We start from the raw sequence: 228372 nt of genomic DNA, 5'->3' as shown, positions 1-228372 counted from the left end.
ACGCAACCTGCTGCTGATCAAGGGTGCCGTTCCTGGCGCTACTGGCGGCGACGTGGTTGTACGTCCGGCTGTCAAGGCTCGCGGTTAAGGGGAAACTGACATGCAACTTAATGTAAATGACGCTCAGGCGATCGAAGTTTCCGAACTGACTTTCGGTGGCGAATTCAACGAGACGCTGGTTCACCAAGCAGTCGTGGCCTACATGGCCGGCGGCCGTCAGGGCACCAAGCAGCAAAAGACCCGTTCCGACGTGGCTGGTGGCGGTAAGCGCCCATGGCGTCAGAAGGGTACTGGCCGTGCTCGTGCTGGTACCACTCGTGGTCCGATCTGGCGTGGCGGTGGTGTTACCTTCGCAGCTCGCCCTCAAGATCACTCGCAGAAGCTCAACAAGAAGATGTATCGCGCAGCTCTGCGCTCCATCCTCGCTGAGCTGGTGCGTAGCGACCGTCTGGTCGTGGTTCAGGACTTCGCTGTTGAAGCACCGAAAACCAAAGATCTGCTGAACAAGCTGAACGGCATGGGTCTGAGCGACGTTCTGATCGTTTCGGACGCTGTTGATCAGAACCTGTACCTGGCTGCTCGCAACCTGCCGCACGTCGATGTACGTGACGTTCAAGGTTCCGACCCGGTCAGTCTGATCGCATACGAGAAAGTGTTGATCACTGTCTCGGCCGTGAAGAAATTCGAGGAGCTGCTGGGATGAACCAGGAACGCGTATTCAAAGTCCTCCTTGGCCCGCACGTTTCCGAGAAGGCTACCGTTCTGGCTGAGAAAAAAGGCCAGTTCGTATTCAAGGTTGCTACCGACGCAACCAAGCTGGAAATCAAGAAAGCTGTCGAAGGCCTGTTCAACGTAAAAGTTGAAAACGTGTCGACTGTTAACGTTCTGGGTAAAACCAAGCGTACCGCACGTGGTCTGGGCAAGCGTAATGACTGGAAGAAGGCGATTGTCTCCCTTCAGCCAGGCCAAGATCTCGATTTCAGCAGCAGTGCTGAGTAAGGAAGGGGTGCATCATGGCAATCGTTAAATGCAAACCGACTTCCCCTGGCCGCCGTTTCGTGGTCAAGGTGGTCAACAAGGAGCTCCACAAGGGCGCTCCTCACGCACCGCTGCTCGAGAAGAAATCGAAGTCTGGTGGTCGTAACAACAATGGCCGCATTACCACTCGTCACGTTGGTGGTGGTCACAAGCAGCATTACCGTCTGGTCGACTTCCGTCGCAACGACAAAGATGGCATCCCAGCCACTGTCGAGCGTATCGAATACGATCCAAACCGTACTGCTCACATCGCCCTGCTGTGCTACGCAGACGGTGAGCGTCGCTACATCATCGCCCCTAAAGGCGTGAGCGCTGGCGACCAGCTGATCGCAGGCGCACTGGCCCCAATCAAGGCCGGTAACTCCCTGCAGCTGCGCAACATTCCAGTAGGTAGCACCATTCACGGCGTCGAACTGAAGCCGGGTAAAGGTGCTCAGATCGCTCGTTCCGCTGGTGCTTCGGCTCAGCTGATCGCTCGTGACGGCGTCTACGTGACTCTGCGTCTGCGCTCCGGTGAGATGCGTAAAGTACTGGCTGAGTGCCGTGCGACCCTGGGCGAAGTCTCGAACTCCGAGCACAGCCTGCGCTCGCTGGGTAAAGCTGGTGCCAAACGCTGGCGCGGCGTTCGCCCAACCGTTCGTGGTGTTGCCATGAACCCGGTTGACCACCCACATGGTGGTGGTGAAGGTCGTACCTCCGGTGGTCGTCATCCGGTATCGCCATGGGGCTTCCCAACCAAGGGTGCTAAAACCCGTGGTAATAAGCGTACCGACAACATGATCGTCCGTCGTCGCAAGTAACTAGAGGGATACGACAGTGCCACGTTCTCTGAAAAAAGGTCCTTTTATCGATCTTCACCTGTTGAAGAAGGTCGAAGTGGCGGTGGAGAAGAACGATCGCAAGCCAGTTAAAACCTGGTCGCGTCGCTCGATGATCCTGCCACAAATGGTCGGTCTGACCATCGCGGTTCACAACGGTCGCCAACATGTTCCAGTTCTCGTGAACGAAGACATGGTCGGCCACAAACTGGGCGAGTTCGCCGGTACCCGCACCTATCGCGGGCACGTGGCTGACAAGAAAGCCAAGCGTTAAGGGGTAAGGAAATGGAAGTAGCCGCTAAGTTGTCGGGCGCTCGCATCTCCGCCCAGAAAGCCCGCTTGGTCGCCGACCAGATCCGCGGGAAGAAGGTGGGCGAAGCGCTCAACCTGTTGGCCTTCAGCAGCAAAAAAGCCGCTGAAATCATGAAGAAAGTCCTCGAGTCGGCCGTTGCCAACGCCGAACACAACGAAGGCGCAGACGTTGATGACCTGAAGGTCTCCACCGTCTTCGTCAACGAAGGGCGTTCGCTGAAGCGCATCATGCCACGTGCCAAAGGCCGTGCTGATCGCATCGTCAAGCGGTCTTGCCATATCACTGTCAAGGTTGCGGACAAGTAACGGAGTCGATCAGATGGGTCAGAAAGTACATCCCACTGGCATTCGCCTGGGAATCGTCAAGGAGCACACCTCCGTCTGGTACGCAGACGGTGCTACTTACGCAGATTACCTGTTGAAGGATCTGAAAACGCGTGAGTACCTCCAAGACAAACTAAAAAGCGCGTCCGTAAGCCGTATCGATATTCATCGTCCGGCTCAAACAGCACGCATCACCATCCACACTGCTCGTCCCGGTATCGTTATCGGTAAGAAAGGTGAGGATGTCGAGAAGCTGCGTCAGGACCTGACCAAGCAGATGGGTGTGCCTGTGCACATCAACATCGAAGAGATCCGCAAGCCGGAACTCGACGCTATGCTGGTTGCGCAGAGCGTAGCTCAGCAGCTGGAACGCCGCGTAATGTTCCGTCGCGCCATGAAGCGCGCCGTACAGAACGCCATGCGTATTGGTGCCAAGGGCATCAAGATCCAGGTGAGCGGTCGTCTCGGCGGCGCCGAGATTGCTCGTACCGAGTGGTATCGCGAAGGTCGTGTGCCTCTGCACACCCTGCGTGCCGATATCGACTACAACACCTACGAAGCTCACACCACTTACGGTGTGATCGGTGTGAAGGTTTGGATCTTCAAAGGCGAAGTTATTGGTGGTCGCCAAGAAGAACTGAAACCACAAGCACCAGCGCCTCGTAAAAAAGCTGCTAAGTAAGGGGTACGCCAAATGTTGCAACCAAAGCGTACAAAATTCCGCAAGCAGATGACTGGCCACAACCGTGGTCTGGCACTGCGCGGTAGCAAAGTCAGCTTCGGCGAGTTCGCCCTGAAAGCTGTTGCTCGCGGTCGCCTCACCGCCCGCCAGATCGAGTCGGCACGTCGTGCTCTGACCCGTCACGTTAAACGTGGCGGCAAGATCTGGATCCGTGTCTTCCCGGACAAGCCGATCTCCAAAAAACCTCTCGAGGTTCGTATGGGTAAAGGTAAGGGCTCCGTGGAATACTGGGTTGCCCAGATCCAGCCAGGCAAAGTCCTGTACGAGATCGAGGGTGTTTCTGAAGAGCTGGCGCGCGAAGCTTTCGCCCTGGCTGCTGCAAAGCTGCCTCTCGCCACCTCCTTTGTTAAGCGGACGGTGATGTGATGAAAGCGAATGAACTTCGTGAAAAATCGGCACAGCAGCTGAACGAGCAACTGCTCGGCTTGCTGCGCGACCAGTTCAATCTGCGTATGCAGAAAGCAACTGGCCAGTTGGGGCAGTCGCACCTGCTCTCGCAAGTTAAGCGTGACATCGCTCGCGTGAAAACTGTGCTCAACCAGCAGGCAGGTAAGTGATCATGGCTGAAGCTGAAAAAACCGTCCGTACGCTGACTGGCCGTGTCGTCAGCGACAAAATGGACAAGACCATCACCGTTCTGATCGAGCGTCGCGTAAAGCACCCGATCTACGGTAAATACGTTAAGCGTTCGACTAAGCTGCACGCGCACGACGAAACCAACCAGTGCAAGATCGGCGACAAGGTTTCGATTACCGAAACCCGTCCGCTGGCCAAGACCAAGTCCTGGGCACTGGTTGAAGTCCTCGAACGCGCTGTTGAAGTCTAAGGGCTAGGGGTCGGAGAAATTTTATGATTCAGACTCAATCCATGCTCGATGTGGCCGATAACAGCGGCGCTCGTCGCGTCATGTGCATCAAGGTACTCGGCGGTTCGCACCGCCGTTACGCCGGCATCGGTGACATCATCAAAGTAACCGTCAAGGAAGCAATTCCGCGCGGTAAGGTCAAAAAAGGCCAGGTGATGACTGCTGTTGTCGTCCGTACCCGTCACGGTGTACGTCGCGCTGACGGTTCCATCATTCGTTTCGACGGCAACGCTGCTGTTCTGCTGAACAACAAGCAAGAGCCGATCGGCACTCGCATCTTCGGGCCAGTGACCCGTGAACTTCGTACTGAGAAGTTCATGAAGATCGTCTCGCTCGCCCCTGAAGTGCTGTAAGGAGATCCGACATGCAAAAGATTCGTCGTGACGACGAGATCATCGTGATCGCCGGCAAAGACAAAGGTAAGCGCGGTAAGGTGCTGAAGGTTCTCGCTGATGACCGTCTGGTTATCGGTGGCGTGAACCTGGTCAAGCGTCATACCAAGCCTAACCCGATGGCGGGCGTTCAGGGCGGTATCGTCGAGAAAGAAGCGCCTCTGCACGCTTCCAACGTTGCCATCTTCAACGGCGAAACCAACAAGGCTGACCGCGTTGGTTTCAAAGTAGAAGACGGTAAGAAAATTCGTGTCTTCAAGTCGACCCAAAAAGCGGTTGATGCTTGAACACTGCTAGGTAGAAGACCATGGCACGACTGAAAGAGATTTACCGGAACGAAATCGCTCCCAAGCTTAAGGAAGAACTTAAGCTGTCGAACGTGATGGAAGTTCCGCGCGTTACCAAAATCACCCTGAACATGGGTCTGGGCGAAGCGATCGGCGACAAAAAAGTCATCGAGCACGCTGTTGCCGACCTGGAAAAGATCACCGGTCAAAAGCCGGTCGTGACTTTCGCTCGTAAATCCATCGCGGGCTTCAAAGTCCGTGAAGGATGGCCGATCGGCGTCAAGGTGACCCTGCGTAGCGACAAGATGTACGAATTCCTGGACCGCCTGCTGGCGATCTCCCTGCCTCGGGTTCGCGACTTCCGCGGCCTGAATGCCAAGTCCTTCGATGGCCGTGGCAACTACAGCATGGGCGTGAAAGAGCAGATCATCTTCCCGGAAATCGATTACGACAAGATCGATGCTCTGCGCGGTTTGGACATCACCCTGACCACCACTGCTCGTTCGGATGACGAAGGCCGCGCTCTGCTGCGTGCTTTCAAATTCCCGTTCCGCAACTGATTGGAGTAGGAAAATGGCCAAGAAGAGCATGAAAAACCGCGAGCTGAAGCGTCAGCTCACGGTAGCCAAGTTCGCCAAAAAGCGTGCTGAGCTGAAAGCGACCATCGTCAACCTGAACGCCTCTCCAGAAGAGCGTTTCGCTGCCGTTGTCGCTCTGCAGAAGCAGCCACGTGATGCCAGCGCTGCGCGTCTGCGCAACCGTTGCCGCCTGACCGGTCGTCCTCACGGTGTATACCGTAAGTTCGGCCTGGGCCGTAACATGCTGCGTCAAGCGGCAATGCGTGGTGACGTACCAGGTCTGGTCAAGGCCTCCTGGTAATCGCTGCAGGTGTGATCCCGGCGCAAGGGGAGCAATCTTCCGACCGCCGGTGACCTCACCAACAAACAAGCCCCTATATGGGGCTTGTTTCGTTTCTGCCTTGTGTCTAGAATGACCGGCTCACCTGAGCCTGGGTTTTTTACCCAATCCGCTCGGGTGGTTGTGATAGCCGCAAGGCTAATAATTCTTGTATCAGGAGCATCTAGCCCATGAGTATGCAGGACCCGTTAGCGGACATGCTAACTCGCATCCGTAATGCCCAGATGGCTGAAAAGTCCGTCGTAAGCATGCCTTCCTCTACCCTGAAGGTCGCGGTTGCCAAAGTTCTGAAGGATGAAGGTTACATCGCTGGCTACCAAGTCAGTGGCGAAGCCAAGCCCTCCCTGTCGATCGAACTGAAGTACTTCGAAGGCCGTCCGGTCATCGAGGAACTGAAGCGCTCCAGCCGTCCAGGCCTGCGCCAGTACAAGGCCGTCACCGATCTGCCGAAAGTTCGTGGCGGTCTGGGCGTGTCTATTGTCTCCACCAACAAAGGTGTGATGACTGATCGCGCTGCGCGCGCTGCCGGTGTCGGCGGCGAAGTTCTCTGCACAGTGTTCTAAGGGGGGATAGACATGTCTCGCGTCGCTAAGAACCCCGTTAAGCTGCCATCCGGTGTCGAAGTCAAATTCGCCGGCCAGCAGCTTTCGGTGAAGGGTGCCAAAGGCACTCTCGAACTGAACGTTCACTCGTCTGTTGAAGTTACCGAAGAGTCTGGTGAGCTGCGTTTCGTCGCTCGCAATGGTGACCAGCAAGCTCGCGCCATGGCCGGTACTACCCGCGCTCTGGTCAACAACATGGTCCAGGGCGTAAGCCAAGGCTTCGAGCGCAAGCTCCAGCTGGTCGGTGTTGGTTACAAGGCACAGGCCAAGGGCACCATCCTGAACCTGGCCCTGGGCTTCTCGCACCCAGTGGACTACGAACTGCCAGCCGGTATCACCGCTGAAACGCCTAGCCAGACCGACATCCTGATTAAGGGTATCGACAAGCAGCTGGTAGGTCAGGTGGCCGCTGAAATCCGCGACTTCCGTCCGCCAGAGCCTTACAAAGGTAAAGGTGTGCGTTACGCGGACGAAGTAGTCCGTCGTAAAGAAGCCAAGAAGAAGTAGGGCCTAGCAAATGACCGACAAAAAAGTTACTCGACTGCGTCGCGCTCGCAAAGCACGCCTCAAGATGCACGAACTCGAAGTCGTGCGCCTGTGCGTGTTCCGCTCCTCGCAGCACATCTATGCCCAGGTCATTTCGGCCGACGGCAGCAAGGTTCTGGCAAGCGCCTCGACCTTGGACAAAGACCTGCGTGATGGCGCCACTGGCAACATCGACGCGGCCACTAAGGTTGGCAAGCTGGTAGCTGAGCGTGCGAAAGCCGCCGGTGTATCTCAAGTTGCCTTTGACCGTTCCGGCTTCAAGTACCATGGCCGCGTCAAAGCGCTGGCTGATGCTGCTCGTGAAGGCGGGCTGGAGTTCTAAGTTATGGCAAATAACGATCAAAAGCGCGACGAAGGCTACATCGAGAAGCTGGTTCAAGTTAACCGCGTTGCCAAGACCGTAAAAGGCGGCCGTATCTTCACCTTCACCGCGTTGACCGTGGTTGGTGATGGTAAAGGTCGTGTCGGCTTCGGCCGTGGCAAGTCGCGCGAAGTACCTGCCGCGATCCAGAAAGCCATGGAAGCTGCTCGTCGCAACATGATCCAGGTTGACCTGAAGGGCACCACCCTGCAGTACGCCACCAAGGCTGCCCACGGCGCCTCGAAGGTTTACATGCAGCCTGCTTCGGAAGGTACCGGTATCATCGCCGGCGGCGCCATGCGTGCTGTCCTGGAAGTTGCTGGTGTTCAGAACGTCCTGGCCAAGTGCTACGGTTCGACCAACCCAGTGAACGTGGTTTACGCCACCTTCAAGGGTCTGAAAGCCATGCAATCTCCTGAGTCCATTGCTGCCAAGCGCGGCAAGAGCGTTGAGGAGATCTTCTGATCATGGCAACCGTTAAAGTAACGCTGATCAAGTCCGTCTCGGGCCGCATTCCTAACCACAAACTGTGCGTTAAAGGTCTGGGTCTGCGTCGCATCGGTCACACTGTAGAAGTCCAGGATACTCCCGAGAATCGCGGGATGATCAACAAGGCTTACTACATGCTGCGCGTCGAGGGTTAATCGATGAAACTCAATGATCTGAGTCCAGCGCCGGGTTCCCGTCGCGAAAAGCATCGTCCGGGTCGTGGTATCGGTAGCGGTCTGGGTAAGACCGGCGGCCGTGGCCACAAAGGTCAGACCTCCCGTTCGGGTGGTTCGATCGCTCCGGGCTTCGAAGGCGGTCAACAGCCGCTGCACCGTCGTCTGCCGAAGTTCGGCTTCGTTTCCCTGAAAGCCATGGACCGCGCAGAAGTGCGTCTGTCCGAGCTGGCCAAAGTGGAAGGCGACGTGATCTCCGTGCAGTCCCTGAAGGATGCCAACGTGATCAACCAGCACATTCAGCGTGTGAAAATCATGCTGTCTGGCGAAGTTACTCGCGCAGTCACCATCAAGGGCATCGCAGCCACCAAGGGTGCGCGTGCGGCTATCGAAGCAGCTGGCGGCAAATTCGAGGAATAAATGGCTAAGCAAGGTGCTCTCTCTTCGCTCGGTAAGGGCGGGATGTCGGAACTCTGGGCTCGTCTGCGCTTTCTGTTCATGGCGATCATCGTCTATCGGATAGGTGCGCATATCCCGGTTCCAGGCATCAATCCGGACCGTCTGGCGGATCTGTTTCGGCAGAATGAGGGGACCATTCTTAGCTTGTTCAACATGTTTTCCGGTGGCGCGCTTGAGCGCATGAGCATCTTTGCACTGGGGATCATGCCGTACATTTCGGCATCGATCATCATGCAGCTGATGACGGCGGTCAGCCCGCAACTGGAGCAGTTGAAGAAGGAAGGTGAAGCTGGCCGTCGCAAGATCAGCCAGTACACCCGCTACGGCACCGTTATTCTGGCGCTGGTCCAAGCCATTGGCATGTCCATTGGCCTGGCCAACCAGGGCGTGGCGTTTTCTGTCGGCCTGGGCTTCCATGTCGTCGCGGTTTCCACGTTCGTGGCCGGCGCGATGTTCATGATGTGGCTGGGCGAGCAGATCACCGAGCGCGGTGTGGGCAACGGTATCTCGATGTTGATCTTCGCAGGTATCGTTGCCGGTCTTCCGAGAGCAATCGGGCAGTCTTTCGAGTCTGCGCGCACAGGCGATATCAACATTTTCGCCCTGGTCGCTATCGGTTTGCTGGCAGTAGCGATTATCGGTTTCGTGGTGTTCATTGAGCGTGGTCAGCGTCGTATCGCCGTTCACTACGCCAAGCGTCAGCAGGGCCGCAAGGTCTTCGCTGCGCAGACCAGCCACTTGCCGTTGAAGGTGAACATGGCAGGGGTAATCCCGGCCATTTTCGCCAGCAGCATTTTGCTGTTCCCGGCTTCGCTGGGTGCCTGGTTCGGTCAGTCCGAAGGTATGGGCTGGCTGCAGGACATCTCGCAGTCGATCGCTCCTGGTCAGCCGTTGAACATCTTGCTGTTTAGTGCAGGGATCATTTTCTTCTGCTTCTTCTACACAGCGCTGATGTTCAATCCGAAAGACGTAGCGGAAAACCTGAAGAAGTCCGGTGCCTTTATTCCGGGTATCCGTCCTGGCGAACAGTCGGCGCGCTACATTGATGGCGTTCTGACCCGTTTGACCATGTTCGGTGCTCTTTACATGATGGCCGTCTGCCTTCTGCCCCAGTTCTTGGTGGTGGCAGCAAATGTGCCGTTCTACCTTGGCGGGACCTCGTTGCTGATTGTGGTAGTGGTTGTGATGGACTTCATGTCCCAAGTACAATCGCACCTCGTTTCGCACCAGTACGAATCCCTGATGAAGAAAGCCAACCTGAAAGGCTACGGTGGCAGCGGTTTGCTGCGCTGATACGCCCCTAAGGTTCGAGGAGTCGGTAATGAAAGTTCGTGCATCGGTGAAAAAGCTGTGCCGTAACTGCAAGATCATCCGTCGCGAAGGCGTCGTTCGAGTGATCTGCAGCGCAGAACCGCGTCACAAACAGCGCCAAGGCTGAGTGTGATCGTTGCTTCAAACCCAGCAGCTAGTGTGCTGCTGGGTTGATTATTCGTTTCTACAGCGATATTATCTCGCGCCCTATTTCTTGGCTTCCGGGGCGTAGGTAGCTGTCAATTGGAGTCCCACTGAATGGCCCGTATTGCAGGCGTCAACATTCCAGATAACAAGCATACTGTTATCTCGCTGACCTACATCTATGGTGTCGGTCGCACAACTGCACAGAAGATCTGTGCAGACGCTGGTGTAAACCCAGCCGCTAAGATCAAGGATCTGAGCGACGAGCAAATCGAAACCCTGCGTGGGGAAGTCGCGAAGTTCACCACCGAAGGTGACCTGCGTCGTGACATCAACATGAAGATCAAACGCTTGATGGACCTGGGTTGCTACCGCGGCCTGCGTCATCGTAAAGGTCTGCCGGTTCGCGGTCAGCGCACCAAGACCAACGCACGCACCCGTAAGGGCCCGCGTAAGCCGATCCGCAAGTAACCGCCCAGGAATATAGACATGGCAAAACCTGCTGCTCGTCCTCGTAAGAAAGTCAAAAAGACAGTGGTTGATGGCATCGCCCACATCCATGCGTCTTTCAACAACACCATCGTGACCATCACCGACCGTCAGGGCAATGCTTTGTCCTGGGCGACCTCCGGTGGTTCGGGTTTCCGTGGTTCGCGCAAATCCACCCCGTTCGCAGCCCAGATCGCTGCTGAGCGTGCTGGTCAAGCTGCGCTGGAATACGGTCTGAAAAACCTCGACGTTAACGTCAAGGGTCCAGGTCCAGGTCGTGAGTCCGCCGTTCGTGCATTGAACAGCTGCGGCTACAAGATCGCCAGCATCACCGACGTGACGCCAATCCCGCATAACGGGTGCCGTCCGCCGAAGAAGCGCCGCGTGTAATCAGGAGACAGAAGAATGGCACGTTACATTGGTCCAAAATGCAAACTGTCTCGTCGTGAAGGCACCGATCTGTTCCTGAAGAGCGGCGTTCGCGCTCTGGAATCGAAGTGCAACATCGAAGCAGCCCCAGGTATCCACGGCCAGCGCCGTGGCCGTCAGTCCGACTACGGTACCCAGCTGCGCGAGAAACAAAAAGTCCGTCGTATCTACGGTGTTCTGGAGCGTCAGTTCCGCGGTTACTACCAAGCTGCTGCCTCGAAAAAAGGCGCAACCGGTGAGAACCTGCTGCAACTGCTCGAGTGCCGTCTGGATAACGTCGTTTACCGTATGGGCTTCGGCTCGACTCGTTCCGAGTCCCGTCAGCTGGTTTCGCACAAAGCGATCAGCGTCAACGGTAAGACTGTAAACATTCCATCCTACCAAGTTCGTCCGGGTGACGTGGTCGCGGTTCGCGAGAAGTCGCTGAGCCAGCTGCGCATTGTTCAAGCCCTTGAACTGTGCGCCCAGCGTGGCCGCGTTGAGTGGGTAGACGTTGATACTGCTAAGAAGTCGGGCGTTTTCAAGAACGTTCCTGCTCGTGGCGATCTGTCTGCCGACATCAACGAAAACCTGATTGTCGAGCTCTACTCCAAGTAAGGGCTAGAAAATAGGTGCATCCATGCAGATTTCGGTAAATGAGTTCCTGACTCCCCGCCACATTGATGTGCAGGTAGTCAGTCCGACCCGCGCCAAGATCACGCTCGAGCCTCTCGAGCGTGGCTTCGGCCACACCCTGGGCAACGCGCTGCGCCGCATCCTGTTGTCCTCCATGCCTGGCTGTGCAGTAGTCGAGGCCGAGATCGATGGCGTACTCCATGAGTACTCCGCGATCGAAGGTGTTCAGGAAGACGTAATTGAAATCCTGTTGAACCTGAAAGGCCTGGCTATCAAACTGCACGGTCGTGACGAAGTTACGCTGACCTTGTCGAAAAAGGGTTCGGGGGTGGTTACCGCTGCCGATATTCAGCTGGATCACGATGTCGAGATCGTCAACCCCGATCACGTAATCGCGAACCTGGCGTCGAATGGCGCCCTGAACATGAAGCTCACTGTAGCTCGTGGTCGCGGTTACGAGCCGGCCGACTCCCGTCAGACCGACGAAGACGAAAGCCGTAGCATTGGCCGTCTGCAGTTGGACGCTTCGTTCAGCCCGGTGCGTCGTATCGCCTATGTGGTCGAAAACGCCCGTGTTGAACAGCGTACCAACTTGGACAAGCTGGTCATTGATCTGGAAACCAACGGCACCCTGGATCCTGAAGAGGCTATCCGCCGCGCTGCGACCATCCTGCAACAGCAGCTGGCCGCGTTCGTCGACCTCAAAGGTGACAGTGAGCCTGTCGTAGTCGAGCAGGAAGACGAGATCGATCCGATCCTGCTGCGTCCGGTTGACGACCTGGAACTGACTGTACGTTCGGCCAACTGCCTCAAGGCGGAGAACATCTACTACATCGGCGACCTGATTCAGCGTACCGAAGTAGAGTTGTTGAAGACTCCTAACCTGGGCAAGAAGTCCCTGACCGAAATCAAGGACGTCCTGGCCTCTCGTGGTCTGTCTCTCGGCATGCGCCTCGACAACTGGCCGCCTGCAAGTCTTAAGAAAGACGACAAGGCGACCGCCTGATCGTCGTAATCACCGAACGTAGTGTTTGGTAAGGAATGAATCATGCGTCATCGTAAAAGTGGACGTCACCTGAGCCGTACCAGCTCTCACCGCAAAGCTATGTTCCAGAACATGGCTGTGTCGCTGATCGAGCACGAGCTGATCAAAACCACCCTGCCGAAAGCCAAGGAACTGCGCCGCGTTGCCGAGCCGCTGATCACCCTGGCCAAGGAAGACAGCGTTGCTAACCGTCGTCTGGCCTTCGACCGTACCCGTTCGAAGTCCGCTGTTGGCAAACTGTTCAACGATCTGGGCAAGCGCTACGCCACCCGTCAGGGCGGCTACCTGCGCATCCTGAAGTGCGGTTTCCGCGCTGGCGACAACGCGCCTATGGCGTACGTCGAGCTGGTTGATCGTCCAGTCGGTGGTGCTGTAGAAGCTGCCGAGTAAGACGTTCTGTCTGCTACAAAGAACCGGGCCTTGTGCCCGGTTTTTTGTGTCTGCAGGTATTGTTAATTTCTATTGATACAAGTCATGTAATGAATTTGTTCTGAAACAACCGCTGGTCAATACTCCTATCCAAGCCGATTAGCCGGCAGTTCAAGACCGATAAGGAGAGCCCATGAGCAAGATTCTCACCACCGCCAGCGGTGCACCTGTAGCTGACAATCAGAACTCCCGTTCTGCCGGCCCGCGCGGCCCGCTGCTGCTCGACGATTTCCACCTGATCGAGAAGCTCGCCCACTTCAACCGCGAAAACATTCCAGAGCGCCGTGTTCACGCCAAGGGTTCGGGCGCGTATGGCACCTTCACCGTCACCCGGGACATTACCGCTTACACCAGCGCCAAGCTGTTCGAGCAGATCGGCAAGCAGACCGAAACGTTCCTGCGCTTCTCCACGGTCGGCGGCGAGCGTGGCTCGGCCGACACCGAGCGTGACCCTCGTGGTTTTGCAGTCAAGTTCTACACAGAGGAAGGCAACTGGGACATCGTTGGCAACAACACCCCGGTGTTCTTCATCCGTGACCCGCTCAAGTTCCCGGACTTTATCCACACCCAGAAGCGCCACCCGCAGTCCAACCTGAAGAACGCGCAAATGATGTGGGACTTCTGGTCGCACTCGCCTGAGGCGCTGCACCAGGTCACCATCCTGTTCTCCGACCGCGGCATTCCGGACGGCTACCGTCACATGCACGGCTTTGGCAGCCACACCTACAGCCTGCTCAGCGCTGCGGGTGAGCGCACCTGGGTCAAATGGCACTTCAAGACCCAGCAAGGCATCAAGAACCTCGCCCCTGCCGACGCTGCGCGTCTGGCCGGCACGGACCCGGATTACGCCCAGCGCGACCTCTTCGAAGCCATCGGGCGTGGCGACTACCCACGTTGGACCGTATGCATCCAAGTGATGAGTGAGGCCGAGGCGGCCAGCCGTGACGAGAACCCGTTCGATGTGACCAAGACCTGGTCGCAGAAGGATTATCCACTGATCGAGGTGGGCGTACTGGAGCTCAACCGCAACCCGCTCAACTACTTCGCTGAGGTCGAGCAAGCGGCGTTCGGCCCGAGCAACATGGTCCCTGGTGTCGGGCTGTCGCCTGACCGCATGCTGCAGGGCCGGGTGTTCGCCTACGCCGATGCGCACCGCTACCGCGTGGGCACCAATCACCAGCAGTTGCCGGTCAACGCACCGCGCTGCCCGGTCAACAGCTACCAGCGTGATGGTTCGATGGCCATTGGCAGCTACGGCAGCGCGCCTAACTACGAGCCAAACAGCTACGTTGACGCACCCAAGCAGTCTCCACGCCATGCCGAGCCTGGGCTGGCCCTGAATGGTTCGGCGGATCGCTACGATCACCGCGAGGACAACGACTACTTCAGCCACGCCGGTGCACTGTTCCGCCTGATGGACGAACAACAGAAGGCGTTGCTGATCAGTAACATCGCCGGCGCCATGGCCGGTGTGAGCGAAGATGTGATCCAGCGCCAGTTGCAGTACTTCTTCAAGGCCGACCCGGCCTACGGTGAGGGCATTGCCAGGGCGTTGGGCGTCAATCTCGCCTAAGTCGAAGTGATAAGAAGAACCGCCCTCATTTGGGCGGTTTTTCAATGAATATCACTACTGTTTAACCGATTTTTTGCATCTAATTGCGCGTTTTTCAGTGACCGCGAGCAAATCGTGGTTCACACTATGTCCATTGATGTTTTCACATGGAGAAGCAGGGCGATGCAAGGTCACCCGGACGTAATCAACTACCTCGTCACGTTGCTGAAGGGCGAACTGGCAGCGCGCGACCAGTACTTCATTCACTCGCGTATGTATGAAGACTGGGGCCTGTCCAAGCTCTATGAGCGCATTAACCACGAGATGGAAGAGGAAACGCAGCACGCCGATGCGCTGATGCGGCGTATCCTCATGCTCGAAGGCACCCCCGACATGCGTGCGGATGACCTCGAAGTGGGTAGCACCGTGCCGGAAATGATCGAAGCTGACCTCAAGCTCGAATACAAGGTGCGTGCCGCGCTGTGCAAAGGCATCGAGTTGTGCGAGCTGCACAAGGACTACATCAGCCGCGACATCCTGCGCGTGCAATTGGCCGACACTGAAGAAGATCACACCTACTGGCTGGAGAAGCAGCAGGGTCTGATCAAGGCCATCGGCCTGGAAAACTACCTGCAGTCGCAGATGTAAGTTATCCACAGTCCACGAAAAAGCCCCTGGCACCTTACGGTACCAGGGGCTTTTTCATGCACAGGCAGATCAGGCCCGGTCACGCTCCAACAACGGCTTTAGGTAGTGCCCGGTGTAAGACTGCTTCATCTTGGCCAGTTCTTCCGGCGTACCACTGGCAATGATCTGGCCACCCTTGGAGCCACCCTCCGGCCCCAGGTCCACCAGCCAGTCGGCCGTCTTGATCACGTCCAGGTTGTGCTCGATCACCACCACGGTATTGCCGTGGTCGCGCAGACGGTGCAGCACGTCGAGCAACTGCTGGATATCGGCGAAGTGCAGGCCGGTGGTCGGCTCGTCGAGGATATACAGGGTCTTGCCGGTATCGCGCTTGGACAACTCGCGAGACAGCTTCACCCGCTGTGCCTCACCCCCAGACAAGGTAGTCGCCGACTGCCCCAGCTTGATGTACGACAGGCCCACGTCCATCAGGGTTTGCAGCTTGCGCGCCAGCGCCGGGACCGCGTCGAAGAACTCGCGGGCATCCTCAATGGTCATTTCCAGGACCTCGTGGATGTTCTTGCCCTTGTACTTGATCTCCAGGGTTTCGCGGTTGTAGCGCTTGCTCTTGCACACATCGCACGGCACGTAGATGTCCGGCAGGAAGTGCATCTCGACCTTGATCAGGCCGTCACCCTGGCAGGCCTCGCAACGGCCACCCTTGACGTTGAACGAGAAACGACCGGGGCCATAGCCGCGTGAGCGCGATTCTGGAACCCCCGAGAACAGTTCGCGGATCGGCGTGAAAATGCCGGTATAGGTCGCCGGGTTGGAGCGGGGGGTACGACCGATCGGGCTCTGGTCGATATCCACCACTTTGTCCAGGTGCTGCATGCCATCCATGCTGCTGTGTGGCGCGGCTTCCAGGCTGCTCGCACCGTTGAGCGCGGTAGCGGCGAGGGGGTACAGGGTGTTGTTGATCAGGGTCGATTTGCCCGAGCCGGATACGCCCGTGACGCAGGTCAGCAGGCCGATCGGGATTTCCAGGTCGACGTTTTGCAGGTTGTTGCCGCGGGCGCCCTTGAGCTTCAGCGAGAGTTTCTTGTCACGCGGTGTGCGTTTGGCCGGCACGACGATCTTCTTGCGCCCGGACAGGTACTTGCCGGTCAGCGAGTCGGGATGCGCCATGACCTCCTCGGGCGTGCCCTCTGCGACGATCTGGCCGCCATGCACGCCTGCACCCGGGCCGATGTCCACCACATAGTCGGCCAGGCGGATAGCGTCCTCGTCATGCTCGACCACGATCACCGTGTTGCCCAGATCGCGCAGGTGGTTGAGGGTGGCCAGCAGGCGATCGTTGTCGCGTTGATGAAGACCGATGGACGGTTCATCGAGGATATACATCACCCCGACCAGGCCCGCACCGATCTGGCTGGCGAGGCGGATGCGCTGGGCTTCACCCCCCGACAGGGTGTCGGCGCTGCGGTCCAGCGTGAGGTAATCCAGGCCAACGTTCACTAGAAATTGCAGGCGCTCGCAGATTTCCTTGAGAATTTTCGACGCAATTTCGCCACGGCGCCCGGTCAGGGTCAGCTCGCCAAAGTAGCTGCTGGCCTCACCGATGGGCAGGTTGGTGACCGCCGGCAGCGTTTTCTCGCCCACCCACACGTGACGCGCTTCGCGCCGCAGGCGGGTGCCGCGGCAGTCGGGGCAGGGCTGGGTGCCGAGCAGCTTGGCCAGTTCTTCACGCACGGTGGCCGACTCGGTCTCGCGGTAGCGCCGCTCCAGGTTCGGCACGATGCCCTCGAACGGGTGCGAGCGTTTGACGATGTCGCCGCGGTCGTTGAGGTACTTGAAGTCGACGCTCTGCTTGCCGCTGCCTTGCAGGATCACTTTCTGGTGTTCGGCCGACAGCTCGCCGAACGGCTCCTCCAGGCTGAACCCATAATGCGCAGCCAGCGAACCGAGCATCTGGAAGTAATAGACGTTGCGCCGGTCCCAGCCGCGTATCGCTCCCTCGGCCAGGGTCAGCTCAGTGTTGACCAGGCGTTTGGTGTCGAAGAACTGCTTGACCCCCAGGCCATCACAGGTCGGGCAGGCACCTGCCGGGTTGTTGAAGGAGAACAGCTTGGGTTCCAGCTCACTGATCGCATGGCCACAGACCGGGCAGGCGAAGCGGGCGGAGAAGATCATTTCTTCGCCTTCTTCATCGTCCATCGGCGCCACCAGGGCGATGCCGTCGGCCAGCTTGAGTGCGGTCTCGAACGACTCGGCCAGACGCTGTTGCAGGTCGGCGCGGACCTTGAAACGGTCTACCACCACATCGATGCTGTGCTTCTTCTGTTTATCCAGCTTGGGCAGCTCATCGAGCTCGTAGAGCTTGCCGTTGACCCGCGCGCGGACGAAGCCCTGGGCGCGCAGTTCGTCGAACACCGCCAGGTGCTCGCCCTTGCGCTCGCGGATAACCGGGGCCAGCAACATCAGCTTGCTGCCTTCGGGGCGTTCCAGTACCAGGTCGACCATCTGGCTGATGGTCTGCGCCTCCAGCGGGATGTCGTGGTCCGGGCAGCGCGGGGTGCCGACGCGGGCATAAAGCAGACGCAGGTAGTCGTAGATCTCGGTGATGGTACCGACGGTGGAGCGCGGGTTGTGCGATGTCGACTTCTGCTCGATGGAAATGGCCGGGGAGAGGCCTTCGATAGTATCGACGTCGGGCTTTTCCATCATCGACAGGAACTGCCGGGCATAGGCCGACAGGGATTCCACATAGCGGCGCTGGCCTTCGGCGTACAGCGTGTCGAACGCCAGGGAGGACTTGCCGGATCCGGACAGGCCGGTGATCACGATCAGCTTGTCCCGCGGCAGGGTCAGGTCGATGTTCTTCAGGTTGTGGGTACGTGCCCCACGAATCAGGATCTTGTCCACTGCGGCCTCGCTCGGCGGGCATAAACAAGGAAGTATACGGCGCGCTGCCATTACGCGGCAAAGCGTCGCGTATATGCCGTCAAGCTGTCGGACTGATAGAATCGCCGCCGGTTCACACGAGGTTAATCCATGCACGACACCCACAACGAGCGCATGAGTGGCAGCGAAACCCGCGCCGCAGGCGGCCTGGCCCTGGTCTTTGCCTTTCGTATGCTGGGCATGTTCATGGTCTTGCCGGTGCTGGCCACCTACGGCATGGACCTGGCCGGCGCCACGCCCGCGCTGATCGGCCTGGCCATTGGCGCCTATGGCCTGACCCAGGCGTTCTTGCAGATCCCGTTCGGGATGGTGTCCGACCGCATTGGCCGCCGTCCGGTGATCTACCTGGGGCTGGTGATCTTCGCGCTGGGCAGCGTGCTGGCGGCACAGGCCGACTCTATCTGGGGGGTAATCGCCGGGCGAATTCTGCAGGGCGCGGGGGCGATTTCCGCCGCCGTCATGGCGCTGCTGTCCGACCTTACCCGCGAACAGCACCGCACCAAGGCCATGGCCATGATCGGCATGAGCATCGGCCTGTCGTTCGCCGTAGCCATGGTCGTCGGCCCGCTGTTGACCAGTGCCTTCGGCTTGTCAGGATTGTTCCTGGCCACGGCAGGCCTTGCCCTGGTCGGTATTCTGCTGATCGCCTTCGTCGTACCCAACACCCATAGCACCTTGCAGCATCGCGAATCGGGTGTCGCACGCCAGGCGCTCGGCCCAACGCTGCGTCATCCCGACCTTCTGCGCCTGGACATCGGTATCTTCATCCTTCATGCCATCCTCATGGCCAGCTTCGTCGCGTTACCCCTGGCCTTCGTCGAGCGGGGCGGCCTGCCCAAGGAAGAGCATTGGTGGGTGTACCTGACCGCGCTATTCATCTCATTTTTTGCAATGGTCCCGTTCATCATCTACGGCGAAAAAAAGCGCAAGATGAAACGCGTGCTGGCTGGAGCGGTCAGTGTGTTGCTGCTGGTCGAGGTGTTCTTCTGGCAGTGGGCTGACAACTTGCGCGGACTGGTGATTGGCACCGTGGTATTCTTTACTGCATTCAACCTGCTGGAAGCCTCGCTGCCTTCGCTGGTTAGCAAGGTGTCGCCTGCGGGCGGCAAGGGAACGGCAATGGGGGTGTACTCCACTAGCCAGTTCCTGGGTGCTGCCCTTGGAGGAATCCTCGGCGGCTGGTTGTTCCAGCACGGTGGGCTGAACACGGTGTTCCTGGGTTGCGCGGTGCTGTGTGCCGTTTGGCTGGTCGTCGCATTGCGCATGAACGAGCCGCCCTATGTGACCAGCCTGCGCATGCCGCTGACGCCCGAGGCAGTCCGGGAAGCCGGGTTGACCGAACGCCTGATGGCCGTGCCGGGTGTAACCGACGCCGTTGTGGTGGCAGAAGAAGCCGCCATCTATATCAAACTGGATACGAAAATTTTGGACCGTACGACCCTCGAGCGTCTGGTAAACCCAGCCTCATCGGCGTGCGAAGCCTAGGAGAACGTTATGGCCCGTGGGGTTAACAAAGTCATTCTGGTCGGCACCTGTGGCCAGGATCCCGAAGTCCGCTACCTGCCCAACGGTAACGCCGTGACCAACCTGAGCCTGGCTACCAGCGAGCAGTGGACCGACAAGCAGTCGGGCCAGAAGGTCGAGCGTACCGAGTGGCACCGTGTGTCGCTGTTCGGCAAGGTTGCCGAAATCGCCGGTGAATACCTGCGCAAGGGTTCGCAGGTGTACATCGAAGGCAAGCTGCAGACCCGCGAGTGGGAAAAAGACGGCATCAAGCGTTACACCACCGAAATCATCGTCGACATCAACGGCACCATGCAACTGCTGGGCGGCCGTCCGCAGAACCAGCAAGGTGGCGGCGACCAGTACAACCAGGGTGGTGGCAACAACTACAACCAGGGTGGCCAGCAGCAACAGTACAACCAGGCCCCGCCACGTCAGCAGGCCCAGCGCCCGCAGCAGGCGCCACAGCGTCCTGCGCCGCAGCAGCCAGCGCCGCAGCCGGCTGCTGACTTTGACAGCTTTGATGACGATATTCCGTTCTGACCAGAGCGGTAAACGTTGTTGCTACACCGAAACCCAGGGCATTTGCTCTGGGTTTTTTTATGTGCAAGACATGATCATGGTCGGGAGACGGAGGCGTTGATGTTGCAGGTTCATGCATCGCCATCCAACGCTGCCTGGGCAAATTGCGCGTCGAGTTCCGGCGTTGCGCCGCTGATACCAATGCCGCCGATATGCTGGCCGTTAGCATCCATGATGGGCAGGCCACCCCCCAGTAATGTGAAGCCTGGCAGTGACGCATAGGGGTTTGCTGGAAGGGCGGCGCTTCGTTCTGCAAGCGTGCTGGATGAAAGCGGGAAGCGGGCGGAAGTCGAGGATTTTTCGGCAACCTAGCAGGCGATTGTTGTTTGTGGATGTAGTCCGCTTCTGAAATTGATGCCGACCCGAGACAGACGGCTGATGCCGCTACGCCAGTAAGCGGGCATGGCGTCATCAGCTATCAAGAGTCCGGGGTTGGATATCACCGTCGCTAGTAAAAAAGCCGAGGCTCCGGCGAGTCCAGCAGGCTGACCAGCTTGGTCAGGGCAAAGCCTAGTTCCGCGCGGCTTGGCGTCATCAGGGCGATGCGCACGCCGCAGGTGGCATGGCTGCGCTCCGGCAAGAACTGGCTACCACTGACCACCGTGACGCCATTGTTGCGGGCCAGGTTGGCAAATTCGTCGCTGGTCCAGGCCTCGGGCAGCTCCAGCCAGATATGGAAACTGTTGGGCTGGCTGCGGATCTTGTACTTGCCGAGGATTTCGCGGGCCATTTGCTGGCGCGCGGCTGCTTCGTCCTGCTGCACCTGCACCAGTTGGTCGGCCATGCCGCTGTTGATCAGGTTGCTGGCCAGTTGCGCCATCAACGGCGATGGCATCCAGACGCTGCTGCGCACCATCGATGAGAGCCGCGAGAGGGTCTGCGGCGGGGCATACAGGTAACCGATCCGCAACGCTGGGAGCACGCTCTTGGACAGGCTGGTCAGGTACACCGAGCGCTCAGGTGCATAGGCCGCCAAAGGCTTGTAGCCAGGTGCCGGCTCAAGAAAACCATAGATATCGTCATCGACGATGAACAGGTCGAACTCGCGGGCAATGGCAGCGATGGCTTCACGGCGCGCGTGGGGCATGATCGAGTTGGTCGGATTCTGGTGGGTGGTCACGCACACCAGCAGGGAAGGGCGGTGCTCCAGGCACGCCGCGCGCAGGGCCTCTGGAATCAGGCCATGTTCGTCCATGGCCACGCCGCGCAGTCGGCGCCCCATGCTATGGGCCAGCGAAATGATGCCTGGGTAGCAGAATGACTCGCACAGTATGACGTCGTCGCTTTTGGACAGGCTGCTGATGGCCACCAACAGGCCGTGCTGGGCACCTGAGGTCAGTACCACCTGCTGCCAGTTGGCTTCGGGTAACCAGCGTTGAATCCACGCCGCTCCGGCCTGCTTGTGCGTCGCATGGCCACCCTCGGTGACGTAGTCGAGCACCTGGCCCAGATCGGGTGAATCGGCCAGCTCGTTTATCGCCCCGCGCAACCAGTCAGTCATGTGAGCGTCATTGGGTTTGATGATCGAAAGGTCGATCTGCCCACTCTCGCGCTCAGCTGGCGCAGGCGCGGGGCGGGCTGCCGAGGCTGGGGCATGTGCCTGGCGTTGCTGCAGCACGAAGGTTCCGCGTCCGACCTCGCCCACCACCAGGCCACGTTTGGCTGCTTCGTCATAGGCTCGCCCGATGGTGCCAGGCGTCACGTTCAATGACTCGGCCAGGTCCTTGAGGGTCGGCAGGCGTTCGCCAGCGACCAGCCGGCCACTGCCGATGTCCTGTTCAAGGGCGTCGGCGATCATCAGATAGACCGGCTGCGCCAGGTCGCTGTAGTGAGGAACCCACATAGAAATGGCACCAAAAGCTGCAAGAACGCGGAAGCCTAGCACGAAAGGTCGGATAGGAGTAATTGTGTTTTCTTGTAGGCAAATTGCATCGATTTAGATGATTTTCGCTCGCAAGCTCAGGGGGCTAAAGGTGTTGTTTTCTGCAGATTTTGGCCTGTTCCTCCAGTATCCAGATTCTGCTTGTTAGAAATCTTTTGAAATCAATGAGTTGATTGAATCGATTCAATCGATGATCTTCCTTCTTGATGAAATGGATTGAGTCGATTCTATTTTTGTAATTACAATGATTGAGTCGATGCAATTCGCGGGTGCCTGAGATGCCCCCGCCATTCCCATCGCACAGCTGTGAACGGCTTCAAAAAAAGACAACGTCTGCCGCCTCTGCCCGGCTTAGCACGACACCGAATGGCCTCAAGCTAGCTCAATGGAATATCACTCGAAATGGAAAGCGCACACCTGCAACAAGGAGCCGAGCCTCAGACCTCACTGGAGATCCGCCTGCCTTGGGTTACCTCAAGTGCCTGGCAAACCTTACTGAACAATACCCCCCTCGATTTCGAAACCAGCAAAGAGCTCTACCCTCAGCTCAAGGATCAGGCACAGGAGGTGCTGGGCAAGGCACTCTGTCAGCAGATCCGTGGTTTCGTCGAAGACCCGCAGTTGACCTGCATGATCGTGCGCAACTGCCCACGCGACCGTGACGTTCCCCCCACGCCGTACTCCGGGGTACTCAGCCCGCGCAGCACGCCAATAGCTTGCCTGGTCAGCCTGACCATGCAGAGCCTGATGGGGATAAACCCGATCGTTTATGAAGGGGAGAACGACGGGCGCCTGTTCCGCCATGTCATCCCGGCGCGCACCTCGTCCAGCCACAAGAGCTCCCACGGCTCGCGGCTGCGTTTTTCCTACCACGTCGACAACCCGGACTTGCCGTTGTCATCCGAACCCCTGGGCACGGCATCCTGCTGCCCGGAGTACCTGTCGTTTTTCGGCATGCGCTGCGACCCACGTATCAGCACAACGCTGGTCAACCTCGATGCGGTAGTGGCGTCGCTGCCCTCGGCCACCGTGCGCGAACTCTGCCTGCCACAGTTCGAAATCCGTCGCCCCGACTCGTTCACCGCCAATCGGCGATGCACCGCCGAACTGCCCGTGCTGGCACGTGGCAATGCGGGCGAGTGGTTGTGCCGTTTCGACAGCGAGAACACCCACGGCCTGAACCTGCGTGCCGAGCAAGCCCTGGCTAGCCTGCGCGGCGTGCTTGAGACCCGCCGCTTCGATGAGCCGCACCTGCTGCTGCCGGGCGATTTCATGATTTTCAAGAATCAGCGCGTGTTGCATGCCCGGGATGGCTTCGAGCCGCAGAACGACGGTGCCGACCGCTGGTTGTTGCGCCTGTTCGCGGTCAACGACCTGAACCGTGTGCATTTCGCTCGCGCCGATCACCTCTACGAAGTGCGCTCCTGATCTCACTCAATGACTCGATGGAAGTAACGATATGGAACTGTTAGGCGCTTTCTGGGCGGAACACTGGCTGCTGGCGATCCTGATGCTGGGGGCGATCGCGTTCATTGCAGGTTTTGTCGACAGTATTGCCGGCGGCGGCGGGCTGTTTCTGGTACCTGGTTTTCTGCTGGTAGGCATGCCGCCCCAGGTGGCCCTTGGTCAGGAAAAACTGGTCAGCACCCTCGGCACGCTGGCGGCCATTCGCAACTTCCTGGCCAACAGCAAGATGGTCTGGAAAGTGGCGCTGGTCGGGGTGCCGTTCTCGTTGCTCGGCGCCTACCTGGGGGCGCACCTGATCGTGTCGATCTCCCAGGAGACCGTGGGCAAGATCATCCTGGCGCTGATCCCGTTCGGCATCCTGATCTTCCTCACCCCCAAGGACCGTCCGGTCGAGGAGCGCGAGCTGTCACCGCGCATGCTGTACACCGTGGTGCCGCTGACCTGCCTGACCATCGGCTTCTATGACGGCTTCTTCGGCCCCGGCACCGGCAGCATGTTCATCATCGCCTTCCATTACCTGCTGCGCATGGACCTGGTCTCCAGCTCGGCCAACTCCAAGACCTTCAACTTCGCCTCCAACATCGGCGCGCTGGTGGCTTTCATCATGGCTGGCAAGGTTGTGTACCTGCTCGCCCTGCCACTGGTGGCCTGCAACATTCTCGGCAACCACATGGGCAGTGCCCTGGCCTTGCGCAAAGGCAACGACGTGGTGCGCAAAGTGTTGGTGTTCTCGATGCTGTGCCTGTTCACCAGCCTGGGCGTGAAGTACCTGGTCTGACTTACCCAACCGGAGATAACTGATGAAAACCGCATTCGTAACCGGCGCCTCCTCGGGGTTCGGCCGTGCCATTTGTCGTACCCTGGTTGCCAAGGGCTACCGCGTGATCGGCGGCGCCCGGCGCATGGACAAACTGCTAGCACTGGAAGGTGAACTTGGGGTCAATTTCATCCCCCTGGCCCTCGATGTCACCGACCCTGTGTCGCTTGAGGCGGCGGTCGAGCAGATCCGTGATGCTTCGCTGCAGATCGACTTGCTGGTCAACAACGCCGGGCTGGCGCTGGGCGTCGATCGCGCCCAGGCCAGCAGCGCCGAAAACTGGCAGCGGATGATCGACACCAACGTCACCGGCCTGGCCATGGTCACCCACAAGATCCTGCCGCAGATGGTGGCGGCGGACAGCGGGATGATCATCAACATAGGCTCCATCGCCGGCACTTACCCCTACCCAGGCGGCAACGTGTATGGCGCCAGCAAGGCTTTCGTTCGCCAGTTCAGCCTGAACCTGCGTGCCGACCTGGCCGGTACTCGCGTTCGGGTGAGCAATATCGAACCGGGCCTGTGTTCGGGCACTGACTTCTCGGTGGTGCGCCTCAAAGGCGATCTGGAGGCAGTGCAGGCGCTGTACCGTGACGTAGAGGCCATCCTGCCGGAGGATATCGCTGCCACGGTGGCGTGGATTGCAGACCAGCCCGCGCATGTGAACATCAACACCATCGAGATCATGCCGGTGGCGCAAAGCAGTGGGGCGCTGAATGTGGTGCGCAATCTGCCGCGAGAAGGGGCGTCCGCCGGATAGGCAGGTGTGGGCGTCACTCCTGATCGGGATTCTTTGACTACAGTTATTCATTGGTGGCCAGCTTCTGTGCCACCGCCGTGATGACTTAGAGGCGCCGGCCACGTGCCAGGTGCTCAAAACCTGATCAGGAGTGCACGATGGACCTTAACCGTCGGCAATTCTTCAAGGTCGCCGCCGTCGGCCTTGGAGGCTCGAGCCTGGCGGCGTTGGGCATGGCCCCGACGCCGGCATTCGCCGAGCAGGTGCGTCACTTCAAGCTGGCGCACACCCTCGAAACCCGCAACACCTGCCCCTACTGCTCGGTCGGCTGCGGCCTGATCATGTACAGCCAGGGCGATGCGGGCAAGAACGTCAAGCAGAGCATCATCCATATCGAAGGCGACGCTGACCACCCCGTCAACCGCGGCACCCTGTGCCCGAAAGGCGCGGGCCTGCTGGACTTTATCCACAGCCCGAGCCGCCTGCAGTACCCACAAGTGCGCAAGCCAGGCAGCAACGAGTGGGTGCGGGTGGAGTGGGACGAAGCGCTCGACCGCATCGCTGATCTGATGAAGCAGGACCGCGACGCCAACTTCATCGAGAAAAACGCCCAGGGGCACACCGTCAACCGTTGGCTCACCACCGGTTTTCTCGCTGCCTCCGCCGCCTCCAGCGAGGCTGGCTACCTGACCCACAAGGTCGTCCGCGCAACCGGCATGCTGGGGTTCGATAACCAAGCACGTGTCTGACATGGCCCGACGGTGGCAAGTCTTGCCCCGACGTACGGCCGTGGTGCCATGACCAACCATTGGTCCGATATCGCCAACGCGAATCTGGTCCTGGTGATGGGGGGCAACGCAGCAGAAGCGCATCCGTGCGGCTTCAAGTGGGTGACTGAGGCCAAGGCGCACAACAAGGCGCGGCTGATCGTGGTCGACCCGCGGTTTACCCGTACCGCCTCGGTGGCGGACTACTACGCGCCCATCCGCACCGGCAGCGACATCGCCTTCATGGGCGGGCTGATCAACTACCTGCTCAGCACTGACAAGATCCAGCACGAGTACGTGCGCAACTACACCGACGTGTCGTTCATCGTCAAAGAAAGCTACGGCTTCGAGGACGGGCTGTTCAGCGGCTACGACGCGGCCAAGCGCGTGTACGCCGACAAGTCCGGCTGGGGCTACGAGTTGGGTGAGGACGGCTTCGCCAAGGTCGACCCGACTCTGCAGCACCCGCGTTGCGTGTTCCAGTTGATGAAACAGCACTACAGCCGCTACACCCCGGAACTCGCCAGCATGACCTGTGGCATGCCGCAGGACGCCATGATGAAGATCTGGGAAGAGATCGCCACGTGCTCGGTACCGGGCAAGACCATGACGATCCTCTACGCGCTGGGCTGGACCCAGCATTCGATCGGTGCGCAGATTATCCGCAGTGCGGCGATGGTCCAGCTGCTGCTGGGTAACGTTGGCATGCCGGGCGGCGGGGTCAACGCCTTGCGTGGGCACTCCAACATCCAGGGCCTGACCGACCTCGGCCTGCTCTCCAACTCGCTGCCGGGCTACCTGACCCTGGCCGGTGATGCCGAGCAGGACTACGCCGCCTTCATCGACAAACGCGCCTCCAAGCCCCTGCGGCCTGGGCAACTTTCCTACTGGCAGAACTACGGCAAGTTCCACGTCAGCCTGATGAAGGCCTGGTATGGCGCCAATGCCACGGCGGAAAACAACTGGGGCTACGACTGGCTGCCCAAGCTCGATGTGCCGGCCTATGACGTGCTGCGCATGTTCGAGATGATGAGCCAGGGCAAGGTCAACGGTTACGTCTGCCAGGGCTTCAACCCGATTGCCGCGCTGCCGGACAAGAACCGCGTCACCGCGGCGCTGGGCAAGCTCAAGTGGCTGGTGATCATGGACCCGCTGGCCACCGAAACCTCGGAGTTCTGGCGCAACGCCGGGCCGTTCAACGATGTCGACACGGCCAACATCCAGACCGAAGTGATCCGCCTGCCCACCACCTGCTTCGCCGAGGAGGATGGTTCGCTGGTCAACAGCAGCCGCTGGCTGCAGTGGCACTGGAAGGGCGCTGACGGCCCGGGCCAGACCCGCACCGACGTGCACATCATGAGCGAGCTGTTCCTGCGCCTGCGCCAACGCTACCAGGCCGAGGGTGGCGCCTACCCCGATGCCCTGATGAACATCAGCTGGCCGTACAAGATCCCTGAAGAGCCGTCTCCGGAGGAGCTGGCCAAAGAAATGAACGGCTGGGCCGTGACCGACGTCACCGACCCAACGGGGGCGGTGCTCAAGGCTGGGCAACAGCTGTCGGGCTTCGGCCAGCTCAAGGATGACGGCAGCACCGCGTCGGGCTGCTGGATTTTCGCCGGCAGCTGGACCGAGCAGGGCAACCAGATGGCCCGCCGTGACAACAGCGACCCGTACGGCATGCACCAGGTGCAGAACTGGGCCTGGGCCTGGCCGGCCAACCGCCGCATTCTCTACAACCGTGCCTCCTGCGACCCACAAGGCAAGCCCTGGGACCCAGAGAAAAAGCGCCTGGTGTGGTGGAACGGCAAGGCCTGGACCGGCACCGACGTGCCCGACTTCAAGGTCGATTCGCCACCGGAAGCCGGGATGAACCCGTTCATCATGAACCCCGAGGGCGTGGCGCGGTTCTTCGCCATCGACAAGATGGCCGAAGGCCCGTTCCCCGAGCATTACGAGCCGTTCGAAACACCGATCGGCATCAACCCGCTGCACCCGCAGAACAAGAAGGCCACCAGCAACCCGGCCGGGCGGATCTTCGATTCGGTGTGGGACACCCTCGGCACCCATGATGAATTCCCCTACGCGGCGACCACCTACCGGCTGACCGAGCACTTCCACTTCTGGAGCAAGCATTGCCGGCTCAACGCCATCGCCCAGCCCGAGCAGTTTGTCGAGATCGGCGAGGTGCTGGCGAACGAGAAGGGCATCAAGGCGGGTGACCGGGTGCGGGTGTCGAGCAAGCGTGGGCATATCGATGCAGTGGCGGTGGTGACCAAGCGGATTCGCCCGCTGCAGGTCAACAACCAGACCGTTCACCAGATCGGCATCCCGCTGCACTGGGGCTTCACCGGGGCGACCCGGCACGGCTACCTGACCAACACCCTGGTGCCGTTCCTGGGTGATGGCAATACCCAGACGCCGGAGTCCAAGTCGTTCCTCGTCAAAGTGGAGAAACTCTGATGGCCAGCCAAGACATCATTGCCCGCTCGGCCACCACCACCGTGCCGCCCTCGGTACGCCAGCAGCAGGAAGTCGCCAAGCTGATCGACACCACCAAGTGCATCGGCTGCAAGGCCTGCCAGGTGGCGTGTTCGGAGTGGAACGAACTGCGTGACGAGGTCGGCCACAACCACGGTACTTACGACAACCCCCAGGACCTCACGGCCGAGACCTGGACCCTGATGCGCTTCACCGAGCACGAGCGCGACGACGGCAACCTGGAGTGGCTGATCCGCAAGGATGGCTGCATGCACTGCGCCGACCCCGGTTGCCTGAAGGCCTGCCCAAGCCCGGGGGCGATCATCAAGCACGCCAACGGCATCGTCGATTTCAACCAGGACCACTGCATCGGCTGCGGCTACTGCATCACCGGTTGCCCGTTCAACATCCCGCGCATCTCGCAGAAGGATCACAAGGCGTACAAATGCACGCTGTGCTCCGACCGGGTGACCGTGGGCCTGGAGCCGGCCTGCGTGAAGACCTGCCCGACCGGGGCGATTGTGTTCGGCAGCAAGGATGAGATGAAGGTGCATGCCGCCGAACGTATCGTCGACCTCAAGTCGCGCGGCTACGACAACGCCGGGCTGTACGACCCCGATGGCGTCGGCGGCACCCACGTGATGTACGTGCTGCATCATGCTGACACGCCCAGGTTGTACGCCGGCCTGCCGGACCAGCCGGTGATCAGCCCGCTGGTGGGCTTGTGGAAGGGCTTTACCAAGCCGCTGGCGCTGCTGGCCATGGGCGCGGCGGTGCTGGCCGGGTTCTTCCACTATGTGCGAGTTGGCCCGCAGCGGGTCGAAGAGGATGAGCACCCCACACCGCCTGATGACAGCGTGCACCAGGTGGACCCGGCGGTGCATGTCTACGATCCGAAGCAGCCCGGTGGGCAAGGGGAGCAGCGGCCATGAACGACAACAAACCCATCTTGCGGTACAACGCCAACGAGCGGACCAACCACTGGATCGTTGCCATTCTGTTCGTCATGGCCGGGCTTTCCGGGCTGGCGCTGTTTCACCCGGCGCTGTTCTGGTTCAGCCACCTGTTCGGCGGCGGGCCGTGGACGCGCATCCTGCACCCGTTCATGGGCGTGGCGATGTTCGTGTTCTTCCTCGGCCTGGTGGTGCGCTTCTGGCGCGCCAACTTCATTACCGCCAATGACCGGCTGTGGCTGCGCCGCATCGATCGGGTGATGGTCAACCGGGAAGACGGTGTGCCGCCCATTGGCAAGTACAACGCGGGGCAGAAGCTGCTGTTCTGGACGCTGCTGTTGTGCATGCTGGTGTTGTTGCTCAGTGGTGTGGTGATCTGGCGCGCGTATTTCAGCCATTTCTTCGATATCGGTTCCATTCGCCTGGCCACCTTGCTCCATGCGCTGGCGGGATTTGTGCTCATCCTCAGCATCATTGTGCACATCTACGCCGGTATCTGGATCAAGGGTTCGATCGGCGCCATGCTGCATGGTTGGGTCAGCCGCGCCTGGGCGCGCAAGCACCATGAGTTGTGGTACCGCGAAGTGACCGGTGACAAGACGCCGGGCGATCACGGACGTAAAAAAGGATGAGCGCGTGAGCACGATACTCCAACCCGGGCAGATCGAAGCGTCGGCGGTGGCGCCGCCGTTTCTGCACCTACCGCCCAAAGACCTGTTCACCCTGCGTGCCGAGCGGCTGGAGCGGTTGGCCGAGGGCAATGCCCTTGGCGATTACTTGCGGCTTATCGCGTGGCTGTGTCGCTGCCAGCAGCAACTTGTGGATAACCCGCCGAGTGGTTTGCCGGTGGCCGAAGCGCGTCAGCGCCTGTGCATAAGCCATGGTTTGCCTCCCCTTGCGGCCGACAGCCTGGTGCGCGAAGGGCCATGGCTGGTCTGGATGCAGGCGTTGATCGAGCAGTTCGATGAAGAGGCCAGCGGCCCACTAGGTACGGCGTTACAGGCACTGCGCGACAGCGACGACAGTCAGCGCAAGGTATGGGGTATCGCGCTGCTCGCCGGGCAGTTCGACGCCGTGCCGGCGGCGTTGGTGCCGTTTCTTGGCGCCGCACTACAGGCCGCGTGGTTCAGCTGGCTGCTGGCGCTGCCGGCAACCGAGCTCAAGCCCTCCGGCAGCCTTGCCCAGTGCCCGGCCTGCGGCTCGCAGGCCATGGCCGGGGTGGTACGTAACCGCGGCAAGCACAACGGCCTACGGTATCTGGCCTGCTCGCTGTGTGCCTGCGAATGGCACGTGGTGCGGGTCAAGTGCGTGTACTGCGCGTCGAGCAAGGGGCTGCGCTATACCAGCCTGGAGGATGACCGCCATGCGCCGGGCAAGGCGCCGCTGCGGGCGGAGTGCTGCCCGGAGTGCGACAGCTACCTGAAGCAGAGTTACCTGGAGAACGATGCGGCAGCCGAGCCGTTGGCTGATGACCTGGCCAGCCTGGCGCTGGATATCCGGCTGGATGAGGAGGGGTTTCACCGGCTGGCGCCGAACCTGATGCTGGCGCCGGGTGGCGGGTGAGTGTCTACACTGCAAGTCGAGTCGCGCCCTTCGCGGGGCAAGCCCGCTCCCACAGGTACACCAGCTTCAAGGCCTGTGCAAAGCCTGTGGCAGCGGGCTTGCCCGCGAAAGGGCCAGAACAGACAACGGATCAGCTGAAGGGTAGTACCTGATGTCTTCAAGCCTCGCCAACGACACCCCACGCCTGCCTTCCATCGACACCCTCCTGCGCCACCCAGCCTGCCTCCCGCTGATCGACCGCCATGGCCGCGACGCCGTGCTCGCCACCCTGCGCCAACTGCTCGACGACCTGCGCGAACCCACCCGCCAGGGCCAACTCAGCCCCGCCGAACTGGCCGCCGAAGTGCTGCTCGGCCGCACCGGCGAGCGCCTGGCCAGCCAGCAACGCAGCCAGGTCCGCCGCGTGTTCAACCTCACCGGCACTGTATTGCACACCAACCTCGGCCGCGCGCTGTTGCCGGAAGAGGCCATCGAAGCCATGCAGACCGCCGCCCGTTACCCGCTCAACCTGGAGTTCGACCTGGCCACCGGCAAGCGCGGCGACCGTGACGACCTGATCGAAGGCCTGATCCGCGACCTGACCGGCGCCGAAGCCGTCACCGTGGTCAACAACAACGCAGCGGCCGTGCTGCTGGCGCTGAACAGCCTGGGCGCGCGCAAGGAGGGCATCATCTCCCGTGGCGAGCTGATCGAGATCGGCGGTGCTTTTCGCATCCCCGACATCATGGCCCGCGCTGGGGTGCGCCTGCACGAAATCGGCACGACCAACCGCACTCACGCCCGTGACTACGAAGCCGCCATCGGCCCGCGCACTGGCCTGTTGATGCGCGTGCATTGCAGCAACTACAGCATCCAGGGCTTCACCACCCAGGTGCCTACCGCCGAGTTGGCGTGCATCGCCCATCAACATGAACTGCCGCTGCTCGAAGACCTGGGCAGCGGCAGCTTGCTCGACCTGACCCGCTGGGGCCTGCCGGCCGAGCCGACCGTGCGCCAGGCGCTGGCCGACGGCGCCGATATCGTGACCTTCAGCGCCGACAAGCTGCTTGGCGGGCCGCAGGCTGGGATCATCGTTGGGCGCAAAGACCTGATCGCCAAGATCAAGAAGAACCCGCTCAAACGCGCACTGCGCGTCGACAAGCTCACCCTTGCCGCCCTCGAAGCGGTGCTGGCGTTGTACCGCAACCCGGACCGGCTGGCCGAGCGCCTGCCCAGCCTGCGCCTGCTGACCCGCAGCCAGGCCGATATCCAGGCCCAGGCCGAGCGCCTGGCACCCGAACTCAGGGCCCATCTCGACACTCAATGGGCCGTCAGCGTGGAGCCGGCGCTGGGCATGATCGGCAGCGGCAGCCAGCCGGTAGCTCGCCTGCCGAGCGCCGCGCTGTGCCTGCGCCCGCAGGTATCGAAGAAACTGCGCGGGCGTAGCCTGCATGTGCTGGAGCGCGCCTTGCGCGAGTTGCCGGTGCCGGTGCTGGGGCGTATCGACGGCGATGCGCTGTGGCTCGACCTGCGCCAGTTGGATGACGAAGCCCAGTGGCTGGCGCAACTGCCGGCCCTGCAACTGGGGCCTGTGCAGTGATTGTCGGCACTGCGGGCCATATCGACCACGGCAAGACCGCTCTGCTCCGGGCCTTGACCGGGCAGGCTGGCGACCATCGCCAGGAAGAGCGCGAGCGCGGCATGACCATCGATCTGGGCTACCGCTATGCAGCGCTGGCCGCAGGCGCGCCACTGACTGGCTTCATCGATGTGCCTGGCCACGAGCGTTTTATCCACAACATGCTGGCGGGGGCCCACGGCATCGACCTGGTGTTGCTGGTGGTGGCGGCGGACGACGGCGTCATGCCGCAGACCCGTGAGCACCTGGCGATCATCGAGTTGCTCGGCATCCCTCAGGCGCTGGTGGCAGTCAGTAAGTGCGACCGGGTAGAGCCGTCGCGCTTGGCCGAGGTGCAGGCGCAGATTGCCGCGCTGCTGGCGCCGGGGCCTTATGCAGGGGCCTCGCAATTTGCACTGTCCAGCGTCACGGGCGAGGGGGTGGATGCGTTACGCCAGGCGCTGCTGCAGGCTCAAGGGCGCGTGCGGCAGCGCAGCGTGCGCGGCGGTTTTCGTTTGGCCATCGACCGCGCCTTTGCCGTATCCGGTGCCGGCGTGGTGGTCACCGGCACGGCATTGGCCGGCCAGGTCCGTGCGGGCGATACCTTGTTGTTGGGCAAGGCAGGCAAACCTGTGCGGGTGCGCGGCCTGCATGCGCAGAACCAAGCAGCGCTGATGGCCGAAGCGGGCCAGCGGGTGGCGTTGAACATCGCCGCCGAGCGGTTGGCGGTCGAGCAGGTGCACCGGAGTGACTGGCTGGTGCCCGAGTGGCTGCACGCGCCCAGCGTTCGGGTCGATATCGAACTGACGCTGCTTGCCGGTGAACCCCGCCCGTTCGAGCACTTCAGCGCCGTGCACGTCCATCTTGGCACCCAGGATGTGACCGCCCGCGTGGCGTTGCTCGAAGGTGAGGTGCTGCTGGCAGGCCAGCGCATGTTTGCCCAGTTGTTACTCAACGCGCCGCTGCAAGCCGTGCATGGCGACCGGCTGGTGCTGCGCGATCAGCGCGCCCAGCGCACGCTGGGGGGCGGGCGGGTGCTTGACCCGTTTGCGCCGAGTCGGCAGCGCCGTAGTGAGGCGCGGTTGTGTCAGCTCCAGGTGCTGCGTGATGCCGAGGACCTGGAGCAGGCGTTACCCGCCTTGCTGGACACCGCGCCCGCCGGGCTCGACCCGCAGCGGCTGGAGCGGCAGTTCAATCGCTTGCGTGCGGGCTGGCAGTTGCCGGCGAATGTCGTGGTGATTGCCACGCGTCAGGGGCCGTTGTTGTTTGCTCGCGCGACGTGGGACGCGCTGAAGCAACAGTTGCTGGAGCAACTGGCGCTGTTTCACCAGCAGGAACCCGACCAGCTCGGCCCGGATCGCGACCGCTTGCGACGCTTTGCGGCCTTGGCGCTGGAGCGTCCGGCGTTCGTCAGCCTGTTGGATGAGTTGCTCGATGAGGGGCAGGTTTCCAGCAGCGGCCCTTGGTTGCATCTACCCGATCACAAGGTGCAGTTGAGTGAGGCCGATAACGCCTTGTGGGCGCGATTGGAGCCACGTTTGCTGGAGGGGCAGTACGATCCACCCTGGGTCAGGACCTTGGCGAACGAAGCGGGCTGCGCCGAGGCGGATATCCGCCTGCTGTTGCGCAAGTTGGCCAGGCTGGGGGGGGTGCACCAGGTGGTGCGTGACCTGTTCTACCCGGCAGCGACGGTGCAGCGCATGGCCGCGTTGTTGCTTGGCCAGGCAAGTGAAGCGTCGGTAGTGCAGGTGGCAGCGTTTCGCGATATGTTGGGCATCGGTCGCAAGCGCAGTGTGCAGATTCTCGAGTACTTCGACCGCATCGGCCTGACCCGCAGGGTTGCCGATCAGCGTTACATCCGCGCCGACAGCGCCCTGGCCCAGCAGCAGGCCAGGCACTGAGTTCAAGGAAGGCAATCGCGCCCGGTGGCGCGGCCGGGCTTCAAACCCGGTTGGGGACGGCAGCCGTTCCCGGGCAGGTTCGACTCCCGCTGCCTTCCGCCACTTTCTGCCGCAGTCCAGGCCTCTCTTTTCAAGGATGAACTGCGACACCCACATTGTGGGAGCGGGCTTGCCCGCGAAGAGGCCCGAAAGCGCGACGCTTAAGCCCGCTCACCACACAGATCCAGTGCAAACCACTGCTCTGCAGCTTCTGCCCCCAACCCAGCCCCCAGCAGCGCAAACAATTTGCCCAGCGCCGCCTCACGGGTCATGCCGCCGCCACTGACAAGGCCAGCGCCACGCAGGCGGTTACCTGCTGCATAGGTATCGAACACCACCGACCCTTCCGGGCACTGGCTGATCGCAACCAGCACCACACCCCGCTGGCGAGCGGCCTGCAGCACGTCCAGCAATGCCTGGTCATCCGATGGGCCGGTGCCGCTGCCGTAGCACTCCAGCAGCAACCCTTGCACGCCGCTGTCGAGCAGTGCCCGCAGATGCCCGGCCTGCAAGCCAGGAAACACCGGCATCACCGCCAGGTTGACCGGCTGGCGCGGGTGCGTGTAGCCAAGCTCGGCGGGAAGGGCGCTGGCACGCTCACTGTCGCGATGACGCGGCAGGGCAGCAAAGGCATCGAAGGCCTCGCTGCGCAGTTTCGAAGCCCGGCAGCCGTGCAGCAACTGCCCGTGAAAGTACAGCTGCACGCCGTCTTCCAGGCCCTGCTCGAACTGGCGCAGGGCGCCGCACAGGTTGTCCCAGGCATCACTGCCCGGTGCACCGGCCGGCAACATTGAGCCGGTCAGCAGCACCGGTGCCGGCAAGCCAAGCAGCAGGAACGACAACGCTGCGGCACTGTGCGCCAGGGTGTCGGTGCCATGCAGAACCAGCACGCCATCATGGCCGGCAACGTCCACTGCCTGGACGATGGCATCGCGCATGGCCAGCCAGTTGTGCTGCTGCATGTTGGCGCTGTCGAGCAGCGGGTTCATTTCCTGCAGTGTCCAGTGCGTTTGTGGTGCATCGGTCAGTTGGGCGAAGTGCTCGCGCATCCGCGCATCAAAACCGCCCGCTGGCGCCAGGCCTTCAGGGGTTTCGAGCATGCCGATGGTGCCGCCGGTGTACAGGACGAGAAGATTCTTTACTGCGCGCATGGAGAACATCCGTAGCGGTGAGCGGAGAAAGAAGAGCCGCCCACGGGTGGGGCGGCTGGGCAGGGGAGGATATCAGCGCTGCGGCTGGGCTTGGCCAACGGCTTTGTCAGTGGCTGTTTCCGCCTGCGGATTGGCAGGCCAGGCATCGCGGTCCAGGTCCAGGTCGGCGAACTTCGCAGAATCGAACACAGGCTGCTTGATGCCTGCTTTGCGCTGCTCGTCGTAGTCGCGCATTACGCGCAGGCCGACCTTGAACAGCAAGGCCAGGGCGACCAGGTTGACGAAGGCCAGGCAAGTCATGGTGATGTCGGCGAAGGCGAACACGGTCGACAGGTCCTGTACCGAACCCCATACCACCAGTGCCAGTACTGCAGCGCGGAAGGCCAGCAGGACCACGCGGTTGCGGCTGAGGAACTGCAGGCTGTTTTCGCCCAGGTAGTAGTTGTAGAGGATGCAGGTGAACACGAACAACGACAGGGCGACGCTGACGAACAGGCGGCCCCAGTCACCGACCACGGCGGCCAGCGAGTTCTGGGTCAGGACGATGCCGTCCCCTTCAAAGCCTGGGGTGTAGAAGCCCGACAGCAAGATCAGCAGTGCGGTGCAGGTGCAGATCACGAAGGTGTCGAGGAACACACTGAAGGCCTGTACCACGCCTTGGGCGCCAGGGTGTTTCACCGCAGCCACAGCCGCAACGTTCGGTGCGCTGCCAAGGCCTGCTTCGTTGGCGAACACGCCACGCTTCACGCCCATGACGATGGCGCTGCCAAGCAGGCCGGCGAAGGCTGGGTCAAGGCCGAAGGCGCTCTTGAAGATGGTTTCCAGCATGGCCGGCACGTGCTCGATCTGGGTGCCGATCACGTACAGGGTCACGCCGATGTAGGCCAGGGTCTTGATCGGAACCAGCAGGTCGGACACTGCGGCGATACGCTTGATGCCGCCGATGAACACGACTGCCAGCAGCACCGCCAGGGCGATACCGGTATGGCTCGGGGCAAAGCCGAAAGCGTTTTGCAGCGAGTGGGTCACGGTGTACGACTGCAGGCCCATGAAGGCGAAGCCGTAGGTGACCAGCAGCAGAATGGAGAACACCACTGCCATGCTTTTCAGCTTCAGGCCGTGCAGAATGTAGTAGGCCGGGCCACCACGGTACAGGCCATCGCCATCGGCGCGCTTGTAGACCTGGGCCAGGGTACATTCGAAGAAGCTGCTGGACATGCCCACCAGTGCGGTGACCCACATCCAGAACACCGCGCCTGGGCCGCCGAGGGTCACGGCGATGCCGACACCGGCGATGTTACCCGCGCCCACGCGGCCGGCAAGGCTCAGCATCAGGGCCTGGAACGAGCTCAACTGGCCTGCCTGGCCGTGCAGCGATTCCTTGAACACGCTGAACATGTGGGCGAAATGACGGAATTGCACGAACCGCGAGCGAATGGTGAAGTAGCTGCCGAGTCCGACGATCAGCACGATGAGTAGTTTCCCCGAGAGGAAATCGTTGAGTGCTTCGAGCATTGGGAAATGACCTCGATTCTTATTCTTCGTGTGGAAAGACAGCGGGCGGCAGGCGCACCGCTATTCGTTGGGGCGCATGGTTGGCCATGACAAGAGTGGTTACAATTTCGCGTTTTGTTCTGAGTTGATGCGACTTGATGCTAAACTTGCGTCATTCGCGTCACCTGGAAGTCCCGCATGAGCGATCATTTCGCTACCAACCTCAAACTGGCCTGCAGCCACTACCGCTCTATCTCGGAAGTTTGCCGACAGCTGTCGATCAACCGCGCGCAGTTCAACAAGTACCTCAGCGGCCAGAGCCGTCCGACGGCTTTCAACCTCAAGCGCATCGGCGATTTCTTCGGTGTCGAGGATTACGAACTGAATGTGCCCCCCGAGCAGTTCGCCCGGCTAATCGGTGCCCGCGTGTCGGCAGTGGCCGATCAGCCAACCGACCCGATCAGTGAGCTGTTCCGGCCCTTGCATGAGCACGCCGGCAACCTGTCGCGCTACTGTGGTTACTACTTCGAGTACTCCAACTGCATGTCAGTACCGGGGTCGATCCTGCTGTCGCTGGTGCACCTGCGCGAAGAGCGCGGCCGCTTCCTGTTCGAGCGCCAGGAGCGTCAGGAGCGCAGCAGCGCCACCGATCTGCACGCCGAGGTTCGATGCCGCTATCTGGGTGCGGCGTTCCAGTTGCAGGACCGGATGTTCCTGATCGACTACGAGTCGCTGACCCTCAATGAAATGAGCCAGACCATCCTCATCCCCAGTTTCAAAAGCCGCATCACCCGCCTGAACGGCCTGAAGACGGGGGTTTCCAGCGGCGACCGACGCAACCCGGCCTGCACCCGCGTGGTGTGGGAGTACCTGGGTGAGGAGATCAACCGCATCAATGCCTATCGCCAGGTCAAGCTGTACCGGCCGGATGACCCCCGCATCGATGACGACGTGCGCGAGCGGTTGAGCGTGGGGCCATTGAGTAATGGGCTATTCGAAATCGAGTGAGGGTCAGCCCGTCACGTGTCACGCATCGTCGAGGATGAACGCTTCCACCGCGTCCGCGACCTGGGCCGCGATTGCCGGGGTACTGCGCAGATGGGCGGCGATGCCATGGTCGCAATCTGTAAGAAACAGGCATTGCAAACGCGCCGGTGATACTGCCCGGATCAGGGCTTGGGTGACTTCTTCAGGAATCGGGCTGTAGCGCTCGGTGCCGGCAAGCCACAGGTTACCGGCGCTAGTGCCCGGCCCTTTGCCGAATCGCTGTGAGTTGAGCCCGTCGTATTCGCCAATCACCATCAGTACGCTGCCCTGAAACTGCTTGAGGAAGGCGTAGCTGTCGCAGTCCAGAAAGCCATAGGGCGTGCTGATGGCCGCTGTGAAGGCCGGGCCGAATGGCACCCGTTGCGCGAGGTCTGGATAAACAGCGGGGCAGATCAACACCAGCCTGTCCACTTGCGGCAATTGAGCTGCCAGTTTCAGTGTGATTGCAGCGCCTAGACTATGGCCAATGAGCGTTCGGCATTGAGCCGAAATATGCCGGTGAAAACGCTGCGCCTCTTCGAGGTTGGTCGCGAGTGAGGGCGAAACCGCACCCGGTTCACTGGCGAAACTATGCCCTGACAGATTGCCAGTCAGCGATCCGATACCTGCGGATTGCAAGCGATAGAGCAGAGGGTTGAGCCGAGTAAAGTCCGAGCGCGCGCCCCCGACGACAAACACAGGAGGTGCGCGTTCGCGATCAGGGACCAGTAATCGGGCTTGCTGCTGGTAGTTGCCGAAGGCTTCTTCGATGAATACTTCTTGGCCAGGGGCGGGTTCGTTGAACTGCCATTTCAGACGAAAATCTGTGCCCCTCTGTGCTTGCATGTTGGCCTCTATGAATAACAGGTCGTGGAACCATTGGCGGATAAGAACCAGTGATCGGAGTTGAACCACGCAGAGCAGGCTAGTTGAGGTTTAAGCCCTGTGGCTTGCTCATCGAGGTTGAGACTGAAGGTAAGGGAATTATGCTGGTTGTGGTGTTGAAATTTGAAATCATCACCGCCCATGGTATTCACTAGGCCCTGGGTTGGACTTCCCCGCCCGGAAACCGCAAAATGACCCCTTTCCCTCAATCAACCTCTCCGGATCTGCTGACTCTATGCGTATGCGCCTAATGCTGTTGGGTGGTGGCAATGCCCTCGGGCAAGCGCTGATTCGTCTCGGGGCTGAAGAGGACATTGCATTCCTGGCACCGCGCCCGCCCGAGAGCGGCTGGGACCCGGCCAGCCTCACTCAGCTGCTTGACGATCATCGCCCCAATGCCTTGGTCAACCTGGCCTATTACTTCGACTGGTTCCAGGCCGAGTCGGTCAGCGAGCAGCGTCTGGCTCAGCAAGAGCGGGCAGTGGAGCGGCTGGCAGAATTGTGCCAGCACCACCAGATCACCCTGGTGCAGCCTTCGAGCTACCGGGTGTTCGACGGGTCACGGGCCACGGCCTACAGCGAGAAAGACGAGCCGGTGCCGCTGGGCCTGCGTGGTCAGGCCCTGTGGCGTATCGAGCAGAGCGTGCGGGCGACGTGCCCACAACACGTGCTGCTGCGCTTTGGCTGGCTGCTCGATGAAAGCGTCGATGGTGCGCTGGGCCGTTTCCTCACCCGTGCCGAACAACCCCAGGAACTGCTGCTGGCGGACGACCGGCGCGGCAACCCCACGCCAGTCGACGATGCTGCCCGGGTGATCCTGTCGGTGCTCAAGCAGCTCGATTGCAGCGCGCCGCTGTGGGGCACTTACCATTACGCCGGCAACGAGGCGACCACACCGCTGGCGCTGGGGCAGGCGATTCTCACCGAGGCCGGCCAGTACCGTCAGCTGGCGGTGCAGGCGCCCACGCCGCAGGCCCATGCCGCTCGGCCGGATGCCAGCGAAGAGCCACAGCACGCGGTGCTGGCCTGCAAGAAAATTCTTCACACCTTCGGTATCAAGCCGCGCGCCTGGCGCGCCGGCCTGCCGCCCCTACTGGACCGTTTCTACCGCCATGGCTGATGCCCCCATCCTGATCACCGGCGGTGCCGGCTTCATCGGCTCTCACCTGTGCGATGCGCTGTTGGACAAAGGTTACGCCGTACGCATTCTCGACGACCTGTCCACCGGCAGGCGGGACAACCTGCAGATCGCGCATCCACGCCTGGAGCTGATCGAAGGCGATGTCGCCGATGCCGGTCTGGTCACCCGTGCGGCTGCTGGCTGTAGCGCGGTGGTGCATCTGGCGGCCGTGGCGTCGGTGCAGGCTTCGGTCGAGGACCCGGTGAGGACTCACCAGAGCAATTTCATCGGCACCCTCAATGTCTGCGAAGCCATGCGCGTGCACGGCGTGCGTCGGGTGCTGTTCGCCTCCAGCGCCGCAGTGTATGGCAACAACGGCGAAGGCGAGTCGATTGCCGAAGATACGCCCAAGGCGCCGCTGACCCCCTACGCGGTGGATAAGCTGGCCAGTGAGCAGTACCTGGACTTCTACCGCCGCCAGCATGGTCTGGAACCGGTGGTTTTCCGCTTCTTCAATATTTTCGGCCCGCGCCAGGACCCTTCATCACCGTACTCTGGCGTGATCAGTATCTTCAGCGAGCGTGCCACCCAAGGGCTGCCGATCACGGTGTTCGGTGATGGCGAGCAGACCCGCGATTTCCTTTATGTAGGGGACCTGGTGCAAGTGATGATCCAGGCGCTGGAGCAGCCGCAGGTCGAGGAAGGGGCGGTGAATATCGGCCTGAACCAGGCCACTTCACTCAATCAATTGTTGGCCGCCCTGGAAAAGGTAATCGGCAGCCTGCCTGCGATCAGCTATGGCCCGGCACGCTCGGGTGATATTCGCCATTCGCGGGCGGATAACCAGCGTTTGCTGGCGCGGTTCGATTTCCCCGAGGCAACGCCATTGGTCGAAGGTTTGTCCCGTTTGCTGGGCAAGGCCTGAAAACCCCAGGGGCCGCAAAGCGGCCCCTGTTTTACCCGTGTTGCACCACCCTGCGCTGGCAATCGTCAGGCCCTAACACCCGGCCATCCTGCGCGCGCACCTGCAGGGGGGCGATGATTTGCCCCGTCGCCTGCTCCAGCAACGCCGATCGCGTCTCTCCCGCCTCGAACAAAAAGCGCTCCCCCCACTGGCGCAAGGCAATCACTAGCGGAAACACCGAACGCCCTTTTTCGGTCAGCACGTACTCTTTGTAGGCACTGCCATCCGATGCTGGCTGCAGCGCCAACAGCCCACTCTCCACCAATAACTTGAGCCGTGAGGCCAGGATGTTTTTGGCCAGCCCGAGGTTCTTCTGAAACTCGCTGAAGCGGCGCAAGCCATCGAAGGCATCGCGCAAGATCATCAGCGCCCAGCGGTCACCGAGTACTTCAAGGGCTCGGGCTACCGGGCATTGGGCGTTCGTTTCGTCGAGCATTGCACGGCTCTCTCAAGGGTTCTGGTTGCAGATTAAAACCACATTTGCTAAAAATCCATATGTGGTTTTAATTTGAAACCAGATTGATGGGGTACGCCATGCACAGCGCGAACACAAAACAACCCGACCTGACCCACGCGATAACCCTTTTACTCGCCCTCACCTGTGCCATGGCGGTTGCCACGGTGTATATCGCCCAGCCCTTGCTTGAGTCGATAGCACGGGACCTGGGGGTAGGCCAGCAGCGCATCGGCTGGGTGGTTGGCGCTACCCAGGCCGGTTATGCGCTGGGCTTGCTGCTGATCGTGCCTTTAGGTGACCTGATCGACCGCAAGCGCCTGATCGTCGGCCAATTGCTCGCCTCGGCCGTGGCGTTGGTGGCGGTTGGCATGGCGTGGGACTGGGCGGTGCTGCTGGTGGCGCTGGCGATGGTCGGGTTGATGGCCGTCATGGTGCAGGTGATGGTGGCGCATGCCGCTACCCTGGCCACCCCCGCACAACAAGGGCAAGCGGTGGGCACGGTCACCAGCGGGGTGGTGCTGGGCATTCTGTTGGCGCGCCTGGTATCCGGCTTTGTTGCCGACGTGGCAGGCTGGCGGGTTGTCTATTTCGCTGCGGCCGGGGTACTGGTGATGATGGCCGGCCTGCTCTGCAAGGGCATGCCTGGCGCCCGGCCTGCGACACATCGGCCCGGTTACCTGGCACTGATTGGTTCGCTGTTCGCCTTGTTCAGGCAGGACCCTCTATTGCGCCAGCGAGGGTTGTACGGCGTGTTGATCTTCGCCGCCTTCAGTGTGCTGTGGAGCGCCATGGTATTGCCTTTGAGTGCGCCATCACTGGCACTCAGCCATACCGAGATCGGTCTGTTTGGCCTGGCGGGTGTGGCGGGGGCGTTGGCGGCTTCCCGCGCGGGTCGTTTGGCCGACCAAGGTCGGGGCGAACGTACCACCGGCCTGGCCCTGGGCGTGCTGACGGTGTCTTGGCTGCCGACGGCGTTCGTCGAGCATTCTCTGCTGGCGTTTCTACTGGGCGTGTTGTTGCTCGATTTTGCCGTGCAGGCGGTGCATGTCACCAACCAAAGCCTGTTGCTGGCGGGGCGCAGCGCGCTGGCGAGCCGGCTGATTGGCGCTTACATGTGCTGTTATTCACTGGGTAGCGGCCTGGGCGCGGTGCTGGCGACCTGGGTCTATGCCCGGTGGGGATGGGCGGCGGTGTGCGGGTTGGGGGCGGGGATCAGCGCGACAGCCCTGGGTTGCTGGCTGTGGTCGAACACAGGGAGCGCGGCCGTGGCCGCACTCCCTGCCAGGGATCAGAACTTGTAGCCAAGGCCGACCATGTAGACCCACGGGTCGACTTCGACGTCGACTTTGGTCTTGCTGTAGCCCAGCGCGGTCGGGCCGTTGACGCTGGCCTTGGTGTCGATGTCGACGTACCAGACCGAGGCGTTGACCAGCAGGTTGTCGGTGAGCATGTAGTCCATGCCCAGCTGGCCGGCGATACCGATCGAATCCTGCAGCTTGAGGTTGCTGAAGCCCTGTTGCTTGCGCGTGCTGCTCAGGTCTTCATCGAAGAACAGGGTGTAGTTGATGCCCACACCGGCATACGGCTGGAACCGGGAGTTTGGCGCCATCGGGTAGTACTGCAGCGACAGGGTCGGTGGCAGTTGCTTGATGTCGGCCAGTTTGCCGTCCAGGCCGCCGCCCAGGCCCTTGACGCCAACGGTGTGCTTGAACGGGGTGGCCGCCAGCAGCTCCAGGCCGATATGGTCGGTGAGCATGTAAGCGAAGGTCAGGCCCAGCTGGGTGTCGCTGTCCAGGGTCGCCTTGGTACCCGACACCTTGTTGCCATCGAACTTGAGGTCGCCGCTGCTTTCGTTCGGCGCGGTAGTGATGGCACCGGCGCGCAGGATCATATCGCCCGCCTGGTAGGCGTGCGCGACAGGGGCGACGAGCGCAAGGGCCACAAGCGAGGCGCCGAGCAAGGACTTGTTCATGGAAGCTCCCAGAGGACATTAGTAATTGAGTAGTCCAATGGTACGGATGCGTCTAAACGGAAAGTTTGACCCAGCTCAAAGAAGCGTCGTAACGAATCCGAAACAGTTCTCACTTGAGCTCATAAGCGTATATTTTCTCGGCTTCCATCTGGTATCCGGCGTCGGCCAGTTCGCTGCTGGAGGCGCTAACCTGCATCTTTCCCTCAATCCAGTAGGGCTGGTAGAGGTCTTCGACGCGCACGCCCATCTCGCTGACAATATGCACAATTTGGTTCGAGGGCGGTGGCGGCACGTGGATACAGGCGCCGTAGTAGGGCACCAGCAGAAACTCGGTGGTGCGGCCTTCTTCGCTGACCTCCAGCGGCACAATGTAGCCGGGCAGCTTGATCTGCTGGCCATCGAGGCTTTTCACCACCGGGGCGTCCGGCGCCTGCTGGCGGGCGGCGGGCGCCGATTCGGCGGCCAGGGCATTGCTGAGCTGCGACAGGTCGTGCAGCGGCGCGAGCTGCGGCGGGATGACCGGCGCGCCTTCCGGGATGAGGGCGGGCCAGTCCAGTTCGCGGGGCTCGGCGGCCCACAATGGCAGCGCCACTGTCAGAAGCAGGATCAGCAGCGTCTGCAGGGCTGGCCTCTTCGCGGGCAAGCCCGCTCCCACAGGTACTCCACAAGGTCTGACGCCTGTGGCGAGCCTTGTGGGAGCGGGGTTGCCCGCGAAGAAGGCGGTGAGGTTCTTGATCATTGCAGGTTCTCAGAGGTGGATCGACAAGCCATCGGCCAGCGACTGCCGATAGGCACGCCAGGCCGGTACGCTGCCCATCAGCAACGCGGCGCCCAGGATGATAGCCAGCAAGGTCCATTCGTGAGCGCTCGGCAGGGCCAGCGGCAGGTACAAACCGTAGTTGGCCTGTACGTACCCCTGGGCCAAGGCAATACCCGCATATAGCAACCCAAGCCCGGCCGCGATCCCGACTGTAGCCAGCGCCAGCGCTTCCAGTACCAGCAGCCCCGCGATGTGCCACGGCCTGGCGCCGACCGACCGCAGTATCGCCATTTCCCGCCGGCGCTCGTTGAGGCTGGTGAGAATCGCCGTGAGCATGCCGATCAACCCGGTCAGCACCACGAACAGCGAGACCACGAACAGCGCCTGCTCTGCGGTACCCATCAGGCTCCAAAGCTCCTGCAGGGCGACCCCCGGCAAGATCGCCAGCAAGGGTTCGTTGCGGTACTCGTTGATTTCCCGTTGCAGGCTGAAAGTGGCGATTTTGCTGTTCAGGCCAAGCATGAACGCGGTGATGGCGGCAGGTTGCAGGTCCATGCTGCGGGCCTGTTCGGCGCTGATGCGTCCCGCGCCACGGGCGGGCACGCCGTTGTGCCAGTCGATATGGATGGCCTCCATACCCCCCAGGCTGATATGCAGGGTGCGGTCGACCGGTGTACCCGTACGCTTGAGCACACCGACCACGGTGAACGGCTTGTCGTCGTGCTTGACCAGGCTGATCGCCGCCACACCATGGGCCAGCACCAGTTTGTCGCCCAATTTGTAGTGCAATGCCTCGGCCACTTCGGCGCCGAGTACCACCTCGAACGGGTCATCGGCGAAGGCACGGCCCTGGCTCAGTTCCAGGTGCTGCCTACGGCCATATTGGTAGTGGTTGAAGTAGTCGCCCGTGGTGCCCATCACGCGATAGCCGCGGTGCGAGTCGCCCAGCGAGATGGGGATGGCCCACTTTACCCGTGGGTCCTGGGCGTAGTGCTGGTAACTGTCCCAGCGAATGTTATTGGTGGCGTTGCCGATGCGGAACACCGAATACAACAACAGGTTCACCGAGCCAGAGCGGGCGCCAACGATCAGGTCGGTACCGCTGATGGTGCTGGCGAAGCTGGCGCGGGCCTCGGTGCGAACCCGCTCCACGGCCAGCAGCAGGCACACCGACAGGGCGATGGCAAAGGCGGTGAGAAACGCGGTGAAACGGCGGTTGGCCAGGCTGGCCAGGGCAAGACGAAGCAGGTACATCAGGCCTCCCGGGGCTTGGCGGCGCGGTTGAGTTCGGCCAGGGAAAGGTGACGGTCGAACAGCGGTGCCAAGCTCTGGTCGTGGCTGACGAACAACAGGCTGGCGCCGGCTGCCCGGCACTCGTCGAACAACAGGCGGATGAACGCTTCACGGGTGTCGGCATCGAGTGCCGAGGTCGGCTCGTCGGCAATCACCAGTTCCGGCTGGCCGATCAATGCCCGCGCAGCGGCAACCCGTTGCTGCTGGCCGATCGACAGGCTGTCGGCGCGGCGGGCAAGCAGGGCGGGGTCGCCCAGGCCCAGGTGGGCGAGCAGTGTGGCGGCCGCCTGGTCGACACTGCCATGGCGTTCGGCCGCACGTGTGGCTCGGCTGCGCGAAAAGCGGCACGGCAGTTCGACGTTCTCGCGCACCGATAGAAACGGCAGCAGATTGAACTGCTGGAAGATGTAACCGGTGTGGTCGACCCGGAAGCGATCGCGCGCGCCTTGGCCGAGGCCACTGAGGTCGTGGCCGAGCAGGCGGATGCTGCCCTGCCCAGGCAGGTTCACGCCGCCCAGCAGGCCCAGCAGCGTGGTCTTGCCGCTGCCGCTTGGGCCTTTGAGAAACACTGCCTCGCCGGCCTCCAGTTGGAAGGTGGGAATATCCAGCAGGGCCGGCTGGCCTGGCCAGGCGAAAACCACGTCATGCAGTTCGATCAGCGGCTGGCTCATTCAGAACGCGACCGCAGCCTTGGCGGGCGTCGCTTCAACACCTTTCTGACCTTTCGGGCCGATCAGCTGCACGTTGATCTTCTGGGTTGCTGGGAAGGCCTTGAACAGGGGGGCAAGGTCGATCTGGGCGAGCTTGTCCGGGTTCGCGCAGGTCAATTGATAATGCGCACCGATGTCGCTGTGTTCATGGCCGTGCTCATGTTCGTCGCCATCGTCGTCGGCTTTCGGGGCAGCGCCGAACAAGGGGCTTTCCAGCGCCTGCGCATCGTCCTTGCAGCCTGCGGCCGCTGCCAGGCCGAACAGTTGCAACGGTTGTTCGAGCTGCTGGCGCACGGCGGCAACCTTGGCTTTGTCGGCATCGCTGCTGGCGGCATGTTCGAAGCCGACCAGGTTCATCGCCGGGCTGTCCAGCTCCAGCTCCAGGGTATTGCCATCGAGCACGGCATTGAGTTTGGCCACGCCGTGCTCGTGGGCGCCGAGGGTGCCGTGGGCGTGATCATGGTCGTGCTCATCGTGGGCATGGGCCATGGAAAGGGGCAGCAGGGCGAAGGGCAGGGCGAGCAGCAGGCGACGCATGGATGACTCCAGGAGCGGGCTGGGAATGATTTGGTAATGTTATAACAACTGTTCTCTGCGCCGCCAGCCTGTGTGGCGCAGGTTTCATGTTGCTGTAGCATGGCCACATTGACCTGTGCTCAAGGAAAACATCGTGAGAATTCGTGGACAGATTGGTGACTGGCCAGTGGACCTGACTGTCGAGCTGGAGCCGGCCGAGTGGGCGCAGTTGGGGCGCCAGATCGAGGTGCCGGCTGTGGCTGAAGCTGCGGCGACCACATCAGCTGCGCCGAGGCAGGATGACGGGCAATGGTCGGCAGCGCGTGAGGTGTTGCGCCAGGCCGGGCAGATGAATGGGCCGGAGTTGCTGGACCGCCTGGAAGGGCTGGCGGGGAGTACCGCAGCGGGCAAGCGACTGCTGGTGCGGTTGCGCCACAGCAGTGAGGTGAAGGTGGAGAGCGGCACGGATGCGCCGGTGTATCACTGGGTCGGGTGATGTTCCCACAGGATTTTGAGGTGTCTCTGAGAGTAGCGAGGTACCTGTGGGCGCGGGCTTGCCCGCGAACGAGGGCGACGCCCTCGCAGCAACAATCAGCTCAGAACAGGGCGGCAGAGAGCTTGCGGCGGTACACACCCACCAACGGATGATCACCGCCCAGCAACTCGAACACCTGCAACAGCGTCTTCTGCGGCAGCCCGTTCTCGTAGCCACGGTTACGCTTGAACAGCTTCAACAGCCCCTCCAGCGCCGCCTCATACTGCTGGCGGGCCAGCTGCTGAATACTCAACTGGTAGGCCGCTTCATCATCCTCCGGGTTCTGTGCCAGGCGGCTTTTCAGGTCGGCGACTTCCGGCAGGCTGGCAGCCTGGCGCAGGAAGGTCAGCTGCGCCTTGGCACCGGCCAGGGCCGCCTTGTGCTCGTCTGTCTTGACTGCATCCAGCACCACCTGGGCTTCACCCAGTTCACCGCGCTCGGCCAGGCAGCGGGCGTAAAGGATCAGCGCCTCGGCATTGCTGTTGTCTTCACTCAACAACTGCTGCAGCGCGGCTTCGGCCTCGGCGAAGCGGCTTTCGGCGAACAGCGCCTTGGCCTGTTCCAGCGGCGAAGCTTCAGGGGCGGCAGGCATCTGCACGTGCGGTTCGAGCATGGCGCGGATCGCCGACTCCGGCTGCGCACCGGCAAAGCCGTCGACCGGCTGGCCGTCCTTGAACAGCACCACGGTCGGCAGGCTGCGAATGCCGAACTGGGCGACAACCTGCTGCTCCACGTCGCAGTTGATCTTGGCCAGCAGCAGTTCGCCCTGATAACCCTCGGCGATCTTCGCCAGCAATGGCATCAGCGCTTTGCACGGCGCGCACCACTCGGCCCAGAAGTCCACCAGAACGGGCTTGTGGAAGGAGTTTTCGATGACCAGTTGCTGGAAGCTGGCATCAGTGGCATCGAAGATGTATGGCGTTTCCTGACTCATCTTGACTCTCGCAAAACCGTGAATGGCACCACTATAAAGGCTCGCGGCTCGCGTGGTACAGGCTGACCCGGCGGAATTCGTGAGGCTCGGCCAAGTCTGGCAGGGTCAGGGCGTCGAGCACGCCCAGTTGCCGGTACAGCGGGTGGCTGAAGTCGCGAACCCGAGAGTCGGCTACCAGGGCCTGACGGCCACGGCCGAGGAAGGCATCGAGCAGTGGCAGGTTGGCGCGGTCATACAGCACATCGGCGACCAGAATCAGGTCGAAGCGGTCGTCCTCGGCGAAAAAATCGCTGCTGTAGCCAAGCTCCACGCCGTTCAGCGCAGCGTTGGCGCGGCAGGCGTCGAGGGCCAGCGGGTCGAGGTCGCAGGCCACCACTTCAAGGGCGCCAGCGCGTGCTGCGGCAATCCCGGCGATACCGGAGCCGGCGCCAAAATCGAGCACGCGCTTGCCGGCCACCCATTCCGGGTGCGCGGCCAGGTAGCGGGCCATGGCCAGGCCGCTGGCCCAGCAAAAGCTCCAGTACGGCGGTTCTTCAAGAATGCGCCGGGTTTCTTCACTGCTGAACGCGCGGTCCATGTTCTGGTCGTCGATCAACCAGAGTTTCAGTGCGCATTCAGGCAGCTCGCTGACCACCAGGCGCGCTTCGCCGATCAGGCCGCTGAGGGCCTGTTGCAGTGCCAGTGGTGCCACTTAAGGTGCCTTCTCGAAACGCAGCGGGCCGGTGGCCTGAGTTTGCGCCTGGGTGATGCGCACGGGGGGCAGGTGCATGATCAACTGGCCGGAATTGCTGGCGCGGCCGCGCAGCTCGACGCGGGCGCCGGGCGGGAAGGCCTCGGGGTTGAAGCGCAACTGATAAGGCAGCGCCTGCCCGGTGCCGGTCAGGTTGCTGCTGGCCAGCAGGCGTTGCGGGCGGTCGCGCTCGTCGATGACCAGCAAGGCCAGCTCCACATCGGCTCCGGCCGGGATTTGTAGCAAGGTACCGCTCAGTTCGCGCTGGTAAGCGGGCAAGGGGCCAAGGGGTTGTGCCTTTTTGGCCGATTTTGCTGGCGCGGGCGCCTGGGCTTGATCGGGCTTGGGCCGGTCGCTACCGCAAGCGGCGAGCAAGGCGGCGCAGCACAGCACGACGAGCGCTCGATAGTGCATTGGGTCATCCTTCACGGGCAGATTTCCCTGGATGTTAACCCCTTTGGCTTGTCTTGCCAGTGGGATGCGCTACCATGGCCCTCCCTTTTTTTGTTGCCTGCCACCATGCACTGTCCCTTTTGCGGTGCCAACGACACCAAGGTCATCGACTCTCGTCTTGTCGCCGAGGGCGAGCAAGTGCGCCGCCGTCGCGAGTGTGTCGCCTGCGGCGAGCGTTTCACCACCTTCGAAACCGCCGAACTGGTGCTGCCGCGGCTGATCAAGCAAGACGGCACGCGCCAGCCCTTCGACGAAGACAAGTTGCGTGCAGGCATGCAGCGGGCACTGGAAAAACGCCCAGTCAGCGTCGAGCGCCTGGAAGCTGCGCTGGCGCACATCAAGAGCCGGCTGCGCGCCACCGGCGAGCGCGAGGTCAAGTCACTGGTGGTGGGTGAAATGGTCATGGCCGAGCTGCGCAAGCTCGACGAAGTGGCTTACATCCGCTTCGCCTCGGTCTACCGACGCTTCCAGGACCTCGACGAATTCCGCGAAGAAATCGACCGCCTGGCCCGTGAGCCAGCTAAAGAGTGAGCATGCCCAGCCAGACCGCGATCCTCGATGCCCACTACATGGCCCGCGCCTTGGAGCTGGCCCGCAAGGGTGTCTACAGCACCCACCCCAACCCGCGCGTGGGCTGTGTGATCGTGCGTGATGGCGAAGTGGTCGGCGAGGGCTGGCACGTGCGCGCCGGCGAGCCGCACGCCGAGGTGCACGCCCTGCGCCAGGCCGGTGAACGTGCCCGCGGCGCCTGCGCCTATGTGACCCTTGAACCCTGCAGCCACCATGGCCGCACGCCGCCGTGCGCCGAAGCGCTGGTCAAGGCCGGCGTGGCCCGCGTGGTGGCTGCCATGCAGGACCCCAACCCGCAGGTGGCGGGGCAGGGGCTGCGGCGCCTGGCAGAGGTGGGTATCGAGGTCAGCAGCGGCGTGCTCGAAGCCGAGGCCCGCGCCCTCAACCCAGGTTTTCTCAAGCGCATGGAACACGGCCTGCCGTTTGTCAGGGCCAAGCTGGCCATGAGCCTGGACGGCCGCACCGCCATGGCCAGCGGCGAAAGCCAGTGGATCACCGGCCCTGCCGCCCGTGCTGCCGTTCAGCGTCTGCGCGCCCGCTCCAGTGTGGTGCTCACCAGCGCCGCCAGCGTGCTGGCCGACAATGCGCGCATGACCGTGCGTGGCGCAGAGCTTGGCCTGGATGACGAAACCCGGGCCCTGGCCCTGAGCCGCACGCCTTTGCGCGTGCTGGTCGATGGCCGCCTGCGGCTGCCACTGGACGCGCCATTCTTCCAGGCCGGCCCGGCCCTGGTGGTGACTGCCGCTGCTACAGATGCGCGTTACGCCGAGGCGGGCCATGAGCTGCTGAGCCTGCCAGGCACCGATGGCCAGGTCGATCTGCCTGTGCTGATGCGTGTGCTGGCCGAGCGTGGGGTCAACGAGATTTTGCTGGAAGCCGGCGCAGGCCTTGTCGGCGCGTTCGCCCAGCAAGGGCTGATCGACGAGTACCAGTTGTTCGTCGCCGGCACCTTCCTTGGCTCCCAGGCCCGCCCGCTGCTGGACTGGCCTCTGGCGAAGATGAGCGAAGCGCCGCGACTGAAAATTACCGAAATGCGCGCAGTAGGCGATGACTGGCGGGTCACGGCCATCCCCCTGCCGGCGCCCGGCGTATAATGCCAGGCTTGCCCTGCGCAACCCGTTCTTGAGGAAGACCCCATGTTCACCGGCATCATCGAATCCATCGGCACCATCCGCAGCATGACCCCCAAGGGTGGCGACGTGCGCGTCTACGTCGAGACCGGCAAGCTCGACCTGGGTGACGTCAAGCTCGGCGACAGCATCGCCGTCAACGGCGTCTGCCTGACCGCTGTCGAGTTGCCGGGGAACGGGTTCTGGGCCGACGTCAGCGTCGAGACCCTCAAGCGCACCGCCTTCATCGACCTCAAGAGCGGCAGCAAGGTCAACCTGGAAAAGGCCCTGACCCCCACCACCCGCCTGGGCGGTCACCTGGTTAGCGGCCACGTCGACGGTGTCGGCGAAATCATCTCGCGCAGCGATAACGCCCGCGCCATCCAGTTCCGCGTGCGTGCACCCAAGGAGCTGGCCAAGTACATCGCCCACAAGGGTTCGATCACCGTCGACGGCACCAGCCTGACGGTCAATGAGGTCAATGGCGCCGAATTCGAGCTGACCATTGTCCCGCATACCCTGTCCGAAACCATCATGGCCGACTACCGCGCAGGTCGTCGGGTAAACCTTGAGGTCGACCTGCTGGCCCGTTACCTGGAGCGTCTGCTGCTGGGCGACAAGGCTGCCGAACCGAGCAAGGGCAGTGGCATTACCGAAAGCTTCCTGGCCGCCAACGGCTTCTTGAAATCCTGATTGAGAAGGGGGTGCCGAGTGGCGCTCAACAGCATCGAAGAACTGGTCGAAGACATCCGCCAGGGAAAAATGGTCATCCTGATGGATGACGAAGACCGCGAAAACGAAGGCGATATCATCATGGCCGCCGAGTGCTGCCTGCCTGAGCACATCAACTTCATGGCCAAGCACGCCCGTGGCCTGATCTGCATGCCGATGACCCGTGAGCGCTGCGAAACGCTCAAGCTGCCGCTGATGGCGCCGCGCAACGGTTCCGGCTTTGGCACCAAGTTCACGGTGTCGATCGAAGCCGCCGAAGGCGTCACCACCGGTATCTCCGCTGCCGACCGCGCGCGTACCGTGCAAGCTGCCGCCGCCAAGGAAGCCAAGGCCGAGGACATCGTCAGCCCAGGCCACATCTTCCCGTTGATGGCCCAACCGGGCGGTACCCTGGCCCGCGCCGGCCACACCGAAGCCGCGTGCGACCTGGCGCGTATGGCCGGCTTCGAGCCGAGCGGCGTGATCTGCGAAGTGATGAACGATGACGGCACCATGTCGCGCCGCGCCGAGCTGGAAGTGTTCGCCGCCGAGCACGGCCTGAAGATCGGCACCATCGCCGACCTGATCCACTACCGCATGATCCACGAACGTACCGTGCAGCGCGTCTCCGAGCAGCCAGTGGAGAGCGAGCTGGGCGAGTTCAACCTGGTCACCTACCGCGACGCGGTGGAAGGCGACGTGCACATGGCACTGACCCTGGGCAAGATCTGCGCCGAAGAGCCGACCCTGGTACGCGTGCACAACATGGACCCACTGCGCGACCTGCTGCTGGTCAAGCAGCCGGGCCGCTGGAGCCTGCGTGCGGCCATGGCTGCCGTGGCCGAGGCCGGCAGTGGCGTGGTGCTGCTGCTGGGCCACCCGCTGGACGGTGACGTGCTGCTGGCGCACATCCGCGAAAGCGCGGGCGATGCACCGACCAAGGCACCGACCACCTACAGCACCGTCGGCGCCGGTTCGCAGATCCTGCGTGACCTCGGTGTGCGCAAGATGCGCCTGATGAGTTCGCCGATGAAGTTCAATGCGATATCCGGATTCGATCTGGAAGTTGTAGAATACGTGCCCTCCGAGTGACTTGAGACGGCGCCCGCGCCCTCACGCTCGAGTCCAAACCCTCCCGAGGCCGCCAGCGAGCGGCCTCGCTCTTGAAGATGAGAACATCGGAATGACCCTGAAGACCATCGAAGGTACCTTCATCGCCCCCAAAGGTCGCTATGCTTTGGTGGTTGGCCGCTTCAACAGCTTCGTCGTCGAAAGCCTGGTAAGCGGTGCCGTTGATGCCCTGGTACGCCACGGTGTCAGCGAAAGCGACATCACCATCATCCGTGCCCCGGGCGCGTTCGAAATCCCGCTGGTGGCACAGAAGGTCGCCCAGCAAGGCGCGTACGACGCGATCATCGCCCTGGGCGCCGTGATCCGCGGTGGTACCCCGCACTTCGAATACGTGGCGGGCGAATGCACCAAGGGCCTGGCCCAGGTGTCCATGGAGTTCGGTGTTCCGGTGGCCTTCGGCGTTCTGACCGTCGACTCCATCGAGCAGGCCATCGAGCGTTCCGGCACCAAGGCTGGCAACAAAGGTGCTGAAGCTGCCCTGTCCGCTCTGGAAATGGTCAGCCTGCTGGCGCAGTTGGAGGCCAAGTGATTAGCGACGAAAGCGATCGTTTCAACCCGCGCGATCCAAAACCTGCGGATGCCGGCAAGCCCTCGAAGAGCGCCAAGCGCCGCGAAGCCCGCAAGCTCGCGACCCAGGCACTGTACCAGTGGCACATGGCCCGTCAGTCGGTGAACGAGATCGAAGCGCAGTTCCGGGTCGATAACGATTTCACCGATGTCGATGGCGCCTACTTCCGCGAGATCCTGCATGGGGTTCCGGCGAAGAAGGACGAGATCGACGCGGCCCTGAAGCCTTGCCTGGCGCTCGCGCTGGAAGAACTCGACCCGGTCGAACTGGCTGTGCTGCGGCTGTCCACCTGGGAACTGATGATGCGCGTCGATGTGCCTTACCGCGTCGTGATCAACGAAGGTGTCGAGCTGGCCAAGGTCTTCGGTGCCACCGATGGCCACAAGTTCGTCAACGGCGTGCTGGACAAGCTCGCCCCTTCGCTGCGCGAAGCGGAAGTCAAGGCGAACAAGCGCTGATCCCGGCGCTGGCGGACCATGGGTGAGTTCGAGCTGATCAGCCATTACTTTGCCGCCGCGCCCTGCGCGCAAGGCGGTGAAGGCGTGGCTCTGGGTATCGGTGACGACTGCGCGTTGCTGGACTTGCCCGCTGGCGAGCAGCTGGCGGTGTCCACCGACACCCTGGTGACCGGCGTGCATTTCCCCGCTGCCTGCGACCCCCTGCTGCTCGGCCAGCGCTCGCTGGCCGTGGCGGCCAGTGACCTGGCGGCGATGGGTGCCACGCCCATCGGTTTCACCCTTGCCCTGACCTTGCCCGAGGTCAGCGCCGAGTGGCTGCAAGCCTACGCTGACGGCCTCAACCGCATGGCCCGGCGTTGCCAGCTGAGCCTTATAGGCGGCGACACCACCCGCGGCCCCTTGAGTATCACCATGACCGTGTTCGGCCGCGTGCCGGCCGGCCAGGCGTTGTGCCGTGGCGGTGCCCGCCCGGGTGATCTGTTGTGCGTGGGCGGTGAGCTGGGCAACGCGGCGGGTGCCTTGCCGTTGGTCCTTGGCCAGCGCCAGGCCGATGCCGCCCTTGCCCAGCCGTTGCTGGATCACTACTGGTCACCCTCGCCGCAGTTTGCCCTGGGCCAGCTGTTGCGCGGGCGTGCTACGGCTGCACTGGATATTTCCGACGGCCTGCTCGCCGACTGCGGGCATATCGCCAAGGCCTCCCGCGTGGCGCTTGAGGTGAACCTGGACCAGGTGCCGGTGTCATCCGCTCTGCAGGGCTTCCTCGGTCATGAGGCTGCCGTGCAGGCTGCCTTGACCGGGGGGGACGACTATGTGCTGGCGTTCACCTTGCCGCCGGCTCAGCTTTCATCCCTGCAGGCCCAAGGCCTGGCGGCGTTCCATGTCATCGGGCGGGTGCTCGATGGCCAGGGCGTCTGCCTGCGTGACCGGCAGGGTCAGGACATCACCCCGCGGCAACGCGGCTATCAACATTTTAGGGAGACACCGTGACCGATCACCCCAATCAGGTGCCTGCGGAGTTCGTTCCGCCCTCGGTCTGGCGCAACCCGTGGCACTTCATCGCCTTCGGCTTCGGCTCCGGCACCTTGCCCAAGGCGCCGGGCACCTGGGGCTCGCTGGTAGCCATACCCTTCATTCCGCTGTGGCAGATGCTGCCGGACTGGGGTTATTGGCTGTTGCTGGGCGTTACCATGCTGTTTGGCTTCTGGCTGTGCGGCAAAGTCGCCAATGACTTGCGCGTGCACGATCATGAAGGCATTGTCTGGGACGAGATGGTCGGCATGTGGATCACCCTCTGGCTGGTGCCGGAGGGCTGGCAATGGTTGCTGGCAGGGTTCCTGATGTTCCGCTTCTTCGACATCCTCAAGCCGTGGCCGATCCGCTGGATCGACCGCCATGTGCATGGCGGGGTCGGGATCATGCTCGACGATATCCTGGCCGGCGTGTTTGCCTGGCTGGGCATGCAGGTTCTGGTGTGGGCGGTTGCCTGAGACAGGGAGCGCGTGAATGGCCATAAGGACTGTGCTGTTGGCAATACTGCTGGGTTTTGCTCCCTGGGTGGGGGCGGCCGAAGGTGTGCCGAAGCAGGTCCATCTGGTCAGCGAAGAATGGCTCGACTACACCAACGCCGACGGTACCGGGGTTGCCTGGGATGTACTGCGCAAGGTGTTCGAGCCTGCCGGGGTCAAGGTCGTCACCCAGAGCGCGCCCTACAGCCGTGCGGTGGGGCTGGTCAAACGTGGCGAGGCCGATGCCTGGGTAGGCTCCTACAAGGACGAGAGTGACGACAACCTCTACCCGCGTTGGCACTTCGACATGGACCATATCTATGCCTTGGGGCTTGCCGGCAAGCCTGTGCCTACCCCGAGCACGGTCGGCCAGTATCGCCTGGCCTGGGTGCGTGGCTACGATTACGCCAGCTACTTGCCCAATGTGCACAACTTCCGCGAGATCCAGCGCCGCGAAGGCATTCTGCCGATGCTTGAGCATGACCGCGTGGACTTCTACATCGATGCGCTGACCGAGGTCGAGTACGTGCTTGGCCAGGCTTCTGACCCCGCGCGCTTTCGTATAACCCACGTAGCCGAATTACCGCTGTACCTGGCGTTCGCCCACAATGATCAGTCCAAGGCGCTGCGAGATCTGTTCGACAAGCGCATGGCCGAGCTGGTGCGCAGTGGTGAATTGAAGCCGATTTTCGAGCACTGGAAGCAGCCGTATCCATTCGCTGCCGACAGCCAGTCGCGGTGATGTCGCGCTGCTAAGCATCGAACTTTTCGATCTTAACCGTCGGTATTCAACGAGCGCGCAGGCGCCGACCTGCTGATACAATCGCCTCACGAGAAATTTCCAACTTATTCAGGAGCACAACGTGCCCGTCGTCTTTGTTGCCGCCTCTAAACTTCCGACTCCCTTTGCGACCTTCACCATGCATGGTTTCCTCGAAGAAGCCACCGGCCGTGAGCACGTGGTGCTCAGCCTGGGTGATATTGCCGATGGCGAGCCGGTGCTGGGGCGTCTGCACTCCGAGTGCCTGACCGGCGATGCCCTGTTCAGCCAGCGTTGCGACTGTGGTTCGCAACTGGAAGCCGCCCTGCAGGCCATCGCCCGCGAAGGCCGTGGCGTGCTGCTGTACCTGCGCCAGGAAGGCCGTGGCATCGGCCTGTTGAACAAGATCCGCGCTTATGAGCTGCAAGATGGTGGCGCCGATACCGTCGAAGCTAACGAACGCCTGGGCTTCGCTGCCGACCAGCGAGACTACGCGATCTGCCTGCCGATGCTTGAGCACCTGGGCGTGAAATCGCTGCGCCTGATGACCAACAACCCGCGCAAGGTCAAGGCACTGACCGACATGAATATCGTCGTTGCCGAACGCGTGCCGCTGCATACCGGCCACAACCCGCACAACCGCTACTACCTGGCGACCAAAGCCGGCAAGCTCGGGCACATGCTGGGCAACGAACACCAAGGCGAGGTGCCCCAGGCGTGACTCGCGCCGAGGTCAAGCGACGCCTGGCGCTGGCCTGGTGGCAATACCTGGCGGTGGGCCTGGTGCCGCTGCCGGTGATGGCCTGGGCATTTGGTGGCGGTGATGGGTTGATCCCGGTGCTGGCCATGCCACTGTTCATCGCCGGTGCGGCGACCATGTTCCTCAGCCTGCCGCGTTTTGGTGCCTACAAGCGTGCGCTGATCGCCACCTCCAAGGTGCTCGGCAGCGCCGAAGAGCCGGCAGCCTGGATCGAATTGGCGCGGGTGCGGCGCATGGCCATGCTGTATGCCTGCTTCCCTGCCTGGGTCGCCGCGCTGTCCGTGTTGGTGGGGCTTGAGGCTGTGCCGCAGATCCTCCTGGCAGTATCGACTGTGGTGGTGCTCTACCTGTACCGCATCCCGCGTCAGCTGGGCTGATGCGCGTCTTCCTCTGGCTGCTGGCGCTGTGCGCCTGTACCGCCAGTGCCGGTGAGCGGCTGCGGGTCGTGAGCCTGGCGCCTTCGATGAGCGAAATCATGCTTGAGCTGCACGCCGATGACCTGCTGGTCGGCGTGCTCGACGGCGGTGATCGCCCGCCAGCGTTGCGTGATGTGCCTTCGGTCGGCCGCCAAGGGCAACTGAACATGGAGCGCCTGCTCAGCTTGCAGCCTGATCTGTTGCTGCTTTGGCCCGGCAGTGTGGCGCCTGCACAGCGGGATCAGCTCAAGCGCCTGGGCATTGCCACCTTCAGTGCCGAACCTCACGACATCAACCAGTTGATCGATCAGATCGAGGCCATCGCCCGGCGCGTTGGCCGTGACGAGCAGGGGCGGCACTATGCGCAAGCCCTGCGCGAGAGGCTGCGGCAACTGCGCGAGCAGTATCGGCGTGAGCAGCCGCTGCGGGTGTTTTACCAGGTTTGGGACCGGCCGTTGTACACCCTCGGGGGCCGGCAGGTGGTCAGTGATGCCCTGGCCGTGTGCGGCGCGCGCAATGTCTTCGCCGACCTGAGCCAGCCGGCACCACAGGTGAGCGTGGAATCGGTGCTGCTGCAAAACCCCCAGGTGATTCTGGCGGGTGATCAGGCCCAGCTGGACAGCTGGAGGGCCTGGCCACGCCTCGCTGCGGTGGCCGATGATCGTTTGCTGGTCGTGCCGGACAAGGGGTTGGAGCGGCCCAGTGGGCAGATGATCGAGGCCACCGCCCGCCTGTGCGCGTTGCTCGACGCTAGAGCGCCGGCGTCCAGGTGACGCTGAACAACAGCGTGCGGCCTTCTTCGCGGTAGCGGTGGCTGGCGCCTTCATAGCTGTACAGGGCGCGGCTGTGGCTGTGATCCAACAGGTTGTCCAGCTTCGCTTCCAGTTTCAGTTCATCCGTTGCCGCCCAGCTACCGCGCAGGCCAAGCAGGCCGAAGCCGGCGAGCCGGTTGCGGTTGGCTTCGTCATCGTAGCTGGCGCTGACGGCCTGCCAGTTCCCGCCCACGCTGAACGGTCCAAATGCTCGGTCCAGGTCCAGGCTCAAGGTACGGCGAGCTCGGCGGGCGAGGGTATGGCCACTGTCGCGGTCACGTGGGTCGATCAGCGCCAGGCCAAGTTGGCTGCGCCAAGCGCCCCATTGCTGGTCCAGCGACAGTTCAAGGCCGTTGATGCGCGCCGAGGCGACATTGCGTGGGATCGAGTCCTGGCCAAAGATGATCGCGTCGCGCAGGTCGGTGCGGTACAGCGAAGTCTCCAGGCGGCTGTCTGCGGTGAGCTGGCTGCGCCATTGCAATTCGTAGCTTTTGGAGTGCTCCGGGCTCAGGTCTGGGTTGCTGAACTGTGGGTAATACAGGTCGTTGAACGTCGGTGCCCGGAAGCCTTCGCTGTAGGACAGCAGCACATCGTTGTGCGCGTTCAGTGGCAGGGTAAGGCTACCGCTCCAGGTGGTCTGGCCGCCGAACTGCTGGTTCTGGTCGCGGCGTACGCCCAGTTCGGTGGAGAACCGCTCACCTTTGTAACGATGTTGAACGAAGGCGGCGCGGTTCCAGCGGCTGTCCTCGGTGAAGTCGGTGCTGCCGTGCACCCGGTCTTGGTACCAGTCGCCGCCGATCAGCAGCGTGTGCCGGTCGTTCAAGGCCAGGTCGTTTTGCCAGGTAACTTGATCGCGATACGTGTTGAACACGGAGCGCTCATCGCTGAGCTTGTCGCGTTTGTCGTCACGGTTTTCGCTGTGGGCAAGTTCCAGGCGTGAATGCCAGGTGTCGCTGAGCTGGGCATCGAAGTAGGTGCCCAGGCTGCTGACGCTGAAGTCGGTGTAGGGCTTTTGCCCGAAACTCTCGAAGGTAACCGGGTCGAAGCGCCCGTACGGGTTGTCGTATTCACTGCGCCCATGGCTGTCGAGCAGGTTGAGGCCGGCCTCGAAGCGTTCGCCGAAGGTGTGACTGAGGCTGAGGTTGAATGACCTGTTGCGGTACGCGTCATGGTCGCCATCGCTGGCGAAGGACGGGCCGGTGGCGTCGATGCCGGCAGTCTCGTCCAGGCTGGCGCCCAGGTTGAAGCGAGTGGCGTCGTCGCCACCGGCCAGGCCCAGGCTACGTTGCCAGGTCTGGTTGCTGCCGGCGGCCAGGCGCAGGCGCGGTTGCAGGCCAGGGCCGCTACTGCGCCGGGTGAAGATCTGGATCACGCCGCCGATGGCGTCGCTGCCGTAGATGGCCGAGCGGGAGCCGCGCAGCACTTCGACACGCTCGATCTGATCGACGGTAAGAAATTGCAGGCCACTGTCGCCAGAGGTGGCATTGGCGATGCGTACGCCATCGACCAGTACCAGGCTCTGCGCCGCCTTGGTGCCGCGGATGAAAATGCCGGGCAGGCTGCCGCGCCCCCCGGTGGGCGCGACTTGCACGCCTGGGACGCGGGCCAGCAGGTCGGTGACGTTGGTGGGTTGCAGGCGGTCGATGTCGGCGCGGGTGAAGACGGTGTTGGCCGCGCTGGTGGCGGTGCGTGACTCGACTTGGCGGTTGGCGCTGATCAATACGTCGGGGAGTTTTAGGGCGTTGTCGCGTTCAGTGGCCAGAAGCGGCAGCGGCAGGCACAGGAGGGTGGCGGTGAAGCTCGGGATTTTCATGGGCAGTTCCATTTTGCGAGGGCTGTGCCCTCGATCGCGACGCAAGGCCGCTCCTACAAAGATCAGCGCGGTCCCTGTAGGAGCGGCCTTGCGTCGCGATGGGCCGCAAAGCGGCCCCAAGGATCTAAAGGCCCAGCTTTGCCATCCGGCCTTTCACCGAAGCTTCGATGCCAGCAGCATCCAGCCCACACTCAGCCAGCATCTGCGCAGGCTTGGCATGCTCGACATAGATGTCCGGCAAGCCCAGGTGCAGCAGCGGCTTGACCACGGCCTGGCTGGCCAGGAACTCACCCACTGCAGCCCCCGCACCTCCCATGATGGCGTTCTCTTCGAGGGTCACCAGCAGCTCATGGCTGGCAGCCAGTTCGAGTACCAGTGCTTCGTCCAGCGGCTTGACGAAGCGCATGTCGACCACGGTGGCATTGATCTGCTCGGCAACTTGCAAGGCCTCGCTCAACTGCACGCCAAACACCAGCAGGGCGACTTTTTCACCCTGGCGGCGGATGACGCCCTTGCCGATTTCCAGGGGTTCGAGGCCGCCACTGATCGGGGCGTTGGGGCCGGTACCACGCGGGTAGCGCACTGCCGCCGGGCCGTTGTACAGGTGGCCGGTAGTGAGCATCTGGCGCAGCTCGTTTTCGTCGCTCGGGGTCATCACCAGCATGCCGGGGATGCAGCGCAGGTACGACAGGTCGTAGCTGCCGGCGTGGGTCGGGCCGTCTTCGCCGACCAGGCCGGCGCGGTCGATGGCGAACAGCACATCAAGGTTCTGCACCGCCACGTCGTGGATCAGTTGGTCATAGGCGCGCTGCAGGAATGTCGAATAGATCGCCACCACCGGCTTGCTGCCTTCGCAGGCCATGCCCGCCGCCAGCGTGACGGCGTGCTGTTCGGCAATCGCCACGTCGAAGTAGCGCTCCGGGTAGCGTTCGCTGAAGTCGACCAGGTCAGAGCCTTCCTTCATCGCCGGGGTGATACCGACCAGGCGCTTGTCGCTGGCCGCCATGTCGCACAGCCACTGGCCGAACACGGCGGAATACTTTGGCCCGCTGGCCTTCTTCGGCGCGGCGGGCTTGTCGGCAGGTTCGAGCTTGGTGATGGCGTGGTAGCCAATCGGGTCGACCTCGGCGGGGGCGAAGCCCTTGCCCTTTTTGGTCACCACGTGCAAGAACTGCGGGCCTTTGAGGTCACGCATGTTGCGCAGGGTGGCGATCATGGTCGGCAGGTCGTGGCCGTCGATTGGGCCAATGTAGTTCCAGCCCAGCTCTTCGAACAGGGTGCCGGGGACCAACATGCCTTTGGCGTATTCCTCGGTGCGACGGGCAATTTCCCAGGCGCCCGGCAGGCGCGAGAGCACCTTCTTGCTGCCCTCGCGCATGCTTGCGTAGGTGCGGCTGGAGAGGATCTTGGCCAGGTAGTTGGACAGGCCGCCGACATTGCGCGAAATCGACATGTCGTTGTCGTTGAGGATCACCAGCATGTCGGCGTTGACTTCCTGGGCGTGGTTCAACGCCTCGAAGGCCATGCCGGCGGTCAGGGCGCCGTCGCCGATCACCGCGATCGATTTGCGCGCGCTGTTCTGCAGGCGGGCGGCGATGGCCATGCCCAGCGCTGCACTGATCGAGGTGCTGGAGTGGCCGACGCCGAAGGTGTCGTACTCGCTCTCGCTGCGCCGCGGGAAGGCGGCGATGCCGTCCTTCTGGCGCAGGCTGAGCATGCGCTGGCGACGGCCAGTGAGGATCTTGTGCGGGTAGGCCTGGTGGCCGACGTCCCATACCAGCCGGTCGTCCGGGGTATCGAAGACGTAGTGCAGGGCGATCGTCAGCTCGATCACGCCCAGACCGGCGCCAAAATGCCCACCGGTCTGACCCACGGTGTAGAGCAGTTCCTGGCGCAACTCGTCGGCCAGGGTCTCCAGGTCGGCTTCGGCCAGCCGGCGCAGGCCGGCAGGCGTGTCAGCGCGGTCGAGCAACGGCGTGACCGGGCGTTCGCGGGGGATCTCTTGAAACGTCGTGGGCATCAGGCGAGTCGTTATAGGTGTGAAGACGCGGCAGTTTACCCCATTGTGGGAAAAGTGCCCATTCAGAGGGGGGAGCATGGGGCCGCTCGGCGGCCCTGATGAATCAGTTGCGGCGTTCGACGATATAGCGCGCCAGCGCCCGCAACGGCTCGGCATTTTCACCAAAGCCTTGCAATGCGAACAGCGCCTGGTCGCGCAGTTCGATGGCATAGGCCTTGGCGGCTTCCAGGCCCAGCAGGGCCGGGTAGGTCGGTTTGTCACGGGCGATGTCGGCGCCCTGGCGCTTGCCCAGGGTGGCGGTGTCGCTTTCTACGTCGAGGATGTCGTCCTGCACCTGGAACGCCAGGCCGATGGCCTGTGCGTAGGTCTGCAAGGCATCCAGTTGCACCTGCTCGGCGCGGGCGCTGGCCAGGGCGCCCAGGCGCACGCTGGCTTCGATCAGCGCGCCGGTCTTGTGCCGGTGCATGAATTCCAGTGCTTGCTGGTCCAGCTTGATGCCAACCGAACCCAGGTCGATGGCCTGGCCGCCCACCATGCCCGCCGGGCCGGCAGCCTTGGCCAGGGCCTGGACCATGGCCAAGCGAAGGGTGTCGGACTGCGGGCTCAGGCGTGGGTCGAGCAGGGCGCTGAAGGCCAGGCTCTGCAGGCCGTCGCCGGCGAGGATGGCGCAGGCTTCGTCGAAAGCTTTGTGGGTGGTCGGCTGGCCGCGACGCAGGTCGTCGTCGTCCATGGCCGGCAGGTCGTCATGCACCAGCGAATAGGCGTGGATCAGCTCGACCGCGCAGGCCGCGCCATTGGCCTGTTCGGCAGGCGCACCCAGCGCTTCGCAGGCGGCGTAGGCGAGCAGCGGACGAACACGTTTGCCGCCGTTCATCACGCTGTAGCGCATGGCGGCGTAGAGCCGTTCGAGTTCTTTGGTGGGTGCCTCGAACAGCGGTTCGAGGGCGGCGTCGACGCGGGCCTGGCAGCTGGCCTGATAGGTGCTGATCATGCTTGCGGCTCGGCGTCGAAGGGCTGGGCTGCCAGCTCACCGTCGCGTTCCAGAAGGATCTGCACTTTCTGCTCAGCCTGGGCCAGTGCGCCCTGGCAGTCGCGAGTCAGGGCGATGCCTTGCTCGAAGGCGGCCAGCGAATCTTCCAGCGACAACTCGCCGTTCTCCAGGCGCTCGACCAGGGCTTGCAGGTCTGCGAGGGATTGCTCGAAATCGAGGGAGGCTTTTTTGCGGGCCATGGCGACTGTCTCGGTGGCGTTCTGAACGGCGCGACACTAGCAGAGCAGGGCAGGGGGAGCAAACTTTCGGGATGCCGAGGCTGGGTGTGCCGGCCTATTCGCGGGGCAAGCCCGCACACAGAAATAATGTTGGCTGCAAGGCTGAGGTGATCCTGTGGGAGCGGGCTTGCCCCGCGAATGGGCCGCAAAGCGGCCCCGGGGATTCATCAAGCTGTCACAGCTTCCAGCTCCACCATCGACTCGCGATACCGCGCCAGCTCTTCAATGGTCAGCACCGGCAAATTGTACTGCCGCGCATAAACCATCACCTGCTCCCCGCGCGCCATGCTGCCATCGGGGTTCATCAGCTCGCACAGCACTGCTGCCGGCCGCAGCCCGGCCAGGCGCGCCAGGTCTACCGAACCTTCGGTATGGCCACGGCGGGTCAGCACCCCGCCATTGCGCGCGCGCAACGGGAACACGTGCCCGGGGCTGACGATATGGCGCTGCTCGGCCGTCGAGCTGAGCGCCGCCGCGATGGTGGTAATACGGTCTTGTGCCGACACGCCAGTGGTGATGCCGTCCGCCGCTTCGATGGTGACGGTGAACCCGGTGCCATGGCGCGCCTGGTTGTTCTGCACCATCGGCGCCAGTTGCAGGGCGTCCACGGTGGTCTCGTCCAGGCACAGGCAAACGATGCCGCTGCAGTCGCGAATCATCATGGCCATGGTCTGCAACGAGATGTTTTCAGCGGCGGCGATGATGTCCGCTTCGTCCTCGCGGTCGTCGTCGTCCAGCAGCAGGACAGGGCGCCCGGCCTGGAAGGCGGCAATGGCGGCAGAAATGTTGGGGAATTGCTTTTGCAGCATAGGGGACATGAAACGCTCCTCGTGAATGATCGATGAACGTCTCGGGGCGAACAAAACGCGCGCGCAGAGGCGCCCGAATGGCCCCTGCCTGACGCCTTCTTTCATCCGGACTATGACCGTCGGCTCTGGAGTCTCACCAGATCTGCTGACCCCCGGCATGGCCGGGGCGCTCGCGGGCTCATCTTTCGATTTACCGCCGGTGGGGACTTACACCCCGCCCTGAAGACCCGGCAAGCATACAGCACAGTGCCTCCCTGCTGGCAAGCCTGTGATCTACGACGTTCGCTGATATGAACTGCCAGGCAGCAGTGTCCAGGGGCGAATGTATTAGATATTTACGCGCTGTGCGGCTTATCGCCGCTTTATGTTAATGGCCTTCATACCCCGCTGATCAAAGGAAACTTCTGCCATGACCGAAACCTATTCGTTTACAGACAGAGATGTGCATGCTGCGTTCAGTTCATTGACTCAAGAGCTATTCGATAATAAGGAGCGTAATTACGTGGGGGATGGGGTATTTAAACCCCAGATGCTTATTGTTGCCGGCGCTCAAGGGGCGGGCAAGACGTTCTTGCTGGAAAACGTACTGCTCAAAGACGGTAAATATGCCAATTATGTACGTCTGTACAAGCCGCACTACCGCGAACTGCACCCCCACTATGAAAGGATGAAGGACAAGGGCGTGTTGCACGTTTATGACAATACGGAGCGCTTCATCTGGCGTTTGGGGGAAATGATCTGTACGTACGCAATGGACAACCACTACAGCCTCATTATGGAAACCGCGCTCGATAACCTTGGGTTTGCAGCATTTCCTCCAGAAGCAGCCAAAAAAGGCTATCAGGCCGAAGTTCACCTGATCGCGTGCCAGAAAGAGTTCAGTCACTGGTCTACCCTCGATCGCGCAGTCACCAGCGTCGCCGATGAACAGCTTGAGCGGGTGGTAAGCCTCACACAAATAGAAGAGGCGCAAATCAATGCCAGATCAATCATTGATGCGTTCGAGAATGCCTGTACGCAAGTGCTGAACTCCGAGATTGTTATTTATCAGCGGGGACTGGAGACTGACAAATCAAGCCGGCCTGTATGCTACAGCGTTTGTACCGAGAAGGGCGTGCTCACCCCTCAGGGTGATTACAAGGGGACGCCGTTCTTCAAGGCCCCGCATTTGAAGGTCGACTTCAAGGTCTTGCGAAGCCCTGCGTCTGACTTTCCCTGCTCGTATATTCAATATGCGCAGGTCGTCCATGCCGGTTTACTTGGGACGGTTCATCGCCGAGCGATGGCCGAACTCAACTGCAAGACCCTCGGTCTGGCGCACAGTTTGATGACAAAGCTCCCCGTCGATGTGTATCGGGAGTTGTGTCTGTACGTGCTCAAGTACGCGCAGTTGTGATTGAGTCGTATGTTTGCGGTCGCAGTCCTGATCAACGGCTGATGAACACCTGCCTGTCGGTCTCATGAACCTGCAGCGTGTAGGTCTGCGCGAGCATGGCCAAGGCCAGCGGCAGGTCATCGAGGGGGAACGTGCCAGACACCCGCAGTTCGGCCAAGGCGGGGGCGTATTCAAGGCGCTGGTGGGTGTAGCGCATCAACGCTTGCGCCCACTCACCCAGGGGCATGTCGTCTGCCACCAGCAAACCGCTGCGCCAAGCCAGCGTGGTTTCACGCACCGCTTCGATGCTGCCCAGGCGCTCGCGGCTGAAGCGCACTTGCTGGCCAGCACGGATAATGTTCTCGCCCGGTGCCACGCTGGCGCACTCCGGGTTTACCTGCACGGCGCCTTCGTACACGGCGAGCAAGGTTTCATCGCCCAGTTGGCGCACGCTGAACCGTGTGCCCAGGGCCAGCAGTTGGCCCTGTCGGGTCTGTGCCATGAGCGGGCGTGGGTCGGCGGCGGTAACGATGTATACCTCGCCACGGCGCACGTGCAGCAAGCGTTGCGCGCTGTTGAAAAGCACGTCCACGGCGCTGCCGCTATTGAGGGTGATTTGTGTGCCGTCGGCGAGCCGTGCGTGTTGGCGCTCGCCCACCGACGTCTGGTAATCGCTGCCAGCGCCTGAGCGCCATGCCAACCAACTGAGCGGTGCGGCACCGATCAACACGAGCAGGCTGCGCAATACAGCGCGCCTGCCCGTCGGGCGATCCAGGGTCTGCTTTGCCAGCGTTGGCGGCAGGCTACCGAGGCGAATAAGCAGGCGCTGCGCCCGCTTCCAGGCCCGCTCGTGCTCGGCACTGGCATGCCGCCAGCGCTCCAGTTCGAGCTGTTGGGCCGGCAGCAGTGGCCCTTCCTGCATCAGCATCAGCCATGAGGCCGCCTGGGCTAACACCTGCTGAGAAATGGCATCGTCAAACGTCGCCGTGCTGTTATTCATCGGGCATCTGCGTCAGGCAGGTCAGGTAGGCCTCGTGGATGTATTTTTTGACTGTCGGCAATGCGATGTTCAGGGCGGCGGCAATGTCCTTTTGTTTCATGCCGTCCAGCGTTGCCATCAGAAACGCCTGCCTTACGCGTGGGCGCAGGGTGTCGAGCACCCTGTCGATCTCGTGCAGGGTTTCAAGGATCACGCTTTGCAGCTCAGGCGAAGGGTGCTCGGGTTCTGGCAGCAGCAGCAAGGCTTCGAGCCAGGCGCGTTCCAGCGACTGCCGACGCCGCCAACTGACCAGCACACAGTTGGCGATGCGGGTCAGGTAGGCGCGTGGTTGCCGGATCGGTTCGACCCGCGCGCCCTCTCGGCTGGTCAGTACCCGCAGGAAAATATCATGCGCCAGATCGTCGGCCACCCCGCGTCCCCACGACCTCAGCCGGTAGGCGAGCCAGTTGCGTAACCAGGCGTGATTCTCGATGTACAACGTCTCGACGCTGCACGGCTCGGTACTGTTCGGCGGGGAGAAGGGCGCATTCATCGTAGGTCGAATAGGTGCAAGACTGTCGCAAATGAAAACCATTATCACTAGAATTGCTCAGATCACAAGGCCGAATCGGTAAATTCAGCCGGTGCCCGTGCACACATATCCTTTTTTCGATCTCGTGCGACAGAGGAGGTAACAGCCCGCAGCCAGTGGTGGGCGCAAACCCTACGAGCGAGAAAAGCATGCTCCCAGTCCGTTGTCCTACACCTGCTCTGCGCCCTCGGCCTTGCCTGTCGCCAATCACCTTCGCCCTGCGTTGCACGATGATCAGCTGCTGCGGTGCCGGCCTGCTGAACAGCAGCCTGGCCCTGGCCCAGGACACCCGCGCGGCTGCAACCGTCGCGACCCGCCTGGACGATGCCACGCCGCGTGACTACAACATTGCTCAAGGGCCGTTGGGCGCAGCCCTGGGCAGTTTCACCAGCCAGTCCGGGTTACTGGTGTCCTATGACCCTGAATTGACCCGAGGCCGCACGGCACCCGCCTTGAAGGGCCGGTATACGGTCAGCCAGGGCATCCAGCGATTGCTGGCCAATACCGGTCTGCAACTGGTGGCGAACTCGACAGGGAGCTACGTGCTGATAGCGCAGGGCGTTGCATCGAATGCTGCGGCAGAGCTATCGCCGACGCTGGTCGATGCCGCTGCACAGGGGCCTCAGGCGGACACTTACAGAGCACCACGCTCATCGGTGCATTTGAACAGCGAGCAGATCGACCGCTTCGGCCGGGTTTCGGTAGGCGATCTGCTCAACGGCGTGCCCGGTGTGCAGGTCGGCGATACCCGCAACGGCGGCGCCCTGGACGTCAACATCCGTGGTATCCAGGGGCAGAGCCGGGTGGCGGTGAAGGTCGATGGGTCGGAGCAGGCTCTGGATGTTTATCGCGGCTATGGCGGTACCCAGCAACGCAGCTACATCGACCCCGACCTGATCAGCAGCGTAACCGTGAACAAAGGGCCGTCAACCAAGTCTGGGGCCATTGGCGGCACGGTGGAAATGCAGACGATCGGCGTGCAAGACATCCTGGTTGACGGTAACCAGGTCGGCGTGCGCCTGAAAGGCGACTTCTGGGACAACGGCGTAGACCCCGCTCATCGTAGTGCCAGCGCCAAGGATGAACGCCTGTCGGCGCCACCGCGCGACAATCGCGGCAGCCTGTTCGGCTCCGAAGCCGACTCTGGCAGCGCCGCATTTGCCTTCACCACCGAGCGCCTGGATGTGGTGGCAGCGTATGCGCACCGCAACCAAGGCAACTACTTCTCCGGCAAGAAAGGCCAGGACCGCTACCGCCTCTATAACGACTACGGCAGCGAACAACCCAGCGTGGCGATGACCTACAACGCCGGCGAGGAAGTGCTCAACTCCTCATCGAAAACTGACTCGTATCTGCTCAAGGCAACCTGGCGGATAGCCGACGATCACACCCTGGACCTGGGCTACCGCCGCTACGACGGGCGTAGCGCCGAGATCATGCCTTCTGATATCTACCGCTTCGGTACAGCCGGTATCTACCAGTACCCCCTGGGCGAGGTGAAGATCGATACCTACACCGCCCGCTACCACTACCTGCCCGTCGGCAACCCGTGGGTGGACCTGACCAGCAACCTGTGGATGACCGATGCCAAGACCAGCTCGTTGAGTTCGGCATGGACTGCGCCTGTTTCCCAGCTGTTCCGTTCTGATCGCAGTTGGACACGCCAGGACAACCGCCGCATCGGCGGCGACCTGAACAACGTCTCCAGGTTCGAGACGGCCCATGGCGACTTCAAGCTGGACCTGGGCGGCTCGTTCCAGCTGGAAGACCTGCAACCGCAGAAAAGCGTGCTCATCACCCAGCACGACATCGATGCCAACCGCACCCTGCGCGACGCTTCCCGGCAGGAATTCAGCTTCAACGGCAAGCTTGAGTATCAGCCGATCGAGCAACTGACCCTGTGGGGCGGTGGCCGTTACAGCCACTTCCGCACCAAGGACAATACCGTGCTGGCCACCGCCCGGCGTGAAAATCGCGAGGTGCGCTATGTGTCGGCGAGTGGCCCCAAGGGCTGGGGCAGCATGACCTGGTTCCCCGACCAGAACGGCCAGTACACCGACGCCACCGACCCCCGGCTGAACAACGGCATCGTCTTCGGCAACAGCAACGAGCCCTTCAACGGCGTGCGCTTCAACGACTTCGGTGCAACCAGCGTTCGGGTCGACCCCGAAGGCATCAGCAGTGTGGTCACAGGCTACGACCATACCCCGCAGGGCAGCAGCAGCGGCGGCGGCTTTTCGCCGGCATTCGGCATCAATGTCGAGCTGATGCCGGACACGTTCTTCTACGTAACCTACACCCAAGGCCTGCGCCTGCCTTCTCTGTTCGAGACCAGCCAGGGCACCCAGCAAGTCGCCCCCGGCAAAAGCCTCAAGCCTGAGCGCTCGCAGAGCTGGGAAATCGGCGTCAGCGCCTTGCGCGACAACCTCTTTACCGACCACGACTCGGCGGCGATCAAACTTGCCTACTTCGATAACAAGATCAACAACTACATCACCCGCTACTACGACCCAAGCCCTGGCCTGTGGGGCCTGATGACCTTCAGCAACACTGACAGCTTCAGCACCCGCGGCCTTGAGCTGCAGTCAAACTACGACGCTGGCCGCGTGTTCGCCGACCTGTCGGCCACCTACTACCTCAAGACCGAAACCTGCGACTCGGACTTTGCCGGTAAGCTGCGCGCCACGGCCAACCCGTACCAGAAGACCCAAGACACGCCGAACTGCACACCGGGCAGCTTCATGGGCTCCTACACCAACACCCAGAACCCACCACGCTTTTCAGCCAACCTGACCACCGGCCTGCGCTTCTTCGACGAAGCACTGACGGTGGGCGGCCGCGTGACCTACACCTCGGGGCCTACCAGCACCCTCGACAAACCCTGGCAGTCCGGCGCTACCACACCGCAAATCGAATACCGTTCGGTGGCGCTGTTCGATCTGTTCCTCAAGTACAAGTTGCTTGAGAACACCGAGGTGAATGTTTCGCTGCAGAACCTGACCGATCGCTATTACCTGGACCCGCTGGCGCAGAGCTTCATGCCGGCACCGGGGCGGACGGTGCGGATGGGGGTGGTGACGCGGTTCTGAAGGTGGGTGAGGGCGGTGGCATAGTGAGTTTTTGCCGCCGCCGTTTTGGGTGCCTAGAATTTGCTGCGCACGGTCAGGGCCAAGCTGCGAGGCTCGCCATAGAAGTTACCCGAGGCACTGCTGCCGAAGGTCTCGTAGTAGCGCTTGTCAAAGAGATTGTTGGCGATGATGGTTGCTGACCAGTTTTCGTCAATCTTGTAGTCCACACTGGTGCTCCAAATGGCACGACCGGGTTCAATGAACTTGAAGTCTTGTTCGGCCCCATCGAATTCGCCACTGACGGGATTGTATTCACGCACCGTGCCACTGACATAGGTCGCGCTTTGAGCCACCACCCCGCCGCCAACCTTCCAGTTGTGCAGCATCCCGGGCAGTTGATAGGTCGTCCAGAGCTTGACCATATGCTTGGGCGTAATGGCACGGTACTCTGCGTTCTGTGTGTCGGCATCGCGACTGTGGTTGTAGGTGTAGCCCGCACTCATTTGCCAGCCTGGTTGCAGTTCGCCGCTGATCTCGGCATCTAGCCCCTGGCTGATGGTTTCGCCCTGATTGATGAAGCAGCACTGCTTGCCCTGGTTCCACCCCTGGGATGGGCCGTCCGCCGCGGCATCGCCTGTCTGTTCTACGCGGTAGAGCGCAAAAGAGGTGTTGAGCCGGCCCGAAAACAGCTCGCCCTTGAGTCCTACTTCATAGCTTTTGGCTTCGGATGGATCCAGTGGGCTGCCCGGGTACGGACCTTTCAGCTGCATGTACTGCGGCCGGTAGGTTTCGGCGTAGCTGGTGTAGGCTGTCCATTGATCGGTGAGGTCGTACGTGACGCCGACATACGGCGTCACGACACCGTTGTCCTCCAGGGCGCGTTTGCCCTGACTGCCTGCCGAAGTGCCATCAGCGTTCTTGTAGAAGCTGTCATCGGCGTGTTTGTAGTTGGCCACGCGTGCCCCGAGAATCACGTTCATCGGATCGGTGATGCTCATGCGCAGCATGCCTGACAGGCCCGTTTTAGTAGAGGTGTAGTAATCGTCCTTTACTGGGAAGTCGCCGTTATCCGCTGGCATGACCGGGTTGAAAATGTTGATTGGCGCTTCCATGAAGTTGCTCATGCGTTGCCGGCTGTAAGCTTTGCCTTTTTGATAGTCACCCACGATCACCAGTTCGTGGTGGCGTGCAAACAAGTCGAAGCCACCCTTCAGGGTCGCACTGTAGGCGTCCCGGTCCATCCCTGTCTTGGCAGGATACCCAGTGATGAAATGACCGTTGCCGGTGATCGGGTTGACGGCGCCATAGCCGAAGATGCCCTTGGCGTCCCGGTCCATTTCCATGCGCATGGCATCAAGCGTCATTGCCCAGTCTTCGCTGAAACTGTGTTGCAGGCGAATGTAACCCTGCGCGGTCTTCTCGTGGCTGGTGTTCCAGTCTGTGGTCAATGCGTGCTTACGCGACAGTTTCAGGTCGTCGCCGTTGATGGCGCGCGGCAACCCCGCGAAGTTGATGACACCTTGTGCTTCCTGATAACTGCCGCCGACGGTCAACAATGTGTCGGGACTAAGGTCGAACTCCAAAGATCCATACGCCACTTTGGTGGTCATGTTACCGGGGTCGTAGAAATACTTGCGATCTTGATAGGCAATGCCCAGCCGCCCGCGCACATTGCCTTGTTCTGTCAGCGGGCCGGTGATATCCGCCTCGGAGCGATAGTTGTCCCAGCTGCCGGCAGACGTGGAAAAGGCCAACTGGTTGTGTGCCAGTGCACGTTTGCGCACCATGTTGATAGTGCCGCCGGGATCACCGGCCCCTGAGTACAGGCCATCGACGCCACGCAGGAACTCGACATGGTCGAACTGTGCCATGTCGAGTTGGCTGACCGAACCGAATCCGCTCATCGACGGGTCCATCGGGGCGCCCCCATCGAGTTGTACGTTAGATACCTCGAAACCGCGCGAATAGAAGTTGCTGTCGTTACCGAAGGATGAACCCGCCCGCTGCGTGGCCTTGCGCGAGGTGACCCCTGGGGTCTTGTCCATCACGTCGGTGAGGTTATGAAGGTTCTGGTCTTCTATCTGCTGACGGGTAATGACTGAAACTGAATGCGGCACTTCACGCAGCGACTTGGCGACCTTGCTGCCCACCGCGACCGAGCCTGTAGTGTACGACCCAGTGTTCTCGGTACTGTCATCCAGTGTCTGGGCAATGACCGACGTTGCGCTCAGCTCCAGTGCACTGCTGTCGGCAGGGCGTTTGTACAGCGTCACACTGGCGGCACCGACGCTGCGCCAGGCCAGGCCGCTGCCGCTGAGTAGGTGTTCAAGCGCTGCTTGCGGCTCTTGGAGGCCGTTCACGCCGGGACTTTGCAAGCCTTGGACCAGTTCGCCGTTGTAGATCACCTGCAAGCCGCTCTGTTCGGCAAGGTGATCAAGGGCGCTGGCCAGCGGTTGGGCGCCGATTTTGAACGACATGGGTTCGGCAAAGGCTGCAGCTGGCAGCAGTGCAATTATCAGCGCAGCGGGTAGCGGTCGAAGGCGAAAGGCAGCAACAGCATTGAACATCATGTCCCCCAAAATAAAACGCAAATGGTTATCGTTAATTTTTAGAGGAAGACGATGGGCGCCGCTGAACCCGTAAATTTAATGCACGCAACCTTCGTGACAGCTTCACTGCTGCCGGGTGAGTACCAGCAGGTAATGGGTATAGCGCTGGCTTTTCAGGCCAAACGCCTGCGCCAACGTGTCGATCCCTTCGTCCAAGCGGTCAAGGCGCAAGGTACCGCTGACGGTGAGGGTGTGAAGCGCGGCGTCGCCCAGCAGCACGTAGCCTGGGCGATAGTGCTGCAATTGTGCGAGTACATCGCCCAGCGGCATGTTGTCGAACACCAATCGACCCTTCTGCCAGGCCAATTCCCGCTGGGGGTCGATGCTGTGCACGGCCGACAGTTGCCTGTGTGTCCAGGCCACCTGTTCACCTGCTTGCAGAGTCGCCGTGGCACCGGGGCCGGCGACGGCGACGCGGCCTTGCGCCACGGTGACTTCGCTGGTGTCCGAGCGTCGGCTTACGCTGTACACCGTGCCCAATGCCGTGGCACTCAGGTCACCGGCCTCGACGCGAAATGGGCGCGATGGGTCATGGGCCACGTCGAACAGCGCCGTGCCCTTGCGCAAGGTGATCTGCCTGCCTGTGGCCAGCCACTGCACATCCAGCGCCGAGTCGGCGTCCAGGGTAATGCGCGAACCATCTGCCAATTCCACCCACTTTTGTTCGCCGATAGCGGTGCGATAATCGGCGTCCCAGTCATTGTAACGGGCAGTGGACAGCCCAAGACCGAGCAGCAGCATGGCCGCAACGCCCCAGCGCACGCCCTTGTTGCGCCGACGGATGCGGGCAGGCTTTGGCAGGTGACCGCTGAGATGCCACAGGCGCCGTGCGGCGACAAATGCAGCGTGATGTGCCGGATGTTGCGCACACCATTCGCGGGCAGCGGCAATGTCGTCGGGGCTTGCGTCACCCGAGGTCAGCCGCACCACCCATTCATGGGCAGCCTTGTCGATAAGCGCTTGCGGGTTTTGGTCGGGCGACATTGGGTTCAACGTTGCAGGCATTGGCGTAGAAAGTCGAGTGCGCTCGCCAGGTGTTTCTCCACGGTACTGACCGACACGGCGAGTTCGCGGGCGATGTCCTTGTGGTTCATGCCCTGCAGGCGCCCCATCAGAAAAATCTGCCGGGTGAGTGGAGGTAGTTGCTGCAGCGCACGCTCAAGCAATTCCAGCTCCTGGCGAGCGGCCACCTTGTCGATCAGTTCGGGGCTTTCGCCGGTGACTTCGTAAAGGTATTCCAGCCCCTGGTCATTACGCTCGCGCATGCCGCGATTGCGTATGTGGTCGATGGCCAAATTGCGCCCGATGCGGAATATGAAGGCGCGCAGGTTGCCGACGGGCTTGTGTGGACGCTGGCGCAACAGGCGCAAGTAGGTTTCCTGCGCCAGGTCGGAGGCCGCCTCGGGGTTGTTCAACTGCCGATAGAGGAACAGGCGAAGCTCACGCGCATGGGCCTTGTAGGCCTGTTCGAGCTCTTCGGTGGTCATGCTTGACATGAGGATAGCCGCAGCGGAAGGGGGCAAGTGGAAAGCGGCAGACTCTAGCGAGAACACTTCCTATTTGCAATGCGGCGATGGCGGGATTCGGCTTGCGTAGCAGGCGATGCGCCGCGAAATATGTTTTGGAGGGGGACGATCAAGCTACGTCCAAGCAAGGTAATGCGTGAGCTTATGGAAATTAAAAAGCCGGCTTGTGGCCGGCTTCTCGGGGACGCTTCCGACTAATTTATGGTAAGCCGCAACCGCCTTAACTGTGTGGCCACAAGGGCCTGATAGAGATGGTCAACGCCCGTATAGGGTGTTGCCGAGCCCTCTGGAACGCGGCTTGCGCCGGTCGGGGCTAAATGTGCCGCGTAGCATACAAGGGCTCGCGCAGGTTGCCCAGCAAAAAATGGCACAGCGTGTTTCAACTGGGGCGATGCCGGCGGAAATGCGACCAATGAAAGACCCAGCCGAGAATCTCCAGGCCCTGGGCCTGGCGTTGGGCGCGGGTGTAGCGCTCGACGGCGTAGTTGCGCCGGTCATGGCTGTGCAGGTACAGGGTGCCGTGCTGGCCGAGGCTGAGGTTGTTCACCCTGAGGGTGCCATTGTGCAGCAGGGCGTAGGTTTCGCCCTCGATCACTTCGGTCATGCCCAGGTCCACGGCCAAGGTGGCCTCCAGTGGGATCAGCGGGGCCATGTTGGCGGCAGGCATGGCCAGGCAGATGGCACAGTCCGGCGCAACGCCCAGCGCTTTCAATGCTTTGGAGGGCAGGCGCAGGTGTTTGCTGGCGACGGGGGTAAGCAGGCCGTGCTGCAGTGCGTGGAAGGGCACCTGCAACATGCGGCCGCCGTGTGCTGACAGCGGGGTGGGCGGGTTGTCCTGGGTTGGCCGTAGCGGGCCGCTGCGCAAGATCGGGTTGGGGTGTTTGGGGCCTTCACCACTGCGTAGCCAGCGGCGATGCACGCAGAACAGGTCGGCCATTTCGTCGAGACGAGCCAGCGGAACACCGCGTCTAAACCAATTGTTGACGTGCTGGGGTGTGACGCTGCGCTGGGCGGCGAAATCGGAAGGGGTCAAGCCACATTCGTGGAGCAGGGCTTTGAGGCGGTCACCGGATGTGTTCATGGCCGGGAGTGTAGCGGCCGGGTGCCAGCAGGCATATGAACCGGGTGTTGATGCGGCTTGTGCGAAAAGTACTTCGATGTAGGGCGATGGCGTAGGGTGGTGTAGGAATTTTTACCTGCAGGACGTTCGCTCGGGCATAAAAAACCCCGCCAGGGCGGGGTTTTTCAGCAACCGGTATCAGCCCTTGTAGGCAGCGACCGATTTGGTGATCGCGGCACGGGCGGCGTCGGCGCCGTCCCAGCCTTCGATCTTGACCCACTTGCCCTTCTCGAGATCTTTGTAGTTCGCGAAGAAGTGCTCGATCTGCTGGATCAGCAGGGCTGGCAGGTCGGTGTATTCTTTGACGTCGACATACAGCTGCGACAGCTTGTCGTGCGGCACAGCGATGACCTTGGCGTCGCCGCCGCCGTCGTCGGTCATGTTCAGGATGCCGACCGGGCGGGCACGGATGACCGAACCTGGCGCTACCGGGTACGGGGTCACGACCAGCACGTCCAGCGGATCACCGTCGTCGGCCAGGGTGTTCGGGATGAAGCCGTAGTTGGCTGGGTAGAACATCGGGGTGGCCATGAAACGGTCGACGAACAGGGTGTCGCTGTCCTTGTCGATCTCGTATTTGATCGGCGCGTGGTTGGCCGGGATCTCGATGGCGACGTAGATGTCGTTCGGCAGGTCTTTGCCCGCCGGAATCTTGCTGTAGCTCATTGGGCAGTGCCCCCGTAGTTGACCAAAAAGTGGCGGCGATTATAGGCACATTCCGCATGGGCTTGCCACGCCCGGCCTGATGTGCGGCCGCGTCAGGCGTGGCCTTCGCGGTAATCGGGGTGTTCGGCCTGCAACTGGCTCAGGCGCGCCAGTGGGTCTTGGCGGTAAAACAGCGACAGTTGCTGGTACACCTGTGGATACGCCTGCTGCAACAGGTCGGGGGCGCTGAAGAAGTATTCGCTGGTGACAGCGAAGAATTCCGCAGGGTTTTCCGCGGCGTAGGGGTCGATGGCGGTTTCGGCGTCAGGGTTCAGGTCCAACTGACGGTTGAGGTCGTCATAGGCCTGCTGCATGGCCGTCGCCCACTCATCCACTGGCATGCCACTGTGCAGCGGCGGCAGGCCATTGGCATCGCCATTGAGCATGTCGAGCTTGTGCGCCAACTCATGGATGACCAGGTTATAGGCCTCCCACCCACCACTGGCCAGCACGCCGTTCCAGGCCAGGATCACCGGGCCCTGTTGCCAGGCTTCACCGCTGTGTTCGCCGTCCCACACATGCTCCACGCCACTGGCATCGCGGTGGCGCTGAGGGCTTTTGAAGTCGTCGGGGTAAAGGATGATCTCGTGGAAACCCTGGTACCAGTTGAGGTCACCGAGGTGCAGCAGTGGCAGCTGCGCCTGGGCGGCCAGGAACAGGCGCTGCTCATCGCTCAGCTCGACACCGGGCAGAGTGGTCAGGTGCTTTTCAAGCAAAAACAGGATGCAGGCTTCGCGCAACCAGCGATCTTCGTCATCACTGATGCCATCGAGCAAAGGCAGGTGTTGGCGAACTGCCTGCCATTGCTTGGGGGTGATCGGGTAGCGCTTCAGGGTGCGCCGACGCCGCCAGGCGCTGAAAGACCACATGGCGGTGATCAGTGAGCCTTGGCCGCGCGGCCCAGGCGACCGCGCAGCAGGCCGAGGACCATCGGCACCAGCGACAGGAAGATGATACCCACCACCATCAGCGACAGGTGCTGCTTGATGAACGGCACGTTGCCGAAGAAGTAGCCCAAGGTCACCAGGCCACCGACCCACAGCAGCGAACCGGCGACGCTGAAGCCGAGGAAGCGCGGGTAGTGCATGTGGGCGATACCCGCGACGAACGGCGCGAAGGTGCGCAAGATCGGCAGGAAGCGCGCCAGGGTCACGGTCTTGCCGCCATGGCGCTCGTAGAATTCGTGGGTGCGCTGCAGGTAGTCGCGGCGGAAGATTTTCGAGTTGGGATTGTTGAACAAGCGTTCGCCGGCCGTTCGGCCAATCACGTAATTGGTGCTGTCGCCCAGGATTGCCGCCGCCATCAGCAGGCCCGCCAGCAGTACCGGGTCCATGCCGCCACCGGCCGCCACGGCGCCAGCGATGAACAGCAGCGAATCACCAGGCAGAAATGGCATTACCACCAGGCCGGTTTCGCAGAAGATCACGGTGAACAGGATGGCGTAGATCCAGGGACCGTAATTGGTGACCAGCAGATCGAGGTAGGCATCGAGATGCAGGATAAGGTCCAGCGGGTTGAAATCCATGTACAGCACCTGTGTTCTGGGGCGTAGGCTCGGTTACCAGGGGAGGGGTAAATTTTCACACATGACAAGTGGGGCATTATACGGCGAAGTGAGCATCATGCCCGGGGAGTTTGTAGCGGGGGGTTACGGCAGATTTTTTTCCTGTGCAGGCCTCTTCGCGGGCAAGCCCGCGAAGAGGCCGGCCCAGTCAATCCTGATGGATCGGCAGGATATAGCTTTCGAACTCGGTGTCCTTGCGAAACCCGATGGACTCGTACGTCTTTTGCGCTGCCTCATTGTTGGCGCTGGTCGACACCCGCATCCGCACGGCATTGGTCTCTTTGGCCATCTTCTTGGCCTCGCGCATCAAGTGGTCGGCCACCAGCATGCGTCGCGAATCTTCGGCCACATAGATATCGTTGAGAATCCACACGCGCTTGAGCGACAGCGACGAAAAGCTTGGATACAGCTGGCAGAAGCCCAGCAATTTGCTGTCGTCTTCATCTGCCAGAGCCAGGTAGATCACCGACTCGTCCCGCTTCAGGCGCTTCTCCAGAAAACTGCGTGAGCTGTCCGGGTAGGGCAATTGCCCATAGAACTCGCGGTATTTGACGAACAGTGGGGTCAGCAGGTCGAGGTGTTCCAGGGTTGCCTTGATGATACGCATGTGCGGCCCTCAGGATCCATTTGGGGAAACAGCGGATTGCCAACCGCTCTCAACAGCATGCTGCCCAATGCGGGCGAGAAGCGCAATCCGCCTTCCGTGACATGATTTTTACCCTTTTCCGAGCAGAAAGTTTCCTTTTTGGCTGGCGGGGGTATCGCTGTCGAGGGTATGGACCTCGGCTTCATCCTTCAGATTCACCCCAGAAAGCTGCCGCCGACAGGCTTCACGCATCAGGTACAGCAAGCGGTGGGCTGCCATGCCATAGCTCAGGCCCTCAAGGCGTACGTTGGAGATGCAGTTGCGGTAGGCGTCGGTCAGGCCGACCCGTGGCGCGTAGGTGAAGTACAGGCCGAGGCTGTCGGGTGAACTCAACCCCGGGCGTTCGCCGATCAGCATCACGGTCATCCGGGCGCCGAGCAGCTCGCCCACCTCGTCGGCTACGGCCACGCGGCCCTGCTCTACCAACACCACCGGGGCGCTGGTCCAGCCGTCGGCCGCGGCCTGCTCTTCGAAACGGGTCAGAAAAGGCAGGGTATGGCGGTGTACGGCGAGGGCCGAGAGGCCATCGGCGACCACGATGGCCAGGTCGACACCGCCCGGATTGGCCTGGGCATGCTGGCGCAGGGTCGCGATCGAGTCGTCGTTCAGCCGTCGCCCCAGGTCGGGGCGCTGCAGGTATTGGTCGCGGTCGTGGGCGGCGCTGTGCAACACCAGGCTGTCACGCCCACGGTCATTGAGCTGGGCGGTAAGCCCGGCATGGTCGAACGGCAGGTGCACGGCATCGCGGGCCTGGGCATGGGCGAACTGGAAGTCCAGTTGCGCACCAGTCGGCAGGCTGGTGCCCGTGCGCCCCAGGGCGATACGCGCAGGTGTCAGGGTGCGCAGGGCCAGCCAGGGGTTGTCGGGGGTTACTGTGCGAGGGTCCATGGTCATCCCTATGCAAGCTGTGCCAATGCCTGGCGGAAGGCCGGCGGCAGGTTTTCACCGAAGCGCACCCGGCCATCGGCCTGGGTGAAGATGCCGGTACGCGCCAGCCACGCCTCGAATTCCGGGCCGGGCTTGAGGCCCAGGGTCTGGCGCGCATACAGCGCGTCATGGAACGACGTGGTCTGGTAATTGAGCATGATGTCGTCGGAGCCGGGGATGCCCATGATGAAGTTGATCCCGGCCACACCCAGCAGGGTCAGCAGGGTATCCATGTCGTCCTGGTCGGCTTCGGCGTGGTTGGTGTAGCAGATGTCACAGCCCATCGGCACGCCAAGCAGCTTGCCGCAAAAGTGGTCCTCAAGGCCGGCGCGGATGATCTGCTTGCCGTTGTACAGGTACTCCGGGCCGATGAAACCGACCACGGTGTTGACCAGAAACGGCTTGAAATGCCTGGCCACGGCGTAGGCGCGGGTCTCGCAGGTTTGCTGGTCGACGCCGTGGTGGGCGTTGGCCGATAGGGCGCTGCCCTGGCCGGTCTCGAAGTACATCAGGTTTTGCCCGAGGGTGCCGCGCTTGAGCGACAGGCCCGCCTCGTAGCCTTCCTGCAATACGTTGAGGTTGATGCCAAAGCTTGCGTTGGCGGCCTCGGTACCGGCGATCGACTGGAACACCAGGTCCAGCGGTACGCCACGGTTGATCGCTTCGATCGAGGTGGTGACGTGGGTCAGCACGCAGGCCTGAGTGGGGATGTCGTAGCGCTGGATGATGGCGTCCAGCATTTCCAGCATGGCGCAGATCGAGGCGATGCTGTCGGTGGCCGGGTTGATGCCGATCATGGCGTCGCCGTTGCCGTACAGCAAACCGTCGAGAATGCTGGCGGCGATACCCGCCGGCTCGTCGGTTGGGTGGTTGGGCTGAAGACGGGTCGACAGGCGACCGCGCAGGCCCATGGTGCCGCGAAAACGGGTGACCACACGGATCTTCTGCGCCACCAGGATCAAGTCTTGAACCCGCATGATCTTCGATACCGCCGCCGCCATTTCCGGTATCAGGCCCGGTGCCAGCGCGCGCAGGCTGTCTTCGTCGGCCGCTTCGCTGAGCAGCCAGTCACGCAGGCCGCCCACGGTGAGGTGGCTGACCGGCGCAAAGGCCTGGGTGTCATGGGTGTCGATGATCAGGCGGGTGACCTCGTCCTCTTCGTAGGGGATCAACGCTTCGCTCAGAAAGTGCGTGAGCGGGATGTTGGCCAGGGCCATTTGCGCGGCGACCCGCTCACCGTCGTTGCTGGCGGCGACACCCGCCAGGAAGTCCCCCGAGCGTGCGGGGCTGGCCTTGGCCATCACGTCCTTGAGGCTGTCGAAGCGGTAGACCAGGTGGCCTACCGTGTGTACGAAACTTGCCATACAGATTCTCCAGAGCGCCGCGGGGCTGGCCCGCGGCGGGTGTCGGCGATCAGTGCAGGGCCTCTTCGGCCTTTTGGATCGCGGCGAATTCCTCTTCCGGTGTGCCCGCTACCAGGTGGTGGCGGCTGTAGAACGCAAAGTAGGCAATTAATACTCCATAGATCACCGCCGCGCCAATCACAACCCGCGGGTCGACCAGGAAGCCCGCCACCACGGCAATGCACGCCAGCACCAGCGCTACGCCCGAGGTGAAGATGCCGCCAGGGGTGCGATACGGCCGTTCCATCTTCGGCCTGCGGATGCGCAGGGTGATGTGCGCCGCCATCATCAGCACGTAGGACAGCGTTGCGCCGAACACTGCGACCAGAATCAGCAAGTCACCCTGGCCGGTCAGCGACAGCCCGAAACCGATGATGCCGGGGATGATCAGGGCCAGTACCGGCGCCTTGCTCTTGTTGGTCTGGGAGAGTTTGCGCGGCAGGTAGCCTGCGCGGGACAGCGCGAAGATCTGCCGCGAGTAGGCATAGATGATCGAGAAGAAGCTGGCGATCAGGCCGGCCAGGCCCACCAGGTTGACGAAGCTGCCCATCCAGGTGGAGCCGCCATAGGCCTTGGACAGCGCCTCGACCAGCGGGTTACCGGAGGCCTTGAGTGCCTCAGAGCCTGCAGCGCCAGGGCCGATCACCAGAATCAGCAGGGCGAAGGCCAGCAATACCAGCATCGCGCCGATCAGGCCGCGTGGCAGGTCGCGTTTCGGGTTCTTGGTTTCTTCGGCGGCCAGGGGCACGCCTTCGACGGCGAGGAAGAACCAGATCGCATAGGGGATCGCGGCCCACACACCGACATAACCGAACGGCAGGAAGCTGCTGGCGCCGACGGCGTCCGTCTTGGCGATGTCGAACAGGTTGGCTGCATCAAAATGGGGCACCATGCTCACCAGGAACACGCCCAGGGCAATGGCCGCGATAGCGGTGATGATGAACATCAGCTTCAGCGCTTCACCGACACCGAATATGTGGATGCCGATGAACACGATGTAGAAGGCCAGGTAGATGACCCACCCACCGATGCCGAACAGTGATTCACAGTAGGCGCCGATGAACACGGCGATGGCTGCTGGGGCGATGGCGTATTCGATGAGAATCGCCGTGCCGGTGAGAAAACCGCCCCAGGGGCCGAAGGCGCTGCGGGCGAAGCCGTAGCCGCCGCCTGCGGTGGGGATCATCGACGACAGCTCGGCCAGCGAGAAGCACATGCACAGGTACATGGTGGCCATCAGCAAGGTGGCGAGGAACATGCCGCCCCAGCCGCCCTGGGCCAGGCCGAAGTTCCACCCGGCGTAGTCGCCGGAGATCACATAGGCGACCCCGAGGCCGACCAGCAGCACCCAGCCGGCTGCGCCTTTTTTCAGTTCACGTTGCTGGAAATAGTCCGAGCCGACTTTTTCGAAGTCTACGGAAGAGCCTGCCGGCGCATTGCCGGAATGATCGCTTGGCATAGTTTCACCTGTTGTTTTTCTTGGTGGCCGGAGGGACTTCCAGCCCATGGTGATAGGTACTGCAGGAAGCGAGCCAGAGCGGTTCGTGCACGGGAACCGCTGTGGATTTGTGTCTGTCAGTGCCGCCTTCTTCGCGGGTAAATCCGCGAAGAAGGCGATGTGGTTTAGAAGAAGCCCAACGGATTGATGTCGTAGCTCACCAGCAGGTTTTTAGTTTGCTGGTAGTGATCGAGCATCATCTTGTGCGTCTCACGCCCAACGCCGGACTTCTTGTACCCGCCGAACGCGGCATGCGCCGGGTACAGGTGGTAGCAGTTGGTCCATACGCGGCCCGCCTTGATGCCACGGCCCATGCGGTAGGCGCGGTTGATGTCGCGGGTCCACACGCCGGCACCGAGGCCGAACTCGGTGTCGTTGGCAATCGCCAGGGCTTCGGCTTCGTCCTTGAAGGTGGTGACACTGACCACCGGGCCGAAGATTTCTTCCTGGAACACGCGCATCTTGTTGTTGCCCTTGAGCAGGGTCGGCTGGATGTAGTAACCGGTGGCCAACGCGCCTTCGAGTTTTTCCACCTTGCCGCCGGTCAGCAGCTCGGCGCCTTCTTCCTTGGCGATTTCCAGGTACGACAGGATCTTCTCGAACTGCTGTTGCGACGCCTGGGCGCCGACCATGGTGTCGGTGTCCAGCGGATCGCCACGCTTGATCTGCAGGACCTTCTTCATCACCACTTCCATGAACTGGTCGTAAATCGACTCCTGCACCAGAGCACGCGACGGGCAAGTGCACACTTCGCCCTGGTTGAAGAACGCCAGCACCATGCCTTCGGCGGCCTTCTCGATGAAGCTCGGCTCGGCCTGCATGATGTCTTCGAAGTACACGTTAGGCGACTTGCCGCCCAGCTCGACGGTGGACGGGATGATGTTCTCGGCGGCGCATTTCATGATGTGCGAGCCGACCGGGGTCGAGCCGGTAAAGGCGATCTTGGCGATACGTTTGCTGGTAGCCAGGGCTTCGCCTGCTTCGCGGCCATAACCCTGGACGACGTTGAGCACGCCTTTGGGCAGCAGGTCGCCGATCAGCTCCATCAGTACGGTGATACCCAGCGGTGTCTGCTCGGCGGGTTTGAGCACCACGCAGTTGCCGGCGGCCAGGGCCGGGGCCAGCTTCCAGGCGGCCATCAGCAGTGGGAAGTTCCACGGGATGATCTGGCCGACCACGCCCAGTGGCTCGTGGATGTGATAAGCGACGGTGCCTTCGTTGATTTCGGCGGCGCCGCCCTCTTGGGCGCGGATGCAACCGGCGAAGTAACGGAAGTGATCGACCGCCAGCGGGATGTCGGCGTTAAGGGTTTCGCGGATCGGCTTGCCGTTGTCCCAGGTTTCGGCAATGGCCAGGACTTCAAGGTTCTGCTCGATGCGGTCGGCGATCTTCAGCAGCACGTTGGAGCGGTCCTGGACAGACGTGCGGCCCCAGGCGTCGGCGGCGGCGTGGGCGGCATCCAGGGCTTTCTCGATGTCTTCGGCAGTGGAGCGGGGAAACTCTGCGATCAGCTTGCCATTCACCGGGGAGGTGTTTTCGAAGTACTGCCCCTTGACCGGAGCTACGAATTCACCGCCGATGTAGTTGCCGTAGCGGTTCTTGAAGGAAACCTTCGCGCCTTCGGTACCGGGATGTGCGTAACGCATGGTGTGTCTCCTGGCTATTGTGTTTGTTAGGGAGTTGAAAAGCGTAGAGCAAAGGTTGGGCCAGTGTTTTGAGGTTGAGGTAAATCAAGCGCTTGGCGCGGTTTTCAGGGGCTTTTGAAATCGCGCTGTGCCAGCGGTGGCACGGCCTGGGTGACACTTTGTACCGTTTGCGACACGCTGCGGTACGGTGCATTGCAAAGCCCCCTCGGGTGGAGGATGCTGGCTGCACGCGTCATCTGCGGAGAACGACAACAAATGCAGAGCAATCACTTGAGTCGCCATGCCCAGCAAGTTCACACCGTTGCCCACGGTGAAGCCGGGGAGAGCGGCAGTGACCCGGCGATCGCCCGTTCCTGGCTGCGCTGCCTTGAGGATTACCACCTCGACCCGACGCTGATCGAAGCCCCCGTGGTGCTTGAACACGGGCGGCTGCTGGAAACCCGCGAGCGCCTGCATCAGGTGCTGAAAATTGCCGACTCCGAGATGAACAGCCTGCATCAGCAGCTCTCTGGCGCTGGCCATGCGGTGCTGCTGACCGATGCCCGCGGGGTGATCCTCAACTGTGTCAGCGCCCCCAGCGAGCGGCGCATCTTCGAGCGGGCAGGGCTGTGGCTGGGCGCCGACTGGAGCGAGGCGCGCGAGGGCACCAACGGGATCGGTACCTGCCTGGTCGAGCGCCAGGCCCTGACCATCCATCAACACGAACATTTCCGTGGCCGCCACACCGGCCTGACCTGCTCGGCAAGCCCCGTGTTCGACCCGCATGGCGAGCTGCTGGCGGTGCTTGACGTGTCGTCGGCGCGGCCCGATGTCTCTCGGCAGAGCCAGTTCCACACCATGGCCCTGGTCAATCTGTCGGCGAAGATGATCGAGAGCTGTTATTTCCTGCGGCATTTCCAGCAGCAGTGGCTGCTGCGCTTTCATCTGCAGGCCGAATCGGTCGGCTTGTTCAGCGAGGGCTTGTTGGCCTTCGAGGGTGATGGGCGGATTTGCGCTGCCAACCAGAGCGCGCTCAACCTGCTGGGCACCGTTCGCGGTGGCGTGCTGGGCAAACCGGTGGACCGTTTTTTTGCCTGCAGCCCTGACGAGTTGTTCAGCCGCGCCGTACCCGGCGGCAGCACCGTCTGGCCTTTGCTCACGCGCGACGGCCGCCAGGTATTTGCCAGCCTGCGCGGCCAGGCGCGTGCACCCGTCTGGTCGGTACCGCTTGGCCAACCTCGGCCCCAGCGCGAACCAGAACCGGGTATCTGCCTGCTCGACCCGGCCTTGCAAAACGACTTCCGCCGCTGCGTGCGGGTGTTCGAACGTGATGTGCCGCTGCTGCTGCGCGGCGAGACTGGGTGCGGCAAGGAGGCATTTGCCCAGGCCGTGCACCAGGCCAGCCAGCGTCGCGGCAAGCCGTTCGTGGCAATCAACTGCGCCTCGATCCCGGAGAGCCTGATCGAAAGCGAGCTGTTCGGTTATCGCGGTGGCAGCTTTACCGGCGCGCGCAAGGAAGGCATGCGCGGCAAGTTGTTACAGGCCGATGGCGGCACGCTGTTGCTGGACGAGATCGGTGACATGCCACTGGCCTTGCAGACGCGCTTGTTGCGCGTACTGGAAGAGCGCCAGGTGGTGCCGATTGGCGGCGAGCCCCAAGCCGTGGACGTGCGCATTGTCAGCGCGACCCACCGCGACCTGCTGGAGCGGGTGGCGCAGGGGAGTTTCCGCGAAGACCTGTATTACCGGTTGAACGGGCTGGAAGTGGCCTTGCCAGCAGTGCGTGAGCGCAGTGACAAGGGCCCGTTGCTGGACTTTCTGCTGCGTCAGGAAGCGCAGGGGCAACGGGTCGAACTGGAGCCCAGTGCACGTCAGGCACTGCTGGACTTTGCCTGGCCGGGGAACGTGCGGCAGATGCGCAATGTATTGCGCACGCTCGTGGCGCTTTGCGATAACACTTTCATCGGGTTCTCCGACCTGCCCGCGACTTTCCGGAGTAATGCGGCCCCTGTGGGAGCGGGCTTGCCCCGCGAAGCAGGCAACGCGGTGGATGGCACCGGCTATGCCGGTGTTCGCGGGGCAAGCCCGCTCCCACACGGGTTTAGCACTAGCCTTCGAGATGATGAGCAAAACAGTCTCTCCCACAAGAGCGCGCCAGTGCGCCTTGAGGACGCTGAGTGCGAAGCTCTGCTGTCAGTGCTGGAGGCAAAACACTGGCACTTGACCCGTGTTGCCGAGCATCTGGGCATCAGCCGCAATACCTTGTATCGAAAACTGCGCAAACACGGCATCGCACGGGCCGGCTGAGCGAAACAGCGGGTGCGATTTCCCGCGCCCTGGGCTACCCTGCCTCGATGTTTTGCGAGGTCGACCATGCATATTCACATTCTCGGTATTTGCGGCACGTTCATGGGTTCCCTGGCGGTATTGGCCAAAGAGCTTGGCCACCGCGTCACCGGCTCCGACGCCAATGTCTATCCCCCGATGAGCACCCAGCTCGAAGCCCAGGGCATCGAACTGACCCAGGGCTACGACCCGGCTCAGCTAGACCCGGCACCCGACCTGGTGGTGGTCGGCAACGCCATGTCGCGGGGCAACCCGGCGGTGGAGTACGTGCTGAACAAGGGCCTGCCCTATGTCTCTGGCCCGCAATGGCTGGCCGACCATGTGCTGCAGGGCCGCTGGGTGCTGGCCGTCGCCGGTACCCATGGCAAGACCACCACCAGCAGCATGCTGGCCTGGGTGCTGGAGCACGCGGGCATGAGCCCGGGGTTCCTGATCGGCGGTGTGCCGCAGAACTTCTCGGTGTCGGCGCGTCTGGGCGACACCCCGTTCTTCGTGGTTGAGGCCGATGAATACGACAGTGCGTTCTTCGATAAACGCTCGAAGTTTGTTCACTACCACCCACGCACTGCGATCCTCAACAACCTTGAGTTCGATCACGCAGATATTTTCCCCGATCTGGCGTCCATCGAGCGGCAGTTCCACCATTTGGTGCGTACTATTCCGAGCGAAGGCCTGGTGATTCATCCGACCACCGAGCAGGCGCTGGAGCGGGTCATCGGCATGGGCTGCTGGACCCCGGTGCAAACCACCGGTGAAGGCGGGCAGTGGCAGGCGCGCCTGCTCAGCCCCGACGGTTCGCGCTTCGAAGTGCTGTTCGAGGGCGAAGCCCAGGGCGTGGTCGATTGGGCGCTAACCGGTCAGCACAACGTTGCCAACGCCTTGGCCACCCTGGCCGCCGCTCGCCATGTTGGTGTGGTGCCGGCCATGGGCATCGCCGGGCTGAGCGCCTTCAAGAGCGTTAAACGGCGTATGGAGACGGTCGCCGAGGTTCAGGGCGTGACCATTTATGATGACTTCGCCCACCACCCGACGGCTATTGCCACCACCCTCGACGGCCTGCGCAAGCGCGTCGGTGAAGCGCCAGTGATCGCGGTGATCGAGCCACGCTCCAATTCGATGAAGCTCGGCGCCCACCGTGACGGCCTGCCAGAGAGCGTCAACGATGCCGACCAGGTCATCTGGTACGCCCCGGCCAACCTGGGCTGGGACCTGGCCGCCACGGCAGCGCAGTGCAAGGTGCCGAGCGTGGTCGCCGACAGCCTGGAGGCGATCATCGAGCGCATCAAGGGTCAGGCGCGCCCAGGCACCCACGTGGTGATCATGAGCAACGGCGGCTTCGGCGGCCTGCACGGCAAGTTGGCCGAGGCGCTGAAGTGAGCGGGCCGGCGCGCATCACCCTGGCCATGACGGGCGCTTCGGGCGCCCAATATGGCCTGCGCCTGCTCGACTGCCTGGTACGTGAGGACCGCGAGGTGCACTTCCTCATCTCCAAGGCCGCGCAGTTGGTGATGTCCACCGAAACCGACGTGCTGTTGCCCCCAAAGCCCCAGGCGATGCAGGCGTTTCTGACCGAATACACCGGCGCTGCCGATGGGCAGATCCGCGTGTATGGCAAGGAAGACTGGATGTCGCCGGTGGCCTCGGGCTCTGGCGCGCCGGCGGCGATGGTGGTGGTGCCGTGTTCCACGGGTACCTTGTCGGCGATTGCCACCGGCGCTTGCAACAACCTGATCGAGCGTGCCGCTGACGTCACGCTCAAAGAGCGTCGCCAGCTGATCCTGGTACCGCGCGAGGCGCCGTTTTCGACGATCCACCTGGAGAACATGCTCAAGCTGTCGCAGATGGGTGCGGTCATTCTGCCGGCGGCCCCAGGCTTCTACCATCAGCCGCAGACCATCGACGACCTGATCGATTTCGTCGTTGCGCGCATTCTCAACCTGCTGGACATTCCCCAGGACATGCTGCCGCGTTGGGGTGAGCATCACTTCGGGGTGGATGATTGAAGCGAGCGCTGTCGGGGTTGATGGTGCTGACGCTTCTCAGTGGCTGCGCCACGGTGCGCACCCTGGATGCCAACAAGCCGGGCGCGCCGGTGGTGTATGCCGGGACCCGGCTGGACCTGTATGTGATGAACGGCGGGTGCTGCCCCAAGGATCACTTCGGGGCGCTGGCACCGGCTTATCCTGGGCTGGATCTGCCCGGCAGCCTGTTGCTTGATACCCTGCTGTTGCCGTTGTCGTTGCTGACGGCGGCGGGGGTCGGCTTCCAAGCTACCGGCGGCCTGTGATGACGGTATCGACGCCCCTGTGGGAGCGGGCTTGCCCCGCGAGCACGGGCGAAGCCCGTGCCACCCACCGCGATGCTAGTTTTTGCCCAGCCGGCGCAGCTCATCCGACTCGATAACCCGCACCCCGTCTTCCTCCTCCAGCGCCAAGCGCCACAGCGCCCGCGCCAGGGTGCACGCCTCGATACCCCGATACTTCCCAGGTATCAGCTTGGAAAGCGGCGAAATCAGTTGCTCGCCAAAGCGCGGCTTAATGCGATCACCCAGCAACAGCGAGGGCCGGACAATGGTCAACTGCGGCCAGTCCTGGGCTTTGAGCGCCTCTTCCATTTCGCCTTTGACCCGGTTGTAGAAGATCGACGACTTAGGGTCGGCGCCGAGTGCGCTGACCACCAGCAGGTGCCGTGCTCCCAGTTCCCTGGCACGTTTGCTGAAGGCCACGACCATGTCCAGGTCCACGGCGCGGAACGCCGATTCGGAGCCTGCCTGCTTGAGCGTGGTGCCCAGGCAGCAATAGGCGATATCGACACGCCCCGCCAGCTGCGGGAGGAACACCGCCGGGTCGCCCACTGGGTTTTCCAGGTGCGGGTGTTCGGCCAGTGGCCGGCGAGTAGGCGCCAGCACCCGGCTGATGGTCGGTTCGTTGAGTAGGCGGTCGAGCAGGTGTTCACCCGTCAGACCCGTGGCACCGGCAAGCAAGACATGCTGAGGCGTCAAATACATGATGTCTCTCCCTTGTTACACACAAGCTTAGTGGTTGCGGGGCTTTTTTGCCTGCTCCTCCACGGTGGCCTGTGCAGCATTGCGTAGCGCTTCTTCGGCCTGTTGCCGCCTTAGGTGCTGCCAGTGTGCCAGTACTGCTGGCGGCGCCCAAAGCTGCGGTTCAGAGGCTTCGAAACCTTCCTTTAGTTCTCTTTCGGCAACGCTGGCGCGCGCCAGTTCAAACGCTTGTTTCAGGTCGTCGGTCTGGTTGAGCGCTTCGGCGAACAGGGCATCGCCAAAGTAGGTGAAGTCAGCTTCTTCGGAGCATCCGAAAGACACCCGATCGGCGCGCGCGGCCGTCATGATCAGCGTGCGATCGTCCTTGAGCGGTGCAATATAGCCCCCGGAATAGCAGGCAGAGATGACGATTACCTTGTCGCGATCTTTCAGCGGTGCCAGGGCACTGGCCAGTTCGTCGGCGGGCAGGTCGGCCAGTTGCAGGCGTGGTTGGTCGAGTACCAATTGGTGGTCGTGGCTGCCGTGGCTGGTGAGGTAGATGAACACCAGGTCCTCGGGGCCGCTGCGCTCGGCCAGGGTGCGGGCGGCGCGGGTGAGGTTTTCGCGGGTGGCCATGGGGCGGCTGGCCATGTGGTCACGGTGATTGACCAGGGTGACCTGGCCACGGGCGCCAAAACGTACCTTGAGCATGTTGCTGACATAGTCGGCTTCACGCAGGAACACGCTTTGCTGGCCATCGCCGGCCACTACCAGGCTGTAAAGCTGGATCGCCGGTGCGCTGTGCGGTACGCGCGCCAGCGCGTCTTCCAGCAGGCGGCCCTGATTGAGCAGGGCCAGGTCCAGCGGGTCGGGCAACAGCGTACCTTTTGCGTCACGCACGCGTACGCCGTTGACCCAGGTGCCGCCCTCGACCTTGCCGTTGGCCAGGGTCAGTCGGCCCTGGCCATGGTAGGCATCGTTTTCGAAGCCGCCGATGTACTGGCTGCCGTCGGCCAGTTTCAGGTTGCCTTGGCCAGCAAGGTGCCAGTCAACGAAACCGCCTTTGTAGTGGCTGCCATCGCTGCCGAGCAGTTCGCCTTCGCCAATGAGTGAGCCGTCCTTGAACTCGCCGATCCATACGTCGCCGTCGGCGCTTTCATAGCGGCCGCGGCCCTCCAGGCGGTTGTCCTTGAATTCGCCGATGTACTGCTCGCCGTCGACGCTGTTGTAGGTACCGCTGCCTTGCAGCTGGCCATCGACGAAACGGCCGCTGAACTGGTTGCCGCTGGCATCGCTGCGCACCCCGGCGCCGTTCGGCTTGCCCTTGGCGAACAGGCCCTGGTAGCGGCTGCCGTCGGCAAGCGCCAACTCGCCCGCGCCCTCGTACTGGTCGTCTTTGAACTGGCCACGGTAAGTCTGGTCGGCTTGCTTGAGGGTGCCTTCACCGTCGCGGCGGCCGTGCTTGAAGGTACCGGCATAGTGGCTGCCCGGTGTGGTCAGGTCGCCCAGCCCCTGGAACAGGCCTTCGGCGAACTGGCCACGGTAGACTTCACCATTTCGACCGTGCCACTCGCCCTGACCATGCCACTGGCCATCCTTGAAACCACCGGCGTACCAACTGCCGTTGGGGTAGTCGATGCGGCCCTCGCCCTGCAGCAGGCCGTCGACCACCTCACCCCGGTAACGCCCGCCGTCAGGCAGGCGCGCGTCCGGAGGTAATAGCGATTCGCCATCTCCGCACGCGGCGAGCAACAGGATCAAGGTGATAGGGAGCAGTGGACGCATGGTGGAGACCGGGCAATAGGTCTGCCGAGTATGACGCAGAATGGGATCCTGAGACAGCGAGCGCATTGGGGGAATCTGTGGGTGATTGCCCAGCCTCTTGGGGCAGTCCACATTGTGGGAGCGGGCTTGCCCCGCGAATGAGGCCACGCGGAGCATGGCACCGGCTTCGCCGGTGTTCGCGGGACTGGCCCGCTCTCACAGAGTTGCTGCTAACTCAGTGAGTTGAGTTTTGCTCTATGAGAGATTGCCCAGCCTCTTGGGGGTGCGCTGTCACGCAGAGAACAGTGGTCATTGTGGGAGCGGGCTTGCCCCGCGAATGAGGCCGCGCGGAGCATGGCACCGGCTTCGCCGGTGTTCGCGGGACAAGCCCGCTCCCACAGAGTCGCTGCTAACTCAGTGAGTTAAGTTTTGCTCTATGAGAGATTGCCCAGCCTCTTGGGGGTGCGCTGTCACGCAGAGAACAGTGGTCATTGTGGGAGCGGGCTTGCCCCGCGAATGAGGCCACGCGGAGCATGGCACCGGCTTCGCCGGTGTTCGCGGGACAAGCCCGCTCCCACAGGGGGCGACAGGCTTTGAGCTTTTGTTACATCAACGCACGCCCGGCGAAACGATAATCTTCACGTTCTCCTCCTTGTTGTTCACCAGTTCTTCGAAGCCCAGTTCGACGATCTGCTCAAGCCCGATCCGGCCCGTCACCAGCGGGCGGATATCCAGCCTTCCGTCAGCGATGAAGGCGATTACATCGGCAAACTCCCCGTTGTACGCCAGGGCCCCGAGCACCTGTTTCTCGGTGGACACCAGTTCGAAGAAGTTGAACTCGCTGGGTTCTTCGAAGATCCCCACCAGCACGCATTTGCCCGCCTTGCGAATCGTGTCGATGGCAAGCTTCGCGGTGTGCTTGTTGCCAATGCACTCGAAGCTCACGTCCGCACCAAGCCCGGCAGTCAGTGCGCGGATTTCGGCCAGGGCATCGCATTGGCTAGGGTCCAACACCACGTTGGCACCCACTTCGCGCGCCTTGGCCTTGCGCGCCGAGGACATTTCCAGGGCAATGACCTGCGCCGCGCCAGCGGCCTTGGCGCACATGATGGTGCACAGCCCAATGGTGCCAGCGCCCACCACCACGACGGTTTGCCCAAGCAGGCTGCCGGCCTTTTTCACCGCGTGCATGCCTACCGCCAGCGGCTCGATCAGCGCGCCGGCTTCTGCCGGAAACCCCTGGGGCAGCCGGTACAGCAGGTTGGCGGGGACGTTGACCAACTCTGCGAAGGCGCCATTGTTCATCAGGCCGGTGAAGGCCAGTCGCTCGCAGATGTTGTACAGCCCATGGGTGCAGTAGTAGCAGGTGCCGCAATGCTGGCAGGCGTCCGCCGCCACCGGGTCGCCGACCGCAAAGCCCTCGACGCCTTCGCCGAGTTTGGCGATTTCGCCGCAGAATTCGTGGCCAAGGATGCACTGGCCCTGAATGCCGGTCAGCGGGTGGGGCGCCTCTACCGGGATGAACACCGGCCCTGCGACGTATTCATGCAGGTCGGAGCCGCAGATCCCGCACCAGTCCACTTTGATTTGCACCCAGCCAGGCGCAGGGTCGGCAGGCAAGGGCACCTGTTCGACGCGGATATCATGGCGGCCATGCCAGACGGCAGCGCGCATGTGAGTGTGGCTCAGGTCATTCATTTTTATTGTCTCCAGGCTCACGCGTAGGGGTCAGTGCTTGCGCAGGAAGGCGAGCAATTGTTGGTTGACCTGTTCGGCCGCCTCCATCTGCACCATGTGGCCGGCGTCTGGCAGCACCAGCACTTCGGCTTCCAGCCCTTCGGCATGGCTGGCCGGGATGATCGCGTCCTTGGCGCCCCAGATCACCAGCGCCGGATGCTGCCCCAGCACACCGCGCAGGTCGTGGCGCTGCTGGTCGCCTTCGGCGATGGCCGACGCCAGCTGGCGCAACGCTGCGTCGACGCCCTCCAGCCGCTTGAACTTGAGCATGTCCTCAAGCAACTGCCGGGTGACCAGCGCCGGGTCGGCAAACAGCTGCACCATCTGCGGCTTGAGTGCGTTGCGGTTTGCCGCGGCCACGAAACCTTGCAAGTACTGCCCGTTGATCGCCGCCCCCAGGCCTGCACTGGCCACCAGGCTCAGGCTGGCCACCCGCTGCGGCGCCAGGCGCGCCACGTTCAGGCTGACCGCGCCGCCCATCGAATGCCCCGCCAGGTGGGCCCGGGGAATCTCCAGGTGGTCGAGCAGCGCCAGCACGCTTTCGCTCAGTTCATCCAGGTCGCCGCGTTGCAGGGCCTTGGCCGATTCACCATGCCCCGGCAGGTCGAGCGCGATGACGCGGCGTTCGGCCGCCAATGCCGGGTGGTTGAACAACCAGTTGTTCAAGTCACCGCCAAAGCCATGCACCAGCACCAGCGGCGTTCCGCCTTCGCCCAGTTCGAACCAGCGCAACAGGCGGCCGCCCACTTCGGCTTTTTGCGGGGCAGGCCCTTGCACTTGGTCCGCGCCACCTTCGGCGACGAATTCGGCCTGGAAGCGCTGCACCACGGCATCTATCTCGGCCTCGTCGGCTTCGCCTTCGACTACCACGGCCAGCAATGCGCCGACCGGCAATGTTTCATCCGGCTGGGCCACCAGGCGGCGCAGCACACCGCTGAAGGGGGCTTCGACGCTGCTACTGATCTTGTCGGTCTCGACGTCCAGCACTTCGTCGCCTTTGCTGATGGGGTCACCTTCCTGCTTGAGCCAGGTGTCCACCCGGCCCTCGGTCATCGACAAGCCCCACTTGGGCATGGTCAGCGTATGGATCTGGCTCATGCGGCGCTCCTTGCAGCTTCGATCACCTTGCGCACAGCGGCCTCGATCTTCGCCGCGTCGGGGATGTACAGGTCTTCCAGGGCATCGGAGAACGGCACCGGCGTGTGTGGCGCAGTGACCATCTCGATCGGGCCCTTGAGGGCGCCGAAGGCCTTCTGCGCCACCAGTGCGCTGATGTCGGTGGCCATGGAGCAGCGCGGGTTGGCCTCGTCGATCACCACCAGGCGGCCGGTTTTCTCCACGCTTTCCAGAATGCTGCCTTCATCCAGCGGGCTGGTGGTGCGCAGGTCCAGCACTTCGCAGTCGATGCCTTGGCGGGCCAGGTTGTTGGCGGCTTCCAAGGCGATGTGGACCATGCGGCCGTAGGTCACCAAGGTTACGTCGTCGCCATCACGCAGGAAGTTGGCTTCGCCGAACGGCACGGTGTAAACCTCTTCCGGCACCTCGCCCTGCATGCTGTAGAGCAGCTTGTGCTCGCAGAAGATTACCGGGTCGTTGTCGCGAATCGCCTGAATCAACAGGCCCTTGGCATCGTACGGCGAGGACGGGCAGACCACCTTCAGGCCGGGGATGTGCGTCCATAGCGAAGTGAGCATCTGCGAGTGCTGGGCGGCCGCGCGCAGCCCGGCGCCGTACATGGTGCGCATCACCAGCGGGGTGACCGCCTTGCCGCCGAACATGTAGCGGAATTTGGCGGCCTGGTTGAGGATCTGGTCCAGGCAGCAGCCGGCGAAGTCGACGAACATCAGTTCGCACACAGGGCGCAGGCCCTGGGTTGCGGCACCGACGGCGGCGCCGACATAGCCGATTTCGGACAGCGGCGCATCGAGCACCCGCCCTGGGAACTGGTGATAGAGGCCTTTGGTCACGCCCAGCACGCCGCCCCAGGCATCTTCCTCGCCGGGCGCACCCGCACCACCGGCCACGTCTTCACCGATGATGAACACCGTGCTGTCGCGGCGCATTTCCTGGGCCAGGGCTTCGTTGATGGCCTGCTGGTAGCTGATCTTTCTTGCCATGGTGATTCTCCTCTTGTTCTTGTAATCCGCGGCTCAGGGGTAGCTGACGTAGACGTCGCTGAGCAGGTCGGCGGGCTGTGGCTTGGGATCGGACTTGGCGCGGCGCACGGCGTCTTCGATCAGGTCTTCGACACGCGCGTCGATGGCGTCCAGCTGTTCGGCGCTGAGCAGGCCGGCCCGGGTGGTCTTGTTGCGGAACTGCATCAGGCAATCGCGGGACTCGCGCAGGTTCTTCACTTCGTCCGGGGCGCGGTAGGTTTGCGCATCCCCTTCGAAGTGGCCGTAGTAGCGGCTGAGCTTGACCTCGATCAGCGACGGGCCTTGCCCGGAGCGCGCCCGCTCGATGGCCGCGCCAGCGGCTTCGTACACCGCGAAGAAGTCGAAGCCATCGATGGTCACGCCAGGCATGCCGAAGCCGGCGGCGCGGTCGGCAATATGGTCGCAGGCCACCGACCAGTTCGAGGCGGTGGCTTCGGCATAGCCATTGTTCTCGGCGACGAAGATGCACGGCAGGTTCATGATCGAGGCCATGTTCATGGCTTCGAACACTGCACCTTCGTTGGAGGCGCCGTCGCCGAAGAAGGCCACCGACACGTCATCGCGGCCCTTGAGCTTGGCGGCCAGGGCGGCGCCGGCAACCAGTGGCGCACCGGCGCCGACGATGCCGTTGGCGCCGAGCATGCCTTTTTCCAGGTCGGCAATGTGCATCGAACCCCCTTTGCCACCGCACACACCGGTCTTCTTGCCGTAGATCTCGGCCATCATGCCGTATACATCCACGCCCTTGGCTATGCAGTGGCCATGCCCGCGGTGGGTCGAGGCAATGCAGTCGCTGTCGCGCAGGTGGGCCATGACGCCTGCGGCGGACGCTTCTTCACCGGCATAGAGGTGGACGAAGCCGGGAATCTCGCCGGTGGCGAACTCCACGTGCAGACGCTCTTCGAATGCGCGGATGGTGCGCATCACTTCATAGGCATGCAGCAATTGTTCTGTACTGAGTTGATTGGACATCTTGTTGTTCTCCAGGGTTGTCTCAACACGCGGTTGCAGGGTGTAGCCGGTGGCCGCGCGCAACGGCCAGCAGGTGATGGCGGGCGGCGTGGGCCAGCACGGCCTCGACGTCCACGGTGAGCGGGCCCTGGTGGTCCAGGGTGATGGTGGGCGTGTCGTGTTCGGCGAATTCGATCTCGCGTTCGCCGTCCAGCGCCAGGGTGCCGCTGGCCAGGCTCAGGCGATGGGCGACGCCTGGCGTCAACGGGCCGCTGGCGGTGATGCCGCAGCCTTGCAGCAGGCCAGGTGCCAGGGGGGCGAGCAGGGCCTGTTCGGCGCCGGGGTTCAGGCGTACCCAGGCGCCGTTGGCGTCCTGGCGAGACACCGGGCACCACAGGCCGCACAAGGCGGACAGGCCAATGGCGTGGGGTTCGGCGAAGCAGGCGAACACTTCGCTGAGGTCTTCGCTGCGGCTCAGGGCGCGGGCGCCGATGAAGCGCTGGGGCGACACGGCGACCTCCACCAGGGCCCACTCGGCCAGCTGCTGCTCGGGCACCTTCACCAGCAAGCGCTTGTTACGGCGTAGGCCGATGCTGGCGGGCACCCGGCCGCTGGCGAGCAAGCCACCTGCCAGGCCGGCGCTGGTGGCTTCGCGCAGTTCAGGGAAGGCATTGTTGGTGCCGGTGGACAAGGTCAGCAGTGGAATGTCACCGGCCTCGGCAGCGACTGCCTTGTGGGTGCCGTCGCCGCCGAGCACCGCGATCATCGCCACGCCGTGCTCGACCATGCGCCGGGTGGCCAAGCGGGTATCGGCAACGGTCTGGGTCAGCGGCAGGTCGATAATCTCGATGCTCGGCCAGTGCTGGTCGCGGGCGCCGGGGCCTTGGCTGGCCTTGAGCACGGCGGCAGCGATGCCGGTCATGTCGGTCGGCAGCAGCACCCGGCCAATGCCGGTGGCACCGAAGGCGGCGAGCAGGCGCTGGATCGCCGAGGCCTTGTCGGTGCTCGAATAGAGCCCGGCACTGGCGGTCAGGCGGCGCAGGTCGCGGCCGGAGGCAGGGTTGGCAATGATCCCGACAGTCGGGGTGGGTTGCGGCATGGCGCACCTCATGTTCTTGTTTGTCAGGGACAGAGCAAGGGCGGTGCCAGCTTTCTTCGAGCTGCCTGAAGTGGCCGTGCCAGAGCGGTTTCTCGATAGGGTTTGGTGTGTCCCGGGCAGGGCCGGCGAGACGCGGGGTGCCACCGCGCGGCTGCGTTTGCCGAGACGCTGAGACGCTGCGTCTCAAGCGAGCCGGTAATCACACAGTGCTTGTCGGGGCTTGTGCGCAAGTGCTTAATGGCCGCACAACGATAAAAACAGCAATGAGAACCGGAGGGCCTGAATGCTTGCCGCGAACTCCCGAGCCCATGTCGACTGCGTCAGCCGGGTGCTGAAAAACGCCGATCGCCTGCCACAGGCGCCGGTGCCGCCACTGATCCTCGACTCCTGGCGCCGCTCCATGGACCTGTATCGCCTCGATCCAGGCTCCCAGCAGGGGCCACGTATCCTTTCCCAAAGCCTGCTTAACGAGTGCCGCGAGCGCGCGGAGCTGTTTTTGCGCATTGCCAGCGATGCCGTGGCGCGGCTGCATGAGCAGGTGCGCGGCGCCGACTATTGCGTGCTGCTTACCGATGCCCAGGGGCAGACCATCGATTACCGGGTCGAGTCAGCCATCCGCAATGACTGCCGCAAGGCGGGGTTGTACCTGGGCACCTGTTGGTCGGAAGGCGAGGAGGGCACCTGTGGGGTGGCGGCGGTGCTGACCAGCAAGGCGCCCGTCACGGTGCACAAGCGCGATCATTTTCGCGCCGCCTTCATTGGCCTGACCTGCACGGCGGCGCCGGTGTTCGACCCGCTTGGCGAGCTGCTTGGCGTGGTGGATGTGTCGGCCTTGCAGTCCCCGGACGATCGCCGCAGCCAGCACTTGATTCGGCAGTTGGTCGAGCAGACCGCACGCGAGATAGAAAACGCGTTCTTTATGCACAGTGCCCAGGGCCACTGGGTCATGCGCGCGCACGGCACGCCGGGCTACGTCGAGAGCCAGCCGGACTACCTGCTGGCCTGGGATGCCGACGGCCGCCTGCAGGCGATCAACAGCCTGGCCCGCCAGCGGCTGGTTGAGCGCCTGGGCCGCTTGCCTGAGCACATCGGCGAGCTGTTCGACCTGGGCCAACTGCGCTGCATCAACGCGGCCTCGGCGCAACGCCTGCCAGGCTGGGGCGAGCTGTATGGCCGGGTCAGCGCGCCGCAACGGCGCCAGCGGCCGCAGCCGCTGCGCCAAACGCAGGACGCGCGCATCGAGCAGCATTTACGCCTGGCCACGCGGGTCAAGGACTGCAACCTGGCGGTGCTGGTGCAAGGCGAGACGGGTTCGGGCAAAGAAGTCTTCGCCCGTCAGTTGCATTTGCAGAGCCAGCGGCGTGAGGGGCCCTTCGTCACCTTGAATTGCGCAGCCATCCCCGAAAGCCTGATCGAGAGCGAGCTGTTCGGCTATGTGGCCGGGGCATTTACCGGTGCCTCCAGCAAAGGCATGCAAGGGCTTTTGCAGCAGGCCGATGGCGGCACCCTGTTTCTCGACGAAATCGGCGACATGCCGCTGAACCTGCAAACCCGCCTGCTGCGCGTGCTGGCCGAGGGCGAGGTGGCACCCTTGGGGGCGGCCCGGCGTGAGCGGGTGGACATCCAGGTGATCTGCGCGACGCACCGGGACCTGGCGGCGATGGTGGCGGACGGGCGCTTTCGCGAGGACCTGTACTTCCGCTTGGCCAACGCCAGGTTCGAATTGCCGCCGTTGCGTGAGCGGGAGGATCGGCTGGGCTTGATTCATCGGTTGCTGGTCGAAGAAGCCGAGGCCTGCGGGGTCGAGGTGGTGCTGGCCGACGATGCGCTGCAGGCGCTGTTGCTGTACCGCTGGCCGGGCAATTTGCGGCAACTGCGCCAGGTGTTGCGCTATGCCTGCGCGGTGAGTGAGGGCGGGTGGGTGCGGCTTGAAGATTTACCGCAGGAGGTGCGTGGCGATGCCGTGGCTTCTGCCGAAGTGGATGCCTGCAGCCCGGCTCGGCAACTGTTGCTCGATGCGTTGATCCGGCACCGCTGGAAGCCGGCTGATGCGGCGCGGGCGTTGGGGATATCGCGGGCGACGCTGTACAGGCGGGTGCATGAGCACCGGATCGAGATGCCTAGAATGAAAGGGTGATGGGCTTGCCTCAGGATTTTCAGCGCCTGTGAGATCGAGCGCCGCCCGCGCGGCGCTTCGCGGGGCAAGCCCGCTCCCACATTTGTTTCGGGCCCGAAGCAGATGTGGGAGCAACTGTCTTCTTGTGGAAGCTGGCCTTGCCGGCGATGGGGCGCGTAGCGCCCCAGGCCCGGCTGTGCCGGGCATCGCCAGCAAGGCTTGCTCCTACGAATGAGCTATTTGCTCCTTCCAGGGCGTTCCGGTCTTGAGCATCGCATTTAGCCTCACTATCAATACTCGCATACACGCCACCACCGATACTTTCGCGCACTTCCCCTGGGCTCGCAGTGCTTTGTAGCGCTCGCAGAAGTCCTTGTTGTGCCGTATCACCACCCAGCAGGCCATATAGAGCGCCCGCCTGACTTGTGAGCGTCCCCCCCAGATTGAACGCTTGCCCGACTGCTTGCCGCTGTCCTGGTTGAACGGCGCAACACCGACCAAGGCGGCAATTTCCTTCTTATCCACCTGGCCCAGCTCTGGCAGCAAGGCCATCAGCTTTCCGGCAGTAATCAGACCAATTCCTTTGACTTGAGTGAGCTGTTTAACCCGATCATCAGGCAAAGCTGCTGCCTGCTGTGCGATCTCTTGTTCCAGCGCTCGAATTTCACCCTTCAGATAGGCGATGTGTTGTTCCAACCGCAAACAAACACTGGGAGCCCGCGCCTGCTTCAGGCGCCGCTTGTCATCGTCGCGCTGTTGGACGAAGCGATCCCGCTGCATAAGCAGTTCGCGCAGCAAAGCCCGCTCGGGTGTCATCACCTGGCAAGGCCGTGGGGGCATAACTTCAGCCAGGTGAGCCAAAACAGCTGCGTCAATGGGATCGGTCTTGGCGCGTTTACCCATCGACTTGGCAAAGTCCCGGGCACGACTGGGATTGATCCGGCAAACCGGAAAATCGGCATCCTGCAGCGCTTTGAGGACATTGCACTCGTAGCCACCGGTAGCTTCGAGCAAGACCATTGAAATTGCATACTCGCCAAGCTTTTCGACGAGCAGTTGGAATCCCTTCAAGTCATTGGAAACACTGAAGTTCACCCCCTCAGGACGGATGTGAACAGCAAGTGTGGCACTGGAAACATCGATGCCGACAGAGGAAGACATGGCCAAACCCTCTTAAACTCAAGGAGTGAGAGCGCTTTGGCTTGGCCCACGCTTGTGATTCGAGATTACGCCCCTCATCCAACTGTTCGGGCTCTCGCCAAAGTGGAACGGTGAATGGCAGCTTTTGCTCCCACACGTGCTCTGGGCACCTCGGGCTATCAGCTTGCCATTCACCGCTCTCACTTCAGATTCTATTCCCTCTCCAAGACACAAGCGGGCTCGCCCCGCGAACACCGGCGAAGCCGGTGCCATGCACGGTATCCCAGCCAATAAAAAACCCCGGAACTCGTCCGGGGTTTTTGGTACATCACACTACGCGATCACTCCTGGCTGGCCAGTTTGTGCTCGAGGTAGTGAATGTTGACGCCGCCTTTGCAGAAACCTTCATCACGCACCAGGTCGCGGTGCAGCGGGATGTTGGTCTTGATGCCGTCGACGACGATCTCGTCCAGGGCATTGCGCATGCGCGCCATGGCTTCTTCGCGGTCCTTGCCGTAGGTGATCAGCTTGCCGATCAGCGAGTCGTAGTTCGGCGGAACCGAATAACCGCTGTACAGGTGCGAATCGACGCGAACGCCGTTGCCACCTGGGGCGTGGAAGTGCTTGACCTTGCCTGGGCTCGGGATGAACTTCTTCGGGTCTTCGGCGTTGATCCGGCACTCCAGGGAGTGACCACGAATCACCACGTCTTCCTGGCGGAACGACAGCTTGTTGCCAGCGGCGATGCTGAGCATCTCCTTGACGATGTCGATGCCAGTGACCATTTCCGACACCGGATGCTCAACCTGTACGCGGGTGTTCATCTCGATGAAGTAGAAGTTACCGTTCTCGTACAGGAACTCGAAAGTACCCGCACCGCGGTAGCCGATTTCGATGCACGCATCGACGCAACGCTTGAAGACTTCCTGACGGGCCTTCTCGTCGATGCCCGGTGCCGGCGCTTCTTCCAGCACCTTCTGGTGGCGGCGCTGCAGCGAGCAGTCACGGTCGCCCAGGTGGATGGCGTTGCCTTGGCCGTCGGACAGTACCTGAACTTCCACGTGACGTGGGTTGGTCAGGAACTTCTCCAGGTAGACCATCGGGTTGCCGAACGCAGCACCGGCTTCGGTACGGGTCAGCTTGGCCGAAGAGATCAGGTCCTCTTCCTTGTGCACCACACGCATGCCGCGACCACCACCGCCACCGGCGGCCTTGATGATCACCGGGTAGCCGACGTCGCGGGCAATCGCCAGGGCGACTTCTTCGTCTTCCGGCAGCGGGCCGTCAGAGCCTGGTACGGTCGGTACGCCCGACTTGATCATCGCGTCCTTGGCCGAAACCTTGTCGCCCATCAGGCGAATGGTGTCGGCTTTGGGGCCGATGAAGGCGAAACCGGATTTCTCTACCTGCTCGGCAAAGTCGGCGTTTTCGGCCAGGAAGCCGTAGCCCGGGTGGATCGCGGTGGCGCCAGTCACTTCGGCGGCAGCGATGATCGCCGGGATGTGCAGGTAGGAACCTTTGGATGGCGCAGGACCGATGCAGACCGATTCGTCTGCCAGGCCCAGGTGCATCAGTTCGCGGTCAGCCGTGGAGTGCACGGCGACGGTCTTGATGCCCAGCTCTTTGCAGGCACGCAGGATCCGCAGGGCAATTTCCCCGCGGTTGGCGATCAGGACTTTTTCGAGCTTCGCAGACATCGTTGGCTCTCCGCGGTTCAAACGATGGTGAACAGCGGCTGGTCGAACTCAACCGGCTGGCCGTCTTCTACCAGGATGGCGTCGATGACACCGCCGAACTCGGCTTCGATGTGGTTCATCATCTTCATGGCTTCGACGATGCACAGGGTGTCGCCTTTTTTCACCGACTGGCCAACTTCAGCGAAGTTAGGCGAGGTCGGCGATGGCTTGCGGTAGAAGGTACCGACCATTGGCGAGCGAACCACGGTGCCTTTCAGGGCAGGTGCAGCGGCAGCGGCTTCGGCGGCAGGTGCAGCGGCGGCAGCGGCTGGAGCCGCTACAGGTGCGGCAGCCATCGGGGCCGGTGCGTAGAACTGTTGAGCAGCTGGGGTCTTGCTGTGACGGCTGATACGGACCGACTCTTCGCCTTCCTTGATCTCCAGTTCGTCGATGCCAGACTCTTCCAGCAGTTCGATCAGTTTCTTGACTTTACGGATATCCATTAATCATCAACTCCCAAAGGTTCGGTCAGGGGGCGTAATTGAAAACGTGTCTAAAACGTTTCTCTCTAACCCCGGCCCACTTAGGCCAGGGTCTCTGTCATCAGGGCTGTGCGTTGGCAGCCAGTTGTTCCAGCGCGGACTCCAGGGCCAGGCGATAACCGCTGGCGCCCAAGCCGCAAATCACCCCTACGGCTACATCGGAAAAGTAGGAGTGGTGACGGAACGGTTCGCGTTTGTGCACGTTGGACAGGTGCACTTCGATGAATGGGATGCTCACCGCAAGCAATGCGTCACGTAATGCGACACTTGTGTGGGTGAAAGCAGCCGGATTGATCAGGATGAAGTCCACACCCTCGTTGCGTGCGGCGTGAATGCGGTCGATCAGTTCGTATTCGGCATTGCTCTGCAGGTATTGCAGATGGTGGCCTGCGGCGCGGGCACGTTGCTCCAGGTCCTGGTTGATCTGGGCCAGGGTCACGGCGCCGTAGTGGCCCGGCTCGCGGGTCCCGAGCAGGTTGAGGTTGGGGCCGTGGAGCACCAGTAGCGTAGCCATCTGCGGATTCCTTGGATTTGTAGGGCAATTCGACACAGCGCGGCGAGTGTGCCGCAAAGCGACTGCAAGTGTCCAGTTCCCTGCAATAGCCAGCACGATGTCCGAGATTCGCGCGAAGTATGTGACCGGATGATTAAATCCGGTCACTCTATTGAGGATTTTTCGTGGCCCGCGGGAAGTTATAGACCGAGTTTGCCGCGCACGCGCGTCACAACCCCGGCAAAATCGCCGGCGTTTATCTCGCCAATCACCCGATCAGTGGTCATTTCGCTGCCGTTCGGTGCAAAGAACAACAGCGCAGGCGGGCCGAACAGTTGATAGCGGTCCAGCAGGGGGCGTTGCTCGGCATTGCTTTCGGTGATGTCGAAGCGCAGCAAGGTGAAGGCGCTCAGTTGCGATTGCACCTGGGGTGCATTGAGCACTTCGTGCTCGATCACCTTGCAACTGATGCACCAGTCGGCGTACCAGTCGAGCAGCACCGGCTGGCCGGCGGTCTTGGCCTGGGCCAGGGCGGCGTCGAGCGCGGCGGGGGTGGTGATGGTTTGCCAGGCATCGGCCGTGGCGGCGGGGCTGGTGCCGCCTGCGGCCAGGGTGGGTGCAGGCAATGGACGCAGGGGGTCGCCCTGGCCGTTCAGGGCGCCGTACCAGCAGGCGAGGGCGTAGACCAGCAAGGCCAGGCCGAGCAGTTGCGCCAGGCGCTGGCGCGGGGTCTTGATGACGAATTCCAGGGCGCCAAGGAATAACGCCACGCCGGCCGCCAGGAAGCCGACCAGCAGCAAGGTCAGCGGCCCCGGCAGTACGCGGCTGAGCAGGCCGATGGCCAGGCCCAGCAGCAACACACCGATGGCGTTTTTCACCGTGTTCAGCCAAGGCCCGCTCTTTGGCAGCCAGGCCGCCCCGCCGGTGGCCACCAGCAGCAACGGCGCACCCATGCCCAGGCCCAGGGCGAACAGCTTCAGCGCGCCCCCCAAGGCATCGCCGCTGGCGCTGATATAAAGCAGCGCACCGGCCAGTGGCGCCGACACGCAAGGCGACACCAGCAGGCTGGAGAGCACACCCAGTACCGCCGCACCTACTAGCGAGCCACCTTTGGTGCGGTGGGCGAGCGTGTCCAGGCGACTGTTCAAGGCGTGCGGCAGCTTCAGTTCGAACAGGCCGAACATGGCCAGGGCGAACACCACGAAGAACAGCGCGAAAGGCACCAGAATCCACGCCGACTGCAGCCGCGCCTGCAGGTTCAGGCCCGCGCCGAACAGGCCCATCAGCGCGCCCAGCACGGCGAAGCTGGCAGCCATCGAAATGACGTAAGCAAGCGACAGCGCAAGGCCGCGCAGGCCGCCGGCCTGGCCGCGCAGGACCACGCCAGAGAGGATCGGCAGCATCGGCAGTACACAGGGGGTGAAGGTCAGGCCGACGCCGGCGAGGAAGAACAGCAGCAGGGATTTCCAGCTCCAGGCCTGTTCACCTGTGGCAGGTGCCGCGCTGCGGGTGCCACCTTCGCCATCGATGCTCAGGCGCTCGGTTTCCGGCGGGTAGCACAGGCCCTTGTCGGCGCAACCTTGGTACCCCACCAACAGGGTGAATGCGCGTGGGTCGGTGCGTGGCAGTTCGATGTCGAGCACACCGTGATACACCTCGACGTCACCGAAGAACTCGTCGTGCTTGGCTTCGCCCTTGGGGATGACGGGCGCGCCCAAGGCAACGTCGGCCGGTTCCGTGCGGAACTGGAAACGGTGGCGGTAAAGGTAATAGCCGTCGGTGGCGACGAAGCGCAGCTTGATGGTTTGGGCGTCGGCCTGGATCAGGCTGAGCTTGAACGCTTCGTGCACGGGCAGGAAATCGGCGGTGTTGGACAGCGAAGCGGCGCCGAGGGTGGCGCTGGGGCGATTGTCGAGCAGGCCCGTGGCGAAGGCAGGGCTGGCCAGCAGCAGGAACAGCAGGAGAAACAGGCGGCGCATGGCGGACTCGCGAGGTGGAACGTGCTGGGCATGATAGCGGAGTTGGTCTTGGTTTGGCGTGTGGCGTCTGGGAGTGCGACACATGGCCGATGGCTGATTCGCCTGTACTGGCCCTTTCGCGGGGCAAGCCCGCTCCCACAGGTTTACCGCCAACCTCGAACGCAGAGAAGATCCTGTGGGAGCGGGCTTGCCCCGCGAAAGGGCCGGCACAGGCAAACAATCAAACCCTGAACGCCCGCACAGCCGTACTCAGCTCGCTGCCCAGGTTCAGCAATTGCTCCCCTTGCTCACGCCCCTCGCCAATGCGCTGCAAGTTGTCCTCGCCCAACGCATGAATCCGTTCGCTGTGGTCGCGAATCTCGCTCACCGCGCCGCTCTGTTGCGCCGTGACATCGGCAATTCGCACGGCGGTATCGGCAATGGTCCGAATGGCGCGGACGATTTCATCCAGCGCGCCATCTGCAGCCTGGGCCTGGTTGGCGGTGGCTTCGGCATGTTCGAGCTGGGCCCGCATGCCCGCCACCGAGCCTCTAGCCGCTTGTTGCAAACGGTCGATCAGCGCCTGGATCTCGCCGGTCGCGCCCGTAGTGCGCTGTGCCAGCGAGCGCACTTCATCAGCCACCACGGCGAAGCCGCGGCCCATTTCGCCGGCGCGGGCGGCTTCGATCGCGGCGTTGAGGGCCAGCAGGTTGGTCTGCTCGGCAATCGAGCGGATCACCGTCAACACACCGCCAATGGTGGCGGACTCTTCAGCCAACTGTTCGATCATGCGGGCATTGCCCTGCACCTCGTCGACCAGCTCACGCAAACCCGACAAGCTCTGGCCGATCACCGCCTGGCCGTGTTCCACCGCCCGCCCTGCATCGCGGCTGGCGTCGGCGGCCGCGCTGGCATCGCCGGCCACTTGCTGAATGGTCGCTTCCAACTCACCCAGCGCGTCGCGGATCTGCCCGGTGTCGCCGGCCTGGCGCTCGGCACCGTCGTGCAGAGCGGCGCTCATGCCGGCCAGGGCGTGGCTGCTGCCAGCCACTTGCTCGGCATTGTGGCGCAGGGTGCCGACCAGCTCCACCAGGTACTGGCGCAGGCGGTTGAGCGATGCCTGGATGTCGTGCAGCTCGCGGTTGGTCTTGCCCAGGCTGATGGGGGCGGCGAAGTCGCCCTCGGCCCAGTGCGACAGGGCCGGGGCCAGGCTGGTCAAGGTGCGCGCCAAGCGCCTTTGCAGGGTGTCGATGAGCAGGGCGATCAGCAGGATCAGGCCAATCATCAGGCCTTGGCTGATACGCACTTCGGCGGCAATTTTGGCGTGCTCGCCACGGACTTCCGGCTCCAGCCCGGCGATGGCGTGTTGCACCGCGTCGAGGCGCTGGCCAGTGCTGGCGGCCAGGGCGGCGCGGCGCTCGATCTGCTCGCGGGTGCGTTGCAGTTCGGCCGGGTAGCGATTGAGCAGGCTCTGCAGTTCGCGCTTCAGGCCCACGGCGATGTCTTCCTGCTGCTCGCTGGCCTGGGTTTGAAGGCCCATCATGGCGGCGAAATCGTCGGCATTGGACTCGGCCGCACGGGTAATGCCCAACAACGGCAAGCTGTCGAGGGCCTGAGCCTGGGTGCGGATCAGTTGCAGCTCGCGCTCCACTTCGTCGGCCAGTTCCGGGCGGCCGCTGCTGACCAGCTTGTCGCGGGCCAGCGACAGGCGCCCCAGGTGCACGCTGGCATCAAGCAAGGGCACCAGGTAACGGTTGGCCTCGGCACTGCCGCTGTCGCGGGCGTAACCGGCCAGTTGTTCGAAGTTGGCCCCCAGTTCGCGCTCGGCCTGCAACAGCAGTGCTTGCGGGTCGCCGGCCAACTTGCCGGCCGCCAGCAGTTCTTCGGCGGTAAAGGCCTGCAGGCTGTCGAGGCTGGGGCGCAGTTTGTTGGCCAGCGCGTCGGGCCATTCGGCCAATGCCGCCTGCAACTGTTGGTTGGCCTCCATGGCGGCGGCATGGCGCAAGGCATCACCGCTGGCCAAATAGGCCTGAATGTTGCGCGCCGCCTGGTTCTGGAACTGCTGGGACAGGCCCAGGTAGCGCTCCATCATCTGATAGGGGCGCTCCAGGGCACGCTGTGACCACCACAAGGTCACGCCGAGGGCGATACAGACAGTCACCAGCAACAGGGTGTTGAAATTGGTCAGCCACTTCAGGCGCATAGCCGCGAACTTCCTGCGGGGAGGGGGCGAGGTAAGCGCCTGAAGTTATTGCGGTTTTGTTACGCAGTGATGACGTCTGTGTCCTGGCGTCAAAAAAAAGATGGCACTTTGCCTGCCTAGGGCTCCACGCGCACCACGCAGTTACGCCCCGCGTGCTTGGCCCGGTACAACGCCTCGTCCGCTGCGCTGGCCATGGTCAGTGCATCCAGCTCGTCGTCCAGCTGTACCACGCCGGCGCTGAACGTGCAGTTCAGGTCACGCGGCTGCGCCGGATAAAGGATCTCGGCAAAACGCCGGCGGATTTCGTCCAGCACCTTGTGCGCAGCGTCCAGTGCGGTATTGGGCATGACGATGGCAAACTCTTCGCCGCCATAACGGCCGATGAAGTCGGTCTTGCGCAGCCGTTGCTTGAGGAACAATGCCAGGCTCTTGATCACCCGGTCGCCCATGGGGTGGCCATGGCGGTCGTTGATTTGCTTGAAGCGGTCGATATCGAGCATGGCGAAGCTCAACGGCTGCTGCTCGCGCCGGGCGCGGAAGCTGCAGTCTTCGAGCAGTTGCAGGATATGAGTGTGGTTGTACAGCCCGGTGAGGCTGTCACGCACCATGCGTGCCTTGAGGTGGCGGGCGCGGGCGGCGCGGTTGCGCACGGTGGTGATCAGGTGGCGCGAACGAAACGGCTTGGTCAGGAAATCATCACCGCCTTCGCTCATGGCATCGAGTTGCTTGTCCAGGTCGTCCTCGGCCGACAGGTAGATGATCGGCACACTGACGTAGCGGTCGTTGTGGCGGATCACCTTGGCCAGCTCCGGGCCGGTGCAGGCGGGCATGTACAGGTCGAGGATGATCAGGTCGGGCTGGAAGTCGGCCAGTTCCGCCATGGTGCCGATCGGGTCGGTGAGGCTGCGGGTGATCATGCCTGCGCTGCTGAGCACCCGCTCAGTGTGCAGCGCCTGGGTGCGCGAGTCGTCGATGATCAGCACCCGCAGCGGGTCGTGCGGGGTCGCGTTGGTCAGCAGTTCGACCTTCTCCAGCAGGCTGGAGGCCTCTAGAGTGCCGGTCAGGAACTCCTTGCCGCCAGCACGCACGGCGGCAAGCCGGGTGGGGGTGTCGGTTTCGTGATGGCTAAAGAACAGCAGCGGAATTGGCTGCTGCGCACGTTGCTGAGCCTGGGCGGCCAAAAGCAGGCCCTGGCCGGCGCCGGTGAAGTCGACGTCCATGACGATGGCCGATGGCGGGCATTCAGCGAGCGATGCGCGAAACGCATCGGCACTGAACAGGGCCTGTACGCCGAGGCCGAAAAACTCCAGCTGCTGGGCCAGACGCTGGGCGCGCTCATGGTCCTGCAGCAGGATGTACACCGGCTTGCGCAGGGGCGGCAACGGCACCTGGTTGAGCTGGTCATCCTTGCGCAGGCCGGTACGCGACAGGTGCTGGGCGGGGCTCTGCTGGCTCGGATCGACTGCTTCGCTCATGTCCTGGCTACTTATGGGTGGGGGGGTATGCAGGTTCGATGATGGCTCTATGCTAGCAGCTCTTTTCCTTTGGGTGAGTGCCCTCAGTCAACAAAGGGTTTAGAACGAATATTCAGTTACTGACTGCTTGGTCGCTTATGCGTACGGCCATGTCTGCTTTATAGTGCTGCGACGCGGGCTTGCCGTGGCACCCTGGCGCACGCCTGTGGTCCAAGCCCCTGAACCGTCGAGACTGATTAAGGACAATGCCATGCTGGACTGGAAAAACCGCGAGGCCAAAGCCGAACCCCGCGAGCGTGTTGATGGCCGTGGCGCCGCCGCCCGTAGCTACCTTGGCGGCCTCTGGAGCCGTGCCCTGGGTACCCTGATCGGTCTGTACCTGCTGGTCTGCATCGGCCTGGGCTGGTACTGGAGCCAGGAGCCGGAGCTGTTCCCGGTGCAGCAGAACGCCCAGGCCGCGGCCGAGCGTAACGGCCAGCAGATGGTAGTTGGCTACACCACCATCGAAACCCTCAAAACCGTCGCCGGTACCTTGCTGGACAAGCCAGGTGGCTACATTTCCAACGACCGCTTCCCGCCGGGGCTGTGGATGGACAACATGCCGAGCTGGGAATACGGCGTGCTGGTTCAGGTCCGCGACCTGTCCCGCGCACTGCGCAAGGACTTCGCCCGCTCGCAGTCGCAGTCCACTGAAGACGCCGACCTGGCCAAGGCCGAACCGCGCTTCAACTTTGACAACAAAAGCTGGATCCTGCCGTCGAGCGAGTCGGAATTCGAGGAAGGCATCAAGTCGCTTAACCGCTACCAGACACGCCTTGCCGCAGGCGACAAGGGCGCGATCTTCTACACCCGCGCCGACAACCTGAACAACTGGCTGGGCGATGTGGCTACCCGTCTGGGTTCGCTGTCGCAGCGCCTGTCGGCCAGCGTTGGCCGGGTCAAGCTCAACACGACCCTCAAGACCGAGTCGGTACAGCCTGGCCAGGCGCCGCAGGTTGACGAGGAACTGGTCGAAACCCCATGGCTGCAGATCGACAACGTGTTCTACGAAGCCCGTGGCCAGGCCTGGGCGCTGTCGCACCTGCTGCGGGCCATCGAGGTGGACTTCGCCGACGTACTGGCCAAGAAGAACGCCACGGTGAGCGTGCGCCAGATCATCCGTGAGCTGGAAGCCTCGCAGGAAGCGCTGTGGAGCCCGATGGTGCTCAACGGCAGCGGCTTCGGCATGTGGGCTAACCACTCGCTGGTCATGGCCAACTACATCTCCCGGGCCAACGCTGCGGTCATCGACCTGCGTCAGCTGCTGTCGCAGGGCTGATCGTGGCCATCAGCACCAAGGAGGCCGCCCACCGGGCGGCTTCCGACCGTGAGCTGGTCGCCTGGGTCGATGAGGCCGACCAGGTCCTTGGCGCCCTGCCCAGGGCAGACCTGCGCGAGCGCGGCCTGATTGGCCGCTGCACGTTCATCCTGCTGTTCAACAGCGCCGGTGAGTTGTGCGTGCACCGGCGTACCTTGAGCAAGGCGCTGTACCCAGGCTTTTGGGATGTGGCGGCGGGCGGCATGGTGACGGCGGGCGAGGGGTATGCCGAATCGGCTGCGCGTGAGTTGGCCGAGGAACTGGGGATCGACGGCGTCGAGCTGCGCTTTCATGAACGCTTCTACTTCGACCAACCCGACAACCGCTTGTGGTGTGCGGTGTATTCGGCGGTGTCCGATGCGCCGTTGCGCTTGCAGCCGGAAGAGGTGAGCGAGGCGCGGTTCATCAGCCTGGAGCAGGCGGAGGAAGAAAGCCTGGGCAAGCCGTATTGCCCGGACTCACTGGCGGCGTTGCAGCGGTACAAAGCCAGCTTGTCCTAGTTGCACGGCGTTGCAGCCTATTCGCGGGCACAGGTTTACCGGAGTCTTTAAGAACGGTGCAGTACCTGTAGGAGCGGGCTTGCCCGCGAAGGGTCGCAAAACATTCGCAAAATGGCGCATTCCAGTACTTAGCAATCCCCTGATTTATCGTTACACTGCGCGCCCTTTTCGGGCTGTCGCAGCATCTTGCGGCAGTAGCGCCGCCCCTGCCAGAGTGGGGCTTCGCGGTCGGCTCCCGCCGACCAGTTTTTGTCCTCAGCACAGAGGAACAAAAGTGGCCAAGAAAGCTTCTTCCTTTTCCGCCCTTGGCGGTCTCGTGTTCTCCACCGATGCCGGTCGGCACTGCCCTGACTGTAGCCAGCCGGTGGATGCCTGCATCTGCAAGCAGCAAATCATCCCGCAAGGCGATGGCATTGCCCGTGTGCGCCGTGAAAACAAAGGCCGCGGTGGCAAGACCGTGACCACTGTCACCGGCGTGCCGCTGCCCCTCGATCAGCTCAAGGAGCTGGCCACAACGCTCAAGCGCCGCTGCGGTACCGGTGGCGCCTTGAAGGACGGTGTTATCGAGATTCAGGGCGACCATGTCGAGCTGTTGATCGACGAGCTGACCAAACAGGGTTTCAAGGCTAAAAAGTCCGGCGGCTGAGGCCAGTGCGCGAATTTTTGCCCAGTGCTTTCTAAACTCGTTCCTGTTGGAAGGGTCTACCCCTGAACTGGACGAATCGTCATTTTCAGCTTCTACACTGCGCCGGCCCTTTTGTTGGGGCAGTGTCTTGGACTTATTTATAGGGGACTTGAATGTCCGTACGACGCACACGCAAAGACGATGGTAGCCAATGGACCGTGGCCGACAGCCGCAGTGTTTACGGCATCCGCCATTGGGGCGCTGGTTATTTCGCCATCAATGAAGCCGGGCGCGTCGAAGTGCGCCCTAACGGCCCCCAGAGCGCGCCGATCGACCTGTTCGAACAGGTCGACGAGCTGCGCCAGAGCGGGTTGTCGCTGCCGCTGCTGGTGCGCTTCCCCGACATTCTGCAAGACCGCGTGCGCCAGCTGACCGGAGCCTTCGACGCCAACATCGCGCGTCTTGAGTACCAGAGCCAGTACACCGCGCTGTACCCGATCAAGGTCAATCAGCAGGAAGCGGTGGTGGAAAACATCATCGCCACCCAGAACGTCTCGATTGGCCTGGAGGCCGGTTCCAAGCCCGAGCTGCTGGCAGTGCTGGCGCTGGCGCCGAAGGGCGGCACCATCGTCTGCAACGGTTACAAGGACCGGGAGTTCATCCGCCTGGCGCTGATGGGCCAGAAGCTGGGCCACAACGTGTTCATCGTCATCGAGAAGGAATCCGAGGTCGCCCTGGTGATCGACGAGGCCGCCGAACTCAAGGTCAAGCCGCAGGTTGGCTTGCGCGTGCGCCTGTCGTCGCTGGCGTCGAGCAAGTGGGCCGACACCGGTGGTGAGAAGTCCAAGTTCGGGTTGTCTGCCGCGCAGCTTATTTCGGTGGTGCAGCGCTTCCGCGATGCAGGCCTTGACCAGGGTATCCGCCTGCTGCACTTCCACATGGGCTCGCAGATCGCCAACCTGGCCGACTACCAGCACGGCTTCAAGGAAGCCATCCGTTACTACGGCGAGCTGCGTGCGTTGGGCCTGCCGGTCGATCACATCGACGTCGGTGGTGGCCTGGGTGTGGACTACGACGGCACCCACTCGCGCAATGCCAGCTCGATCAACTACGACATGGATGACTATGCCGGCGTAGTGGTGGGCATGCTCAAGGAGTTCTGCGACGCGCAGGGCCTGCCGCACCCGCACATCTTCTCCGAGAGTGGCCGTTCGCTGACCGCGCACCATGCCATGCTGGTGATCCAGGTGACCGACGTCGAGAAACACAACGACGACGTACCGACCATTGAAAACAAGGAAAGCCTGCCCCAGACCGTGCAGTGGCTGGCCGACCTGCTTGGCCCGACCGACATCGAGATGGTCACCGAGACCTACTGGCGCGCCACCCACTACATGGGTGACGTGGCCGCGCAGTACGCCGATGGCAAGATCAGCCTGGCCGAGAAGGCCTTGGCCGAGCAGTGCTATTTCGCCGTGTGCCGTCGCCTGCACAACTCGCTGAAGGCGCGCCAGCGTTCGCACCGCCAGGTGCTGGACGAGCTCAACGACAAGCTGGCCGACAAGTACATCTGCAACTTCTCGGTGTTCCAGAGCCTGCCGGATACCTGGGCCATCGGCCAGGTGCTGCCGATCATCCCGCTGCACCGTCTGGACGAAGAGCCGATGCGCCGCGCGGTACTGCAGGACCTGACCTGCGACTCTGACGGCAAAATCAACCAGTACGTTGACGAGCAGAGCATCGAGACCAGCATGCCAGTGCATGCGCTGAAGGAAGGCGAGGACTACCTGCTGGGTGTGTTCCTGGTCGGTGCCTACCAGGAAATCCTGGGTGACATGCACAACCTGTTCGGTGACACCGACTCGGTGAACATCTACCAGAACGCCGATGGCAGCGTGTACCACGCCGGTATCGAGACCCACGACACCATCGAAGACATGCTGCGTTACGTGCACTTGTCGCCGGAGGAGTTGATGACCCACTACCGCGACAAGGTGGCCAGCGCCAAGATCACTGCGCGTGAGCGGACTCAGTTCCTGGATGCGCTGCGCCTGGGCCTGACCCGCTCTTCGTATTTGTCCTCGTAATCGCCGGGGCCGCTTCCCCAAGCTAGCGCTGCCATTTAGATGGCGCGCTAACCCTGTGGGAGCGGCCTTGCGTCGCGAAAATGAGGGCGAAGCCCTCACCGAGTTCACACCCGGAAATGGTTCGATCATCGACTGTCGAATCACCAGGGCTACCTTTGAATGCAATGTTCAAAGGAATTAGACATGGAAAGTCCAAGCTCCCATCGGTTACGCAGAGGTCGGGTGTCTGAGCCAGGGCGCCTCTATCTGCTCACCACCACGACACGTAATCGCCAGCCCCTGTTCAGGGACCTTCGCTTCGCGAGAGCAGTGATTCAGCAATTGCGGATCAGTGATGAATCCAAGGTGTGTCGCTCTCTGGCATGGGTCCTCATGCCCGATCACCTTCATTGGCTCATCGAGCTTGGCCAGTCGAGCCTCGGTGAACTGATGTGCGGGTTCAAATCCAGAAGCACCTGTGCGCTGTATAAGGTTGGGGCAGAAAGGCGGCATGTGTGGCAGACGAGCTTCCATGATCGAGCTTTACGCCGGGAGGAGGAGGTGAAAGCGGTGGCGCGCTATATCATCGCTAATCCCATTCGTGCGGGCCTGGTGCAGCGGGCTGGACAATACCCCCATTGGGATTGTGTTTGGCTGTGAGTCAGCAGGTGAGGGCTGCGCCCTCATTTCGCGACGCAAGGCCGCTCCCACTGTGAGGCGCGATCCCCTGTGGGAGCGGCCTTGCGTCGCGATGGGCTGCAAAGCAGCCCCAAAATCACTGAGTCCACAGCCCCTTTTGCTGCAACCGCCACCCAACCCACCCCAACGTCACCGCCCGCAACCCCATGAACCCAAGAAACGCCAACCACAGCCCATGGTTGCCAAACCCACTCATGGCCCACGCCACCGGCAGCGCAATCACCACCGACGCCAGCATCGCATTACGCATCTCCCGCGCCCGCGTCGCGCCGATGAACAGCCCGTCGAGCAGATAGCTCCACACCGCAATCAAAGGCAGTACCGCCAGATACGGCAGGTATGGATAAGCCGCCCCCCGCACACTGTCGATATCGGTCTGCAGGTCGATGAACAGATGCCCACCCAGCAGGAATAGCCCGGCAAACCCGACGCTGGTGATCAGCGACCAACCACACGCCACTACCAGCGAGCGGCGCAGGGTATCGCCATCGCGCGCGCCAATGGCGTGGCCGCACAAAGCCTCCACCGCATGCGCCAGCCCATCGAGGGCGTAGGCCGTCAGCAGCAGGCCATTGAGCAATAGCGCGTTGGCTGCCACCGTCGCCTCACCCAGGCGTGCGCCCTGCACGGTGATCAGCAGGAACACCAGTTGCAACGCCAGGCTACGCAGAAAAATATCGCGGTTCACGGCCAACAAGGGTCGCCAAGACTGCCAGCGCGTGAGTGCAGCCCAGGCGATGTGCCCTGGGTAAGCGCGCAAGGCCGGGCGGGTCAGGGCCAGGCCCAGCAGCGCGGCGCTCCATTCGGCGATCACCGAGGCCCGCGCCGAACCCAGCACCCCCCAGTCCAGGCCGAGGACGAACCACAGGTTGAGGATGATGTTCAGCAGATTGGTTGTCAGCAGAATGGCCAACGGTGCCCGCGCGTTCTGGGTGCCCAGAAACCAGCCAACCAGTGCGTAGCTGGCCAGTGCTGCGGGCAGGCCAAGCAGGCGGGTGTGGAAGAAGTCTTCGGTGGATTGCTGCAGGGCTGCGCTGGGTTGCATCGCATGAAGTGCAAGCTGGCTGAACGGCAGGGCCAGCAGGCCAATCAACACGGCGAAGCCGACCGCCAGCAGCAGCCCTTGCACCAGCACTTGGCGCAACGCCGCACCGTCGCCACGGCCGGCAGCCTGGGCGGCGAAGCCGGTGGAACCCATGCGCAGGAAGCCCATCAGGCCGACCATGAAGGTGAACAACGTGGCGCCCACGGCCACGGCACCCAACTGGTGGGCGTGGGGGAGGTGGCCGATGACGGTGCTATCGACCAGCGCCACGAGCGGCACGGAGATATTGGACAGGATCATCGGCGCGGCCAGCGCCCAGACCTTGTGGTGGGTGGGGCGATGGCGCCAGTCGGCAGTCAGTGAGGTCATTGGTGGTCCTGGGGATCTGGGGCCGCTTTCCTGAAGGGCCACAGTGTAACGGCCAGGCAACCAATTCGCGCGACCATGGTCTCACCTGACGCGCAACGCCGGGTGCTGCACCTGACCTTGCGCTATAGTTGCTGCCCTCACGTACACGCTGCCTAAGAGTTCCTACTCCATGTTCAACAAAGGATTGTTGCTGGCCTGCGCGCTGGCTTTGCTCAGTGCCTGTGACTCTTCCACGCCGGATAAGCCGGCGCCGGCCGAGAAACCCGCTGCCACCGCGCTCGCCGAAGCCCCCGCGCCCAAGCGCGAAGACCCGGCTGCGCTCGCCAAGCGCTACGAGGGCCGTGAGCTCACGGTGCTGGATGTCTCGGAAGTGCAGCTCGATGGCGCCAGTGCGCTGTCGATCAGCTTCTCCGCACCGCTCGATGCCAAACAGGATTTCGCCAGCAAACTGCACTTGGTCGATACCGTCAAAGGCAAAGTCGATGGCGCCTGGGAACTCTCCGACAACCAGATGGAACTGCGCCTGCGCCACCTGGAGCCACAGCGCAAGCTGGTACTGACCGTCGATAAAGGCCTGCTGGCAGTCAATGGCAAGCAGTTGGACAGCGAATCAGTGACCCGCCTGGAAACCCGTGACATGCAGCCGACCATCGGCTTCGCCAGCCGTGGCTCGCTGCTGCCCACACGCCTGGCCGAAGGCCTGCCGGTGATCGCGCTCAACGTCGACAAGGTCGATGTCGAGTTCTTCCGCGTGAAGCCCGAAATGCTTTCGACGTTCCTGGTCAACTGGGGACGCAACAGCAGCCTGTATTACTACCAGTCCAAGGAAACCCTGGACATGGCCGAGCTGGTCTACAGCGGCCGCTTCGACCTCAACCCTGCGCGCAACACCCGCGAGACCGTGCTGCTGCCGATCGCCGGGATCAAGCCGCTGCAGGCACCGGGCGTGTACCTGGCGGTGATGCGTGCCTCGGGTACCTACGACTACTCGCAGCCGGCGACCTTGTTCAGCCTCAGCGACATCGGCGTCTCTGCGCACCGTTACCGCGACCGCCTCGACGTGTTCGCCCAGGCCTTGGAAGGGGGCAAGGCGATCAAGGACGTCAACCTTGAGGTGCATGACGAGAAGGGCAAGCTGCTGGCCCAGGCCAAGACGGATGGCGACGGCCACGCGCAACTGCCGATCACGCCCAAGGCCGATACCCTGATTGCCACGCAAGGCGTGCACACCACATTGCTGCGCCTTAACACCGCCGCCCTGGACCTGGCCGAATTCGATATTACCGGCCCTCAATCCAACCCTTTGCAGTTGTTCATCTTCGGCCCCCGCGACCTGTATCGTCCGGGCGAGACGGTGCTGCTCAACGGCCTGTTGCGCGATCAAGATGGCAAGCCGGTCAAGGCTCAGCCGGTCAGCGTGGAAGTGCGTCGCCCCGATGAGCAGGTCAGCCGCAAGTTCGTCTGGGAGGCGGATGGCAGTGGCCTGTATCAGTACCAGCTGCAACTGGCCAGCGAAGCACCGACCGGTCGCTGGCAATTGCTGCTCGACCTGGGGGGCGGGCGCAAGCAGGTCTACGAGTTTCTGGTCGAAGACTTCCTCCCCGAGCGTCTGGCGCTGGAGCTCAAAGGCAGCAGCACGCCGCTTGCGCCAGATCAGGACGCCCACATCCAGGTCAATGGCCGCTACCTCTACGGCGCGCCCGCTGCGGGTAACCGCCTGAGTGGCCAAGCCTACGTGCGCCCGCTGCGCGAAGCGGTGCCGGCGCTGCCGGGCTACCAGTTCGGCTCGGTCACCGAAACTGAACTGAACCAGGACCTGGAGCTGGACGAAGTCACCCTCGACCAGGCCGGCAAGGCGGTGGTCGATATCGAAAGCCGCTGGGCCGAAGCCCGCTCGCCGCTGCAACTGACCGTGCAGGCGAGCCTGCAGGAGTCTGGCGGCCGGCCGATCACCCGTCGCCTGGAACAGCCGATCTGGCCTGCCGAGCGCTTGCCGGGCCTGCGCGGCCTGTTCGAGGGTGAGGAAACCGACAGTGACGGCCCCGTGGAATTCGAGTTCCTGGTGGCCGACCGTGACGGCAAGAAGCTGGCAGCCAACGACCTCAAGGTGCGGTTGATCCGCGAGCGCCGTGACTACTACTGGAACTACTCGCAGAGCGACGGCTGGAGCTACAACTACAACGAGAAATTCCTCACCCAGAACGAGGAGACCGTCAGCGTCAAGGCCGGCTCGACGGCCAAGTTGTCGTTCCAGGTCGAGTGGGGCCCTTACCGGGTCGAGGTCGAAGACCCAGAAACCGGCCTGGTCTCCAGCGAGCGCTTCTGGGCCGGCTACCGCGCCCAGGACAACGCCGAAGGCGGCGCGGTGCGCCCGGACCAGGTCAAGCTGGCCCTGGACAAACCGTCCTACGCCGATGGTGCGTCGGCCAAGGTCACGGTGACACCGCCTGCCGCCGGCAATGGCTACCTGATGATCGAATCCAGTGATGGCCCCCTGTGGTGGCAAGAAATCGAGGTGCCGGCCGAAGGCAAGACCTTCGACGTGCAACTGGACAAAAAGTGGGCACGCCACGATTTGTATATCAGTGCCCTGGTGATCCGCCCCGGTGAGCGCAAGGCCAATGCCACACCGAAACGCGCGGTGGGCGTGCTGCACCTGCCGCTGGACCGTGCCGAGCGCAAGCTGGCGGTCAGCTTGCAGGCGCCGGAGAAAATGCGGCCCAAGCAGCCGTTGACGGTGAAGTTCAAGGTGGCCAATGCCGATGGCAGCGCAGCGGCTGCGGGGCAGCAGGTGCATGTGCTGTTGTCTGCGGTTGATGTGGGCATCCTCAACATCACCGATTTCAAGACCCCCGATCCGTTCGCCAGCCTGTTCGGCCGCAAAGCCTATGGCGCCGATCAACTGGACATCTACGGCCAGTTGATCGAGGCCGGCCAGGGCCGCCTGGCCAGCCTGGCATTTGGTGGTGACGCGGCCATGGCCAAGGGGGGCAAGCGCCCCAACACCACGGTGACCATCGTCGCTCAGCAGAGCCTGCCGGTGACCCTGGATGAGAAGGGCGAAGGGCAGGCCACTGTCGATATCCCCGACTTCAACGGTGAACTGCGGCTGATGGCGCAGGCCTGGACCGAGGATCACTTCGGCATGGCCGAGGGCAAGACCGTGGTGGCTGCACCGCTGATCGCCGAGCTTTCGGCGCCGCGCTTCCTCGCCGGTGGTGACCGCACCAGCCTGGCGCTGGACCTGGCCAACCTGTCGGGCCGTGCCCAGCAACTGAATGTCGAAATCAGCACCGAAGGCCAGTTGAGCCTTGCCGCGAGCGCGGTACAAAGCGTCGCGCTGGATGAAGGCCAGCGCCGCACGCTGATGATTCCGGTGCAGGCCCAGGGCGGCCTGGGGCAGGGTAAGGTGCGCGTGCGGGTCAATGGCCTGCAACTGCCAAACGAGCCGGCCACTGCCTTCGAGCGAGAGTGGACTTTGGGTGTGCGCCCGGCTTATCCCGCGATGCTCAAGCACTACCGGGTTGCCTTGAAGGACCAGCCCTGGTCGTTGCCCGACGCTGACCTGGCGGCCTTCGAACCGGCGGGCCTTGAAGCCAGCCTGGTTTTGTCGAGCCGACCGCCGCTGAACCTGGCCGAACAGATTCGCGCCCTCGAAGCCTACCCCTATGGCTGCCTGGAGCAGACCACCAGCGGCCTTTATCCGTCGCTGTACGCCGATGCCGAAAGCCTCAAGCGTTTGGGGATCAAGGGCGAGCCGGCCGACGTGCGCAAACGCAAGATCGAGATGGGCATCGAGCACCTGCTGGGCATGCAGCGCTACAACGGCAGCTTCGGCCTGTGGAGTTCGGACAGCGAAGAGGAGTACTGGCTGACCGCCTATGTCACCGACTTCCTGCTGCGCGCCCGTGACCAGGGCTACGGCGTGCCGGCCGAGGCGCTGAAGAAGGCCAATGAACGCCTGCTGCGCTACCTGCAGGAACGTAACCTGATCGAGGTCGACTACAGCGAGAACGCCGACCATACCCGCTTCGCCGTGCAGGCTTATGCCGCCCTGGTATTGTCGCGCAGCCAGCAGGCGCCGTTGGGCGCATTGCGCGGGCTGTTCGAGCGCCGTGCCGATGCCCGCTCCGGCTTGCCGCTGGTGCAATTGGCGGTGGCGCTGGAGAAGATGGGTGACAAACCACGCGCCGAGCAGGCCTTGCAAGCTGGGCTGGGTGTTGGCCGCAGCAAAGGCTGGATGGCCGACTACGGCAGCACCCTGCGTGACCAGGCATTGATTTTGGCGCTGTTGCAGGAGAGCAACCTGGCCGGTAACCAGGTTGACCAACGCCTGTTTGCGCTGTCTGACGAGTTGGCGGCCAACCGTTGGCTTTCGACCCAAGAGCGCAACGCGCTGTTCCTCGCTGGCCGTGGTTTGCTCGGCAAGCCGGAAGGCAAGTGGCAGGCGCGCCTGGACAGCGCAGGCGAGATCCGCGAATTCAACAATGCCGAAACGGGCCTGAAGCTTGAAGGCCCGCTGCTGGCGTCGCCCTTGACTGTGCAGAACGAAGGCAGCGAAACGCTCTACCAGCAGCTGACGCTTTCTGGTTATCCACGCCAGGCTCCCTCGGCTGGCGGCAATGGCATGGAAATTCGTCGTGAATACCTGGGCATGAACGGCCAGCCGCTAGACCTGCACAACCTGCGCAGCGGCGATCTGGTGCTGGTGCACTTGGCCCTCAAGGCCGAAGCGCGTGTGCCGGATGCGCTGGTGGTTGATCTGCTGCCAGCCGGCCTTGAGCTGGAAAACCAGAACCTGGCACAGAGTGCGGCCAGCCTGGACAACGCCAGCAGCGCGGTGAAGGCGTGGCGTGAGTCGATGCAAAATGCCAGCGTGGTGCACCAGGAGTACCGTGATGACCGGTATGTGGCCGCGCTCAAACTGGATGGCTATGGCACCACGCACCTGCTGTACCTGGCACGGGCAGTGACGCCGGGCACCTACCGTGTGCCACCGCCGCAGGTCGAGTCGATGTATCGGCCGAACCTGCAGGCAGTGGGCGATGGGCAAGGCGAGATGACTGTCAAAGCCCGCTGAGCCACTGCCGTCGCGGCGTTGCTAATGTGTTCTCGGGCGCGTGTGTAGGAGCGGCCTTGCCGGGGCGCCGGACCGGTCGGAAAGGGCTGCGTAGCAGCCCTTTCGCGACGCAAGCACACACACGCACCCATAGCACGATGCGGCGATGCCCTCAGTGAATCACCCAGCTCATCACCCACAACCCCAGCACCAACCAGATGATCCCGAGAATGATCGAAGCGCGCATGAAGGCGCGGATGGCCGAGTACAGCAGCATCAAGCCGACGACCAGGGCGAGGATGCTGACGAGCGAGGTGTCCATGCCCAGCGTGCGCGCCAAGCCATCGATGAAATTGCCCCCGGCATTGGCCAGCAGGTTGAACAGCCCGCTCAATGCGTCAACGATAAAGCGGATCAACGAACCGAGTGCGTGGCCCAGCCACCCGAAAAAATCTTCTACATGCATAGTTGCTTCCTGATCAACACACCGGCGAGGTTGCCGTTCCCAAGCCTTTGGCCATCAGTTGGCCAAGTCGGTTCCCGATGCCAAGCTTAGCGCGGCCGCGCACGCGCGCGGGCAGGATTCTACGTGGCGGGGTCATCACCCTGGTGCTGGCTGTTGGCCTGTTGTGGCTGGCCGACCGGATCTGGCCGTTACCCCTGCCAGGCGACGACCTGGCGCGGGTGGTGCTGGCCGAAGATGGCACGCCGTTGTGGCGCTTTGCCGACGCCGAGGGCGTGTGGCGCTATCCGGTCAGCCCGGATGAGGTTTCGCCGCTGTACCTGCAAGCATTGCTGACCTACGAGGACCGTTGGTTCTATCGCCATCCAGGGGTCAACCCGCTGGCTCTGGCTCGCGCTGCCTGGCTGAACCTGCGCGGTGGGCGCGTGGTGTCGGGCGGCAGTACGCTGTCGATGCAGGTGGCGCGCCTGCTCGATCCGCATGACCGGACGCTGGCCGGCAAACTGCGCCAGCTATGGCGCACGGCGCAGCTGGAGTGGCACCTGTCGAAGCGCGAAATCCTGCAGATCTACCTCGACCGTGCGCCCTTTGGCGGCACCCTGCAGGGCGTGGCGGCTGCCAGCTGGGCGTATCTGGGCAAGTCGCCCAAACACCTGACGCCGTCCGAAGCGGCACTGCTTGCGGTGCTGCCCCAGGCACCCAGCCGCTTGCGCCCGGACCGCCACCCCGAACGTGCCCAGCGCGCCCGCGACAAGGTGCTGCAACGTCTGGGCGAATACCAGGTGTGGCCAACCCAGCAACTCAAAGAGGCCGCCGAAGAGCCGCTGTTGCTGGCACCGCGCCAGGAGCCGGCCCTGGCGCCATTGCTGGCGCGGCGGCTGAATACGGCCGATAGCCCACCGCTGATTCGCACCACGCTCGACGCCGCCTTGCAACGGCGCCTCGAAGACCTGTTGCTGGGCTGGCGCGCACGTTTGCCGGAGCGCACGTCGGCGGCGATTCTGGTGGTGGATGCGCAGACCATGGCAGTGCGCGCCTACCTGGGCTCGATCGACCTGGCCGATGAGCGGCGCTTCGGCCATGTCGACATGGTGCGCTCGTTGCGCTCGCCCGGTTCGACGCTCAAACCGTTCCTCTACGGCATGGCTTTGGACGACGGGCTTATCCACTCCGAATCGCTGCTGCAGGATGTGCCCAGGCGTTACGGCGACTATCGGCCGGGCAACTTCTCCATGGGCTTCAGCGGGCCGGTATCGGCCAGTTCTGCGTTGGCCCTGTCGCTCAACTTGCCAGCGGTTCAACTGCTTGAAGCCTATGGCCCGAAGCGCTTTGCGGCGCAGCTGCGCATGGCCGGTATGCCGCTGATGCTACCGCCCTTGGCCGAGCCCAACCTTTCGCTGATCCTCGGTGGCGCGGGCAGCCGCCTGGAAGAACTGGTCGGCGGCTATGCGGCGCTGGCCCGGGCCGGCAACAGTGCACGCATCCGCCTGCAGCCCCAGGACCCGCTGGTGGAACGACGCCTGCTGTCGCCAGGGGCGGCGTGGATTATCCGGCGTATTCTCAGCGGCCAAGCGCGCCCGGACCGTGACCCGCATGCCGAACTGGTGCAGCGCCCGCAACTGGCCTGGAAAACCGGTACCAGCTACGGCTTTCGTGACGCCTGGTCGATTGGCGTTGGCCCGCGCTACCTGATCGGTGTATGGATCGGCCGCCCCGACGGCACGCCCGTACCTGGGCAGTTCGGCCTGGCCTCTGCGGCCCCCTTGATGCTTCAGGTGCATGACCTGTTGAGCAACCGCGATGCCCAGCGCGGTATCAGCGTGCCGGTCGAGCGGGTGCCCGATACCATCGGCGTGGCAGCCATTTGCTGGCCGCTGGGCCAGCCGATGAACCGGCAAGACCCCAACTGCCGCCGCCAGCGTTTTGCCTGGACCCTCGACGGCACCACGCCGCCGACCTTGCAGGCGGCCGACCAACCGCTCGGGATGGGTTTGCGCGAGCGCGTCTGGGTCAATGCTCAAGGGCTGCGCGTCGATGGCAGTTGCCCTGGGGCCAAGGTGCGCGACATCGCCCTCTGGCCAGCCCCGCTGGAGCCTTGGCTGCCGCGTATCGAGCGGCGTGCGGCACGGCTGCCGGCAGTGGACCCGGCCTGCCCACCGCAGGCGCCCGCCAGTGCGCCGCCGCTGTCGATCGTTGGTGTGCGCCCGGGTGACAACCTGCGCCGACCGGCAACCAGCAGCGAGCCATTGCAGGTGTACGTGTCGGCCCTCGGTGGCGGCGGCCGACGCTGGTGGTTCCTCAATGGCCAGCCGTTGGGCGAAACCCAGGGCCAGGACAGCCTGCTGGTGCGCTTCGAACGCGCCGGGCAGATCGAACTCAGCGCGCTGGACGAAAGTGGCGAGACCGCGCGGGTGGTATTTCAGGTCAGCGAGTAGCCGTTCGACGATTGCCGGGCCAGCACCTACGCTTTGCAAAAGACGGGTGTGACCGGCCGGCGCCCCGGTACCCAAGGGATCATGGAGCGTCCTATGCGTCCTCTGGTCGTGCCCCTGTTATTGCTGCCTTGGGCCCTCTTGGCCCAGGCAGAGCCGTTACCGGGCTTTCTCGACAGCCATGAAAACGAGCGTCGCCTGCCCGCCGTCAACCTGCCAGTAGACGCCTACCGCCCCGTCACCCCCAGCCTGCGGCTGGCGCTGCCAACTGCCCGTACTGTTGGCTGGGCGCCCATGGATTCCAGGGTGGTGTTGCGCAAGGTGCGCTTCGAGGGTGGGACGGTGTTCCCTTTGAGTGAGCTGCGCGAACACTTCCAGCCGTTGATCGGGCGCGAAACAACACCGGGTGAGTTGCAAGCGTTCACCGAGCGCCTCACCCAGCGCTACCGGCAGGACGGTTACCTGTTGTCCTACGCTTACCTGCCGCCGCAGGATTTTGCCGACGGCCGTGTCCATGTGGTGCTGGTAGAGGGCTATATCCAGGGCTACCGGCTCGAAGGCGACATCGGCCCGGCCCGCGCTTACCTGGAGCAGTTGTTGCAGCGGCTTCAGGCCGAACGCCCGTTGACCCAGGAAACGCTCGATCGCTACATCGGCCTTGCCGAACGTATCCCGGGCGTGGCAATGGACGCCGAATTGACAGCGGCGCAGTCGCCTGAGGGCGCCGCACGCCTGAGGGTGCATGCTCGGCGTACGCCGTTTGCTGCCGGTTTGACTGTGAACGATGGCAGCCGTGAGGACGCCCAGGCACTGTTTACCCTCTTCAGCAATGCCCAGACCCGCTATGGCGAACAATTTACGGCAAGCCTGTTGCTACCTCCCGGGGATGATCAGGCCCATTACCAACGACTGGATTACAGCCAGTACCTGGATGCCGAAGGCAGCCAGTTGCTGGTCTCTGCTTCGCGCTATCGCAGTACGCCGGGCACCCGTATTCGCTTGGATGACGGCAGCGATCTCACGCAGAAGCGTGAAAGCGAGCGTTACTCGGTTGGCCTTGGCCAGCCGCTGATCGTCAAGGCGGATGAGTGGATGACGGTGGCGGGGCGTTTCTATGCGGTCAGCGAGCATATCGAAGATCGGCCGGCGGGGCTTTTGCGGGCACACGAGTACGACAGTTATGTCCGCGCGCTGTCCTTCGAGGGCAATTGGCGCAAGGCTGACGCTCACCGCTTGCGTATCGTCAGTGCCGGGGTCTATCAAGGCCTGGATTACCTGGGGGCGCGCAGCGACGTGGACTATGACCTCGATTTTTTGCGTCTGCGCCTGGCGGGGTTACAGAGTGATCAGCTGTTCGACGGTTGGCAGGGGGTAGTGTTGGGTGCCCTGTTCTGGAGTGACGACAAGCTGCCCGACAGCGAGCGGGCGGTGTTCGGCGGGCAGAGCTTCGGCCGCGGTTATCCTCGGGACCAGGCGGCGGGGGACAAGGGCTGGGGTGTGGCGTATGAGTTCAACTACAGTGTTCGGCACAACGGCAACTGGCTGAAGGTAGTGCAGCCCTATGCGGTACTCGATGCTGCCCGCGCCTGGTACAACGCAGGCAGGGTCGAGGATGCGCGGATGACGTCAGTCGCGTTTGGGCTACGCCTGGGGGATGGGCGCTACTTCAATGGTGCTGTAGAGGTGGCGAAGCCTTTGGCGGATGTTGCCCTGGATAGCATGAGCCGGGGGCCACGCTTGACGCTTAGCCTGACCTATCAGATGGAATGAGGCCTACCGCCGGCAAGTCGGCTGCCGATGACAGGGCCAGCATTTCAATGAGCGGTAAACCGCTGATGCACCGGTGAAGTACTCGGCGTCAACGCGAGCGCCAGTTGCGTGCGGTTGTGCATGCGGGTCAGGCGCAGCACCTGGGAAACGTAGAGTTTCACGGTGTTTTCGGTAATGCCCAATTCGCAGGCAATCTGGTAGTTGGTTTTGCCTGTGCTCACCAGGCGGGCCACTTCCAGTTGGCGCGGCGACAGCTTCTCGAACACCGCTGGCAGCTCGCTTTCGCTTTCCTCGACATCGCTGGCACGGCGATGTACACCTTGGCCACGGGCCTTTTCAAGGTCCTGGTAGAGCTCGTCAACGGATGATGCCAAATCCTGCAGGCGCTGGTTCAGGCCGCCGAGCTCCTTGATGTTGCGCTGGCGTTCGAGCAATGCCTGCTCCTGACGGCGCACGCCCTCGAGCAGTTCGTCGAGGTTCATCGGCTTCTGATAATAATCGGCAAAACCTGCGCGTAACGCGCGGATTACATCCTGTTTTTCGGCACGGCCGGTCAGCATGATCGCTTCGAACATGCGCTGGGTGCCGGCGAGCGCCTTCAATGCGTTGACCAGCTCGATACCATCGCGCTGCGGCATGTGCAGGTCGCACAGCACCAGGCCAATGCTTTTGTCGGCCAGGTAGCGCTCGATGGCCTGGTCGGTGGAGTGGGCCGGGACGCAACGGTGGCCCTGGCTTTCGAGGAATTCACACAGTTGTTCGACGATTGATGGCTGGTCATCGACCACCAGTACCTTCACTTCACTGGACGGCTTGTTCACGATCAACTCCCTGTTCGTAATCGGCCCTGCTCCCGGGCCAGACACTCTGGCAGCTTAAAAGTAGTCGTACTTGGCGATTCTGTACAAGGCCTGTACAAGTTATAGGACCACAGGGCTGGTTATTGGATCCATACAGCGGTGAGAAGAAAGCCCGCCAGCACGTACGGCACGAAGGCCTGTTTGTCGCCCATTTCCTCCGTCAGGGCCTGCAAGCGCTTCTTCACCTTGGGGTTGAGCAGGGTCCACAACCGGCGACGCGTGAGCAGCCACAGCAGCACCGTGACACCGGCCCCGATGAAGGTGCCGAGCACATACTGAGGGCTGGTTGCCAGGGCCAGGGCGCCCATCAGCTTGACGTCGTCGGCGCCGAAACGCCCGAGCATGTAGCCGGGTAGCGTCAGCAGCATGACGATGGCCAGTGCCCAGCCGGCGTCGCTGGCATCGGCGCCGATCCAGCTGTGACCGGTGGCGAACAGCCAGGCCAGCGCGCAGGCCGCGACGCCGAGGGTTAGCAGGTTGGAGATCTGGCGTTGACGCACATCCTGTTCGGAGCACAAGGCAAGCCACATCAAGAGAACAATGCTTTGCATTGGCAGGTCGCCTTCCCCAATTGTTGAACACTTCTACCCGGTCAGTCAGGTTTCCTTGAATTGAGGGTAGACGCGAACTTGCAAGCGGGCGCGGCCGGATGGGAAAAAGGCGTGACGGGAATGGACGATGTCGCAGGGAGCGCAAGCCTGTTCCGGCCCATCGCCGGCAAGCCGGGGATGGGCCGTGAACCCTTACTTCTTGCTACCCGGTGGGTAGTTGCTCAGCACATTGGTCACTGTCTTTTGGATGGCGCTGTTACGTTCTTCCGGGCTTGGCGGGTAATTGTTCATGATCTGTTCGGCGCTGCCACGCCAGACCAGCTTGTCGTCACGCCCATCGAACATGTCGACCTGGATGGTGGCAACCTTGTAGTCCACGCTGCGGGTTTCGTTGTACATCGGCCCGCCCCAGTAGCCGCCCCAGTACCCCCCCCAGCCACCGCCGTAGTTGGTGGTGATCTGCTGCTGACGCTGTTCGACGATGAGGTAGGCGCGCACCTTGAGATCAGGTCGCGCATTGCCCTGTGCCGGGCGCAGGCCGCGCTGGTCGAGCTGGTCGGCAACGGCCTGGCGAATGCGTTGTTCGGTCAGGTCGCTTTTGATGCGAGGGTCGTCCGGGCGGTATTGCAAGCCTGGCTCCTGCCACGCCCAGGTGCGGTAGGCGGCAAAATCGCGGCTGGCGTCGAAATCCTGCTGGACGTTGTTGCTCGAGCAGGCCGCGAGCACTAGCGCGAATGACAGTAAAACGAGACGGCGCAACATGATGGTTCTCCGTTAGACGTTAACTGGGAGGATAGCCGCTGAGCGCCTTGTGCACAGAATCGCGCAAGGCGCTTTCGCGATCACGCGGCGAGTCCTTGTCGCTGTTGCTTTCAGCACTGGCGCTCCACACCGGCTGGCCGTTGCGTGCGTCGTACAGGTCGATGCGTACCACCATCACCTCGACCTCGTAGGTGCGCACGATCGGCGCGCTGGCGTAAGCACCGTAGCCATTGCGGTAGCCGCCATAACCAACACCGCCATAGGGGTATGGGCCGTAGTAGGGGTCGTAGGTGTCGTAGTCACGCACCTGGCGCAGCCGCTTTTCCAGGCGCATGTCGGCGCTTACCAGCAAATCGCCGGCGCTGCCCCTGGCAGGGCGCAGGCCATGCTGGTCGAGCGCACCGCTGATGGCATCGGCCAGTTGTGCCGGGTCAGCATTGGCTGTGCCGCTGGGCAACTGCCCGCCGCGCCAGCTCCAGCTGCGATAGTGCCCGTAGTCACGGGCGGGTGCTGGGTAGGCACTGGCATCGAACGTAGTGGCCGCCTGCGCAGGGGCGGGGGGTATCGGGCGGCCACTGGCGACATAGGGGTTGCTGCCCTGGCAGGCAGCCAGGGCGAGGGGCAGCAAGGCCAGGCACAACAGACGGTACGGCATGTATTCCTCCCGGCGGGCGGGGTCAGCGGGGGCGGCAGATCCAGTGCAGGTAGCGACCGAGCCCGGCAAAGCTTGGGTGTCGGCGGTGTGCCAGCTCCATTTCCAGCAGGTCGAGCAGTTCGGCCTTGGCCTGGAACTCCTTGGGCATGTAGTCGTGGAACACCCTGACGCCACTCTGGCTTTCGACCTGCCACATAGGATCAAGTTGCGCCTTGAGTTCACGTGGATCAAGGGGTTTCTGCGGGGTCAGGCTCTGTTTTTCACCTTCCAGGCGGTTGCTGCGCAATTTGCGGAAATGGCCCTTGAGCAGGTTGCGATAGACCAGCGCGTCGCGGTTGTAGAACGCCAGCGAAAGCCACCCGGAAGGGGCGGTGAGCTGGTGCAGCACCGGCAGGATGCTTTCGGGTTCGGCCAGCCATTCGAGCACGGCGTGGCACAGCACCAGGTCGTAGGGTTCGGTCAGTTGCCCGAGCAGGTCCTGCCACGGCGCCTGGATGAAGGTGGCCGTCTGGCCCGCCTCGGCAAAGCGCGCACGGGCCCCGTCGAGCATGGGCGCGGCGGGCTCTGCCAGGGTCAAGTGATGGCCACGCTGCGCCAGCCACAGGGCCATGTGGCCCAAGCCTGCACCGATGTCGAGTATGCGCAGCGGGCGGTCGGGCAAGGTTTCGGCAAGGTCGGCCTGCAGCACGGCCAGGCGAATGGCGCCCTTGGCGCCGCCGTAGATTTTCTCGGCGAAGCGGGTGGCCAGCTCATCGAAGTGACGGTCGTTCATCGGGCGAAGCGCCTTTCGCTGTCGGCCAGTTTGGCCCTTACCACCTGGTCCATGTCCAGGCCCAGCTCGCTGCACAGCAGCAACAGGTAGAGGACGATATCGCCCACCTCCTGGCCGGCGTGGGCGAGTGTGTCGGCAGGCAACTGGCGGGATTGGTCCTCGCTCAGCCACTGGAAGATTTCTACCAGTTCGGCCATTTCAACGCTGGCGGCCATGGCCAGGTTCTTCGGGCTGTGAAAGCCGCGCCAGTCGTTATTGTCGCGGATTCGGTGCAGGCGTTCGGTGAGTTCTTGCAGGTTCATCGGGGGTCTCCTAATGCCGCATAGCTTCGGCGCAGGCTCGATGCAAAGCAAGAGGGCCGCTCCTACAGGCCACCCCAGCGGCCAACCATGTGCAGCAACTCGCCATGCCCATCCAGCCGTAGCTCACCTTCGCCCCCGGCTTCAGTGGCACTGAGCACCACCTCTGAAGGCAAGCGCACCGGCTTGCGGAACTCCACTTCGAAGCCATAGCCACTGCTTGGCAAGTGCCCGCGCAGCGCCGCCAGTGCCATGGCCTTGCTCCACATGCCATGGGCAATGGCTTTGGGGAACCCGAACAGTCGCGCACTGGCGGCGCTCAGGTGGATCGGGTTGTAGTCCCCGCAGACCTTGGCGTAACGCCGGCCGATATCGCTGTCGGCATACCAGCGGCTCGCCTCTACCAATGCTTCAGGCTCGCTGTCTGCCTGCTCGATGGCCTGGCCTTCCAGGCGTAGCCCGCGCACCAGCATGCGGCTGCTTTCGCGCCAGAGCAGGCCCAGGCCATCTTCGGCTTCGGTAATAAGGTCGAAAGTAGCGCCCTTGGCATGGGGTTGCAGGTTGTCGGCGTAGACGGCGAAACGTAGCCCGTCGATACCGCCCAGTGGCCGCCGCACCTCGATGCGGTTGTGCAGGTGCACCAGCCCGAGCAAGGGGAAGGGGAAGTCGTGGGCCGTCAGCAGTTGAAGCTGCAAGGGGAAGGCCATGACATGGGGATAAGTGCCCGGCAGACGACCATCGTCGGTGAAGTGGCAGAGCCGGCGGTAGGCTGCCAGGTTGTCGGGCTGGACCCGAATGACACAGCGCAGGCCGTACGCTGGCAGCCTGTCGCCGCTGATCTTGCGCTTGCTGGCCGCGCGCAGGTAAAGGCTGGCGCGGGAGTCCGGGGCGTGCAGGTCGTGCCAGTGTCGGGTCATGGTCAGGCTCCCATCAGCGCTTGGCCACAGACCCGCAGCACCTGGCCATTGACCGCGCCGGAGCCTGGCTGGCTGAGCCAGGCGATGGCTTCGGCGACGTCTTGTGGCCGCCCGCCCTGGCCCAGTGAACTCAAACGGCGCCCGGCCTCGCGCAGCCCCATGGGCATGGCGGCGGTCATGTGCGTTTCGATGAAACCGGGGGCCACGGCATTGATGCTGGCACCCTGCGCTGCGAGCTTTGCGGCCCAGGCCTGGGCGAAGCCGATCAACCCGGCCTTGCTCGCGGCATAATTGGCCTGCCCTCGGTTACCGGCGATGCCACTGACCGAAGCCAACAGCGTGATGCGCGCGCTCTCGCCGAGTGCGCCAGCGTCATACAGCGCCTGGGTTAGCACTTGCGGTGCCTTGAGGTTCACCGCCATCACCGCATCCCAGTACTCCGGTGTCATGTTGGCGAGGGTTTTGTCGCGGGTGATGCCGGCGTTGTGCACCACGATGTCGATACCCCCGGGCAACGCTTCGAGCAACTGCGCCGCAGCGTCATTGGCGCAGATGTCCAGGCCCAGCGCCTTGCCGCCTAACCGCGCGGCGAGGGCTTCGAGGTCTTGCCGAGCTTGCGGCACATCCAGCAGCACCACCTCGGCACCGTCGCGCGCGAGGGTTTCGGCAATCGCCGCGCCGATACCGCGAGCGGCACCCGTTATCAGGGCGCGTCGTCCGCCCAGTGGGCGGGTCCAGTCCTCGACCTGGCTGGCGCAGGCCTCAAGTCGCAGGATCTGGCCCGAAATGAACGCGCTCTTGGGCGAGAGGAAAAAGCGCAGGGCACCTTCCAGCTGGTCTTCGGCGCCATGGCCGACATACAGCAACTGCGCAGTCGCCCCATTGCGCAGCTCTTTGCCCAGTGAGCGGCTGAAGCCTTCAAGTGCCCGTTGCGCGACACTGGCCAGTGGCTCGTCGAGGCTTTCCGGGGCGCGGCCGAGGATCACCACATGGGCGCAAGCCGCCAGGCTGCGCAGTAATGGCTGGAAAAATTCGCGCAACTGCTTGAGTTCGTCGCTGTCGGAAAGGTGAGTGGCATCGAACACCACAGCTTTGAGCTTGGGCCCCAGCCCCGCGACCCAGGCTGGTGCTTGCAAACCTTCGGTATTGAAGCTGTAGAGCGCGTCGGTGAGGCGCGGGGCGATGGCCTCGACCTGGCGCGTCAGGGGCCCGCCACCCACGACCAAGGCACCTTCCACCGGGCGCAGGCGGCCAGCCTGCCAGCGCTCCAGCGGGGCCGGGTGGGGCAGGCCAAGGGCATCCACAAGGCGGCGGCCGAGGTTGGAGTTGGCAAAGCCGAGGTAGCGATCGCTCATGAGTGGGTCTCCCTGAAGGCAAGCTTGAAAGTGTGGACCAACTTTGTGGCAAGGTCGTTCGAATGCGGTAAAAACACCTAGGCTGTACGGTTTAAAGTGTTTCAGGAGGAACATGCGCATGCGTTCACCTCGCCGGGTCGCGATCCTGGGCGGCAATCGAATCCCCTTCGCCCGTTCCAACGGCGCCTACGCCACCGCCAGCAACCAAGCGATGCTGACCGCTGCCCTTGAGGGCCTGATCGAGCGTTACCGCTTGCATGGGCTACGGCTAGGGGAAGTGGTGGCGGGCGCGGTGCTCAAGCATTCCCGTGACATGAGCCTGGCCCGCGAATGCGTGCTCGGTTCACGCCTGTCACCGCGCACACCGGCCTACGACATCCAGCAGGCCTGCGGCACGGGGCTGGAGGCAGCACTGTTGGTGGCCAACAAGATTGCCCTGGGGCAGATCGACAGCGGTGTCGCCGGCGGTGTGGATACCACCTCCGATGCCCCGATTGCGGTCAGTGAAGGGCTGCGCCACATTCTGCTGGAGGCCAATCGCGGCAAAAGCCTGGGTGAGCGGCTGAAACCGTTCCTCAAGTTGCGCCCCGGCCACCTGATACCTGAGTTGCCGCGCAATGGCGAACCGCGCACAGGCCTGTCGATGGGCGAGCATTGCGAGCGCATGGCGCAGGCCTGGCGGATCGATCGCGCCGAGCAGGATGCGCTGACCTTGCTTAGCCATCAGCGGCTGGACGCCTCCTATGCCGAAGGCTGGCAGGATGACCTGCTCACGCCATTTCTGGCCCTCAGCCGCGACAACAACCTACGCCCGGACCTGACCCTGGAACAACTGGCCAAGCTTGCGCCGGCATTCGACCGCAGTGGCCTGGGCACGCTTACGGCTGGCAACTCCACACCGTTGACCGATGGTGCTTCGCTGGTGCTGCTGGGGACGGAGCAATGGGCGCAGGAGCAAGGGCTTGCGGTGCTGGCCTATCTGGTTGACGGCGAGACGGCGGCGGTCGATTTCGTCACCGGCCGTGAAGGGCTGCTGATGGCACCGGTGTATGCGGTGCCGCGCTTGTTGGCCCGCAATGGCCTGAGCCTGCAGGACTTTGACTACTACGAAATCCACGAAGCGTTCGCCGCCCAGGTGCTGTGTACGCTCAAGGCGTGGGAGGACGCAGGCTACTGCCGTGATCGCCTGGGGCTGGATGCACCGCTCGGGGCCATCGACCGGAGCAAGCTCAACGTCAAGGGCAGTTCGCTGGCGGCGGGGCATCCGTTTGCGGCGACCGGGGGGCGGATACTGGCCAACATGGCCAAACTGCTGGCCACAGCGGGGAAGGGGCGCGGTTTGATATCGATCTGTGCGGCAGGCGGGCAAGGGGTGACTGTCATCGTCGAGCGGTGATCAGCCTGCATACCGCGAAGCTGGCGACTCAGATGTCACGGTCATACCCACCAGCTGTTAGGCTTGTCCGATCAGAACTACAAGAAACCGCTATGCCGATCATCGGACAACCCCGGCCCATCCCCGCCTTGGATCACCTGCCAAGGCCTCTGTATGCCCGCGCCGAAAGTCTCGGCGCCGGCTCCTGGACGACGCGCCATCAGCACGATTGGGTGCAGTTTTCCTACGCCATCAGTGGCGTACTGGGTGTGTACACCCGCGATGGCAGCTATTTTGCGCCCCCCCAGTGGGGCGTATGGATTCCGGCGGATGCCGAACACGAAGTGGTGACGTCGATGCAGGCCGAAATGCGCAGCCTGTACGTACGCCGCGACGCCTGCCCGTGGGCTGCGGAGCAATGCCGGGTGCTGGAAGTGACGCCGCTGGCGCGGGAGTTGATCAAGCAGTTCTGCCTGTTCCCGGCGCACTACCCGGAAAGTGACAGCGCCGAATCGCGCTTGGTCGCGGTGCTGCTCGACCAGTTGCGCACGTTGCCTGAAGTCGGCTTCTCGTTGCCACTGCCGCGCCATCCGGGGTTGCTGGCGTTGTGCAATGGCCTGATTGCGGCGCCAGACCAGCCGCAGACCCTGCAGCAATGGGCCCGGCAACTGGAGTGTTCGGAGAAGACGCTGATGCGGCTGTTTCAGCGCGAGACCGGGTTGAGCTTTCGCAACTGGCGTCAGCGTATGCGCTTGCTGTCATCGCTGGCGTTGCTGGAGGCGGGGGAGAATGTGACGGAGGCGGCGTTGGGCTGTGGTTATGACTCGACCTCGGCTTACATCGCGGCGTTCAAGCAGTTGTTTGGGGCGACGCCGGGGGAGCTGAAGCTTTAGCGGTAGGTAGCCTGTACCGACCTCTTCGCGGGCAAGCCCGCTCCGACAGGGATCGAGCTTGCCCGCGCAGTGGCCGCCAGGGCAATCAGGTGCGGAAGCGTCGTACCAGCGAGTCCAGCTCGTTGGACAGCCCTGCCAGGCTCTCCGAGTCCTGGCGCGCAGCCTGGGCCAGTTCGGCCACCAGTTGCGCATCGCCGTGGATCTGGCTGATGTGCCGGTTGATGTCCTCGGCCACCTGATGCTGCTCTTCGGCCGCCGTGGCAATCTGCGTGTTCATGTCGCGAATCACGTCCACCGACTCACGGATCTGGCCAAAGCTGTCGCGGGCCAGGCCAATGCGGCTGACCGACTGCTGCGACACTTCCAGGCTGGCGTGCATCTGCTCGGCGACGTCGGCGGTGCGGCTGGCCAGGTTGCCCAGCAGGCCGTCGATCTCGGCGGTGGAGTCGGCGGTACGCTTGGCCAGTGCCCGTACTTCATCGGCGACCACGGCAAAGCCCCGACCCTGTTCACCTGCACGGGCGGCCTCGATCGCGGCATTGAGGGCCAGCAGGTTGGTCTGTTCGGCAATCGAGCGGATGGTGCCGAGGATCGACTGGATAGCGTTGCTGTCGCGTTCCAGCTGCTGGATCGACAGGGCTGACTGCTCGATCTCCTGGCTCAAGCGATCGACGCTGTGGACTGCGGCATCGATCTGCTGCTGGCCTTCACGGGCCTGCTGCTGGCCGCTGTCGGCCGACTGTGCGGCCTGGCTGCAGGAGCGGGCGACTTCGTTGGCGGTGGCGACCATTTCGTGGAAGGCAGTGGAGACCATGTCCACGGCTTCGCGCTGGCGCCCCGCAGCCTCGGCCATGTCGCTGGAAACACGGGTCGAGCTGGTGGAGGTGGTTAAGATCTTGCTGGCCGCAGAGCCGATGTGCTGGATCAGGCTGCGAATCGCGCCAAGGAACTGGTTGAACCAGCTGGCCAGTTGGGCGGTTTCGTCGCGGCCGCGAACGTCCAGGTTGCGGGTCAGGTCGCCTTCGCCCTGGGCGATGTCTTCCAGGCCGCTGGTCACGCTGTTGATCGGGCGCACGATCAGCTTGGCGAAGGCCGCACCGACCACGGCGAACAGCGCGGCCAGCGCCAGCGCGATGGTGCCGATCAGCCAGGTCAGGCGGGTGGTGGTCTGCATCACCTCGCTCTGCTCGATCAGGCCGATGAAGGTCCAGCCCAGTTGCTCGTCAGGGTAGATGTTGGCCATGTAGCGCACGCCGTTGAGTTCGACTTCGACCAGGCCTTTACCTGCCTTGGCCAGGTCGGCATAGCCGTCGCCGAAGCTGCCCAGCTGCTTGAAGTTGTGGCTCGCATCACGCGGGTCGACCATCACGTTGCCGTTGTTTTCCACCAGCAGCAGGTAGCCGCTATCGCCCAGCTTGATCTGCCTGACGATCTCGGTCAGGCCCTTGAGCGACACGTCGATGTTGACCACGCCCCCGGGGTTGCCAAGCTGGTTGGCCACGGCGCGTACGGTGCTGACCAGCACGGCGTCGTCGGCGGCCCAGTAGTAGGCGCCGGTGCGCAGGGTCTTGCCTGGGTTGGCCACGGCCAACTGGTACCACGGGCGAGTACGCGGGTCGTAGTTGACGAACTTCTGCCCTGCCGGCCAGCCGACATAACCGCCGTCACTGACGCCGTAGGAAAGGTAGGCGTAGCCGGGGTGCGAATCGGCTAGGCGAGTGAAGAATTCAAGTACCTGCTTGTCCTGCTCGCCCAGTTCATACGAGGGGTTGGCGCTCATGAACTTGTTCAGGTTGTTGCCTGTGGCCGCAATCATGGGTTGCGAGGCCAGGTATTCGACGTTCTGGTTGATGCCCTGGAAGAAGATGCTCATCGCGTTGCTGACCTGGCGAATTTCCCGGCTGCTGCTGTCGAGGAATCCGTCGCGGGCTTCGCCGCGCAGGTTGAGGACCACCAAGGTGGCCACGAGGACGATGGGCAAGCCGGCGATGACCGCGAATGCCCAGGTCAGTTTCTGTTTGATGCTCATCGACGCTCCCGGAATTTTTTATTGTCGACACACGAGGCAGGTAGTAACTGCATCGGCAGCGTCCGGGATTAGATGAAGGAAAATGCCCGTATTTGTTAGGGCATGTCGCACCAGGCGATGATTCGGTCGTGTTTAGGCGAATATGGCATACCAATGTGCCCTGACAAGGTTCAGTGGCAACATCCGCCCACATTTCCCTTTGCCAGATCTTTCAGAATGGGGCAGTCCGGCCGCTCATCGCCTTGGCAGTGGGAGATCAGGTCCCCGAGGGTGTCGCGCAGGCTCACCAGCTCCTCGATGCGCCGGTTCAGCGCATCGATGTGCTGCATGGCCAGCGCCTTGACGTCGGCACTGGCACGCTGGCGGTCTTGCCAGAGGGTCAGCAACTTGCCGACCTCTTCCAAGGAAAAGCCCAGGTCGCGGGACCGCTTGATGAAGGCCAGGCTGTGCAGGTCCTCCGGCTGGTACAGGCGGTAGCCGCTGTCGCTGCGGGTGGCGGGCTTGAGCAGGCCGATGGACTCGTAGTAGCGGATCATCTTGGTGCTGAGCCCGCTGCGGCGGGCGGCCTGGCCGATGTTCATGGGGCCTCCTGGGAGCTGCTGGTGGGTTTCCAGGTTTTGAGCCACAGCGCGTTGCTGACCACGCTGACACTGGACAGGGCCATGGCGGCACCGGCCAGTACCGGGTTGAGGTAGCCCAGCGCGGCCAGGGGGATACCGACCAGGTTGTAGATGAACGCCCAGAACAGGTTCTGGCGGATTTTTGCATAGGTCTTGCGGCTGATCTCCAGGGCTGCCGGTACCAGGCGTGGATCGCCGCGCATCAGGGTGATGCCGGCAGCCTGCATGGCCACGTCGGTGCCGCCACCCATGGCGATGCCGATGTCGGCAGCGGCAAGGGCCGGGGCATCGTTGATGCCGTCGCCCACCATTGCCACCACGCCGTCCTGTTTGAGTGCCGTCACGGTGGCGGCCTTGTCTGCAGGCAGCACTTCGGCATGCACATCGTCGATCCCGAGGGCATCGGCAACGACCTTGGCACTGCCACGGTTGTCGCCGGTCAGCAGGTGGCTGCTGATGTGTCGGGCATGCAGGCTATCGATAGCCTGCGCAGCGCCCGGTTTGAGGCTGTCGCCGAAGGCGAACAGGCCCAGCACACGCGGTTGCGCGCCGCGCTCTATCAGCCAGGACAACGTACGCCCTTCGGCCTCCCAGGCATGGGCCTTGGCGGCCAGGCCGCCGGGTTGCAGCGTGCTCTCGTCAAGCAGGCGGCGATTGCCCAGGGCCAGATCACGGCCCTCCACCCGCCCGGCGATACCACGCCCGGTCAGTGACTGGCTGTCGATGACCGCTGGTACATCCAGCTGCTGCTCGGCGCACGCATCCAGTACAGCCTTGGCCAAGGGGTGCTCACTGCCGCGCTGCAGGGCGCCGGCCAAGCGGTGCAGTTCGGCGGTGCTGCCGACCAGCGCCTGGCTGTGAACCACCCGTGGGCTGCCGGAGGTCAGGGTACCGGTCTTGTCGAACACGACCCGGTTGACCGCATGGGCTCGCTCCAGGGCTTCGGCATCTTTGATCAGGATGCCGTGGCGGGCAGCGACACCGGTGCCGGCCATGATCGCCGCCGGCGTGGCCAGGCCCAGTGCACAGGGGCAAGCGATCACCAGGACGGCGACCGCATTGATCAGGGCGGTTTCCAGCGGGGCACCGGCCAGCCACCAGCCGATCAGCGTGATCAGCGCGATCACCAGCACGGCGGGGACGAACACCTGGCTGACGCGGTCTACCAGTTTCTGAATGGGCGCCTTGGCCGCTTGGGCATCTTCGACCAGGCGAATGATCCGGGCCAGCACGGTTTCGGTACCCAATGCCTGGGTGCGTACCAGCAGCCGACCTTCGCCATTGATGGCACCACCGGTGACGGGGTCGCCAGGTTGCTTGGGCACTGGCAGGCTCTCGCCGCTGATCAGGGCCTCGTCGGCATGGCTGCTGCCTTCTTCGACTTGGCCATCGACCGGGAATCGCTCACCGGGCTTGACCACGACCAGGTCACCCAGACGCAACTGGGCGATGGCGACGTCTTCCTCGCGGCCATCGACCACGCGCACCGCACGTTCGGGGCGCAGCGCCTCAAGGGCACGGATGGCGCTGGCGGTCTGACGTTTGGCGCGGCTTTCGAGGTATTTGCCCAGCAGGACCAGGGCAATGACCACCGCCGAGGCTTCAAAGTACAGGTGTGGCTCCATGCCGGCAGGGGCTTGTGCCCATTGGTACAGGCTTAGGCCGTAACCGGCGCTGGTGCCAAGGGCCACCAGCAGGTCCATGTTGCCGGCACCGGCACGCACGGCCTTCCAGGCGGCCACATAGAAGCGCGCACCGAGAATGAACTGCACGGGCGTTGCCAGCAGAAACTGCGCCCAGGCAGGCAGCATCCAGTGCAGGCCGAAGGGCTGTACCAGCATCGGCAGCACGAGTGGCAGGGCCAGCAGCAGGGCAGCACCGACGGCCAGGCGCTCGTTGCGCAGGCGGCGCTGGGCATCGCGCTGATCATCGTTGCCCGCGTGCGGCAGGCTGGCGCTGTAGCCGGCCTTTTGCACGGCGTCTATCAGCAGGCTGTCGTCGAGGGCTGCAAGCACTTCGAGGTGCGCGCGTTCGCTGGCCAGGTTGACGCTGACCTGCTCGACGCCGGGCAGTTTGCCCAGTGCGCGTTCGACACGGCCCACGCAGCTGGCGCAGGTCATGCCGCCGATCTGCAACTCGACAGTACGGGTGGGTACGCCATAGCCGGCTTCACGCACGGCGTCGAGCAAGGCCGGCAGGCTGCTGGCCGGAGCCTGGACCCGGGCCTGTTCGGTGGCGAGGTTGACGCTGACCTGTTCAGCGCCATCGACCTTGCGCAGGGCGCGCTCGACCCGGCCAGCACAGCTGGCGCAGGTCATGCCGGAAATCGGCAGGTCGAACGTGGTGGATGCGGGCATGGCTCTCCTCCTTGGATTAGCCTTCAGCATCAACCTTGCCACGTAGGTAAGGTCAATAGCCGAGGCCAGCGCGCTTCAATTCCAGCCCATTGTGGCCCATGGCAATTCGGTATTTGTTGATCTGGCCCGCCTGCAAGCTCAAACGCGTGCTGCGCTGGTCTTCGATACCCGGCGCGCAACCGGGTGCCTGCCCTGGCAGTAGGCGCAGGCGTACATCCACAGGGCCGGGTGGCAGGTTGAAGGAGGTTGATTGCTCCTGGAACACGCGACCGGAGAGCTGATCGTTGAGGTAGACGCCGATTTCGCAGCTGGTGGCCACTTCCAGGCGCTCCCGGGAAATAATCAGTACGCTGTAGTCCGAATTGCCCTCGGCGCTGGCCGGTGGCACCGCAGCCAGCGCGCTCAAAAGCCCGACGACGCCCAATGCTGCCCTGAACATGAATAATCTCCTGTTTGCCTGATCGTCAAAGGCGCAGCTTGGCCGACGTGAGCGCGGATTTCCAGCCCGGACGCTTGCAAGGGCTTGACCTTGACCCGATGGCAAGCTTGAAGCTGCATCAAAACCTGAAGGAGTTAACCCCATGCAAGTGTTCAACGTACAAGGCATGACCTGTGGCCATTGTGTCAAAGCGGTGACCCGGGCTGTGCAGGCGCAAGATGCCACGGCCCAGGTGGAGGTGGATCTGGCTGGCAAGCAGGTGCGGGTTCAGAGTGCGATGGCGGTGGAGCAGATCCTCACTGCGATCCGTGACGAGGGCTACCAGGCCGAAGTGGCGTGATAGCCGGTGGGGTCGCAACGCGGCCCCGTTTGTTGCAAATGTTTTCATGCTGATGGGGTCCTTAGCAGGTAGAATCACGCACTTGCTTAGCCTGCTATGGATTTCTGATGAACCTGCGAATGGTGCTGATCCTGGGCGCATTGAGTGCGTTCGGGCCTTTGGCGATCGATTTTTACCTGCCCGCCTTCCCGGCCATGGCGCAGGCTTTCGCCACCGATGAAAAACACGTCCAGACCACCTTGGCCGCCTACTTCCTTGGCCTGTCCATCGGCCAGTTGGCCTATGGCCCGGTGGCCGACCGCTTCGGGCGGCGCAAACCGCTGTTGTTCGGCGTGGCGCTGTTTACCCTGGCTTCGCTGGCGTGTGCCTATGCGCCCAACCTCGACACCCTGGTCCTGGCACGATTCGTCCAGGCCTTGGGCGGATGCGCCGGGATGGTGCTGTCGCGGGCGATTGTCAGTGACAAGTGCGACCCGGTGGCATCGGCCAAGGTGTTCTCGCAGTTGATGCTGGTAATGGGCCTGGCGCCGATCCTTGCGCCGATGCTGGGTGGGGTGCTGGTGAACCTGGCAGGCTGGCAGTCGATCTTCCTGGTGTTGAGCCTGTTCAGCGCGGCCTGCCTGCTGGCAGTCAGCCTGGGCCTGCCCGAGAGCTTGCCGGCGAACATGCCGCGCCAGCCGCTGTCCGGGGCGCTGCGCCAGTACCTGCGCCTGCTCAATGACCGGGTGTTTCTCGGCCATGCCTTGACCGGGGGTATCGCCATTGCCGGTATGTTTGCCTACATCGCCGGGTCGCCATTCGTCTTCATCAAGTTGTATGGCGTACCTGCCGAGCACTATGGCTGGCTGTTCGGCACCAACGCGGCGGGCTTTATCCTCGTGGCGCAGGTCAATGCGCGCTTGCTGGCCAAGCGTGGCCCGGCCTTCCTGTTGGTGCGCGCAGTGTGGATGTACCTGGCCGCAGGCCTGGTGCTGCTGGGGGTTGCTGCACTGCGGCCGAGCCAGTTGTGGCCGCTGTTGGTACCGTTGTTCGTGTGCATCGCCAGCCTGGGTTGCATCATCCCCAATGCCTCGGCCTGCGCCATGAGCGGGCAGGGCGCACGAGCAGGCAGCGCCTCGGCACTGATGGGCTGCCTGCAGTTCAGCGTCGCCGCAGGCGCGGCGGCGTTGGTCGGGTTGTTGCACGATGGCAGTGCGGTGCCGATGACACTGGTGATCAGCTTGTGCGGGGTGCTGGTGGTCAGTGTCGCGCTGCTGACCCGGCGCTTGCAGGCCAGGCGTCCCGCATAAGCGGGTGCGGCGCCTGCAGGCGGGTTTCCAAGGTGGCGACGAAGGCCCGCGCTTCGGCCTCGCTGCGGAAACTCACCACGTGTTGGTCGAGCTGAACCTGCCAGGGGCAGATCGGGTTCCGGCTCGACGCACTGACGACAATTTTCATCGCGGCATACCTCCAATGGGCTGAGAGCGGATGAAGTGTAGCGCTGTGTTCTGTGCATGCCATGACCGCCGTCTGCGCGCTGACTGACGGTCAACAACCCTGTTAGTTCACCCTCACGTCATGCTGCCCCAGGAGTAATGCCTGGAAGCATGTAGAAGCTTCGCTTTTGTTTGCGCTACTTATGGAAGCCCGCTGTCGGCCGCATCCGAACGTACGCTGGGCGACTTTTCCTCATGCCCTGTCTGTGCCCCGCTGAGATCTGGGGCACTGTTCATTTGCGCGGTTCCGACGGGATTGGCGAACCTGCACATCATCTCTCATGGGTAGGCATACCCAGTGGACTTCAGACAGGCGGGCTGCGTCGGCTAGCTGCCTGAGTGGGGTTTTCTGCGGCTTATACTGGCCACCAGAGCCAGTGCCAGCGAGCGGGAGTTCCCTGTCGCGGCCGGTCATTCATAAGGCAGGCGATCCGCATTGCCAGGGTTGGCCATTGCATCCACATGTGAACGTGCAGGGAGTTACAGGAACATGAACGCAGTCAGCAGTATCAGTCAGATCGCCAGCCTGATGGCCGACCCCAAACGCAGTGCCATGCTGTGGGCGTTGATCGACGGCACACCGCGACTGGCGAACGAGCTCGCGATGATGACCGGGTTGACATCATCTTCGGCCTGCGCCCACCTTTCTTTGCTGTCTTCGGCCGGTTTGCTCAGGCATGAAGCGCGCGGTCGCAAACGCTACTTCCGCCTGGCTACCCCTCAGGTAGGGGCCGCAGTGGAAGCATTGGCAAGCGTGCAGTTGGGCAGTGCCAAAGAGAACCCGTCCGAGGCGACAGCGATGCAACTCCCCATGTCGATACGCAGAGCGCGGCGATGCGGTGACCATCTTGGCGGGGAGCTGGCCGGTGAGTTGTATCACCGCCTGGTGGTGGCGGGTTGGCTGGAGGGCACTGATCGCCACCTGATGGTCAGTGAGCTGGGGCGGGCAGAGCTGGCGCTGGTCGGTGTCTACATTGATGCCTTGGCGCCGCATCAGCAACGGGCTTGCGTGATCTGCCGCTGCACCGACTGGAACAACCAGGGCGCTCACTTGGGGGGCATACTCGGGCAGGCCTTGTTCAGGCTGTTTCTGCAGTCCGGCTGGATGCGCGAGTCCGAGGATACGCGGGCATTGCATATCTCGGCGCTGGGCATCCAACACATCAATCGCATTGCCCGCGTGACGACGTTGCAGGTCGGGTAACCGCAACGTCACTTGCCGATCAGACCAGCCGCGCGTCCAGGCTGTTTTGCGCCAGGCGACGGGCCTGGCCTTCGGTCATGCCCAGATGGGTATGCAGGGCATGGAAGTTTTCGGTGACGTAGCCGCCGAAGTAGGCAGGGTCGTCCGAATTGACGGTAACTTTCACGCCGCGCTCGAGCATGTCCAGGATGTTGTGCTGGCTCATGTGATCGAACACGCAGAGCTTGGTGTTCGACAGTGGGCACACAGTAAGGGGGATCTGCTCGTCGATGATGCGCTGCATCAGGCGCTCGTCTTCGATGGCGCGCACGCCGTGGTCGATACGCTTGATGTGCAGCAGGTCCAGGGCTTCCCAGATGTATTCGGGCGGGCCTTCTTCACCGGCGTGCGCAACGGCGACGAAGCCTTCGCTGCGGGCGCGGTCGAATACACGCTGGAACTTGCTCGGAGGGTGGCCCATTTCGGAGCTGTCCAGGCCTACGGCGATGAAGGCATCGCGGAAGGGCAGGGCTTGGTCGAGGGTCTTTTGCGCTTCTTCTTCACTGAGGTGGCGCAAGAAGCTCAGGATCAGGCCACTGCTGATCCCCAGTTGCTCGCGGCCATCCTTGAGCGCCTGGTTGATGCCGTTGAGCACCACTTCGAAGGGGATACCACGGTCAGTGTGGGTTTGTGGGTCGAAGAACGGTTCGGTGTGGATGACGTTCTGCGCTTTGCAGCGTTGCAGGTAAGCCCAGGTCAGGTCGTAGAAATCCTGTTCGGTACGCAGTACATCCGCGCCCTGGTAATAGAGGTCGAGAAACTCCTGCAGGTTATTGAAGGCGTAGGCGCCGCGCAGGGCTTCGACATCGGCCCAAGGCAGGGCGATCTTGTTGCGCTCGGCCAGGGCAAACAGCAGCTCAGGCTCCAGCGAGCCCTCCAGGTGCAGGTGCAGTTCGGCCTTTGGCAAGGCGTTCAACCAGTCATACATAGTTGGTTATCTCGATCAGGTACGGTTGCCGCCATTCTACAGGGCCTGGCCAGGCAATGCGCCGGGCCAGGCCCTGTGTGGCATCAACCGGCGATCAGTTGCGCGGCTGCCTGGCGGTGATCGGCGATCAGGCCCTGGATATCCAGGCCTTCGATCTGGCCATCAATGACCCGCCATTGGCCGCCGACCATGACCCGGTCGGCGCGATCGGCCCCGCACAGCAGCAACGCCGACAGTGGGTCATGGCTGCCGGAGAAGCGCAGCTCGTCGAGTTTGAACAAGGCAAGGTCAGCTTGCATGCCGACGGCCAGCTCGCCGATGTCCTGGCGCCCGAGCAGGCGTGCCGAGCCGCGTGTCGCCCAACCCAGGGCACGTTCTGGGGTGATCTGCTCGGCGCCATAGCGCAGGCGCTGCAGGTACAGGGCCTGGCGGGCTTCGAGGATCATGTTGGAGGCATCGTTGGAGGCCGAACCATCAACGCCCAGGCCCACGGGAGCGCCAGCAGCTTCGAGATCGACGGTTGGGCAGATGCCCGAGGCCAGGCGCATGTTCGAGCTGGGGCAGTGGCAAATGCCGGTGCCAGCCGCGCCGAGGCGGGCGATTTCGTCGCCATTGAAGTGGATGCCGTGAGCCAGCCAGGTGCGCGGGCCGAGCCAGCCGACGCTGTCCAGGTAGTCGACGGTGCGCAGGCCGAAACGCTGCAGGCAGAAATCTTCCTCATCAAGGGTTTCCGCCAGGTGCGTGTGCAGCCGCACATCGAGTTCTTCGGCCAGCGTGGCACTGGCCCGCATGATCTCGGGCGTGACCGAGAAGGGCGAGCAGGGCGCCAGGGCAATCTGGATCTGCGCGCCTTCGCCGCGTTCATGGTAGCTGTGGATAAGTCGCTGGCTATCAGCCAGGATCACCTCACCCTGTTGCACCGTTTGCTGCGGTGGCAGGCCACCATCGTCTTCGCCCAGGCTCATGGAGCCGCGGGTCAGCATCGCACGCATGCCCAGCTTGCGTACCACCTCGACTTGCACGTCGATGGCATTGTCCAGGCCTTGGGGGAACAGGTAGTGGTGATCGGCGGCGGTCGTGCAGCCCGACAGTAGCAGTTCGGCCAGTGCTACCTGGCTGGCCAACGCCAGTTTGGAGGGGGTAAGGCGTGCCCATACGGGGTAGAGCGTTTTCAGCCAAGGGAACAGCGGTTGGTTGACCACAGGTGCCCAGGCACGGGTGAGGGTCTGGTAGAAGTGATGGTGGGTGTTGATCAGGCCAGGTGTGACCACATGCTCGCGGGCATCGAACACTTGGTCGCAAGGTTGGCTGGGGCTTTCGCCGAGGGCAAGAAGTTGGGTGATGCGGCCGTCTTCGATGACCAGCCCGCCACGGGCGTCGGTGCCGTTGGCGGTGAAGATGGCGAGGGGGGATTTCAACCAGGTACGGGTCGCAGGCATGGTGCCGGCTCCTCTGAAAGTGGGTTCAGGTTAGCCAGCTCAGTGTTGCCCTGTCTGCTGATCCAGGTCCGCCACGGGGGCGAGGCATTGAGTCTACTGCCTCGCCACGCGGCTTTCAATTCACCAGATCAGTGGTTCGCCCTTGTAGTTGATGAAGCGCAGGCCGCCATTGCCGCTTTGCGCTTTGATCTGCTCGAGCATGCCGCGGGTGCTGGTCAGCACGTCGATCTCGGCGTTCTCGCCGCCCATGTCGGTCTTCACCCAGCCAGGGTGCATGGCCAGCACGCAGAGGTCGGGGCGCTGTTGTTCGACGACGAAGCTGTTGATCATCGAGTTCAGGGCCGCCTTGCTGGCTTTGTACAAGCAGACCTCACCGCCGTCCGGGATGGTTACGCTGCCCAGGATCGAGCTCATGAAGGCCAGCACGCCGCTGCCCTCGCGCACCTGGCCGACCAAGCGGCGGGCGACGCGGATGGGGGCCACTGCGTTGGTCATGAACAGGTCGCCGATGTCCTGGTTGCGGACGGCCTCCAGGTCTTGTGGCAGGGGCCCCATGACGCCTGCGTTGACGAACACCAGGTCGAACACCTCGCCTTGCAGGCGCTGCTTCAAGCCATCGAGCTGAGCGGTGTCGTTCATCTCCAGCTGCTCGATGCGTACACCGGGAACGTTGGCCAGGGCCCCGGCCTTGTTTGGGTCGCGCACGGTGGCGATGACGTTCCAGCCATCCTCTTGCAAGCGTTGCACCAGCCCCAGGCCAAGGCCGCGTGAGGCGCCGATGATGAGGGCAGTTCTTGAGTTAGCCATAGGAACATTCCTTTATCGGTGTAGGAAAAGGAATTGAGCATACTGCAGAGTCGCTGGCTGTGCCTGCGTTGCGCCTGGTTAAAAAATGATCGATGGCGCCAGGCCGTGTGTAGACGGGCGCTTCGCCTGTTGGCTAACGGGTTATCCACAGGCTGTTCCACAGTTATTGTGTGCAAGCTGAACGGGCTGGCAGGTTTGTCTCAGCCACAAGGATTGGGGATAACTCCCAGGCTTTCAGTTATTTACGGCTGTCATCAAATAGTGATCAAAATATGATCAAAGCTCTGCAGGCCTTGAAACGACTAGCCTGCAAGAGAGTGCCCCAAGCTTATCCACAGGCAGGCCCACAGTTCTTGTGAGCAATGTTCAGCGGGCTTCGAGCAGAATGCGCCCCCGGCTCAGGTCGGCCAGCTGCTGCTGCAGCGGTGCCAGGTGAGTTGCCCCCACCGCAATGCGCAGGTCTACGCCATTGGCAGTGAATTGTTCATCCAGCACCAGGCCGTCAACGTCTGCCAGGCGCAGTTTCACCAGCGCCAGCTCGCTGAAGCTGCAACTGCAGGTGAATTCGCTGCGCTGCACCAGCAGGCGCTTGGGAGCCTGTTGCAGGCATTTGTTGGCCCCGCCGCCATAGGCCCTGGCCAGGCCACCGGTACCCAACTGGATACCGCCGTACCAGCGGATCACCAGCACTACCACCTGATCGCAGTCTTGCGCTTCGATGGCGGCCAGAATGGGGCGCCCGGCGGTACCGCCCGGTTCGCCATCGTCATTGCTGCGGTACTGCCCGCCGAGCTTCCAGGCCCAGCAGTTGTGGGTGGCGGCCAGATCGCTGTGGCGTTCGATGAAGCTCATCGCCTCGGCAGCACTGGTAATCGGGCCGGCGAGGGTGATGAAGCGGCTTTTGCGGATTTCTTCGCGAAATTCACAGAGGTCGAGCAGGGTAGAAGGCATAAATGGCTGTCAGGCGCTCGGCTTGATGCCGCACCCCTTGAGAATGATGTGGATAAGATTGCTGCTCGCGTCTTCCATGTCCTGCTTGGTCAGGCGGCTGCGGCCGGTGACCTGGCAGATCTGCGTGGCGAAGTCGGCATAGTGCTGGGTGCTGCCCCACAGCAGGAATATCAGGTGCACCGGGTCGACCGGGTCCATCTTGCCTGCTGCGATCCAGGCCTGGAATACCGCTGCCCGGCCACGGAACCATTCACGGTAGTCGGCGCTGAAGTACTCGTTCAGGCAACTGCCGCCGCTGATCACTTCCATGGCGAAAATCCGCGAGGCTTGCGGGTTGCGCCGCGAGAACTCCATCTTGGTCCGAATGTACTGGCTTAGCGCTTCACCTGGGTCGTCCTCGACGCTCAAGGCGTTGAAGGTGCTGTCCCACAACTCGATGATGTTGCTGAGCACGGCAATGTACAGGCCCAGCTTGTTGGTGAAGTAATAATGCAGGTTGGCCTTGGGCAAACCGGCCTTCAGGGCGATGGTGTTCATGCTGGTGCCCTTGAAGCCATGGCGGGCGAATTCGTCTTCGGCGGCCTGGATGATGGCCTGTTCGTTCTTCTGGCGGATGCGGCCGGCGGGCTTGCCCGAGGCGGAGAGGCGATGCGCTGGGACTTCAAGGGTCATGGACGATTCCGTACGGGTCAGTGGCAGCGGCTGTCGGACAAGATTACCTTCCTGCGCCGAAGTGACAAGCGTTTGCGTCACAGACAGGCATCAGCGTGTCGCTGCCAGGCTATCCAGGAAGCTTTCCAGCACCAGGTTTGGCCGCCGCCCTTTGCGTGTGACCCAGCTCAGGCTCAGGTCATAGAAGCGCTGCCGGGGCTTGAGGGCACGCAGCCGACCTTGCTGCACCCAGAAGCTGGCGTAGTGGTCTGGCAGGTAGCCGATGTAGCGCCCCGTGAGAATGAGGAACGCCATCCCCTCGCGGTCCGAAGCGCTGGCCGTGCAGTGCAGGGCTTGGTAATGGGCCTGGATATCGGCGGGCAAGCGGAAGGTGGGGGTAATGGCTTCCTGGCTGTTGAGCCGCTCGTCATCTACCTGTTGATCGTCGGCGTAGAACAGCGGGTGGCCCACTGCGCAATACAGCAGCGAGCGCTCGCTATACAGCGGTTGATATTCAAGGCCTGAAAGCGCGATGGTCTGCGGCACCACGCCGACGTGCAGGCTGCCGTCGAGCACGCCGTGCTCGACCTGGCTGGGGGCGATCATGCGGATGTTGATACGCACATCAGGGCCACGGTCCTTGAGCTCGGCAAGGGCATGGGTGATGCGCATGTGCGGCAGGGTCACCAGGTTGTCGGTAAGGCCGATGTTCAGCTCGCCACGCAAGTGCTGGTGCAGCCCGTTGACTTCCGTGCGGAAGCTCTCCAGGGCACTGAGCAACTGCAAGGCCGAATGGTAGACCTCACGGCCTTCCTCGGTCAGCGAGAAACCGGCCCGGCCGCGCTGGCACAGGCGCAGGCCGAGGCGCTGCTCCAGGTCATTCATCTGCTGGCTGATGGCCGAGCGGCCGATCCCGAGCACGTTCTCGGCTGCCGAGAAGCCGCCGCACTCGACTACGCTGCGGTAGATCTTCAACAGGCGAATGTCAAAATCGCTGACTTGGGCGAGTGGGTCGGGGCGTCGGCTCATTAGTTTAGTGTTGCCCTATCTGAAGATTAGAAATGCAGGCTTTTTCAGACTTTATCGCCGTGCCAATTTAGTCGCAACAACATCCATCGTTGCCTATTCGTCTTCCGAGGAACCGCCGATGAACATGCCCGAAACCGCCACCACCGGTATCGCCAGCCAGCTGAAGCTGGATGCCCACTGGATGCCCTACACCGCCAACCGCAATTTCCATCGCGACCCACGCCTGATTGTGGCGGCGGAAGGTAACTACCTTGTGGATGACAAGGGGCGCAAGATTTTCGACGCCCTGTCTGGCTTGTGGACCTGCGGCGCCGGGCATACCCGCAAGGAAATCACCGAGGCGGTAGCCCGCCAGCTGGGTACCTTGGACTATTCCCCTGCGTTCCAGTTTGGCCACCCGCTGTCGTTCCAGCTGGCAGAAAAGATTGCCGATCTGGTTCCAGGCGACCTGAATCACGTCTTCTATACCAACTCCGGTTCCGAGTGCGCCGACACCGCGCTGAAGATGGTGCGTGCCTACTGGCGTCTGAAAGGCCAGGCGACCAAGACCAAGATCATCGGCCGTGCCCGTGGCTACCATGGCGTGAACATCGCCGGTACCAGCCTGGGTGGCGTGAACGGTAACCGCAAGATGTTCGGCCAGTTGCTGGATGTCGACCACCTGCCTCACACCGTGCTGCCGGTGAACGCCTTCTCCAAGGGCATGCCGGAGGAGGGCGGTATTGCCCTCGCTGACGAAATGCTCAAGCTGATCGAGCTGCACGATGCTTCCAACATCGCTGCGGTGATCGTCGAGCCGCTGGCGGGTTCCGCCGGTGTACTGCCGCCGCCGAAGGGTTACCTGAAGCGCCTGCGTGAAATCTGCACCCAGCACAACATACTGCTGATCTTCGACGAAGTGATCACCGGCTTTGGCCGCATGGGCGCGATGACCGGCGCTGAAGCCTTCGGCGTGACCCCGGACCTGATGTGCATCGCCAAGCAGGTAACCAATGGCGCCATTCCGATGGGTGCGGTGATTGCCAGCAGCGAGATCTACCAGACCTTCATGAACCAGCCGACGCCGGAATACGCTGTGGAGTTCCCGCACGGTTACACCTATTCGGCCCACCCGGTAGCCTGTGCCGCCGGTATCGCCGCGCTGGACCTGCTGCAGAAGGAAAACCTGGTGCAGTCTGCCGCCGAGCTGGCGCCGCACTTCGAGAAGCTGTTGCACGGCGTGAAGGGCACCAAGAACGTCGTCGATATTCGTAACTACGGCTTGGCCGGCGCCATCCAGATCGCCGCCCGTGACGGTGATGCCATCGTCCGCCCTTACGAAGTGGCGATGAAACTGTGGAAGGCAGGCTTCTATGTACGCTTCGGTGGCGACACCCTGCAGTTTGGCCCAACGTTCAACACCACGCCGCAGGAACTGGATCGCCTGTTCGACGCCGTCGGCGAAAACCTGAACCTGATCGACTGATCTTTCCGATTTCGATGCCAGGCGCGTGCATATATATGCGCGCCTGCTTCTACCTTCTATATCTGGAGTTTTGCATGAGCATTGTTCAGCACCTGATCCATGGCGAGCTGATTTCCAAGGGTGAGCGCACCGCCGATGTCTTTAACCCGTCCACCGGCCAGGCTGTACGCAAGGTCGAGCTGGCCAGTCGTGCGACCGTGCAGGAAGCGATCGACTCGGCCAAGGCGGCCTTCCCGGCCTGGCGCAATACCCCACCAGCCAAGCGCGCCCAGGTGATGTTCCGCTTCAAGCAACTGCTGGAGCAGAACGAAGCCAAGATTTCGCAGATGATCAGCGAAGAGCATGGCAAGACCGTCGAAGACGCAGCCGGCGAACTGAAGCGCGGCATCGAGAACGTCGAGTTTGCCTGCGCAGCGCCAGAAGTGTTGAAAGGCGAGTACAGCCGCAACGTCGGCCCTAACATCGATGCCTGGTCCGACTTCCAGCCGCTGGGCGTGGTCGCTGGCATTACCCCGTTCAACTTCCCGGCCATGGTCCCGCTGTGGATGTATCCGCTGGCCATCGCCTGCGGTAACGCGTTCATCCTCAAGCCTTCCGAGCGTGACCCGAGCTCGACCTTGTACATTGCCCAGCTGCTGCTGGAAGCCGGTCTGCCGAAGGGCATCCTTAATGTGGTGCATGGCGACAAGGAAGCCGTGGACGCGCTGATCGAAGCCCCGGAAGTGAAAGCGCTGAGTTTTGTCGGCTCGACCCCGATCGCCGAGTACATCTATGCCGAGGGCACCAAACGCGGCAAACGCGTACAGGCCCTGGGGGGGGCGAAGAACCATGCCGTGCTGATGCCCGATGCCGACCTGGACAACGCCGTCAGCGCCCTGATGGGTGCCGCCTACGGTTCGTGCGGTGAGCGCTGCATGGCGATTTCGGTGGCGGTGTGCGTGGGTGACCAGGTCGCTGATGCACTGATCGCCAAGCTGGAGCCGCAGATCAAAGCACTGAAGATTGGTGCCGGTACCTCGTGTGGCCTGGATATGGGGCCGCTGGTTACTGCTGCTGCCCGCGACAAGGTGGTTGGCTACATCGACGACGGTGTGGCTGCTGGCGCCAAGCTGGTGGTAGATGGCCGTGGCTTGCGGGTTGCAGGTAATGAAGATGGTTACTTCGTGGGTGGCACCCTGTTCGACAAGGTCACCCCGCAGATGCGCATCTATAAAGAAGAGATCTTCGGCCCTGTGCTGTGCGTGGTCCGGGTTAACAGCCTGGAACAGGCCATGCAGCTGATCAACGATCACGAATATGGCAACGGCACCTGCATCTTTACCCGTGATGGTGAGGCAGCGCGCCTGTTCTGTGACGAGATCGAAGTGGGCATGGTCGGTGTAAACGTGCCGCTGCCGGTACCGGTGGCGTACCACAGCTTCGGCGGTTGGAAGCGTTCGCTGTTTGGTGACCTGCATGCTTATGGTCCGGATGGGGTGCGTTTCTATACTCGTCGCAAGGCGATCACCCAGCGGTGGCCGCAGCGGGCTAGCCATGAAGCGTCGCAGTTCGCCTTCCCTAGCCTTTAAGTGATGAAGAGAAGCGGGGAGGCCGGAAGGCCTCCCCGCTTTGTTTTCAGCGATATTAAGGTTTCTTGAAATTAAAGGTTGACGGGGTTTCGAATCCCCTTATAATGCGCCCCACTTCCAGCGTAGATGGAGCGAGAAACTCCTTGAGTATCAAAGAGTTAATCGATTCAGGTGATGATGGAAGGGCTTCGATCGAAAGATCGTCAGCGGTTGAAATGGTGGTTGACAGCGCTTCTAAACGCTGTAGAATTCGCCTCCCGCTACGAGAGATCGCAGCGAGTTAAGTGTTTGAAGCTAAACGAGATTCTCGCGAAAAACTTCAAAATAAACGCTTGACAGGCTCTGAGGAAAGCGTAGAATGCGCGCCTCGGTTGAGACGAAAAGCTCTTAACCAAACGCTCTTTAACAAATTGAATCAAGCAATTCGTGTGGGTGCTTGTGAGTATGGACTGATAGTCACAAAGATTATCAGCATCACAAGTGACCATGCGAGAAATCACATAGTCATTTGAGATTGCTGAGCCAAGTTTAGGGTTTCTTAAAAACCCAAGCAGTATTGAACTGAAGAGTTTGATCATGGCTCAGATTGAACGCTGGCGGCAGGCCTAACACATGCAAGTCGAGCGGATGAGAAGAGCTTGCTCTTCGATTCAGCGGCGGACGGGTGAGTAATGCCTAGGAATCTGCCTGGTAGTGGGGGACAACGTTTCGAAAGGAACGCTAATACCGCATACGTCCTACGGGAGAAAGCAGGGGACCTTCGGGCCTTGCGCTATCAGATGAGCCTAGGTCGGATTAGCTAGTTGGTGGGGTAATGGCTCACCAAGGCGACGATCCGTAACTGGTCTGAGAGGATGATCAGTCACACTGGAACTGAGACACGGTCCAGACTCCTACGGGAGGCAGCAGTGGGGAATATTGGACAATGGGCGAAAGCCTGATCCAGCCATGCCGCGTGTGTGAAGAAGGTCTTCGGATTGTAAAGCACTTTAAGTTGGGAGGAAGGGCAGTAAGCGAATACCTTGCTGTTTTGACGTTACCGACAGAATAAGCACCGGCTAACTCTGTGCCAGCAGCCGCGGTAATACAGAGGGTGCAAGCGTTAATCGGAATTACTGGGCGTAAAGCGCGCGTAGGTGGTTTGTTAAGTTGGATGTGAAAGCCCCGGGCTCAACCTGGGAACTGCATCCAAAACTGGCAAGCTAGAGTACGGTAGAGGGTGGTGGAATTTCCTGTGTAGCGGTGAAATGCGTAGATATAGGAAGGAACACCAGTGGCGAAGGCGACCACCTGGACTGATACTGACACTGAGGTGCGAAAGCGTGGGGAGCAAACAGGATTAGATACCCTGGTAGTCCACGCCGTAAACGATGTCAACTAGCCGTTGGAATCCTTGAGATTTTAGTGGCGCAGCTAACGCATTAAGTTGACCGCCTGGGGAGTACGGCCGCAAGGTTAAAACTCAAATGAATTGACGGGGGCCCGCACAAGCGGTGGAGCATGTGGTTTAATTCGAAGCAACGCGAAGAACCTTACCAGGCCTTGACATGCAGAGAACTTTCTAGAGATAGATTGGTGCCTTCGGGAACTCTGACACAGGTGCTGCATGGCTGTCGTCAGCTCGTGTCGTGAGATGTTGGGTTAAGTCCCGTAACGAGCGCAACCCTTGTCCTTAGTTACCAGCACGTTATGGTGGGCACTCTAAGGAGACTGCCGGTGACAAACCGGAGGAAGGTGGGGATGACGTCAAGTCATCATGGCCCTTACGGCCTGGGCTACACACGTGCTACAATGGTCGGTACAGAGGGTTGCCAAGCCGCGAGGTGGAGCTAATCTCACAAAACCGATCGTAGTCCGGATCGCAGTCTGCAACTCGACTGCGTGAAGTCGGAATCGCTAGTAATCGCGAATCAGAATGTCGCGGTGAATACGTTCCCGGGCCTTGTACACACCGCCCGTCACACCATGGGAGTGGGTTGCACCAGAAGTAGCTAGTCTAACCTTCGGGAGGACGGTTACCACGGTGTGATTCATGACTGGGGTGAAGTCGTAACAAGGTAGCCGTAGGGGAACCTGCGGCTGGATCACCTCCTTAATCGACGACATCAGCCTGCTGATGAGCTCCCACACGAATTGCTTGATTCACTTGTATAAAGACGATGCTGTAACGCGACCCTGTTATAGGTCTGTAGCTCAGTTGGTTAGAGCGCACCCCTGATAAGGGTGAGGTCGGCAGTTCAAATCTGCCCAGACCTACCATTACATGGTGCAGCCTAGACTACGGGGCCATAGCTCAGCTGGGAGAGCGCCTGCCTTGCACGCAGGAGGTCAGCGGTTCGATCCCGCTTGGCTCCACCACTTCCGCAGTATGCAGTAGCTTGTCAGAACTTAGAAATGAGCATTCGGTGATGAATGTTGATTTCTGACTTTTGTCAGATCGTTCTTTAAAAATTCGGATATGTGATAGAAATAGACTGAACACTACTTTCACTGGTAGTGGATCAGGCTAAGGTAAAATTTGTGGGCTCGAAAGAGCAAAACGAATTTTCGGCGAATGTCGTCTTCACAGTATAACCAGATTGCTTGGGGTTATATGGTCAAGTGAAGAAGCGCATACGGTGGATGCCTTGGCAGTCAGAGGCGATGAAAGACGTGGTAGCCTGCGATAAGCTTTGGGGAGTCGGCAAACAGACTGTGATCCAGAGATCTCTGAATGGGGGAACCCACTCAGCATAAGCTGAGTATCTTGTACTGAATACATAGGTGCAAGAGGCGAACCAGGGGAACTGAAACATCTAAGTACCCTGAGGAAAAGAAATCAACCGAGATTCCCTTAGTAGTGGCGAGCGAACGGGGACCAGCCCTTAAGTTGGTTTGAGATTAGTGGAACGCTCTGGAAAGTGCGGCCATAGTGGGTGATAGCCCCGTACACGAAAATCTCTTATCAATGAAATCGAGTAGGACGGAGCACGAGAAACTTTGTCTGAATATGGGGGGACCATCCTCCAAGGCTAAATACTACTGACTGACCGATAGTGAACTAGTACCGTGAGGGAAAGGCGAAAAGAACCCCGGAGAGGGGAGTGAAATAGATCCTGAAACCGTATGCGTACAAGCAGTGGGAGCCTACTTTGTTAGGTGACTGCGTACCTTTTGTATAATGGGTCAGCGACTTATATTCAGTGGCGAGCTTAACCGAATAGGGGAGGCGTAGCGAAAGCGAGTCTTAATAGGGCGTTTAGTCGCTGGGTATAGACCCGAAACCGGGCGATCTATCCATGGGCAGGTTGAAGGTTAGGTAACACTGACTGGAGGACCGAACCGACTACCGTTGAAAAGTTAGCGGATGACCTGTGGATCGGAGTGAAAGGCTAATCAAGCTCGGAGATAGCTGGTTCTCCTCGAAAGCTATTTAGGTAGCGCCTCATGTATCACTGTAGGGGGTAGAGCACTGTTTCGGCTAGGGGGTCATCCCGACTTACCAAACCGATGCAAACTCCGAATACCTACAAGTGCCGAGCATGGGAGACACACGGCGGGTGCTAACGTCCGTCGTGAAAAGGGAAACAACCCAGACCGTCAGCTAAGGTCCCAAAGTCATGGTTAAGTGGGAAACGATGTGGGAAGGCTTAGACAGCTAGGAGGTTGGCTTAGAAGCAGCCACCCTTTAAAGAAAGCGTAATAGCTCACTAGTCGAGTCGGCCTGCGCGGAAGATGTAACGGGGCTCAAACCATGCACCGAAGCTACGGGTATCATCTTATGATGATGCGGTAGAGGAGCGTTCTGTAAGCCTGTGAAGGTGAGTTGAGAAGCTTGCTGGAGGTATCAGAAGTGCGAATGCTGACATGAGTAACGACAATGGGAGTGAAAAACTCCCACGCCGAAAGACCAAGGTTTCCTGCGCAACGTTAATCGACGCAGGGTTAGTCGGTCCCTAAGGCGAGGCTGAAAAGCGTAGTCGATGGAAAACAGGTTAATATTCCTGTACTTCCAGTTATTGCGATGGAGGGACGGAGAAGGCTAGGCCAGCTTGGCGTTGGTTGTCCAAGTTTAAGGTGGTAGGCTGAGATCTTAGGCAAATCCGGGATCTCAAGGCCGAGAGCTGATGACGAGTTGCCTTTAGGCGACGAAGTGGTTGATGCCATGCTTCCAAGAAAAGCTCCTAAGCTTCAGATAACTGGGAACCGTACCCCAAACCGACACAGGTGGTTAGGTAGAGAATACCAAGGCGCTTGAGAGAACTCGGGTGAAGGAACTAGGCAAAATGGCACCGTAACTTCGGGAGAAGGTGCGCCGGCGAGGGTTAAGGACTTGCTCCGTAAGCCCATGCCGGTCGAAGATACCAGGCCGCTGCGACTGTTTATTAAAAACACAGCACTCTGCAAACACGAAAGTGGACGTATAGGGTGTGACGCCTGCCCGGTGCCGGAAGGTTAATTGATGGGGTTAGCGCAAGCGAAGCTCTTGATCGAAGCCCCGGTAAACGGCGGCCGTAACTATAACGGTCCTAAGGTAGCGAAATTCCTTGTCGGGTAAGTTCCGACCTGCACGAATGGCGTAACGATGGCGGCGCTGTCTCCACCCGAGACTCAGTGAAATTGAAATCGCTGTGAAGATGCAGTGTATCCGCGGCTAGACGGAAAGACCCCGTGAACCTTTACTATAGCTTTGCACTGGACTTTGAATTTGCTTGTGTAGGATAGGTGGGAGGCTTTGAAGTGGGGACGCCAGTTCTCATGGAGCCATCCTTGAAATACCACCCTGGCAACTTTGAGGTTCTAACTCAGGTCCGTTATCCGGATCGAGGACAGTGTATGGTGGGTAGTTTGACTGGGGCGGTCTCCTCCCAAAGAGTAACGGAGGAGTACGAAGGTGCGCTCAGACCGGTCGGAAATCGGTCGTAGAGTATAAAGGCAAAAGCGCGCTTGACTGCGAGACAAACACGTCGAGCAGGTACGAAAGTAGGTCTTAGTGATCCGGTGGTTCTGTATGGAAGGGCCATCGCTCAACGGATAAAAGGTACTCCGGGGATAACAGGCTGATACCGCCCAAGAGTTCATATCGACGGCGGTGTTTGGCACCTCGATGTCGGCTCATCACATCCTGGGGCTGAAGCCGGTCCCAAGGGTATGGCTGTTCGCCATTTAAAGTGGTACGCGAGCTGGGTTTAGAACGTCGTGAGACAGTTCGGTCCCTATCTGCCGTGGACGTTTGAGATTTGAGAGGGGCTGCTCCTAGTACGAGAGGACCGGAGTGGACGAACCTCTGGTGTTCCGGTTGTCACGCCAGTGGCATTGCCGGGTAGCTATGTTCGGAAGAGATAACCGCTGAAAGCATCTAAGCGGGAAACTTGCCTCAAGATGAGATCTCACTGGGATCTTGAATCCCCTAAAGGGCCGTCGAAGACTACGACGTTGATAGGTTGGGTGTGTAAGCGCTGTGAGGCGTTGAGCTAACCAATACTAATTGCCCGTGAGGCTTGACCATATAACACCCAAGCAATTTGAGCGTAAGGCGCCGAATTGTGGTGGTGAAGACGAAATAACCGAAAGTTCGTAACCACAAATATCGCATATCCGAATTCGCTGGGCTGTCCATCTGGACATTCTGGCTACAGAATTTCTTGACGACCATAGAGCATTGGAACCACCTGATCCCATCCCGAACTCAGTAGTGAAACGATGCATCGCCGATGGTAGTGTGGGGTTTCCCCATGTGAGAGTAGGTCATCGTCAAGATTCATTTCGCAAAACCCCTATCTGCGCAAGCAGGTAGGGGTTTTGTCTTTTCCTGGAACAAAAACCGTTCGCGAACCGGTCAATAGTCGCCTCCCACATTTCGAGCCAGATCACTAGAATAGAGCCCACGCATCCATTCAGAAGCTCGATATGCCCAACCCTGTCGAACCCGAAGCACTGGCCCAATTGCCGCTGGACGAACTCGTGGCTTGCCACGAATGCGACCTGCTGATGCGCAAGCCCGTGCTGCAGCACGATGAAAAAGCCCAGTGCCCGCGCTGTGGCTATGAGCTTTACGCCCACCGGCACAATGTGGTCAACCGCAGCCTGGCTTTGGTGCTCACCGCCCTGCTACTTTTCGTGCCTGCCAACTTTCTGCCGATCATGCAGTTACACCTGCTTGGCCAGACGTCGGACGATACGGTCTGGAGCGGCGTGGTGGGCCTGTATAACTCACAAATGCGCGGTGTGGCCGTCGTGGTCTTCCTGTGCAGCATGGCCATTCCCTTGGCGAAGCTGTTGTGCCAGTTGGCGGTACTGCTGAGCATTCGGCTGGACGTGGGGCGCAGCTATGGCTTGTTGTTCTATCGCATCTATCACCACTTGCGCGACTGGGGCATGCTCGAGGTCTATTTCATGGGCGTGCTGGTGGCGATCGTCAAGCTGGTGGACCTGGCTGAACTGACCGTGGGGTTGGGGCTGTTCTGCTTTATCAGCTTGTTGTTGATTCAGGTGTGGCTTGAGGTGGTGATGTCACCGCATCAGATCTGGAGTGCGCTTTCGGGGGAGGATCTCCATGCGGGCGATTGATGCAGGCATCCTTGTCTGCAATGAGTGTCACGAACTGAACAGGCAGGAGGCCGACAGCGCCTCGCAGACGTGCACACGCTGCGGTGCCATCGTGCATGGCCGCCGGCCGAACAGTATCGTGCGTACCTGGGCGTTGCTGATTGCGGCGTCCATTTTGTACATCCCTGCCAATCTGTTGCCGATCATGACTGTAAGCACACTGGGCCAGGGTAGCCCCGATACCATCATGTCGGGCGTCATTACCCTGCTCAAGCACGGCATGGTGCCAATCGCTGCGGTGGTATTCATTGCCAGTATTCTGGTGCCTACCTTCAAGCTGGTGGGTATTGGTTTGCTGCTGTACTCCGTTCAGCGTCGCCAGCCACTTTCGGCGCGCCAGCGGATCCTGATGTACCGCTTTATCGAATTCATCGGACGCTGGTCCATGCTCGATATCTTCGTCATCGCCATTCTGGTGGCGGTGGTGAATTTCGGGCGAATAGCCAGTGTCGAAGCCAACCTGGGCGCTGTCGCCTTCGCCAGTGTGGTGATTCTGACGATGCTCGCTGCTTTAACTTTCGATCCCCGACTGATTTGGGATAACACGGAGTCGGATGACGACCATGAGTGACCTGCCAACGGCAAAAACCCGCCCAGCTTCGAACTGGTCGGCCATCTGGATCCTGCCGCTGATCGCGTTGATGATCGGTGGCTGGTTGGCATGGCAGGCTTATCGTGATGCGGGTGTGGAAATCGAGGTTCGCTTCACCACGGGTGAAGGGATCGTCGCCAACAAGACCGAAGTCATCTACAAAGGCATGCCGGTCGGCAAGGTGACGGCTTTGGTGCTGGATGCCAAAGGTGCCAACCAGGGTGTAATTGCCACCATTGAAATGAACAAGGCTGCTCAGTCGCACCTGACCACCGGGACGCGCTTCTGGCTGGTCAAGCCAAGCGTCAGCCTGGCGGGTATTACCGGCCTGGAGACGTTGGTCTCAGGTAACTACATCGCCGTCAGCCCGGGTGAAGGGGAGAAGGCCAAGCGCTTCACTGCCTTGTCCGCAGCGCCGCCTTTGTCGGACAGTGAGCCGGGCTTGCACCTGATACTCAAAGCCGATCGACTGGGTTCGCTCAATCGCGACAGCCCAGTGTTCTACAAGCAGATACAGGTCGGCCGGGTGAAGAGCTACCGGCTTTCTGACGATCAGGACACGGTCGAGATCAAGGTGTTCATCCAGCCGGCCTACGCCAGCCTGGTGCGCAAACACACGCGATTCTGGAACGCCAGCGGTATCAGTATCGATGCAAGCCTGTCGGGGGTGAAGGTGCGTAGCGAGTCCCTGTCGAGCATCGTCGCCGGCGGTATTGCCTTCGCGACGCCGGAATACCGCAAGGACAGCCCGCCAACCGACCCCAGCCTGCCGTTTCGCCTGTATGAGGACTTCGATGCCGCCCAAGCCGGGATCCGTATCAAGGTCAAGCTGAGTGACTACGAAGGCCTGCAGGCCGGTCGCACGCCGGTGATGTACAAGGGGATTCAGGTCGGCTCGCTGAAAGCGCTGAAAATGGAGGATAACCTCGGCAGCGCCATGGCCGAGCTCACCCTCGACCCGCTGACCGAGGACTACCTGGTCGAAGGGACGCAGTTCTGGGTGGTCAAGCCGTCCATTTCCCTGGCCGGCATCACAGGCTTGGAGGCCTTGGTAAAAGGTAACTACATTGCCATTCGCCCCGGCGAGAAAGGCGCCAAGCCGCTGCGTGAGTTCGAAGCCCGACCCAAGGCGCCGCCGCTGGATCTCAAGGCCCCGGGCCTGCACATGGTGCTGTTCGCCGATACCCTGGGCTCGCTGGAAATCGGTAGCCCGGTGATGTATCGCCAGGTGAAAGTGGGCAGCGTGCAGAGCTACCAGTTCGCCCGCAATAGCAATCGCATCCTGATCGGTGTGCATATCGAGAAGGAATACGAGAACCTGGTCAACGGCTCGTCGCGCTTCTGGAACGTCAGCGGCATTACCCTGACCGGTGGCCTATCGGGCATCAAGATCAAGAGCGAGTCACTGCAGACGCTCATGGCTGGCGGCATCGCCTTCGATACGCCAAGGCCTGATGTAGCGCTCAAGCGTCATATTCCACGGTTCCGTCTGCATGAGAGCCAGGAGGCGGTCAATCGTGCGGGTACGTTGGTCACGATTCGTGTGGACCGTGCCGATGGCCTGAAGCCGGGTACGCCAATTCGCTTCCGTGGCCTGGACGTTGGCAGTATCGAGAGCGTCGACCTCACCGCAGACTTGCAGGCCGTGCTGCTGCGGGCGCGTATCACCGAAGCTGCAGAGCGAATTGCGCGCGTCGGTACGCAGTTCTGGGTGGTCAAGCCTGCCTTAGGCCTGGTGCGCACTGAGAATCTCGACACCTTGATTGGCGGCCAATACCTGGAAGTGCAGCCGGCAGCCAAGGACAAGGGCACGCAACGTGATTTCATCGCCCTGGCCGATGCCCCGCAGATTGCCGGGCCTGAGGTCGGCCTGCCATTGACGCTCAGCGCACCGCGGCGCGGCTCGATCAAGCCGGGTGTGCCGGTGACCTACCGTGAGGTCGCGGTAGGCAAGGTGACGGGCTTCGAGTTGGGCCAGAGTGCCGATCGCGTGCTGATCCATATCCTTATCGAGCCGCGCTATGCAGCCTTGGTGCGCAGTGGCAGCCGTTTCTGGAACAGCAGTGGCTTTGGCTTTGATTGGGGGCTGTTCAAGGGTGCGACGGTGCGTACCGAATCGCTGGAGACACTCATCGATGGCGGTATTGCCTTTGCCACACCGGATGGCGAGCAGATGGGCAACCCGGCGCGGCCGCAGCAGACCTTTGCCCTGTTCGACAAGGCAGAGGACCAATGGCTGCAGTGGGCGCCTAAGATCCAGATAGCCAAGTGATCTTTCTATCAGCAGGGCCCTTGTAGCCCCGGTTTTGACTTCGCCATAGATAACGCTGGGCTGCTACGCAGCCCCTTTCCGACCGGTCCGGCGCCCCGGCAAGGCCGCTCCTACAGAAGCGCGTGAGCGGTTAAATCGCAGGCAACAAAAAACCGACCCTAGGGCCGGTTTTTTGACAAGCATGTCGCTTAGGCAGCTGCAGCTTCTTTCAGCGCCTTGATGTGGCCATTCAGACGGCCTTTGTGGCGAGCAGCTTTGTTCTTGTGGATGATACCTTTATCGGCCATACGGTCGATTACAGGTACAGCCAGAACGTAAGCGGCTTGCGCTTTTTCAGCGTCTTTTGCGTCGATGGCTTTAACTACATTCTTGATGTAGGTGCGGACCATGGAACGCAGGCTGGCGTTGTGGCTGCGACGCTTCTCAGCCTGTTTTGCACGTTTCTTGGCGGAAGGTGTGTTGGCCACCGTCGAGCTCCTCGAAAGACTTTAGGTAAATAGCAAACAAAATAGGCCGCGAATCATGCCGATCAGTCGAACGGATGTCAAGGCCACCTGCAAGGTTCCGCCGAGCGGTGCGCCAACAAGAGGGAAAGATTCCTTTCTGCTGCGCGACCTGTAAACTCGGGAATTTTTGGCTCCCCTGCGAAGGCGCGGGAGTATCGCACATTCGAACGCTGTCTGCAGCGTCCTCTGTCTCTGACGTGAATCTTTTCGATGAATTTGCTCAAATCCCTGGCTGCGGTCAGCTCGATTACCATGATTTCCAGGGTGTTGGGCTTTGTGCGCGATACCATTCTGGCGCGTGTGTTTGGTGCCGGCATCGCCACTGATGCCTTTTTCATCGCGTTCAAGTTGCCCAACCTGCTGCGACGGATCTTTGCCGAAGGCGCGTTTTCGCAAGCCTTCGTGCCGATTCTGGCCGAGTACAAGACCCAGCAGGGCGACGAAGCGACCCGCACCTTCATCGCTTATGTCAGCGGCTTGCTGACCCTGGTCCTGGCCCTGGTCACGGCCGTTGGTATCTTCGCGGCACCCTGGGTGGTGTGGGCCACCGCGCCAGGTTTTGTCGACAGTGCCGAAAAATACGCGCTCACCACCGACCTGTTGCGGGTGACCTTTCCTTATATATTGCTGATCTCGCTGTCGTCCCTGGCGGGTGCGATCCTCAATACCTGGAACCGTTTCTCCGTCCCGGCGTTCACCCCGACCTTGCTGAACGTGGCGATGATCATCTTCGCCGTGGCGCTCACGCCGTATTTCGACCCGCCAATCATGGCGCTGGCCTGGGGCGTACTGGCGGGTGGCCTGGCGCAACTGCTGTACCAGCTGCCGGCATTGAAAAAGATCGGCATGCTCGTGCTGCCCCGCCTGAACCTGCGCGACACCGGTGTATGGCGCGTGCTCAAACAGATGCTGCCGGCGATCCTCGGGGTCTCGGTCAGCCAGATATCACTGATCATCAACACCATCTTCGCCTCGTTCCTGGTGGCCGGCTCGGTGTCGTGGATGTACTACGCCGATCGGCTCATGGAGTTGCCGTCCGGCGTGCTGGGCGTGGCGCTGGGCACTATCTTGCTGCCAACGTTGGCCAAGACCTATGCCAACAAGGACCGCGAAGAGTATTCACGCATCCTCGACTGGGGCCTGCGCCTGTGCTTCTTGCTGGTGTTGCCCTGCACCCTGGCCATGGCCATTCTGGCCGAGCCGATGACCGTGGCGCTGTTCCAGTACGGCAAGTTCAGCGCGTTCGATGCGGCGATGACCCAGCGCGCGTTGATGGCCTATTCTGTGGGCCTGTTGGCGATCATTCTGGTCAAGGTGCTGGCACCAGGCTTCTATGCGCAGCAGAATATCCGTACCCCAGTGAAGATCGCGGTGTTCACGCTGGTGTGCACCCAGTTGTTGAACCTGGCCCTGGTTGGCCCGCTTGCGCATGCCGGGCTGGCCCTGGCGATCAGCCTCGGTGCCTGCCTCAATGCCGGCCTGCTGTTTTGGAAACTGCGCAGCCAAGGGCTGTTCGAACCGCAACCGGGGTGGACCCGCTTCCTGTTTAAACTGGTGTTGGCGGTGACATTGATGTCGGCGGTTTTGCTGGCGGGCATGCACTATATGCCGGCCTGGGAGCAGGGCGGCATGCTCGAGCGCTTCGCGCGTCTCGGGGCGCTGATCCTGGCGGGTGTCGTAACCTATTTCGGCTGCCTGTACCTGTGTGGCTTCCGGCCTCGGCATTTCGCCCGCAAGGCCCTGCACTGAAGCCCAGAGCACGTCAGGCGTCGGTTTTTCGCATTCCACGCCACACCCGGGCGCTGCTGCCTGTCACCGGCGCTCGGGTGTGGTTATAATCGGCCACTTTATGAGCAAGAAGCGCGTTATGCAGCTGGTTCGAGGTCTTCACAACCTGCGCCCCGAGCACCGGGGCTGTGTCGCCACCATTGGCAACTTCGACGGGGTTCACCGTGGCCACCAGGCAATCCTGGCGCGTCTGCGTGAGCGCGGCCAGGCACTTGGCCTGCCGACTTGCGTGGTGATCTTCGAGCCACAGCCGCGCGAATACTTTGCCCCCGATACCGCGCCGGCGCGTCTGGCACGGTTGCGTGACAAGGTCGAACTGCTGGCCGCCGAGGGTATCGACCGGGTGCTGTGCCTGGCGTTCAACCAACGCCTGAGCAAGCTTGGCGCCGATGAATTTGTCAAAGCCATCCTGGTAGACGGCCTGGGCGTGCGTCACCTTGAAGTGGGCGACGACTTCCGCTTTGGCTGCGACCGCGCGGGCGATTTTGCCTTCCTGGTCGAGGCGGGCGACAAGTACGGGTTTACCGTCGAAGCCGCCAACACCGTGATCCAAGACGGTTTGCGGGTCAGCAGCACCGAAGTGCGCAAGGCCTTGTCCGAAGGTAACTTCGAACTGGCCGAGCACCTGCTGGGCCGCCCGTACCGTATCACTGGCCGCGTCCTGCACGGCCAGAAACTGGCGCGCCAACTCGGCACGCCCACCGCCAACATCCAGCTCAAGCGCCGCCGCGTGCCGCTGTCCGGGGTTTACCTGGCCAGCATCGAAATCGACGGCAAGGCCTGGCCGGGTGTCGGCAATATCGGCGTGCGCCCCACCGTTGCCGGTGATGGGCGCCCGCACCTGGAGATTCATCTTCTGGATTATGCCGGCGACCTGTATGGCCGGCGTCTGACGGTGGAGTTCCACCACAAGCTGCGTGAAGAGCAGCGATTCGCCTCCCTGGAGGCGCTGAAGTCGGCGATCGACGCGGACATCGCCGCCGCACGTGCACATTGGCACGCTCAACCGCTAACGAAGAGCCTGAAATGACCGACTACAAAGCCACGCTTAACCTTCCGGACACCGCCTTCCCCATGAAGGCCGGCCTGCCTCAGCGCGAACCGCAGATCCTGCAGCGCTGGGACAGCATTGGCCTGTACCAGAAGCTGCGCGAAATTGGCAAGGATCGTCCGAAGTTCGTCCTGCACGACGGCCCGCCCTATGCCAACGGCAAGATTCACATCGGTCATGCGCTGAACAAGATTCTCAAGGACATGATCGTCCGCTCCAAGACCCTGTCGGGTTTCGACGCGCCGTACGTGCCGGGTTGGGACTGCCACGGCCTGCCGATCGAGCACAAGGTCGAAGTCACCCATGGCAAGCACCTGTCGGCCGACCGCACCCGTGAGCTGTGCCGCGAATACGCCGCCGAGCAGATCGAAGGGCAGAAGACCGAGTTCATCCGCCTGGGTGTGCTGGGTGACTGGGACAACCCGTACAAGACCATGAACTTCGCCAACGAGGCCGGTGAGATCCGTGCCCTGGCCGAGATGGTCAAGCAAGGCTTCGTGTTCAAGGGCCTCAAGCCTGTGAACTGGTGCTTCGATTGCGGCTCGGCCCTGGCTGAAGCCGAGGTTGAATACGCCGACAAAAAATCCCAGACCATCGATGTGGCCTTCCCGGTCGCCGACGCCGACAAGCTGGCCGCCGCCTTTGGCCTGGCCTCGCTGGCCAAGCCCGCCGCCATCGTGATCTGGACCACCACCCCGTGGACCATCCCCGCCAACCAGGCGCTGAACATCCACCCGGAGTTCAAGTACGCCCTGGTCGATACCGGCGAGCGCCTGCTGGTGCTGGCCGAAGAGCTGGTCGAGTCGTGCCTCAAGCGCTACAACCTGGAAGGCTCGGTCATCGCCACCGCCCAGGGTTCGGCCCTGGAGCTGATCAACTTCCGCCACCCGTTCTACGACCGCCTGTCGCCACTCTACCTGGCAGACTACGTCGAGCTGGGCGCCGGTACCGGTGTGGTTCACTCCGCGCCTGCCTACGGTGAAGACGACTTCGTCACCTGCAAGCGCTACGGCATGGTCAACGACGACATCCTCACCCCGGTGCAGAGCAACGGTGTGTACGTCGAGTCACTGGAATTCTTCGGCGGCCAGTTCATCTGGAAGGCCAACCCGGCCATCGTCGAGAAGCTGAGCGAAGTCGGTGCGCTGATGCATACCGAAACCATCAGCCACAGCTACATGCACTGCTGGCGCCACAAGACCCCGCTGATCTACCGCGCCACCGCGCAGTGGTTCGTCGGCATGGACAAGCAGCCAACCACCGGCGAGCCGCTGCGTGAGCGCGCGCTCAAGGCCATCGAAGATACCAAGTTCGTCCCGGCCTGGGGCCAGGCGCGCCTGCACTCGATGATCGCCAACCGCCCGGACTGGTGCATCTCGCGTCAGCGCAACTGGGGCGTGCCGATCCCGTTCTTCCTGCACAAGCAGACCGGCGAGCTGCACCCGCGTACCGTCGAACTGATGGAGGCGGTGGCCAAGCGCGTCGAACAAGAGGGTATCGAGGCCTGGTTCAAGCTGGACGCCACTGAACTGCTCGGCGACGAAGCCGGCCAGTACGACAAGATCACCGACACCCTGGACGTGTGGTTCGACTCCGGTACCACCCACTGGCACGTGCTGCGTGGCTCGCACGACATCGGCCACGCCACCGGTCCGGTCGCCGACCTGTACCTGGAAGGCTCCGACCAGCACCGCGGTTGGTTCCACTCGTCCTTGCTGACCGGTTGCGCCGTCGACAACCACGCGCCGTACCGCGAGCTGCTGACCCACGGCTTCACCGTGGACGAGAACGGCCGCAAGATGTCCAAGTCGCTGGGCAACACCATCGAGCCGGAAAAGGTCAACAACACCCTGGGTGCCGACATCCTGCGCCTGTGGGTTTCGGCCACCGACTACTCCGGTGAAATGGCCGTTTCCGAGCAGATCCTGCAGCGCAGCGCTGACGCCTACCGCCGTATCCGCAACACCGCGCGCTTCCTGCTCTCCAACCTGTCCGGCTTCGACCCGGCCCGCGACCTGCTGGCCCCAGAGGACATGCTGGCCCTGGACCGTTGGGCAGTGGACCGCACGCTGCTGCTGCAGCGCGAGCTGGAAGAGCACTACAGCGAGTACCGTTTCTGGAACGTCTACTCGAAGATCCACAACTTCTGCGTGCAGGAGCTGGGTGGCTTCTACCTCGACATCATCAAGGACCGCCAGTACACCACCGGCGCCAACAGTGTCGCCCGCCGTTCGTGCCAGTCCGCGCTGTACCACATCAGTGAGGCGCTGGTGCGCTGGATCGCGCCGATCCTGTCCTTCACCGCCGACGAAATCTGGCAGTACCTGCCGGGCGAGCGCAACGAGTCGGTGATGCTCAACGGCTGGTACCAGGGCCTGAGCGAGCTGCCAGAAGGCATCGAGCTGGACCGTGCCTACTGGGATCGCGTCATGGCGGTCAAGGCATCGGTCAACAAGGAGCTGGAAAACCAGCGTACCGCCAAGGTCATCGGCGGCAACCTGCAGGCCGAAGTTACCCTGTACGCCGAGGAAGGCCTGAGCGCCGACCTGAGCAAGCTGGGCGACGAGCTGCGCTTCGTGCTGATCACCTCGGCTGCCAGCGTGGTGCCGTTTGTGCAGGCACCGGCTGACGCCGTGGCGACCGAAGTCGAAGGCCTCAAGCTGAAAGTGGTCAAGTCCGGTCACGCCAAGTGCGGCCGCTGCTGGCACTTCCGCGCCGACGTCGGCAGCCACCCGGAGCACCCGGAAATCTGCAGCCGTTGCGTCGACAACCTGAGCGGTTCGGGTGAGGTGCGCCACTATGCCTAACCCTGCAGCGGGGCGCTTCGGGCGCCTTGCCTGGCTCTGGCTGAGCCTGGTGGTCCTGGTCCTTGACCAGGTCACCAAGGTTTACTTCGAAGGCAAATTGAGCCTGTACCAGCAGATCGTGGTCATCCCGGACTACTTCAGCTGGACCCTGGCCTACAACACCGGGGCGGCTTTCAGCTTCCTCGCCGATGGCGCCGGCTGGCAGCGCTGGCTGTTTGCCGTGATCGCCGTGGTGGTCAGTGCGGTGCTGGTGGTCTGGCTCAAGCGCCTTGGGCGCAGCGAGACCTGGCTGGCCATCGCGCTGGCGCTGGTGCTGGGTGGTGCGCTGGGGAACCTGTACGACCGCATCGTGCTTGGCCACGTAGTCGATTTCATCCTGGTGCACTGGCAGAACCGCCATTACTTCCCGGCCTTCAACCTGGCCGACAGTGCGATTTGCGTTGGCGCGGTAATGCTGGCGCTGGATATGTTCAAGAGCAAGAAGTCCGAGGAGCCTGTCCATGACTGACATCCGTATTGGCCAGAACACTGAAGTCACCTTGCACTTCGCGCTGCACCTGGAAAACGGCGATACTGTCGACAGCACCTTCGACAAGTCGCCAGCCGTGTTCAAAGTCGGTGATGGCAACCTGTTGCCAGGTTTCGAAGCCGCGCTGTTCGGCTTCAAGGCCGGCGACAAGCGCACCGTCACTGTGGCCCCTGAGAGCGCCTTCGGCCAGCCGAACCCGCAGAATGTGCAAGTGATGCCGCGTTCGCAGTTCACCGACATGGAGTTGTCCGAAGGCCTGTTGGTGATCTTCAATGACGCCGCCAACGCCGAGCTGCCGGGCGTGGTCAAGGCGTTCGATGACGCGCAAGTGACCATCGACTTCAATCACCCACTGGCTGGCAAGACCCTGAGCTTCGAGGTGCAGATCCTCGACGTGAAGGCCTTGTAAGCCTGGAGCCGAGCATGCAAATCAAACTCGCCAACCCTCGCGGTTTTTGCGCGGGGGTCGACCGGGCGATCGAGATCGTCAACCGTGCCCTGGAAGTCTTTGGCCCGCCGATCTACGTGCGTCACGAAGTGGTGCACAACAAGTTCGTGGTCGAAGACCTGCGCAACCGCGGTGCCATCTTCGTCGAAGAGCTGGAGCAGGTACCTGACGACGTCATCGTCATCTTCAGCGCCCACGGTGTTTCCCAGGCCGTGCGCCAGGAAGCGGCCGGGCGTGGTCTGAAGGTGTTCGATGCCACCTGCCCGCTGGTCACCAAGGTGCACATTGAGGTGGCCAAGTACAGCCGCGACGGCCGTGAATGCATCCTCATCGGCCACGCAGGGCACCCTGAAGTCGAAGGCACCATGGGGCAGTACGACGCCAGCAACGGCGGCGCCATCTACCTCGTCGAAGACGAGCAGGATGTCGCCAAGCTGCAGGTGCGCGACCCGGACCACTTGGCCTTCGTGACCCAGACCACGCTGTCGATGGATGACACCAGCCGTGTCATCGATGCCCTGCGTGCGCGCTTCCCGAACATCGGTGGCCCGCGCAAGGACGACATCTGCTACGCCACCCAGAACCGCCAGGATGCCGTCAAGCAACTGGCCGGCGAATGTGACGTGGTACTGGTGGTCGGCAGCCCGAACAGCTCCAACTCCAACCGCCTGCGTGAACTGGCCGAGCGCATGGGTACCCCTGCGTACCTGATCGATGGTGCCGAGGACCTGCAGCGCAGCTGGTTTGGTGACGCGGCCCGCATCGGCATCACTGCGGGCGCTTCTGCACCGGAAGTGCTGGTGCGTGGCGTGATCGAGCAGCTCAAGGCGTGGGGCGCTTCTGGCGCCGAAGAGCTCGATGGGCGCGAGGAGAACATCACGTTCTCGATGCCTAAAGAGCTGCGGGTTCGTTCGCTGATCTGATCAGGCACGTGCGCACAGTGAGCCCCTCTCGGGCTCACCCGTGCGCAGGCTGACCCTGCCGCTGGTTGACAGCACTACGTGATGCTGGCCGGTGGGGGAGGAGCGCTCGCATATTTCCAGGGTTGCATTGTTGAGCCCCAGCGGAACCCCCAATGCACTGAACCTCACTTGCCCCCGGGTGTTGTGGGCAATTTTCAGCGGTCGCGACAAACGGTGTTCACGCAGCACCTGCTGATTGTGCTCAAGCACCGCACGCCACCCCTTTCCCCAATCGCCTTCTATGGGTTGCACCAGCACCGCCTGGCCTTGCAGCAATGCGTGGCTGCGCGCACTGCGCAGCGCCTGCGCGAGGTCTCGTGCTGCGGCTGCGCTGTGTAAGTCGTCAGAGATGCCAGTGTAGGCAGGCATCCCCAGCTGTGTCAGAACGGCCGCCATGGCCAGCGCCAACATCATTTGTATCAGTGTTGCACCCTGTTGCCGCACCGTGCATTTCTCCCTGGAAGTGCTTCGCTTCAGCTTCAACGTCGCAGGGCAATTGATCCAGTCGCCCGGCGAGTAATCAGCTGCAGGAAAAGTCGTAGGGGCGCAGGGATGCGAACGATGGAACGGGGCATGACGCTTCTGGAGGTACTGCTGGCCATGGTGGTGGTGGCCGTGGGCATGTTTGCCGCAGCAGCCCTGCAGGTGCGCGCATTGCAGGCAACCGAGGCCGCACGGCACGACGCGCAGGCCGCCTTGTTGGTGCACACACAGCGAGAGCAAACCAGGGCAGCAGGCGAGCGGCAGGTGCAGCGATGAACCACGCACAGCGCGGTTTTGGCTTGCTCGAAGTGGTGCTGGCGCTCGCCATCGGTTTGCTGCTGCTGGCAGCGGCCAGCCAGCTGTTTGTGTCTGCCCATGAAACCTGGCGTCTGCAGGGTGTGGCCGCACGGCTGCAGGGTGATGCCCGGTTGGCCTTGCAACGCATGGCCCAGGACATTCGCATGGCCGGCATGTTCGGTTGCCTGCGCTTGCAGCCCGGCGATTTCAAAGACCCGGCAGCGCGCCAAGCCTTCGCCCACCCACTGCAAGTAGGCCCCACCAGCCTGAGCCTGGTGGTTGCTGAGCTGCCTGGGCATACCGGTGCTCCAGGCTGGACGCTGCTGACCAACTGCACTGACGAGGCCCACGTGTACAAGGGACGAGCTGAAAGTAGCGGACAGCTGTTGGCGTTCCCTATCAGCCGGCACGTCTATGTACTGGAGGAGGGCACGTTGAAGTTCCGGCGACGAGGTAGCCCGCAACCGTTGGTCGACCATGTGCGCGAGATGCGTGTGGCGCTTGTCGAGACACCGCAAGGCGGGCGGGTGGATGTGCACTTGACCCTATACGAACCCACCCTGGGCATCGAACAGCAGCATGTGCTGAGTGTGGCGCTGCGCAACCCAGTGGCCGAGTTATGAAGCGCCAACGCGGCGTGGTGTTGCTGTTAGCGCTGGTACTGAGCGCGCTGCTTGGCCTGCTCGCGGCCTCGGCCCTGCGCGATGCGTTGGTGGAAACACGCATGACCGGCTACTGGCGTGATGGGCTCAAGGCACTTGAGCAAGCCGAACAGACACTGCTGCTGGCTGCTGCGCAGCTACCGCAGGCAACGCCCCCGGTGTGCAAGCCCTGCCAACCACCACAACGCCCGCACGCCTTGCAGGGCGGTTGGCAGGGCAGCGAAAGCGGCTTCTTCCACGTGCAGAACCTTGGCACAAGCGAGCGCGTCGTGCACTTGCCCGAGGGCCAGCAGGCCACCTTGTTCAGGGTGACTGCCGTCAGCCGGCAAGCCGAGTCGCGGCATGTACTGGAAGCGGTGTATGCCCTGTCGGGCGGTGAGGTGCGGCGCATCCTCTGGCGACAAAGATTGAGGGAACCCTGACATGCAGCAAGGCCTGAGCCTGATCGAATTGTTGATTGTCGTGGCCGTGACCGGCATTCTGGCAGCCATTGCCTACCCCAGTTACAGCGACCAGCTCAAGCGAGCCGCACGCAGCGAAGTGGTTGGCTTGCTGCATGACGCCGCCTTGCGCCTGGAGCGCCACCGCGTGCGCACGGGCCAATACGCCGAGGGCGAGCTGGCATTGCCCACTGCCAACCGTCATTACAGCCTGCAGGCCCAACGTGGCAGCGATACCTTCACGCTGAGCGCGAGGCGGCTGCCCAATGGCCTGATGGCCGATGATCGCTGCGGTGATTTTCAGCTTGATCAAAGCGGCGTGCGCAGCAATCCGGGCCGCCTGGACGGCAGCGAGCAGTGTTGGGGAAGCTGAAGCATGAATGATGCCCGGCGCATCGCGGTTTTACTTCAGGTGTTTGGATCGACAGATGAGCAAGCAAGTAGTGGTGGTCGGCGGTGGGGTTATTGGCCTGCTGACGGCGTTCAACCTGGCGGCGAACGTCGGTCAGGTAGTGGTCTGCGACCAAGGTGAGGTCGGCCGCGAGTCGTCCTGGGCCGGTGGCGGCATCGTCTCGCCGTTGTACCCATGGCGCTACAGCCCGGCGGTAACCGCCCTGGCGCACTGGTCCCAGGATTTTTATCCACAGCTGGGCGAGCACCTGTTCGCTGCTACGGGCATCGATCCGCAGGTGCATACCACCGGGCTGTATTGGCTGGACCTGGACGATGAAGCCGAGGCGCTGGCCTGGGCCGAGCGCGAGCGGCGCCCGCTCAGTGCTGTAGATATCTCGGCCGCCTATGACGCGGTGCCGGTGCTGGGGCCTGGTTTCAAGCGCGCCATCTACATGGCGGGCGTGGCCAACGTGCGCAATCCGCGCTTGGTGAAGTCGCTCAAAGCGGCCTTGCTGGCGCTCCCTAACGTGAGCCTGCGTGAACACTGCCAGGTCACTGGCTTCCGCCATGAGGGTGAGCGCGTCACCGGCGTGCAGACGGCAGACGGCGTGATCGATGCCGATGAAGTGGTATTGAGCGCAGGTGCCTGGAGCGGCGACCTGCTGCGCACGCTTGGCCTGGAGCTGCCGGTGGAGCCGGTGAAGGGCCAGATGATTCTGTTCAAGTGTGCCGAAGACTTCTTGCCGAGCATGGTACTGGCGAAGGGGCGCTACGCGATTCCGCGCCGCGACGGGCACATTCTAGTGGGCAGTACGCTGGAGCATGCCGGCTACGACAAGACCCCAACCGAGCAGGCGCTGGAGAGCCTCAAGGCTTCGGCGGTCGAGCTGCTGCCGGAGCTGGCACAGGCCACGGTGGTGGGGCATTGGGCGGGGCTGCGACCTGGCTCGCCGGAAGGCATCCCGTACATAGGGCCAGTGCCTGGGCATGAAGGGTTGTGGCTCAATTGCGGGCATTACCGCAATGGCCTGGTGCTGGCGCCAGCGTCTTGCCAGCTGTTTGTCGATTTGCTGATCGGGGCTGAGCCGATTATCGACCCGGCGCCGTATGCGCCGGCAGGGCGTTTGGGCTGAGAGTGCCGGGCCCGCTTTGCGGGCCTTTCGCGACACAAGGCCGCTCCTACCGGCGATTACGCTGTGCATGTAGGCGCGGCCTTGCGTCGCGATTGGGGCGCGCAGCGCCCCCCTTCACCGAATCCCGCCTCAGCGCGATTGCCCCGGCCCCTGTTCAAGGTGCGCTTGGCTGCAATACCAATCCTTGCCCAGCTTCAACGCCCGGTCATTAGGCAGGTGCACGCCGCAATGGGCGCAGCGCACCATCTTCAGCGGGTCGTCGAGCTTCGGCTCAGAGTGCGATTGCTGGCTGATCTTGAACTTGCGCCACAGCCAGAACGCGGCGGCGATCAGGGCGATCCAGAAAAGTAGGCGAACCATGGTGTCCAGCTTGTCGAATGAAGAAGGCGACAGTCTAGGGCGCAGTCAATAAAAAAGGGAGGCCTCAGGCCTCCCTTTCTATTTATCCACACACTCAGTCAAACAGGCCAAAGGTCATGTAGCTGAACCACGAACGGTCCTGCTCGGCTTCTTTCGGGCCTTCCGGCAGGATCACATCGCCATTTTCGTCCTTCGGCAGCAGCTCTTGCGGCATCTCGGCGCGAGCGTCCTGGAACTGCTTGACCACGTCCTGGTTGGCGCGGGTCTCGCCCGGTGGCAACGGGGTCTCGGTTTCGATCAAGCCCAGGGTCGCCTTGGACAGCCAGCCACGGCCATCAGACTCGGTCTGCTTGGGCTGGAATTCGCCATCGACCAGGCTTGGGTGGTCAGGGTAGTTGAGCTTGAGGGTTTCCAGGCTGGTGGCAGCCGGCTCGTCCAGGTGCATCTTCTGGTACGCCTCGACCATGATCGCCAGGCCGTCGCCGACCGACGGCGTTTCCTGGAAGTTTTCGACCACGTAGCGGCCACGGTTGGCGGCTGCTACATAAGCCTGGCGGCCCAGGTAGTAGTCGGCCACGTGGATTTCGTAGGAGGCCAGCAGGTTGCGCAGGTAGATCATGCGCTGCTTGGCGTCCGGCGCGTAGCGGCTGTTCGGGAAGCGGCTGGTCAGCTGGGCGAACTCGTTGTACGAGTCGCGGGCGGCACCCGGGTCACGCTTGGTCATGTCCAGCGGCAGGAAGCGCGCCAGCAAGCCACGGTCCTGGTCAAACGACGTCAGGCCCTTGAGGTAGTAGGCGTAGTCGACGTTCGGGTGCTGCGGGTGCAGGCGGATGAAACGCTCGGCGGCGGACTTGGCGGCCTCCGGCTCGGTGTTCTTGTAGTTGGCGTAGATCAGCTCGAGCTGCGCCTGGTCGGCGTAGCGGCCGAACGGGTAGCGCGATTCCAGGGCCTTGAGCTTGTTCACGGCGCTGGTGTAGCTGGAATTGTCCAGGTCAGCCTGAGCCTGCTGGTAAAGCTCGGCTTCGCTGAGGTTCTCGTCAATGACTTCCTTATTAGAGGAACAGGCCGCGGTAAGCCCGAGGATGGCGATCAGCAGCAGGTGTTTCACTCGCATGGCGGCTTGCGTCCCTTTGACGGCCGCTGTCTTGGGCGGTGCCGTCCTGTTATGATGAGCGCCCCGGCCAACCCCGGGACAAAAGAAGCCGTATTTAACCACAAGCTCGCAGCCGAAACCAAAGGCTGTGCGCCCGCCGAATCGAGCATGTCCGAGATCATTCAACTTAGCGCAGAGGTACCGTCCGATCTGGGCGGTCAACGCCTCGACCAGGTCGCCGCCCAATTGTTCGCCGAGTACTCGCGTTCGCGGCTTACTACGTGGATCAAAGAGGGCCGCCTGACGGTCGATGGTGCCGTGGTGCGCCCTCGAGACACCGTCTATGGTGGCTCTGTGCTTGTCCTGGAGGCCGAACAAGAGGCCCAGGGCGAGTGGATCGCAGAAGACATCGAGCTGGATATCGTCTACGAAGACGACCATATCATGGTGATCAACAAGCCTGCCGGGCTGGTTGTGCACCCGGCCGCCGGCCATGCCAGCGGTACCTTGCTCAATGCACTGCTGCACCACGTGCCAGACATCATCAATGTGCCGCGCGCCGGTATTGTCCACCGCCTGGACAAGGACACCACCGGTCTGATGGTGGTGGCCAAGACCTTGCAAGCGCAGACCAGGCTGGTCGAGCAAATGCAAAGTCGCAAAGTCAGCCGCATCTATGAGTGCATCGTGATTGGTGTGGTGACCTCCGGCGGCAAGATCGACGCCCCGATCGGTCGCCACGGCGGCATGCGCCAGCGCATGGCGGTCACCGACGGCGGCAAACCGGCGGTCAGCCACTACCGTGTGCTCAAGCGCTTCCGCTCGCACACCCACGTGCGGGTCAAGCTGGAAACCGGCCGGACCCACCAGATTCGTGTGCACATGGCCCATGTTGGTTTCCCACTGGTCGGCGACCAGACGTACGGTGGGCGCTTCCGCATTCCGCCGGCTGCCAGCCCAACCATGGTCGAGGCGGTCAAGACCTTCCCGCGTCAGGCGCTGCATGCGCGTTTCCTCGCGTTGGCCCACCCGATTACCGGTGAAGTCATGAAGTGGGAATCGCCGTTGCCGGATGACTTCCTCTGGTTGCTGACGTTGTTGAACGAAGACCGCGAGAGCTTTATCGGATGAAGGGTCTGACGCAGGCGCTGCTGTTTCCTGACTGGCCGGCCCCGGCCTCGGTTCGCGCTTGTGTCACCACGCGTCAGGGCGGCGTCAGCCTGCCGCCCTATGAAGCGTTCAACCTGGGTGATCACGTCGGTGATGACCCAGTCGCGGTTGCCGAGAACCGCCGCCGTCTGAGCGACGAGTTCGCGATCCAGCCTGCCTGGCTCAAGCAAGTGCATGGCCTGGTGGTGGCGGATGCCGACCCGGCCGTGGTGGCCGAGGCCGACGCCAGCTGGACCGACCAGCCTGGCATTGCCTGTACTGTGATGACTGCCGATTGCCTCCCCGCGCTGTTCTGTGACCGAGCCGGTACCCGTGTGGCCGCCGCCCACGCCGGCTGGCGCGGGTTGGCGGGCGGGGTGCTGGAAGCCACCCTCGACCGTTTGGCCCTGCCACCTGAAGAGGTATTGGTCTGGTTGGGGCCGGCCATTGGCCCGCAGGCGTTCGAAGTGGGGCTGGAAGTGCGTGATGCCTTTACCGCCGTGCACCCGGAGGCCGCCAATGCCTTTGTCGAGGGCGCGCAGCCGGGCAAGCTGATGGCCGACATCTATGCGCTGGCGCGAATTCGCCTGGCTGCCCGTGGCGTTACTGCCGTTTATGGCGGTGGCTTTTGCACGGTCAGCGATCAGCGGTTCTTCTCCTATCGCCGTACACCGCAGGGTGGGCGGTTTGCTTCACTGGTGTGGCTGCAGCCTCGCTGAATTCAAGAAACTGGGGCCGCACAGCGCCCCCAGCATTCCAAAGGCTGACCCCGGTCAACCCCGCTACGCTTGAATCTTCCAGAATCACCCTTATCTATTGGTCATCTCTGGCAGGTTTCTTCATTAAAGGCGCTGTCCATCGCTCCGACCTGCCCTAACAGGAAGGTACTCCCATGCGAATAGACCGTTTAACCAGCAAGCTTCAATTAGCCATATCCGACGCTCAGTCCCTCGCCGTAGGCATGGACCACCCTGCCATCGAGCCCCTGCACCTGGTGCAGGCACTGATTGAACAGCAGGGCGGGTCGATCAAGCCGCTGCTGATGCAGGTCGGCTTCGACATCAACAGCCTGCGTCAGGCACTGGTGAAAGAACTCGACCAACTGCCGAAAATCCAGAACCCCACTGGCGACGTGAACATGTCCCAGGACCTGGCGCGCCTGCTCAACCAGGCCGACCGCCTGGCCCAGCAGAAGGGCGACCAGTTCATCTCCAGCGAGCTGGTGCTGCTCGCCGCCATGGACGAGAACAGCAAGCTCGGCAAGCTGCTGTTGAGCCAGGGCGTGACCAAGAAGGCCCTGGAAAACGCCATCAATAACCTGCGTGGCGGCGCGGCGGTCAACGACCCCAACGCCGAAGAGTCGCGCCAGGCCCTGGACAAGTACACGGTCGACCTGACCAAGCGTGCCGAAGAGGGCAAGCTCGACCCGGTGATCGGCCGCGACGACGAAATCCGCCGTACCGTGCAGGTGCTGCAACGGCGTACCAAGAACAACCCGGTGCTGATCGGTGAACCTGGCGTGGGTAAAACCGCCATCGCCGAAGGCCTGGCCCAGCGCATCATCAACGGCGAAGTGCCCGACGGCCTTAAAGGCAAGCGCCTGCTGGCGCTGGACATGGGGGCCCTGATCGCCGGTGCCAAGTACCGTGGCGAGTTCGAAGAGCGCCTGAAGTCGCTGCTTAACGAGCTGTCCAAGCAGGAAGGCCAGATCATCCTGTTCATCGACGAACTGCACACCATGGTCGGCGCCGGTAAAGGCGAGGGCGCCATGGACGCGGGCAACATGCTCAAGCCGGCCCTGGCCCGTGGTGAGCTGCACTGCGTTGGCGCCACCACGCTCAACGAGTACCGCCAGTACATCGAGAAGGACGCCGCCCTGGAGCGGCGCTTCCAGAAGGTACTGGTGGAGGAGCCGAGCGAGGAAGACACCATCGCCATCCTGCGCGGCCTGAAAGAACGCTACGAAGTGCACCACAAGGTGGCCATCACCGACGGCGCGATTATTGCGGCGGCCAAGCTCAGCCATCGCTACATCACTGACCGCCAGTTGCCGGACAAGGCCATTGACCTGATCGACGAAGCGGCCAGCCGCATTCGGATGGAAATCGACTCCAAGCCCGAGGTGCTCGACCGTCTGGACCGTCGCCTGATCCAGTTGAAGGTGGAATCCCAGGCACTGAAGAAAGAAGAAGACGAAGCCGCGAAGAAGCGCCTGGAAAAACTGCACGAGGAAATCGAGCGGCTGGAGCGTGAGTATTCCGACCTCGAAGAGATCTGGGCATCCGAGAAAGCCGAAGTGCAAGGCTCGGCGCAGATTCAGCAAAAGATCGAGCAGGCCCGCCAGGAGCTGGAAGCCGCCCGTCGTAAAGGCGACCTGAGCCGCATGGCCGAGCTGCAGTACGGGGTAATCCCGGACCTGGAGCGCAGCCTGCAGATGGTCGACCAGCACGGCAAGTCGGAAAACCAGCTGCTGCGCAACAAGGTCACCGAGGAAGAGATTGCCGAAGTGGTGTCCAAGTGGACCGGCATCCCGGTTGCCAAGATGCTCGAAGGCGAGCGCGAGAAGCTGCTGAAGATGGAAGACTTGCTGCACCAGCGCGTGATCGGTCAGCACGAAGCCGTCACCGCCGTGGCCAACGCCGTACGCCGCTCCCGCGCCGGGTTGTCCGACCCGAACCGGCCAAGTGGTTCGTTCATGTTCCTCGGCCCGACCGGTGTGGGTAAGACCGAGCTGTGCAAGGCCTTGGCCGAGTTCCTGTTCGACACGGAAGAGGCGATGGTGCGCATCGACATGTCCGAGTTCATGGAGAAGCACTCCGTGGCTCGCCTGATCGGCGCACCGCCAGGCTATGTAGGGTACGAGGAGGGCGGTTACCTGACCGAAGCGGTACGGCGCAAGCCTTATTCGGTGGTGCTGCTCGACGAGGTGGAGAAGGCGCACCCGGACGTGTTCAACGTGCTGCTGCAGGTGCTTGAGGATGGCCGATTGACTGACAGCCACGGCCGTACCGTGGACTTCCGCAACACGGTGATCGTGATGACCTCCAACCTGGGCTCCGCGCAGATCCAGGAACTGGTCGGTGATCGTGAGGCACAGCGTGCGGCGGTGATGGATGCGGTGGGTTCGCACTTCCGTCCGGAGTTCATCAACCGGGTCGACGAAGTGGTGGTGTTCGAGCCATTGGGCCGTGACCAGATCGCCGGCATCACCGAGATCCAGCTGGGCCGCCTGCGTAGCCGCCTGCTGGAGCGCGAACTGTCGCTTAGCTTGAGCCCTGAGGCGTTGGACAAGCTGATCGCGGTGGGTTACGACCCGGTGTATGGCGCACGGCCACTGAAGCGTGCGATTCAGCGCTGGATCGAGAACCCGCTGGCGCAAATGATCCTGGCCGGCAAATTCATGCCGGGTTCGGCGATCACTGCCGAGGTAGAAGGCGAAGAAATCGTGTTTGCCTGATCCCACCGCTGCAAAAACTAGCCCCGCATCTGCGGGGCTTTTTTATGGGCGCAGCGTTTCTGCAGCCAACATAGAGCCCTGTAGGAGCGGGTTTACCCGCGAAGAGACCCGCCCAAACCCCGTAAAATCGGGGCCTCGCCAGTTTTTTTCATAACTTGCTGAAATTTTTGAAAAAAACGCTTGCGCAGATTTAAGAGTGCCCCTAATATACGCCGCGTTGTCAGGCACTAAGCGAATCACCAGGAACATCGGTGTTAGCAAAACAACTTAGAAATCAGTAAGTTGAATGAAAAAAAGTGGTTGACAAGCAAAACGAAGAATGTAGAATAGCCGGCCTCAGCAGCGACAAAGCGAAAGCGAAGAAGCTAAAGAGTTCGAAGCTAACACAGACTTCGAAGCAGTAAAGATGTACCGAAGTTCAGTTCCGCGATAGCTCAGTCGGTAGAGCAAATGACTGTTAATCATTGGGTCCCTGGTTCGAGTCCAGGTCGCGGAGCCAATCTCGGGGTGTAGCGCAGTCCGGTAGCGCGCCTGCTTTGGGAGCAGGATGTCAGGAGTTCGAATCCCCTCACCCCGACCATTTTCAGGGTCGTTAGCTCAGTTGGTAGAGCAGTTGGCTTTTAACCAATTGGTCGTAGGTTCGAATCCTACACGACCCACCATGTAAAGAGGGCATCTCGACTGAGATGCCCTTTTTCTTTTGTCTCGGTTTTATCTGAACAATCTCTGGGCCTGCTGTGCAGGCCTTTCGCGGCACAAGGCCGCTCCCACAGGAACCGCAATCATCTGAAATGGTGGGCTCTTGTGGGAGCGGCCTTGTGCCGCGAAAGGGGCGCAAAGCGCCCCCCAGCATTCCTCAGTGCAGCTTCAACCGCGGCTCTGTACCGCGCCCAATCTTGCTACCCAGCATCATCATCGCCGTGCGGAAGAACCCGTACAGCGCCATCTGGTGCATCCGGTACAGCGACACATAGAACATTCGCGCCAACCAGCCCTCCAGCTTCACGCTCCCCATCAGGTTGCCCATCAGGTTACCCACCGCCGAGAAGCGCGACAGTGACACCAACGAACCGTAGTCCTTGTACGCGTAAGTCGGCAGCGCCTTGTTCTCCAGCCGCGCCTTCAGGCTTTGCGCCAGCATCGACGCCTGTTGATGTGCAGCCTGCGCCCGTGGCGGCACGTTGCGATCGCTACCCGGTTGCGGGCACGCGGCGCAGTCACCGAAGGCAAAGATGTTGTCATCGCGGGTGGTCTGCAGGGTAGGGCGCACCACCAGCTGGTTGATGCGGTTGGTTTCCAGGCCATCGATGTCCTTGAGGAAGCCCGGCGCACGGATACCGGCCGCCCACACCTTGAGGCTGGCCTGGATCACTTCACCGTCCTTGGTTTTCATCCCATCCTCGGTCACTTCGCTGACCGCCGCATTGGTCATCACCTTCACCCCAAGTTTTTCCAGGGTCTTGTGCACCGGTACGCTGATGCGCTCAGGCAGTGCAGGCAAAACCCGTGGGCCCGCCTCGATCAGGGTGATGTGCATGTCCTTGGGCTGGATGCGGTCCAGGCCATAGGCTGCCAGCTCGTGCGCGGCGTGGTGCAACTCGGCCGCAAGCTCCACGCCAGTGGCACCGGCGCCGACGATGGCCACGCTGATTTTCTCGCTGGCCACATCACCGGCGTGGGCGCGCAGGTAGTGGTTGAGCAGTTGCTGGTGGAAGCGCTCGGCCTGCTTGCGGGTATCCAGGAACAGGCAGTGCTGCGCCGCGCCCAGGGTGCCGAAGTCGTTGGTGTTGCTGCCCACGGCGATGACCAGGGTGTCGTAGCTCAGGGTGCGCGCAGGCACCAACTCGCGGCCCTCTTCATCGAGGGTGGCGGCCAGTTGGATCTGCTTGCCTTCACGGTCCAGGCCGCTCATGCGCCCCAACTGGAAGTTGAAGTGATTCCACTTGGCCTGGGCCACGTAGTTCAGTTCATCTTCCGAGGAGTTCAGCGAGCCGGCCGCCACTTCGTGCAGCAGCGGCTTCCAGATGTGTGTCAGGTTGGCGTCGACCAGGGTGATGTCGGCGTGCTTGCGCTTGCCCAGGCTTTTACCCAGGCGGGTCGCCAGTTCCAGGCCGCCGGCGCCGCCGCCGACAATCACGATGCGATGAGTCATGGGGATATCTCATAAGGTTTACGGAATTCGTGGCCCTGGGGGCCGGCCGCACACGGTATGAGGGGAGGGCGAGCGCGAGGCAGCTCATAGCACCAGTCCACTCAACAGGCGGCTTATGAGGCCCAGACCAATGGTCACGGCCACCACCAGTACAAGGAGCAGCCATGGCCGGAAGGGCCTGCGCTCGACTTGGTGCTGGGGGGCGCGTAGATACTCATCGACACGACGCTGATCTTCTGGATTCAGGCGGCTGGTCATGGTGGGCCTCGTCAGATAGACGTTTGTGACTGCGCAAACGCTACAGCGTTCAGGCAAGCGCTTGAAACAAATGATAATGCTTTCTATCTCTGGCGCCGAGTGTACGCCATCGCAAAGACTCTCGGCACTGGATCAAAGACTGATGCCTACATCGAAGACAATGCTGCGCCCCAGGTTGGCGCGCAGGAAGTCTGGCGCATCGGGATGGGCGAACAACACACGGGCGAATGTCGGGCCGACCAGCGACAGCGAGCGCCAACCCTGGCGCAGGTATTCGGTGGGCGGCGGGAAGTGGGTGTTGAGGTCGAGCACTTCGCGCTTGAGGCTGGCGAACGCGATGATGTCCAGCTCGTTCAGCTCCAGCCCACGTTCCCTATAGTTGTGCGCCTTCTTGCGCAAGGTCGGGGCCAGGCGCACCAGCAGTTCGGTGGCACTGATCCGCCGCGGGCGTGCCTCGCGGCGCACCAGTTGGGCCAGGGAAAACGCGCTGCGCCGGCGTTGCAGCTCTTCGCGCCACTCATCGTTCAGGCGACGGCCTTCGTCCAGTACGAAAAACACCTCGAATGCCGCATCGCGGAACAGCACGTCCGGCGGCTCCTGCCCGGCCGGGGTGAAGTCTTCGCTGCGGTAGGGAATGTTCAACCCTTGCAGTAGGCGTTGGCATACCCAACGCTCACGCTCCCATTTGCGTGCATTGGAGAGAAAGGCATTGGCTTGTTCGGCCTGGATGGTAAGCAGGCGCAGGTAGTCTGAGTCATCCATGCAGACAAGCTTAGACGCTAATCGATGACGGTAAGATGCTGTTTGTGCGTAGAAATCAGCCCAGCACCGGCCATTGCTGCACCACACCCAGTAGATGCACCAAGCCAAACCCCAGGCAGATCAGCGAGCTGACCACGATAAAGCGCCGCGTACGTCCGGTGCCAGCCAACAGCCACGGCCCAAGCAGCCCCCGCGCCAGGTAGACCAGGGTGATCAGGCAGATGGCCGGAACCAGCAACGGCAGGCGTCCGATAAGGCCAGCAGCGGACAGTGCGTAAGCCGACCAGATCAGCAACACCACTGCGATGGCCGCTGTAATCAGTGCCGGATACCAACGCCCTTTTTCCGCCGCCACAGCCATACGCTCGCCTGCACCGAACAAGCGGTACCAACGCGGGCCGACCACGATAATAGCCAGGTGCAAAAGGCCGATCACAGCGTTGAGCACTGCTGCGAGCAGCAGGGTGAGGTTGATTCCTTCCGACATTTTGAATGCGTCCTGCATTGCGGGGAGGCGCCAGCCTACAGCAGCCGGATGAAACGGAGAATGGGTGTAGACTCACTTTTGTCCACAGGGGAGAGAGGGGTATTCGTCAGGTGATCAGTGCACAGGTGTTGTCCAGCACCAGCCTCACGCTGGGCTGGCTTGGTTACGTGCCACTGTTGCTCTGGGCCGCCAGCCGCGCCCGCTGGGTGGAGCTGTTCAGCGACCGGCGTCGTCAGCATCTGCTGTTTGGTACGGTGTTCTGCCTGTTTGCCCTGTGGCTGGTCAGGCGCGATTTTGACACCGGCGTGTCGTATCACTTCATTGGCATGACGGCCGTCACTCTGCTGCTGGACTGGCCGCTGGCGGTGCTGGGGGGCTTTCTTGCGCAGCTGGGGTTGCTGGCGCTGGGGCGCCAGGACCTGGCGGCTTTAGGCGTCAACGGCCTGCTGTTGATTGGCTTGCCGGTGCTGATTACCGAACTGTGCGCCCTCGCGGTCGAGCGCGCGCAACCGCGAAACCTGTTTGTGTATATCTTTTGTTCAGGGTTTTTTCCGGCGGCGCTGACGGTGCTGGTGTGTGTGTTGGCCGGGTTGGGGATTTTGTGGCTGGACGGGCGTTTTGCCATGCCCGAGTGGCTGAGTGATTTTGTGGGCTACCTGTGGCTGATGATGTTCCCCGAGGCGTTCATCAACGGCATGGTGATCAGTGCGCTGGTGGTGTTTTGCCCGGAGTGGCTGGAAACGTTCAACCGCACGCGGTACCTGCAGGCGCCGTGGAAGGATGACCAGTGAGTGGTGGTGAGGCCCCTGTGGCAGTAACTGGCTTCTGTTGCTTGTTCCGGCTTCATCGCCGGCAAGCCAGCTCCCACAGGTGTGGCGCTAACTGTTGGGTCTGCGCAAATCATGTGGGAGCAACTGTCTTCTTGTGGAAGCTGGCCTTGCCCGCGAATGGGCCTCACAGCAACCCAGGGATCAGCTTAGTGCCGCGGCTCCAGGTCCCCGGAATACAGCTCATCTTCGGACTCTTCCGAACCCGCGATCTTGTGCTCCTCGGCCGCCCAGGCCCCCAGGTCGATCAGCTTGCAGCGATCAGAGCAAAACGGCCGGAACGCGCTTTTCTCGTTCCATTCCACAGGTGCGCCACAGGTCGGGCAATCGACGGTCAATGGCTGGCTCATGGCTGGCCTCCTCGTAAAGTCAGGTAAAAGTGATGCAGACGGTCGATCTGCTCGTGCAACGCGGCAAGGTCGCGGTCATTGACCACTACATCGTCGGCATGGCGCAGGCGCTCGTCGCGGGCCAACTGGGCCTGCAGAATGGCCTGCACCTGCTCAGGGCTGGTGTTGTCCCGTTGCAGGGTGCGTTGCACCTGCAACGCCTGCGGTGCATCGATCACCAACACGCGTTGGGTCTTGCGATACTGGCCAGACTCGATCAGCAAGGGTGACACATACACGGCATAAGGCGATTGCGCCTTGGCCAGGTAGCTAAAGATTTCCTGCCCGATCAGCGGGTGCAGCAGCGCTTCCAGCCATTGGCGCTGGGCGGGGTCGGCGAAAATCAGCTGGCGCAAGGCGGCGCGGTCGAGCTGGCCGTCGTCCAGCAGCACGCCGGGGCCGAAGCGCTCGACAATACTCGCCAGCGCCGGGCGACCAGGCTCAACCACCCAACGCGCGGCCTGGTCGGCATCGACCAGGTGCACGCCAAGCTCGACGAAGCGCTCGGCGGCGGCGCTCTTGCCGCTGCCGATGCCGCCGGTCAGGCCGAGAATCCAGGGGGTGAAAGCTGCAGTGGTCATCAGAATCCAAGCAGTTGCATGTAAGAGGCGTATATTTCATCACCCCAGAGCACGGCAATCCACCCCGCAATGGCCAGATAAGGGCCAAACGGCATGGCGGTACCGATGGAATGCTTGCGTACACGCAGCAGACACACGCCCACCAACGCCCCCACCACCGACGACAGCAGCAATGTCAGCGGCAGCACCTGCCAGCCACCCCAGGCGCCGATCAGTGCCAACAGCTTGAAATCGCCATAGCCCATGCCTTCTTTGCCGGTCACCAGTTTGAACAGCCAGTACACCGTCCACAGGGTGAGGTAGCCGACCACGGCGCCGCACACCGCATCGGGCAAGGGCACCACTACCCCGAAATAATTGACGATCAACCCAAGCCAGAGCCCTGGCAGCACGATAGCGTCGGGCAGCAGTTGTTGGTCATAGTCAATCAGGCTCAGGGCCAGCAACCCCCACGTCAGCGGCAGAAGCGTCAATGCCTCGACGCTGGCCCCGCAGCGCCAGGCCACCACCATCGACAGCAGCGCACAGCCCAACTCGACCAACGGGTAACGCGCGCTGATGCGGTGTTTGCAGGCAGAACAGCGCCCGCGCAACGTCAAGTAGCTGAGGACCGGGACGTTTTCCCACGCCCGAATCCGATGCCCGCACTGCGTGCACTGCGAGGCCGGCAGGCACAGGTCGAAACGCGCGTGCTCGGCCACCGGCAACCCCAGCACTTCTTGTGCCTCACGCTGCCACTGGCGGTCCAGCATGATCGGCAGGCGATACACCACCACATTGAGAAAACTGCCCACCAACAGCCCGAGCACCGTCGCCAGGATGATGAAGTAAGCCGGCTGCATTGCCAGGAAGGTCCATAAAGTCATGTTCAGATCAAACTACCCAGCTGGAAGATCGGCAGGTACATCGCCACCACCAGGCCGCCAACCAACAGGCCCAGGATCAGCACGATGGCGGGCTCCAGCAGGCTGGTCAACTGCTCCAGCGCCTGGCTGACCTGTTCTTCGTAATGGCTGGCGGCTTTTTCCAGCATCGTGTCCAGCGTGCCACTGGACTCACCAATGGCCACCAGCTGCACCAGCAGCGGCGGGAACAGCGGCTCGGCTGCCATCGCCTGGTTCAGCCCCTGCCCATTGGCCATGCCTTGGCGTAACCGCAAAATCGCCTGCTCATGCAGCTCGCCACCACTCACCTTGGCCACCGTCCCCATGGCATCCAGCAGCGGCACCCCAGCGGCATACGACGTAGCCAGGCTGCGCGCAAAGCGCGCCATCGCCGCCTGCGCCAAAAGCTTGCCGAACACCGGCAGGCCCAGCACCCGCTGAGATATCCACAGGCGCGCCGGCGCATGCTGGCGGTAGAGCTGGCGCCCCGCCAAACCCAGCAGCGCCATACTGATCAGCAACAGCGGCGCATAACGCCCCAGCCCTGTGGACAAGTCGATGACCCACTGCGTGAAAGCCGGCAGCGCCGTATCAAACCCCGCGAACAGATTCTGAAACTGCGGGATCACCTCCAGTAACAAAACCGCCGAAACCCCCAGCCCGGTCAACAACAACAGCAGCGGATAGATCATCGCCTTGCGCACCTTCTTGTGCAGGGCCAAACGCTGCTCCAGCATCCCCGCCAACTGCTCAAGCTGCCGATCGAGCGTGCCGGACTGTTCACCCACCCGCACCAAGTTGCAGTACAACGTATCGAACCACCCCGGGTGGCGCTGCAGCGCATCCGCCAGCCCCAGCCCCGACGCCACATCCTGTTTCAATCGCACCAGCAACGCCGCCTGCCCCGCATCACACCCACTGCGCCCCATCACCTCGAACGCCTGCAGCAGCGGCACCCCGGCTTTGAGCAAGGTCGCCAGTTGCCGGCTGAAGCCCGCCGAGTCGGTTTTCTCAGGCCGCTTCGGCCACCGCCACACCAGGCCACCGGCCGGCCGCAAGCTGGCCACCAGAATGCCCTGGCGCAGCAACCCCGCGCGCACATAAGCCGGGCTGCGCCCAGGCGTCTGCCCGTTAACAGCTAGGCCATTGGCGTCGGTGCCCTGCCAGGTGTAGAGGCGTATCGAATGGTTCATGCAAAGGTCCTTTTTTGCCCGAGCGACAAGCTTGGAAACAGCTTGCCGTGCCCATGAGAGGGCGTGCTTCCCTGATGCTCACTAGAGTAGTTCAGCGAAGGTGACGCCCAGGCGGGGAGGGGTGACAAAAGGTGTCTGTTCAGGCCTACTGCGCCGCTGCCAGCCTGGGGTCGAGAGTGACCCCAAATGTGTATGCGTATAAACAAGGAAAACGTTCATGAAAGGGCAACGCGGTATCACCCTGATCGAACTGATGATCGTCGTCGCGATCATTGGCATTCTGGCGACCATCGCCATACCGATGTACACCAACCACCAGTCCCGCACCAAGGCGGCGGCCGGGCTGTTGGAGATCTCGTCACTCAAGCCCCTCATGGACCTGCGCTTGAACGAAGGCAAGGACGTGCTGGATGTAGGGTCGCTGGGCGGGCAGCCGGCAACGGCGCATTGCGCGATTACGGCTGAAGGCAAGGCTGCTGATGGCACCGGGAAGATTGAATGCACCCTGGTCGATGCCCCGGCCACAGTGGTTGGCAAAGCCATTACCCTGACCCGCACCGCGACCGGGTGGAGTTGCACCACCAACATCGAGGAAGACCTGGCGCCGCGGGGTTGCAAAGGGGCGTGAGGGTAGGGGAATAAGCGAAGGGAAACAGGGGTTTGCGTAACGGCTGCGGCAGTGGTACGTTGCGCTACACGCCGGTGTAGCTCAGTCGGTAGAGCAGCGCACTCGTAACGCGAAGGTCGCAGGTTCGATTCCTGTCTCCGGCACCAGTTCAGGTTCCAGCGAAAGCTACCAAAATCTCTGGAACCCCCGTAGAACCCGCCTTCTGGCGGGTTTTTTCGTTATGGCGTTCCGTCGGATCCCGGCAGCTGCCAGCCGATTTAGGGGTAACGTTTGGGATAAAGTCGATTCGATAAAGGGGTTTACCCTTATGGCTCGTACTACTGCTCCCCTGACCGACACCGCATGCCGTTCGGCCAAACCTACTGACCGCCCCTACAAGCTTTTCGACGGTGACGGTCTTTACCTCCTCGTCTACCCCAATGGCCGCAAAGGCTGGCGCTTCCGGTATGTGAAACCGGATGGGCGAGAGGGGCTGACCTCGTTTGGCAACTATCCCGTCATCGGTCTCGCAGATGCCCGGCAGAAGCGTCTTGAGACTAAGCGGATGCTGGCTGAGGGCATTGATCCGATTGCGTCCAAGCAGCAGGCCAAGGCCGAGGCGGTTGTCAGAGGCCACACATTCGAACGTGTTGCCTTGGACTGGCATAAGGAAATGTCCGTGAAGTGGGCGCCGGGCCATTCTAGGACTGTGTTGAGTCGCTTAAAGACTCACGTATTCCCGCTGCTCGGCGCACGCGCCATCGTTGATCTGGATACCTTCGACCTCATGCAGCCGCTGGAAGAGATCAAAAAACGCGGCACTATCGATGTGGCCTTGAGGGTGCAAAACTACCTACAGAGCATCATGCGTGAGGCTAAGCGGCAGCGGCTGATCACGGTGAACCCTGCATATGATCTTGAGGGCTTCATCAGCGCGCCACGGGTTACGCACCGGCCTGCACTCCCACTGTCACGTCTGCCTGAGTTGATGGATCGCATCGAGAACTACAAGGGACGCACGCTTACTCGGCTGACAGTCATGCTGTCGCTGCATGTGTTCGTACGCTCCAGCGAATTGCGCTTCGCACGTTGGAGTGAGTTCGACCTGAAGCGCGGTATCTGGGAGATACCTGACACACGGCCCGCATTGGATGGCGTCCCGTATTCAACCAGAGGAACGAAGATGGCGGGCGACATCCACCTTGTCCCGCTTTCACCGCAAGCAGTGGCATTGCTCGAAAAGATTCATGCGATCACGGGGTACTTTGATCTGGTGTTCACCAGTGACGCTCGCTCGTGGAAGCCTATGTCCGAGAACACCGTCAACAGCGCTTTGCGGAACATGGGCTACGACACCAAGACAGAAATCTGCGGGCATGGCTTCCGGTCGATGGCGTGCAGTGCCTTGGTCGAATCCGGACTGTGGTCAGAGACTGCTATTGAGCGGCAGATGAGCCACAGGGAGCGCAACAACGTTCGGGCGGCGTATATCCACAAGGCCGAGTTCCTGGAGGAGCGGCGAATGATCATGAGCTGGTGGAGCCGTTATCTCGACGCGAACCGGCAGGAGCATATCTCGCCGCATGAGTTCGCGAATCAGACCGGGGCAAACGTTTCTAGCCTAAGAGCGAGGCGTGGCGCAGTCGAGTGAGCGCACGGCTTTGATATTTCGGTGATCCGCTTTCCATGCGGGTCCATCCAAACAGGGCTGCAAAGCTGCCCTGTTTGGATGGACCTCACCTAAAAAATCAAAAGCACCCAATCGGCTACTGGAAACCACCGGATTCCGTACACGCTTAATGCCATTTTAAACCGCAAAATCCCGCGGGCGAGTCGCTTGACCCTCTCGGATTGCGGGCGTAGAAAAGACAGTGCAAAGGCTGTCGTTGACAGCACCCAGGTGACCCGAGCCTTCAAGGTCACGCCGCTCTCGCGGTGGTTCTCCCCAAGGGCGATTCGCATCCGGCAGCTCTCCCGGTCACTACCCATGTGATGGATGCTCTTACACATATAGCGCTCGTGCGCCAGATACACTGTACCTCGCTGCCCTGCAGCAACCTATCCGCTTGGCCGAATCTTGCGCCAACTGGTGCCCGTCTCTTTTCCTGAAAAGAGACGGGCACTTCTACAACTGCTGCAGCCCTGATCGCACAAGGCTTTGCGGCATTCCCCCTCGTGACAATTGGCGTGACAAACGCCGATATCACCAGCAACAGCCATGTAGATGATGGTGCCGCAGGCCACGGAATGGACTGCACCTGACTGACAGTCAGGCATGCCCCGGTCATCGCAGTGCTGCGTTCACCCGGCTCAGGATCTTCAGGCGCTGGTCTAGTCAGCCAATGCTGCCTCCACCCGCCCACCGGTAACGGTGCTCAGGAGGCCAGATCATGAGATGCCCTTGCTCCCGGACGTAAGGAGCCGCCAGTCCCGCGAAGAGGACATTCCCCACAGGTCGCAGGGGCCTTGATCCCTGATAACACTCAACATTCTTGGCGGGATGACGTGGGGCGAGGATCGAAGACCGAACGATGAGGTGATTCGACATGGCATTGGTGGGTAGACGCGATGGCCGTAATTTCGGCTACGGCAGGCAACTGAGCTACGCAGGGCCGCAGGCGTTGAAAGACATGTTCGGCGGCGGCCACTACGGCACGGTGAAGGCACACTGTGATCGGTGGCAGGCATTCGTCAGATGGTGCCGCTCCGAACAAGGGCCCGGTATCAATGATGCGCGGCAGATTGATCGGCAGGTATTGGCGGACTATGCGGCGTACCTGCGCGACGTGGTAAGGCGCGGTGACCTTGCTGTCAGCACCGCACAAAACCGCCTATCCAGCGTTAACAGGACAATGGCGGCGCTGCGCGGTGATCAGTGTGTGAAATTGCCCAGTCCGAGCAAGGCGTTAGGAATGCAGCGCACCGGAGTTCGCCAATCGGCTCCGCAAGGCCAAGACCGCGAACAGGTTAAGCAGATCGTCGATGCGCTTTGTCGCGATCATCAGCAACGGGCCGCAGCGATTGTTCTGTTGGCGCGAGCCACCGGCATGCGCCTGCGTGAGGCCATCCTGGCTGACCTGCCACGGCTGAGCCGTGAGGCTGAAGACCTAGGCAGGATCAACATTCAAGATGGCACCAAAGGCGGTCGCGCTGGCGCCTCAGCGCCACGATGGATTGCGGTGGACCAACATGTTCAAGACGCACTTGGGTTTGCAGGGCAGGTGTCGCCTGCGAGTAGCCGCAACCTGATTGCGCCAGACGAAAGCTATCTGAATGTTCTGCAGGAAATCATCCGCCCAGCGCGGGACGTCCTGCATGCACACAAGCTCAACGGCTTCCATGAGCTACGAGCGGCGTATGCATGTGAACGCTATGAGCAAATCACCCAACACCCCGCGCCTATCAACGGCGGCCAATGTTGCCTGGCAGACAGGAACCTAGATCGTGAGGCCCGAATGCAAATCAGCTATGAGTTGGGGCACGGTCGGATCGATGTGGTCGCGGCCTACATTGGAGGGCGGTCATGAGCAAACCATTCGATATGGAGTCGTTCTTGGCTGGCGTGCTGAGCGGCTCGCACTCAACCCGGCAACGCCATGTGCAACAGGCAAAAATCATTCAGGCCGAAATTGCGGAGCGCTGGCAGCGAGGATCGCCTTGGGCTTGGCAGAGAAAGCACCTGGTTTGGTTTCTCGAAATTCGCCTATGCCGGAACAGCGAGGCGACACGATATTACTACCACCTGACGGTACAGCTAATCGTGCATCGATTAGAAAAACCATGGATATTCAAGCAGTAAGTCTATGTATTCGGCTCGCCCACCGGCAAAGATTGAATCCCTAAAATAGGTTGATGCTTGGCTGATGGTCGGCCGCCTTTAAGTGAAATAGGGGGACAGACCACGATTTGATTCCCCGAATTTATTCGATTGAGGGTCTTGAAGTCCTCTTGCCATAGAGCCCTAAAATGATAAAACGTGCTCTGTCCATTTTTTCCTTTTTCAGACAATCGCGAGGTTAGGTTTGTGCGCGACCATGATGGTTTGCAGACGCTTCTTCGCTCCTGTGAACGCGGGGACGAGAAGGCTGACCACGGTCTCGTTGTCGAGGTTTTCTTCGGGCTGATCGAGGATTATCGGGTTACGCCCCTTCCCACGAGCAGGTAGAAAATCAGCAGCAACGCACCTCGTTGGCCTGGAGATAGCTGCTCGATTTCGGCGTTTTGGAATAGCAGCTAATAACGTAGTTCCAGATAGGAGAAGTCGAACAGAAGGTCGTAAGCGTCAGCAGCGCTTTTGTTATTGCGCAGCATCGAATCAATGCCGTGCTCAACTTTCTCACCAATCGTCGCCCTGCTGATGCCATCTTGTCATGCAAGGACTGGGCAAACTCCACAGCTTCCTCTCGACGATCGAAGTCGACTGCCTCACCTAGTCGGCGAACGGTGTTGTAGCTTTCGTCATCACCTCGGAACTCGCCGACATTCTACTTCAGCAAGGTGAATAGGTTGGCAGCAAATGGGTCGATCGATACAGCGTCTGGCTGGTGAATTCACATCGACGCCGCTTGCTCGGTAATATGCTGCCCTGTGCCACGAATTGTCGAGCGGCGAACGCGAGGGATTGAGAAGGTGAAGATGTGGGAACCTGTATCGGGGGTGTTCTGGAGCACACCGCCTGCACTAGTCGTTACGCCGGAGGTGGCGACGCCGCTACCTGTGTCGACAGCTATCTATTGTGGCTTGCTGTTGGCCGTGATCATCCCACTTACAATCAGGCATATTTCGACAATGATACGCCCTGAGGGCCTGGATCTGCGCAAGCATCTGGGCCTGATCGGGTTCATTCTGACCTTGGCTTACTTTGCGGTAATTTTTCCCTTGATCTGGGGGCGTATTGGCACACTAGGTACGATGCCCCTGAACGAAGTGGGTGATTTCTTGGCCGGTGCATTTGGGCCGGTAGCGTTCTTCTGGGTGGTCCTCGGTTTCGTGCAACAGGGCGAGGAACTGAGAATGCAGGCCCTGGATACCAAGAAAGCCGAGATCCGGGAAGAAATCATGGCCAAGATAGCTGTGGAGCAGGCAGAAGCACAACGCGTGGCCATGGAGGAAGCGCGTAAGCGTAGGGAACGGGAAATTTCCGCAAAATTTTTGGTTAGCACCCGGAGTAGTGGAAATGGCAGGCGTGCAGGCGAGGCCATGAACGAGATCATAATCCGTAACAAGGGCAACAAAGCGTTGAACGTTGAAGTCAGCTTTGGCGAGCCTTTCCTGGACCCACATTCAATTGTGCTCGGAGAGATTGGCGCGGATGGCGAAGCGTCCCTGAATGTGTACCTGCCCCTAACCCAGGGCCCTGTAGAGGGCAAGCTTATTTTACGTTATGACGACGTTGACGAGAGTCCGAGGGTCGAGAGTTTCAAGTACAGGGTCGTAAACAGCCGCACCGAGTTCACCGATTAAGGGGGCATCCGTGCCCTTCATCCCGTCACTTGCGCTTGTTCGGCTTGGTGCCAAACCCGGTATCATGCCGCACCTGTGCCACGAATGGTCGGGGTGATGAACGCGAGGGAATGCAATGGCGGATGCGTGGACACCAATCAACGGCGTGTATACGGCTACAGCACCTCTGTTTCCTTGGGTCGCTAGCTTTCCCAGCTTTGACGCTGGTGTCTGGGGCAGCGCGCTGATCAGTGCCGGGATTGGTGCTGGTGTCGGTGCCTGGATGGCCGGACGCATCGCTCGCAATGCCAAGCTAAGGGACGAGCTGTTGTCCGAGTTCCGAAGCATCGACGTAGCCATCACGTTGTGTATCTCAGTATCGGATGTGACTGGCGGCATGAAAAAGCAATACGTGTCGGGTTTCCTGCAAAAGTACGAATCAGACCGTAGGAGGTATGAAGCGTACAAGGCAGGCCCTTCCCCAAAAGCCCCATTCTCGCTGCGGATTGACCAGCTGAATCTCCAGACCTTCGCGCCGCCTGTATCGGAGCTACAGGAGCTGGTCCTAAAAAGTATCCGCCTGTCCCCCAACGGTGTGAAATCCCTAGTTGCTTTGGTCGACGCTGTCGGGAATCTCAACTGGATCATTGGAGGCTATAACTCTCTCGTAGAAAAGTTCCTCCACGGGGGCTTGCCACCGGGGTTCACTCCCGAAGATTACTACCTAGAAATTCCAGTAGGTGGTGTGGTCAACACACAATACGGCACATCGGTTCGAGGTATAGCGCGCTACACCGATGATGTGCTGTTTTTCGCTGATAAGCTGGTTGACTGCCTGACAAACCAAGGCGTGAAGGTCCGTGACCGGTACGAAAAACTGTCCGGCGAAAAGTATTTGGTCCGCAAGGCCAACACCGTCAAAGGCAACGAGGGCTTGATCCCCACTGACGCAGACTATGCCGAGTGGATGGCCGGCTGGGAGCCGGATTTCAGTGAAGCTATTAAGAAACCGAGGTGGTGGCACCGCAAGCAGAAGTGAGGCACGGTCTTCCAAGCTAGGCTCTCCATGCTGCGCTCTAGCGTGGGCTCATGGGCTTTGCCATCAAGATCCGGCACTGCCACGGGTATCTCTCTACATGCACAAAATTAGTGATGTCGTTCTGCAACCATAGGAAGAGGTCAGGACCATGCTAAAAGGACTCGACAAGCTACAACGCCAACTCAAGGATGCGCAGGAAGTGCTAGAGCGGCTCGACGGTGATTTGTGTACCGTAAATTTCGATCCTTATGATCCTGCGAGCATTGAGCAAGCAGTCCAGCAGGTAGAGGCCGTCATTGATGAGGCTGTTGGTCGACACGGATCAAATCCGATCATCCAGCCGCTAGCAGCTGAAATGAAAGAGCGCTATCGCTCAGAAATTTTGGACCGCGCTGCGGCCGCGAGGCTGGAGACCGATGAATGACGTATGTTGACCTTTTCTCGCAGCTCAATAACGCTTTATTAGACCTGCAAGGAGCGACTCCGCAGACGTTTGAACGACCCCTGAAAAGAATCTCAGCACTCCTCAATAGCCCTGCCCTTGAAGAAATCAATAGCGCTCTAAAACGCGGACTGGACTTAGATGGCTTTATAAAGACAAGCGAAGATACTGCGGGAAGCATGGTTGGGAGTGCAACGCTCCTATGGCCCGATGATCAACAGCAGACGCTGGGTCTAACGCTACTATTGGTTGATAAACTTGCAGCCGAGCCACATTTTGCAATAGATTTCGGGCATCACTTCTTTTACTCGGGCAGCAAAATAATTGCTGGCATTCGAGAGCTAACGAGGCAATTGATAATCCCCTTCATCAGGGATTACAAGTTGTACGTCGAGACAGAAGGAAGATCAGAACCAGTATTGAGGCCTCCTATGTCGAATAAAGTATTCATTGTCCACGGTCATGACGACGGCGCGCGCGAGTCGGTTGCTCGCTTTCTCGAAAGGATAGGGTTCGAAGCTATCATCCTTCATGAGCAGGCCAATCAAGGTCGTACGGTGATAGAAAAGGTTGAGGCCCACGGGGATGTCGGCTTCGCAGTTGTGCTGTTGACGCCTGACGACGAAGGCCGTGTTAAAGGAGGCGATTTAGAGCCTCGGGCACGGCAGAATGTGTTGCTAGAGTTGGGCTACTTTATCGGGCGACTTGGGCGCAGCAGGGTTTGCGCTCTTAAACGGGGCCAGTTGGACATACCTAGTGATTTTGCCGGTGTAGTGTGGGAGCGAATGGATGAAGCTGGCGGCTGGAAGCAGGCTTTAGGGCGCGAACTACAGGCGGCAGGACATCCAGTCGATTGGAACAAGGTCATGCGCGCGTAAACCTCTGAGGGAGGTTGAGCAAGCTCTGGAGAGCTTGCATGAAGCCAGCGGGCGGTGCTTGCTAGGCGCTACCTGCCCCGCCGGCCGTGCAGGTCAAAAGACGATTTTCACAAAGAGGAAGGTTTAGGAATGCTTTGGGGTGAGTAAAATTTTACCGGTACGTTCACCCTGGGATGCCTTCAGGACAGCCTCCTTAATATCAAGTAGGTCGTAGGCTGCTTCGACCGGTGCCTTCAGTTTCCCCCATGCCCGCTAGATTTACGGCAGTTGAACATCATCCCTAAAGTGCTCTACCTGGTCGGTGCCGTCTCCGACCTGGCTACCCCAGGCCTGCCTGAATACGTGCCTTTCAACATCAGCAGGTACGCTAAACCAGTGCACCTGAAGGATACCTTTGTGATCATGCACTCCAGCAACGCGGCTCGCTAAGCGGCCGATACCATTAACATCCATCATTGCCGCGGCGTACCCCAATACGTGATGCAACCTCGTAAGGCGCTTTCGATCAGAGATGTAGGCACTGACCTGAATATCGCTGACATGGCGCTCGACTGGCTGATGTTCCATCAAATGCTTCCTTGCCTGGGTTGTGCTCTGAGTATACCGCCGGGCCCATGAGCGCAGCGCGACACAGTGCAGAGTACCGCAGGCTGGCTGACAGGTGGGACGACCGCTTGTGGCCGTTTGTCGCCCGTCTCGAACGACGGGTAGGGGTCGATAGTTCCCATCCATCAGAAGAGTCTGAGCCTGGCTTTGGCGAATGGTTAGCAGAACGCTCCAGCGTCTTCCATCATCCTGTCATGGTTTTTCGAAGTGGTAGGGAGCCAGGAAATAGGCTGAGGATAATTTTAGAGATAATGAGTCATACCCTAAAGAACAATACCCATTGAATTCAGCCTCTTCCGTGTTGATACGATTCCTGTCTCCGCACCACATCCAGCTCCACTGCATTCCGCTAAATGCTTTGGAAGCCCTCTAAACCGGCCTTCTGGCCGGTTTTTCGTTTCCACGACCCTCCGTCGGGAACCAATAAAATCCCCAATAAACGGGGGTATTTTTGGGGTACAGCGTCTTTCCTGAATGGAGAACGTACCCCTATGCCACGTCTAGCCATTCCGCTCAGCGACCTCAAATGCCGTACGGCCAAACTGCGTGATCGCGCCTACAAATTGTTCGATGGCGGGGCATGTACTTGTACGTCACGCCCAGTGGCTCGAAGACCTGGCGGCTGCGGTATTTCAAACCCAACGGCAAGGAAGGCACGCTGATCATCGGCAAGTACCCCATCGTTTCGTTGGCTGTCGCGAGAACCAAGCGCGATGAAGCCAAGGCTCTGTTGCTCGACAACCTTGATCCGATGGAAGAAAAGCAGAAGGCCAAGATTGCTGCCCAGCGGGCGAGTCTTCTCTTTGAAACCGTCGCTTTGGAGTGGCACGTCGAAATGTCCCGGCGCTGGACTGAGGGGCACGCGAAAACGGTCCTGAGTAGGTTGCGCACCCATGTATTTCCACTGATTGGTCAGCGGCCTATCGCTGAACTCGACACCCATGATCTCCTTGAGGTCACTCAGCGAATCAAGGATCGCGGCACCATTGATGTCGCCTTGCGTGTGCAGAACTATCTATCGACGATCATGCGGGGCGCGAAGCGGGCGCGACAGATCACTCAAAACCCGGCGCTCGATCTGGCCGGCTCGATTCAAGCGCCGCGCACCGTGCATCGTCCTGCACTCTCGCTGAACCGCCTTCCTGAGTTGTTGAGCCGAATCGACAACTACACCGGTCGCGAGCTGACCCGGCTCGCAGTGCTGCTTACGCTGCATGTGTTCGTGCGCTCCAGCGAACTGCGCTTTGCCCGATGGGATGAATTCGACCTGCAACGGGCGATGTGGGAGATCTCCGATACTCGTAAGCCGATTGAGGGTGTCCGCTATTCCACGCGCGGGACCAAGATGAGTGGGGACATTCAGATAGTGCCTCTGTCGCCTCAAGTCATCGAGATCCTTGAACAGCTGCGCAGCTTGAATCGCTTCTCTGAACTCGTATTGCCCGGTGATCACAGGTACTGGAAGCCCTTGTCGGAGAATACGGTTAACCAGGTACTGCGCAATATGGGGTACGACACCACTAAGGACGTCTGCGGGCATGGTTTCAGGACCATGGCTTGTAGTGCCTTGCTCGAATCAGGGCTGTGGACGGACGCGGCAATTGAACGGCAGATGAGTCATCAGGAGCGTAACCGCGTGCGCGCCGCTTACATCCACAAGGCCCAATTTCTGGAGCAGCGTCGGTTGATAATGGCGTGGTGGAGTAACTACATCGATGCCAACAGATCGGGCCATGTCACTCCGCATGAGTTTGCCCATCCGGTAGGCGACAACGTCACGGCCTTGCCAAATGGCCATGGCGCATTCAATCGCGGGTAAGCCTGCAAGATCGGCGCTGGCTGCTCTTTCACGCGGGTCCATCCAAACAGGGCTGCAAAGCCGCCGTTGCAAGTCAACCTCGACAAGGATGCCTTACCGGAATACACCGCTACCAATTCCTGTTTCCCCGAATCGCCAATCAACCGGCCACTCATCCGACGGACGAGCTAGCGTTTTGATGGCGCGCAGATATTCTCAGACTCACAAGTCTCCCGGTCTCTCGTCATCTTGCAGAAGGACTGTGTCATGCCAAATTTTGGTGAAACTCTGATTAACACCACGACTGCAGGCAATCAGGAGGATCCGAATATCTATGGGTTGATCGACGGTGGTTTTGTCATCGTCTGGCAGGGCAATGGTCTTGGCGAGACCACTGGAATATTTACCCAGCGCTATAACGCCAGCGGTGCCAAGGTGGGGGGCGAGACGCTGGTCAATACCACGCTTGCGGGCGAGCAGTTTCAGCCTTCGGTGGTCGGGCTGCTTAACGGCGGCTACGTTGTGACCTGGTCCGGTCTCAATACCGGGGGGCAGCAATGCATTTTTACTCAGCAGTACAACGCCAACGGCACCAGGCTCGGCGGCGAAACTGTTGTCAATACAACCCTGGCGGGTTTGCGCGATTCCCCTGAAATTACTGCCCTGGCCGACGGTGGTTATGTGGTGGCATGGGGGGCCGAGGAAGCCAGTGGCAACTTCGGGTCTTTTCTGCAGCGCTTCAATGCCAGCGGGGTCAAGGTCGGTGGGGAAGTTCACGTCAACACCACTACCCTGGGGGCGCAGGATTTTCCGCAGATTTTTGGTGTTCCCGACGGTGGTTACCTGGCGGTGTGGGAAGGGAATGGCCCGGGTGATGACTATGGCATCATCACCCAGCGCTTTAACTCGGCGGGCGCCAAGGTGGGTTCGGAAACCCTGGTCAATACACCGTCAGTGGATACCCAGACCGAGCATATGGTCGCGGTGCAGGCCAACGGCAATTACCTGGTCGTCTGGGAGTCTTACCCTGAAACCATCAACGGCCCGGGCCAGATAGACGTATTTGCCCAGCTCTATAACTCCGCCGGTACCAAGGTGGGTGTGCAGACCCGGGTCAACACGACTATCGCCGGTGATCAGTCGGAGCCTCATGTTTCGGCCATGTTCGATGGTGGCTACCTGGTCACCTGGGTGGGTAACGGTCCGGGTGATGCTTCCGGTGTCTTCACCCAGCGTCTGAATGCCAGCGGCGCTCCGGTCGGTGCGGAAACCCGTGTCAATACGACGGTAGTGGGCGACCAGGTCATCACGCGGGTGACCACTCTGGCCGATGGTGGTTATGTGGTTGTCTGGGAGTCCACCGGCCAGGACGGGGCAGGTGAAGGTACTTACTTCCAGCGGTTCGATGCAAACGGCAATAAACTCACCGGCCTGGCGGGCGATGCCGCGGCCAACGTGCTGACCTGGGCGGGTGTCGGAAGCGTCGTCATCGATGCCGGCGCGGGTGACGACACCCTCACGGGCGGCAGCGCAAACGACCATCTCAACGGCGATGCCGGCAACGACACCCTCAATGGTGGTGCTGGCAGAGACAGGATGACTGGCGGTGACGGCTCGGACACCTACTTCGTCGATAACCTGTTCGATGTCGTCAGCGAAACCAATGCCGTTGCTGCTACCGGTGGTATCGATACGGTCAACAGCACCCTGGCGAACCACGTCCTTGGCGCCAACGTGGAAAACCTGCGGCTGCTGGCAACCACGGCCGCCAACGGTACCGGCAATACCTTGAACAACACCATCTTTGCCGGGGCCGGCAACAATATCCTCAATGGCGGCGACGGTATCGATACGGCGTCCTATGCCTTTGCCGCCAGTGCAGTGGTGGCCAGTCTGGCTGTCACCACCGCCCAGGCCACGGGTGGTTCAGGCAGCGATACGCTGCTGGGTTTCGAAAGCCTGACCGGCAGTAACTTCAACGACACCCTGACCGGCAATGCCGCCGCCAATACCCTCAGCGGGGGCGCGGGCAACGATGTCCTCAATGGCGGTGCCGGCAATGACACCCTCGATGGTGGTGCCGGCAATGACACCATGGAGGGGGGCGACGGTTCGGACATCTACATCGTCAATAGCGTCAGCGATGTGGTCAGTGAAACCAATGCGGTCGACGCCACCGGCGGTACGGATGCTGTCTACAGCTCCCTGGGTGGTTACATCCTTGGCGCCAATGTGGAGAACCTGCGCCTGTTGGCAACCACGGCCGCCAACGGTACCGGCAATGCCTTGAACAACACCATCTTTGCCGGGGCCGGCAACAATATCCTCAATGGCGGCGACGGTATCGATACGGCGTCCTATGCCTTTGCCGCCAGTGCAGTGGTGGCCAGTCTGGCTGTCACCACCGCCCAGGCCACGGGTGGTTCAGGCAGCGATACGCTGCTGGGTTTCGAAAGCCTGACCGGCAGTAACTTCAACGACACCCTGACCGGCAATGCCGCCGCCAATACCCTCAGCGGGGGCGCGGGCAACGATGTCCTCAATGGCGGTGCCGGCAATGACACCCTCGATGGTGGTGCCGGCAATGACACCATGGAGGGGGGCGACGGTTCGGACATCTACATCGTCAATAGCGTCAGCGATGTGGTCAGTGAAACCAATGCGGTCGTCGCCACCGGCGGTACGGATGCTGTCTACAGCTCCCTGGGTGGTTACATCCTTGGCGCCAATGTGGAAAACCTGCGCCTGTTGGCAACCACGGCCGCCAACGGTACCGGCAATGCCTTGAACAACACCATCTTTGCCGGGGCCGGCAACAATATCCTCAATGGCGGCGACGGTATCGATACGGCGTCCTATGCCTTTGCCGCCAGTGCAGTGGTGGCCAGTCTGGCTGTCACCACCGCCCAGGCCACGGGTGGTTCAGGCAGCGATACGCTGCTGGGTTTCGAAAGCCTGACCGGCAGTAACTTCAACGACACACTGACCGGCAATGCCGCCGCCAATACCCTCAGCGGGGGCGCGGGCAACGATGTCCTCAATGGCGGTGCCGGCAATGACACCCTCGATGGTGGTGCCGGCAGTGACACCATGGAGGGGGGCGACGGTTCGGACATCTACATCGTCAATAGCGTCAGCGATGTGGTCAGTGAAACCAATGCGGTCGCCGCCACCGGCGGCACGGATGCTGTCTACAGCTCCCTGGCCGGTTATACGCTGGGCGCCAACGTGGAGAACCTGCGGCTGCTGGCAACCACGGCAGCCAACGGCACCGGCAATACCTTGAACAACACGCTGTTTGCCGGGACCGGCAACAATATCCTCAATGGCGGCGACGGCATCGACACCGCGTCCTATGCCTTTGCCACGAGTGCGGTGGTGGCCAGTCTGGCTGTGACCACCGCTCAGGCCACGGGTGGCTCAGGCAGCGATACGCTGCTGTCCTTCGAGAACCTGACCGGCAGCAACTTCAACGACACCCTGACCGGCAATGCGGCCGCCAACACCCTCACGGGGGGCGCGGGCAATGATGTCCTCAACGGCGGTGCCGGTAATGACCTGCTGATAGGCGGGGTGGGTGTTGACCAGCTCAATGGCGGTGTCGGAGCCGATCGTTTCGACTTCGATGCCTTGAGTGAAATGGGCCTGGGCACATTGCGCGATGTGATCGGGGATTTCAAAACCGCCGAGGGCGACAAAATCGACCTGTCGACCCTGGACGCGAACGTGGCCACCGCCATCAATGAAGCTTTCAGTTTTATCGGGGCGAGCGCCTTCAGCGCTAACGCGACCGGGCAGGTGCGCTTCGCTGGCGGCATCCTGTTCGGCAGCACCGATGCCGACACGGCGGCGGAATTCGAGATTTCCCTGGTCGGTGTTACGACACTCGTCAACGCAGACATTATTGCCTGATTGTCGTCGCCGCAGCTCTGTGGAAGGGGCGGATATCACCGGGCGCACAGCGTTCCTGAACCAACGCTGTCGCTCCGCAAAACTTCATGATGTCCGGCACGGGCGAGGCATAGGATGGCAACTGAATGTCACGTCCTCCTCACCTCAATCCACAGGAATAAAAAGATGATCGCAAACCTGATCAAGGTCTCGTTGATCGCGGGTGCCGTGCTGTTGAGCGCCTGTTCGAGTGTGAGTTCTCCTCGCGATTATTCGGTCGACTCCGTGCAGCCGTCCGGCTTTGGCCCAGGGCCTGCCAACAGCAACGCCAACAGGATGAATTTTCATGACAGCGCGCTGGGCAATAGCTTTGGCGAGTACAGCTCCGGTTTGTTGCACGGCGACTGATACGCGGTCGGCAATGAAGAAGGGCGCTCCTGTGGGAGCGCCCTCTGAAGACGACTCATTCCACTTCCGGGCACGGGCCGCCACGTGATGTTGGCTTTCTCGCAACGACCGCTCCAGCAATGGCCCAAGATGAAAACGGTTCAACGCCGCCAGTACCATCATCCCGGCAAACAGCAGCACTTTGAGCGCCAGCAGTATTCCGTAGTGGCTGAGCAGAGCGCCATCCAGCCGCGGCCCGACGATGAACAGGTAGTTCACTACCCCGGTCACAGTGATGATCACAACGATCAGCGCACCGACCCCTTCGAATCGTTTAACGGCGCGAGCCAGCAAGCGAATATGCACTTCGGATTGCAGCACGCGGTTTTGCGCCATCAATCCAAACGCCAGCAACGTGCCAAGCCAGGCGCCCGCCACCAGCAGGTGCAGGATGTCTGCCGTGAAGTGCCAGTAACGGCGATTGCCTTCATCCATGGCGCCATGCCCGCTCCAGGCCTGACTGGCGAGGGCAATGCCGCCGGCCGTGGCGGCGATCACCAGGCTGATGCCAGGGGCACGTGAATTTGGTATCACCGCCAAGCCTGCGACCGCCAGCGCTATCATCCGCACGGCCCAGGCCATCCCGACGTCCGCCTCGAGCAACATCATCTCGAGGTGAGGGCGCAGTTCGGTAACGTCCGGTTCGCCACTCATGGCGCGAACCATCAGGACCATGCCGGCGATGGACAGCAGCGCACCGAGGCCGGCAGTTCCCGTCAGTAATCGGCGAAAGGGCAGTACCTTCCCGGATAGCTGACCAGTTGTTCGGGTTAAGGACTCAAGCAGGGCAGGTGCCCGGCTCGAATACCTGATTTCCCCGCCCTTCATGCAACGGGTGGGGTTTATGGATCGCTTACATTTGAAGTGGGTGGGAGGAGCCTCCGCAATTCCCGATTCGATTCCACTGAAAGCCATAACTAGCTGATTCTTTTTATAGATACCCTATGAGGTACGCCAAAAAATCCACCAAATTCCAGTCCCGCGAAAACCGGGACCTCACGGCCAACAACCGTCCGTCTGTCTCCGCACCAGTTAAATCAAGGGCTTTAGCGGTTTTTAGGTCATGGTGATGTTTGCGGTTACAGCAGGCTGACAGCAAGAAAAGTACCATTAGCACCCATAAGCCTCGCTTAGATTAGTATCTAGCGGGGCTTTTTTTGGGCAGAATGACTGGGAAGAGCAGCCAGAATGGCGAGAGTGCATCCAGCATTTACCGAGTAACCTTTCGACTCGGCAACGGAGCTTTGGCACGCTTTCTCACCGACCCATAGCTTCAGGAATGGAGTCGAAGACTTTATGGAATGTGAAGGAGGTCCTTGTTTCAGGTTAAGGATGGACGCCTCTGAGGTACTGCCAAATAACTACAAGTCGGTAAGTGGACAGGTAATCGTTAAAGTAATACTCCAGGTACAAAAAGCCCCGCTTGAGAACCTCAAGCGGGGCTTGGTAGCTTCTTTGATTAGTGAGGCGCTAGAGAAAGGCTCTCAATATTGGAGAATTCCCTGCACTCACAGTGCATCTTGCTCACCTTGCTCTTGATTTTCTCCGGTAGCTTCTTCTTGAGTGCGCGCCCAATTTCCGGAGAACATGGCCGATACGCCGCAATACTCACTTGGCGAGGACGACGTAATTTCCGCTGTTGACTTTTTAAGTGTTACATCAAAAGTTTCACCAGTGGCTTTTTTATTTTCATCTACTACTCGCATCGTTGTGGATATCTCACCATTTGATGTGATTCTGGTTACAGTATTTTCCATGGCCCATACATCACATTCGTGATGAGTGCTTGTATCTACAGTCTGAATGTGGACGGCAATGGGCTGTGCGGTGGTGTCATGCGCTAGTTCGTTAGCAACAAGCATTCTTCCGGCATATCCGCCTTCTTGATATGAAAAGTAGGTAAATTGCTGAGAAAATGCGAACGTGGAGATACTAGAGATTGCAGCAATGGACAGATATTTTGAAATTTTCATAGAGGTTTCTTTTTCTAAATTTTACGTCGAGTAATTAAAAGTTAAAGGGTTTTAAACATTAACTCATGGCTGAGGTCAAAAATTAGCGGGTCGGTGGCTATGTTCCTGGTGTTAGGTTCCCCTATCACTTGACCTTTAGCTATAAAATAAATGCCTTCTACTTTTACCCTTTTTCCAGTTAGTGCTTTGAAGATTATGGCCTCATTATCGAAAAGGCCAGCAATCTGCGCAATGCCGATGCCATATTGTTCCCCCCTTCGTGCTTCCCATTCAAAGTACAACCAATCTTTCCAGGGGCCAGTGCCAATCTTGACTTGACCTATGAACCTTCCATTTTCTCGGCTGTAATCCTCGGTGCCCGGTATCGAGTACCCTGGGGTTGCATCAATTACATAATCAGCATTAGCAATTGGAAAATCAGTAGCAACATCCTTCGCATACGCTATTGTTTTTTCAGAAACAGCATTGGCCTTGATAAATGCATTGGCAATAGCATTATTTTTGAGGGCATTGGCATATACGGTGAGATTTAGCTTTTGCGAGAATAAAATATTAGGACTGCCTGCAGTTCCACCAGATGGGCCGCCAGACTTAAAATATTCATATAGGGTTTCGTCTAGGCTATAGCCAGCTTTTGCGAACGCTTTGTTCATGTATTTAGCATAAACATATGACTGTTCCGGTGTCGGGAATACGGACTGCGCAACTCTGGACATATCATATTTAAAGTCATCTTCATAGCGATCCTTGAACACGTTTGCCACTTCTTGAGCCCCAGAAATTGTCAAGGGCGCGGCCGGCAAAGCGGCATGAGCCATGGAACATAGCAACGTGAAGCAGAGGGTAAAATAGAGCCTGCGCATATCTAATTTCCTTATCAGTAGTCAGTTGATTTTTTAATTGGGGCTAATGTTATATCGCGAGTGCTGTGTGTTTGAATTGCCCCTTGCTTTGTAGGCACTCTCCACGCTCAGGAAAAAGCGTTTCTCATGCTCTACTGGAGGCAGTTGCATAGCACTGCTGTTTCGTTGTTTAAGGTTATAGGATATCTCGATTCGAAAATATCACTTCTGGCTTCTTCATGTGTTGTGTAGGTTTTTCGTCGGATTTGCTCCCGCTTCAAAAGCTGGAAAAAGCTCTTGGCTATGGCATCGTCGTGGCAGTTTCCCCGCCGGCTCATGCTTTTGATTAAATTGTTGGCCTTCAAGAAACTATGCCAATTTGAGCTACTGAACTGACTGCCTTGGTCTGAGTGAGTCATCACTTGCTGCTGTGGCTTGCGTCGCCACATGGCCATCATCATCACGTCGATGGCCAGGTCGCTGCACATTCTTGGCTTCATTGACCAACCCATTTCGTGGCGAGAAAACAGATCCAGCACTACCGCCAAGTACAGCCATGCTTCATAAGTGCGGATGTAAGTGATGTCAGTTACCCAGACGTGATCCGCTCTCAAAGGTGAGTTCCATTCTGCTGCTCCAGAGGCGGTTGAGATCGCTGGAGTTTACAAGATGGCCTACTGATATCACAGGCCTTGGTGCCAGGGCTCCTTGCTCAATCTGGTATGAAACGACAAAAAAAACGGGCCGCTGCGTTTGCAAGGCCCGTTGGTGGAAGCGGGTCTAGGATCAGCTGTTCGCCTGGATCAGGTCCAGCAAGTTCTGACTGCCGTTTTCGTACAGGAAAACAACATCATCCTTCTGGATGCGGTCGATGTTGAGTTTCCAAGGGTGATAAAAGGCTGCTGCTTCACCTGCGTTGAGCATCTGATCGTGATCCTCGCTGCTGTGTCGACGGTTCGTGTTCAGCATGTGGAAGCGAGCTGGCGCAGCGTCGATCTCCTCCTGCTCCTCGTCGTCCAGCTTCAGCGCGGTCTTCGCGGCTTCAACGCCGTTTTCAAGTAGCTTCAACATGACTTCCTGGCGGCTCAACTCCAGCTGGTCGGCTAGACCCTCGATAAACGAGTACCGCTCCTTAGGCATGCGAAGCATCCTTGTACCAGCGGTTGCTGAACCCGAGGGAATCGTCGTCCGGCATGAAGTCAACGCGAAGGTCGCCAAGTTTCATTGCGCAAATGGGGAAGTCATCGTCATCTTCTTGTGGGCTGACCCGGAAGCCGCGAGCGCTGGGAGTCTCCTGCAAACGAATGAAGCCTACGGGGCCCATGACGTGCACGATCAGATAAACATCGTCGGTACTGCGTACTTGCTCACGCGTGAAGGCGTCGGTCAGCAGCAGACCGGTGGTGCACCACTGGGAAGCCTACGCCACTCGGCGATCATTCCCACACCCCCGAACCTTGCAATACCAACCCCACCCAGATAACTTGCTCAAGTCGCGGCCCATTCCGCGACCGGGTTTGGCGACCCGTACGAAAAGGCGCAACGGCGCCCCGATCACGATTGCAGGCGCTTTTTTTGCGTCCGCAGTTTCGTGTAATGGCGGCTGTGCGTGGGAGACCTTCGGGTCTGCCGGGTTCCTTTTCCTCGGTTCGCCAACCCGCGTACAGCTGCCACCCTAACCGTTTGGCGACGGTCAGCGTGGTGCTTCAACCGAAAAGGACCTCATGCATGCTCACCTCAAGTCCATTACAGATCCTCGCATCCGCTCTCCGCCGTCACCCCACCTCCAAACCCCTGGAGGCCCCCCATGACTGACCACGAACGCCTCTCCACCCTCCAAAGCTACGCCTGGACCCTGGAGCTGCTCGGCGAAGCCTTGGTCCAGCACGACGAAATGCTGGAATGCGAACACAACCCGCGCCTGAGCTTCCGCAACACAGCCGGCATCCATCAAGCAATCCAGATCATCAGCCGCCTGGCCAGCGAACAGTGCGGAAAGGTGATGTCTCAGCGCGATCAGAGCCCGGCCGACTAACCGGCGTACTTCCTCAAAGCTAACCGTCCCCTCATAAAACGACCACTGGCCACCTCAGGGTGGCCTTTGGGCATTAGCAGGCAATACTTCTCTCTATAACGCAGGCGTGTTCCTAGTGGCACGCGCCGCTGGGAGGTGTCAGGTGAACAAACTATCAATCGTGGGTGCCGGCATGGTGGGCGAGGCGGCGGCGCAGATCATCGCCCGGGATGAGTTCTGCCGTGAGTTGATGCTAATCGATGTGCAAGGCGAGCTTGCGCAGGGCAAGGCGCTGGATGTGTGGCAGGCAGCAGTCGAGTCTGGCTCCGATACCCGGGTTTACGGCGGGTCCAAGGCCGAAATGCTGGAGGGGTCTGAGCTGGTGGTGATCACGGCAGGTGTGCCGCGCAAGCCGGGGCAGTCGCGGCAGGATGTGCTGAGTATCAACCTGCCGATTATCGATGGCGTCATGCGGGATATCGAACGCCATGCGCCAACGGCGACGGTACTGGTGGTGTCGAACCCCGTCGATGTGCTGACCTATCGGGCCTGGTCGCTCAGCGGGCAGGGCCGTAACAAGGTGTTCGGGCAGGCGGGGGTGCTGGATACCGCGCGCATGAAGTGTTTCATTGCGGAGGAGACGGGGTTTTCTGCTCGGGATATCACGGCGCTGGTGCTGGGCGGGCATGGCGATAGCATGGTGCCGTTGATGCGCTACTGCCAGGTAGGGTCGGTGCCGTTGTCTCACTTTCTGTCCAGCGAACAAATAGAGCGGATTGTGGAACGTACACGCAAGGGTGGCGGCGAGATTCTGGGGTTGAAGAAGCTGGGCAGTGCCTGTGATGCGCCGGGGGTGGCTATTGCGCAGATGGTGGATGCGATCGCCAATGGGCGAAACCGTATTTTGCCGGCGGTCGTGGTGCTGGAGGGGGAGTATGGGCGAACCGATATCGCCATGGGGGTGCCGTGTGTGCTGGCGGAGGAGGGGATTGTGCGGGTGATCGAGTTGCCGCTGGATGTGCAGGAGCAGGCGATGTTCGACCACTCTGCGGACCAGGTGGTGCGGGATATTGCTGAGATGAATACGTTGTAAGCGGGGAGGGCGTTCTATCGCCGACGCTGCGGTCGGCGATAGGGGAAAGGGCCTCGCGGTGTATGGCACCGGCTTTGCCGGTGTTCGCGGGGCAAGCCCGCTCCCACATCGGCCCTGGTAAATCAGTAGATGGCGAAAGGCACCGCCGACTAGAAGCTGTACCGCGCCGTCAGTTTCACGTTCCGTGGATCACCATAAATGTCATACGGGCTCCAGCCGCCATTGGCCACGCTGCTGTAGTAGGTGCGGTCGAACAGGTTGTTGACGTTGACCTGCAGGTCCAGCTGCTCGCTGGCCTTGTAGCCTGCCACCAGGCCGACCACGGTGTACGAGCCTTGCTGGTTTTCCCATGCAGTAGCACCGGCGCCGCCCGAGGTGCGGATGCGGCTTTGCTGGTAGATGTCACCACCAACGCGCCAGCGTTGCAGCTCGCCGGGCAGGGTGTAGATGGTGGACAGTTTGAACAGCTGACGCGGTTTGGCGCGGTCGAAATCTTCACCTTCGCGGGCTTTGTTAGCGTCGCTGACGTATTTGGTCTGGGTGTAGGTGTAGCCGGCAGCCAGCTGCCAGTTGTCGGTCAGGGCGCCCTGGATCTCCAGGTCGATGCCTTTGCTGCGCACCAGGCCGGCTGCTTCGTAACAGGCACTGGCGGCGCCTGAGCCGCAACCTTTGACGTCAGGCAGTTCCTGGGCGCGGTTTTTCTGGTCAATCTGGAAAACAGCCAGGCTGGCGTTCAGTGCGCCACCAAAGTATTCACCCTTGATGCCCACTTCGTAGTTCTCACCCATCACAGGGTCGAGCACTTTGCTGTCTATGCCTTTGCTGGTCTGTGGCTTGAAAATATCGGTGTAGCTGACATAGACCGAGTGATTGGCGTTCAGGTCGTAGATCAGGCCGGCATAGCGGGTCAGATTACGGGTGATCTTGTAGTTGTTTTCGCTGTTCTCGCTGTCGTCGAAGTCGTACCAGTCAAGGCGGCCACCAAGAATCAGCGACAGTGGGTCGGTCAAGCGCAGGCGGCTGCTGGCATAGATGCTGTCCTGGGTGGTGGTCTCGGGGAGGCCGTTGGGGCCTGTGACGTAATCCGGCTTGGCATGCCCACGGGGGGTCCATTCGAAGGGGTTGCTGCCGGTGTCGATGAAATCGCTCCAGGCCTTGCCGGAACGGTAATCCAGCTGGCGCTTGCTGACGCCCACGGTCAGGTCATGGGTTTGGCCGAGCAGCTGGAAGGGGCCGCTGAGGGCCAGGTCGTAGCCTTTTTCCTTTTGTTCCATGGCCTCGGTCCACAGATAGTGGCGATCGTATTCCCAGACCGAAGAGGCCAGCACGTCGGTGTCAGTCTTGGTCTGCATGGCCGCCAGGCGCAGAGACCAGTCGTTGGCGAAGGCATGTTCGAGGGTGGCGAAATAGCCGGTGGTGCGATTGTCCGAATATTCCCAGTCATGGCCGAGGAAGGTGTCGCGTGGCAGCCCCAGGTGACCACCGCCACGGGCCATGGGCAACCCGCCCCAGATGTAGTTGGTGTGGTTTTTCTGCCGGTAGGCACCGAGGGTGAGGGTGGTGCTTTCAGTCAGGTCGGCGTCGACCACGCCGTAGAACAGATCGTGGTCACTCTCCACCGAGTCGCGGAAGCTTTTGGCGTCCTGCTTGGAGACCACGGTGCGGGCGCGCAGGGTGCCGTTTTCATTGAGCGGGCCGCCGACATCCAGCGTGCCGGTGTAATCGTCCCAACTGCCGGCACTGCCGGTGAGCGTGCCCTGGAACTCACGGGTGGGGCGTTTGCGCACCAGGTTGATGGCTCCACCGGGGTTACCGGCGCCTTGGGCCAGGCCCGTGGCGCCGCGCACGATCTCTACCCGGTCGTACATGGCCAGGTTGGCTTCGCCACTGGGCAGGTAGGTCAGGAAGCTGGTGGGGAAGCCGTCGTACATGATGTTGTCGACGTCGAAACCACGGGCGCTGAAAGACGGCCGCCCAGCGCCACCGGAGTTACTGAGGAAAATCCCCGGCGCACTTTTGACCACATCGCTGATGGTGGTCATGGCCTTGTCGTCCATCCGCTTGCGCGTGACCACGCTGACCGACTGCGGCGTTTCGCGCAGGCTCAAGGGCAGCTTGGTGGCCGTCTGCATAGTGCCGGTGGTGTAGGAACCGCTGTTCTCGGTGGTGGCCGCCAGGCCTTGCCCGGTGATGCTGGTAGCGCCTAGCTCCAGGCCCGTGCCCGCCGCTACCTGCGGTGTCAGCAGGTAGAGGCCATTGCCCTGCGGTGAGGCTTGCAGACCGGTGCCTTGCAGCAATTGCTGCAGGCCGTCTTGCACGCTGGTGGCGGCGCTCAGGCCGGGGCTGCGCAAACCTTCCACCAGGCCCGGTTCGATGGGCAGGGTGATATTCGCTTGGCTGGCGAATTCGGAGAGGGCGCTGCTCAGGTTGCCGGCGGGCACCTGATAGGCACGGCGCTGCTGCGTGCTGTGCTCGGCGGCTTGCGACACGGCTGCAGTCAGGCCGCCACCTGTGATGATCAGGCCCAGTGCAGCAGCGTGTACTGCCCGCGCCAATGGTTGCATGCCCTGCGTCGTCGCCATGTATCTGTCCCCGCCCTGTGAAAGTGATGTGCTTACGGAAGGGACACGCAACGTGCGCAAAACACGACAATGATTCTTGTTACGTATTCGCGCGCGCCGTGAGGGTGACCCAGTAGGGCGTCCGGTAGTGGACGTTCACCGGCAGCGTCTGGCTCAGGGCGCGCAGAACCTGATCGGTGTCGCGCAACTGGAAAGTGCCGGAGATCAGCAGCCCTGCCACGGCGCGGTCACACCGCAACAGGCCGGGTCGATAGCGGCCCAGCTCGCGGATGAAATCATCGAGGCGGGTCTTTTCTACCCGCAGCACATTGTTGAGCCAGTCGAGACGATCCTGCGCCAGTGCCATGGGGGCCTGCACAGCCTGGAGGCTGACATGGGTTTGTTGGCCGGCCGCCAGGTGCACCCGGCCGTCATTACCCCGTAAAAGGCGCGGGCGCACCTCGACAGCGCCTTCCAACGCGGCGAGGAACGTGCTGCCTGAGTACTGACGCACCAGCAAGCGGCTGCCGAGCGGGGTGATATGGGCTTCGGCGGTATCGACGATAAAGGGGCGCCTGGCAGGCTCGTGGGGTATCTCGACCAGCATCTCGCCGGCGATCAGGCGCACGCGGCGAACGCTGTCGTCGTAGGTGATATCGACGGCACTGCCGGTGTTCAGGCGAATCTCCCCGCCATCCGGCAGGGGCACGCTGCGCTGCTCGCCCGTGGCCGTGCGCGCGTCCGCCTGCCACTCGCGCCACGGCAGCCCCCGGTAGGCTGCGAGGCCAAGCGGGGCGGCGGCAATTAGCAACGCAAGGGTCTTGAGCGCCTGCCGGCGTTCCAGGTTGCGCGGGCGCTCCAGCGCCGCCCGTGCGGGTTCACCGGCAAGCTGCTGGGCGCGGCTGCTAAAGCGCTCGGCCAGTTGCCAGGCGCGTTCGTGGTCAGCATGCCGCGCCCGCCACTCGGCGCCGGCGGCATGCTCGGCGGCGCCGGCGCTACTGTGCTGCAAGCGCACGAACCAACTGGCCGCTTCACGGGCAATGCGCCGGTCGATGGGGGTGTTACTCATGCTGCGCACACTGGCTGGCGAGCACGATGCATTCCTCAAACGCCCGCGCAAGGTGGCGTTGCACGGTGCGCACACTGAGGTTGAGCCGGCTGGCGATCTCTTCCTGGGTGTAACCCTCCAATTGCGCCATCAAGAACGCCTGCCGGGTTTTAGCCGGCAACAGGGCAAGCACCTGGTCAATTTCGTCGAGGGCTTCGAGCACCAGCGCCTGTTGCTCCAGCGACGGTGCCAGCGCTTCCGGCGTTTGCGCCAGCGCGTCCAGGTAGGCTTGCTCCAGCGAGCGGCGGCGATAGAAGTTGAGGGCCAGGCGATTGGCGATGGTAGCCAGATAGGCGCGCGGCGTCGTGCAGTTCAGTGGCTCGCCAGTGGCACTGCAAAGCAGCCGCATGAACGTATCCTGGGCCAGGTCCGCTGCATCGGCAGCACTGCCCAAGCGCCTGCGCAGCCAGCTCTGCAGCCAGCTGTGGTGGTGGCTGTAGAGCTGATCGATGGCGTGATGCCGAGGGTGGTTTGCCGATGAAGTGGACTGCACGGGATAGAATAGATGTTAATGAGAATTCATCGCATTCTATCAGCATAAGCTCGGGCGGGTACAAGCAAAAGTTCAGGCCTCACAGAGCGTTCATGAGCGGCTCAGCCTCGCACGAATGCGGGCACGACCCGCACGTAAATCAACTCCCCCAGCAACTCCACCAGGGTCTGGGTAATCACCGCCGCCGCCGCCAACCCGCGCAGCTCTTCCGGCAATGCCAATGCCAGTGGCAACACCACCAGCGAGTTGCGGGTCGCAGCACTGAACGTCACCGACCTCACCTCGGCTACCGGTAAGCGCAGCAGCCGCGCGGTGGCAAAACCGATCACCGGCGCCAGCAGCATGAAGCCGATATACACCGGGATCACCGGCAGCAAACGCTCGAAATCGCGTAGCACCACGGCAATCTGTGAACCGATCACCACCACCAGCACCAGTGCCATCGCTGGCACCGGCATCCACGCCCAGGCGTCGTTCCACTTCGATGCCACGCGTGAGCGACGGGCGCTGGCGCTGGTCAGCACGGCGAGGATCATCGGCAACACGATCAACAGGGCAAACGCTTGCACGAAGGGGGTGATGGAAATCGCCACTTCGTTGCCATCGCCCAGCATCAACGCCAGGTACACCGGTAGCAGCACCAGTTGCATCAATAGCAGCACTGGCGTGGCGGCGAGGGTCTGGCGTGAGTCGCCTTTGCTGATGTGGGTGAACACCACCACGTAGTCGATGCAGGGTGTCAGAAGCACCAGCAGGGCACCGATCAGGATTGCCGGGTGCGCGACCAGGCCGCGGGTGATTGCCCACACCAGCAGTGGGATAAGGACGAAGTTGGCCAGTAGCAGTGCACTGATGAACCGGCGGTTGCCCAGGCCTTGGCGCAGGTCGAGGAAGGGGATCTGCAGGAACATCGCGTACATCAGCACGGCAATGGCGGGGGTGATCAGCGCTTGCAGGTGGTGTGCGGTGTCGGTGGCCAGCAGGCCGAAAGCAAGGGCCGCGAGCACGGCCGCGAAGTAGACCGGGATCTGATGGGTTTCGAGTTGCTCTCTGGTCAAGGCAGGGTCCTGTGCGCGCTCGGGGGTGTGGAAGCGGCACAGGGTAATACGTGAGGGCCCGTGCAGGCGACATCAGGCGTTCAGCCAATCCACCCCGCGTTGCACAATCAACAGGCTTAGGGTGCACTGCTGGGCGGCGGCGTAGCACGCCAGAAAACCGCCCACTGGGTAGAGGTTGTTAATTTCCATGGGGTGGCCGTTGCTGGCGACCATCTGGATTTCTCGCCGGTCATCTTCAAGTTGTGCCAGGTCGAACGGGGCGCCGGTTTGCGCATCGACCAAGGTCCACAGGCTGGGGTCTTGCGCCTTGATGGCCTGAGCGGCCACCAGGCCTTCAGCGGTGGTGAAAATGCCTTTACCGAAATGAGGCCCACTGCGCACGTAAAGCCGATAACCCGCGTCGCTGTAGCGAAAATACAGCAGCATCGCGCACGGATTGTCGCCTTTGTCGAACGGGGTCAGTCCAAAGTCCTGGCCGTGCTGCCAGTCTTCGTCCGTGCCGTTAATCATGCCGAGTACGTGATCGCCGTCAATTACGTACCCTGGCACATCGGTTGGTGTGACCAGGGTTACTGGCCCCGTGCACAGACAGTCCAGGCTGTTCACCGGTGATTCGGCGATCTGCAGGGTGGCTGTAAAGGAACGCGTTTTGTTATCTGCCATGGGGTGCCTCCGGTTTGGCGTGGTGGAGGCAGCAGGCTAGGGTGTCTTGCGCAGGGGGCCCATTTGGAACAGGTTCCGCAAAGCGGGCAAACACAAAAAAGCCCGGCACAAGGCCGGGCTTTCTCACATCAAGCTAGTGCCAATCAGTTGCCGTAAACCGGCAGCTTCTTGCAGATAGCCTTGACCTTCTCACGCACGGCATCGATCACCGCTTCGTTGTTCAGGTCAGCCAGGATGTCGCAGATCCAGCCGGCCAGCTCTTTGCACTCGGCTTCCTTGAAGCCACGAGTGGTCACAGCCGGGGTGCCGAAACGCAGGCCCGAGGTGACGAACGGGGAACGTGGGTCGTTCGGGACCGAGTTCTTGTTGACGGTGATGAAGGCTTTGCCCAGAGCGGCGTCAGCGTCCTTACCGGAGATTTCCTGCTTGATCAGCGACAGCAGGAACAGGTGGTTTTCGGTGCCGCCGGAAACGACGTCGAAACCACGCTCGATGAACACGCTGGCCATGGCCTGGGCGTTTTTCACCACTTGCTGCTGGTAAGCTTTGAACTCAGGCTGCAGGGCTTCTTTGAAGCAGATCGCCTTGGCCGCGATGACGTGCTCCAGCGGGCCGCCCTGGGCGCCTGGGAACACGGCGGAGTTCAGCTTCTTCTCGATGTCGGCGTTGGCACGGGCCAGGATCAGGCCGCCACGTGGACCGCGCAGGGTCTTGTGGGTGGTGGTGGTGACCACGTCGGCGAACGGCACAGGGTTCGGGTACACGCCTGCGGCAACCAGGCCAGCAACGTGGGCCATGTCGACGAACAGGTAGGCACCGACCTTGTCGGCGATGGCGCGGAAGCGTGGGAAGTCCAGCACCTGCGAGTAGGCCGAGAAGCCGGCAACGATCATTTTTGGCTTGTGCTCTACAGCCAGGCGCTCGACTTCGTCGTAGTCGATCAGACCGTTGGCGTCGATGCCGTACTGGATGGCGTTGTACAGCTTGCCCGAGGAGCTTACGGAAGCACCGTGGGTCAGGTGGCCACCGTGGGCCAGGCTCATGCCCAGAATGGTGTCACCGGCCGACAGCAGGGCCAGGTAAACGGCGGAGTTGGCTTGCGAACCGGCGTGTGGCTGAACGTTGGCGTAGTCGGCGCCGAACAGCTCTTTGGCGCGGTCGATGGCCAGTTGCTCGACCACGTCGACGTACTCGCAACCACCGTAGTAGCGCTTGCCTGGGTAGCCTTCGGCGTACTTGTTGGTCAGTACCGAACCCTGGGCTTCCATTACCGCCGGGCTGGTGTAGTTTTCCGAAGCGATCAGCTCGATATGCTCTTCCTGGCGCAAAGCTTCTTGCTGCATGGCTTCGAAGAGCTCGGCGTCGTACTTGGCAATGGTCAAATCACGGCTGAACATGGCGGTCCTCAAGGATCGGGCTGAATTGGGTGGGCATTCTAACCGATTGCTTCGCGCCTGGCATATGAAGTGACGTCAAGTCGCGGACCAAAGGCCTTCATGTTGCATCCCGCGCCCTGCCTGGGCTGGAGTTGACTTCAAGGTCCGTTTTTTGCGGCGCCAAAAGACCGCACTGGCCCGCTACTGGAACATGAACAGCGTCTCGTTGGCGAACTGCGCCTCGAACTGATGCGCCGGCATCGGCCGCCCGAACAGGTAGCCCTGCACCTCGTCGCAACCATGCTCACGCAAGAACTCCAGCTGCTCGTGGGTTTCCACGCCTTCGGCGATCACCGCCAGGTTCAGGCTGTGGGCCATGGCGATGATCGCCCGGGCAATCTGCGCGTCCTGCTCGCCCTCGGGCAAACCATCGACGAAGGTGCGGTCGATTTTCAGCACGTCGATGGGGAACTGCTTGAGGTAGTTGAGCGACGAGTAACCGGTGCCAAAGTCGTCGACCGCGATGCTCAGGCCGAGGTTTTTCAGGCTGGCCAGAATCTGCAAGGCCTCGTTGACCTCGCGCATCAGGATGCTTTCGGTCAGCTCCAGCTCCAGGCACGCCGGTGGCAGCTCGCTTTCCTCCAGAATGTTGGCGATGCGCGTGCCCAGCTGGCCGTCGGAGAACTGCCGCGCCGAGATGTTCACCGACACCTTCGGCACCCGCACCTTGGCCTTGTGCCAGGCCTTGAGCTGGCGGCTGGCTTCGCGCAGCACCCAGTCGCCGACATCCACCACCAGGCCCAGCTCTTCGATCACCGGGATGAAATCGCCCGGCGGCACCAGGCCGCGGGTTGGGTGGCGCCAGCGCAACAGGGCTTCGGCACCGGTCAGGCGCTTGCCATCGCCGCTGAACTGCGGCTGGTAGTAAAGGATGAACTCGTTCTGCTCCATGGCATGGCGCAGGTCGCTTTCAAGCTCCAGGCGCTCCAGGGCGCTGGCGTTCATTTCGGCCTGGTAGAACTGGAAGTTGTTCTTGCCGCGCTCTTTGGCGTGGTACATCGCGGTGTCGGCGTTTTTCATCAGCTGGCTCAGCTCGCTGCCATCCTGTGGGCTGAGGGCGATGCCGATACTGGCGGTGACGAAGAATTCGCGGTTTTCCAGCACGAAGGGCCGTACCAGGCTGGCGAGGATGTTCTCGGCCACGTGGATGGCGCGGTTGAGCGCCATCTCGCGGGTTGAGCGCGGCTGCAGCAGCAAGGTGAATTCATCGCCGCCCATGCGCGCCACGGTGTCGTCGTCATCCACGCAGGCCAGCAGGCGCAGGGCCATGTCCTTGAGCATGCGATCGCCCGCAGCATGGCCGAGGGAGTCGTTGATCGGCTTGAACCGGTCCAGGTCGAGGAACATCAACACCACCCAGGCCTTTTGCCGTTCGGCCTGTTGCAGGGCCGTGTGCAGGCGGTCCTGGAACAGCGTGCGGTTAGGCAGGTGGGTGAGGGCATCGTAGTAGGCCAGGCGGTGGATGCGCTGCTCGCTGGCCTTGCGCTCGCTGATGTCGGTGAAGAAGCACACGTAGCTGGCCAGGTCGCCCTCGTCGTCCAGCACCGCAGTGATGCCGACCCAAGCCGGGTAGTGGTCGCCGTCGCGGCGCTTGAGCCACACTTCGCCTTCCCAGCTGCCGCGTTGGTGCAGTTGCTTGACCACGTAGCGCAGGTGGCCTTCCTGCTGTTGCTCGACGGTGAGCATGCCGGGCAGTTGGTCGAGCACGTCGCTGACCGCATAGCCGCTGACCCGGCTGAACGCCTCGTTGGCCTGGACGATGTAGCCGGCCGGGTCGGTGATGAGGATGGCCGAGGTCGAGTGCTCGAATACCGTGGCGGCCATGCGCAGGTCTTTCTCGGCACGGCGCTGCTGGCTGATGTCGCGGCCGACCCCCAGCACACCTTCGAAGCGCTCCTGATCGTCCCACACCAACACCAGGCGAAGTTCGATCGGGATCTTGCGGCCATCGGCGCGCAAGCAGTCGAACAGGAACAATTGGGTGGGCAACTGGCTACGCAACTGGGCCAGTTGTTCGCAGTCGCCCATGGCATTGCTGACGCGTTCCATCAGGCTGTAGATGCCGGTCAGCTGGGCCGGGTTGGCGATGATCGATTGCCAGCCGTTGTTGAAGATCCACTCGGCCTGGTAACCCAGTACCGCTTTGACCGAGGGGCTGACGTAGTTGAGCTGCAGTTGGCTGTCGGTGGAGAAAATCACGTCGCTGATGCTTTCGGCCAGCATGCGGTAGCGCTGTTCGCTGTCGCGCAGCGACTGGCTGGCCTCGATTTGCACGGTGACGTCTTTGCCCACGCCGATGATGCGGGTCACCTGGCCATCGTTGTCGCGGGTCAGCACCTGTTCGCGGATGTCGTAGCAACGCCAGCCACCGTCGTGGTGACGGAAGCGCAGTTGGCAATGCAACGGCTGGGCGTGGCCGGTTTCACGCTGATGCTGGCGCAGTGCCTCGAAGTGCGTGGCGTCTTCAGGGTGCAGCAGCAATTCCCAGAACCGGTCGCCCATCTGCGCCAGCTCTGTGCGGTTGTAGCCCAGGGTCTGGCCGAGGTGGCGGTTGCTGAAGATCATGCGCTGGGTGGGCACGTCCTGCACGTAGAGCTGGTCGGGCACGGTACGCACCACGTCCGACCAGAAGCTCTCGCGTTCGAGCAACGACAATTCCACCTGCTTGCGGCTGGTGATGTCGCTGATGCTGAGGATCACCGCCTGGTAGTCGCGGCGCTGCAGCGGCAGGCGGGCCATCAGCCACAGGTGCAGTTCACCGCCCAGTGGTGCCGGCAGGCGGACTTCCAGCTCCAGCAGCGAGCGTTGTTCGATCAGTGCATCAATCAGCTGCATGCCGATGCTGTCGCGGCCATCGCCGCTGCCATCGATCAGTCGCCGCCAGGCACCTTCGTGGCACTCGACGTTGAGCAACTGGCGCGCCACCTGGTTGATCTCGGTGATCTTCAGTTCCTGCAGCAGCGCGCGGCGCAGGTTCGGGTCCAGGGCCAGGCTGTGCTTGAGCGCTGCGCGATTGCGCAGGTGGTAGCGGTCGAGCTGGCCGGGGAGGCTGGAGAGGTCGAGCACGCACAGGGCGACGCCGGTGCCCTCGAAGATTTCCTGATAGCGCCGGCGGTCTTCTTGCAGCGCGCGCTGGCGACGGCGCATGTTGATCAGCGCCAGCACCGGCAGCAGGGCGCAGAACAGCACCAGCAGGCACTTGCCGATCAGTGCCGGCAGCAACTTCTGTTGGGCCCGCTCGGCGTCGAACAGGCCGCGCAGTTGCCAGGTGCTGTTGTCGATAAAGGCCAGCATCACGCTCTGCAGCGGCGCCGGGCTGGCCTGGGCGGTGGCATGGCGGTCCAGCACCGCGCCGCTGCGGCTGTTTTCCAGCAGCCACAAGGGGTGGCCTGGGCTGTCCAGGTGCACGGTGAGGGTGCGGTAGTAGGCTGGCGACAGGCGCAACAGCCAATAGCCGCGGTCTTGCTCGGCGGATTGGCGCAGCAACAGGTAAATGGTGCTGTTGTCCGCCGCATTGGCGAAGAAGTAAGGGCGCCCTTGGTTCAGCGTGAGCAGCTCGCTAATCAGTTGGCGGTCTGGGCTGTTGGCGAGGCTGTCGGCGCGGATCTGCCCGGAGGGGGCCAGCCAGGCCATGTCGCGCAGGGCGGGCAGGCGTTGGCGCAGGGTGTCGAGCAAGCTGGGCAGGGCCGCAGGCGTCGGTGCATTGACGTAGGGCTGCACCACATTCACGGCCTGCTGGGCCTTCAGCGCCATGTTCAGGCCGAGGTGGTCGGCCAGCTCGGCGGTGGCTTCCAGGCTCTGCTTGCGCAGGTCGGCCTGGGTATGGCTGAACTGGGCGAACAGCTGCCACAAAAGCAGCCCCAGCAGAATCAGGGCCAACAGGGCCAGCGCACCCTTGATCGACCCGCGCAGGGACGCGACGGGAGCCATTGGCGTGGGACGCAGCGACGACGGTTGAGAGAGATTGGTCAAGCGTTGGTCCTGCGATTGGGCTGGCGATGGCAGGGATTGATCATGCACCTGGGTGCCGGTGTCTGGTTGCCAGACCGCGGTGGCGCACTATAAGGCCGGACACCCGAAACGGGCTAGCATGCCTAGGATTGTGGCAAAGTGCCAGTCCAGTTGTCCGGTGGTGCTCGCCCTGCCGACGGTCGTGGTGGCGGCCCGTGGTTCGGCAAGCCCCTGCAACCTGTGCGAGAATGCCGCCCGCTTCAATGACAACGCTTCGGAGATGTTCGGTTTTGGTTACTCACTTTTCCTCCAATGGCCTCGATTCCGCCTGTGGGCGCAGCAGTCAGACCCTTGTCAGCACTGCCGTGACCACGGACGTATCCTGCAAGTCGTGCCAGCGTTCGCTGGTCAAACCCGAGGCGGCAGCCGCCTCGAAAAGCAAGGCCCCGTCGCTGGCCGAACTGCGCAAGACCGCTAAGGCGGCAGCACCGGCAGAGGCGGCAGTGACAGCGGTCGCGGCCAAGCCGGCTGCCAAGGTTGTCAGTGCGCCTGCTGCGCAGCCGGCCAAGGCCGTTGAACAGCCTGCCCGCAAAGGCGGGATGAGCGTCAAGGCTGCCTGGGCCGCGCGCCTGGCCGAGCAGGGCGACCGTTGCCGGTTGCCGCGGGGCAAGGCTAAACAGCGTCACGTCTGAGCTTTTTAAGGTCAGTTCTGGCCTCTTCGCGGGCAAGCCCGCTCCCACAGGTACTGTGCGAACTTACGGACCAGTGGGAGCGGGCTTGCCCCGCGAATGGGCCGCACAGCGGCCCCTGTTGATCCCCCCACCCGACCCTCCTATGCAACGCCGTGCGTTGGCGTAGAATGGTCGACTTTGTTCAATGACACCCCGTAAACACATCCCCCTGGCCCACTGCCGGGCGTTCGTCGATGTCTTTACCTATTTAGAGGGCTTGGTTTTGGCTCAATACGTCTACACCATGCATCGGCTGAGCAAGGTCGTGCCGCCGAAGCGCGAAATTCTCAAGAACATTTCCCTGTCGTTCTTCCCAGGCGCCAAGATCGGCGTACTCGGCCTGAACGGCGCGGGTAAATCGACCCTGCTGCGCATCATGGCGGGCGTCGACAAGGAATTCGACGGCGAAGCCCGTCCGATGCCCGACATCAACGTCGGTTACCTGCCGCAGGAACCACAACTCGACCCAGCCAAGACCGTGCGTGAAGTGGTCGAGGAAGCGGTCAGTGTGATCAAGGACGCCCAGGCTCGCCTGGACGAGGTCTACGCCGCCTACGCAGAACCCGATGCCGACTTCGACAAGCTGGCCGCCGAGCAGGCCAAGCTTGAGTCGATCCTGCAGGCTGCCGATGGCCACAACCTCGAGCGCCAACTGGACGTCGCCGCCGACGCCCTGCGTCTGCCGGCCTGGGACGCGAAAATCGAACACCTGTCCGGTGGTGAAAAGCGCCGTGTGGCCCTGTGCCGCCTGCTGCTGTCGGCCCCCGACATGCTGCTGCTCGACGAACCGACCAACCACCTGGATGCCGACTCGGTGGCCTGGCTGGAGCGCTTCCTGCACGACTTCCCCGGCACCGTGGTAGCGATTACCCACGACCGTTACTTCCTCGACAACGTCGCCGGCTGGATCCTCGAACTGGACCGCGGCGCCGGTATCCCGTACGAAGGCAACTACTCGGGCTGGCTGGAGGCCAAGTCGGACCGTCTGGCGCAGGAATCCAAGCAGCAGAGCGCCCACGAAAAAGCCATGAAAGAGGAACTGGAGTGGGTGCGCAAAGGCGCCAAGGCCCGCCAGTCCAAATCCAAGGCCCGTCTGCAGCGCTTTGAAGAACTGCAATCGCAGGAGTTCCAGAAGCGCAGCGAGACCAACGAGATCTACATCCCGGCCGGCCCGCGCCTGGGTGACAAGGTCATCGAGTTCAAGAACGTTTCCAAAGGCTATGGCGACCGCGTGCTGATCGACAACCTGTCGTTCGCCATGCCTAAAGGCGCCATCGTCGGCGTGATCGGTGGTAACGGCGCCGGTAAGTCGACCCTGTTCCGCATGCTGATGGGCAAAGAGCAGCCGGACTCGGGCAGCATCGAAATCGGCGAAACCGTGCAACTGGCCTGCGTCGACCAGAGCCGCGAAGACCTGGACGGTTCCAAGACCGTGTTCCAGCAGATCTCCGACGGTTCCGACCAGATCCGTATCGGTAACTACGAGATCCCGTCGCGCACCTATGTGGGTCGCTTCAACTTCAAGGGCGGCGATCAGCAGAAGTTCGTCAAGGACCTGTCCGGTGGTGAGCGTGGCCGTCTGCACCTGGCCCTGACCCTGAAGGAGGGCGGTAACGTCCTGCTGCTCGACGAACCGTCCAACGACCTTGACGTCGAAACCTTGCGTTCCCTGGAAGAAGCCCTGCTGGACTTCCCGGGCGCCGCCATTGTGATTTCCCACGACCGTTGGTTCCTGGACCGTGTGGCCACTCACATCCTGGCGTACGAAGACGACTCGAACGTGATGTTCTTCGAAGGCAACTACACCGAGTACGAAGCCGACCGCAAGAAGCGCCTCGGCGATGCTGCTGCCCAGCCGCACCGTGTACGGCACAAGAAGCTGGCCCAGTAAGCGGGTTTAGCGTTGCACAAGAATGGGGCCCTCAGGGGCCCCATTTTTGTGCCTGGCATAAAATCGGTGTTAGCCGCTTCGCGGGGCAAGCCCGCTCCCACAGAATCACCCGTATGCACAGGGCCCTGTGGGAGCGGGCTTGCCCCGCGAAGAGGCCATTCCTGCTAACAAATTTATTGATGGTTTGTATACACTTATAAAAACGCACCAAATAATTTCAAAAAAACGACATTCCGCCCTGTTCTCGTGCGATTGCTTCTTGGTACATTCGAAAAAAAACCAATAAGTCCAATCCTCTTGGTGAGATGTCTACCATGATCGAATCTGTCGATAATTTCCTCGCGCGCCTCAAACAACGCGATCCTGCCCAGCCCGAGTTCCACCAGGCAGTGGAAGAAGTCTTGCGCACCCTCTGGCCGTTCCTCGAAGCCAACCCCCACTACCTGCAGGCCGGTATCCTGGAGCGCATGGTCGAACCCGAGCGCGCCGTGCTGTTCCGCGTTTCGTGGGTCGATGACCAGGGCAAGGTCCAGGTCAACCGCGGCTACCGCATCCAGATGAGCAGCGCCATCGGCCCTTACAAGGGCGGCCTGCGCTTCCACCCGTCGGTGAACCTGGGCGTGCTCAAGTTCCTGGCCTTCGAGCAGGTGTTCAAAAACTCGCTGACCTCGCTGCCCATGGGCGGCGGTAAAGGCGGCTCGGACTTCGACCCCAAGGGCAAGAGCGACGCGGAAGTCATGCGCTTCTGCCAGGCATTCATGAGCGAGCTGTACCGCCACATTGGTGCCGATATCGACGTACCTGCCGGTGACATCGGCGTGGGTGCCCGCGAGATCGGCTTCATGTTCGGCCAGTACAAGCGCCTGGCCAACCAGTTCACCTCGGTGCTGACCGGCAAGGGCATGACCTACGGCGGCAGCCTGATCCGCCCGGAAGCCACCGGCTACGGCTGTGTGTACTTTGCTGAAGAAATGCTCAAGCGCCGTGACCTGCGTATCGATGGCCGCCGTGTGGCGGTTTCCGGGTCCGGCAACGTGGCCCAGTATGCCGCGCGCAAGGTCATGGACCTGGGCGGCAAGGTCATCTCGCTGTCCGATTCCGAAGGTACGCTGTACGCCGAAGCCGGCCTGACCGACGCCCAGTGGGACGCCGTGATGGAGCTGAAAAACGTCAAGCGTGGCCGCCTCAGCACGCTGGCGGGCGAGTTCGGCCTGGAGTTCCGCAAGGGCCAGACCCCGTGGAGCCTGCCGTGCGACATCGCCCTGCCATGCGCCACGCAAAACGAGCTGGACACCGAAGACGCCCGCACGCTGCTGCGCAACGGCTGCTTCTGCGTCGCCGAAGGCGCCAACATGCCGACCACCCTCGAAGCTGTGGATATCTTCCTGGACGCGGGCATCCTGTACGCCCCGGGCAAAGCATCCAACGCCGGTGGCGTGGCCGTGTCGGGCCTGGAGATGTCGCAGAACGCCATGCGCCTGCTGTGGACGGCCGGTGAAGTGGACAGCAAGCTGCACAACATCATGCAGTCGATCCACCATGCGTGTGTTCACTACGGTGAAGAGGCGGATGGCACGATCAACTACGTCAAGGGCGCGAACATCGCCGGCTTTGTGAAAGTGGCGGATGCCATGCTGGCGCAGGGCGTGGTCTGATTCAAGATTGTTGGGGCCGCTTTGCGGCCCATTCGCGGCACAAGGCCGCTCCCATAACCTGTGGACTGCCCCCAAAGGTTGGATTGGTGTCCAACTTCTTGGGGGCAGTCCAACCTGTGTGGGAGCGGCCTTGCGCCGCGAATGGGCTGCAGAGCAGCCCCAAGGCCCTCAAACCTCACCCTCGATGGCGACCACCTCGATCATCTGATCCCCCACCGGCCGCCGCCAAACCACTTCATCCCCCGGCCCCGCGCCCAACAACGCCCGCCCCAGTGGCGAGCCCCAGTTGATCAACCCGCGGCCCGCATCGGCCTGATCTTCGCCCACCAGTTGCACCTCATGCGCCTGGCCCTGCTCATCCACAAACCTCACCCGGCTACCAATCTGCACCTTGTCTTGCGAGGTTGCGGCAGGCACCACCTGGGCGCTCTGCACCCGTGCGCTGAAGTAGCGCAGGTCGCGTTCGGCATCGGCCAGGCGCTGCTTGTCTGCATGCTCGCCCTGGGCCTGCAACTGGCTGCGCACTGTGTTGAGTTCGGCCACCCGTTGCTGCAATTGCGCCAGGCCCAGGGCGGTGACGTAGTTGGGTTGCTCGCTGACACGCCGCTCCACCGGCTGGTCGGCCTGGGCGGCGGCCTGGTCTTCGTTGACGAACGCTCGGCTCATGGTGGCCTCCTTGTGCAGGAGACCATGATGGCAGGCCGCCGGTTTCAAGGGATGTCAGTTTACGACCTACTTGTGGCGATAGGCCCGTGCGGCATCGCGGTCCTTCTCGTGCTCCCAGTCACGGTCGCGTTGGTCCCAGTAGCGGTCGCGGTATTCACGCTGGTCTTCGCTGTTCTGCAGGGCGTGGCACTGGCGAAAACCATCGTCCCAGCCGCTTTCGTACTGGCGGTTGTGCAGGTAACGCGGCACGTCCTTGCGAAAGTCCCCGACCATCAGCCCAGCCGCCTGGCGGCCGCTGCTGCAGCCATCCTGGAAGCCATCGGCGTAGGCGGGGGGGTAACCGTGGTTGAGCATCTGTTCGTGGGTGGTTTCGCACCCTGACAGCAAAAAGGCAATGCACAGGCCTAACCAGTACCGCGACATGACCACTAGACCCTCCGGTTGATGCTGGAGAGTCTAGGTGGCGATTTGTCGGCGAGCTGTCAAAACAGTGTCAAAGAGTCAGTAGTGGTACCACTTCAGCTCCAGCATCACCTCGTTCTGCGCCGTCGCCAGGTGGCTGAATTCGCGCGAAGCGCTTAACCGCAGGCCAAGGTTGCGGCTGATTTCCCATTGCTGGTTCAGGCTCACGCTGCGCCGCACCTCGCCATTGGTGAAGAAGTCCCCCTTCGCCTCCAGCGTCAGGTTGCCCAGCCCGTTGCGCCACAGCAGCCCGCTGTTGAACCCCGCTGCCGGGGCGATGAACTCGGCGAAGTCGTTGTGGTGCTCGACCCGCACTGTGCCCAGAGCAAAGCCCAGCAGGCCATCGGCCAGTTGCCAGGTACCGCCGGCACCGCCGTTCACATGGCTCACCAGCACCTCGTCGTCATGCTTGCCGGGTACCCGCTCCAGGCCGCCGGTCACCTGCCATGACCAGGGTTTGAGCAATTCGTTACGCGGCGTCAGGGAGCGGATGGTGGCAAGGTCAAGGCGCTGTACCTGCCAGTCATTGCCTTCGTACTGGCGCACTTTAAGCTGCAGAATCTCGATCTGCGCACCCAGCGGGAAACCGTAGGCGTTGTCGTTGAGGTCGTGATAGGCCATGCGCAGGCCGTACTCGGCGTAGGCACGGTCTTCCCGCGTACCGACACCCAGCTGCCAGGTGCGTGAGTCATGGCCATCCTCGGGCAGCCCCGGGCGCTCGATATCCAGCGCAGGCGGCGGGTTGCGGTTGATCGCCCGCAGCAGCTCGAAGCTGCGCGTGGCCTGGCCCGGATCGCGCGCCTGGCCGTTGGCGCGGTAACGCTCCAGGCGGTAGGCGGCATCTTGCACCAGCGCCTGGCGCTCGCGGGGCAGGGCGGTGAATTCGGGGCTTTGCAGCCGTGCGGTATCGGCGCTGACAGCCAGCACCTGCTGCTTTTCGTGATGATCGAGCGGTTCGGCGCGGGCCAGCAGTTCGCGCTCGCGTGAAGGCCGGTAGTTGACGCTGGACACCAGGCCAGACTGGCGCACGGCCTTGACTGTGTCGGTAGGGATCGCGGTCAGCGGAAACTGCGAGGTCAGGTCCAGGCTGGGCCGGGCCACCTGCAGCAGTTCCAGCAGGCGGTAGGAGCAGTTCTCGTCGAAGAAGAAGTAGTCGAACTGGATCTGCTTGAGCTCCCACACATGCTCGACCATGCGCCCGGTCTCTTGCGGGGTGAGGTCCAGCTGGTACTCCCACAGGTCGCGGTTTTCCAGGCTGCGGTACTCGGACAGCTTCTCCTGGTAAGGCATCAACGCGAACAGGCCTGGGTAGCCGCCCATCAGGCCCTTCCAGGCATACAGGATGCTGTTGTCGCTGCCTTCGATGTAGGCACCGAAGTTGATCGCGTAGCTCAGCAGCGTGGTGTCGTCGCTGCGGGTGTTGGACTGGTCGATGCGCAGCAGCGTGTGGCCGAACATCGACGACGGGCTGTTCAGGTAGGCCGCCGGGAAGATCAGCGCGGCGCTGTGCGGGTCGATCGAGGCGTACCAGGTCTTGAATTCCTGGCAGTCGGGCTGTGGCAGGTCAGTCAGCCCCAGTTGCTCCTTGAGCCAGCGGGTGCGGGCCGGAAAGACGCATTGGGCATGCTTGTCGCCCAGGCTGGCCGGCGCATACAGCGCCTGCACCGTGGCCCGTAACTCCTGGTCCGGGTGGTGCGCGCCATCCTCGGCGAGAAAGAACTGGGTGTCGTCCACATAGCTTCGCCAGCCACCGAGCTTGGCGGTCTCGTAGTGGCCAAGGGCGATCCAGTAGGGGGTACTGGCCAGTTGCTGAATACGGCCTTCATCCAGCGCAGGCGCAGCATGAACAGGGGCGCAGGCACACAGCGCCAGGTAAGCGAGGCGTTTGAGCATATCGGGCAACTACTTCTTTACGATGCCGAAAGAAAGGGCGAAACCCGCCCCGACAGGGGGGCGGGGGATGCTGCGCTTAAGCCTCGGTGGCGTATTTGGCCAGGCGTGGATCGTTCTTCAGAACGGCCAGGGTATTGCTGTGCACGGTTTCGGCCGTCACGTCGGCGCTGCTGAAGATCTGGCTGAAGTGCTGGTGGGTGACCGACTCGAAGTAGGTGCGGTCTTCAGGCGCCACACCCAGTACCACGGCATAGGTGGTCAGCGCCTCGCCCTTGCCCATGGCCATGTCTTCGGACAGCTCGTTCATCATGCCGTTCATGGCGAACCAGGACTTGCCGCCATAGGTCAGCGAAGCCTTGGTGGAGCAGCCGTTGGTGCCAGAGGTCATGCCGAAGGTGGCGTTGCCGGAGGTGCCGTTGGTGGTGGAAGCCAGGAAGTGGGCCGGAGTACCGCGTTGGCCTTCGAACAGCATGTTGCCCCAGCCGCAGTTCGGGCCGCCAGGCGCTTCGGCCATGGCGTTGAGAGAGACCACGGTGAACAGAGTACCCAGAAGAATCCGTTTCATAGCATTTGTTCTCTATTTGTCTTAACCAAGGGTCAGGGTTTCTGGCAACTCGGTTGCCAGGTCGGGAAAGCATTTCACCCACCCGCGCAGTTTGGAGTTTAGGCACGATCTAAAGGTTGCGTTGTTGATTGCGAAAAATTTGCCCGAAGGCCTGCGTTATCGCGACTGCGACATAAAGTCCCGCCCGGCCTTGCAAGGCGCGCGCGGGCAGCGCCAGAATGCTGCGTATCCGCCCCGCCGAAGTAAGGAAACCCAATGCCCGATCCTGTCGCTGCGCGCCTGCGTCTTGCGCCTGAAGCCCTGACCCGGCGTTTTTCCCCCGAGCAGTTTGCTTTTACCCACACCGACGATCTGGAGCCGTTTCGAGGCGTCCTGGGCCAGGAGCGAGCAGTCGAGGCCCTGCAATTCGGCGTGGCCATGCCTCGCCCTGGTTACAACGTGTATGTGATGGGCGAGCCTGGCACGGGCCGCTTCTCGTTCGTCAAGCGCTACCTCAAGGCCGAGGGCAAGCGCCAGCACACCCCAGCCGACTGGGTTTACGTCAACCATTACGAGGACACCCGCGAACCGCGTGCCCTGGAACTGCCCTCGGGCAGCGCCGGTGAGTTCATCGCCGACATGAACGGGTTGATCGACAACCTGTTGTCGACCTTCCCGGCGGTGTTCGAGCACCCGTCGTACCAGCAGAAGAAGGGCGCCATCGACCGCACCTTCAACCAGCGCTATGACCGCGCCCTGGATGTGATCGAGCGGGCCTCGCTGGAGAAAGACGTGGCCCTTTACCGCGACGCCAGCAACGTCGCCTTCACCCCGATGGCCGAAGGCAAGGCGCTGGACGAGGCCGAGTTCGCGCAACTGCCCGAAGAAGTCCGTGAAAGGTTCCACGAGGATATCGCCGAGCTTGAGGAGCGCCTCAACGAAGAGCTGGCCAGCCTGCCACAGTGGAAGCGTGAGTCGAACAACCAGCTGCGTCATCTCAACGAAGAAACCATTACCCTGGCCCTGCAGCCGCTGCTGGCGCCGCTGTCGGAAAAGTACGCCGAGAACGCGGCCGTTTGCGCCTACCTGCAGTCGGTGCAGTTGAACCTGCTGCGCACCGTGGTCGAGCAACTGGTCGATGACAGCAAGACCGACGCCGTGGCGCGCAAGATGCTCGAAGAGCAGTACGCGCCGAGCCTGGTGGTCGGTCATCACCACGATGGTGGTGCGCCAGTGGTGTTCGAGCCGCACCCGACCTACGACAACCTGTTCGGCCGGATCGAATACAGCACCGACCAGGGCGCGCTGTACACCTCCTACCGCCAGTTGCGTCCGGGGGCCTTGCACCGGGCCAACGGTGGCTTCCTGATCCTGGAAGCCGAGAAGATGCTCGGCGAGCCCTTTGTCTGGGATGCCCTCAAGCGTGCGCTGCAGTCGCGCAAGCTGAAGATGGAGTCGCCGCTGGGTGAGCTAGGCCGGGTGGCGAGCGTCAGCCTGACGCCGCAAATGATCCCGCTTAACGTCAAGCTGGTGATCATTGGCTCGCGCCAGCTCTACTACGCGCTGCAGGACCACGATTCGGACTTCCAGGAAATGTTCCGGGTGCTGGTGGACTTCGACGAAGACATGCCCATGGTCGACGAGAACCTGGAGCAATTCGCCCAGCTCTTGCGCACCCGCACCAACGAAGAAGGCATGGCGCCGCTGACCAGCGACGCCGTGGCGCGCCTGGCCACCTACAGCGCCCGGCTGGCGGAGAACCAGTCGCGGCTGTCGGCACGCATCGGTGACCTGTTCCAATTGGTCAGCGAAGCCGACTTCATCCGCCAGCTGGCCAGCGACGAGATGACCGACGCCGGGCACATTGAGCGCGCGCTCAAGGCCAAGGCCACCCGCACCGGGCGTGTTTCGCAGCGGGTGCTGGACGACATGCTCGCCGGCATCATCCTGATCGACACCGAAGGTGCGGCCATCGGCAAGTGCAACGGCCTGACGGTGCTGGAAGTGGGTGATTCGGCATTCGGCATGCCGGCGCGTATCTCTGCCACCGTCTACCCCGGCGGCAGCGGCATCGTCGACATCGAGCGTGAGGTCAACCTGGGCCAGCCAATCCACTCCAAGGGGGTGATGATTCTCACGGGCTACCTGGGTAGCCGCTATGCCCAGGAATTCCCGCTGGCGATTTCGGCGAGCATCGCCCTGGAACAGTCCTACGGCTACGTGGACGGTGACAGTGCGTCGCTGGGCGAAGCATGCACGCTGATCTCGGCGTTGTCGCGCACGCCACTCAAGCAGTGCTTCGCCATCACCGGCTCGATCAACCAGTTCGGCGAAGTGCAGGCGGTGGGTGGGGTCAACGAGAAGATCGAAGGCTTCTTCCGCCTGTGCGAGGCCCGCGGCCTGACCGGCGAGCAAGGGGTGATCATTCCGCGCGCCAACGTCGCTACGTTGATGCTCGACGAGCGGGTGCTGCAGGCGGTCGAAAATGGGCAGTTCCACGTCTACGCGGTCAGCCAGGCTGACGAGGCGCTGAGCCTGCTGGTGGGCGAGGAGGCCGGGGTGGCGGACGACAAGGGCGAGTTCACCGAGGGCAGCGTCAATGCTCGCGTGGTGGAACGCCTGCGTGAAATCGCCGAAATGATCAGCGAAGAAGACATCAAAGAGGCGGAAAAGGAGCGTCTGGAGGAGATAATTGCGCAGGCCAAACCCGCCTGAGTCAATAAATCGGCGCTGGCGGCGATATGCTACCGTTCAGCGCCGGTTTTCCATCTTTCTGGGCTGTTCTTCTATGCTGGAGCCTATATGCTAGTACTTAGGACGGTATCAGGGTTCAGGATGGAAACAGCCTGAGGGTTTCGGGCTGAACAGGGCTCATTGGAGGGGACGCGGCCATGCGCAACCTCAGCCTTACTCGCCAGTGCCTGGGCCTGGTGACCCGCATCGAATGCAGCATTCGCCCACTGGCCGGTGACAACGGTATGTGGACGCTGCTGTTCGCCGCCGGCATGGCCGGTGAACAACCTTCGGCCATCAAGGCCCAGGGGCCTTTTCACGGGCCGCTGGTAGCCGAGTCGGTGCTCAATGCCATCGTCGACAGCCTCACGTTACATGGCTATCAGGTTGCCGAAGACCCGCAGATCTGGTGCCTGCACCTGCAGGCGCAGCTACGTCGGATCAATGGCGAGCGCTGCCGCAACCTGGGGGACTATCAGTTTCATCCTGAAAGTTGATTGGGGGTTGGGGCCGCCAAGCGGCCCCCATTCGATTCAGCTTT

General features: G+C 61.8%; 210 protein-coding genes, 7 tRNA genes, 3 rRNA genes, 5 pseudogenes and 1 riboswitch (1 of these 226 running past the window's edge). Of the genes and pseudogenes, 126 read left to right on the top strand and 99 right to left on the bottom strand.

Annotated elements, in window-relative coordinates; all coding sequences use genetic code 11:
- The 29 genes from rplC to bfr all read left to right on the top strand — a co-directional run.
- Positions 1–88, top strand: the final stretch of a protein-coding gene (gene rplC, locus OGV19_RS21330; RefSeq protein WP_027594871.1) for a 50S ribosomal protein L3. Its footprint begins 548 nt before the window's first position; the window shows 88 of its 636 coding nt (coding positions 549–636); the start codon falls outside the window, past its left edge; the stop codon is at positions 86–88.
- Positions 89–100: 12 nt separating this feature from the next.
- Positions 101–703 carry a 50S ribosomal protein L4 gene (rplD, locus tag OGV19_RS21325; protein WP_003255485.1) on the top strand — a complete coding sequence of 201 codons (603 nt, stop codon included), beginning with the start codon at positions 101–103 and terminating at the stop codon, positions 701–703.
- Positions 700–999, top strand: coding sequence for a 50S ribosomal protein L23 (gene rplW, locus OGV19_RS21320; protein ID WP_003255484.1), 300 nt, complete (start codon positions 700–702; stop codon positions 997–999). The genes rplD and rplW overlap by 4 nt, the downstream gene beginning before the upstream one ends.
- 14 nt (positions 1000–1013) lie before the next feature.
- Complete coding sequence (gene rplB, locus OGV19_RS21315) at positions 1014–1838, top strand: 50S ribosomal protein L2 (RefSeq protein ID WP_008089816.1); 825 nt, start codon at positions 1014–1016, stop codon at positions 1836–1838.
- A 16-nt stretch (positions 1839–1854) separates the two neighbouring features.
- Positions 1855–2130 carry a 30S ribosomal protein S19 gene (gene rpsS, locus OGV19_RS21310; protein ID WP_003255482.1) on the top strand — a complete coding sequence of 92 codons (276 nt, stop codon included), beginning with the start codon at positions 1855–1857 and terminating at the stop codon, positions 2128–2130.
- An 11-nt stretch (positions 2131–2141) separates the two neighbouring features.
- Positions 2142–2474 (top strand): 50S ribosomal protein L22, encoded by a 333-nt coding sequence (rplV, locus tag OGV19_RS21305; RefSeq protein WP_003103908.1) that lies wholly within the window; start codon positions 2142–2144, stop codon positions 2472–2474.
- Positions 2475–2487: 13 nt separating this feature from the next.
- The gene (gene rpsC, locus OGV19_RS21300; protein WP_003255481.1) at positions 2488–3174 is read left to right on the top strand and encodes a 30S ribosomal protein S3; all 687 of its coding nucleotides are present in this window, start codon (positions 2488–2490) and stop codon (positions 3172–3174) included.
- A 12-nt stretch (positions 3175–3186) separates the two neighbouring features.
- On the top strand, positions 3187–3600 hold the full coding sequence (gene rplP, locus OGV19_RS21295) for a 50S ribosomal protein L16 (RefSeq protein ID WP_003255479.1): 414 nt from the start codon (positions 3187–3189) through the stop codon (positions 3598–3600).
- Positions 3600–3791: a 50S ribosomal protein L29 gene (rpmC, locus tag OGV19_RS21290; protein ID WP_002555481.1), complete on the top strand. Its 192-nt coding sequence runs from the start codon at positions 3600–3602 to the stop codon at positions 3789–3791. The genes rplP and rpmC overlap by 1 nt, the downstream gene beginning before the upstream one ends.
- A 2-nt stretch (positions 3792–3793) precedes the next feature.
- Positions 3794–4060 carry a 30S ribosomal protein S17 gene (rpsQ, locus tag OGV19_RS21285; RefSeq protein WP_023534981.1) on the top strand — a complete coding sequence of 89 codons (267 nt, stop codon included), beginning with the start codon at positions 3794–3796 and terminating at the stop codon, positions 4058–4060.
- A gap of 23 nt (positions 4061–4083) precedes the next feature.
- Positions 4084–4452, top strand: a complete 369-nt coding sequence (rplN, locus tag OGV19_RS21280; protein ID WP_002555479.1) for a 50S ribosomal protein L14 — start codon at positions 4084–4086, stop codon at positions 4450–4452.
- Between the two features lie 11 nt (positions 4453–4463).
- On the top strand, positions 4464–4778 hold the full coding sequence (gene rplX, locus OGV19_RS21275) for a 50S ribosomal protein L24 (RefSeq protein WP_003255476.1): 315 nt from the start codon (positions 4464–4466) through the stop codon (positions 4776–4778).
- Between the two features lie 20 nt (positions 4779–4798).
- Entirely contained in the window at positions 4799–5338 is a 540-nt protein-coding gene (gene rplE / locus OGV19_RS21270; protein ID WP_003255474.1) for a 50S ribosomal protein L5, read from the top strand.
- A gap of 13 nt (positions 5339–5351) precedes the next feature.
- Positions 5352–5657, top strand: a complete 306-nt coding sequence (gene rpsN, locus OGV19_RS21265) for a 30S ribosomal protein S14 (RefSeq protein ID WP_012316516.1) — start codon at positions 5352–5354, stop codon at positions 5655–5657.
- Positions 5658–5866: 209 nt separating this feature from the next.
- Complete coding sequence (rpsH, locus tag OGV19_RS21260; protein WP_027594873.1) at positions 5867–6259, top strand: 30S ribosomal protein S8; 393 nt, start codon at positions 5867–5869, stop codon at positions 6257–6259.
- Between the two features lie 12 nt (positions 6260–6271).
- Positions 6272–6805: a 50S ribosomal protein L6 gene (rplF, locus tag OGV19_RS21255; protein WP_027594874.1), complete on the top strand. Its 534-nt coding sequence runs from the start codon at positions 6272–6274 to the stop codon at positions 6803–6805.
- A 10-nt stretch (positions 6806–6815) separates the two neighbouring features.
- Positions 6816–7166: a 50S ribosomal protein L18 gene (gene rplR / locus OGV19_RS21250; protein WP_008089801.1), complete on the top strand. Its 351-nt coding sequence runs from the start codon at positions 6816–6818 to the stop codon at positions 7164–7166.
- A 3-nt stretch (positions 7167–7169) separates the two neighbouring features.
- On the top strand, positions 7170–7670 hold the full coding sequence (gene rpsE / locus OGV19_RS21245; protein ID WP_003255465.1) for a 30S ribosomal protein S5: 501 nt from the start codon (positions 7170–7172) through the stop codon (positions 7668–7670).
- Positions 7671–7672: 2 nt separating this feature from the next.
- A complete protein-coding gene (gene rpmD / locus OGV19_RS21240; RefSeq protein WP_008089798.1) occupies positions 7673–7849 on the top strand; it encodes a 50S ribosomal protein L30 in 177 nt (58 codons plus the stop codon).
- Between the two features lie 3 nt (positions 7850–7852).
- Entirely contained in the window at positions 7853–8287 is a 435-nt protein-coding gene (rplO, locus tag OGV19_RS21235; RefSeq protein ID WP_003255461.1) for a 50S ribosomal protein L15, read from the top strand.
- Positions 8288–9619: a preprotein translocase subunit SecY gene (gene secY / locus OGV19_RS21230; protein ID WP_003257108.1), complete on the top strand. Its 1332-nt coding sequence runs from the start codon at positions 8288–8290 to the stop codon at positions 9617–9619.
- A 28-nt stretch (positions 9620–9647) separates the two neighbouring features.
- Entirely contained in the window at positions 9648–9764 is a 117-nt protein-coding gene (gene rpmJ, locus OGV19_RS21225; RefSeq protein WP_002555468.1) for a 50S ribosomal protein L36, read from the top strand.
- A 131-nt stretch (positions 9765–9895) separates the two neighbouring features.
- The gene (gene rpsM, locus OGV19_RS21220; protein ID WP_003255457.1) at positions 9896–10252 is read left to right on the top strand and encodes a 30S ribosomal protein S13; all 357 of its coding nucleotides are present in this window, start codon (positions 9896–9898) and stop codon (positions 10250–10252) included.
- An 18-nt stretch (positions 10253–10270) separates the two neighbouring features.
- On the top strand, positions 10271–10660 hold the full coding sequence (gene rpsK / locus OGV19_RS21215; RefSeq protein WP_003255454.1) for a 30S ribosomal protein S11: 390 nt from the start codon (positions 10271–10273) through the stop codon (positions 10658–10660).
- A 15-nt stretch (positions 10661–10675) separates the two neighbouring features.
- Entirely contained in the window at positions 10676–11296 is a 621-nt protein-coding gene (gene rpsD / locus OGV19_RS21210; protein WP_079226347.1) for a 30S ribosomal protein S4, read from the top strand.
- A gap of 22 nt (positions 11297–11318) precedes the next feature.
- Positions 11319–12320, top strand: coding sequence for a DNA-directed RNA polymerase subunit alpha (locus OGV19_RS21205; RefSeq protein WP_003255452.1), 1002 nt, complete (start codon positions 11319–11321; stop codon positions 12318–12320).
- Positions 12321–12362: 42 nt separating this feature from the next.
- A complete protein-coding gene (gene rplQ / locus OGV19_RS21200) occupies positions 12363–12749 on the top strand; it encodes a 50S ribosomal protein L17 (RefSeq protein WP_003255451.1) in 387 nt (128 codons plus the stop codon).
- 172 nt (positions 12750–12921) lie between these two features.
- Entirely contained in the window at positions 12922–14361 is a 1440-nt protein-coding gene (locus OGV19_RS21195) for a catalase (protein WP_264310519.1), read from the top strand.
- 162 nt (positions 14362–14523) lie between these two features.
- On the top strand, positions 14524–14988 hold the full coding sequence (gene bfr / locus OGV19_RS21190) for a bacterioferritin (protein ID WP_264310518.1): 465 nt from the start codon (positions 14524–14526) through the stop codon (positions 14986–14988).
- Positions 14989–15057: 69 nt separating this feature from the next.
- Here the strand turns inward: bfr and uvrA are convergent, their stop codons facing one another.
- Positions 15058–17892 (bottom strand): excinuclease ABC subunit UvrA, encoded by a 2835-nt coding sequence (uvrA, locus tag OGV19_RS21185; protein WP_264310517.1) that lies wholly within the window; start codon positions 17890–17892, stop codon positions 15058–15060.
- A gap of 129 nt (positions 17893–18021) precedes the next feature.
- Here uvrA and OGV19_RS21180 point away from each other — a divergent pair, with 129 nt between their 5' ends.
- Together OGV19_RS21180 and OGV19_RS21175 are read left to right on the top strand one after the other, a co-directional pair.
- Entirely contained in the window at positions 18022–19416 is a 1395-nt protein-coding gene (locus OGV19_RS21180) for an MFS transporter (protein ID WP_264310516.1), read from the top strand.
- A 9-nt stretch (positions 19417–19425) separates the two neighbouring features.
- The gene (locus OGV19_RS21175; RefSeq protein WP_027594878.1) at positions 19426–19977 is read left to right on the top strand and encodes a single-stranded DNA-binding protein; all 552 of its coding nucleotides are present in this window, start codon (positions 19426–19428) and stop codon (positions 19975–19977) included.
- Between the two features lie 110 nt (positions 19978–20087).
- Here the strand turns inward: OGV19_RS21175 and OGV19_RS21170 are convergent.
- Positions 20088–20309: pseudogene (locus tag OGV19_RS21170) on the bottom strand (GlcG/HbpS family heme-binding protein); the annotation flags it as partial.
- 155 nt (positions 20310–20464) lie between these two features.
- A complete protein-coding gene (locus OGV19_RS21165; RefSeq protein WP_264310515.1) occupies positions 20465–21859 on the bottom strand; it encodes an aminotransferase-like domain-containing protein in 1395 nt (464 codons plus the stop codon).
- A 441-nt stretch (positions 21860–22300) separates the two neighbouring features.
- On the opposite strand from OGV19_RS21165, the gene OGV19_RS21160 reads away from it, so the two are divergent.
- The 10 genes from OGV19_RS21160 to OGV19_RS21115 all read left to right on the top strand — a co-directional run bounded on the left by OGV19_RS21160 (position 22301) and on the right by OGV19_RS21115 (position 34282).
- Complete coding sequence (locus tag OGV19_RS21160) at positions 22301–23326, top strand: TauD/TfdA family dioxygenase (protein WP_264310514.1); 1026 nt, start codon at positions 22301–22303, stop codon at positions 23324–23326.
- Between the two features lie 31 nt (positions 23327–23357).
- On the top strand, positions 23358–24143 hold the full coding sequence (locus tag OGV19_RS21155) for a sulfite exporter TauE/SafE family protein (RefSeq protein ID WP_264310513.1): 786 nt from the start codon (positions 23358–23360) through the stop codon (positions 24141–24143).
- 22 nt (positions 24144–24165) lie between these two features.
- Positions 24166–24942 carry an SDR family NAD(P)-dependent oxidoreductase gene (locus OGV19_RS21150; RefSeq protein WP_264310512.1) on the top strand — a complete coding sequence of 259 codons (777 nt, stop codon included), beginning with the start codon at positions 24166–24168 and terminating at the stop codon, positions 24940–24942.
- A gap of 137 nt (positions 24943–25079) precedes the next feature.
- Positions 25080–28148, top strand: a complete 3069-nt coding sequence (gene fdnG, locus OGV19_RS21145) for a formate dehydrogenase-N subunit alpha (RefSeq protein WP_264310511.1) — start codon at positions 25080–25082, stop codon at positions 28146–28148.
- Complete coding sequence (fdxH, locus tag OGV19_RS21140) at positions 28148–29098, top strand: formate dehydrogenase subunit beta (RefSeq protein ID WP_264310510.1); 951 nt, start codon at positions 28148–28150, stop codon at positions 29096–29098. Before fdnG ends, fdxH begins: the two co-directional genes overlap by 1 nt.
- Positions 29095–29751 (top strand): formate dehydrogenase subunit gamma, encoded by a 657-nt coding sequence (locus tag OGV19_RS21135; RefSeq protein ID WP_264310509.1) that lies wholly within the window; start codon positions 29095–29097, stop codon positions 29749–29751. The genes fdxH and OGV19_RS21135 overlap by 4 nt, the downstream gene beginning before the upstream one ends.
- Positions 29752–29755: 4 nt before the next feature.
- On the top strand, positions 29756–30682 hold the full coding sequence (gene fdhE / locus OGV19_RS21130) for a formate dehydrogenase accessory protein FdhE (RefSeq protein ID WP_264310508.1): 927 nt from the start codon (positions 29756–29758) through the stop codon (positions 30680–30682).
- Between the two features lie 151 nt (positions 30683–30833).
- Complete coding sequence (gene selA, locus OGV19_RS21125) at positions 30834–32261, top strand: L-seryl-tRNA(Sec) selenium transferase (protein ID WP_264310507.1); 1428 nt, start codon at positions 30834–30836, stop codon at positions 32259–32261.
- Positions 32258–34180: a selenocysteine-specific translation elongation factor gene (gene selB, locus OGV19_RS21120; RefSeq protein ID WP_264310506.1), complete on the top strand. Its 1923-nt coding sequence runs from the start codon at positions 32258–32260 to the stop codon at positions 34178–34180. The genes selA and selB overlap by 4 nt, the downstream gene beginning before the upstream one ends.
- 6 nt (positions 34181–34186) lie before the next feature.
- Positions 34187–34282 (top strand) — tRNA-Sec (locus OGV19_RS21115).
- Between the two features lie 98 nt (positions 34283–34380).
- Here OGV19_RS21115 and OGV19_RS21110 read toward each other — a convergent pair.
- Both OGV19_RS21110 and OGV19_RS21105 read right to left on the bottom strand, forming a co-directional pair.
- Positions 34381–35370 carry an asparaginase gene (locus OGV19_RS21110; protein WP_264310505.1) on the bottom strand — a complete coding sequence of 330 codons (990 nt, stop codon included), beginning with the start codon at positions 35368–35370 and terminating at the stop codon, positions 34381–34383.
- A gap of 72 nt (positions 35371–35442) precedes the next feature.
- Positions 35443–36885, bottom strand: a complete 1443-nt coding sequence (locus tag OGV19_RS21105; protein ID WP_264310504.1) for an alanine/glycine:cation symporter family protein — start codon at positions 36883–36885, stop codon at positions 35443–35445.
- Positions 36886–37062: 177 nt separating this feature from the next.
- Between OGV19_RS21105 and OGV19_RS21100 the strand changes: the two genes are divergently transcribed.
- Positions 37063–37872, top strand: coding sequence for a helix-turn-helix domain-containing protein (locus OGV19_RS21100; protein WP_264310503.1), 810 nt, complete (start codon positions 37063–37065; stop codon positions 37870–37872).
- A gap of 18 nt (positions 37873–37890) precedes the next feature.
- Here the strand turns inward: OGV19_RS21100 and OGV19_RS21095 are convergent, their stop codons facing one another.
- Positions 37891–38736 (bottom strand): alpha/beta hydrolase, encoded by an 846-nt coding sequence (locus OGV19_RS21095; protein ID WP_319026087.1) that lies wholly within the window; start codon positions 38734–38736, stop codon positions 37891–37893.
- 274 nt (positions 38737–39010) lie between these two features.
- Between OGV19_RS21095 and OGV19_RS21090 the strand changes: the two genes are divergently transcribed.
- Together OGV19_RS21090 and OGV19_RS21085 are read left to right on the top strand one after the other, a co-directional pair.
- Positions 39011–39895, top strand: coding sequence for a sugar nucleotide-binding protein (locus OGV19_RS21090; protein ID WP_264310501.1), 885 nt, complete (start codon positions 39011–39013; stop codon positions 39893–39895).
- Positions 39888–40820, top strand: coding sequence for a UDP-N-acetylglucosamine epimerase PgnE (locus OGV19_RS21085; protein WP_264310500.1), 933 nt, complete (start codon positions 39888–39890; stop codon positions 40818–40820). The genes OGV19_RS21090 and OGV19_RS21085 overlap by 8 nt, the downstream gene beginning before the upstream one ends.
- A 31-nt stretch (positions 40821–40851) precedes the next feature.
- Here the strand turns inward: OGV19_RS21085 and OGV19_RS21080 are convergent, their stop codons facing one another.
- Complete coding sequence (locus OGV19_RS21080; protein WP_264310499.1) at positions 40852–41295, bottom strand: winged helix-turn-helix transcriptional regulator; 444 nt, start codon at positions 41293–41295, stop codon at positions 40852–40854.
- A gap of 98 nt (positions 41296–41393) precedes the next feature.
- Between OGV19_RS21080 and OGV19_RS21075 the strand changes: the two genes are divergently transcribed.
- Positions 41394–42617: an MFS transporter gene (locus OGV19_RS21075; protein ID WP_264310498.1), complete on the top strand. Its 1224-nt coding sequence runs from the start codon at positions 41394–41396 to the stop codon at positions 42615–42617.
- On the opposite strand, the gene OGV19_RS21070 is transcribed toward OGV19_RS21075, so the two are convergent.
- The 5 genes from OGV19_RS21070 to OGV19_RS21050 all read right to left on the bottom strand — a co-directional run bounded on the left by OGV19_RS21070 (position 42605) and on the right by OGV19_RS21050 (position 46588).
- Positions 42605–43288, bottom strand: a complete 684-nt coding sequence (locus OGV19_RS21070) for an OmpW/AlkL family protein (RefSeq protein WP_264310497.1) — start codon at positions 43286–43288, stop codon at positions 42605–42607. The genes OGV19_RS21075 and OGV19_RS21070 overlap by 13 nt on opposite strands.
- 109 nt (positions 43289–43397) lie before the next feature.
- Entirely contained in the window at positions 43398–43910 is a 513-nt protein-coding gene (locus OGV19_RS21065; RefSeq protein WP_264313984.1) for a DUF3299 domain-containing protein, read from the bottom strand.
- A gap of 126 nt (positions 43911–44036) precedes the next feature.
- Complete coding sequence (locus OGV19_RS21060; RefSeq protein ID WP_264310496.1) at positions 44037–45302, bottom strand: ABC transporter permease; 1266 nt, start codon at positions 45300–45302, stop codon at positions 44037–44039.
- On the bottom strand, positions 45302–46012 hold the full coding sequence (locus OGV19_RS21055) for an ATP-binding cassette domain-containing protein (RefSeq protein WP_264310495.1): 711 nt from the start codon (positions 46010–46012) through the stop codon (positions 45302–45304). The genes OGV19_RS21060 and OGV19_RS21055 overlap by 1 nt, the downstream gene beginning before the upstream one ends.
- Positions 46013–46588 carry a DUF2796 domain-containing protein gene (locus OGV19_RS21050; protein WP_264310494.1) on the bottom strand — a complete coding sequence of 192 codons (576 nt, stop codon included), beginning with the start codon at positions 46586–46588 and terminating at the stop codon, positions 46013–46015.
- A gap of 133 nt (positions 46589–46721) precedes the next feature.
- Here OGV19_RS21050 and OGV19_RS21045 point away from each other — a divergent pair, with 133 nt between their 5' ends.
- On the top strand, positions 46722–47063 hold the full coding sequence (locus OGV19_RS21045; protein ID WP_264310493.1) for a hypothetical protein: 342 nt from the start codon (positions 46722–46724) through the stop codon (positions 47061–47063).
- Between the two features lie 100 nt (positions 47064–47163).
- On the opposite strand, the gene trxA is transcribed toward OGV19_RS21045, so the two are convergent.
- Genes trxA through OGV19_RS21030 form a run of 3 tightly spaced genes read right to left on the bottom strand, consistent with a single transcriptional unit; the run spans position 47164 to position 49180 of the window.
- Positions 47164–48036 (bottom strand): thioredoxin, encoded by an 873-nt coding sequence (gene trxA / locus OGV19_RS21040; protein ID WP_264310492.1) that lies wholly within the window; start codon positions 48034–48036, stop codon positions 47164–47166.
- Positions 48037–48067: 31 nt separating this feature from the next.
- Positions 48068–48727, bottom strand: coding sequence for a class I SAM-dependent methyltransferase (locus OGV19_RS21035; protein WP_264310491.1), 660 nt, complete (start codon positions 48725–48727; stop codon positions 48068–48070).
- Complete coding sequence (locus tag OGV19_RS21030) at positions 48728–49180, bottom strand: YbaY family lipoprotein (RefSeq protein WP_264310490.1); 453 nt, start codon at positions 49178–49180, stop codon at positions 48728–48730.
- 105 nt (positions 49181–49285) lie between these two features.
- Between OGV19_RS21030 and nrdR the strand changes: the two genes are divergently transcribed.
- The 12 genes from nrdR to OGV19_RS20970 all read left to right on the top strand — a co-directional run bounded on the left by nrdR (position 49286) and on the right by OGV19_RS20970 (position 57980).
- Entirely contained in the window at positions 49286–49750 is a 465-nt protein-coding gene (nrdR, locus tag OGV19_RS21025) for a transcriptional regulator NrdR (protein ID WP_009685710.1), read from the top strand.
- 2 nt (positions 49751–49752) lie between these two features.
- Positions 49753–50883: a bifunctional diaminohydroxyphosphoribosylaminopyrimidine deaminase/5-amino-6-(5-phosphoribosylamino)uracil reductase RibD gene (gene ribD / locus OGV19_RS21020; RefSeq protein WP_264310489.1), complete on the top strand. Its 1131-nt coding sequence runs from the start codon at positions 49753–49755 to the stop codon at positions 50881–50883.
- A 42-nt stretch (positions 50884–50925) separates the two neighbouring features.
- Entirely contained in the window at positions 50926–51591 is a 666-nt protein-coding gene (locus OGV19_RS21015) for a riboflavin synthase (RefSeq protein ID WP_027594907.1), read from the top strand.
- 18 nt (positions 51592–51609) lie between these two features.
- A complete protein-coding gene (gene ribBA, locus OGV19_RS21010) occupies positions 51610–52701 on the top strand; it encodes a bifunctional 3,4-dihydroxy-2-butanone-4-phosphate synthase/GTP cyclohydrolase II (RefSeq protein ID WP_264310488.1) in 1092 nt (363 codons plus the stop codon).
- A 91-nt stretch (positions 52702–52792) separates the two neighbouring features.
- Positions 52793–53269, top strand: a complete 477-nt coding sequence (ribE, locus tag OGV19_RS21005; RefSeq protein WP_003255395.1) for a 6,7-dimethyl-8-ribityllumazine synthase — start codon at positions 52793–52795, stop codon at positions 53267–53269.
- Positions 53266–53766 carry a transcription antitermination factor NusB gene (gene nusB / locus OGV19_RS21000; protein ID WP_264310487.1) on the top strand — a complete coding sequence of 167 codons (501 nt, stop codon included), beginning with the start codon at positions 53266–53268 and terminating at the stop codon, positions 53764–53766. The genes ribE and nusB overlap by 4 nt, the downstream gene beginning before the upstream one ends.
- A gap of 18 nt (positions 53767–53784) precedes the next feature.
- Complete coding sequence (thiL, locus tag OGV19_RS20995) at positions 53785–54753, top strand: thiamine-phosphate kinase (protein WP_264310486.1); 969 nt, start codon at positions 53785–53787, stop codon at positions 54751–54753.
- Complete coding sequence (locus OGV19_RS20990) at positions 54750–55253, top strand: phosphatidylglycerophosphatase A family protein (protein WP_264310485.1); 504 nt, start codon at positions 54750–54752, stop codon at positions 55251–55253. Before thiL ends, OGV19_RS20990 begins: the two co-directional genes overlap by 4 nt.
- A gap of 16 nt (positions 55254–55269) precedes the next feature.
- On the top strand, positions 55270–56013 hold the full coding sequence (locus OGV19_RS20985; protein ID WP_264310484.1) for a substrate-binding periplasmic protein: 744 nt from the start codon (positions 55270–55272) through the stop codon (positions 56011–56013).
- Positions 56014–56134: 121 nt separating this feature from the next.
- Positions 56135–56752, top strand: a complete 618-nt coding sequence (ribA, locus tag OGV19_RS20980) for a GTP cyclohydrolase II (RefSeq protein ID WP_027594912.1) — start codon at positions 56135–56137, stop codon at positions 56750–56752.
- Positions 56749–57168 (top strand): MFS transporter, encoded by a 420-nt coding sequence (locus OGV19_RS20975; protein WP_264310483.1) that lies wholly within the window; start codon positions 56749–56751, stop codon positions 57166–57168. The genes ribA and OGV19_RS20975 overlap by 4 nt, the downstream gene beginning before the upstream one ends.
- Positions 57168–57980: a cobalamin-binding protein gene (locus OGV19_RS20970; RefSeq protein WP_264310482.1), complete on the top strand. Its 813-nt coding sequence runs from the start codon at positions 57168–57170 to the stop codon at positions 57978–57980. Before OGV19_RS20975 ends, OGV19_RS20970 begins: the two co-directional genes overlap by 1 nt.
- Here the strand turns inward: OGV19_RS20970 and OGV19_RS20965 are convergent.
- The 5 genes from OGV19_RS20965 to ribB form a co-directional block, all read right to left on the bottom strand.
- A complete protein-coding gene (locus OGV19_RS20965) occupies positions 57958–59832 on the bottom strand; it encodes a TonB-dependent receptor domain-containing protein (protein ID WP_264310481.1) in 1875 nt (624 codons plus the stop codon). The genes OGV19_RS20970 and OGV19_RS20965 overlap by 23 nt on opposite strands.
- A 124-nt stretch (positions 59833–59956) precedes the next feature.
- Positions 59957–61852 carry a 1-deoxy-D-xylulose-5-phosphate synthase gene (gene dxs, locus OGV19_RS20960; RefSeq protein ID WP_264310480.1) on the bottom strand — a complete coding sequence of 632 codons (1896 nt, stop codon included), beginning with the start codon at positions 61850–61852 and terminating at the stop codon, positions 59957–59959.
- Positions 61853–61955: 103 nt separating this feature from the next.
- Positions 61956–62843 (bottom strand): (2E,6E)-farnesyl diphosphate synthase, encoded by an 888-nt coding sequence (gene ispA, locus OGV19_RS20955; protein ID WP_264310479.1) that lies wholly within the window; start codon positions 62841–62843, stop codon positions 61956–61958.
- Positions 62840–63082 carry an exodeoxyribonuclease VII small subunit gene (locus OGV19_RS20950; RefSeq protein WP_033703432.1) on the bottom strand — a complete coding sequence of 81 codons (243 nt, stop codon included), beginning with the start codon at positions 63080–63082 and terminating at the stop codon, positions 62840–62842. The genes ispA and OGV19_RS20950 overlap by 4 nt, the downstream gene beginning before the upstream one ends.
- Before the next feature lie 206 nt (positions 63083–63288).
- Positions 63289–63939, bottom strand: coding sequence for a 3,4-dihydroxy-2-butanone-4-phosphate synthase (gene ribB, locus OGV19_RS20945; RefSeq protein WP_264310478.1), 651 nt, complete (start codon positions 63937–63939; stop codon positions 63289–63291).
- An 80-nt stretch (positions 63940–64019) separates the two neighbouring features.
- Positions 64020–64161: riboswitch (FMN riboswitch) on the bottom strand.
- A 178-nt stretch (positions 64162–64339) separates the two neighbouring features.
- Between ribB and OGV19_RS20940 the strand changes: the two genes are divergently transcribed.
- On the top strand, positions 64340–65326 hold the full coding sequence (locus tag OGV19_RS20940; RefSeq protein WP_264310477.1) for a zeta toxin family protein: 987 nt from the start codon (positions 64340–64342) through the stop codon (positions 65324–65326).
- Positions 65327–65357: 31 nt separating this feature from the next.
- On the opposite strand, the gene OGV19_RS20935 is transcribed toward OGV19_RS20940, so the two are convergent.
- The gene (locus OGV19_RS20935; RefSeq protein WP_264310476.1) at positions 65358–66305 is read right to left on the bottom strand and encodes a FecR domain-containing protein; all 948 of its coding nucleotides are present in this window, start codon (positions 66303–66305) and stop codon (positions 65358–65360) included.
- The gene (locus tag OGV19_RS20930) at positions 66298–66837 is read right to left on the bottom strand and encodes a sigma-70 family RNA polymerase sigma factor (protein ID WP_264310475.1); all 540 of its coding nucleotides are present in this window, start codon (positions 66835–66837) and stop codon (positions 66298–66300) included. Before OGV19_RS20930 ends, OGV19_RS20935 begins: the two co-directional genes overlap by 8 nt.
- Before the next feature lie 188 nt (positions 66838–67025).
- Here OGV19_RS20930 and OGV19_RS20925 point away from each other — a divergent pair, with 188 nt between their 5' ends.
- The gene (locus OGV19_RS20925) at positions 67026–69965 is read left to right on the top strand and encodes a TonB-dependent receptor (protein ID WP_319025983.1); all 2940 of its coding nucleotides are present in this window, start codon (positions 67026–67028) and stop codon (positions 69963–69965) included.
- Between the two features lie 53 nt (positions 69966–70018).
- Here the strand turns inward: OGV19_RS20925 and OGV19_RS20920 are convergent, their stop codons facing one another.
- The 12 genes from OGV19_RS20920 to OGV19_RS20865 form a co-directional block, all read right to left on the bottom strand.
- Positions 70019–72421, bottom strand: coding sequence for a TonB-dependent siderophore receptor (locus OGV19_RS20920; protein WP_264310473.1), 2403 nt, complete (start codon positions 72419–72421; stop codon positions 70019–70021).
- A 195-nt stretch (positions 72422–72616) separates the two neighbouring features.
- Positions 72617–73537: a FecR family protein gene (locus OGV19_RS20915; RefSeq protein WP_264310472.1), complete on the bottom strand. Its 921-nt coding sequence runs from the start codon at positions 73535–73537 to the stop codon at positions 72617–72619.
- 5 nt (positions 73538–73542) lie between these two features.
- Positions 73543–74049, bottom strand: a complete 507-nt coding sequence (locus OGV19_RS20910) for an RNA polymerase sigma factor (protein ID WP_264310471.1) — start codon at positions 74047–74049, stop codon at positions 73543–73545.
- Between the two features lie 409 nt (positions 74050–74458).
- Positions 74459–75160 (bottom strand): LexA family transcriptional regulator, encoded by a 702-nt coding sequence (locus tag OGV19_RS20905; RefSeq protein ID WP_264310470.1) that lies wholly within the window; start codon positions 75158–75160, stop codon positions 74459–74461.
- A 177-nt stretch (positions 75161–75337) separates the two neighbouring features.
- A complete protein-coding gene (gene ppa / locus OGV19_RS20900) occupies positions 75338–75865 on the bottom strand; it encodes an inorganic diphosphatase (protein ID WP_016497835.1) in 528 nt (175 codons plus the stop codon).
- 92 nt (positions 75866–75957) lie between these two features.
- On the bottom strand, positions 75958–76773 hold the full coding sequence (locus OGV19_RS20895) for a M90 family metallopeptidase (protein WP_264310469.1): 816 nt from the start codon (positions 76771–76773) through the stop codon (positions 75958–75960).
- An 8-nt stretch (positions 76774–76781) separates the two neighbouring features.
- Complete coding sequence (locus OGV19_RS20890) at positions 76782–77429, bottom strand: DedA family protein (RefSeq protein WP_027594930.1); 648 nt, start codon at positions 77427–77429, stop codon at positions 76782–76784.
- A 187-nt stretch (positions 77430–77616) separates the two neighbouring features.
- Entirely contained in the window at positions 77617–78075 is a 459-nt protein-coding gene (locus tag OGV19_RS20885) for a GNAT family N-acetyltransferase (protein ID WP_264310468.1), read from the bottom strand.
- A 108-nt stretch (positions 78076–78183) separates the two neighbouring features.
- On the bottom strand, positions 78184–79002 hold the full coding sequence (gene eutC / locus OGV19_RS20880) for an ethanolamine ammonia-lyase subunit EutC (RefSeq protein ID WP_264310467.1): 819 nt from the start codon (positions 79000–79002) through the stop codon (positions 78184–78186).
- A gap of 8 nt (positions 79003–79010) precedes the next feature.
- On the bottom strand, positions 79011–80405 hold the full coding sequence (locus OGV19_RS20875) for an ethanolamine ammonia-lyase subunit EutB (protein ID WP_264310466.1): 1395 nt from the start codon (positions 80403–80405) through the stop codon (positions 79011–79013).
- 49 nt (positions 80406–80454) lie between these two features.
- Positions 80455–81903, bottom strand: a complete 1449-nt coding sequence (gene eat / locus OGV19_RS20870; RefSeq protein WP_264310465.1) for an ethanolamine permease — start codon at positions 81901–81903, stop codon at positions 80455–80457.
- A 164-nt stretch (positions 81904–82067) separates the two neighbouring features.
- Complete coding sequence (locus OGV19_RS20865) at positions 82068–83588, bottom strand: acetaldehyde dehydrogenase ExaC (protein WP_264310464.1); 1521 nt, start codon at positions 83586–83588, stop codon at positions 82068–82070.
- 255 nt (positions 83589–83843) lie between these two features.
- On the opposite strand from OGV19_RS20865, the gene OGV19_RS20860 reads away from it, so the two are divergent.
- The 4 genes from OGV19_RS20860 to OGV19_RS20845 all read left to right on the top strand — a co-directional run bounded on the left by OGV19_RS20860 (position 83844) and on the right by OGV19_RS20845 (position 88200).
- Complete coding sequence (locus OGV19_RS20860; RefSeq protein ID WP_264310463.1) at positions 83844–85874, top strand: sigma-54-dependent Fis family transcriptional regulator; 2031 nt, start codon at positions 83844–83846, stop codon at positions 85872–85874.
- Positions 85875–85940: 66 nt separating this feature from the next.
- Positions 85941–87290: a UDP-N-acetylmuramate:L-alanyl-gamma-D-glutamyl-meso-diaminopimelate ligase gene (gene mpl, locus OGV19_RS20855; RefSeq protein ID WP_264310462.1), complete on the top strand. Its 1350-nt coding sequence runs from the start codon at positions 85941–85943 to the stop codon at positions 87288–87290.
- Positions 87287–87916: a flavin prenyltransferase UbiX gene (gene ubiX / locus OGV19_RS20850; RefSeq protein ID WP_264310461.1), complete on the top strand. Its 630-nt coding sequence runs from the start codon at positions 87287–87289 to the stop codon at positions 87914–87916. Before mpl ends, ubiX begins: the two co-directional genes overlap by 4 nt.
- Entirely contained in the window at positions 87913–88200 is a 288-nt protein-coding gene (locus tag OGV19_RS20845; protein WP_264310460.1) for a YceK/YidQ family lipoprotein, read from the top strand. The genes ubiX and OGV19_RS20845 overlap by 4 nt, the downstream gene beginning before the upstream one ends.
- Positions 88201–88275: 75 nt before the next feature.
- Here the strand turns inward: OGV19_RS20845 and OGV19_RS20840 are convergent, their stop codons facing one another.
- The 7 genes from OGV19_RS20840 to OGV19_RS20810 form a co-directional block, all read right to left on the bottom strand.
- The gene (locus tag OGV19_RS20840) at positions 88276–88920 is read right to left on the bottom strand and encodes an oxidoreductase (protein WP_264310459.1); all 645 of its coding nucleotides are present in this window, start codon (positions 88918–88920) and stop codon (positions 88276–88278) included.
- 27 nt (positions 88921–88947) lie between these two features.
- Positions 88948–90681 (bottom strand): C13 family peptidase, encoded by a 1734-nt coding sequence (locus OGV19_RS20835; protein WP_264310458.1) that lies wholly within the window; start codon positions 90679–90681, stop codon positions 88948–88950.
- 588 nt (positions 90682–91269) lie between these two features.
- On the bottom strand, positions 91270–92334 hold the full coding sequence (locus OGV19_RS20830) for a 2,3-butanediol dehydrogenase (RefSeq protein ID WP_264313983.1): 1065 nt from the start codon (positions 92332–92334) through the stop codon (positions 91270–91272).
- Between the two features lie 54 nt (positions 92335–92388).
- Positions 92389–93495 (bottom strand): acetoin dehydrogenase dihydrolipoyllysine-residue acetyltransferase subunit, encoded by a 1107-nt coding sequence (locus OGV19_RS20825; protein WP_264310457.1) that lies wholly within the window; start codon positions 93493–93495, stop codon positions 92389–92391.
- Positions 93492–94514: an alpha-ketoacid dehydrogenase subunit beta gene (locus OGV19_RS20820; protein WP_264310456.1), complete on the bottom strand. Its 1023-nt coding sequence runs from the start codon at positions 94512–94514 to the stop codon at positions 93492–93494. Before OGV19_RS20820 ends, OGV19_RS20825 begins: the two co-directional genes overlap by 4 nt.
- A 33-nt stretch (positions 94515–94547) precedes the next feature.
- The gene (locus OGV19_RS20815; RefSeq protein ID WP_027594944.1) at positions 94548–95525 is read right to left on the bottom strand and encodes a thiamine pyrophosphate-dependent dehydrogenase E1 component subunit alpha; all 978 of its coding nucleotides are present in this window, start codon (positions 95523–95525) and stop codon (positions 94548–94550) included.
- A 22-nt stretch (positions 95526–95547) separates the two neighbouring features.
- Complete coding sequence (locus tag OGV19_RS20810) at positions 95548–96603, bottom strand: ATP-NAD kinase family protein (protein WP_264310455.1); 1056 nt, start codon at positions 96601–96603, stop codon at positions 95548–95550.
- 283 nt (positions 96604–96886) lie between these two features.
- Here OGV19_RS20810 and OGV19_RS20805 point away from each other — a divergent pair, with 283 nt between their 5' ends.
- Complete coding sequence (locus OGV19_RS20805; RefSeq protein ID WP_264310454.1) at positions 96887–98740, top strand: sigma-54-dependent Fis family transcriptional regulator; 1854 nt, start codon at positions 96887–96889, stop codon at positions 98738–98740.
- A gap of 204 nt (positions 98741–98944) precedes the next feature.
- On the opposite strand, the gene OGV19_RS20800 is transcribed toward OGV19_RS20805, so the two are convergent.
- From OGV19_RS20800 to OGV19_RS20770, 7 genes are all read right to left on the bottom strand, one after another.
- Positions 98945–99880, bottom strand: coding sequence for an IS110 family transposase (locus OGV19_RS20800; protein WP_264309880.1), 936 nt, complete (start codon positions 99878–99880; stop codon positions 98945–98947).
- Positions 99881–100200: 320 nt separating this feature from the next.
- Positions 100201–101556 carry an acetyl-CoA carboxylase biotin carboxylase subunit gene (accC, locus tag OGV19_RS20795; RefSeq protein WP_264310453.1) on the bottom strand — a complete coding sequence of 452 codons (1356 nt, stop codon included), beginning with the start codon at positions 101554–101556 and terminating at the stop codon, positions 100201–100203.
- A gap of 17 nt (positions 101557–101573) precedes the next feature.
- Complete coding sequence (gene accB, locus OGV19_RS20790; RefSeq protein WP_264310452.1) at positions 101574–102038, bottom strand: acetyl-CoA carboxylase biotin carboxyl carrier protein; 465 nt, start codon at positions 102036–102038, stop codon at positions 101574–101576.
- A 100-nt stretch (positions 102039–102138) separates the two neighbouring features.
- A complete protein-coding gene (aroQ, locus tag OGV19_RS20785) occupies positions 102139–102591 on the bottom strand; it encodes a type II 3-dehydroquinate dehydratase (RefSeq protein WP_008093086.1) in 453 nt (150 codons plus the stop codon).
- Positions 102592–102770: 179 nt separating this feature from the next.
- Positions 102771–104549, bottom strand: a complete 1779-nt coding sequence (locus OGV19_RS20780) for a protein-disulfide reductase DsbD (RefSeq protein WP_264310451.1) — start codon at positions 104547–104549, stop codon at positions 102771–102773.
- 220 nt (positions 104550–104769) lie between these two features.
- Entirely contained in the window at positions 104770–106515 is a 1746-nt protein-coding gene (locus tag OGV19_RS20775) for a methyl-accepting chemotaxis protein (protein WP_413470146.1), read from the bottom strand.
- Positions 106516–106847: 332 nt separating this feature from the next.
- A complete protein-coding gene (locus OGV19_RS20770; protein WP_264310449.1) occupies positions 106848–108206 on the bottom strand; it encodes a GGDEF domain-containing response regulator in 1359 nt (452 codons plus the stop codon).
- Positions 108207–108456: 250 nt separating this feature from the next.
- Between OGV19_RS20770 and OGV19_RS20765 the strand changes: the two genes are divergently transcribed.
- The 5 genes from OGV19_RS20765 to OGV19_RS20745 all read left to right on the top strand — a co-directional run bounded on the left by OGV19_RS20765 (position 108457) and on the right by OGV19_RS20745 (position 113414).
- On the top strand, positions 108457–109524 hold the full coding sequence (locus OGV19_RS20765) for a DUF2333 family protein (RefSeq protein WP_264310448.1): 1068 nt from the start codon (positions 108457–108459) through the stop codon (positions 109522–109524).
- A 2-nt stretch (positions 109525–109526) separates the two neighbouring features.
- Entirely contained in the window at positions 109527–110063 is a 537-nt protein-coding gene (locus OGV19_RS20760) for an NUDIX hydrolase (RefSeq protein WP_264310447.1), read from the top strand.
- Between the two features lie 274 nt (positions 110064–110337).
- Complete coding sequence (locus OGV19_RS20755) at positions 110338–110709, top strand: translation initiation factor Sui1 (protein ID WP_264310446.1); 372 nt, start codon at positions 110338–110340, stop codon at positions 110707–110709.
- Between the two features lie 152 nt (positions 110710–110861).
- Entirely contained in the window at positions 110862–112775 is a 1914-nt protein-coding gene (speA, locus tag OGV19_RS20750) for an arginine decarboxylase (RefSeq protein WP_264310445.1), read from the top strand.
- Positions 112776–112958: 183 nt separating this feature from the next.
- On the top strand, positions 112959–113414 hold the full coding sequence (locus tag OGV19_RS20745) for an REP-associated tyrosine transposase (protein WP_264310444.1): 456 nt from the start codon (positions 112959–112961) through the stop codon (positions 113412–113414).
- A gap of 115 nt (positions 113415–113529) precedes the next feature.
- Here OGV19_RS20745 and OGV19_RS20740 read toward each other — a convergent pair whose 3' ends face one another.
- Entirely contained in the window at positions 113530–114867 is a 1338-nt protein-coding gene (locus tag OGV19_RS20740) for an MATE family efflux transporter (protein ID WP_264310443.1), read from the bottom strand.
- Positions 114868–115036: 169 nt separating this feature from the next.
- On the opposite strand from OGV19_RS20740, the gene OGV19_RS20735 reads away from it, so the two are divergent.
- Positions 115037–119947, top strand: a complete 4911-nt coding sequence (locus OGV19_RS20735) for an alpha-2-macroglobulin family protein (protein WP_264310442.1) — start codon at positions 115037–115039, stop codon at positions 119945–119947.
- 151 nt (positions 119948–120098) lie between these two features.
- Here the strand turns inward: OGV19_RS20735 and OGV19_RS20730 are convergent, their stop codons facing one another.
- Positions 120099–120392 (bottom strand): hypothetical protein, encoded by a 294-nt coding sequence (locus tag OGV19_RS20730; protein WP_027594960.1) that lies wholly within the window; start codon positions 120390–120392, stop codon positions 120099–120101.
- Positions 120393–120469: 77 nt separating this feature from the next.
- Between OGV19_RS20730 and pbpC the strand changes: the two genes are divergently transcribed.
- Both pbpC and OGV19_RS20720 read left to right on the top strand, forming a co-directional pair.
- Positions 120470–122824, top strand: coding sequence for a peptidoglycan glycosyltransferase PbpC (gene pbpC, locus OGV19_RS20725; RefSeq protein ID WP_264310441.1), 2355 nt, complete (start codon positions 120470–120472; stop codon positions 122822–122824).
- A gap of 93 nt (positions 122825–122917) precedes the next feature.
- Positions 122918–124591, top strand: a complete 1674-nt coding sequence (locus tag OGV19_RS20720) for a ShlB/FhaC/HecB family hemolysin secretion/activation protein (RefSeq protein ID WP_264310440.1) — start codon at positions 122918–122920, stop codon at positions 124589–124591.
- Positions 124592–124635: 44 nt separating this feature from the next.
- On the opposite strand, the gene OGV19_RS20715 is transcribed toward OGV19_RS20720, so the two are convergent.
- The 8 genes from OGV19_RS20715 to OGV19_RS20680 form a co-directional block, all read right to left on the bottom strand.
- Positions 124636–125412 carry a response regulator transcription factor gene (locus OGV19_RS20715; protein WP_264310439.1) on the bottom strand — a complete coding sequence of 259 codons (777 nt, stop codon included), beginning with the start codon at positions 125410–125412 and terminating at the stop codon, positions 124636–124638.
- 119 nt (positions 125413–125531) lie between these two features.
- Entirely contained in the window at positions 125532–126002 is a 471-nt protein-coding gene (locus OGV19_RS20710; RefSeq protein WP_264310438.1) for a prepilin peptidase, read from the bottom strand.
- A 192-nt stretch (positions 126003–126194) separates the two neighbouring features.
- Positions 126195–126764, bottom strand: a complete 570-nt coding sequence (locus tag OGV19_RS20705) for a DUF4136 domain-containing protein (protein WP_264310437.1) — start codon at positions 126762–126764, stop codon at positions 126195–126197.
- Positions 126765–126783: 19 nt separating this feature from the next.
- Entirely contained in the window at positions 126784–127419 is a 636-nt protein-coding gene (locus tag OGV19_RS20700; protein WP_264310436.1) for a DUF4136 domain-containing protein, read from the bottom strand.
- 22 nt (positions 127420–127441) lie between these two features.
- Positions 127442–128191 (bottom strand): methyltransferase, encoded by a 750-nt coding sequence (locus tag OGV19_RS20695; protein ID WP_264310435.1) that lies wholly within the window; start codon positions 128189–128191, stop codon positions 127442–127444.
- Positions 128188–128493 carry a MazG-like family protein gene (locus OGV19_RS20690; RefSeq protein ID WP_264310434.1) on the bottom strand — a complete coding sequence of 102 codons (306 nt, stop codon included), beginning with the start codon at positions 128491–128493 and terminating at the stop codon, positions 128188–128190. Before OGV19_RS20690 ends, OGV19_RS20695 begins: the two co-directional genes overlap by 4 nt.
- 62 nt (positions 128494–128555) lie before the next feature.
- Positions 128556–129407, bottom strand: coding sequence for a MaoC family dehydratase (locus OGV19_RS20685; protein WP_264310433.1), 852 nt, complete (start codon positions 129405–129407; stop codon positions 128556–128558).
- A gap of 2 nt (positions 129408–129409) precedes the next feature.
- On the bottom strand, positions 129410–130762 hold the full coding sequence (locus tag OGV19_RS20680) for a 3-oxoacyl-ACP reductase (RefSeq protein ID WP_264310432.1): 1353 nt from the start codon (positions 130760–130762) through the stop codon (positions 129410–129412).
- A gap of 118 nt (positions 130763–130880) precedes the next feature.
- On the opposite strand from OGV19_RS20680, the gene OGV19_RS20675 reads away from it, so the two are divergent.
- Both OGV19_RS20675 and OGV19_RS20670 read left to right on the top strand, forming a co-directional pair.
- Complete coding sequence (locus tag OGV19_RS20675) at positions 130881–132158, top strand: acetyl-CoA C-acetyltransferase (protein WP_264310431.1); 1278 nt, start codon at positions 130881–130883, stop codon at positions 132156–132158.
- Positions 132159–132250: 92 nt separating this feature from the next.
- Complete coding sequence (locus tag OGV19_RS20670) at positions 132251–133030, top strand: AraC family transcriptional regulator (protein WP_264310430.1); 780 nt, start codon at positions 132251–132253, stop codon at positions 133028–133030.
- Positions 133031–133115: 85 nt separating this feature from the next.
- Here OGV19_RS20670 and OGV19_RS27890 read toward each other — a convergent pair whose 3' ends face one another.
- The 5 genes and pseudogenes from OGV19_RS27890 to OGV19_RS20650 form a co-directional block, all read right to left on the bottom strand.
- Positions 133116–133844 (bottom strand): methyl-accepting chemotaxis protein, encoded by a 729-nt coding sequence (locus tag OGV19_RS27890; protein ID WP_413470145.1) that lies wholly within the window; start codon positions 133842–133844, stop codon positions 133116–133118.
- 129 nt (positions 133845–133973) lie between these two features.
- A pseudogene (locus OGV19_RS27885) lies at positions 133974–134903 on the bottom strand (cache domain-containing protein); the annotation flags it as partial.
- Positions 134904–135229: 326 nt separating this feature from the next.
- A complete protein-coding gene (cueR, locus tag OGV19_RS20660) occupies positions 135230–135640 on the bottom strand; it encodes a Cu(I)-responsive transcriptional regulator (protein WP_264310428.1) in 411 nt (136 codons plus the stop codon).
- Positions 135637–138036, bottom strand: coding sequence for a heavy metal translocating P-type ATPase (locus OGV19_RS20655; RefSeq protein WP_264310427.1), 2400 nt, complete (start codon positions 138034–138036; stop codon positions 135637–135639). The genes cueR and OGV19_RS20655 overlap by 4 nt, the downstream gene beginning before the upstream one ends.
- A gap of 52 nt (positions 138037–138088) precedes the next feature.
- Complete coding sequence (locus tag OGV19_RS20650; protein ID WP_264310426.1) at positions 138089–138475, bottom strand: hypothetical protein; 387 nt, start codon at positions 138473–138475, stop codon at positions 138089–138091.
- Positions 138476–138617: 142 nt separating this feature from the next.
- Between OGV19_RS20650 and OGV19_RS20645 the strand changes: the two genes are divergently transcribed.
- The gene (locus tag OGV19_RS20645) at positions 138618–138815 is read left to right on the top strand and encodes a heavy-metal-associated domain-containing protein (protein WP_264310425.1); all 198 of its coding nucleotides are present in this window, start codon (positions 138618–138620) and stop codon (positions 138813–138815) included.
- 107 nt (positions 138816–138922) lie between these two features.
- The gene (locus OGV19_RS20640) at positions 138923–140104 is read left to right on the top strand and encodes a multidrug effflux MFS transporter (RefSeq protein ID WP_264310424.1); all 1182 of its coding nucleotides are present in this window, start codon (positions 138923–138925) and stop codon (positions 140102–140104) included.
- Here the strand turns inward: OGV19_RS20640 and OGV19_RS20635 are convergent.
- The gene (locus OGV19_RS20635) at positions 140055–140252 is read right to left on the bottom strand and encodes a hypothetical protein (RefSeq protein WP_264310423.1); all 198 of its coding nucleotides are present in this window, start codon (positions 140250–140252) and stop codon (positions 140055–140057) included. The two genes, OGV19_RS20640 and OGV19_RS20635, sit on opposite strands and share 50 nt — an antisense overlap.
- Positions 140253–140780: 528 nt before the next feature.
- Here OGV19_RS20635 and OGV19_RS20630 point away from each other — a divergent pair.
- Positions 140781–141494, top strand: coding sequence for an ArsR/SmtB family transcription factor (locus tag OGV19_RS20630; RefSeq protein ID WP_264310422.1), 714 nt, complete (start codon positions 140781–140783; stop codon positions 141492–141494).
- Between the two features lie 19 nt (positions 141495–141513).
- On the opposite strand, the gene OGV19_RS20625 is transcribed toward OGV19_RS20630, so the two are convergent.
- The 6 genes from OGV19_RS20625 to OGV19_RS20600 form a co-directional block, all read right to left on the bottom strand.
- A complete protein-coding gene (locus OGV19_RS20625; protein WP_264310421.1) occupies positions 141514–142461 on the bottom strand; it encodes an adenosine deaminase in 948 nt (315 codons plus the stop codon).
- A gap of 83 nt (positions 142462–142544) precedes the next feature.
- Positions 142545–143900 (bottom strand): 8-oxoguanine deaminase, encoded by a 1356-nt coding sequence (locus OGV19_RS20620; protein ID WP_264310420.1) that lies wholly within the window; start codon positions 143898–143900, stop codon positions 142545–142547.
- A gap of 120 nt (positions 143901–144020) precedes the next feature.
- Positions 144021–144707, bottom strand: a complete 687-nt coding sequence (locus tag OGV19_RS20615) for an SDR family oxidoreductase (protein ID WP_264310419.1) — start codon at positions 144705–144707, stop codon at positions 144021–144023.
- 366 nt (positions 144708–145073) lie between these two features.
- The gene (locus tag OGV19_RS20610) at positions 145074–145658 is read right to left on the bottom strand and encodes an IMPACT family protein (RefSeq protein WP_264310418.1); all 585 of its coding nucleotides are present in this window, start codon (positions 145656–145658) and stop codon (positions 145074–145076) included.
- 9 nt (positions 145659–145667) lie between these two features.
- A complete protein-coding gene (locus tag OGV19_RS20605; RefSeq protein ID WP_264310417.1) occupies positions 145668–146330 on the bottom strand; it encodes a TetR/AcrR family transcriptional regulator in 663 nt (220 codons plus the stop codon).
- A 90-nt stretch (positions 146331–146420) separates the two neighbouring features.
- Positions 146421–147338, bottom strand: a complete 918-nt coding sequence (locus tag OGV19_RS20600; protein WP_264310416.1) for a LysR family transcriptional regulator — start codon at positions 147336–147338, stop codon at positions 146421–146423.
- A gap of 118 nt (positions 147339–147456) precedes the next feature.
- On the opposite strand from OGV19_RS20600, the gene OGV19_RS20595 reads away from it, so the two are divergent.
- The 10 genes from OGV19_RS20595 (at position 147457) to OGV19_RS20550 (ending at position 159823) form a co-directional block, all read left to right on the top strand.
- Positions 147457–148803 carry an omega-aminotransferase AptA gene (locus OGV19_RS20595; protein ID WP_264310415.1) on the top strand — a complete coding sequence of 449 codons (1347 nt, stop codon included), beginning with the start codon at positions 147457–147459 and terminating at the stop codon, positions 148801–148803.
- Between the two features lie 74 nt (positions 148804–148877).
- On the top strand, positions 148878–150371 hold the full coding sequence (locus tag OGV19_RS20590) for a CoA-acylating methylmalonate-semialdehyde dehydrogenase (protein ID WP_264310414.1): 1494 nt from the start codon (positions 148878–148880) through the stop codon (positions 150369–150371).
- Between the two features lie 558 nt (positions 150372–150929).
- Positions 150930–152466, top strand: a 16S ribosomal RNA gene (locus OGV19_RS20585).
- A gap of 87 nt (positions 152467–152553) precedes the next feature.
- Positions 152554–152630 (top strand) — tRNA-Ile (locus tag OGV19_RS20580).
- A 23-nt stretch (positions 152631–152653) separates the two neighbouring features.
- Positions 152654–152729: transfer RNA gene (locus OGV19_RS20575), tRNA-Ala, on the top strand.
- A 237-nt stretch (positions 152730–152966) separates the two neighbouring features.
- Positions 152967–155859, top strand: a 23S ribosomal RNA gene (locus tag OGV19_RS20570).
- A gap of 135 nt (positions 155860–155994) precedes the next feature.
- Positions 155995–156110 (top strand): 5S ribosomal RNA (rrf, locus tag OGV19_RS20565).
- The 16S, 23S and 5S rRNA genes sit together here with 2 tRNA genes alongside, the layout of an rRNA operon.
- Positions 156111–156260: 150 nt before the next feature.
- On the top strand, positions 156261–156920 hold the full coding sequence (locus OGV19_RS20560; RefSeq protein WP_264310413.1) for a paraquat-inducible protein A: 660 nt from the start codon (positions 156261–156263) through the stop codon (positions 156918–156920).
- Positions 156907–157530, top strand: a complete 624-nt coding sequence (locus OGV19_RS20555; protein ID WP_264310412.1) for a paraquat-inducible protein A — start codon at positions 156907–156909, stop codon at positions 157528–157530. Before OGV19_RS20560 ends, OGV19_RS20555 begins: the two co-directional genes overlap by 14 nt.
- Positions 157523–159823: a PqiB family protein gene (locus OGV19_RS20550; RefSeq protein ID WP_264310411.1), complete on the top strand. Its 2301-nt coding sequence runs from the start codon at positions 157523–157525 to the stop codon at positions 159821–159823. Before OGV19_RS20555 ends, OGV19_RS20550 begins: the two co-directional genes overlap by 8 nt.
- 188 nt (positions 159824–160011) lie before the next feature.
- Here OGV19_RS20550 and rpsT read toward each other — a convergent pair whose 3' ends face one another.
- The gene (gene rpsT / locus OGV19_RS20545) at positions 160012–160290 is read right to left on the bottom strand and encodes a 30S ribosomal protein S20 (protein ID WP_003247625.1); all 279 of its coding nucleotides are present in this window, start codon (positions 160288–160290) and stop codon (positions 160012–160014) included.
- Positions 160291–160539: 249 nt separating this feature from the next.
- Here rpsT and murJ point away from each other — a divergent pair, with 249 nt between their 5' ends.
- The 6 genes from murJ to ispH all read left to right on the top strand — a co-directional run bounded on the left by murJ (position 160540) and on the right by ispH (position 167875).
- Entirely contained in the window at positions 160540–162078 is a 1539-nt protein-coding gene (gene murJ / locus OGV19_RS20540; protein WP_264310410.1) for a murein biosynthesis integral membrane protein MurJ, read from the top strand.
- 118 nt (positions 162079–162196) lie between these two features.
- The gene (gene ribF, locus OGV19_RS20535) at positions 162197–163147 is read left to right on the top strand and encodes a bifunctional riboflavin kinase/FAD synthetase (RefSeq protein WP_264310409.1); all 951 of its coding nucleotides are present in this window, start codon (positions 162197–162199) and stop codon (positions 163145–163147) included.
- Complete coding sequence (gene ileS, locus OGV19_RS20530) at positions 163144–165975, top strand: isoleucine--tRNA ligase (protein ID WP_264310408.1); 2832 nt, start codon at positions 163144–163146, stop codon at positions 165973–165975. Before ribF ends, ileS begins: the two co-directional genes overlap by 4 nt.
- Positions 165968–166483: a signal peptidase II gene (lspA, locus tag OGV19_RS20525; protein WP_264310407.1), complete on the top strand. Its 516-nt coding sequence runs from the start codon at positions 165968–165970 to the stop codon at positions 166481–166483. The genes ileS and lspA overlap by 8 nt, the downstream gene beginning before the upstream one ends.
- Positions 166476–166913 carry an FKBP-type peptidyl-prolyl cis-trans isomerase gene (gene fkpB / locus OGV19_RS20520; RefSeq protein WP_264310406.1) on the top strand — a complete coding sequence of 146 codons (438 nt, stop codon included), beginning with the start codon at positions 166476–166478 and terminating at the stop codon, positions 166911–166913. The genes lspA and fkpB overlap by 8 nt, the downstream gene beginning before the upstream one ends.
- Positions 166914–166927: 14 nt before the next feature.
- Positions 166928–167875, top strand: a complete 948-nt coding sequence (gene ispH, locus OGV19_RS20515; RefSeq protein ID WP_264310405.1) for a 4-hydroxy-3-methylbut-2-enyl diphosphate reductase — start codon at positions 166928–166930, stop codon at positions 167873–167875.
- Here ispH and OGV19_RS20510 read toward each other — a convergent pair whose 3' ends face one another.
- Positions 167876–168358, bottom strand: a complete 483-nt coding sequence (locus OGV19_RS20510; RefSeq protein WP_264310404.1) for a GspH/FimT family pseudopilin — start codon at positions 168356–168358, stop codon at positions 167876–167878.
- Here OGV19_RS20510 and OGV19_RS20505 point away from each other — a divergent pair.
- The 6 genes from OGV19_RS20505 to thiO are packed head-to-tail and all read left to right on the top strand — an operon-like array spanning position 168309 to position 171322.
- Entirely contained in the window at positions 168309–168434 is a 126-nt protein-coding gene (locus OGV19_RS20505) for a hypothetical protein (RefSeq protein ID WP_264314020.1), read from the top strand. The two genes, OGV19_RS20510 and OGV19_RS20505, sit on opposite strands and share 50 nt — an antisense overlap.
- 32 nt (positions 168435–168466) lie before the next feature.
- The gene (locus tag OGV19_RS20500; RefSeq protein WP_264310403.1) at positions 168467–168673 is read left to right on the top strand and encodes a prepilin-type N-terminal cleavage/methylation domain-containing protein; all 207 of its coding nucleotides are present in this window, start codon (positions 168467–168469) and stop codon (positions 168671–168673) included.
- Positions 168670–169317, top strand: a complete 648-nt coding sequence (locus OGV19_RS20495; protein ID WP_264310402.1) for a PilW family protein — start codon at positions 168670–168672, stop codon at positions 169315–169317. The genes OGV19_RS20500 and OGV19_RS20495 overlap by 4 nt, the downstream gene beginning before the upstream one ends.
- A complete protein-coding gene (locus tag OGV19_RS20490) occupies positions 169314–169778 on the top strand; it encodes a hypothetical protein (protein ID WP_264310401.1) in 465 nt (154 codons plus the stop codon). The genes OGV19_RS20495 and OGV19_RS20490 overlap by 4 nt, the downstream gene beginning before the upstream one ends.
- Before the next feature lies 1 nt (position 169779).
- Entirely contained in the window at positions 169780–170169 is a 390-nt protein-coding gene (locus OGV19_RS20485) for a type IV pilin protein (protein WP_264310400.1), read from the top strand.
- Between the two features lie 55 nt (positions 170170–170224).
- Positions 170225–171322 (top strand): glycine oxidase ThiO, encoded by a 1098-nt coding sequence (thiO, locus tag OGV19_RS20480; protein ID WP_264310399.1) that lies wholly within the window; start codon positions 170225–170227, stop codon positions 171320–171322.
- A 129-nt stretch (positions 171323–171451) separates the two neighbouring features.
- Here the strand turns inward: thiO and OGV19_RS20475 are convergent, their stop codons facing one another.
- Both OGV19_RS20475 and OGV19_RS20470 read right to left on the bottom strand, forming a co-directional pair.
- Positions 171452–171682, bottom strand: coding sequence for a PP0621 family protein (locus OGV19_RS20475; RefSeq protein WP_264310398.1), 231 nt, complete (start codon positions 171680–171682; stop codon positions 171452–171454).
- A gap of 94 nt (positions 171683–171776) precedes the next feature.
- On the bottom strand, positions 171777–172796 hold the full coding sequence (locus OGV19_RS20470) for an outer membrane protein assembly factor BamD (RefSeq protein WP_264310397.1): 1020 nt from the start codon (positions 172794–172796) through the stop codon (positions 171777–171779).
- Positions 172797–172943: 147 nt separating this feature from the next.
- On the opposite strand from OGV19_RS20470, the gene rluD reads away from it, so the two are divergent.
- The 6 genes from rluD (at position 172944) to OGV19_RS20440 (ending at position 178043) form a co-directional block, all read left to right on the top strand.
- The gene (gene rluD / locus OGV19_RS20465) at positions 172944–173906 is read left to right on the top strand and encodes a 23S rRNA pseudouridine(1911/1915/1917) synthase RluD (protein ID WP_027594565.1); all 963 of its coding nucleotides are present in this window, start codon (positions 172944–172946) and stop codon (positions 173904–173906) included.
- The gene (pgeF, locus tag OGV19_RS20460) at positions 173903–174643 is read left to right on the top strand and encodes a peptidoglycan editing factor PgeF (RefSeq protein ID WP_264310396.1); all 741 of its coding nucleotides are present in this window, start codon (positions 173903–173905) and stop codon (positions 174641–174643) included. Before rluD ends, pgeF begins: the two co-directional genes overlap by 4 nt.
- A gap of 173 nt (positions 174644–174816) precedes the next feature.
- Complete coding sequence (gene clpB, locus OGV19_RS20455) at positions 174817–177381, top strand: ATP-dependent chaperone ClpB (RefSeq protein ID WP_264310395.1); 2565 nt, start codon at positions 174817–174819, stop codon at positions 177379–177381.
- Positions 177382–177804: 423 nt separating this feature from the next.
- A tRNA-Asn gene (locus OGV19_RS20450) sits at positions 177805–177880 on the top strand.
- A 4-nt stretch (positions 177881–177884) separates the two neighbouring features.
- Positions 177885–177961 (top strand) — tRNA-Pro (locus OGV19_RS20445).
- A gap of 6 nt (positions 177962–177967) precedes the next feature.
- A tRNA-Lys gene (locus tag OGV19_RS20440) sits at positions 177968–178043 on the top strand.
- 194 nt (positions 178044–178237) lie between these two features.
- Here OGV19_RS20440 and OGV19_RS20435 read toward each other — a convergent pair.
- From OGV19_RS20435 to OGV19_RS20420, 4 genes are all read right to left on the bottom strand, one after another.
- The gene (locus OGV19_RS20435; protein ID WP_264310394.1) at positions 178238–179533 is read right to left on the bottom strand and encodes an NAD(P)/FAD-dependent oxidoreductase; all 1296 of its coding nucleotides are present in this window, start codon (positions 179531–179533) and stop codon (positions 178238–178240) included.
- Between the two features lie 84 nt (positions 179534–179617).
- The gene (locus OGV19_RS20430) at positions 179618–179791 is read right to left on the bottom strand and encodes a DUF3094 family protein (RefSeq protein WP_013970765.1); all 174 of its coding nucleotides are present in this window, start codon (positions 179789–179791) and stop codon (positions 179618–179620) included.
- A 132-nt stretch (positions 179792–179923) separates the two neighbouring features.
- A complete protein-coding gene (locus OGV19_RS20425; RefSeq protein WP_264310393.1) occupies positions 179924–180553 on the bottom strand; it encodes a DUF1780 domain-containing protein in 630 nt (209 codons plus the stop codon).
- A 55-nt stretch (positions 180554–180608) separates the two neighbouring features.
- The gene (locus OGV19_RS20420; protein ID WP_264310392.1) at positions 180609–181040 is read right to left on the bottom strand and encodes a hypothetical protein; all 432 of its coding nucleotides are present in this window, start codon (positions 181038–181040) and stop codon (positions 180609–180611) included.
- 110 nt (positions 181041–181150) lie between these two features.
- Here OGV19_RS20420 and OGV19_RS20415 point away from each other — a divergent pair, with 110 nt between their 5' ends.
- Positions 181151–181831 (top strand): energy-coupling factor ABC transporter permease, encoded by a 681-nt coding sequence (locus tag OGV19_RS20415; RefSeq protein ID WP_264310391.1) that lies wholly within the window; start codon positions 181151–181153, stop codon positions 181829–181831.
- A gap of 185 nt (positions 181832–182016) precedes the next feature.
- Here the strand turns inward: OGV19_RS20415 and yacG are convergent, their stop codons facing one another.
- The 4 genes from yacG to OGV19_RS20395 are packed head-to-tail and all read right to left on the bottom strand — an operon-like array spanning position 182017 to position 184914.
- On the bottom strand, positions 182017–182217 hold the full coding sequence (gene yacG, locus OGV19_RS20410) for a DNA gyrase inhibitor YacG (protein ID WP_027594560.1): 201 nt from the start codon (positions 182215–182217) through the stop codon (positions 182017–182019).
- Entirely contained in the window at positions 182214–182837 is a 624-nt protein-coding gene (gene coaE / locus OGV19_RS20405) for a dephospho-CoA kinase (RefSeq protein WP_264310390.1), read from the bottom strand. Before coaE ends, yacG begins: the two co-directional genes overlap by 4 nt.
- Entirely contained in the window at positions 182837–183703 is an 867-nt protein-coding gene (locus tag OGV19_RS20400; RefSeq protein ID WP_264310389.1) for a prepilin peptidase, read from the bottom strand. Before OGV19_RS20400 ends, coaE begins: the two co-directional genes overlap by 1 nt.
- Positions 183704–183705: 2 nt before the next feature.
- Positions 183706–184914, bottom strand: a complete 1209-nt coding sequence (locus tag OGV19_RS20395) for a type II secretion system F family protein (RefSeq protein ID WP_264310388.1) — start codon at positions 184912–184914, stop codon at positions 183706–183708.
- A 217-nt stretch (positions 184915–185131) separates the two neighbouring features.
- Between OGV19_RS20395 and OGV19_RS20390 the strand changes: the two genes are divergently transcribed.
- From OGV19_RS20390 to OGV19_RS20350, 9 genes are all read left to right on the top strand, one after another.
- Positions 185132–185542, top strand: coding sequence for a pilin (locus tag OGV19_RS20390; RefSeq protein WP_264310387.1), 411 nt, complete (start codon positions 185132–185134; stop codon positions 185540–185542).
- 70 nt (positions 185543–185612) lie between these two features.
- A tRNA-Thr gene (locus OGV19_RS20385) sits at positions 185613–185688 on the top strand.
- Between the two features lie 161 nt (positions 185689–185849).
- Complete coding sequence (locus OGV19_RS20380) at positions 185850–187172, top strand: tyrosine-type recombinase/integrase (RefSeq protein ID WP_264310386.1); 1323 nt, start codon at positions 185850–185852, stop codon at positions 187170–187172.
- Positions 187173–188067: 895 nt separating this feature from the next.
- Entirely contained in the window at positions 188068–189048 is a 981-nt protein-coding gene (locus tag OGV19_RS20375; RefSeq protein WP_264310385.1) for an integrase domain-containing protein, read from the top strand.
- Positions 189045–189320, top strand: coding sequence for a hypothetical protein (locus OGV19_RS20370; protein ID WP_264310384.1), 276 nt, complete (start codon positions 189045–189047; stop codon positions 189318–189320). Before OGV19_RS20375 ends, OGV19_RS20370 begins: the two co-directional genes overlap by 4 nt.
- 836 nt (positions 189321–190156) lie before the next feature.
- The gene (locus tag OGV19_RS20365) at positions 190157–190984 is read left to right on the top strand and encodes a hypothetical protein (RefSeq protein ID WP_264310383.1); all 828 of its coding nucleotides are present in this window, start codon (positions 190157–190159) and stop codon (positions 190982–190984) included.
- Positions 190985–191099: 115 nt separating this feature from the next.
- Positions 191100–192002, top strand: a complete 903-nt coding sequence (locus OGV19_RS20360) for a hypothetical protein (RefSeq protein WP_264310382.1) — start codon at positions 191100–191102, stop codon at positions 192000–192002.
- Between the two features lie 148 nt (positions 192003–192150).
- The gene (locus OGV19_RS20355; RefSeq protein ID WP_264310381.1) at positions 192151–192426 is read left to right on the top strand and encodes a YuaX family protein; all 276 of its coding nucleotides are present in this window, start codon (positions 192151–192153) and stop codon (positions 192424–192426) included.
- Positions 192423–193322 carry a TIR domain-containing protein gene (locus tag OGV19_RS20350; protein WP_264310380.1) on the top strand — a complete coding sequence of 300 codons (900 nt, stop codon included), beginning with the start codon at positions 192423–192425 and terminating at the stop codon, positions 193320–193322. Before OGV19_RS20355 ends, OGV19_RS20350 begins: the two co-directional genes overlap by 4 nt.
- Positions 193323–193580: 258 nt before the next feature.
- On the opposite strand, the gene OGV19_RS20345 is transcribed toward OGV19_RS20350, so the two are convergent.
- Positions 193581–193889: a hypothetical protein gene (locus tag OGV19_RS20345; RefSeq protein WP_264310379.1), complete on the bottom strand. Its 309-nt coding sequence runs from the start codon at positions 193887–193889 to the stop codon at positions 193581–193583.
- 530 nt (positions 193890–194419) lie between these two features.
- Here OGV19_RS20345 and OGV19_RS20340 point away from each other — a divergent pair.
- From OGV19_RS20340 to OGV19_RS20330, 3 genes and pseudogenes are all read left to right on the top strand, one after another.
- Positions 194420–195747, top strand: a pseudogene (locus OGV19_RS20340) (tyrosine-type recombinase/integrase).
- Between the two features lie 246 nt (positions 195748–195993).
- Entirely contained in the window at positions 195994–199638 is a 3645-nt protein-coding gene (locus tag OGV19_RS20335; protein WP_264310378.1) for a beta strand repeat-containing protein, read from the top strand.
- 165 nt (positions 199639–199803) lie between these two features.
- Positions 199804–200025: a hypothetical protein gene (locus OGV19_RS20330; RefSeq protein ID WP_264313982.1), complete on the top strand. Its 222-nt coding sequence runs from the start codon at positions 199804–199806 to the stop codon at positions 200023–200025.
- Between the two features lie 69 nt (positions 200026–200094).
- Here OGV19_RS20330 and copD read toward each other — a convergent pair.
- The 5 genes and pseudogenes from copD to OGV19_RS20305 all read right to left on the bottom strand — a co-directional run.
- A pseudogene (gene copD / locus OGV19_RS20325) lies at positions 200095–200820 on the bottom strand (copper homeostasis membrane protein CopD); the annotation flags it as partial.
- 752 nt (positions 200821–201572) lie between these two features.
- Complete coding sequence (locus OGV19_RS20320; RefSeq protein ID WP_264310377.1) at positions 201573–202037, bottom strand: hypothetical protein; 465 nt, start codon at positions 202035–202037, stop codon at positions 201573–201575.
- 41 nt (positions 202038–202078) lie between these two features.
- Positions 202079–202900: a hypothetical protein gene (locus OGV19_RS20315; protein ID WP_264310376.1), complete on the bottom strand. Its 822-nt coding sequence runs from the start codon at positions 202898–202900 to the stop codon at positions 202079–202081.
- Positions 202901–202996: 96 nt separating this feature from the next.
- Positions 202997–203478: pseudogene (locus OGV19_RS20310) on the bottom strand (IS3 family transposase); the annotation flags it as partial.
- Between the two features lie 187 nt (positions 203479–203665).
- Positions 203666–204019, bottom strand: coding sequence for a hypothetical protein (locus tag OGV19_RS20305; protein ID WP_264310375.1), 354 nt, complete (start codon positions 204017–204019; stop codon positions 203666–203668).
- A gap of 667 nt (positions 204020–204686) precedes the next feature.
- Here OGV19_RS20305 and OGV19_RS20300 point away from each other — a divergent pair.
- Together OGV19_RS20300 and OGV19_RS20295 are read left to right on the top strand one after the other, a co-directional pair.
- Positions 204687–204914 (top strand): hypothetical protein, encoded by a 228-nt coding sequence (locus OGV19_RS20300; RefSeq protein ID WP_264310374.1) that lies wholly within the window; start codon positions 204687–204689, stop codon positions 204912–204914.
- A 142-nt stretch (positions 204915–205056) separates the two neighbouring features.
- Positions 205057–205986: a malate dehydrogenase gene (locus OGV19_RS20295; RefSeq protein WP_264310373.1), complete on the top strand. Its 930-nt coding sequence runs from the start codon at positions 205057–205059 to the stop codon at positions 205984–205986.
- A 149-nt stretch (positions 205987–206135) separates the two neighbouring features.
- On the opposite strand, the gene OGV19_RS20290 is transcribed toward OGV19_RS20295, so the two are convergent.
- The 7 genes from OGV19_RS20290 to OGV19_RS20260 form a co-directional block, all read right to left on the bottom strand.
- A complete protein-coding gene (locus OGV19_RS20290) occupies positions 206136–208568 on the bottom strand; it encodes a TonB-dependent siderophore receptor (RefSeq protein WP_264310372.1) in 2433 nt (810 codons plus the stop codon).
- A gap of 79 nt (positions 208569–208647) precedes the next feature.
- Positions 208648–209616, bottom strand: a complete 969-nt coding sequence (locus tag OGV19_RS20285; protein WP_264310371.1) for a FecR domain-containing protein — start codon at positions 209614–209616, stop codon at positions 208648–208650.
- Positions 209609–210148 (bottom strand): sigma-70 family RNA polymerase sigma factor, encoded by a 540-nt coding sequence (locus tag OGV19_RS20280; protein WP_264310370.1) that lies wholly within the window; start codon positions 210146–210148, stop codon positions 209609–209611. Before OGV19_RS20280 ends, OGV19_RS20285 begins: the two co-directional genes overlap by 8 nt.
- Before the next feature lie 101 nt (positions 210149–210249).
- Positions 210250–211206 (bottom strand): arsenic resistance protein, encoded by a 957-nt coding sequence (locus OGV19_RS20275; RefSeq protein WP_264310369.1) that lies wholly within the window; start codon positions 211204–211206, stop codon positions 210250–210252.
- 72 nt (positions 211207–211278) lie between these two features.
- Positions 211279–211869 (bottom strand): hypothetical protein, encoded by a 591-nt coding sequence (locus OGV19_RS20270; protein WP_264310368.1) that lies wholly within the window; start codon positions 211867–211869, stop codon positions 211279–211281.
- A 143-nt stretch (positions 211870–212012) separates the two neighbouring features.
- On the bottom strand, positions 212013–213266 hold the full coding sequence (gene glyA / locus OGV19_RS20265) for a serine hydroxymethyltransferase (protein WP_264310367.1): 1254 nt from the start codon (positions 213264–213266) through the stop codon (positions 212013–212015).
- A 180-nt stretch (positions 213267–213446) separates the two neighbouring features.
- Positions 213447–217277, bottom strand: coding sequence for a sensor domain-containing protein (locus OGV19_RS20260; protein ID WP_264310366.1), 3831 nt, complete (start codon positions 217275–217277; stop codon positions 213447–213449).
- A gap of 269 nt (positions 217278–217546) precedes the next feature.
- Between OGV19_RS20260 and OGV19_RS20255 the strand changes: the two genes are divergently transcribed.
- The 3 genes from OGV19_RS20255 to gdhA all read left to right on the top strand — a co-directional run bounded on the left by OGV19_RS20255 (position 217547) and on the right by gdhA (position 221533).
- Entirely contained in the window at positions 217547–217948 is a 402-nt protein-coding gene (locus OGV19_RS20255; RefSeq protein ID WP_264310365.1) for a hypothetical protein, read from the top strand.
- 262 nt (positions 217949–218210) lie between these two features.
- Positions 218211–219878: an energy-dependent translational throttle protein EttA gene (ettA, locus tag OGV19_RS20250; RefSeq protein WP_264313981.1), complete on the top strand. Its 1668-nt coding sequence runs from the start codon at positions 218211–218213 to the stop codon at positions 219876–219878.
- 314 nt (positions 219879–220192) lie between these two features.
- The gene (gdhA, locus tag OGV19_RS20245) at positions 220193–221533 is read left to right on the top strand and encodes an NADP-specific glutamate dehydrogenase (protein ID WP_264310364.1); all 1341 of its coding nucleotides are present in this window, start codon (positions 220193–220195) and stop codon (positions 221531–221533) included.
- 168 nt (positions 221534–221701) lie between these two features.
- On the opposite strand, the gene OGV19_RS20240 is transcribed toward gdhA, so the two are convergent.
- The 4 genes from OGV19_RS20240 to OGV19_RS20225 form a co-directional block, all read right to left on the bottom strand.
- The gene (locus OGV19_RS20240; protein ID WP_264310363.1) at positions 221702–222199 is read right to left on the bottom strand and encodes a GreA/GreB family elongation factor; all 498 of its coding nucleotides are present in this window, start codon (positions 222197–222199) and stop codon (positions 221702–221704) included.
- A gap of 66 nt (positions 222200–222265) precedes the next feature.
- Positions 222266–222622: a hypothetical protein gene (locus tag OGV19_RS20235; protein ID WP_264310362.1), complete on the bottom strand. Its 357-nt coding sequence runs from the start codon at positions 222620–222622 to the stop codon at positions 222266–222268.
- A 78-nt stretch (positions 222623–222700) separates the two neighbouring features.
- Entirely contained in the window at positions 222701–224554 is a 1854-nt protein-coding gene (locus OGV19_RS20230) for an Lnb N-terminal periplasmic domain-containing protein (RefSeq protein WP_264310361.1), read from the bottom strand.
- Positions 224555–224630: 76 nt separating this feature from the next.
- Positions 224631–225119, bottom strand: a complete 489-nt coding sequence (locus OGV19_RS20225) for a DUF3015 domain-containing protein (protein WP_027594526.1) — start codon at positions 225117–225119, stop codon at positions 224631–224633.
- A 255-nt stretch (positions 225120–225374) separates the two neighbouring features.
- Here OGV19_RS20225 and OGV19_RS20220 point away from each other — a divergent pair, with 255 nt between their 5' ends.
- Positions 225375–227813: a Lon protease family protein gene (locus OGV19_RS20220; protein ID WP_264310360.1), complete on the top strand. Its 2439-nt coding sequence runs from the start codon at positions 225375–225377 to the stop codon at positions 227811–227813.
- A 176-nt stretch (positions 227814–227989) separates the two neighbouring features.
- Complete coding sequence (locus tag OGV19_RS20215; RefSeq protein ID WP_016713353.1) at positions 227990–228328, top strand: PA4575 family protein; 339 nt, start codon at positions 227990–227992, stop codon at positions 228326–228328.
- The last annotated feature ends 44 nt before the right edge of the window (positions 228329–228372 follow it).

The sequence above is a fragment of the Pseudomonas putida genome, from assembly GCF_025905425.1.
Classification (GTDB): Bacteria; Pseudomonadota; Gammaproteobacteria; order Pseudomonadales; family Pseudomonadaceae; genus Aquipseudomonas; species Aquipseudomonas putida_AF.
This window is presented reverse-complemented; position numbering and strand designations above follow the sequence as displayed.

Coding starts and splice junctions, on each gene's coding strand:
- OGV19_RS20730 (WP_027594960.1), bottom strand. CDS start 120,392: ATGCATGTAGAAGATTTTTTCGGGTGGCTGGGCCACGCACTCGGTTCG.
- ribB (WP_264310478.1), bottom strand. CDS start 63,939: ATGTCCCCTATGCTGCAAAAGCAATTCCCCAACATTTCTGCCGCCATT.
- OGV19_RS21095 (WP_319026087.1), bottom strand. CDS start 38,736: ATGCAAGCACAGAGGGGCACAGATTTTCGTCTGAAATGGCAGTTCAAC.
- OGV19_RS20680 (WP_264310432.1), bottom strand. CDS start 130,762: ATGAGCGATCGCTACCTCGGCTTTGCCAACTCCAACCTCGGCCGCCGC.
- OGV19_RS20765 (WP_264310448.1), top strand. CDS start 108,457: ATGCTGGACTGGAAAAACCGCGAGGCCAAAGCCGAACCCCGCGAGCGT.
- OGV19_RS20490 (WP_264310401.1), top strand. CDS start 169,314: ATGAAGCGCCAACGCGGCGTGGTGTTGCTGTTAGCGCTGGTACTGAGC.
- rplQ (WP_003255451.1), top strand. CDS start 12,363: ATGCGTCATCGTAAAAGTGGACGTCACCTGAGCCGTACCAGCTCTCAC.
- OGV19_RS20625 (WP_264310421.1), bottom strand. CDS start 142,461: ATGTATGACTGGTTGAACGCCTTGCCAAAGGCCGAACTGCACCTGCAC.
- mpl (WP_264310462.1), top strand. CDS start 85,941: ATGCATATTCACATTCTCGGTATTTGCGGCACGTTCATGGGTTCCCTG.
- OGV19_RS20600 (WP_264310416.1), bottom strand. CDS start 147,338: ATGAGCCGACGCCCCGACCCACTCGCCCAAGTCAGCGATTTTGACATT.
- OGV19_RS20690 (WP_264310434.1), bottom strand. CDS start 128,493: ATGAACCTGCAAGAACTCACCGAACGCCTGCACCGAATCCGCGACAAT.
- rluD (WP_027594565.1), top strand. CDS start 172,944: ATGTCCGAGATCATTCAACTTAGCGCAGAGGTACCGTCCGATCTGGGC.
- ispH (WP_264310405.1), top strand. CDS start 166,928: ATGCAAATCAAACTCGCCAACCCTCGCGGTTTTTGCGCGGGGGTCGAC.
- OGV19_RS20890 (WP_027594930.1), bottom strand. CDS start 77,429: ATGGATTTCAACCCGCTGGACCTTATCCTGCATCTCGATGCCTACCTC.
- OGV19_RS20620 (WP_264310420.1), bottom strand. CDS start 143,900: ATGCCTGCGACCCGTACCTGGTTGAAATCCCCCCTCGCCATCTTCACC.
- OGV19_RS20615 (WP_264310419.1), bottom strand. CDS start 144,707: ATGGCTAACTCAAGAACTGCCCTCATCATCGGCGCCTCACGCGGCCTT.
- OGV19_RS20655 (WP_264310427.1), bottom strand. CDS start 138,036: ATGCCCGCATCCACCACGTTCGACCTGCCGATTTCCGGCATGACCTGC.
- OGV19_RS21075 (WP_264310498.1), top strand. CDS start 41,394: ATGCACAGCGCGAACACAAAACAACCCGACCTGACCCACGCGATAACC.
- OGV19_RS21110 (WP_264310505.1), bottom strand. CDS start 35,370: ATGCGCGCAGTAAAGAATCTTCTCGTCCTGTACACCGGCGGCACCATC.
- rpmD (WP_008089798.1), top strand. CDS start 7,673: ATGGCAACCGTTAAAGTAACGCTGATCAAGTCCGTCTCGGGCCGCATT.
- rplV (WP_003103908.1), top strand. CDS start 2,142: ATGGAAGTAGCCGCTAAGTTGTCGGGCGCTCGCATCTCCGCCCAGAAA.
- OGV19_RS21205 (WP_003255452.1), top strand. CDS start 11,319: ATGCAGATTTCGGTAAATGAGTTCCTGACTCCCCGCCACATTGATGTG.
- OGV19_RS20555 (WP_264310412.1), top strand. CDS start 156,907: ATGCGGGCGATTGATGCAGGCATCCTTGTCTGCAATGAGTGTCACGAA.
- OGV19_RS20670 (WP_264310430.1), top strand. CDS start 132,251: ATGCCGATCATCGGACAACCCCGGCCCATCCCCGCCTTGGATCACCTG.
- ribE (WP_003255395.1), top strand. CDS start 52,793: ATGACCCTGAAGACCATCGAAGGTACCTTCATCGCCCCCAAAGGTCGC.
- OGV19_RS21195 (WP_264310519.1), top strand. CDS start 12,922: ATGAGCAAGATTCTCACCACCGCCAGCGGTGCACCTGTAGCTGACAAT.
- OGV19_RS20495 (WP_264310402.1), top strand. CDS start 168,670: ATGAACCACGCACAGCGCGGTTTTGGCTTGCTCGAAGTGGTGCTGGCG.
- OGV19_RS20285 (WP_264310371.1), bottom strand. CDS start 209,616: ATGAGTAACACCCCCATCGACCGGCGCATTGCCCGTGAAGCGGCCAGT.
- ppa (WP_016497835.1), bottom strand. CDS start 75,865: ATGAGCTACAGCAAGATTCCGGCGGGCAAAGACCTGCCGAACGACATC.
- OGV19_RS20360 (WP_264310382.1), top strand. CDS start 191,100: ATGGCGGATGCGTGGACACCAATCAACGGCGTGTATACGGCTACAGCA.
- rplB (WP_008089816.1), top strand. CDS start 1,014: ATGGCAATCGTTAAATGCAAACCGACTTCCCCTGGCCGCCGTTTCGTG.
- bfr (WP_264310518.1), top strand. CDS start 14,524: ATGCAAGGTCACCCGGACGTAATCAACTACCTCGTCACGTTGCTGAAG.
- ileS (WP_264310408.1), top strand. CDS start 163,144: ATGACCGACTACAAAGCCACGCTTAACCTTCCGGACACCGCCTTCCCC.
- OGV19_RS20935 (WP_264310476.1), bottom strand. CDS start 66,305: ATGAATAACAGCACGGCGACGTTTGACGATGCCATTTCTCAGCAGGTG.
- OGV19_RS20905 (WP_264310470.1), bottom strand. CDS start 75,160: ATGAACACATCCGGTGACCGCCTCAAAGCCCTGCTCCACGAATGTGGC.
- murJ (WP_264310410.1), top strand. CDS start 160,540: ATGAATTTGCTCAAATCCCTGGCTGCGGTCAGCTCGATTACCATGATT.
- cueR (WP_264310428.1), bottom strand. CDS start 135,640: ATGAACATCGGCCAGGCCGCCCGCCGCAGCGGGCTCAGCACCAAGATG.
- OGV19_RS20705 (WP_264310437.1), bottom strand. CDS start 126,764: ATGTTGCGCCGTCTCGTTTTACTGTCATTCGCGCTAGTGCTCGCGGCC.
- OGV19_RS20390 (WP_264310387.1), top strand. CDS start 185,132: ATGAAAGGGCAACGCGGTATCACCCTGATCGAACTGATGATCGTCGTC.
- pgeF (WP_264310396.1), top strand. CDS start 173,903: ATGAAGGGTCTGACGCAGGCGCTGCTGTTTCCTGACTGGCCGGCCCCG.
- OGV19_RS20925 (WP_319025983.1), top strand. CDS start 67,026: ATGCTCCCAGTCCGTTGTCCTACACCTGCTCTGCGCCCTCGGCCTTGC.
- OGV19_RS20810 (WP_264310455.1), bottom strand. CDS start 96,603: ATGCCGCAACCCACCCCGACTGTCGGGATCATTGCCAACCCTGCCTCC.
- OGV19_RS21155 (WP_264310513.1), top strand. CDS start 23,358: ATGGAACTGTTAGGCGCTTTCTGGGCGGAACACTGGCTGCTGGCGATC.
- OGV19_RS20380 (WP_264310386.1), top strand. CDS start 185,850: ATGGCTCGTACTACTGCTCCCCTGACCGACACCGCATGCCGTTCGGCC.
- rplN (WP_002555479.1), top strand. CDS start 4,084: ATGATTCAGACTCAATCCATGCTCGATGTGGCCGATAACAGCGGCGCT.
- trxA (WP_264310492.1), bottom strand. CDS start 48,036: ATGAGTCAGGAAACGCCATACATCTTCGATGCCACTGATGCCAGCTTC.
- yacG (WP_027594560.1), bottom strand. CDS start 182,217: ATGAGCCAGCCATTGACCGTCGATTGCCCGACCTGTGGCGCACCTGTG.
- OGV19_RS20485 (WP_264310400.1), top strand. CDS start 169,780: ATGCAGCAAGGCCTGAGCCTGATCGAATTGTTGATTGTCGTGGCCGTG.
- selA (WP_264310507.1), top strand. CDS start 30,834: ATGTCTTCAAGCCTCGCCAACGACACCCCACGCCTGCCTTCCATCGAC.
- OGV19_RS20475 (WP_264310398.1), bottom strand. CDS start 171,682: ATGGTTCGCCTACTTTTCTGGATCGCCCTGATCGCCGCCGCGTTCTGG.
- OGV19_RS20500 (WP_264310403.1), top strand. CDS start 168,467: ATGCGAACGATGGAACGGGGCATGACGCTTCTGGAGGTACTGCTGGCC.
- lspA (WP_264310407.1), top strand. CDS start 165,968: ATGCCTAACCCTGCAGCGGGGCGCTTCGGGCGCCTTGCCTGGCTCTGG.
- OGV19_RS20330 (WP_264313982.1), top strand. CDS start 199,804: ATGATCGCAAACCTGATCAAGGTCTCGTTGATCGCGGGTGCCGTGCTG.
- OGV19_RS20225 (WP_027594526.1), bottom strand. CDS start 225,119: ATGAAACGGATTCTTCTGGGTACTCTGTTCACCGTGGTCTCTCTCAAC.
- OGV19_RS21050 (WP_264310494.1), bottom strand. CDS start 46,588: ATGCGTCGCCTGCTGCTCGCCCTGCCCTTCGCCCTGCTGCCCCTTTCC.
- coaE (WP_264310390.1), bottom strand. CDS start 182,837: ATGACCACTGCAGCTTTCACCCCCTGGATTCTCGGCCTGACCGGCGGC.
- OGV19_RS20970 (WP_264310482.1), top strand. CDS start 57,168: ATGCGCGTCTTCCTCTGGCTGCTGGCGCTGTGCGCCTGTACCGCCAGT.
- OGV19_RS21165 (WP_264310515.1), bottom strand. CDS start 21,859: ATGTGGGTTCCTCACTACAGCGACCTGGCGCAGCCGGTCTATCTGATG.
- ribF (WP_264310409.1), top strand. CDS start 162,197: ATGCAGCTGGTTCGAGGTCTTCACAACCTGCGCCCCGAGCACCGGGGC.
- rpsN (WP_012316516.1), top strand. CDS start 5,352: ATGGCCAAGAAGAGCATGAAAAACCGCGAGCTGAAGCGTCAGCTCACG.
- OGV19_RS20635 (WP_264310423.1), bottom strand. CDS start 140,252: ATGAAAATTGTCGTCAGTGCGTCGAGCCGGAACCCGATCTGCCCCTGG.
- OGV19_RS20770 (WP_264310449.1), bottom strand. CDS start 108,206: ATGAGCGAAGCAGTCGATCCGAGCCAGCAGAGCCCCGCCCAGCACCTG.
- accB (WP_264310452.1), bottom strand. CDS start 102,038: ATGGATATCCGTAAAGTCAAGAAACTGATCGAACTGCTGGAAGAGTCT.
- rplP (WP_003255479.1), top strand. CDS start 3,187: ATGTTGCAACCAAAGCGTACAAAATTCCGCAAGCAGATGACTGGCCAC.
- OGV19_RS20895 (WP_264310469.1), bottom strand. CDS start 76,773: ATGTGGTCTTTCAGCGCCTGGCGGCGTCGGCGCACCCTGAAGCGCTAC.
- OGV19_RS21150 (WP_264310512.1), top strand. CDS start 24,166: ATGAAAACCGCATTCGTAACCGGCGCCTCCTCGGGGTTCGGCCGTGCC.
- rplD (WP_003255485.1), top strand. CDS start 101: ATGCAACTTAATGTAAATGACGCTCAGGCGATCGAAGTTTCCGAACTG.
- OGV19_RS20395 (WP_264310388.1), bottom strand. CDS start 184,914: ATGAACCATTCGATACGCCTCTACACCTGGCAGGGCACCGACGCCAAT.
- OGV19_RS20825 (WP_264310457.1), bottom strand. CDS start 93,495: ATGAGCCAGATCCATACGCTGACCATGCCCAAGTGGGGCTTGTCGATG.
- fkpB (WP_264310406.1), top strand. CDS start 166,476: ATGACTGACATCCGTATTGGCCAGAACACTGAAGTCACCTTGCACTTC.
- rplF (WP_027594874.1), top strand. CDS start 6,272: ATGTCTCGCGTCGCTAAGAACCCCGTTAAGCTGCCATCCGGTGTCGAA.
- OGV19_RS21090 (WP_264310501.1), top strand. CDS start 39,011: ATGCGTATGCGCCTAATGCTGTTGGGTGGTGGCAATGCCCTCGGGCAA.
- OGV19_RS20365 (WP_264310383.1), top strand. CDS start 190,157: ATGTGGGAACCTGTATCGGGGGTGTTCTGGAGCACACCGCCTGCACTA.
- speA (WP_264310445.1), top strand. CDS start 110,862: ATGTCCGTACGACGCACACGCAAAGACGATGGTAGCCAATGGACCGTG.
- OGV19_RS20745 (WP_264310444.1), top strand. CDS start 112,959: ATGGAAAGTCCAAGCTCCCATCGGTTACGCAGAGGTCGGGTGTCTGAG.
- thiL (WP_264310486.1), top strand. CDS start 53,785: ATGGGTGAGTTCGAGCTGATCAGCCATTACTTTGCCGCCGCGCCCTGC.
- OGV19_RS20920 (WP_264310473.1), bottom strand. CDS start 72,421: ATGTCGTTCAAAATCGGCGCCCAACCGCTGGCCAGCGCCCTTGATCAC.
- OGV19_RS20335 (WP_264310378.1), top strand. CDS start 195,994: ATGCCAAATTTTGGTGAAACTCTGATTAACACCACGACTGCAGGCAAT.
- pbpC (WP_264310441.1), top strand. CDS start 120,470: ATGCCAAGCTTAGCGCGGCCGCGCACGCGCGCGGGCAGGATTCTACGT.
- OGV19_RS20910 (WP_264310471.1), bottom strand. CDS start 74,049: ATGTCAAGCATGACCACCGAAGAGCTCGAACAGGCCTACAAGGCCCAT.
- OGV19_RS21055 (WP_264310495.1), bottom strand. CDS start 46,012: ATGAGCCAGCCGCTGATCGAACTGCATGACGTGGTTTTCGCCTGGCCA.
- OGV19_RS21180 (WP_264310516.1), top strand. CDS start 18,022: ATGCACGACACCCACAACGAGCGCATGAGTGGCAGCGAAACCCGCGCC.
- OGV19_RS20650 (WP_264310426.1), bottom strand. CDS start 138,475: ATGTTCAGGGCAGCATTGGGCGTCGTCGGGCTTTTGAGCGCGCTGGCT.
- OGV19_RS20775 (WP_413470146.1), bottom strand. CDS start 106,515: ATGGAGGCCAACCAACAGTTGCAGGCGGCATTGGCCGAATGGCCCGAC.
- eutC (WP_264310467.1), bottom strand. CDS start 79,002: ATGGACCCTCGCACAGTAACCCCCGACAACCCCTGGCTGGCCCTGCGC.
- OGV19_RS20780 (WP_264310451.1), bottom strand. CDS start 104,549: ATGCGCCGCCTGTTTCTCCTGCTGTTCCTGCTGCTGGCCAGCCCTGCC.
- OGV19_RS20820 (WP_264310456.1), bottom strand. CDS start 94,514: ATGGCAAGAAAGATCAGCTACCAGCAGGCCATCAACGAAGCCCTGGCC.
- OGV19_RS21070 (WP_264310497.1), bottom strand. CDS start 43,288: ATGAACAAGTCCTTGCTCGGCGCCTCGCTTGTGGCCCTTGCGCTCGTC.
- OGV19_RS20950 (WP_033703432.1), bottom strand. CDS start 63,082: ATGGCCCGCAAAAAAGCCTCCCTCGATTTCGAGCAATCCCTCGCAGAC.
- OGV19_RS21105 (WP_264310504.1), bottom strand. CDS start 36,885: ATGCTCGAAGCACTCAACGATTTCCTCTCGGGGAAACTACTCATCGTG.
- fdxH (WP_264310510.1), top strand. CDS start 28,148: ATGGCCAGCCAAGACATCATTGCCCGCTCGGCCACCACCACCGTGCCG.
- rplR (WP_008089801.1), top strand. CDS start 6,816: ATGACCGACAAAAAAGTTACTCGACTGCGTCGCGCTCGCAAAGCACGC.
- OGV19_RS20215 (WP_016713353.1), top strand. CDS start 227,990: ATGCGCAACCTCAGCCTTACTCGCCAGTGCCTGGGCCTGGTGACCCGC.
- thiO (WP_264310399.1), top strand. CDS start 170,225: ATGAGCAAGCAAGTAGTGGTGGTCGGCGGTGGGGTTATTGGCCTGCTG.
- eat (WP_264310465.1), bottom strand. CDS start 81,903: ATGCCAAGCGATCATTCCGGCAATGCGCCGGCAGGCTCTTCCGTAGAC.
- OGV19_RS20930 (WP_264310475.1), bottom strand. CDS start 66,837: ATGAATGCGCCCTTCTCCCCGCCGAACAGTACCGAGCCGTGCAGCGTC.
- OGV19_RS20830 (WP_264313983.1), bottom strand. CDS start 92,334: ATGCGCGCTGCCGTCTGGCATGGCCGCCATGATATCCGCGTCGAACAG.
- OGV19_RS20235 (WP_264310362.1), bottom strand. CDS start 222,622: ATGTCGCGGTACTGGTTAGGCCTGTGCATTGCCTTTTTGCTGTCAGGG.
- OGV19_RS20965 (WP_264310481.1), bottom strand. CDS start 59,832: ATGAAAATCCCGAGCTTCACCGCCACCCTCCTGTGCCTGCCGCTGCCG.
- rpsQ (WP_023534981.1), top strand. CDS start 3,794: ATGGCTGAAGCTGAAAAAACCGTCCGTACGCTGACTGGCCGTGTCGTC.
- OGV19_RS21015 (WP_027594907.1), top strand. CDS start 50,926: ATGTTCACCGGCATCATCGAATCCATCGGCACCATCCGCAGCATGACC.
- OGV19_RS20435 (WP_264310394.1), bottom strand. CDS start 179,533: ATGACTCATCGCATCGTGATTGTCGGCGGCGGCGCCGGCGGCCTGGAA.
- OGV19_RS21160 (WP_264310514.1), top strand. CDS start 22,301: ATGGAAAGCGCACACCTGCAACAAGGAGCCGAGCCTCAGACCTCACTG.
- OGV19_RS20240 (WP_264310363.1), bottom strand. CDS start 222,199: ATGAGCCGAGCGTTCGTCAACGAAGACCAGGCCGCCGCCCAGGCCGAC.
- OGV19_RS20700 (WP_264310436.1), bottom strand. CDS start 127,419: ATGCCGTACCGTCTGTTGTGCCTGGCCTTGCTGCCCCTCGCCCTGGCT.
- OGV19_RS20430 (WP_013970765.1), bottom strand. CDS start 179,791: ATGACCAGCCGCCTGAATCCAGAAGATCAGCGTCGTGTCGATGAGTAT.
- OGV19_RS20315 (WP_264310376.1), bottom strand. CDS start 202,900: ATGCGCAGGCTCTATTTTACCCTCTGCTTCACGTTGCTATGTTCCATG.
- OGV19_RS20710 (WP_264310438.1), bottom strand. CDS start 126,002: ATGCAAAGCATTGTTCTCTTGATGTGGCTTGCCTTGTGCTCCGAACAG.
- accC (WP_264310453.1), bottom strand. CDS start 101,556: ATGTCTGCGAAGCTCGAAAAAGTCCTGATCGCCAACCGCGGGGAAATT.
- OGV19_RS21030 (WP_264310490.1), bottom strand. CDS start 49,180: ATGCACTATCGAGCGCTCGTCGTGCTGTGCTGCGCCGCCTTGCTCGCC.
- OGV19_RS20220 (WP_264310360.1), top strand. CDS start 225,375: ATGCCCGATCCTGTCGCTGCGCGCCTGCGTCTTGCGCCTGAAGCCCTG.
- ispA (WP_264310479.1), bottom strand. CDS start 62,843: ATGATCAGCACCTATCAGGCCAGCTGCCAGGCCCGCGTCGACGCCGCC.
- ribD (WP_264310489.1), top strand. CDS start 49,753: ATGCCCAGCCAGACCGCGATCCTCGATGCCCACTACATGGCCCGCGCC.
- OGV19_RS20420 (WP_264310392.1), bottom strand. CDS start 181,040: ATGTCGGAAGGAATCAACCTCACCCTGCTGCTCGCAGCAGTGCTCAAC.
- OGV19_RS20370 (WP_264310384.1), top strand. CDS start 189,045: ATGAGCAAACCATTCGATATGGAGTCGTTCTTGGCTGGCGTGCTGAGC.
- OGV19_RS20840 (WP_264310459.1), bottom strand. CDS start 88,920: ATGTATTTGACGCCTCAGCATGTCTTGCTTGCCGGTGCCACGGGTCTG.
- OGV19_RS20630 (WP_264310422.1), top strand. CDS start 140,781: ATGAACGCAGTCAGCAGTATCAGTCAGATCGCCAGCCTGATGGCCGAC.
- OGV19_RS20300 (WP_264310374.1), top strand. CDS start 204,687: ATGACTGACCACGAACGCCTCTCCACCCTCCAAAGCTACGCCTGGACC.
- aroQ (WP_008093086.1), bottom strand. CDS start 102,591: ATGGCTACGCTACTGGTGCTCCACGGCCCCAACCTCAACCTGCTCGGG.
- OGV19_RS20875 (WP_264310466.1), bottom strand. CDS start 80,405: ATGGCAAGTTTCGTACACACGGTAGGCCACCTGGTCTACCGCTTCGAC.
- OGV19_RS21135 (WP_264310509.1), top strand. CDS start 29,095: ATGAACGACAACAAACCCATCTTGCGGTACAACGCCAACGAGCGGACC.
- OGV19_RS21080 (WP_264310499.1), bottom strand. CDS start 41,295: ATGCTCGACGAAACGAACGCCCAATGCCCGGTAGCCCGAGCCCTTGAA.
- OGV19_RS20595 (WP_264310415.1), top strand. CDS start 147,457: ATGAACATGCCCGAAACCGCCACCACCGGTATCGCCAGCCAGCTGAAG.
- OGV19_RS20675 (WP_264310431.1), top strand. CDS start 130,881: ATGCGTTCACCTCGCCGGGTCGCGATCCTGGGCGGCAATCGAATCCCC.
- dxs (WP_264310480.1), bottom strand. CDS start 61,852: ATGCCCACGACGTTTCAAGAGATCCCCCGCGAACGCCCGGTCACGCCG.
- OGV19_RS20740 (WP_264310443.1), bottom strand. CDS start 114,867: ATGACCTCACTGACTGCCGACTGGCGCCATCGCCCCACCCACCACAAG.
- OGV19_RS20695 (WP_264310435.1), bottom strand. CDS start 128,191: ATGAACGACCGTCACTTCGATGAGCTGGCCACCCGCTTCGCCGAGAAA.
- OGV19_RS20320 (WP_264310377.1), bottom strand. CDS start 202,037: ATGAAAATTTCAAAATATCTGTCCATTGCTGCAATCTCTAGTATCTCC.
- OGV19_RS20605 (WP_264310417.1), bottom strand. CDS start 146,330: ATGACCCTTGAAGTCCCAGCGCATCGCCTCTCCGCCTCGGGCAAGCCC.
- OGV19_RS20800 (WP_264309880.1), bottom strand. CDS start 99,880: ATGTCTTCCTCTGTCGGCATCGATGTTTCCAGTGCCACACTTGCTGTT.
- rpsD (WP_079226347.1), top strand. CDS start 10,676: ATGGCACGTTACATTGGTCCAAAATGCAAACTGTCTCGTCGTGAAGGC.
- OGV19_RS20860 (WP_264310463.1), top strand. CDS start 83,844: ATGCAGAGCAATCACTTGAGTCGCCATGCCCAGCAAGTTCACACCGTT.
- OGV19_RS20230 (WP_264310361.1), bottom strand. CDS start 224,554: ATGCTCAAACGCCTCGCTTACCTGGCGCTGTGTGCCTGCGCCCCTGTT.
- OGV19_RS20270 (WP_264310368.1), bottom strand. CDS start 211,869: ATGGCAGATAACAAAACGCGTTCCTTTACAGCCACCCTGCAGATCGCC.
- OGV19_RS20470 (WP_264310397.1), bottom strand. CDS start 172,796: ATGCGAGTGAAACACCTGCTGCTGATCGCCATCCTCGGGCTTACCGCG.
- OGV19_RS20505 (WP_264314020.1), top strand. CDS start 168,309: ATGGCCAGCGCCAACATCATTTGTATCAGTGTTGCACCCTGTTGCCGC.
- OGV19_RS20610 (WP_264310418.1), bottom strand. CDS start 145,658: ATGCCTTCTACCCTGCTCGACCTCTGTGAATTTCGCGAAGAAATCCGC.
- OGV19_RS20985 (WP_264310484.1), top strand. CDS start 55,270: ATGGCCATAAGGACTGTGCTGTTGGCAATACTGCTGGGTTTTGCTCCC.
- OGV19_RS20940 (WP_264310477.1), top strand. CDS start 64,340: ATGACCGAAACCTATTCGTTTACAGACAGAGATGTGCATGCTGCGTTC.
- OGV19_RS20400 (WP_264310389.1), bottom strand. CDS start 183,703: ATGACTTTATGGACCTTCCTGGCAATGCAGCCGGCTTACTTCATCATC.
- OGV19_RS20805 (WP_264310454.1), top strand. CDS start 96,887: ATGCTTGCCGCGAACTCCCGAGCCCATGTCGACTGCGTCAGCCGGGTG.
- OGV19_RS21085 (WP_264310500.1), top strand. CDS start 39,888: ATGGCTGATGCCCCCATCCTGATCACCGGCGGTGCCGGCTTCATCGGC.
- OGV19_RS20640 (WP_264310424.1), top strand. CDS start 138,923: ATGAACCTGCGAATGGTGCTGATCCTGGGCGCATTGAGTGCGTTCGGG.
- OGV19_RS20375 (WP_264310385.1), top strand. CDS start 188,068: ATGGCATTGGTGGGTAGACGCGATGGCCGTAATTTCGGCTACGGCAGG.
- rplO (WP_003255461.1), top strand. CDS start 7,853: ATGAAACTCAATGATCTGAGTCCAGCGCCGGGTTCCCGTCGCGAAAAG.
- rplW (WP_003255484.1), top strand. CDS start 700: ATGAACCAGGAACGCGTATTCAAAGTCCTCCTTGGCCCGCACGTTTCC.
- OGV19_RS20720 (WP_264310440.1), top strand. CDS start 122,918: ATGCGTCCTCTGGTCGTGCCCCTGTTATTGCTGCCTTGGGCCCTCTTG.
- OGV19_RS20735 (WP_264310442.1), top strand. CDS start 115,037: ATGTTCAACAAAGGATTGTTGCTGGCCTGCGCGCTGGCTTTGCTCAGT.
- secY (WP_003257108.1), top strand. CDS start 8,288: ATGGCTAAGCAAGGTGCTCTCTCTTCGCTCGGTAAGGGCGGGATGTCG.
- OGV19_RS20350 (WP_264310380.1), top strand. CDS start 192,423: ATGACGTATGTTGACCTTTTCTCGCAGCTCAATAACGCTTTATTAGAC.
- OGV19_RS21100 (WP_264310503.1), top strand. CDS start 37,063: ATGAGCGATCATTTCGCTACCAACCTCAAACTGGCCTGCAGCCACTAC.
- OGV19_RS27890 (WP_413470145.1), bottom strand. CDS start 133,844: ATGGTCTCCACTGCCTTCCACGAAATGGTCGCCACCGCCAACGAAGTC.
- glyA (WP_264310367.1), bottom strand. CDS start 213,266: ATGTTCAGCCGTGATTTGACCATTGCCAAGTACGACGCCGAGCTCTTC.
- clpB (WP_264310395.1), top strand. CDS start 174,817: ATGCGAATAGACCGTTTAACCAGCAAGCTTCAATTAGCCATATCCGAC.
- OGV19_RS20685 (WP_264310433.1), bottom strand. CDS start 129,407: ATGACCCGACACTGGCACGACCTGCACGCCCCGGACTCCCGCGCCAGC.
- OGV19_RS20425 (WP_264310393.1), bottom strand. CDS start 180,553: ATGGATGACTCAGACTACCTGCGCCTGCTTACCATCCAGGCCGAACAA.
- OGV19_RS20865 (WP_264310464.1), bottom strand. CDS start 83,588: ATGCGTTACGCACATCCCGGTACCGAAGGCGCGAAGGTTTCCTTCAAG.
- OGV19_RS20560 (WP_264310413.1), top strand. CDS start 156,261: ATGCCCAACCCTGTCGAACCCGAAGCACTGGCCCAATTGCCGCTGGAC.
- OGV19_RS20345 (WP_264310379.1), bottom strand. CDS start 193,889: ATGGAACATCAGCCAGTCGAGCGCCATGTCAGCGATATTCAGGTCAGT.
- OGV19_RS20645 (WP_264310425.1), top strand. CDS start 138,618: ATGCAAGTGTTCAACGTACAAGGCATGACCTGTGGCCATTGTGTCAAA.
- OGV19_RS20835 (WP_264310458.1), bottom strand. CDS start 90,681: ATGCGTCCACTGCTCCCTATCACCTTGATCCTGTTGCTCGCCGCGTGC.
- nrdR (WP_009685710.1), top strand. CDS start 49,286: ATGCACTGTCCCTTTTGCGGTGCCAACGACACCAAGGTCATCGACTCT.
- rpsM (WP_003255457.1), top strand. CDS start 9,896: ATGGCCCGTATTGCAGGCGTCAACATTCCAGATAACAAGCATACTGTT.
- gdhA (WP_264310364.1), top strand. CDS start 220,193: ATGATCGAATCTGTCGATAATTTCCTCGCGCGCCTCAAACAACGCGAT.
- OGV19_RS20290 (WP_264310372.1), bottom strand. CDS start 208,568: ATGGCGACGACGCAGGGCATGCAACCATTGGCGCGGGCAGTACACGCT.
- OGV19_RS20885 (WP_264310468.1), bottom strand. CDS start 78,075: ATGCGTATCATCAAGGCAACCCTGGAACACCTCGACCTGCTGACCCCA.
- rpmJ (WP_002555468.1), top strand. CDS start 9,648: ATGAAAGTTCGTGCATCGGTGAAAAAGCTGTGCCGTAACTGCAAGATC.
- rpsH (WP_027594873.1), top strand. CDS start 5,867: ATGAGTATGCAGGACCCGTTAGCGGACATGCTAACTCGCATCCGTAAT.
- OGV19_RS20305 (WP_264310375.1), bottom strand. CDS start 204,019: ATGCCTAAGGAGCGGTACTCGTTTATCGAGGGTCTAGCCGACCAGCTG.
- OGV19_RS20915 (WP_264310472.1), bottom strand. CDS start 73,537: ATGTCGCCCGACCAAAACCCGCAAGCGCTTATCGACAAGGCTGCCCAT.
- OGV19_RS21060 (WP_264310496.1), bottom strand. CDS start 45,302: ATGTACCTGCTTCGTCTTGCCCTGGCCAGCCTGGCCAACCGCCGTTTC.
- rpsK (WP_003255454.1), top strand. CDS start 10,271: ATGGCAAAACCTGCTGCTCGTCCTCGTAAGAAAGTCAAAAAGACAGTG.
- rpmC (WP_002555481.1), top strand. CDS start 3,600: ATGAAAGCGAATGAACTTCGTGAAAAATCGGCACAGCAGCTGAACGAG.
- rplE (WP_003255474.1), top strand. CDS start 4,799: ATGGCACGACTGAAAGAGATTTACCGGAACGAAATCGCTCCCAAGCTT.
- rpsE (WP_003255465.1), top strand. CDS start 7,170: ATGGCAAATAACGATCAAAAGCGCGACGAAGGCTACATCGAGAAGCTG.
- OGV19_RS21175 (WP_027594878.1), top strand. CDS start 19,426: ATGGCCCGTGGGGTTAACAAAGTCATTCTGGTCGGCACCTGTGGCCAG.
- OGV19_RS20550 (WP_264310411.1), top strand. CDS start 157,523: ATGAGTGACCTGCCAACGGCAAAAACCCGCCCAGCTTCGAACTGGTCG.
- OGV19_RS20590 (WP_264310414.1), top strand. CDS start 148,878: ATGAGCATTGTTCAGCACCTGATCCATGGCGAGCTGATTTCCAAGGGT.
- rpsC (WP_003255481.1), top strand. CDS start 2,488: ATGGGTCAGAAAGTACATCCCACTGGCATTCGCCTGGGAATCGTCAAG.
- OGV19_RS20355 (WP_264310381.1), top strand. CDS start 192,151: ATGCTAAAAGGACTCGACAAGCTACAACGCCAACTCAAGGATGCGCAG.
- rplX (WP_003255476.1), top strand. CDS start 4,464: ATGCAAAAGATTCGTCGTGACGACGAGATCATCGTGATCGCCGGCAAA.
- OGV19_RS20815 (WP_027594944.1), bottom strand. CDS start 95,525: ATGTCCAATCAACTCAGTACAGAACAATTGCTGCATGCCTATGAAGTG.